The 230686-nt window shown below is 72.3% G+C and carries 201 protein-coding genes, 7 tRNA genes and 3 pseudogenes (2 of these 211 running past the window's edge); 103 read left to right on the top strand and 108 right to left on the bottom strand.

Going from position 1 to position 230686, the window contains the following annotated elements; translation table 11 throughout:
• Positions 1 to 258: the start of an alpha-ketoacid dehydrogenase subunit beta gene (locus tag IE182_RS04095; RefSeq protein WP_190108226.1), read on the bottom strand. Its footprint begins 723 nt before the window's first position; 258 of the gene's 981 nt are visible here — the first part of the coding sequence; the start codon lies at positions 256 to 258; the stop codon falls past the left edge of the window.
• A gap of 2 nt (positions 259 to 260) precedes the next feature.
• Entirely contained in the window at positions 261 to 1403 is a 1143-nt protein-coding gene (gene pdhA / locus IE182_RS04090) for a pyruvate dehydrogenase (acetyl-transferring) E1 component subunit alpha (protein WP_190108225.1), read from the bottom strand.
• Between the two features lie 361 nt (positions 1404 to 1764).
• Here pdhA (IE182_RS04090) and IE182_RS04085 point away from each other — a divergent pair, with 361 nt between their 5' ends.
• The 3 genes from IE182_RS04085 (at position 1765) to IE182_RS04075 (ending at position 4019) form a co-directional block, all read left to right on the top strand.
• Positions 1765 to 2424 carry a response regulator gene (locus tag IE182_RS04085; protein ID WP_308432057.1) on the top strand — a complete coding sequence of 220 codons (660 nt, stop codon included), beginning with the start codon at positions 1765 to 1767 and terminating at the stop codon, positions 2422 to 2424.
• 83 nt (positions 2425 to 2507) lie between these two features.
• Complete coding sequence (locus IE182_RS04080; protein WP_308432056.1) at positions 2508 to 2951, top strand: pyridoxamine 5'-phosphate oxidase family protein; 444 nt, start codon at positions 2508 to 2510, stop codon at positions 2949 to 2951.
• A gap of 15 nt (positions 2952 to 2966) precedes the next feature.
• Positions 2967 to 4019 carry a phosphotransferase gene (locus tag IE182_RS04075; RefSeq protein WP_190108223.1) on the top strand — a complete coding sequence of 351 codons (1053 nt, stop codon included), beginning with the start codon at positions 2967 to 2969 and terminating at the stop codon, positions 4017 to 4019.
• A 49-nt stretch (positions 4020 to 4068) separates the two neighbouring features.
• Here IE182_RS04075 and IE182_RS04070 read toward each other — a convergent pair whose 3' ends face one another.
• Positions 4069 to 5670, bottom strand: a complete 1602-nt coding sequence (locus IE182_RS04070; protein WP_190108222.1) for a protein kinase domain-containing protein — start codon at positions 5668 to 5670, stop codon at positions 4069 to 4071.
• Between the two features lie 319 nt (positions 5671 to 5989).
• Between IE182_RS04070 and IE182_RS04065 the strand changes: the two genes are divergently transcribed.
• Positions 5990 to 7672: a protein kinase domain-containing protein gene (locus IE182_RS04065; RefSeq protein ID WP_190108221.1), complete on the top strand. Its 1683-nt coding sequence runs from the start codon at positions 5990 to 5992 to the stop codon at positions 7670 to 7672.
• Positions 7673 to 7858: 186 nt separating this feature from the next.
• Here IE182_RS04065 and IE182_RS04060 read toward each other — a convergent pair whose 3' ends face one another.
• The 9 genes from IE182_RS04060 to pdhA (IE182_RS04020) form a co-directional block, all read right to left on the bottom strand.
• On the bottom strand, positions 7859 to 8419 hold the full coding sequence (locus tag IE182_RS04060; protein WP_190108220.1) for a bacterial proteasome activator family protein: 561 nt from the start codon (positions 8417 to 8419) through the stop codon (positions 7859 to 7861).
• A gap of 150 nt (positions 8420 to 8569) precedes the next feature.
• Positions 8570 to 9076 (bottom strand): hypothetical protein, encoded by a 507-nt coding sequence (locus tag IE182_RS04055; protein WP_190108219.1) that lies wholly within the window; start codon positions 9074 to 9076, stop codon positions 8570 to 8572.
• A gap of 121 nt (positions 9077 to 9197) precedes the next feature.
• On the bottom strand, positions 9198 to 10175 hold the full coding sequence (locus IE182_RS04050) for an NAD(P)H-quinone oxidoreductase (RefSeq protein WP_190108218.1): 978 nt from the start codon (positions 10173 to 10175) through the stop codon (positions 9198 to 9200).
• A 95-nt stretch (positions 10176 to 10270) separates the two neighbouring features.
• Complete coding sequence (locus IE182_RS04045) at positions 10271 to 11344, bottom strand: potassium channel family protein (RefSeq protein WP_190108217.1); 1074 nt, start codon at positions 11342 to 11344, stop codon at positions 10271 to 10273.
• Positions 11341 to 12444, bottom strand: a complete 1104-nt coding sequence (locus IE182_RS32895) for a molybdopterin molybdotransferase MoeA (RefSeq protein WP_444544987.1) — start codon at positions 12442 to 12444, stop codon at positions 11341 to 11343. Before IE182_RS32895 ends, IE182_RS04045 begins: the two co-directional genes overlap by 4 nt.
• Positions 12445 to 13688: 1244 nt before the next feature.
• Positions 13689 to 14585: an NTP transferase domain-containing protein gene (locus IE182_RS04035; protein WP_190108215.1), complete on the bottom strand. Its 897-nt coding sequence runs from the start codon at positions 14583 to 14585 to the stop codon at positions 13689 to 13691.
• A gap of 55 nt (positions 14586 to 14640) precedes the next feature.
• The gene (locus IE182_RS04030; protein WP_190108214.1) at positions 14641 to 16083 is read right to left on the bottom strand and encodes a dihydrolipoamide acetyltransferase family protein; all 1443 of its coding nucleotides are present in this window, start codon (positions 16081 to 16083) and stop codon (positions 14641 to 14643) included.
• Positions 16083 to 17141 carry an alpha-ketoacid dehydrogenase subunit beta gene (locus IE182_RS04025; RefSeq protein WP_190108213.1) on the bottom strand — a complete coding sequence of 353 codons (1059 nt, stop codon included), beginning with the start codon at positions 17139 to 17141 and terminating at the stop codon, positions 16083 to 16085. Before IE182_RS04025 ends, IE182_RS04030 begins: the two co-directional genes overlap by 1 nt.
• The gene (pdhA, locus tag IE182_RS04020; protein WP_190108212.1) at positions 17138 to 18307 is read right to left on the bottom strand and encodes a pyruvate dehydrogenase (acetyl-transferring) E1 component subunit alpha; all 1170 of its coding nucleotides are present in this window, start codon (positions 18305 to 18307) and stop codon (positions 17138 to 17140) included. Before pdhA (IE182_RS04020) ends, IE182_RS04025 begins: the two co-directional genes overlap by 4 nt.
• Before the next feature lie 170 nt (positions 18308 to 18477).
• On the opposite strand from pdhA (IE182_RS04020), the gene IE182_RS04015 reads away from it, so the two are divergent.
• A complete protein-coding gene (locus IE182_RS04015; protein ID WP_190108211.1) occupies positions 18478 to 18984 on the top strand; it encodes an Lrp/AsnC family transcriptional regulator in 507 nt (168 codons plus the stop codon).
• On the opposite strand, the gene IE182_RS04010 is transcribed toward IE182_RS04015, so the two are convergent.
• Both IE182_RS04010 and IE182_RS04005 read right to left on the bottom strand, forming a co-directional pair.
• Positions 18981 to 19604: a TetR/AcrR family transcriptional regulator gene (locus tag IE182_RS04010; protein WP_190108210.1), complete on the bottom strand. Its 624-nt coding sequence runs from the start codon at positions 19602 to 19604 to the stop codon at positions 18981 to 18983. The genes IE182_RS04015 and IE182_RS04010 overlap by 4 nt on opposite strands.
• Positions 19605 to 19606: 2 nt before the next feature.
• Complete coding sequence (locus tag IE182_RS04005; protein ID WP_190108209.1) at positions 19607 to 21130, bottom strand: 3-hydroxyacyl-CoA dehydrogenase; 1524 nt, start codon at positions 21128 to 21130, stop codon at positions 19607 to 19609.
• A gap of 192 nt (positions 21131 to 21322) precedes the next feature.
• Here IE182_RS04005 and paaN point away from each other — a divergent pair, with 192 nt between their 5' ends.
• Positions 21323 to 23029, top strand: a complete 1707-nt coding sequence (gene paaN, locus IE182_RS04000; protein WP_190108208.1) for a phenylacetic acid degradation protein PaaN — start codon at positions 21323 to 21325, stop codon at positions 23027 to 23029.
• A gap of 8 nt (positions 23030 to 23037) precedes the next feature.
• Here paaN and IE182_RS03995 read toward each other — a convergent pair whose 3' ends face one another.
• The 3 genes from IE182_RS03995 to IE182_RS03985 are packed head-to-tail and all read right to left on the bottom strand — an operon-like array spanning position 23038 to position 25718.
• Positions 23038 to 23799 carry a TrmH family RNA methyltransferase gene (locus tag IE182_RS03995; protein WP_190108207.1) on the bottom strand — a complete coding sequence of 254 codons (762 nt, stop codon included), beginning with the start codon at positions 23797 to 23799 and terminating at the stop codon, positions 23038 to 23040.
• A 9-nt stretch (positions 23800 to 23808) separates the two neighbouring features.
• Entirely contained in the window at positions 23809 to 25035 is a 1227-nt protein-coding gene (locus tag IE182_RS03990) for an HTTM domain-containing protein (protein ID WP_229844552.1), read from the bottom strand.
• A complete protein-coding gene (locus IE182_RS03985; protein WP_229844551.1) occupies positions 25032 to 25718 on the bottom strand; it encodes a DUF5819 family protein in 687 nt (228 codons plus the stop codon). The genes IE182_RS03990 and IE182_RS03985 overlap by 4 nt, the downstream gene beginning before the upstream one ends.
• A 206-nt stretch (positions 25719 to 25924) precedes the next feature.
• Here IE182_RS03985 and paaA point away from each other — a divergent pair, with 206 nt between their 5' ends.
• The 6 genes from paaA (at position 25925) to IE182_RS03955 (ending at position 30711) form a co-directional block, all read left to right on the top strand.
• The gene (gene paaA, locus IE182_RS03980) at positions 25925 to 26875 is read left to right on the top strand and encodes a 1,2-phenylacetyl-CoA epoxidase subunit PaaA (protein WP_190108206.1); all 951 of its coding nucleotides are present in this window, start codon (positions 25925 to 25927) and stop codon (positions 26873 to 26875) included.
• On the top strand, positions 26872 to 27159 hold the full coding sequence (paaB, locus tag IE182_RS03975) for a 1,2-phenylacetyl-CoA epoxidase subunit PaaB (RefSeq protein ID WP_190108205.1): 288 nt from the start codon (positions 26872 to 26874) through the stop codon (positions 27157 to 27159). The genes paaA and paaB overlap by 4 nt, the downstream gene beginning before the upstream one ends.
• Positions 27156 to 27893, top strand: coding sequence for a 1,2-phenylacetyl-CoA epoxidase subunit PaaC (gene paaC, locus IE182_RS03970; RefSeq protein WP_190108204.1), 738 nt, complete (start codon positions 27156 to 27158; stop codon positions 27891 to 27893). Before paaB ends, paaC begins: the two co-directional genes overlap by 4 nt.
• A complete protein-coding gene (paaD, locus tag IE182_RS03965) occupies positions 27887 to 28384 on the top strand; it encodes a 1,2-phenylacetyl-CoA epoxidase subunit PaaD (protein ID WP_190108203.1) in 498 nt (165 codons plus the stop codon). The genes paaC and paaD overlap by 7 nt, the downstream gene beginning before the upstream one ends.
• Complete coding sequence (locus IE182_RS03960) at positions 28385 to 29470, top strand: 2Fe-2S iron-sulfur cluster-binding protein (protein ID WP_190108202.1); 1086 nt, start codon at positions 28385 to 28387, stop codon at positions 29468 to 29470.
• 101 nt (positions 29471 to 29571) lie between these two features.
• Positions 29572 to 30711, top strand: coding sequence for an acyl-CoA dehydrogenase family protein (locus tag IE182_RS03955; RefSeq protein WP_190108201.1), 1140 nt, complete (start codon positions 29572 to 29574; stop codon positions 30709 to 30711).
• Between the two features lie 8 nt (positions 30712 to 30719).
• Here IE182_RS03955 and IE182_RS03950 read toward each other — a convergent pair whose 3' ends face one another.
• From IE182_RS03950 to IE182_RS03935, 4 genes are all read right to left on the bottom strand, one after another.
• Positions 30720 to 31067 (bottom strand): rhodanese-like domain-containing protein, encoded by a 348-nt coding sequence (locus IE182_RS03950; protein ID WP_190108200.1) that lies wholly within the window; start codon positions 31065 to 31067, stop codon positions 30720 to 30722.
• A 10-nt stretch (positions 31068 to 31077) separates the two neighbouring features.
• The gene (locus IE182_RS03945; RefSeq protein WP_229844550.1) at positions 31078 to 31887 is read right to left on the bottom strand and encodes a J domain-containing protein; all 810 of its coding nucleotides are present in this window, start codon (positions 31885 to 31887) and stop codon (positions 31078 to 31080) included.
• Between the two features lie 140 nt (positions 31888 to 32027).
• The gene (locus IE182_RS03940; protein ID WP_190108199.1) at positions 32028 to 33425 is read right to left on the bottom strand and encodes a DUF2252 domain-containing protein; all 1398 of its coding nucleotides are present in this window, start codon (positions 33423 to 33425) and stop codon (positions 32028 to 32030) included.
• 221 nt (positions 33426 to 33646) lie between these two features.
• A tRNA-Leu gene (locus IE182_RS03935) sits at positions 33647 to 33733 on the bottom strand.
• Positions 33734 to 34074: 341 nt separating this feature from the next.
• Between IE182_RS03935 and IE182_RS03930 the strand changes: the two genes are divergently transcribed.
• The 6 genes from IE182_RS03930 (at position 34075) to pknB (ending at position 42131) form a co-directional block, all read left to right on the top strand.
• Entirely contained in the window at positions 34075 to 34914 is an 840-nt protein-coding gene (locus IE182_RS03930; RefSeq protein WP_190108198.1) for an FHA domain-containing protein, read from the top strand.
• A 10-nt stretch (positions 34915 to 34924) separates the two neighbouring features.
• A complete protein-coding gene (locus IE182_RS03925; RefSeq protein WP_190108197.1) occupies positions 34925 to 35458 on the top strand; it encodes an FHA domain-containing protein FhaB/FipA in 534 nt (177 codons plus the stop codon).
• 75 nt (positions 35459 to 35533) lie between these two features.
• Positions 35534 to 37054 carry a PP2C family protein-serine/threonine phosphatase gene (locus IE182_RS03920; RefSeq protein WP_190108196.1) on the top strand — a complete coding sequence of 507 codons (1521 nt, stop codon included), beginning with the start codon at positions 35534 to 35536 and terminating at the stop codon, positions 37052 to 37054.
• A 40-nt stretch (positions 37055 to 37094) separates the two neighbouring features.
• Entirely contained in the window at positions 37095 to 38492 is a 1398-nt protein-coding gene (locus IE182_RS03915) for an FtsW/RodA/SpoVE family cell cycle protein (protein WP_190108376.1), read from the top strand.
• Complete coding sequence (locus IE182_RS03910) at positions 38489 to 39940, top strand: peptidoglycan D,D-transpeptidase FtsI family protein (RefSeq protein WP_190108195.1); 1452 nt, start codon at positions 38489 to 38491, stop codon at positions 39938 to 39940. The genes IE182_RS03915 and IE182_RS03910 overlap by 4 nt, the downstream gene beginning before the upstream one ends.
• A gap of 163 nt (positions 39941 to 40103) precedes the next feature.
• Positions 40104 to 42131 carry a Stk1 family PASTA domain-containing Ser/Thr kinase gene (gene pknB / locus IE182_RS03905; RefSeq protein ID WP_190108194.1) on the top strand — a complete coding sequence of 676 codons (2028 nt, stop codon included), beginning with the start codon at positions 40104 to 40106 and terminating at the stop codon, positions 42129 to 42131.
• Between the two features lie 76 nt (positions 42132 to 42207).
• On the opposite strand, the gene IE182_RS03900 is transcribed toward pknB, so the two are convergent.
• The 6 genes from IE182_RS03900 to IE182_RS03875 form a co-directional block, all read right to left on the bottom strand.
• Positions 42208 to 42900: a class E sortase gene (locus tag IE182_RS03900; protein WP_229844549.1), complete on the bottom strand. Its 693-nt coding sequence runs from the start codon at positions 42898 to 42900 to the stop codon at positions 42208 to 42210.
• A 56-nt stretch (positions 42901 to 42956) separates the two neighbouring features.
• Complete coding sequence (locus tag IE182_RS03895) at positions 42957 to 43901, bottom strand: class E sortase (RefSeq protein WP_444544986.1); 945 nt, start codon at positions 43899 to 43901, stop codon at positions 42957 to 42959.
• The gene (locus IE182_RS03890) at positions 43898 to 44536 is read right to left on the bottom strand and encodes an aminodeoxychorismate/anthranilate synthase component II (RefSeq protein ID WP_190108192.1); all 639 of its coding nucleotides are present in this window, start codon (positions 44534 to 44536) and stop codon (positions 43898 to 43900) included. The genes IE182_RS03895 and IE182_RS03890 overlap by 4 nt, the downstream gene beginning before the upstream one ends.
• Before the next feature lie 4 nt (positions 44537 to 44540).
• Positions 44541 to 44735, bottom strand: a complete 195-nt coding sequence (locus IE182_RS03885) for a hypothetical protein (protein WP_190108191.1) — start codon at positions 44733 to 44735, stop codon at positions 44541 to 44543.
• A 90-nt stretch (positions 44736 to 44825) separates the two neighbouring features.
• Positions 44826 to 45665, bottom strand: coding sequence for a class E sortase (locus tag IE182_RS03880; protein WP_190108190.1), 840 nt, complete (start codon positions 45663 to 45665; stop codon positions 44826 to 44828).
• A 21-nt stretch (positions 45666 to 45686) separates the two neighbouring features.
• A complete protein-coding gene (locus IE182_RS03875; protein WP_190108189.1) occupies positions 45687 to 46448 on the bottom strand; it encodes a DUF881 domain-containing protein in 762 nt (253 codons plus the stop codon).
• Between the two features lie 143 nt (positions 46449 to 46591).
• Between IE182_RS03875 and crgA the strand changes: the two genes are divergently transcribed.
• Complete coding sequence (gene crgA, locus IE182_RS03870; protein ID WP_190108188.1) at positions 46592 to 46846, top strand: cell division protein CrgA; 255 nt, start codon at positions 46592 to 46594, stop codon at positions 46844 to 46846.
• A gap of 356 nt (positions 46847 to 47202) precedes the next feature.
• Here crgA and IE182_RS03865 read toward each other — a convergent pair whose 3' ends face one another.
• Positions 47203 to 48063 (bottom strand): rhomboid family intramembrane serine protease, encoded by an 861-nt coding sequence (locus IE182_RS03865; protein ID WP_190108187.1) that lies wholly within the window; start codon positions 48061 to 48063, stop codon positions 47203 to 47205.
• 106 nt (positions 48064 to 48169) lie between these two features.
• Complete coding sequence (locus IE182_RS03860; protein WP_190108186.1) at positions 48170 to 48697, bottom strand: peptidylprolyl isomerase; 528 nt, start codon at positions 48695 to 48697, stop codon at positions 48170 to 48172.
• A 225-nt stretch (positions 48698 to 48922) separates the two neighbouring features.
• On the opposite strand from IE182_RS03860, the gene IE182_RS03855 reads away from it, so the two are divergent.
• Entirely contained in the window at positions 48923 to 49570 is a 648-nt protein-coding gene (locus IE182_RS03855; RefSeq protein WP_190108185.1) for a DUF5324 family protein, read from the top strand.
• A 289-nt stretch (positions 49571 to 49859) separates the two neighbouring features.
• On the opposite strand, the gene IE182_RS03850 is transcribed toward IE182_RS03855, so the two are convergent.
• Positions 49860 to 50015 carry a gallidermin family lantibiotic gene (locus IE182_RS03850; protein WP_190108184.1) on the bottom strand — a complete coding sequence of 52 codons (156 nt, stop codon included), beginning with the start codon at positions 50013 to 50015 and terminating at the stop codon, positions 49860 to 49862.
• Between the two features lie 361 nt (positions 50016 to 50376).
• Here IE182_RS03850 and IE182_RS03845 point away from each other — a divergent pair, with 361 nt between their 5' ends.
• The 11 genes from IE182_RS03845 (at position 50377) to IE182_RS03795 (ending at position 62266) form a co-directional block, all read left to right on the top strand.
• On the top strand, positions 50377 to 51042 hold the full coding sequence (locus IE182_RS03845) for a hypothetical protein (protein WP_190108183.1): 666 nt from the start codon (positions 50377 to 50379) through the stop codon (positions 51040 to 51042).
• Positions 51042 to 52037, top strand: coding sequence for an LLM class flavin-dependent oxidoreductase (locus IE182_RS03840; RefSeq protein WP_190108182.1), 996 nt, complete (start codon positions 51042 to 51044; stop codon positions 52035 to 52037). Before IE182_RS03845 ends, IE182_RS03840 begins: the two co-directional genes overlap by 1 nt.
• A gap of 10 nt (positions 52038 to 52047) precedes the next feature.
• Entirely contained in the window at positions 52048 to 55155 is a 3108-nt protein-coding gene (locus tag IE182_RS03835; protein ID WP_190108181.1) for a lantibiotic dehydratase, read from the top strand.
• Complete coding sequence (locus IE182_RS03830) at positions 55148 to 56488, top strand: lanthionine synthetase C family protein (protein ID WP_190108180.1); 1341 nt, start codon at positions 55148 to 55150, stop codon at positions 56486 to 56488. The genes IE182_RS03835 and IE182_RS03830 overlap by 8 nt, the downstream gene beginning before the upstream one ends.
• Positions 56482 to 57213: a heme ABC exporter ATP-binding protein CcmA gene (ccmA, locus tag IE182_RS03825; protein ID WP_190108179.1), complete on the top strand. Its 732-nt coding sequence runs from the start codon at positions 56482 to 56484 to the stop codon at positions 57211 to 57213. Before IE182_RS03830 ends, ccmA begins: the two co-directional genes overlap by 7 nt.
• Entirely contained in the window at positions 57210 to 58022 is an 813-nt protein-coding gene (locus tag IE182_RS03820; RefSeq protein ID WP_190108178.1) for an ABC transporter permease, read from the top strand. Before ccmA ends, IE182_RS03820 begins: the two co-directional genes overlap by 4 nt.
• Positions 58023 to 58061: 39 nt before the next feature.
• Positions 58062 to 58511 (top strand): BlaI/MecI/CopY family transcriptional regulator, encoded by a 450-nt coding sequence (locus IE182_RS03815; protein ID WP_190108177.1) that lies wholly within the window; start codon positions 58062 to 58064, stop codon positions 58509 to 58511.
• A 2-nt stretch (positions 58512 to 58513) separates the two neighbouring features.
• Complete coding sequence (locus tag IE182_RS03810; RefSeq protein ID WP_190108176.1) at positions 58514 to 59443, top strand: M48 family metalloprotease; 930 nt, start codon at positions 58514 to 58516, stop codon at positions 59441 to 59443.
• 143 nt (positions 59444 to 59586) lie between these two features.
• The gene (locus IE182_RS03805) at positions 59587 to 60339 is read left to right on the top strand and encodes an ATP-binding cassette domain-containing protein (protein WP_229844548.1); all 753 of its coding nucleotides are present in this window, start codon (positions 59587 to 59589) and stop codon (positions 60337 to 60339) included.
• Positions 60336 to 61844 carry an ABC-2 family transporter permease gene (locus tag IE182_RS03800; protein WP_190108175.1) on the top strand — a complete coding sequence of 503 codons (1509 nt, stop codon included), beginning with the start codon at positions 60336 to 60338 and terminating at the stop codon, positions 61842 to 61844. The genes IE182_RS03805 and IE182_RS03800 overlap by 4 nt, the downstream gene beginning before the upstream one ends.
• Complete coding sequence (locus tag IE182_RS03795; protein ID WP_190108174.1) at positions 61841 to 62266, top strand: hypothetical protein; 426 nt, start codon at positions 61841 to 61843, stop codon at positions 62264 to 62266. Before IE182_RS03800 ends, IE182_RS03795 begins: the two co-directional genes overlap by 4 nt.
• Positions 62267 to 62373: 107 nt before the next feature.
• Here the strand turns inward: IE182_RS03795 and IE182_RS03790 are convergent.
• Positions 62374 to 62446, bottom strand: a tRNA-Ala gene (locus IE182_RS03790).
• A 118-nt stretch (positions 62447 to 62564) separates the two neighbouring features.
• Here IE182_RS03790 and IE182_RS03785 point away from each other — a divergent pair.
• Positions 62565 to 63110, top strand: coding sequence for a helix-turn-helix domain-containing protein (locus IE182_RS03785; RefSeq protein WP_190108173.1), 546 nt, complete (start codon positions 62565 to 62567; stop codon positions 63108 to 63110).
• Positions 63111 to 63161: 51 nt separating this feature from the next.
• Positions 63162 to 64355 carry a serine/threonine-protein kinase gene (locus IE182_RS03780; RefSeq protein ID WP_190108172.1) on the top strand — a complete coding sequence of 398 codons (1194 nt, stop codon included), beginning with the start codon at positions 63162 to 63164 and terminating at the stop codon, positions 64353 to 64355.
• Positions 64356 to 64459: 104 nt separating this feature from the next.
• On the opposite strand, the gene IE182_RS03775 is transcribed toward IE182_RS03780, so the two are convergent.
• The 11 genes and pseudogenes from IE182_RS03775 to IE182_RS32915 form a co-directional block, all read right to left on the bottom strand.
• Positions 64460 to 64594, bottom strand: coding sequence for a DLW-39 family protein (locus IE182_RS03775; RefSeq protein ID WP_003958712.1), 135 nt, complete (start codon positions 64592 to 64594; stop codon positions 64460 to 64462).
• A gap of 172 nt (positions 64595 to 64766) precedes the next feature.
• Positions 64767 to 64840, bottom strand: a tRNA-Ile gene (locus IE182_RS03770).
• Positions 64841 to 64912: 72 nt separating this feature from the next.
• Positions 64913 to 65716, bottom strand: coding sequence for a DUF3566 domain-containing protein (locus IE182_RS03765; RefSeq protein ID WP_229844547.1), 804 nt, complete (start codon positions 65714 to 65716; stop codon positions 64913 to 64915).
• A gap of 168 nt (positions 65717 to 65884) precedes the next feature.
• A complete protein-coding gene (gene gyrA / locus IE182_RS03760) occupies positions 65885 to 68515 on the bottom strand; it encodes a DNA gyrase subunit A (protein ID WP_190108171.1) in 2631 nt (876 codons plus the stop codon).
• Positions 68516 to 68566: 51 nt separating this feature from the next.
• Positions 68567 to 70612: a DNA topoisomerase (ATP-hydrolyzing) subunit B gene (gene gyrB, locus IE182_RS03755; RefSeq protein WP_190108170.1), complete on the bottom strand. Its 2046-nt coding sequence runs from the start codon at positions 70610 to 70612 to the stop codon at positions 68567 to 68569.
• A 353-nt stretch (positions 70613 to 70965) separates the two neighbouring features.
• Positions 70966 to 71517 (bottom strand): DciA family protein, encoded by a 552-nt coding sequence (locus IE182_RS03750; protein ID WP_190108169.1) that lies wholly within the window; start codon positions 71515 to 71517, stop codon positions 70966 to 70968.
• Positions 71514 to 72638: a DNA replication/repair protein RecF gene (gene recF / locus IE182_RS03745; RefSeq protein ID WP_190108168.1), complete on the bottom strand. Its 1125-nt coding sequence runs from the start codon at positions 72636 to 72638 to the stop codon at positions 71514 to 71516. The genes IE182_RS03750 and recF overlap by 4 nt, the downstream gene beginning before the upstream one ends.
• A 32-nt stretch (positions 72639 to 72670) precedes the next feature.
• Complete coding sequence (gene gnd, locus IE182_RS03740; RefSeq protein WP_190108167.1) at positions 72671 to 73549, bottom strand: phosphogluconate dehydrogenase (NAD(+)-dependent, decarboxylating); 879 nt, start codon at positions 73547 to 73549, stop codon at positions 72671 to 72673.
• Between the two features lie 145 nt (positions 73550 to 73694).
• Positions 73695 to 74825 carry a DNA polymerase III subunit beta gene (gene dnaN, locus IE182_RS03735; protein WP_190108166.1) on the bottom strand — a complete coding sequence of 377 codons (1131 nt, stop codon included), beginning with the start codon at positions 74823 to 74825 and terminating at the stop codon, positions 73695 to 73697.
• Positions 74826 to 75858: 1033 nt separating this feature from the next.
• Positions 75859 to 77025 carry a chromosomal replication initiator protein DnaA gene (dnaA, locus tag IE182_RS32920; RefSeq protein WP_506417118.1) on the bottom strand — a complete coding sequence of 389 codons (1167 nt, stop codon included), beginning with the start codon at positions 77023 to 77025 and terminating at the stop codon, positions 75859 to 75861.
• A gap of 101 nt (positions 77026 to 77126) precedes the next feature.
• A pseudogene (locus IE182_RS32915) lies at positions 77127 to 77706 on the bottom strand (chromosomal replication initiator protein DnaA); the annotation flags it as partial.
• Between the two features lie 425 nt (positions 77707 to 78131).
• Here IE182_RS32915 and rpmH point away from each other — a divergent pair.
• From rpmH to IE182_RS03685, 9 genes are all read left to right on the top strand, one after another.
• Positions 78132 to 78269: a 50S ribosomal protein L34 gene (rpmH, locus tag IE182_RS03725; RefSeq protein WP_003949374.1), complete on the top strand. Its 138-nt coding sequence runs from the start codon at positions 78132 to 78134 to the stop codon at positions 78267 to 78269.
• Positions 78270 to 78293: 24 nt separating this feature from the next.
• Positions 78294 to 78722: a ribonuclease P protein component gene (gene rnpA / locus IE182_RS03720; RefSeq protein ID WP_190108164.1), complete on the top strand. Its 429-nt coding sequence runs from the start codon at positions 78294 to 78296 to the stop codon at positions 78720 to 78722.
• Positions 78719 to 79036, top strand: a complete 318-nt coding sequence (gene yidD / locus IE182_RS03715) for a membrane protein insertion efficiency factor YidD (protein WP_190108163.1) — start codon at positions 78719 to 78721, stop codon at positions 79034 to 79036. The genes rnpA and yidD overlap by 4 nt, the downstream gene beginning before the upstream one ends.
• Positions 79037 to 79039: 3 nt before the next feature.
• A complete protein-coding gene (gene yidC, locus IE182_RS03710; protein ID WP_190108162.1) occupies positions 79040 to 80149 on the top strand; it encodes a membrane protein insertase YidC in 1110 nt (369 codons plus the stop codon).
• Positions 80149 to 80676: a Jag family protein gene (locus IE182_RS03705; RefSeq protein ID WP_190108161.1), complete on the top strand. Its 528-nt coding sequence runs from the start codon at positions 80149 to 80151 to the stop codon at positions 80674 to 80676. Before yidC ends, IE182_RS03705 begins: the two co-directional genes overlap by 1 nt.
• Positions 80677 to 80812: 136 nt before the next feature.
• Positions 80813 to 81529, top strand: a complete 717-nt coding sequence (gene rsmG / locus IE182_RS03700) for a 16S rRNA (guanine(527)-N(7))-methyltransferase RsmG (RefSeq protein WP_190108160.1) — start codon at positions 80813 to 80815, stop codon at positions 81527 to 81529.
• A 248-nt stretch (positions 81530 to 81777) separates the two neighbouring features.
• The gene (locus tag IE182_RS03695) at positions 81778 to 82830 is read left to right on the top strand and encodes a ParA family protein (RefSeq protein WP_190108159.1); all 1053 of its coding nucleotides are present in this window, start codon (positions 81778 to 81780) and stop codon (positions 82828 to 82830) included.
• On the top strand, positions 82827 to 83975 hold the full coding sequence (locus IE182_RS03690; RefSeq protein ID WP_190108158.1) for a ParB/RepB/Spo0J family partition protein: 1149 nt from the start codon (positions 82827 to 82829) through the stop codon (positions 83973 to 83975). The genes IE182_RS03695 and IE182_RS03690 overlap by 4 nt, the downstream gene beginning before the upstream one ends.
• 307 nt (positions 83976 to 84282) lie before the next feature.
• A complete protein-coding gene (locus IE182_RS03685; protein ID WP_190108157.1) occupies positions 84283 to 84900 on the top strand; it encodes a GNAT family N-acetyltransferase in 618 nt (205 codons plus the stop codon).
• An 82-nt stretch (positions 84901 to 84982) separates the two neighbouring features.
• On the opposite strand, the gene trxA is transcribed toward IE182_RS03685, so the two are convergent.
• From trxA to IE182_RS03650, 7 genes are all read right to left on the bottom strand, one after another.
• A complete protein-coding gene (gene trxA, locus IE182_RS03680; RefSeq protein ID WP_190108156.1) occupies positions 84983 to 85312 on the bottom strand; it encodes a thioredoxin in 330 nt (109 codons plus the stop codon).
• 44 nt (positions 85313 to 85356) lie between these two features.
• Entirely contained in the window at positions 85357 to 86325 is a 969-nt protein-coding gene (trxB, locus tag IE182_RS03675; RefSeq protein ID WP_190108155.1) for a thioredoxin-disulfide reductase, read from the bottom strand.
• Between the two features lie 117 nt (positions 86326 to 86442).
• Entirely contained in the window at positions 86443 to 87393 is a 951-nt protein-coding gene (locus IE182_RS03670) for a zf-HC2 domain-containing protein (RefSeq protein WP_190108154.1), read from the bottom strand.
• Positions 87390 to 88079 carry an RNA polymerase sigma factor SigM gene (sigM, locus tag IE182_RS03665; protein WP_190108153.1) on the bottom strand — a complete coding sequence of 230 codons (690 nt, stop codon included), beginning with the start codon at positions 88077 to 88079 and terminating at the stop codon, positions 87390 to 87392. Before sigM ends, IE182_RS03670 begins: the two co-directional genes overlap by 4 nt.
• Before the next feature lie 34 nt (positions 88080 to 88113).
• Positions 88114 to 89796, bottom strand: coding sequence for a protein kinase family protein (locus tag IE182_RS03660; RefSeq protein ID WP_190108152.1), 1683 nt, complete (start codon positions 89794 to 89796; stop codon positions 88114 to 88116).
• A 109-nt stretch (positions 89797 to 89905) separates the two neighbouring features.
• Complete coding sequence (murJ, locus tag IE182_RS03655; protein WP_190108151.1) at positions 89906 to 92203, bottom strand: murein biosynthesis integral membrane protein MurJ; 2298 nt, start codon at positions 92201 to 92203, stop codon at positions 89906 to 89908.
• 45 nt (positions 92204 to 92248) lie between these two features.
• On the bottom strand, positions 92249 to 94582 hold the full coding sequence (locus tag IE182_RS03650; RefSeq protein WP_190108150.1) for a DUF6049 family protein: 2334 nt from the start codon (positions 94580 to 94582) through the stop codon (positions 92249 to 92251).
• A 209-nt stretch (positions 94583 to 94791) separates the two neighbouring features.
• Between IE182_RS03650 and IE182_RS03645 the strand changes: the two genes are divergently transcribed.
• On the top strand, positions 94792 to 96252 hold the full coding sequence (locus IE182_RS03645; protein WP_190108149.1) for a CCA tRNA nucleotidyltransferase: 1461 nt from the start codon (positions 94792 to 94794) through the stop codon (positions 96250 to 96252).
• 106 nt (positions 96253 to 96358) lie between these two features.
• Here IE182_RS03645 and IE182_RS03640 read toward each other — a convergent pair whose 3' ends face one another.
• From IE182_RS03640 to IE182_RS03625, 4 genes are all read right to left on the bottom strand, one after another.
• The gene (locus IE182_RS03640) at positions 96359 to 96883 is read right to left on the bottom strand and encodes an LppU/SCO3897 family protein (protein WP_190108148.1); all 525 of its coding nucleotides are present in this window, start codon (positions 96881 to 96883) and stop codon (positions 96359 to 96361) included.
• 110 nt (positions 96884 to 96993) lie between these two features.
• Positions 96994 to 98262 carry an MFS transporter gene (locus IE182_RS03635; RefSeq protein WP_190108147.1) on the bottom strand — a complete coding sequence of 423 codons (1269 nt, stop codon included), beginning with the start codon at positions 98260 to 98262 and terminating at the stop codon, positions 96994 to 96996.
• 96 nt (positions 98263 to 98358) lie between these two features.
• On the bottom strand, positions 98359 to 99441 hold the full coding sequence (locus IE182_RS03630) for an inositol-3-phosphate synthase (protein WP_190108146.1): 1083 nt from the start codon (positions 99439 to 99441) through the stop codon (positions 98359 to 98361).
• A gap of 49 nt (positions 99442 to 99490) precedes the next feature.
• Positions 99491 to 100078: a PadR family transcriptional regulator gene (locus IE182_RS03625; RefSeq protein WP_190108145.1), complete on the bottom strand. Its 588-nt coding sequence runs from the start codon at positions 100076 to 100078 to the stop codon at positions 99491 to 99493.
• 417 nt (positions 100079 to 100495) lie between these two features.
• Here IE182_RS03625 and IE182_RS03620 point away from each other — a divergent pair, with 417 nt between their 5' ends.
• Together IE182_RS03620 and IE182_RS03615 are read left to right on the top strand one after the other, a co-directional pair.
• A complete protein-coding gene (locus IE182_RS03620) occupies positions 100496 to 103126 on the top strand; it encodes a transglycosylase domain-containing protein (protein WP_190108144.1) in 2631 nt (876 codons plus the stop codon).
• Between the two features lie 130 nt (positions 103127 to 103256).
• Positions 103257 to 104753, top strand: coding sequence for a glycosyltransferase family 87 protein (locus tag IE182_RS03615; protein ID WP_190108143.1), 1497 nt, complete (start codon positions 103257 to 103259; stop codon positions 104751 to 104753).
• Between the two features lie 43 nt (positions 104754 to 104796).
• Here IE182_RS03615 and IE182_RS03610 read toward each other — a convergent pair whose 3' ends face one another.
• From IE182_RS03610 to IE182_RS03600, 3 genes are all read right to left on the bottom strand, one after another.
• Positions 104797 to 105828 carry an alanine racemase gene (locus IE182_RS03610; protein WP_190108142.1) on the bottom strand — a complete coding sequence of 344 codons (1032 nt, stop codon included), beginning with the start codon at positions 105826 to 105828 and terminating at the stop codon, positions 104797 to 104799.
• 81 nt (positions 105829 to 105909) lie between these two features.
• Positions 105910 to 107028, bottom strand: coding sequence for a lipid II:glycine glycyltransferase FemX (locus IE182_RS03605; protein ID WP_190108141.1), 1119 nt, complete (start codon positions 107026 to 107028; stop codon positions 105910 to 105912).
• Between the two features lie 101 nt (positions 107029 to 107129).
• Positions 107130 to 107447: a hypothetical protein gene (locus tag IE182_RS03600; protein ID WP_190108140.1), complete on the bottom strand. Its 318-nt coding sequence runs from the start codon at positions 107445 to 107447 to the stop codon at positions 107130 to 107132.
• Positions 107448 to 107720: 273 nt separating this feature from the next.
• On the opposite strand from IE182_RS03600, the gene rpsF reads away from it, so the two are divergent.
• The 4 genes from rpsF (at position 107721) to rplI (ending at position 109454) form a co-directional block, all read left to right on the top strand.
• A complete protein-coding gene (gene rpsF / locus IE182_RS03595) occupies positions 107721 to 108011 on the top strand; it encodes a 30S ribosomal protein S6 (protein WP_006604399.1) in 291 nt (96 codons plus the stop codon).
• A gap of 81 nt (positions 108012 to 108092) precedes the next feature.
• Complete coding sequence (locus IE182_RS03590; RefSeq protein ID WP_190108139.1) at positions 108093 to 108677, top strand: single-stranded DNA-binding protein; 585 nt, start codon at positions 108093 to 108095, stop codon at positions 108675 to 108677.
• A gap of 75 nt (positions 108678 to 108752) precedes the next feature.
• Positions 108753 to 108989 carry a 30S ribosomal protein S18 gene (gene rpsR / locus IE182_RS03585; protein ID WP_004950692.1) on the top strand — a complete coding sequence of 79 codons (237 nt, stop codon included), beginning with the start codon at positions 108753 to 108755 and terminating at the stop codon, positions 108987 to 108989.
• Positions 108990 to 109007: 18 nt separating this feature from the next.
• Complete coding sequence (gene rplI, locus IE182_RS03580; protein ID WP_190108138.1) at positions 109008 to 109454, top strand: 50S ribosomal protein L9; 447 nt, start codon at positions 109008 to 109010, stop codon at positions 109452 to 109454.
• A 77-nt stretch (positions 109455 to 109531) separates the two neighbouring features.
• Here the strand turns inward: rplI and IE182_RS03575 are convergent, their stop codons facing one another.
• Positions 109532 to 110872: an MATE family efflux transporter gene (locus IE182_RS03575; protein ID WP_190108137.1), complete on the bottom strand. Its 1341-nt coding sequence runs from the start codon at positions 110870 to 110872 to the stop codon at positions 109532 to 109534.
• A gap of 495 nt (positions 110873 to 111367) precedes the next feature.
• Between IE182_RS03575 and dnaB the strand changes: the two genes are divergently transcribed.
• The gene (gene dnaB, locus IE182_RS03570; protein ID WP_190108136.1) at positions 111368 to 112846 is read left to right on the top strand and encodes a replicative DNA helicase; all 1479 of its coding nucleotides are present in this window, start codon (positions 111368 to 111370) and stop codon (positions 112844 to 112846) included.
• Positions 112847 to 112879: 33 nt separating this feature from the next.
• Here dnaB and IE182_RS03565 read toward each other — a convergent pair whose 3' ends face one another.
• Positions 112880 to 113992: an FAD-dependent oxidoreductase gene (locus IE182_RS03565; protein ID WP_190108135.1), complete on the bottom strand. Its 1113-nt coding sequence runs from the start codon at positions 113990 to 113992 to the stop codon at positions 112880 to 112882.
• Positions 113993 to 114063: 71 nt separating this feature from the next.
• On the opposite strand from IE182_RS03565, the gene IE182_RS03560 reads away from it, so the two are divergent.
• Positions 114064 to 114744: a TetR/AcrR family transcriptional regulator gene (locus IE182_RS03560; RefSeq protein ID WP_190108134.1), complete on the top strand. Its 681-nt coding sequence runs from the start codon at positions 114064 to 114066 to the stop codon at positions 114742 to 114744.
• Between the two features lie 36 nt (positions 114745 to 114780).
• Here IE182_RS03560 and IE182_RS03555 read toward each other — a convergent pair whose 3' ends face one another.
• Positions 114781 to 115383, bottom strand: coding sequence for a cysteine hydrolase family protein (locus IE182_RS03555; protein WP_190108133.1), 603 nt, complete (start codon positions 115381 to 115383; stop codon positions 114781 to 114783).
• Positions 115384 to 115505: 122 nt separating this feature from the next.
• Between IE182_RS03555 and IE182_RS03550 the strand changes: the two genes are divergently transcribed.
• The 3 genes from IE182_RS03550 to IE182_RS03540 all read left to right on the top strand — a co-directional run bounded on the left by IE182_RS03550 (position 115506) and on the right by IE182_RS03540 (position 119097).
• Positions 115506 to 116909: a serine hydrolase domain-containing protein gene (locus IE182_RS03550; protein WP_190108132.1), complete on the top strand. Its 1404-nt coding sequence runs from the start codon at positions 115506 to 115508 to the stop codon at positions 116907 to 116909.
• Positions 116910 to 117002: 93 nt separating this feature from the next.
• A complete protein-coding gene (locus IE182_RS03545) occupies positions 117003 to 118130 on the top strand; it encodes a pyridoxal-phosphate-dependent aminotransferase family protein (RefSeq protein ID WP_190108131.1) in 1128 nt (375 codons plus the stop codon).
• Positions 118131 to 118317: 187 nt separating this feature from the next.
• The gene (locus IE182_RS03540) at positions 118318 to 119097 is read left to right on the top strand and encodes a TetR/AcrR family transcriptional regulator (protein WP_190108130.1); all 780 of its coding nucleotides are present in this window, start codon (positions 118318 to 118320) and stop codon (positions 119095 to 119097) included.
• A 55-nt stretch (positions 119098 to 119152) separates the two neighbouring features.
• Here IE182_RS03540 and IE182_RS03535 read toward each other — a convergent pair whose 3' ends face one another.
• Positions 119153 to 119614, bottom strand: a complete 462-nt coding sequence (locus IE182_RS03535; RefSeq protein WP_190108129.1) for a MarR family winged helix-turn-helix transcriptional regulator — start codon at positions 119612 to 119614, stop codon at positions 119153 to 119155.
• 195 nt (positions 119615 to 119809) lie between these two features.
• Between IE182_RS03535 and IE182_RS03530 the strand changes: the two genes are divergently transcribed.
• From IE182_RS03530 to IE182_RS03510, 5 genes are all read left to right on the top strand, one after another.
• Positions 119810 to 121030 carry an MFS transporter gene (locus tag IE182_RS03530; protein ID WP_190108128.1) on the top strand — a complete coding sequence of 407 codons (1221 nt, stop codon included), beginning with the start codon at positions 119810 to 119812 and terminating at the stop codon, positions 121028 to 121030.
• A gap of 96 nt (positions 121031 to 121126) precedes the next feature.
• On the top strand, positions 121127 to 121555 hold the full coding sequence (locus tag IE182_RS03525; protein WP_190108127.1) for a GlcG/HbpS family heme-binding protein: 429 nt from the start codon (positions 121127 to 121129) through the stop codon (positions 121553 to 121555).
• Positions 121556 to 121613: 58 nt separating this feature from the next.
• Entirely contained in the window at positions 121614 to 122246 is a 633-nt protein-coding gene (locus IE182_RS03520; RefSeq protein ID WP_190108126.1) for an HAD family hydrolase, read from the top strand.
• A 111-nt stretch (positions 122247 to 122357) separates the two neighbouring features.
• On the top strand, positions 122358 to 123815 hold the full coding sequence (locus tag IE182_RS03515) for a globin domain-containing protein (protein ID WP_190108125.1): 1458 nt from the start codon (positions 122358 to 122360) through the stop codon (positions 123813 to 123815).
• A gap of 30 nt (positions 123816 to 123845) precedes the next feature.
• Complete coding sequence (locus IE182_RS03510) at positions 123846 to 124580, top strand: pyridoxamine 5'-phosphate oxidase family protein (RefSeq protein WP_190108124.1); 735 nt, start codon at positions 123846 to 123848, stop codon at positions 124578 to 124580.
• Between the two features lie 53 nt (positions 124581 to 124633).
• On the opposite strand, the gene IE182_RS03505 is transcribed toward IE182_RS03510, so the two are convergent.
• From IE182_RS03505 to IE182_RS03495, 3 genes are all read right to left on the bottom strand, one after another.
• Positions 124634 to 125131: an NUDIX hydrolase gene (locus IE182_RS03505; RefSeq protein ID WP_190108123.1), complete on the bottom strand. Its 498-nt coding sequence runs from the start codon at positions 125129 to 125131 to the stop codon at positions 124634 to 124636.
• Positions 125132 to 125172: 41 nt separating this feature from the next.
• Positions 125173 to 126069, bottom strand: coding sequence for a LysR family transcriptional regulator (locus tag IE182_RS03500; protein ID WP_190108122.1), 897 nt, complete (start codon positions 126067 to 126069; stop codon positions 125173 to 125175).
• 204 nt (positions 126070 to 126273) lie between these two features.
• Entirely contained in the window at positions 126274 to 126660 is a 387-nt protein-coding gene (locus IE182_RS03495) for a phage holin family protein (protein WP_190108121.1), read from the bottom strand.
• A gap of 80 nt (positions 126661 to 126740) precedes the next feature.
• Here IE182_RS03495 and IE182_RS03490 point away from each other — a divergent pair, with 80 nt between their 5' ends.
• From IE182_RS03490 to IE182_RS03480, 3 genes are all read left to right on the top strand, one after another.
• Complete coding sequence (locus tag IE182_RS03490) at positions 126741 to 127058, top strand: cupin domain-containing protein (RefSeq protein ID WP_190108120.1); 318 nt, start codon at positions 126741 to 126743, stop codon at positions 127056 to 127058.
• A gap of 216 nt (positions 127059 to 127274) precedes the next feature.
• Positions 127275 to 127493 (top strand): DUF5326 family protein, encoded by a 219-nt coding sequence (locus tag IE182_RS03485; protein WP_190108119.1) that lies wholly within the window; start codon positions 127275 to 127277, stop codon positions 127491 to 127493.
• A 442-nt stretch (positions 127494 to 127935) separates the two neighbouring features.
• Entirely contained in the window at positions 127936 to 128382 is a 447-nt protein-coding gene (locus IE182_RS03480) for an SsgA family sporulation/cell division regulator (RefSeq protein WP_071966095.1), read from the top strand.
• 498 nt (positions 128383 to 128880) lie between these two features.
• On the opposite strand, the gene IE182_RS03475 is transcribed toward IE182_RS03480, so the two are convergent.
• Positions 128881 to 130227 carry a YibE/F family protein gene (locus IE182_RS03475; RefSeq protein WP_190108118.1) on the bottom strand — a complete coding sequence of 449 codons (1347 nt, stop codon included), beginning with the start codon at positions 130225 to 130227 and terminating at the stop codon, positions 128881 to 128883.
• A 193-nt stretch (positions 130228 to 130420) separates the two neighbouring features.
• Here IE182_RS03475 and thiC point away from each other — a divergent pair, with 193 nt between their 5' ends.
• Complete coding sequence (gene thiC, locus IE182_RS03470) at positions 130421 to 132190, top strand: phosphomethylpyrimidine synthase ThiC (protein ID WP_190108117.1); 1770 nt, start codon at positions 130421 to 130423, stop codon at positions 132188 to 132190.
• Between the two features lie 66 nt (positions 132191 to 132256).
• Here thiC and IE182_RS03465 read toward each other — a convergent pair whose 3' ends face one another.
• The 3 genes from IE182_RS03465 to IE182_RS03455 form a co-directional block, all read right to left on the bottom strand.
• Positions 132257 to 133156: a hypothetical protein gene (locus IE182_RS03465; RefSeq protein ID WP_190108116.1), complete on the bottom strand. Its 900-nt coding sequence runs from the start codon at positions 133154 to 133156 to the stop codon at positions 132257 to 132259.
• A 181-nt stretch (positions 133157 to 133337) separates the two neighbouring features.
• Complete coding sequence (locus tag IE182_RS03460) at positions 133338 to 134450, bottom strand: metallophosphoesterase family protein (RefSeq protein WP_190108115.1); 1113 nt, start codon at positions 134448 to 134450, stop codon at positions 133338 to 133340.
• Positions 134451 to 134796: 346 nt separating this feature from the next.
• Positions 134797 to 135909 (bottom strand): LacI family DNA-binding transcriptional regulator, encoded by a 1113-nt coding sequence (locus IE182_RS03455; protein ID WP_190108114.1) that lies wholly within the window; start codon positions 135907 to 135909, stop codon positions 134797 to 134799.
• Between the two features lie 334 nt (positions 135910 to 136243).
• On the opposite strand from IE182_RS03455, the gene hisC reads away from it, so the two are divergent.
• The 6 genes from hisC to IE182_RS03425 all read left to right on the top strand — a co-directional run bounded on the left by hisC (position 136244) and on the right by IE182_RS03425 (position 147050).
• On the top strand, positions 136244 to 137320 hold the full coding sequence (gene hisC / locus IE182_RS03450) for a histidinol-phosphate transaminase (protein ID WP_190108113.1): 1077 nt from the start codon (positions 136244 to 136246) through the stop codon (positions 137318 to 137320).
• A gap of 267 nt (positions 137321 to 137587) precedes the next feature.
• Positions 137588 to 139171 (top strand): cytochrome ubiquinol oxidase subunit I, encoded by a 1584-nt coding sequence (locus IE182_RS03445; protein WP_190108112.1) that lies wholly within the window; start codon positions 137588 to 137590, stop codon positions 139169 to 139171.
• 25 nt (positions 139172 to 139196) lie between these two features.
• On the top strand, positions 139197 to 140198 hold the full coding sequence (gene cydB, locus IE182_RS03440; RefSeq protein WP_190108111.1) for a cytochrome d ubiquinol oxidase subunit II: 1002 nt from the start codon (positions 139197 to 139199) through the stop codon (positions 140196 to 140198).
• 12 nt (positions 140199 to 140210) lie between these two features.
• Positions 140211 to 143969, top strand: a complete 3759-nt coding sequence (cydD, locus tag IE182_RS03435) for a thiol reductant ABC exporter subunit CydD (protein ID WP_190108110.1) — start codon at positions 140211 to 140213, stop codon at positions 143967 to 143969.
• Positions 143970 to 143979: 10 nt separating this feature from the next.
• On the top strand, positions 143980 to 145644 hold the full coding sequence (locus IE182_RS03430; RefSeq protein WP_190108109.1) for a sensor histidine kinase: 1665 nt from the start codon (positions 143980 to 143982) through the stop codon (positions 145642 to 145644).
• Positions 145645 to 145907: 263 nt separating this feature from the next.
• On the top strand, positions 145908 to 147050 hold the full coding sequence (locus IE182_RS03425) for a M23 family metallopeptidase (protein WP_190108108.1): 1143 nt from the start codon (positions 145908 to 145910) through the stop codon (positions 147048 to 147050).
• A 161-nt stretch (positions 147051 to 147211) separates the two neighbouring features.
• Here IE182_RS03425 and IE182_RS03420 read toward each other — a convergent pair whose 3' ends face one another.
• Positions 147212 to 148075 (bottom strand): Cof-type HAD-IIB family hydrolase, encoded by an 864-nt coding sequence (locus IE182_RS03420; protein ID WP_190108107.1) that lies wholly within the window; start codon positions 148073 to 148075, stop codon positions 147212 to 147214.
• Positions 148076 to 148173: 98 nt separating this feature from the next.
• On the opposite strand from IE182_RS03420, the gene IE182_RS03415 reads away from it, so the two are divergent.
• A complete protein-coding gene (locus IE182_RS03415; protein ID WP_190108106.1) occupies positions 148174 to 149073 on the top strand; it encodes an LLM class flavin-dependent oxidoreductase in 900 nt (299 codons plus the stop codon).
• Between the two features lie 1309 nt (positions 149074 to 150382).
• Here the strand turns inward: IE182_RS03415 and IE182_RS03405 are convergent.
• The 4 genes and pseudogenes from IE182_RS03405 to IE182_RS03390 form a co-directional block, all read right to left on the bottom strand.
• Positions 150383 to 151144, bottom strand: a pseudogene (locus IE182_RS03405) (MerR family transcriptional regulator); the annotation flags it as partial.
• A 115-nt stretch (positions 151145 to 151259) separates the two neighbouring features.
• On the bottom strand, positions 151260 to 152168 hold the full coding sequence (locus tag IE182_RS03400) for a metal-dependent hydrolase (protein WP_190108105.1): 909 nt from the start codon (positions 152166 to 152168) through the stop codon (positions 151260 to 151262).
• Positions 152169 to 152194: 26 nt separating this feature from the next.
• A complete protein-coding gene (locus IE182_RS03395) occupies positions 152195 to 153982 on the bottom strand; it encodes an SDR family oxidoreductase (RefSeq protein ID WP_190108104.1) in 1788 nt (595 codons plus the stop codon).
• Entirely contained in the window at positions 153979 to 154818 is an 840-nt protein-coding gene (locus IE182_RS03390; protein WP_190108103.1) for a M24 family metallopeptidase, read from the bottom strand. The genes IE182_RS03395 and IE182_RS03390 overlap by 4 nt, the downstream gene beginning before the upstream one ends.
• A gap of 268 nt (positions 154819 to 155086) precedes the next feature.
• Here IE182_RS03390 and IE182_RS03385 point away from each other — a divergent pair, with 268 nt between their 5' ends.
• The 4 genes from IE182_RS03385 to IE182_RS03370 are packed head-to-tail and all read left to right on the top strand — an operon-like array spanning position 155087 to position 158802.
• Positions 155087 to 156193 carry an ABC transporter ATP-binding protein gene (locus IE182_RS03385; RefSeq protein WP_229844545.1) on the top strand — a complete coding sequence of 369 codons (1107 nt, stop codon included), beginning with the start codon at positions 155087 to 155089 and terminating at the stop codon, positions 156191 to 156193.
• Entirely contained in the window at positions 156183 to 157103 is a 921-nt protein-coding gene (locus IE182_RS03380) for an ABC transporter permease (RefSeq protein ID WP_190108102.1), read from the top strand. Before IE182_RS03385 ends, IE182_RS03380 begins: the two co-directional genes overlap by 11 nt.
• Positions 157104 to 157152: 49 nt before the next feature.
• The gene (locus tag IE182_RS03375; protein WP_190108101.1) at positions 157153 to 158064 is read left to right on the top strand and encodes an ABC transporter ATP-binding protein; all 912 of its coding nucleotides are present in this window, start codon (positions 157153 to 157155) and stop codon (positions 158062 to 158064) included.
• Positions 158065 to 158082: 18 nt separating this feature from the next.
• Entirely contained in the window at positions 158083 to 158802 is a 720-nt protein-coding gene (locus IE182_RS03370) for an ABC transporter permease (RefSeq protein ID WP_190108100.1), read from the top strand.
• Between the two features lie 21 nt (positions 158803 to 158823).
• Here IE182_RS03370 and IE182_RS03365 read toward each other — a convergent pair whose 3' ends face one another.
• From IE182_RS03365 to IE182_RS03355, 3 genes are all read right to left on the bottom strand, one after another.
• The gene (locus IE182_RS03365) at positions 158824 to 159759 is read right to left on the bottom strand and encodes an aminoglycoside phosphotransferase family protein (RefSeq protein WP_190108099.1); all 936 of its coding nucleotides are present in this window, start codon (positions 159757 to 159759) and stop codon (positions 158824 to 158826) included.
• Positions 159760 to 159824: 65 nt separating this feature from the next.
• On the bottom strand, positions 159825 to 161147 hold the full coding sequence (locus tag IE182_RS03360) for a CynX/NimT family MFS transporter (protein WP_190108098.1): 1323 nt from the start codon (positions 161145 to 161147) through the stop codon (positions 159825 to 159827).
• A gap of 57 nt (positions 161148 to 161204) precedes the next feature.
• A complete protein-coding gene (locus IE182_RS03355) occupies positions 161205 to 161915 on the bottom strand; it encodes a FadR/GntR family transcriptional regulator (RefSeq protein ID WP_190108097.1) in 711 nt (236 codons plus the stop codon).
• A gap of 117 nt (positions 161916 to 162032) precedes the next feature.
• On the opposite strand from IE182_RS03355, the gene IE182_RS03350 reads away from it, so the two are divergent.
• Complete coding sequence (locus IE182_RS03350; RefSeq protein ID WP_229844544.1) at positions 162033 to 162761, top strand: rhomboid-like protein; 729 nt, start codon at positions 162033 to 162035, stop codon at positions 162759 to 162761.
• On the opposite strand, the gene IE182_RS03345 is transcribed toward IE182_RS03350, so the two are convergent.
• From IE182_RS03345 to IE182_RS03305, 9 genes are all read right to left on the bottom strand, one after another.
• Complete coding sequence (locus IE182_RS03345; RefSeq protein WP_190108096.1) at positions 162700 to 163539, bottom strand: HAD family hydrolase; 840 nt, start codon at positions 163537 to 163539, stop codon at positions 162700 to 162702. The two genes, IE182_RS03350 and IE182_RS03345, sit on opposite strands and share 62 nt — an antisense overlap.
• Positions 163536 to 164813, bottom strand: a complete 1278-nt coding sequence (serS, locus tag IE182_RS03340; RefSeq protein WP_190108095.1) for a serine--tRNA ligase — start codon at positions 164811 to 164813, stop codon at positions 163536 to 163538. Before serS ends, IE182_RS03345 begins: the two co-directional genes overlap by 4 nt.
• A 562-nt stretch (positions 164814 to 165375) precedes the next feature.
• Positions 165376 to 166323: a prephenate dehydratase gene (gene pheA, locus IE182_RS03335; protein WP_190108094.1), complete on the bottom strand. Its 948-nt coding sequence runs from the start codon at positions 166321 to 166323 to the stop codon at positions 165376 to 165378.
• A gap of 120 nt (positions 166324 to 166443) precedes the next feature.
• Entirely contained in the window at positions 166444 to 167745 is a 1302-nt protein-coding gene (gene efeB / locus IE182_RS03330) for an iron uptake transporter deferrochelatase/peroxidase subunit (protein WP_190108093.1), read from the bottom strand.
• The gene (locus IE182_RS03325; RefSeq protein ID WP_190108092.1) at positions 167745 to 169685 is read right to left on the bottom strand and encodes a copper resistance CopC/CopD family protein; all 1941 of its coding nucleotides are present in this window, start codon (positions 169683 to 169685) and stop codon (positions 167745 to 167747) included. Before IE182_RS03325 ends, efeB begins: the two co-directional genes overlap by 1 nt.
• A gap of 20 nt (positions 169686 to 169705) precedes the next feature.
• Positions 169706 to 170197 (bottom strand): copper chaperone PCu(A)C, encoded by a 492-nt coding sequence (locus IE182_RS03320; protein ID WP_229844543.1) that lies wholly within the window; start codon positions 170195 to 170197, stop codon positions 169706 to 169708.
• Positions 170197 to 170850 carry an SCO family protein gene (locus tag IE182_RS03315; protein ID WP_190108091.1) on the bottom strand — a complete coding sequence of 218 codons (654 nt, stop codon included), beginning with the start codon at positions 170848 to 170850 and terminating at the stop codon, positions 170197 to 170199. The genes IE182_RS03320 and IE182_RS03315 overlap by 1 nt, the downstream gene beginning before the upstream one ends.
• Before the next feature lie 100 nt (positions 170851 to 170950).
• Positions 170951 to 171709: a YcnI family copper-binding membrane protein gene (locus IE182_RS03310; RefSeq protein WP_190108090.1), complete on the bottom strand. Its 759-nt coding sequence runs from the start codon at positions 171707 to 171709 to the stop codon at positions 170951 to 170953.
• A gap of 106 nt (positions 171710 to 171815) precedes the next feature.
• On the bottom strand, positions 171816 to 172619 hold the full coding sequence (locus IE182_RS03305; protein WP_190108089.1) for a hypothetical protein: 804 nt from the start codon (positions 172617 to 172619) through the stop codon (positions 171816 to 171818).
• Between the two features lie 215 nt (positions 172620 to 172834).
• Between IE182_RS03305 and IE182_RS03300 the strand changes: the two genes are divergently transcribed.
• On the top strand, positions 172835 to 173317 hold the full coding sequence (locus tag IE182_RS03300; RefSeq protein ID WP_190108088.1) for an ATP-binding protein: 483 nt from the start codon (positions 172835 to 172837) through the stop codon (positions 173315 to 173317).
• 42 nt (positions 173318 to 173359) lie between these two features.
• Here the strand turns inward: IE182_RS03300 and IE182_RS03295 are convergent, their stop codons facing one another.
• The 3 genes from IE182_RS03295 to IE182_RS03285 all read right to left on the bottom strand — a co-directional run bounded on the left by IE182_RS03295 (position 173360) and on the right by IE182_RS03285 (position 176897).
• Positions 173360 to 173611: an SCO4226 family nickel-binding protein gene (locus IE182_RS03295; protein WP_190108087.1), complete on the bottom strand. Its 252-nt coding sequence runs from the start codon at positions 173609 to 173611 to the stop codon at positions 173360 to 173362.
• 166 nt (positions 173612 to 173777) lie between these two features.
• Positions 173778 to 175235, bottom strand: coding sequence for an aminopeptidase P family protein (locus IE182_RS03290; protein ID WP_373303496.1), 1458 nt, complete (start codon positions 175233 to 175235; stop codon positions 173778 to 173780).
• A gap of 165 nt (positions 175236 to 175400) precedes the next feature.
• Positions 175401 to 176897, bottom strand: coding sequence for a PP2C family protein-serine/threonine phosphatase (locus IE182_RS03285; RefSeq protein ID WP_190108085.1), 1497 nt, complete (start codon positions 176895 to 176897; stop codon positions 175401 to 175403).
• A gap of 814 nt (positions 176898 to 177711) precedes the next feature.
• Between IE182_RS03285 and IE182_RS03280 the strand changes: the two genes are divergently transcribed.
• Both IE182_RS03280 and IE182_RS03275 read left to right on the top strand, forming a co-directional pair.
• Entirely contained in the window at positions 177712 to 178452 is a 741-nt protein-coding gene (locus IE182_RS03280; RefSeq protein WP_190108084.1) for a bifunctional DNA primase/polymerase, read from the top strand.
• A 358-nt stretch (positions 178453 to 178810) separates the two neighbouring features.
• Positions 178811 to 179488 carry a hypothetical protein gene (locus tag IE182_RS03275; RefSeq protein ID WP_229844542.1) on the top strand — a complete coding sequence of 226 codons (678 nt, stop codon included), beginning with the start codon at positions 178811 to 178813 and terminating at the stop codon, positions 179486 to 179488.
• 515 nt (positions 179489 to 180003) lie between these two features.
• On the opposite strand, the gene IE182_RS03270 is transcribed toward IE182_RS03275, so the two are convergent.
• The 3 genes from IE182_RS03270 to IE182_RS03260 all read right to left on the bottom strand — a co-directional run bounded on the left by IE182_RS03270 (position 180004) and on the right by IE182_RS03260 (position 183115).
• Positions 180004 to 180972, bottom strand: a complete 969-nt coding sequence (locus IE182_RS03270) for a DUF5926 family protein (RefSeq protein ID WP_190108083.1) — start codon at positions 180970 to 180972, stop codon at positions 180004 to 180006.
• A 539-nt stretch (positions 180973 to 181511) separates the two neighbouring features.
• Positions 181512 to 182027 carry an ATP-binding protein gene (locus IE182_RS03265; RefSeq protein ID WP_229844541.1) on the bottom strand — a complete coding sequence of 172 codons (516 nt, stop codon included), beginning with the start codon at positions 182025 to 182027 and terminating at the stop codon, positions 181512 to 181514.
• A 140-nt stretch (positions 182028 to 182167) separates the two neighbouring features.
• Entirely contained in the window at positions 182168 to 183115 is a 948-nt protein-coding gene (locus IE182_RS03260; protein ID WP_190108082.1) for a glycerophosphodiester phosphodiesterase, read from the bottom strand.
• Positions 183116 to 183457: 342 nt separating this feature from the next.
• On the opposite strand from IE182_RS03260, the gene IE182_RS03255 reads away from it, so the two are divergent.
• From IE182_RS03255 to IE182_RS03235, 5 genes are all read left to right on the top strand, one after another.
• The gene (locus IE182_RS03255; protein WP_373303499.1) at positions 183458 to 185086 is read left to right on the top strand and encodes a S1C family serine protease; all 1629 of its coding nucleotides are present in this window, start codon (positions 183458 to 183460) and stop codon (positions 185084 to 185086) included.
• Between the two features lie 55 nt (positions 185087 to 185141).
• A tRNA-Ser gene (locus IE182_RS03250) sits at positions 185142 to 185228 on the top strand.
• 189 nt (positions 185229 to 185417) lie between these two features.
• Positions 185418 to 186329, top strand: a complete 912-nt coding sequence (locus IE182_RS32395) for a CAP domain-containing protein (protein WP_190108080.1) — start codon at positions 185418 to 185420, stop codon at positions 186327 to 186329.
• A 114-nt stretch (positions 186330 to 186443) separates the two neighbouring features.
• Positions 186444 to 187568, top strand: a complete 1125-nt coding sequence (locus IE182_RS03240; RefSeq protein ID WP_190108079.1) for an ALF repeat-containing protein — start codon at positions 186444 to 186446, stop codon at positions 187566 to 187568.
• 820 nt (positions 187569 to 188388) lie between these two features.
• Positions 188389 to 189486 (top strand): alpha/beta hydrolase, encoded by a 1098-nt coding sequence (locus IE182_RS03235; RefSeq protein ID WP_190108369.1) that lies wholly within the window; start codon positions 188389 to 188391, stop codon positions 189484 to 189486.
• Between the two features lie 103 nt (positions 189487 to 189589).
• On the opposite strand, the gene IE182_RS03230 is transcribed toward IE182_RS03235, so the two are convergent.
• From IE182_RS03230 to IE182_RS03215, 4 genes are all read right to left on the bottom strand, one after another.
• Entirely contained in the window at positions 189590 to 189865 is a 276-nt protein-coding gene (locus IE182_RS03230; protein ID WP_190108078.1) for a hypothetical protein, read from the bottom strand.
• On the bottom strand, positions 189862 to 190569 hold the full coding sequence (locus IE182_RS03225) for an HNH endonuclease family protein (RefSeq protein ID WP_373303498.1): 708 nt from the start codon (positions 190567 to 190569) through the stop codon (positions 189862 to 189864). Before IE182_RS03225 ends, IE182_RS03230 begins: the two co-directional genes overlap by 4 nt.
• A 107-nt stretch (positions 190570 to 190676) precedes the next feature.
• Entirely contained in the window at positions 190677 to 191636 is a 960-nt protein-coding gene (locus tag IE182_RS03220) for an SGNH/GDSL hydrolase family protein (protein ID WP_190108077.1), read from the bottom strand.
• Between the two features lie 415 nt (positions 191637 to 192051).
• Positions 192052 to 192711 carry a GGDEF domain-containing protein gene (locus IE182_RS03215; RefSeq protein WP_190108076.1) on the bottom strand — a complete coding sequence of 220 codons (660 nt, stop codon included), beginning with the start codon at positions 192709 to 192711 and terminating at the stop codon, positions 192052 to 192054.
• Positions 192712 to 193222: 511 nt separating this feature from the next.
• On the opposite strand from IE182_RS03215, the gene IE182_RS03210 reads away from it, so the two are divergent.
• The 6 genes and pseudogenes from IE182_RS03210 (at position 193223) to IE182_RS03190 (ending at position 198146) form a co-directional block, all read left to right on the top strand.
• A complete protein-coding gene (locus IE182_RS03210; protein ID WP_190108075.1) occupies positions 193223 to 193534 on the top strand; it encodes a hypothetical protein in 312 nt (103 codons plus the stop codon).
• Positions 193535 to 193882: 348 nt separating this feature from the next.
• Positions 193883 to 194797 (top strand): annotated as a pseudogene (locus IE182_RS31785) (bifunctional MaoC family dehydratase N-terminal/OB-fold nucleic acid binding domain-containing protein); the annotation flags it as partial.
• Positions 194798 to 194809: 12 nt separating this feature from the next.
• Positions 194810 to 195379 carry a MaoC family dehydratase gene (locus IE182_RS31780; protein ID WP_229844566.1) on the top strand — a complete coding sequence of 190 codons (570 nt, stop codon included), beginning with the start codon at positions 194810 to 194812 and terminating at the stop codon, positions 195377 to 195379.
• On the top strand, positions 195376 to 196542 hold the full coding sequence (locus IE182_RS03200; protein ID WP_190108074.1) for a lipid-transfer protein: 1167 nt from the start codon (positions 195376 to 195378) through the stop codon (positions 196540 to 196542). Before IE182_RS31780 ends, IE182_RS03200 begins: the two co-directional genes overlap by 4 nt.
• A gap of 54 nt (positions 196543 to 196596) precedes the next feature.
• Positions 196597 to 197421, top strand: coding sequence for a DUF1906 domain-containing protein (locus tag IE182_RS03195; protein ID WP_190108073.1), 825 nt, complete (start codon positions 196597 to 196599; stop codon positions 197419 to 197421).
• A 182-nt stretch (positions 197422 to 197603) separates the two neighbouring features.
• Complete coding sequence (locus IE182_RS03190; RefSeq protein WP_190108072.1) at positions 197604 to 198146, top strand: SigE family RNA polymerase sigma factor; 543 nt, start codon at positions 197604 to 197606, stop codon at positions 198144 to 198146.
• 35 nt (positions 198147 to 198181) lie between these two features.
• Here the strand turns inward: IE182_RS03190 and IE182_RS03185 are convergent, their stop codons facing one another.
• A complete protein-coding gene (locus IE182_RS03185; RefSeq protein WP_190108071.1) occupies positions 198182 to 199834 on the bottom strand; it encodes a long-chain fatty acid--CoA ligase in 1653 nt (550 codons plus the stop codon).
• A gap of 283 nt (positions 199835 to 200117) precedes the next feature.
• Here IE182_RS03185 and IE182_RS03180 point away from each other — a divergent pair, with 283 nt between their 5' ends.
• Positions 200118 to 201953 (top strand): asparagine synthase-related protein, encoded by a 1836-nt coding sequence (locus IE182_RS03180; protein ID WP_190108070.1) that lies wholly within the window; start codon positions 200118 to 200120, stop codon positions 201951 to 201953.
• Positions 201954 to 202034: 81 nt separating this feature from the next.
• A complete protein-coding gene (locus IE182_RS03175; protein WP_190108069.1) occupies positions 202035 to 202766 on the top strand; it encodes an SDR family oxidoreductase in 732 nt (243 codons plus the stop codon).
• 67 nt (positions 202767 to 202833) lie between these two features.
• Here the strand turns inward: IE182_RS03175 and IE182_RS03170 are convergent, their stop codons facing one another.
• Both IE182_RS03170 and IE182_RS03165 read right to left on the bottom strand, forming a co-directional pair.
• Complete coding sequence (locus IE182_RS03170; RefSeq protein ID WP_190108366.1) at positions 202834 to 203289, bottom strand: carboxymuconolactone decarboxylase family protein; 456 nt, start codon at positions 203287 to 203289, stop codon at positions 202834 to 202836.
• A 192-nt stretch (positions 203290 to 203481) separates the two neighbouring features.
• Positions 203482 to 204753, bottom strand: coding sequence for an MFS transporter (locus tag IE182_RS03165; protein WP_190108068.1), 1272 nt, complete (start codon positions 204751 to 204753; stop codon positions 203482 to 203484).
• Between the two features lie 99 nt (positions 204754 to 204852).
• On the opposite strand from IE182_RS03165, the gene IE182_RS03160 reads away from it, so the two are divergent.
• Positions 204853 to 205440, top strand: coding sequence for a TetR/AcrR family transcriptional regulator (locus tag IE182_RS03160; RefSeq protein ID WP_190108067.1), 588 nt, complete (start codon positions 204853 to 204855; stop codon positions 205438 to 205440).
• 97 nt (positions 205441 to 205537) lie between these two features.
• On the opposite strand, the gene IE182_RS03155 is transcribed toward IE182_RS03160, so the two are convergent.
• Both IE182_RS03155 and IE182_RS03150 read right to left on the bottom strand, forming a co-directional pair.
• Positions 205538 to 210037 (bottom strand): PAS domain-containing protein, encoded by a 4500-nt coding sequence (locus tag IE182_RS03155; protein WP_190108066.1) that lies wholly within the window; start codon positions 210035 to 210037, stop codon positions 205538 to 205540.
• Positions 210038 to 210250: 213 nt separating this feature from the next.
• Positions 210251 to 210727: an SSI family serine proteinase inhibitor gene (locus tag IE182_RS03150; protein WP_190108065.1), complete on the bottom strand. Its 477-nt coding sequence runs from the start codon at positions 210725 to 210727 to the stop codon at positions 210251 to 210253.
• Positions 210728 to 210948: 221 nt separating this feature from the next.
• Between IE182_RS03150 and IE182_RS03145 the strand changes: the two genes are divergently transcribed.
• From IE182_RS03145 to IE182_RS03110, 9 genes are all read left to right on the top strand, one after another.
• Positions 210949 to 211039 (top strand) — tRNA-Ser (locus IE182_RS03145).
• A gap of 216 nt (positions 211040 to 211255) precedes the next feature.
• A tRNA-Arg gene (locus tag IE182_RS03140) sits at positions 211256 to 211328 on the top strand.
• A gap of 45 nt (positions 211329 to 211373) precedes the next feature.
• Positions 211374 to 211447, top strand: a tRNA-Met gene (locus tag IE182_RS03135).
• A 182-nt stretch (positions 211448 to 211629) separates the two neighbouring features.
• Positions 211630 to 212400, top strand: a complete 771-nt coding sequence (locus IE182_RS31775; RefSeq protein WP_229844538.1) for a response regulator transcription factor — start codon at positions 211630 to 211632, stop codon at positions 212398 to 212400.
• Positions 212397 to 213875, top strand: coding sequence for a sensor histidine kinase (locus IE182_RS03130; RefSeq protein ID WP_229844537.1), 1479 nt, complete (start codon positions 212397 to 212399; stop codon positions 213873 to 213875). The genes IE182_RS31775 and IE182_RS03130 overlap by 4 nt, the downstream gene beginning before the upstream one ends.
• Before the next feature lie 97 nt (positions 213876 to 213972).
• Entirely contained in the window at positions 213973 to 215229 is a 1257-nt protein-coding gene (locus tag IE182_RS03125) for a bifunctional glycosyltransferase family 2/GtrA family protein (RefSeq protein ID WP_190108064.1), read from the top strand.
• On the top strand, positions 215226 to 217211 hold the full coding sequence (locus tag IE182_RS03120; protein ID WP_229844536.1) for an ArnT family glycosyltransferase: 1986 nt from the start codon (positions 215226 to 215228) through the stop codon (positions 217209 to 217211). Before IE182_RS03125 ends, IE182_RS03120 begins: the two co-directional genes overlap by 4 nt.
• A 73-nt stretch (positions 217212 to 217284) precedes the next feature.
• Entirely contained in the window at positions 217285 to 218796 is a 1512-nt protein-coding gene (locus tag IE182_RS03115; protein WP_190108062.1) for an MFS transporter, read from the top strand.
• Between the two features lie 136 nt (positions 218797 to 218932).
• Positions 218933 to 219694 carry a TetR/AcrR family transcriptional regulator gene (locus IE182_RS03110; protein ID WP_190108061.1) on the top strand — a complete coding sequence of 254 codons (762 nt, stop codon included), beginning with the start codon at positions 218933 to 218935 and terminating at the stop codon, positions 219692 to 219694.
• 197 nt (positions 219695 to 219891) lie between these two features.
• Here IE182_RS03110 and IE182_RS03105 read toward each other — a convergent pair whose 3' ends face one another.
• Positions 219892 to 221460: an MDR family MFS transporter gene (locus IE182_RS03105; RefSeq protein ID WP_506417117.1), complete on the bottom strand. Its 1569-nt coding sequence runs from the start codon at positions 221458 to 221460 to the stop codon at positions 219892 to 219894.
• Between the two features lie 91 nt (positions 221461 to 221551).
• A complete protein-coding gene (locus IE182_RS03100) occupies positions 221552 to 222061 on the bottom strand; it encodes a MarR family winged helix-turn-helix transcriptional regulator (protein WP_190108059.1) in 510 nt (169 codons plus the stop codon).
• Between the two features lie 181 nt (positions 222062 to 222242).
• Here IE182_RS03100 and IE182_RS03095 point away from each other — a divergent pair, with 181 nt between their 5' ends.
• Positions 222243 to 222467 (top strand): hypothetical protein, encoded by a 225-nt coding sequence (locus IE182_RS03095; RefSeq protein WP_190108058.1) that lies wholly within the window; start codon positions 222243 to 222245, stop codon positions 222465 to 222467.
• Position 222468: 1 nt separating this feature from the next.
• On the opposite strand, the gene IE182_RS03090 is transcribed toward IE182_RS03095, so the two are convergent.
• The 5 genes from IE182_RS03090 to IE182_RS03070 all read right to left on the bottom strand — a co-directional run bounded on the left by IE182_RS03090 (position 222469) and on the right by IE182_RS03070 (position 226077).
• Positions 222469 to 223272: a hypothetical protein gene (locus IE182_RS03090; protein ID WP_190108057.1), complete on the bottom strand. Its 804-nt coding sequence runs from the start codon at positions 223270 to 223272 to the stop codon at positions 222469 to 222471.
• Positions 223273 to 223422: 150 nt separating this feature from the next.
• A complete protein-coding gene (locus IE182_RS03085; protein WP_071964858.1) occupies positions 223423 to 224256 on the bottom strand; it encodes an RNA polymerase sigma factor SigF in 834 nt (277 codons plus the stop codon).
• Positions 224257 to 224458: 202 nt separating this feature from the next.
• Positions 224459 to 225265, bottom strand: coding sequence for an RNA polymerase sigma factor SigF (locus IE182_RS03080; protein ID WP_229844565.1), 807 nt, complete (start codon positions 225263 to 225265; stop codon positions 224459 to 224461).
• Between the two features lie 298 nt (positions 225266 to 225563).
• Positions 225564 to 225857 carry a Dabb family protein gene (locus tag IE182_RS03075; protein ID WP_190108056.1) on the bottom strand — a complete coding sequence of 98 codons (294 nt, stop codon included), beginning with the start codon at positions 225855 to 225857 and terminating at the stop codon, positions 225564 to 225566.
• A 55-nt stretch (positions 225858 to 225912) separates the two neighbouring features.
• Entirely contained in the window at positions 225913 to 226077 is a 165-nt protein-coding gene (locus IE182_RS03070; RefSeq protein ID WP_190108055.1) for a hypothetical protein, read from the bottom strand.
• A 533-nt stretch (positions 226078 to 226610) separates the two neighbouring features.
• Between IE182_RS03070 and IE182_RS03065 the strand changes: the two genes are divergently transcribed.
• The gene (locus IE182_RS03065) at positions 226611 to 226985 is read left to right on the top strand and encodes an STAS domain-containing protein (RefSeq protein ID WP_190108054.1); all 375 of its coding nucleotides are present in this window, start codon (positions 226611 to 226613) and stop codon (positions 226983 to 226985) included.
• 82 nt (positions 226986 to 227067) lie between these two features.
• Here the strand turns inward: IE182_RS03065 and IE182_RS03060 are convergent, their stop codons facing one another.
• Both IE182_RS03060 and IE182_RS03055 read right to left on the bottom strand, forming a co-directional pair.
• Positions 227068 to 230025 (bottom strand): AfsR/SARP family transcriptional regulator, encoded by a 2958-nt coding sequence (locus IE182_RS03060; RefSeq protein WP_190108053.1) that lies wholly within the window; start codon positions 230023 to 230025, stop codon positions 227068 to 227070.
• A gap of 104 nt (positions 230026 to 230129) precedes the next feature.
• Positions 230130 to 230686, bottom strand: partial view of a cysteine desulfurase gene (locus tag IE182_RS03055; RefSeq protein ID WP_190108052.1) — the 3' portion only. It continues 751 nt past the right edge of the window; only the last 557 of its 1308 coding nucleotides appear in the window; its start codon lies off the right edge, out of view; its stop codon occupies positions 230130 to 230132.

Below are 230686 nucleotides of genomic sequence, written 5' to 3'. Positions count from 1 at the left end.
GTCGAACTGGATCTCCACCACCGGGCGGTAGCCGCGCAGGGCCATGCCGATGGCGGTGCCGACGATGCCGGACTCGGCCAGCGGGGTGTCGATGACCCGCTCTTCGCCGAAGTCCTTCTGCAGCCCGTCGGTGACGCGGAAGACGCCGCCGAGCTTGCCGACGTCCTCGCCCATGACGAGGACCTTGGGGTCGGTCTCCAGGGCGGTGCGCAGGGAGGCGTTGATCGCCTTGGCGATCGTGAGCTTCTGGGTGCTCATGGTCAGTTGGTCTCCTCTGCGAACGAAGCCTGGTACGCGACGAACTGCGCGCGCTCCTCGTCGACGAGCGCGTGCCCGTCGGCGTAGGTGTGCTCGAACATCGCCATGTCCTCGGGGTCGGGCATGGTGCGCACGGTGTCCCGTACCCGCTTGGCGAGCGCGTCGCTCTCCGTCTCCAGCGCGGCGAAGAACGCCTCGTCGGCCAGGCCCTGCTTCTCCAGGTGGGCGCGCAGGCGCAGGATCGGGTCCTTCGCCTCCCACAGCTCGCGCTCCTCGTCGAGGCGGTAGCGCGTGGGGTCGTCCGAGGTGGTGTGGGCGCCCATGCGGTAGGTGAACGCCTCGATGAGCATCGGGCCCTCGCCGGTGCGGGCGCGGTCCAGCGCGGCCTTGGTCACGGCGAGGACGGCCAGCACGTCGTTGCCGTCCACCCGGACGCCGGGGAAGCCGTAGCCCTGGGCGCGCTGGTAGAGCGGAACGCGGGTCTGCCGCTCGGTGGGCTCGGAGATCGCCCACTGGTTGTTCTGGCAGAAGAAGACGACCGGTGCGTTGTACACGGCCGCGAAGGTGAACGCCTCGGCCACGTCGCCCTGGCTGGAGGCGCCGTCGCCGAAGTAGGCGATGACGGCCGAGTCGGCGCCGTCCTTGGCGACGCCCATGGCGTAGCCGGTGGCGTGCAGCGCCTGCGAGCCGATGACGATCGTGTACAGGTGGAAGTTGTTCTCGTTGGGGTCCCAGCCGCCGTGGTTCACGCCGCGGAACATGCCCAGCAGGTTCGTGGGGTCGACCCCGCGGCACCAGGCCACGCCGTGCTCGCGGTAGGTCGGGAACACGTAGTCGTCGTCGCGGGTCGCGCGGCCGGAGCCGATCTGGGCGGCCTCCTGACCGAGCAGCGAGGCCCACAGGCCCAGCTCGCCCTGCCGCTGCAGGGTCGTCGCCTCGCCGTCGAAGCGGCGGGTCAGCACCATGTCCCGGTACAGGCCGCGCAGTTCCTCGGGCGACAGGTCGATGGAGTAGTCGGGGTGCTCGACCCGCTCGCCTTCCGGCGTCAGCAGCTGTACGAGTTCGGGCTCACCGGCCGCCTTCTTGGCGCCGGCCCGCTTGCTGCTGCGTCGCGGCTTGCGCGCGGCAGTGCTGTCCACGGTCACGTGTGCTCCTCCGTCTGTCCGGCCCCCGGGGTCGCCGGTGGCCAGAGGGGGTCCCTCCGCCGTGGGGCGGAGAGAGGCTCGCCCGATCCCCGACGGCACACGGGGTGGGTGTGCCGAGGCCGGAACCGGGCGTGACAGGTGCCCCGGCGAATGGCCTGCAATATGCACGTTACCCAGTGGGCGGCATTCCTGCGAAACCCCACCTGACCTGCGACTTTGCTTGGATTTCCAAGTAAATCGAGAAAGGCGGGCCAATGCGGAGTGCCAATCCACAGGTCAGCGCCTTGCAGACCGCCGGAACGGGGGCACGTTATCCCGGAGGACAAGGGCGGGGGAAGACTTCATGTGTGAGACTGGCAGCGTGCGCGAACAACGAAAAATCACGGTATTTCTGCTTGACGACCATGAAGTCGTACGTCGCGGCGTCCACGAGATGCTCTCCGTCGAGGAGGACATCGAGGTGGTCGGCGAGGCCGGCACCGCCGCGGACGCACTCGTGCGCATTCCCGCCACCCGGCCCGACGTCGCCGTACTGGACGTACGCCTTCCGGATGGCAGCGGAGTCGAAGTATGCCGTGAGATCCGTTCGCAGGACGAAAACATCAAATGCCTGATGCTGACCTCCTACGCCGACGACGAAGCCCTCTTCGACGCCATCATGGCGGGCGCCGCGGGCTATGTCCTCAAGGCCATTCGCGGCAATGAGCTGCTCTCGGCCGTCCGCGACGTGGCCGCCGGGAAATCCCTGCTGGACCCCGTGGCGACCGCCCGCGTCCTGGCGAGACTGCGCGACGGCAAGACCACCGGCGGCGACGACCGGCTCGCCTCCCTCACCGACCAGGAGCGCCGCATCCTGGACCTCATCGGCGAGGGCCTGACCAATCGCGCCATCGGCGAGCGGCTGCACCTGGCCGAGAAGACCATCAAGAATTACGTCTCCAGCCTGCTGTCCAAGCTGGGCATGGAGCGCCGCTCCCAGGCCGCCGCGTACGTCGCCCGGCTGCAGGCCGAGAAGCGCTGAGCGGCCGGAGGGGGACTTACGTCCCCCGCACCCGGGCCGGGCGCCCCTACGGGGCCCGCGGGACGGCAGTGCACAGTGTTCCCATGACCACCGTGTCCCATGACGAATTCCGCGCGCTCGAACTGCTCGGCGGCACCCCTTACGGCAGGATCTCCGTCAGCATGCGCGCCCTGCCGTTCGTCACCGTGGCGCGGCACGTCGTCGTCGAGGGCCCGCCCCCGCGCGTCCTGCTGCGGCTGCACGGCGGCTTCGGCTATGCCCAGGCGTGCGACGGCAGCGTGGTGGCCTACGGCGCCGACAATCTGGCCGAGCGGCGCGACGGCGAGGAATCCGTCTGGACCGTGCAATTCGTGGGTCAGGCACGCCTTTTCCGGCCCGGCCCGGACGAACTCGAACGCTTCGGGCGCCCACCGCACTCCGCCGACGACGCCCCTTTCATTCCCGAATACCTGTGCATAGAACCCCAGTTCATCACCCTGCACCGCCTTGAGGGCGTACCCGCGCGACGAGCCGCACACTCTGCGTGAATTAACATTTGGGGCGTGCCGCGCTCACTTGTCACCGATGCCCCCGTCGACACCGGACCGGACTTCGGCACCCTGTGCACACTCCTCGGCCGCTACGACGACGCCGGTGAACCCGTGGCCTGCGCCACCCTGACCGAGGGGCTCCTCAACCGCGGCTACCGCCTCTCCACCACCCGCGGCCGCTTCTTCCTCAAGCACCACCTGGACGGCGACCGGGACGCCATCGCCCGCCAGCACGACGTCACCCGCCGCCTGGGCGCCATGGGCCTGCCCGTCGCCCCGCCCGTCCCCACGGCCGACGGCGCCACCGTGACCGTCCTCGGCGGCCGCTGCTACGCCCTCCACCCCTGGATCGAGGGCCGCCACCGCGACGGCGGCGAGCTCACGGAGGCCCAGTCCCGCCGCCTCGGCGCACTCCTCGGCCACGTGCACACGTGCCTGGAAGAGGTCATGGAGGAGCCCGGAGGGGCCGCTGCGGGCCCGTCGGGCGCCTCGGACACCGCCGCCCGCCCGGAGGAGACCTTCACCCTCATCGAGGAGCTCCTGGCCCTCGTCAGGGACCGCCCCCGCGACACCTTCGACGAGCTGGCCGAGCACCGCCTCGTGGAACGGCGCGCCCTGCTGGAGCGGCACGCCCACCGCCGCCCGCCCGCCGCGGCCACCCCCGCCCGCGGCTGGGTGCACGGCGACTTCCACCCGCTCAACCTGCTCTACCGGGGCGGCGAGCCCGCCGCGATCGTCGACTGGGACCGGCTCGGGGTCCAGCCGCGGGCGGAGGAGGCCGTACGGGCCGCGGTGATCTTCTTCCTGAAGCCGGACGGCACGCTGGACCTGGCGAAGATACGGCCGTACTCCCGCGCCTACCGCCGCGCGACCGGCGCCGACGCGGCCGAGCTGGCCGCGGCCGTGCACCGGGTGTGGTGGGAGCGGCTCAACGACTTCTGGATGCTGCGCTGGCGCTACCAGCTCGGCGACCACCGCGCCGACCCGGGCTTCCCCGCGTCGGCGGCGCTGGCCGTGTGGTGGACGCGCGCGTACGAGTCCGTGCGCGCCGCCTTCACGGACTGAGCGCGCCCGGAAGGACCGGACGCGCTCAGGTGGTGCGGGCGGGCGGGCCTCAGCCCGCGGTGCCCATGCTGGTGTTGCCACCGGCGTTGGCGCCGGGGCTGGCCGGGCCGCCCGTGGGGTTCTTCGGGTCGTCCGTGACCGGGGTGGTCGGCTGGTTCGACGGCTTCGTCGGAGGCGTCGCCTCGCCCGTCGGGCCCGTGCTCGGGCCCTTGGACGGGCGGCTGTTCCAGTCGCCGGACGGCTCGTGGGACCGCTCCGGCGTGGTCCAGCCGTCGTCCTCGTTGCCCGTGTTGCCCGTGCTGCCCGTGCCGCCGGTGGGGCCGGTGTGCTTCGGCGGGTTCTTGCTCGCGTTGGGGCTGGGCGCCTTGGGGCTGGACGACTGCTTGTCGGTCGTCTTGTGGTCGTTGACCTTGCCCGCGTCCTGCTGCTTGATCATGAACGCGATGCCCGCCACGACCGCGACCACCGCGAGCGCGGCGATCAGCCACAGCTTGCTCTTGCCGCCGCCGCCCGGGCCGCGGCCGCCGTTGTAGCCGTCGAAGCCGCCGTCGTCGCCGCCCCGGCGGGGCAGGATCGGCTGCTGCGAGGTGGAGCCGTGCTGCGGGTGCTGCATGGCCGTGGTGGCGCCCATGCCGCCGCCCATGCCCATGCCGCCCAGGACCTGGGTGGAGGCGGTGGCGTGCTCGATCGGGCCGGTGTTCCACACGCCCGTGTGGCTGCCGGCGTCGTGCAGCATCTGCAGCGCGTACTGGACCAGCCCGCGCATCTCCTCGGCGCTCTGGAACCGGTCGTCCGGGTCCTTGGCGAGGGAACGCATGACGAGCCCGTCCAGCTCCGGCGGCACCGTCTCCAGCACCTGGGAGGGCGCCACGGGGGTGTCCTGGACGTGCTGGTAGACCACCGACAGCGGGGTCTCGCCGGTGAACGGCGGACGCAGCGCGAGCAGTTCGTACAGCAGGCAGCCGGTCGCGTAGAGGTCCGAACGGGCGTCGACGGTCTTGCCGAGCGCCTGCTCCGGGGAGAGGTACTGCGGCGTGCCCATGACCATGCCGGTCTGGGTCATGGTGGACGCCGCGCCGTGCAGGGCACGGGCGATGCCGAAGTCCATGACCTTGACCGCGCCCGTGTTGGTGATGATCACGTTGGCGGGCTTGATGTCGCGGTGCACGATGCCGTGCTGGTGGCTGTAGGCCAGCGCCTCCAGCACGCCCGAGACGATGATCAGCGCCTGCTCCGGCGGCGGGGCGTCGGCATTGAGCAGCAGGTCGCGGATGGTGCGGCCTTCGACCAGCTCCATGACGATGTACGGCACGACGTTGCGGCCGACGGTGTCCTCGCCGGAGTCGTAGACGGCGACGACGGCGTGGTGGTTCAGGCCGGCGACCGACTGTGCCTCGCGGGTGAAGCGGGCCTTGGAGACCGGGTCCTCGGCGAGGTCGGCGCGCAGCAGCTTGACCGCGACCGTCCGGCCGAGCCGTACGTCCTCGGCGGCGAAGACCTCGGCCATGCCGCCGCGGCCCAGGCGGTGGGTCAGGCGGTAGCGGCCGTCGCCGACCAGTCCGCCGTTACCCCACATTTCAGGCACATCGGGCATACCGCCCCCGTTGGCGTCAGGGTCGGACGGACCCTGGGCGCTCTGCGTCTGTGCCATCAGTCCTCGCCGTCGTGTGTGGTCCGCTCCGCTTCGCTTTCGCGTGAGAAGCGAAGCGCGGGAAAACGGTCTTCCGCTAGGGCACGCTACAGGCTTTGCACCGTGCGCCGGTCCGGGATGGACCGGCTATCAAACCCGTACCGGTACGAGCAAGGCAAATCCCGTGACACCTTGTCGCGCATCCGGTCACGGAACGGGCACGCGGCTTGACGTGCCCGTTGCCTGGGGCAGACTTGGCCGGGATACGTCGAAGAACAGCCGGATCGGGCCTGTGGCCGGGTCGATACGCCAGGCAGTGCGCCGAGGGGGAAGTAACACCATGAGCCAGGACGGCGCGCAGGGCCGCTACGCGGGACGAGCTGTGGGCGGCGGCCGCTACCAGCTGCGCGACCTGCTCGGCGAGGGCGGCATGGCCTCCGTGCACCTGGCCTACGACTCGGTGCTGGACCGGCACGTCGCCATCAAGACCCTGCACACCGAGCTCGGCCGTGAGGCGTCCTTCCGCGAGCGCTTCCGCCGCGAGGCCCAGTCGGTGGCCAAGCTCACGCACACCAACATCGTCTCGGTGTTCGACACGGGCGAGGACGACCTCGACGGATCGACGATGCCGTACATCGTCATGGAGTACGTCGAGGGCCAGCCGCTGCGCTCCGTGCTCGACGCGGACGTCGCCCAGTACGGCGCGATGCCCGCCGACAAGGCGCTCAAGATCACAGCCGATGTCCTGGCGGCGCTCGAGGTCAGCCACGAGATGGGCCTGGTCCACCGCGACATCAAGCCCGGCAACGTGATGATGACCAAGCGCAACGTGGTCAAGGTCATGGACTTCGGCATCGCCCGCGCCATGCAGTCCGGCGTGACGTCGATGACGCAGACCGGCATGGTCGTCGGCACCCCGCAGTACCTCTCGCCCGAGCAGGCCCTGGGCCGCGGCGTCGACGCCCGCTCCGACCTGTACTCGGTCGGCATCATGCTCTTCGAGCTGCTGACCGGCCGGCTGCCCTTCGACGCGGACTCGCCGCTGGCCATCGCCTACGCGCACGTCCAGGAGGAGCCGGTCGCGCCCTCCACGATCAACCGGTCCATCCCGCCGGCCGTCGACGCGCTGGTCGCCCGCGCGCTGAAGAAGAACCCGAACGAGCGCTTCCCGAGCGCCGAGGCCATGCGCGACGAGTGCGCCCGGGTGGCCGGCACGGCCCAGGCCGCGCCCTCGCCGATCATCATCGCGGGCGGTCCGCCGGCGCGCAGCGGCGCGGGCGTCGGCTCGGCCGTCTTCCCGCCCGTGGACAGCCAGGCCCCCGCCCCGGGCCCGCAGAGCGTCCAGACGCCGTACCAGAACCCCTACGGCGGCGGCTACGCCCAGACGCCGCCCCCCGGCCCGCAGGGCTACCAGACGCCTCCTCCGGCCTACCAGACCGGCCCGGGCGCCGGCGGCGCCCCGACGGCGCCGTACGCGGCCGCCTCGGGTCCCGTGGGCGGCTCCGGCGGGTCCGGCGGCTCCGGCGGCGGCAAGGGCAACCGGTCGGTGGTCATCGGCTCGGGCGTCGTCGCGGTGCTCGCGGTCATCGGCGTGGTCGCCGCCATCGCGCTCAACGGCAAGGGGTCGAAGGACGAGGGCGGCGGCGACAAGCCCTCCGCCTCGGCCTCGGTGGCCCCGGGCGGCGGCGGCAGCGTCACCGCGGGCGGCACCGGCGGCGGCACGCAGGCGAAGGTCAAGGAAGGCGACAAGTCCAAGACCGTCGACCGCGAGAAGTGCACCAAGGCGTACGACAACTACCGCGACAAGACGAAGAAGAGCGCGCCGGACTTCAAGTACATCTACCTCGACTCGGTGAAGGAGTGCCTGCAGGCCGCGGGCTGGAAGTACCGGGTCGACGTGGTGAACGAGAACACGTGGGGCAAGGGCACCGTGATGACCCAGTCGCCCGAGGTGGGCGACGCGTTCGACCCGAAGAACGGCGAGTTCGTGCTGACGGTGTCGACGGGCCAGTCGGCCTCGTAGGACACGCGCACCCCGTAGAGCGAGCAGAAGGGCCGGTGGTCGTGAGCGACCACCGGCCCTTCGTGCAGCTTTCTTTGCAGCTCTGCTCGCAGCTCTGCTCGTAGCTCTTCTTACAGCTCTTCCCGCAGCTCTACTCGTAGCTCTTCTTACAGCTCTTCCCGCAGCTCTTCCCGCAGCTCTTCCCGGCTACAGGTACGGGCCCGAGCGCGCGCCGCCGTGCTGCTGGCCCTCGTGCTCGTCGTCGGAGAGCACACCGGCCGGCAGGGCGCGGCGCATCTGCTCCAACTGGGCGCGGGCGGCCATCTGCTGGGCGAACAGCGCGGTCTGGATGCCGTGGAAGAGTCCTTCGAGCCATCCGACCAACTGGGCCTGTGCGATGCGCAGTTCGGCCTCGGTGGGGATCGTCTCGTCGGTGAAGGGCAGCGACAGCCGCTCCAGCTCCTCCACCAGCTCGGGCGCCAGACCGTCCTCCAGCTCCCTGACGGAGCTGTGGTGGATCTCCTTGAGCCGGACGCGGCTCGCCTCGTCCAGAGGCGCGGCGCGCACTTCCTCCAGCAGCTGCTTGATCATGCTGCCGATGCGCATGACCTTGGCGGGCTGTTCCACCATCTCCGTCACCGGGACCTCGCGCGACTCGTCGTCGCCCTCCCCGCCGCCGGGGCTGGCGCTGCCGAGAGCCATGCCGTCCGGCCCTACGACCAGGACGTGCGGGCTCTCCTGCGACCGTTCATTCCTCGGCATATCCATGCCGCCATTCTCTCGCACAGGTGATTTCCCCCTGGTGATGCCCCCGTACACGTCTGATCCACCACAGGGGCGCGCAGGGGCGCACATATTTTCGGGGCGTACGCCGGTAGAGGGGGGCGTGACGGCGGGCGGGCGCCCCCGTTCGTCCGCCTAGCGGCGGCGCAGGCGCAGTGCGAGGAAGCCGAGCCCCAGGCCCGTCAGGGCCATCCCGGTGCCCAGCGGGAGCACCCGTATCACCCGGTCGGCCGGGTCCGCCCGGTGCGCGGGGTCCCGGACGGGCTCACGGGCGCGTTCACGGGCGGGCTGGCGGGCGGGCGCCGCTCCGCCGGGCGGGCGCGGGGCCGGCGAGACCGAGGGTGCGCGCGGGGCGGCCGGTCGTGGCGGCAGGCCGGCGTCCTCCCGGTCGGAGCGGGTCTCGTCGTCGCTCTCCCGGCCGGGGTGTCTGCGCCCTTCCCCCGCGACCGTCCCGGCCAGCCGGCCGGCGCCGGGGGTGGGCGGCGCGGAGGGGAAGACCGTGGTGGAGGTCGTGGCCGTCACGGGCACCGAGGGCGGTGCGGACGTGGGCTCCGGTTCCCCGGCCCACGCCGGCCACGCGGATATCAGCGCTGCCGAGACCGCCAGGCCGAACACGGCCGCGGTCCGCGATCCACCGCCCATGGCGCCACCCTCCGCACGAGGCGCCCCCCTACGGACACCTCCACCCTCACACGCCCCGTGCCGGGGGGCGCGCTGGGCGGCGGATTCGGGTGACGCCGCGCTACGGGCGCCGTGCCTGCGGTCAGTTGGTGAGCAGCACCTTGCCGACGTGCGTGCTGTCCTCGACGACCCGGTGCGCGGTGGCCGCCTCCTCCATCGACAGGGTGCGGTCGACGACCGCCCGTACGCGCCCGCCCGCGATGAGCGGCCAGACGTGCTCGCGCACCGCCGCCACGATGGCGGCCTTCTCGGCCAGCGGCCGGCCGCGCAGCGAGGTCGCCGTCACGGCGGCCCGCTTGGCGAGCAGCTTGCCGAGGTCGAGTTCGCCCTTGCGGCCGCCCTGGAGGCCGATGACGGCCAGCCGGCCGTTGACGGCGAGGGCGTCGATGTTCCGCTGCAAGTACTGGGCGCCGATGATGTCGAGGATGACGTCCGCGCCGACGCCGCCCGTCACCTTGTGCAGCTCTTCGACGAAGTCCTGCTCGCGGTAGTCGATGAGGATGTCCGCGCCCAGCTCCCGGCAGCGCTCCAGCTTCTGCGCACCGCCCGCCGTGACGGCGACGCGCGCGCCGACGGCCTTGGCGAGCTGCACGGCCATGGTGCCGATGCCGCTGCCGCCGCCGTGCACCAGGAACGTCTCGCCGGGCCGCAGGTGGGCCACCATGAACACGTTCGACCAGACCGTGGCGGTCACCTCGGGCAGGGCCGCGGCCTCGACGAGGTCCACGCCGTCGGGAACGGGCAGCAACTGCCCCGCCGGCACGCAGACTTTCTCCGCGTAGCCGCCGCCCGCCAGCAGTGCGCACACCTCGTCGCCGACGGCCCATCCGCTCACTCCGGGGCCGAGCTCCACGACGCGGCCGGAGACCTCCAGGCCGGGGTACGGGGAGGCGCCGGGCGGCGGGTCGTAGAAGCCCTGCCGCTGCAGGAGGTCGGCACGGTTGACGCCGGCCGCCACGACCTCGACCAGGACCTCGCCCTCGCCCGGCGCGGGGTCGGGAACCTCGGCCCAGACCAGTGCCTCGGGTCCGCCGGGTACGGGAATGGTGATCGCATGCATGGACGCGAGGCTACTTCGCGGGGGCCGCCGCCGCAGCCCTTGACGGGGGCGCCCTTGCACGGCGGCGGGTTTCCGCCGGGGCCCCGCGCCCGTGCCTACCCCTCGGCGGGCGGGCGGGCCCGCACGATCGTGATCAGGCGGTCGGTGGCCTTGAGGGGGCTCGCCTCGGGGTCGTCGTAGCCGAGCAGGCGGTGCCCGCGCAGGACGGAGACGACGAGGTCGTCGGTGTCCCGCACGCCGCGCCCCACCTCGGCCTTGACCACGGGCCGTTCGACGATGTCGAGGCCGCTGCCCTGCTGGATGAGGTCCTCCATGACCGTGCCGGCGCTGGGACTGAGCACGGACAGGCCCAGCAGCCGGCCGGCCGCGCTGGCGCTCGTGATGACCGCGTCGGCGCCGGACTGCCGCAGCAGCGGGGCGTTCTCCTCCTCCCGCACGGCCGCCACGATCTTCGCGGTGCGGTTGAGCTGACGGGCGGTGAGGGTGACGAGCACGGCGGTGTCGTCGCGCTGCGTGGCCACGATGATCTGACGGGCCTTCTGGACCTCGGCCCGCGTCAGGACGTCGCTGCGGGTCGCGTCGCCGATGACGCCCGCGTAGCCGTGTGCCGTGGCCGATTCGACGACCTTGGGGTTGGGGTCGACGACGATGATCCGCTGCTTCTCGCGCACCGTGCCGCCGGCCGCCGCGCAGAGGGTCTGCACGGCCGACCGGCCCTTGGTGCCGAAGCCGACGACGACGGTGTGATCGCGCAAGGCGGACCTCCAGCGGGTCAGCCGCCACTGCTCGCGGGTGCGCTCGGTGAGGACCTCAAGCGTGGTGCCGACCAGAATGATCAGGAAGAGGACACGGAGAGGCGTCACCAGCAGGATGTTCGACAGCCGGGCGCTGTCGCTGTGCGGGACGATGTCGCCGTATCCGGTGGTGGACAGGGTGACGGTGGAGTAGTAGACGGCGTCGAGGAAGTCCACGCTGCCGTCGGCGTTGTCGTGGTAGCCGCCGCGGTCGGCGTAGACGATGAACACCGTGGCGACCATGACCAGCAGCGCCATCAGCAGGCGCCGGCCGACCTGCCGTATCGGGGCCACGGTGTAGCGGGGCAGCAGGACCCGGAAGTCGGGCTCGTGCTGGCCGTCGCGGGCCGCGGCGTCGTGGCTGGGGAGGATCACCGGGCGCCTCCCGCAAGGCCGGTCTGCCAGGGGCCCGTCTGCCAGGGCAGGCCGAGGAGCTCGGCCCGGCCGCCGTGGTCCACACCACCGGGCGGGACGACGGCCAGCGCGTCGGCGCTCGCGATGCCGCGCAGCATGGCGGGGCCGTGGAAGCGCAGCGGCCGGACCCGGCCGCCGCCCTCGTAGGCCACCGGCACCAGGCGGGTGTCGGTGGCGTGCCCGGGGGCGGCCTCGGTGAGCCGGGCGCCCCACCGCTCGGCGGCCGGGCGGCCGGAGAGGGTCCGCAGCAGCGGCTCGGCGAGGGTCAGCAGGCCGGCGACGGCGGCGAGCGGATTGCCGGGCAGGCCGACCAGGTACCGTCCCGGCGCGAGGCGGGCGAGCAGCATCGGGTGGCCGGGGCGGACGGCGACGCCGTCTACCAGCAGCTCGGCACCGAGGCCGTGCAGCGTGGGGTGGACGTGGTCGACCGGGCCGCCGGCCGTGCCGCCCGTGGTGAGGACGACGTCGGCGTCCGACGCCTCCAGCGCGGCCCGCAGCGCGGCGGCGTCGTCCCCCAGCCGCCGGACGCCCACGGGCTCGGCGCCGAGGGCCTGCAGCCAGGGCCCGAGCAGGGGACCGAGCGCGTCCCGGATGCGGCCGTCGTGCGGCAGCCCCTCGCGGAGGAGTTCGTCGCCGAGGACGAGCACCTCGACGCGCGGGCGGGGGACGACGCGCAGCCGGTCGTACCCCGCGGCGGAGACGAGGCCGAGCACGGCGGGCGTGACGAGGGTGCCGGCGGGCAGCAACTCGTCGCCGCGCCGGCACTCCTGTCCACGCGGCCGGATGTCCTGGCCCTGCGTGAGGTGCCGGCTGGCGTACAGCTCGCCCTGCGGGCGGACGGTGCCGTGCTCACTGCGCAGCACGGCGGTCGCGCCGGGCGGTACGCGCGCGCCGGTGGCGATGCGGACGGCTTCGCCGTCGCGGAGCGGCAGGACGTCGGGGCACCCGGCGAGGATGCCGGCGTGCTCCTCCCCGTGCGGCAACCGCCAGGGCCCGGGCCCGGCGACGGCCCACCCGTCCATGGCGGAGGTGTCGAACGCCGGCAGATCGGTGAGCGCCACCACCACACCCGCCAACGCCTGCCCCAACGCCTCGGCGACCCCGCAGTGCGCAGCAACAAGCCGCTCCCCGACCTCCCCGGCCAGAGCCCGCGCAACGGGCCAGGAGACGGCAGGGGAACGGTGCTCTCCCCCGCCGGCCCGCTGCGCGTGGGGGGTGGGGGCGGGGGCCTTGTGATGGGCAGAGGGCTGCTGCGGGCGGCTGCGGGCCGGGTCCGGTGTGTCGGCGGAACCGGTGGAACCGGGGGAACCGGCAGAGGCACTGGGACGGTGGGGACGGGACGGGGAGCCGGCCGCACCGGACCCAGCAGCGACGCCGGGCCCGGGATCACCGGCCGCAGAACCGGGGCAGCCGCCGGACGCACCGGCAGAGGCACTCGGGCCGTGGGGGCGAGACGGGGAGGACCCAGCACCGACGCCGAGCCCAGGGTCACCCGCTGCCGAACCGGGGCAGCCGGGCACACCAGCAGAGGCACTCGGGCCGTGGGCGCGGGACGGGGAGCCGAACGCACCGGCAGAGGCTCCGGGCTCGCGGTCGCCGGATGCGGAACCTGCCGCGGCAGCACCGGCGAGGACACCCCGGTCGTACGCGCCGGAAGCGGGAGCCGGAGGCTGGGGCATACCCGCAGAGGCGTCCGGCTTGTGGGCGCCGGACGCGGAAGTCGAAGGCGGGAGCGCACCGGCCGTGGCTCGCCCGCGGGCGCGGCGCGGTGTGGGCCGGGAGAGCGTGGCAGGCTCCGGCAGCTGGAGCGTCCCCTGCCCAAGGGACGTCTCAGGAGGCTCCGCCGAATCGGCGCAGGCACACGGCCGTGCGGCGGCCGCCACCGCCGCCCCGTCGCCGCACCCGGCACCGGGGAGCTCGTCCCACCCGCCCCTCGGGGTCCGGGGCGAAGCCCCGGTTTCGGGAAGGGGCGGGGTGGGGGAATCCTCCCCACCCCCACGCATCGTGTCGAAGAACCGCACCCCCGCAAACGGCACGTCCAGCTCCTCCTCCCGCACCGCCCGCGAGCCCTCACCCCCCGCCGCGCCGGCGAACGGATCCGACGCAAAGTCGAACGAGAAACCGTCACGCGGCGCCCGCGCCTCCCGCACGCCCCGCGCATCACGCGCAGACGGCCCGGACGACGCAGACGGCCCGGACGACGCAGACGGCGCAGACGGCGCAGACGACGCAGACCCCGAATCGGCCAGCAACGCCAACGCCTCATCCGTCGCCCGCTCCAGCGCCGCGTCGTTCTCGCGCTCACTCATGACGACTCGTCAGCCCCAGACGCAGGCGCAGCCCCAGACGCAGGCCCGGCCGCCGCAGCGTCCGTCTCCTCCGCCCACCGCGCGGCCAGCGCACCGGCCCGGCGGGCCGCCTCGGCCACGGCCTCCGGGCCGCCGCCGCGCTGGGCGGCCGCGTACCCGACGAGGAAGGTCGTCAGGGGCGCGGCAGGGCGCGCCACACCGTGCGCGGCATCGCGCGCGAGGTCGAGAAGGCCGGCCCTGTCGACATCCAGTTCGATGCCGAGCTCGGCCTTGACCGCGGAGATCCATTCATCGAGCACGCTCCCATCGTCCCTGATGCGCGCACGGGCCGTGCCGATGTCCTCCCAGGTGTCGCAGTCGAAGGCGGCGGTGAGGTGGTGGAGGCGGGCGAGCTCCAGCTCGTTCGTGAGCAGCCGCAGCGGCAGTCCGTTCAGCGTGCCGTGCTCGGCGACGAGCAGCCCCAGCTCGCGCCGCAACGGCTCCGCCCCGTACACCGCGACCAGCGGCTGCTCCCGCCCCCCGGCATCGGTGAGCACAGCCCCCTCGCCGCCCGTCACGCCGATGGCCTCCAGCAGCGCCCCGACGGCCTCCGCCTCCAGGAACGGCAGATCGGCGGAGAGCACGAGCACCCGCTCGGCCCCGACGTGTCGCAACCCGGCGGCCAGCCCGGCCAGCGGCCCGCCTCCCGGCGGCTCCTCCCGGGTCCAGGTCACCGGCCGGACCGTGGGGCGGCGCGGCCCCACGACGACCGTCCTGCCGGCACCGGCGCAGGCGCTCAGCACCCGGTCCAGCAGGGGCCGCCCGCCGACCCGCACCGCGGGCTTGTCGGCCCCGCCCAGTCGCCGGGCGGCACCCCCGGCCAGCACTACCGCGTCGTAATCCGTATCCGTCACGCGTCGAGTATGGCGAGCCCCCGGCAGAGGCGAGGGCCCGGCCGGGCGGGCCCCCTCAGACCGTCCGCAGCAGCACCGCCGGCTGCTCGACGCAGTCGGCCACGTACCGCAGGAAGCCGCCCGCGACCCCGCCGTCGCACACCCGGTGGTCGAAGGTGAAGGACAGCTGCACCACCTGCCGCACCGCCAACTCTCCTTGGTGCACCCACGGCTTCGGTGCTATTCGGCCGACGCCGAGCATCGCCGCCTCGGGGTGGTTGATGATCGGCGTGGAGCCGTCGACGCCGAACACCCCGTAGTTGTTGAGGGTGAAGGTGCCGCCGGTCAGCTCGGCCGGGCTGAGCTTGCCGGCCCGTGCGGCCTCGGTGAGCCGGGCCATCTCCACCGACAGCTCGACGGCGTTGCGTGCGTTCGCGTCGCGCACGACGGGAACGACCAGGCCGCGATCGGTCTGGGCCGCGAAGCCCAGGTGGACGTCGGGCAGCGTGACGATCTCGCGGGCCTCGGTGTCCACCGTGGCGTTGAGCTCGGGGTACTTCGCGAGCGCCGCCGTGCAGATGCGCGCCAGCAGCGCCAGCAGGGAGACCTTGGCCCCGCCGGAGACGTTCATGGCGCGGCGGGCGGCCATCAGCTCCGTGGCGTCCGCGTCCACCCAGCACGTCGCGTCCGGGATCTCCCGGCGGCTGCGGCTGAGCTTGTCGGCCACCACCCCGCGCACCCCGCGCAGTGGTACGCGCAGACCGTCGGCGGTCTGCCGGCCGGCTGCCACACGGCGGCCGGGACGGCCCGCCTCGGCCCGGTGCCCGGGCCGCGCCGTCCGGGCGGTCGCCCCGGCCCCCGCTGCGGAAACCGCCTGTCCCGCAGGCGACGTCCGCTCCGCAGCCACGGACACCGCCGCCGCCCCGGACACCGCTCCCGCCGCGTGCACCTCGTGCGCCGCCGCTTCGACGTCCGCGCGCGTGATCAGCCCCTCCGGGCCGCTGCCGCGCACCCGGGACAGATCCACGCCGCGTTCCCGTGCGAGGCGCCGTACGAGCGGGGAGATCACCGCCAGGGACGTGGCCGCGGGCACCCGCTCTGCGGAGCGCACGGCCTCGCGGGCCTGCGGCCGGACCCGGCGGCGCCGGGCCGCCGGCGCCTGCGTGCCGTAGCCGACGAGCACGTTGCCCGATCCCTCGTCCCCACCGCCGGACGCGGAACCGGAAGCCGTCGCGACGGGCTCCGGCGCGTCGGGATCCGGCACCGCGGCCGGCTCCCCCACCGCCACCGTCAGCAGCGGGGCGCCGACGGGCAGCTCCGTCCCCTCCTCGCCGAAGCGGGCGGTCACCACGCCCCCGTAGGGGCAGGGGACCTCCACCATGGCCTTCGCCGTCTCGACCTCGACCACCGGCTGGTCGACGGCGACGACGTCGCCGACGTTCACCATCCAGCGGACCACCTGCGCCTCCGTGAGTCCTTCACCGAGGTCGGGCAGCGTGAACTCGCGCACCACCGCCATCAGAGCGCACCACTCTCGTATGCGTTGCCGTCGCCTTCAGAGGTCCATTCCGCTTCCCACTGCAGCCGCGCCACCGCGTCCAGGACCCGGTCCACCCCCGGCAGGTGGTGCTTTTCCAGCATCGGCGGCGGGTAGGGGATGTCGAAGCCCGCCACCCGCAGGACCGGGGCCTCCAGGTGGTGGAAGCAGCGCTCGGTGACGCGGGCCGCGATCTCTCCGCCCGGGCCGCCGAAGCCCGTCGACTCGTGCACCACCACGGCCCGGCCGGTCCGGCGCACGGACGCGCAGACGGTCTCCTCGTCGAAGGGCACCAGCGACCGGAGGTCGACGACCTCCAGGTCCCAGCCCTCCGCCGTGGCCGCCTCGGCCGCCTCCATGCACACGGGCACGGAGGGCCCGTAGGTGATGAGCGTCGCGGACGTGCCCGGCCGGCGCACGACCGCCCGGCCGATGCCCGGCACCTGCTCCGGCCGCTCGGCGTCCCAGTCGGCCTTCGACCAGTACAGCCGCTTGGGCTCCAGGAAGATCACCGGGTCGTCGGAGGCGATCGCGGCGCGCAGCAGGCCGTAGGCGTCGGCGACGGTCGCCGGGGCGACGACGTGGAGCCCCGGCGTGGCCAGGTAGTACGCCTCGGAGGAGTCGCTGTGGTGCTCCACGCCGCCGATGCCGCCGCCGTAGGGCACGCGGACGGTGATGGGCATGGGCATCGCACCGCGGGTGCGGTTGCGCATGCGGGCGACGTGGCTGATGAGCTGCTCGAAGGCGGGATAGGCGAAGGCGTCGAACTGCATCTCCACCACGGGCCGCAGCCCGTACATGGCCATGCCCACGGCCGTCCCGAGGATGCCCGCCTCGGCCAGGGGCGTGTCCGTGCAGCGGTCCTCGCCGAACTCCTTGGCCAGTCCGTCGGTCACCCGGAAGACGCCGCCCAGGGTGCCGACGTCCTCGCCGAGGACGTGCACGGCCGGGTCGTCGGCCATGGCGTCGCGCAACGCCCGGACCAGCGCCTGCGCCATGGTGGCGGGCTTGCGGCCGGTCTCGACGGGCGCGGTGGTCATCGCTGCGTTCCTTCCTGGGGGCCGCCCTCCAGGGGGCGCGGGAGCTCCCCCGCAGCAGTCAGCTCAGCACGCAATTGTGCTGCCTGCTCGCGCAGTTGGGCAGTCTGTTCGGCGTAAACATGTGTGAACAGTTCCATCGGGTCGAGCGCGGGGTCCTGGTTCATTCGCTCGCGCAGATCGGCGGCCATCCGCTCGGCGGCGTCCCGTTCGGCCTGTATCGCGGCATCGTCCAGCAGCTTGCGACGCGTGAGCTCCCGCTCCAGCAGGGCGATCGGGTCGTGCGCCCGCCAGGTCTCGACCTCGGCGTCGCTGCGGTAGCGGGTGGCGTCGTCGGCGTTGGTGTGGGCGTCGATGCGGTAGGTGACGGCCTCGACCAGCGTGGGTCCGCCGCCGGCCCGGGCGCGGTGCACGGCCTCGGAGAGGACCTCGTGCACGGCGGCCGCGTCGTTGCCGTCGACGAGCCGGCCGGGCATGCCGTAACCGACGGCCTTGTGGGCGAGCGAGGGCGCGGCGGTCTGCTTGGCGAGCGGTACGGAGATGGCGAAGCCGTTGTTCTGGACGAAGAAGACGACCGGTGCCCGCCAGACGGCGGCGAAGTTCAGGGCCTCGTGGAAGTCGCCCTCGCTGGTGCCGCCGTCGCCGACCATGGCGAGCGCGACGACGTCGTCGCCCTTGAGCCGGGCCGCGTGGGCGAGCCCCACGGCGTGCGGGAGCTGGGTGGCCAGCGGGGTGCACAGCGGGGCGACGCGGTGCTCGTGGGGGTCGTAGCCGGTGTGCCAGTCACCGCGCAGCAGGGTCAGTGCCTGCACGGGGTCCAGGCCGCGCACGACGGCCGCGAGGGTGTCGCGGTAGCTGGGGAAGAGCCAGTCCCGCTCCTCCAGCGCCAGCGCGGCGGCGACCTCGCACGCCTCCTGCCCGGTGGAGGAGGGGTAGACGGCCAGCCGGCCCTGGCGGGTCAGTGCCGTGGCCTGGGTGTTGTACCGGCGGCCGCGCACGAGCTGCCCGTACAGCCTCCGCAGGAGGGCCGGATCGAGCCGCTTCGCGGCGGGGGTGCCCAGCAGGCGGTACGGCTCCGCGTCGGGCAGCAGCGGGGCGGGGTCGGTACGGGGTTGCCAGGCCGGGGGCGGGATGGGCCGGTACGACCCGGGCTGCTCCAGAACCGTCATGACGAGCACCTCCTCTTGGGACGAGCTTGACCGGAAAGCGTCCTGCGCTCTCCCTACCGATTGTTCGGTCGTCGGCACTTTTTGGCTACAGGCGGCCCGAGCCTGTGGACAAACGGTTCTCCACAACTTGAGATATGAACAGGACGTCCATGAAGGGGAGGCATGGCGGGATGCCGGACGAACAGATGGCCACATCGGGCGGCAGACCGGCTGCCCGCCCACTGGACGACATCGACCGCTCGATCCTGCGGATGCTCCAGAGCGACGGACGCGCCTCGATACGCTCGGTGGCCGAGCGTGTGCACGTCTCGCGCGCCAACGCCTACGCCCGGATCAACCGGCTCATCGACGACGGCGTGATCAAGGGCTTCGGTGCCCGCATCGATCAGGAACGGGCCGGGCACGGCGCGTCCGCCTACATCACGATGAAGATCGTCCAGAACTCCTGGCGCACGGTCCGCGAGGAGCTCCGCGGGCTGCCCGGGGTGGCCCACATCGCCCTGGTCAGCGGGGATTTCGACGTCCTGATGCTCGTCCACACCAAGGACAACCGAGCCCTGCGCGAGCTCGTCCTCACCCGCATCCAGGCCATCGAAGAGGTGCTGAGCACCCGCACGCTGCTGGTCTTCGAGGAGACGGACCTCAAGGAGGACCGCCCCCTCGACGAAGGCCGCTAGCCGGGAAGCCGGCGGCCGGGAGGCCGCTGGCTGTAGGTGCGCAGGCCGGCGAAGGCGGTGTGGACGACGGCGTCGGCCACCTCGGCGCTGGTGGCGGCACCACCGCGCTCCGGCCGGTACCACTCCACGATGGAATTGATCATTCCGAAGAGCAGCCGGGTCGCCAGCCGGATGTCCACGTCCTCCCGGAGGTCACCCTCGCAGGCGGCCTCCTTCAGCAGCTCGGCGACCTGGTGGTCGAACTCGCGGCGCCGCTCCATCGCCCAGCGCTCGGTGTCCGTGTTGCCCCGCACCCGCAGCAGCAGCGTCACGTAGGGCAGCTCGGCCATCAGCACCTCGACCGTGCGCCGGGTGACGTATTCGAGCCGGTCGATCGCGGGCCCGCCGGTGGCGCCCGGCTCCCCGAGCACGGCGAAGAGCCCGTCCAGCGCGCGGCTTATCGCGAGCCGGAGCAGCTCCTCCTTGCCCTTGACGTGGTGGTAGATCGAGGACTTGGAGATGCCGGCCGCCTTGGAGAGGTGCTCCATGGAGGTGCCGTCGTAGCCCCGCTCGTTGAACACCTTGACGGCGACCGCGAGCAGCGATTCGGGCGTGTAGGTGTCGCGCTTGGCCATGGTCATGATTACAGCAGGCTCTCCTTGACGGCCGCACGGCGGCGGAGGGGCTGGCAGGCGGCGTAGCGGCCGCCCGGGTACTCGTGGTCCATGTTCCGCAGGAACTGGTCGAGCCAGTCGGTGTCCAGCTCGCGGGCCCACTCCAGGGGGCCGCGGGGGTAGTTCACGCCTGCGCGCATGGCGGTGTCGATGTCCTCGCGGCTCGCCACGCCCCGGCCCGCGGCGTCCTCGGCGAAGTCCACGAGCAGGGCGACCGTCCGGGCGACGATCATGCCGGGGGCGTCCCCGATGACGCTGACCTTCTTGCCGAGGGCCTGGAACAGGCCGATGGCCGCCTCGACGTCCTCCCGGGGCGCGGTCGCCGAGGGGGCGAGGGCGATGCGGGTGCAGGTGCGGTAGTCCAGGGCCAGGTCGAAGTCGATGCGCGGCCCCAGGTAGGCGGCGTTGGTGGGCCCCTGGCCGTCGGCCAGGGCCAGCCGGGTGCCGCCCGGCAGGACGAGGCAGCCGTCGAAGACGTCCTCGCCGCCCTCCCGGGTGACCTTGATGCCCGCTTCCTCGATCATCCGCGGCAGGACGGCGGCGGGCCCGGACAGCCGCAGGCTGTGCCCGATCGCCCCGGGCGCCCGGCAGGGCCCGGCCGTGTGCGGCTCGGGGCGCTCGGCGCCCTCGCCGTGGTCGTACCAGCCGCGGCCCGTCTTGCGGCCGAGCAGCCCGGCCTCCACGAGCCGCTGCTGGGCGAGCGACGGCGTGAACTTCGGGGCGTGGAAGAACGCCTCGTACACCGAACGGGTGACGGCGTTGTTCACGTCCTGGCCGATGAGGTCGGTGAGCTCGAACGGTCCCATCGCGAAGCCGCCGCTCTCCCGCAGCACGGCGTCGATGGTGGCGGGGTCGGCGACCTGCTCCTCGTGGAGCCGGAACGCCTCGGCGTAGAAGGGCCGGGCGATCCGGTTGACGAGGAAGCCCGGGGTGTCGGCGCAGCTCACGGGCGTCTTGCCCCAGGCGGTCACGGTGGCGCGGGCCCGCTCGGCGGCCGCCTGGTCCGTGGCGTGGCCGCGGACGACCTCCACGAGCGGCAGCAGGGGGGCGGGGTTGAAGAAGTGCAGGCCGACGAAGCGCTCGGGCCGGCGGAGGGCGCCCGCGACGGCGGTCACGGACAGCGAGGAGGTGTTGGTGGCCAGCAGGCAGTCGTCGGGGACGACCGATTCCAGCTCACCGAACAGCTTCTGCTTGGCGTCGAGTTGTTCGAGAATCGCCTCGATGACGAGCGCGGAGTCGGCGAGTTCGGTCAGCTGTGCGGCAGGGCGCAGGCGGGCGAGTGCCGCGTCCCGGTCGGCCGCGTCGAGCCTGCCCTTGTCCACGAGCCGGCCGAGGCGGCCGGCGAGGGCCCGGGCCGCCTCCGCCGCCCGGCCGGGGGCGGCGTCGTACAGCCGCACGGGGTGCCCCGCGGCCAGGGCGACCTGGGCGATTCCCTGTCCCATGGTGCCCGTGCCGACGACGGCGACGGTGCGGGACGGGTCGATTGGGGTCATGTCTGTGATCCTCCCCGATGAGTTGTCCACAGCTTTGCCGGGCCCCCTTGTCCCGACCGATCGTTCGGTTACTGTATCCATCGGGGATGTTCCCGTCCCCCGAACGCAGTCGCCCGATCCTGTCGCCCCCAGTCGCCCCCAGTCGCCCCAGTCGCACTGTCAGAGCCCCGCTCGACGAGGAGTTGGTCAGACGTGACCGCCGGACTCACCACCGCCCAGTTGATCGAGAAGCACCTGCCCACGCTCGACCAGGCCCTGGACGCCATCCGTTCACGCGCCTACTGGTCGCCGTACCCCGAGCACCCCAAGGCATACGGCGCCGACGGCCAGGGCGTGCCCGGCAGCCTGGACGCCGCCGAGGGACAGGCCGCCTTCGACGCGCTGCGCGGCCGGCGCTTCGAGCTGGACCAGCCGGGCACCGACGGCTGGTCGGCCACCGAGTCCTCGCCCTACGGCCTGGAGCTCGGCGTGGAGTATCCGCACGCCGACATCGATGTCCTGCTGCCGGCCCTGCGCGCGGCCGTGCCCGCGTGGCGCGAGGCCGGGCCGAAGGCACGGGCCGCGGTCTGTCTGGAGATCCTCGCGCGCATCAACGCCCGTACGCACGAGATCGCCCACACGGTCATGCACACCAGCGGCCAGGCGTTCATGATGGCGTTCCAGGCCGGCGGGCCGCACGCCCAGGACCGCGGCCTGGAGGCCGTGGCCTACGCCTACGCCGCCCAGGCGGCCGTGCCCGGCTCCGCGCAGTGGTCCAAGCCGCAGGGCAAGCGCGACCCCCTGGAGCTGAAGAAGGAGTTCACCGCCGTACCGCGCGGCGTCTCACTGCTCATCGGCTGCAACACCTTCCCCACGTGGAACGGCTACCCGGGCCTGTTCGCCTCGCTCGCCACGGGCAACGCCGTGCTGGTCAAGCCGCACCCGCGCGCGGTGCTGCCGCTCGCGCTGAGCGTGCGCATCGCCCGCGAGGTACTGGCCGAGGCCGGCTTCTCCCCCGACCTCGTCGCCCTGGCCGCCGAGCGCGACGGCGAGGGCATCGCCAAGGCCCTGGCGGTGCGCCCGGAGATCCGCATCATCGACTACACCGGCTCCACCGCCTTCGGCGACTGGCTGGAGACGAACGCCCGCCAGGCCCAGGTCTTCACGGAGAAGGCCGGCGTCAACACGGTCGTCGTCGACTCGACCGACGACTACAAGGGCATGCTCTCCAACCTGGCCTTCTCCCTGTCCCTGTACAGCGGCCAGATGTGCACCACCCCGCAGAACCTGCTGGTCCCGCGCGAGGGCATCGGCACCGACGCCGGGCACAAGTCGTACGACGAGGTCGTCGCCGACCTGGCCACCGCCGTGGAGAAGCTGCTGGGCGACGACGCCCGGGCCAACGCCCTGCTCGGCGCCATCGTCAACGACCAGGTCGGCGCCCGCATCGACGCCGCCGCCCAGCTGGGCGAGGTGGCCCTCGCCTCCCGGTCCGTGGCGAACCCCGACTTCCCCGGTGCCACGGTCCGCACGCCCGTGATCGTCAAGCTCGACGGCGCCAAGCCGGACGCCGAAGCGGCCTACTTCTCGGAGTGCTTCGGCCCGGTGGCCTTCGCGGTGGCCGTCGACTCCGCCGCCGACGCCGTGGAGCTGCTGCGCCGCACGGTCCGGGAGAAGGGGGCGATGACGGTCGGCGCGTACACCACGTCGCCGGACGTCGAGCGGCTGATCGAGGAGGCGTGCCTGGAGGAGTGCGCCCAGCTCTCCCTCAACCTGACGGGCGGCGTGTACGTCAACCAGACGGCCGCGTTCTCCGACTTCCACGGCACGGGCGGCAACCCCGCCGCCAATGCGGCGCTGTGCGACGGGGCGTTCGTCGCGAGCCGGTTCCGCACGGTCGAGGTGCGCCGCCCTGCCTGACACCGTCGTCAGGCGGGTGCCGGCCCGCCCCAGTGGAAGAGCGTCATGGCGACGCTGGTGGCGAGGTTGTAGCTGGACACCTGGGGCCGCATGGGCAGGGCGACCAGCCGGGTCGCCCTCGCCCGCAGCTCCGGCGAGATGCCGTGCCGCTCGGAGCCGAAGGCGATCAGCGCGTCGTCGGGTACGGCCAGGGACCTGATGTCCTCCCCCTCCGGGTCCAGGACGTACAGCGGGCCGGGCGGCAGCTCCTCCAGGGGCAGCCGCTCGACGGCCGTGGCGTAGTGGAGCCCGGCTCCGGACCGCACGGCATTGGGGTGCCACGGATCGAGGTCGCCGGTGGTGACCACGCCCGTGGCACCGAAGCCGGCGGCGAGGCGGATCACGGCGCCGACGTTGCCGAGGTTGCGGGGGTTGTCCAGGACGACCACGGGCGACGTGCGGGGCAGCTGCGCCATGGCGTCGAGGTTGGCCTGCCGGTCGCGGCGGGCGGCGAGCGCGGCCACGCCGGTGGGGTGGACCCTGGGCACGAGCTCGCGCAGCGCCTGCGCGGGCACCTCCACCAGCAGCTCGCGCAGCACGTCCGTCAGGTCGTCCGCCAGCTCCGCCGCCAGCGCCAGCGCGGCCGCCTTGTCGCTGGTGACGGCCGGCCCGACGCGCGCCCCGAAGCGCAGGGCGTGCTTGAGTGCGTGAAAGCCGTCGAGCAGCACGGCGTCGGGTGCCGCGGCACCCCATGCGCGCAGCACGGCGGCGCCGGCATCGTCCTGGGTCATTGCCCCAGCCTACGGTCCCTGTTCCCGCACCAGGCCGGGCTGCCCGGCACCGGCGGACCGGGGGGCGGGGAGGAGCTTTGGCCCGGAGCCGGAGAAGGAGCGGGTCCGGGGCAGGGCCCGTGCGACGAACGCCCCCAGCCGCTGCAGGAAGGAGGTCGGCAGGAATATGGCGTCGGCCACGACCATCGCCAGCGAGAAGAACGGCAGGCCCATCAGGACGGCGATCCCCACGTGCTCGACCATCATCACCACCAGCAGCACGTTCTTCGCCCGCCGGTTCATCAGCGTGAACGGGAACGCGACCTGCGCCGCCACCGTCCCGTAGCTGAGCAGCATCACGACCGTCCCGCTCACCGCCAGGGCGTGCGACAGACCGGGCCAGGGCGAGAAGTAGTCGATGTGCAGGGGGTAGTAGAGCGCGGTGCCGTCCTGCCAGCGCGAGCCCTGGATCTTGTACCAGCCGGCCGTCGCATAGATCAGGCAGACCTCCACCATGATCACCAGGAGGGCGGCGTTGTGCGCGAGATGGCCCAGCACGTTCAGCACCGCACGGGGCTCGCCCGGGGCGTAGCGCCCCGCCGCCCACCACAGTCCGTGGACGAGCCACAGCCCCCACAGGGCAGCGGCCCAGCCCAGGCCAGGCAGCGGTCCGTGGTTCGTCCACGCCATCCCGGCGACGCCCAGCCCCTGCGTGACGGCGAGCGCGAGCCCGCACACCGTCCACAGCGCGATGCCGGGCACGTCCACCGGGCCGCGGCCGTCCCCGTCCCGGCGCGCGGCGCGCCGCGCGTCCAGGGACCAGACCTGCCCGCAGCGGGTGAGCACGGTGTAGAGCGCCATCAGGTGGATGACGTTGTCACCGCCGTCCCCGATGAAGACGCTGCGGTTCTGCAGCGACAGCACGCCGAGCATGGAGAGCACGGACATGGTCCTGGTGCGCCACCCGAGCATCAGGAGGGCGCTGGAGACCATGGCCAGCACGTAGACGGCCTCGAACCACACCGGACTGTCGGACCACATCAGCGGCGTGAAGGCGTGGTTGTCGCCGGTCAGCTGCTCGGCCATCCCCCAGCTCCAGGGGGCGTCGGGTCCGTAGAGCTCGCGGCGGTGGGGCCACTCGCGCAGCAGGTAGCAGAGCCAGACGAAGGAGAGGCCGATGCGGATGACGGCCGTCTGGTAGGGGCCCAGGGAGGAGCCGGTGACGCGGGTGAGCCCGCGCGTGAGCGAGGCCGTCATCGGGTCGTCACCTCGGCGCGGTCGGCGGTGGTGACGGGCCACCAGTCCAGCATGCGGTAGACCGGCTTGGTGTCCACCTTCTCGTCGCTCCACGGCGGAGGGGCGATGGCCGTGGTCATCGAGCGCACCTGTATCCGGTCGACCGGGCGGCCGTTCTGCGCGGCACCCAGCCGGGAGAAGACCAGGCGGCGCACGTACTGCTCGGAGAGGCGGCCGCGCAGGCCGGCGGGCTGCTCACGGGCGTCGTGCGTGCTGGTGTAGAAGTCCCAGGCGCGGCGGAGTTCGTTCTGCTGCGTGTGGCTGGGGAAGGGGTTGTGGAGTATGCCGGCGCCGTCCCGGGCCGACAGGTCCGTCCAGGGGGTGACGCTCGTCCGGCCGTCGGCGCCGCGCAGTTCGGCGCGGGCCTGGACGGCGACGTTCTGCTGGAGGGGGTTGGGGGCGAAGAACTTCCAGTTCTGTTCGAACTCCGGGTAGACGTAGTCGTCGATCGCCGCCGCGTGCTGCTTGCTGACGGTGTTCGACGGTGCGACGTGCAGGAACACCATCGCCAGATGGATCGCGGCGGCCAGTCCCACCAACGCCACGCCGCCCGCGACGACGATGCGGGACGGCACGGACAGGCCCTCCAGCCCGGCGTCCTGCCCGGCGTCGCCGCCGGCGTGTTCGCGCCCGTCCCTCTCCATGACCCGCCCCGTTCCGCGTCCTGCTCCGATGTGCCGTGCAGCGCCGGGTGGGCCCGGCGTGCACCCGAACGGTACCGACGACGCCTCACGAGGCACAGCGGCCCGGGGTTATCCACAGGCTTGACAGTGCCTGGGCCTCGATCCACCATTGAACCGAACGATCGGTCGGTAGGGAGCATCCGCAGAAGCGAGCGAGGGGGCACGGCATGACGACGACTGCGCCGGAGGCTGGGCGGCTGGAGGCGGTGTTCGATGCCGCCGTGGCCGCCGACGAGCGCATCGAGCCGCGCGACTGGATGCCTGACGCCTACCGCGCCACACTGGTCCGGCAGATCGCCCAGCACGCCCACTCCGAGATCATCGGCATGCAGCCCGAGGCCAACTGGATCACCCGGGCGCCGTCCCTGCGGCGCAAGGCGATCCTGATGGCCAAGGTGCAGGACGAGGCGGGCCACGGCCTGTACCTCTACAGCGCCGCGGAGACCCTCGGCACCAGCCGCGACGAGCTCCTCGACAAGCTGCACGCGGGCCGCCAGCGGTACTCCTCGATCTTCAACTACCCCACCCTCACCTGGGCGGACGTCGGCGCGATCGGCTGGCTCGTGGACGGCGCGGCCATCACCAACCAGGTCCCGCTGTGCCGCTGCTCCTACGGCCCCTACGCCCGCGCCATGATCCGCATCTGCAAGGAGGAGTCCTTCCACCAGCGCCAGGGCTACGAGCTCCTGCTGGCCCTGAGCCGGGGCACCGAGGCCCAGCACGCGATGGCCCAGGACGCGGTGGACCGCTGGTGGTGGCCGTCGCTGATGATGTTCGGCCCGCCGGACGACGAATCCTCGCACTCCGCCCAGTCCATGGCCTGGAAGATCAAGCGCCACTCCAACGACGAGCTGCGCCAGCGCTTCGTCGACATCTGCGTCCCCCAGGCCGCATCCCTCGGCCTGACGCTCCCCGACCCCGACCTGCGGTGGAACGAGGAGCGCGGCCACCACGACTTCGGCCCCATCGACTGGGACGAGTTCCACGAAGTGCTCCGGGGCAACGGCCCCTGCAACGACCAGCGGATCAGCCGGCGCCGCCAGGCGCACGAGGAAGGCGCCTGGGTGCGCGAGGCAGCCGCCGCATACGCGGCCAAGCACGGGGAGGCGAAGGCATGACCAGCACGGAATGGCCGCTGTGGGAGGTGTTCGTGCGCAGCAGGCGAGGGCTGTCCCACACCCACGCCGGCAGCCTCCACGCCCCGGACGCGGAGATGGCCCTGCGCAACGCACGCGACCTCTACACCCGGCGCTCCGAGGGCGTCTCGATCTGGGTGGTGCCCTCCACGGCCGTCACCGCCTCCTCGCCCGACGAGAAGGACCCCTTCTTCGAGCCCGCCGCCGACAAGCCCTACCGCCACCCGACCTTCTACGACATCCCGGAGGGGGTGCGGCACCTGTGAGCCCCGCCCGTGCGACCCCCGCACCACTCGGCACGGCAGCCGCGCTGGCGCTGGGCGACGACGCCCTGGTGCTCTCCCACCGGCTGGGGGAGTGGGCCGGGAACGCCCCCGTGCTGGAGGAGGACGTCGCCCTCGCCAACATGGCCCTCGACCTGCTCGGCCAGGCCCGCACCCTGCTCTCCCTCGTCGGCGACGAGGACGAGCTCGCCTACCTCCGGGAAGAGAGGGCCTTCCGCAACGTCCAGCTCGTCGAGCAGCCCAACGGCGACTTCGCCCACACCATCGCCCGCCAGCTGTACTTCTCCGTCTACCAGCAGCTGCTGTACGGACAGCTGGCCGCCGAGGACGGGCCGCTGGCGCCGCTGGCGGCGAAGGCCGTCAAGGAAGTCGCCTACCACCGCGACCACGCGGAGCACTGGACGCTGCGCCTCGGTGACGGCACCGCCGAGAGCCACGAGCGCATGCAGCGCGCCCTGGACGCCCTGTGGCGGTACACAGGCGAGCTCTTCGAGCCGGTGGACGGGCTGCCCGTCGACTGGACGGCACTGCACGACGGCTGGCTCACCGCAGTGACCGGCGTCGTCGAGCAGGCCACACTGACCCTGCCCGGGGGCCCGCAGAGCGGCGCCTGGACGGCGGGCGCCGGCCGACAGGGCATCCACACCGAGCCGTTCGGCCGGATGCTCGCGGAAATGCAGCATCTGCACCGCAGCCACCCGGGGGCGTCATGGTGAGCGCACCCACCCCCCTGGAGGAGGAGCTCCGCGCACTGGCCGGAGCCGTCCCCGACCCCGAGCTGCCGGTACTGACCCTGGCCGAGCTGGGCGTGCTGCGCGCCCTGCACGTCACCGGCGCCGGCCGGGTGGAGGTGGAGCTCACCCCCACGTACACCGGCTGCCCGGCCATCGAGACGATGTCGTCCGACGTCGAGCGGGTGCTGCGCGAGCGCGGCATGCCCGAGGTCGAGGTGCGCACGGTCCTCGCCCCCGCCTGGTCCACGGACGACATCACCGCCGAAGGGCGGCGCAAGCTGGCGGAGTTCGGGATAGCGCCGCCGCGCCCCACGGGTCCCGCGGGCCCGGTGGCGGTCGGCCTGGGCATCCGCTGCCCCCACTGCGGATCCACCGAGACCACGCTGCTGAGCCGCTTCTCGTCCACCGCCTGCAAGGCCCTGCGCCGCTGCGAGGCATGCCGCGAACCGTTCGACCACTTCAAGGAGCTGTAGATGGCAGCGGCCCGCCATGGTGCCTTCCACCAGCTGCGCGTGACGGCCGTCGAGCCGCTCACCGACGACTCGGTCGCCGTCACCCTGGCCGTGCCCCCGGAGCTGCGCGAGAGCTTCCGCCACGCGCCCGGCCAGCACCTCGCCCTGCGCCGGACCGTCGACGGCGCCGAGATACGCCGTACGTACTCCCTCTGCGGCCAGGCGCCGGGCCCGGACGGCCCGCGGACGCTGCGGGTGGCGGTGCGGCAGGTGGACGGCGGCGCGTTCTCCACCTACGCCCTCAAGGAGCTGGTCGCGGGGGACACCGTGGAGGTGATGGCCCCGGCCGGACGGTTCGTGCTGGAGCCCCGCCCCGGGCACTTCGCCGCCGTCGTCGGCGGCAGCGGCATCACACCCGTCCTGTCCATCGTCTCGACCCTGCTGGCGCGCGAGCCCGCTGCCCGGTTCTGCCTCATACGCAGCGACCGCACCACCGCGTCGACGATGTTCTTGGACGAGGTCGCCGAGCTCAAGGACCGCTACCCCGACCGGCTCCAGCTCGTCCAGACCCTCTCCCGCGAGGAGCAGCAGGCCGGGCCGGCCTCCGGGCGGCTGGACGAGGAGCGGCTGACGCGGCTGCTGCCCGCGCTGCTGCAGGTGGAATCGGTCGACGGCTGGTTCCTCTGCGGGCCCTACGGGCTGGTGCAGGGGGCGGAGCGGGCGCTGCGCGGCCTCGGGGTCCCCCGGGACCGGATCCACCAGGAGCTCTTCCACGTGGAGGAGGAGCCGCCGGGGGAGCAGGCCACCACCGCCGGGCCCCCGGCACCCGCGCACAGCACGGTGACCGCACAGCTGGACGGGCGCGGCGGCAGCTGGCCGGTGCGGGAAGGGGAGACGCTGCTGGAGACGGTGCTGCGCAACCGCGCCGACGCGCCCTACGCCTGCAAGGGCGGGGTGTGCGGGACGTGCCGGGCCTACCTGGTCTCGGGCGAGGTACGGATGGACCGCAACTTCGCGCTGGAGCAGGAGGAGCTGGACGCCGGGTACGTACTGGCCTGCCAGTCGCACCCGGTCACGGAGAAGGTGGAGCTGGACTTCGACCGCTGAGGTTCCCCCTTGCGGCCCACTGCCCTATCTTGACGGACCGTCAGAAAAAGACGGATGCCGGCTGCTGAAGGGCTGGGCTGTCGAAGGGCTGGAGGACGGCAGTGGACTTCACCTTCACCGAGGAACAGCAGGCCGTGGCCGAGGCGGCCGCCGCCGTGCTCACCGGGGTCGCCCCCGACGGCGTGCCCAGCCCGGCCCTGGTGCCGGGCGCGGTCGCCGAGGACATCGACCGCGCGCTGTGGCGGCGGCTGGCCGACGCCGACCTGCTGAGCCTGCCCGTCCCCACCGAGCAGGGCGGGGCGGGGCTCGGGCCGATCGCCCTGTGCCTGCTGCTGCGCGAGGCCGGGCAGGTCCTGGCCCGGGTGCCCCTGCTGGAGACGGGCGCGGCCGCCCTGACCCTGCGCACGTACGGCGGCCGGGCCCAGGGAAAGCTCCAGCGGCTGCTGCCGGCGATCGGGCGCGGCGAGCTCGTCGTGACCGTGGCCGCCAGCGGCCGCACCGGTCACGACGCGGCCGAACGGGCCGTCTCCGCCCGTCCGGAGCGCGATCACTGGGTGCTCGACGGCGTGCAGACGGCCGTGCCCTGGGCCCGGAGCGCCGACCGCGTCCTGCTGCCCGCCCGCACTGCCGCGGGCCGCACCGTGCTCGTCCTGCTCGCCCCCGGCCGGCCCGGCGTCGTCCTCGCCGACCAGGTCTCCACCAACGGCGAGCCCTACGCGGAGCTGAGCCTGGACTCCGTGCGCGTCGACCGCGCCGACGTCATCACCGCGGACGGCGCCTGGCCGTGGCTGCGCTCCCTGCTGATCTGCGGCACGTGCGCCCTCGCGCTCGGCGTGGGTCTCGCCGCGGCCCGGATGACCGGCGCGTACACGAGCACACGGGAGCAGTTCGGCTTCCCCCTCGCCACGTTCCAGGCGGTCGCCGTCCAGGCAGCCGACCGCTACATCGACCTCCAGGCGATGGAGGCCACGCTCTGGCAGGCCGCCTGGCGCATCGAGTCGGGCGCGGACGGGCCGCTGCCGGCCGCCGCGGACCTCGCCGTCGCCAAGATCTGGGCCGCCGAGGGAGTGCGCCGCGTCGTCCAGACCGCACAACACCTGCACGGCGGCTTCGGCGCGGATACCGAGTACGCCCTGCACCGCTACCACGCCTGGGCCAAGCAGCTGGAGCTCTCCCTGGGCCCGGCCGCCGCCCACGAGGAGGCCCTGGGCGACCTGCTGGCCGCCCATCCCCTCGCCTGAGACGAGCGTCAGATCACCGCGCCGGGGGCACCGTCCGCGCCCACGACCGGGCGGCCCGATGCCTCCCAGAGCTGCATGCCGCCGTCGACGTTCACCGCGTCCAGGCCCTGCTGCACCAGGTATGCGGTGACCTGCGCCGAACGGCCGCCGGAGCGGCAGATGACGTTGATCCGGCCGCCCTCGGGAGCCTTCACCATCAGATCGCCGAAGCGCCCCATGAAGTCGCTCATCGGGATGTGCAGCGCGCCCTCGGCGTGCCCTGCCTGCCACTCGTCGTCCTCGCGGACGTCCAGCAGGAAATCATCGGACGAGAGGGCGTCGACACCGACCGTGGGCACACCGGAACCAAAATGCATGCCTCCGACGCTACCCGACCAGCGACGCCAGATGAGCCTCCCGCTCGGCGATCTGCCCCAGCAGCCCGTCGGCGATCTCCGCCAGCAGCCCGTCCGGGTCCTCCGGCGCCATCTTGATCATCGCGCCGATCGCGGACGCCTCCAGCTCGGCGGCCACCGCCGCGAGCATGTCCTTCCGCTCGGCCAGCCACTCCAGCCGCTCGTACAGCTCCTCGCCGCGGCTCGCCCGGCGCTGGGCGGGCAGCGGTCCCGCCGCCCACTCCTCGGCCAGCTGCCCCAGCAGCGCCTCGTCGCCGTCGGCGTACGCGGCGTTCACGCGCACGATGAAGGTCTCGCGCCGCTGCCGGTCCGCCTCGTCCGCCGCGAGGTCGGGGTGCGCCTTGCGCACCAGCTCGCGGTAGGCGCGCCGGGCCTCGTCGCTGGGCCGCACCCGCTTCGGCGGCCGCACCGGCCGCTCGGTGAGCATCGCCGTCGCCTCGGGGGAGAGCCCCTCGCTGTCCATCCAGCCGCCGAACAGCTCCTCCACCTGGGGCATCGGCTGCACCAGCGAACGCGCCTCGCGCGCCCGCCGCAGGTCCTCGGCGTCCCCGGAGCGGGCCGCGACCGTCTCCGCGATCAGCGCGTCCAGCTCGTCGAGGCGGGCGTACATGGGCCCCAGCCGCTGGTGGTGCAGCCGGGAGAAGTTCTCGACCTCCACCCGGAAGGTCTCCACCGCGATCTCGAACTCGATCAGCGCCTGTTCCGCTGCCCGCACCGCCTGCGCGAGCCGCTCGGCGGCGGCGTCCTCGGCCCGGCTCTCTTCGGCTTCCGGATTCGTCACCCGCCCAGGGTACGAGGTGGCCGCCGGCCCCCGACGCCGGTTCCTCCCGCGCCCCGGACCGCCCGCGCACCCCCGGCCCCCTCGAAGCCCCCGTCCGGACGCCCCCGGGCGCGCCCGTCCCCGGCACGCCTGCCCCCGTCCTACACGCCCGTCTCCGCCGCCAGCCGCCCGCTCCGCACCGCGGCGAGGAGCTCGGCGTGGTCCGCCTCCGTGCGGTCGGCGTAGGCCACCGCGAAGGCCGCGACGGCCTCGTCCAGCTCCTCGCCCTTGCCGCAGTAGCCGGCTATCAGCAGCGGATCGGCGCTGTGCGCGTGCGCCCGCGCCAGCAGCGCGCCCGTCATCCGCCCGTAGTCGTCGAGCTCGTCGGGGGCCAGCGCCGCCGGGTCCACGCTGCCCTTGCGGTTGCGGAACTGCCGCACCTGGTACGGCCGGCCCTCGACCGTCGTCCAGCCCAGCAGCACGTCGCTGACGACCTGCATCGACTTCTGTCCGAGCACCACGCGCCGCCCCTCGTGCCCGGGCGCCGGTGCGGCGAAGCCCGCCTTCTCGGCGTACGGCAGCAGCACGGAGGGCCGCGCCTCCTTCACCTGCAGCACCAGCGCCTCGCCCCGGTGGTCGAGCAGCAGCACCACGTACGAGCGCAGGCCGACGCTGCCCGTGCCCACCACGCGGAACGCCACGTCCTGTATCGCGTACCGGGCCAGCAGCGGCCGCAGCTCCTCCGGGAGCGTGGCCAGGTACGCGCCCAGCGCCGCGGCCACGGCCGCCGCCTCCCGCTCCGGCAGCCGGCGCAGCACCGGGGGCGCGTCCACGAACTGCCGGCCGCCCGTGCCGTCCTTCTCGGTCGCCCGGGCCGCGAAGCGCGCGCTGGTGTTCCGCCGGGCCTTCTCCCCGACCCGCTCCAGCGTGCCCACCAGTTGGTGGGCGTCCGCGTGCGAGACGAGCTCCTCGTCGGCGATGGCGTTCCAGGCCGTCGTCACGGGCATGCGGGCCAGCAGTCGCATCGTGTGGCGGTAGGCGCCCACCGCGTCCCGCGCCGCCGCCCGGCAGACGAGCTCGTCCGCCCCCGCCTCCCGGCCGGCCAGCACCAGCGAGGCGGCCAGCCGCTTGACGTCCCACTCCCACGGCCCGTGCAGGGTCTCGTCGAAGTCGTTCAGATCGATGATGAGTTCGCCGCGGGCGTCGCCGTACAGCCCGAAATTGGCGGCGTGGGCGTCCCCGCACAGCTGGGCGCCGACGCCGGTGACGGGCGAGTCGGCCAGGTCGTACCCCATCAGCCCGGCCGAGCCGCGCAGGAAGGCGAAGGGGGAGGCGGCCATGCGGCCCACCCGGATCGGCGTCAGCTCCGGCAGCCGGCCGGCGTTCGCCGACTCGACGGACTCCACGGCGCCGGGCCGCCCGGCGCCGGGCTTCCAGTCGGCGTGCGCGGACCGGGGCACCGCCTCGCGCAGCGCCTTCCCGGCCGCCTTGCCGGGCCGGCGGGCCTCCCCCGGCCCCAGCGGCCGGGCGAATCCGGGTACGTACGGCAGTCGCGGCATGACAGCGCCCCTCCCCTTTTCCCGGATCCCGGTTTCCCGGTTCTTCCGGTTCTTCCGGCCTCTGCGACCCGCGGGCGTCAACTGCCCACGACGGTACCGCCCGGCCGTCGGGTGGGAAGGGGCGTACGGAAGACGTACCGGCGTGCGGAGGTGCGGGGGTGCGTCATCTCACAGTGCAGGGGAAAAACAAAGCTCCCCAGGTCCGAGGACCTGGGGAGCGATGGTGCGCGAGGGGGGAGTTGAACCCCCACGCCCTTTCGGGCACTGGAACCTGAATCCAGCGCGTCTGCCTATTCCGCCACCCGCGCATGGGTGTGTCTTCTGCTTTCGGACCGTTCCCCCGGCTTTTCCGCCCGGTTCTTGTCCGTCCGCCTTCCGACATGCAGAACATTAGCACGCTCTGGAGGGCGCCTTCACACTCATGGCCCCCGGCCCGTCCTCCGGGGGGCCGCGGGGAGGGCTCCGGTTGCGGGACACTGGCCTCAGGCCGCCTCTACGATCCCCCGTAGGCGACCGCGCGAAGGCGACACTCGTCACTCCTGGCGCCGAAGGGGAACCAGCTGTTTTCCCGACGCGTGGATACGATCAGTAAGCAGTATCAGGAACGACACTGAGCATCAGAGACGTCACTGAGGGAAGGAGGTGCCCCGTGGGAGTACTGAAGCGCTTCGAGCAGCGTCTCGAAGGTCTCGTGAACGGCACCTTCGCCAAGGTGTTCAAGTCCGAGGTGCAGCCGGTCGAGATCGCGGGCGCACTCCAGCGGGAGTGCGACAACAACGCGACCATCTGGAACCGCGACCGCACCGTCGTCCCGAACGACTTCGTCGTCGAGCTCAGCGCGCCGGACTTCGAGCGCCTGAGCCCGTACTCCGGCCAGCTCGGCGACGAGTTGTCCGGCATGGTCCGCGACTACGCCAAGCAGCAGCGGTACACCTTCATGGGGACCATCAAGGTCCACCTGGAGAAGGCCGACGACCTCGACACCGGTCTGTACCGGGTGCGCAGCCGCACCCTCGCCTCCAGCGAGTCGCAGGACCAGCACGGCCGGCCGGCGGCCGGACCGCGCACTTCGAGCGGCGCCCCGACCAGCGGAGCCGGCTACCCGCCGCAACCCGCGGGCGCGCCGCCCATGCCCAGCACGCCGCCGCCCGGCGCCCGTCCGCAGCCGCGCGCCGGCGGCCCGGGTCCCGGCGCCGTGCCGGGGGCACAGACGCGCCGCTGGATCGAGATCAACGGCACCCGTCACCAGATCTCGCGGCCCACCCTGGTGCTGGGCCGCAGCACGGAAGCGGACGTACGCATCGACGACCCCGGCGTCTCGCGCCGGCACTGTGAAATCCGGGTCGGCACCCCCGCGACGATCCAGGACCTGGGGTCGACGAACGGCATCGTGGTGGACGGACAGCACACCACGCGCGCTACGCTCCGCGACGGCTCACGCATCGTCGTGGGCAGCACCACCATCGTTTATCGGCAAGCCGAAGGGTGAAGCGGGGGCAATGTCAGAGCTGACCCTCACGGTCATGCGGTTGGGTTTCCTCGCCGTACTGTGGCTGTTCGTCATCGTGGCCGTACAGGTCATTCGCAGCGATCTCTTCGGCACCCGCGTGACGCAGCGCGGCTCCCGCCGCGGGGCCGCCGCTGCCGGGCAGGCACAGCGCGCGCAGCAGCAGACCGCGCCGCCGCAGCAGCGCCAGCAGCAGCCCGGCGGCCGCCGGGCCGACCGCGGCCGACGCGGCGCACCCACCAAGCTGGTGGTCTCGGAGGGCACCCTCACCGGCACCACCGTGGCCCTGCAGGGCCAGACCATCTCCCTCGGCCGCGCCCACGACTCGACGATCGTGCTGGACGACGACTACGCCTCCAGCAGGCATGCCAGGATCTACCCCGACCGCGACGGCCAGTGGATCGTCGAGGACCTCGGGTCGACCAACGGCACCTATCTCGACCGGACCCGGCTGACCACTCCGACCCCGATCCCGCTCGGCGCGCCGATCCGCATCGGCAAGACCGTCATCGAGCTGCGGAAGTAGTAGGACCATGACGACCGGAGGGTGGGCAGCGTGGCTGGGAAGGGGCTGTACCCGGAGCCGACGGGCGAGGTGCGCATGAGTCTGTCTCTGCGCTTCGCCGCCGGATCGCACAAGGGCATGATCCGGGAGGGCAACGAGGACTCCGGTTACGCCGGCCCCCGGCTGCTCGCCATCGCCGACGGTATGGGCGGCCAGGCCGCGGGCGAGGTCGCCTCCTCCGAGGTGATCTCCACTCTCGTCACGCTCGACGACGACGTCCCGGGCTCGGACATCCTCACCTCGCTCGGCACCGCCGTGCAGCGCGCCAACGAGCAGCTGCGCGTCATGGTCGAGGAGGACCCGCAGCTGGAGGGCATGGGCACCACCCTCACCGCCCTGCTGTGGACCGGCCAGCGCCTGGGCCTGGTGCACGTCGGCGACTCGCGCGCGTACCTGCTGCGCGACGGCGTCCTCACCCAGATCACGCAGGACCACACCTGGGTGCAGCGCCTGGTCGACGAGGGGCGCATCACCGAGGAGGAGGCCACCACCCACCCGCAGCGCTCCCTGCTGATGCGCGCGCTGGGCAGCGGCGACCACGTGGAGCCGGACCTCTCCATCCGCGAGGTGCGGGCCGGTGACCGCTACCTGATCTGCTCCGACGGACTCTCCGGCGTCGTCAGCCACCAGACGATGGAGGAGACGCTCGCCAGCTACCAGGGCCCGCACGAGACGATCCAGGAGCTCATCCAGCTCGCTCTGCGCGGCGGCGGACCCGACAACATCACCTGCATCGTCGCCGACGTCCTCGACGTCGACGGCAACGACACCCTGGCCGGCCAGCTCAACGACACGCCCGTGATCGTCGGCGCGGTGGCCGAGAACCAGATGCAGCTCGGCGACAACGGCGCCATGCAGACGCCGGCCGGCCGTGCCGCCGAGCACGCCCGCGCCAACCGGCCCGTGCCGCCGCAGGACGGCCCGCACGGCGCCTTCGGTCCGCCGGGCAGCGGCGACCCGGCCACGGGCGCGTCGGAGGGTTTCGGTCCGTTCACGGACGAGGACTTCGTCAAGCCGCAGCGCAAGGGCAAGTGGCTCAAGCGATCGCTGATCATCGCCCTGGCACTCGGCGTCATCGGAGGCGGCCTGTACGGCGGCTACCAGTGGACACAGACGCAGTACTACGTGGGCACCAAGGACAACGACCACGTGGCCGTCTACCAGGGCATCAACCAGGACCTGGCATGGGTGAGCCTGAGCAGGCTCTACCAGGACCACCCCGAGATCGAACTCAAGTACCTGCCGTTCGACCAGCGCGGCCGCGTCGTGGACACGATCGCGGTCGGCAGTCGCGACCAGGCCCTGCAGAAGGCCAAGGAACTGGGCACGCTCGCCGGCGCCTGCAAGAAGGCGGACGAGCGGCGCAAGGCCGAACAGCAGCAGCGCGAGAGCGAGAAGCAGAACGCGGACCGGACCGGCGGCGCGACCAAGGACCCCGCGAAGGACGCGGCCGACGCCCGCAGCCGCGCCCAGGCCACGCCGACCCCGTCCCCCGGCCCCACCCTCACCGAGGAAGAGCAGAAGTTGGTCCCGCAGTGCAGCAGCGCTCAGCAGTGAAGCCGTAAGGGGCCATCACGCCATGTCAGCGATTTCACCCATGCCGAACACCACCAACACCACGACGATCAGTACCGCGGGGGCGCCGAGCCGGCGCAACACCGAGCTCGCGCTGCTGGCCTTCGCCGTGCTCATCCCCTGCTTCGCGTACGCCAACGTGGGTCTCGCCATGGACGGCGAGATGCCCTCCGGGCTGCTCGGCTACGGCGTCGGCCTCGGCCTGATGGCGGGCGTCGGGCACCTGGTGGTGCGGAAGTTCGCCAAGTACGCCGATCCCCTGCTGCTGCCGCTGGCCACGCTCCTCAACGGCATCGGCCTGGTCATCATCTGGCGGCTCGACCAGTCGCCGCGGCTGCAGGCCCGCAAGTTCTTCACGGCCAGCGCCACCAACCAGCTGATGTTCTCGGCGCTGGGCATCGCGCTGTTCGTGGCCGTGCTGATCGTGCTGAAGGACCACCGCATCCTCCAGCGCTACACCTACATCTCCATGGTGGCCGCGCTGATCCTGCTGGTCGCACCGATGTTCTTCCCCGCGAAGTTCGGTGCGCGCATCTGGATCACCATCCCGGGCCTCGGCTCGATCCAGCCCGGTGAGTTCGCCAAGATCGTCCTGTCGATCTTCTTCGCCGGCTATCTGATGGTGAAGCGCGACGCACTGGCCCTGGCCAGCCGCCGCTTCATGGGCCTGTACCTGCCGCGCGGCCGTGACCTCGGCCCGATCCTGGCGGTCTGGGCGTTCTCCATCCTGATCCTGGTCTTCGAGACCGACCTCGGTACGTCGCTGCTGTTCTTCGGCATGTTCGTCGTGATGCTCTACGTGGCGACCGAGCGCACCAGCTGGATCGTCTTCGGTCTGCTGATGTCCGCCGTCGGCGCGGTCGCGGTGTCGACCTTCGAGCACCACGTCCAGCAGCGTGTCGACGCCTGGCTGCACCCCTTCGACGCGTTCAAGGACGGCAGCTCCGACCAGATCGCCCAGGCCCTGATGGCCTTCGGCTCCGGCGGCGTCTTCGGCACGGGCTGGGGGCAGGGCCACTCGGACCTGATCGGCTTCGCGGCCAACTCCGACTTCATCCTGGCCACGGTCGGCGAGGAGCTGGGCCTGGCCGGCGTCATGGCCATACTGCTCGTCTACGGCCTGATCGTGGAGCGGGGCGTCCGTACGGCACTGGCCGCCCGGGACCCCTTCGGCAAGCTGCTCGCGACCGGTCTGTCCGGCGCCTTCGCGATCCAGGTCTTCGTGGTCGCCGGCGGTGTCATGGGCCTCATCCCGCTGACGGGTATGACCATGCCGTTCATGGCTCAGGGTGGTTCCTCCGTCATCGCCAACTGGGCGCTCATCGCCGTTCTGATCAAGATCAGCGACACCGCGCGGCGTCCCGCCCCGGCCCCCGCCCCGTCCCCCGACGCCGAGATGACCCAGGTGGTCCGTCCGTGAACAAGCCCGTGCGCCGGATCGCCATCTTCTGCGGTCTCCTCATCCTCGCCCTGATGGTCCGGGACAACTGGATCCAGTTCGTCCAGGCCGACGAACTCAAGGCCAACAAGCACAACCGCCGGGTGACGATCGCCCGCTACAGCCAGCCGCGCGGCAACATCATCGTCGACGGCCAGGCCATCACCGGCTCCCAGGAGACCGGCGGCATCGACTTCAAGTTCAAGCGCACCTACAAGAACGGCGAGATGTGGGCCCCGGTCACGGGTTACAGCTCGCAGGTGTTCGACGCGAACCAGATCGAGAAGCTGGAGGACAAGGTCCTCACCGGCGACGACGACCGGCTGTTCTTCAACCGCACGGTCGACATGATCACCGGCAAGGGCAAGAAGGGCGGTGACGTGATCACCACCCTCAACGCCAAGGCCCAGGAGGCCGCCTTCAAGGGCCTCGGCAAGTCGAAGGGCGCCGTCGCCGCCATCGACCCGCGCACCGGCAAGATCCTCGCCCTGGCCTCCACGCCCTCGTACGACCCCTCGACGATCGCCGGGGCCCAGGACGACAAGGCGTGGAAGGAGCTGCAGGCCGACAAGAACCAGCCCATGCTCAACCGGGCCCTGAAGCAGACCTACCCGCCGGGCTCGACCTTCAAGGTCGTCACGGCCGCCGCGGCGCTGGAGAACGGCCTGTACAAGGACGTCGACGCCAAGACGGACTCGCCGCTGCCGTGGATCCTGCCGGACACCCGGGTGGAGCTGCAGAACGAGGGCAACATCCCCTGCAAGGACGCCTCGCTGCGGGTCGCCCTCCAGTGGTCCTGCAACACCGTCTTCGGCAAGGTCAGCGCCGACCTCGGCAACAAGAAGATGATCGACCAGGCGAACAAGTTCGGCTTCAACAAGCCGGTCGACACGCCCGTGCGCGCCGTGCCCAGCGTCTTCCCCAAGGACAACCGCCCGCAGAACGCCATGGCCGGCATCGGCCAGGCGTCCAACCGCGTGACCCCGCTGCAGATGGCCATGGTCGCCGCCGCGGTCGCCAACAACGGCAAGCTCATGGAGCCGTACATGGTCGACAAGCTGCGCGCGCCCAACCTGAACGTCATCGAGCACCACACGCCCAAGGAGATGGGCCAGCCGGTCTCCGCCGAGAACGCGCGGAAGCTGCAGAGCATCATGGAGACCGTGGTCGAGAAGGGCACGGGAACCGCGGCCCAGATCGACAACGTCAAGGTCGGTGGCAAGACCGGTACCGCGCAGCACGGTGTCGACAACAGCGGCAACCCGTACGCGTGGTTCATCTCCTACGCCAAGACCGGCAACGGCTCGCCCGTCGCCGTCGCGGTCGTCATCGAGAGCTCGGAGACGATCCGCGACGACATCGCCGGTGGCAAGCTCGCCGCGCCCGTCGCGAAGAGCGTGATGCAGGCGGTGCTCAGCACGGAGAAGTGATCCGGCTCACCCGTAGCAGCCGAACGCCGATTCCATCGGTACCGGTCGTGTATCGGGTGGCCGTCACGCCCGGAACGGGCACGGTGTGCCGGGTACGGTATGCCGGACAGCACACCGTCGGACGTATCGAAGGTGCGGTCAGGGAAACGGAAGGGCTGGAGCTATGGAAGAGCCGCGTCGCCTCGGCGGCCGGTACGAGCTGGGCTCGGTGCTCGGCCGCGGTGGCATGGCCGAGGTCTACCTCGGTCACGACACCCGGCTCGGCCGCACCGTCGCCGTGAAGACGCTGCGGGTGGACCTCGCCCGCGACCCGTCCTTCCAGGCCCGGTTCCGTCGTGAGGCCCAGTCGGCCGCCTCGCTCAACCACCCGTCGATCGTCGCCGTGTACGACACCGGCGAGGACTACGTCGACGGGGTCTCGATCCCGTACATCGTCATGGAGTACGTCGACGGGTCGACCCTGCGCGAGCTGCTGCACTCCGGCCGCAAGCTGCTGCCCGAGCGGTCGCTGGAGATGACCATCGGCGTCCTGCAGGCGCTGGAGTACTCCCACCGGGCCGGCATCGTCCACCGCGACATCAAGCCCGCCAACGTCATGCTGACCCGCACCGGCCAGGTCAAGGTCATGGACTTCGGCATCGCCCGGGCGATGGGCGACTCCGGCATGACGATGACGCAGACCGCGGCCGTCATCGGCACCGCCCAGTACCTCTCCCCCGAGCAGGCCAAGGGCGAGCAGGTCGACGCGCGTTCCGACCTGTACTCCACCGGCTGCCTGCTCTACGAGCTGCTGACGGTCCGTCCGCCGTTCGTGGGCGACTCGCCGGTGGCCGTGGCGTACCAGCACGTGCGGGAGGAGCCGAACCCGCCGAGCATCCACGACCCCGAGATCACGCCGGAGATGGACGCCATCGTCCTCAAGGCGCTGACCAAGGACCCGGACTACCGCTACCAGTCGGCCGACGAGATGCGCGCCGACATCGAGGCGGCCCTGGAGGGCCAGCCCGTCGCCGCCACCGCGTCCATGGGCGTGGTGGGTTACGGCACCGAGGACCAGCCCACCACCATGCTGCGGCAGCACGACCACGCCCCGGCCGGCCAGACGTCGATGATGCCGCCCGTCGCCGACGGCGGCGGGTACGGCGGCTACAACGACGGCACCGGCGGCGGGCACCGTGGCGGGGGCGGCAAGAAGAGCAACCTCTCCACCATCCTGCTCGTGGTCGCGGGCGTCCTCGTGCTCGTCGGCGCGATCTTCATCGGCAAGTCGCTGTTCGGCAGCGGCGGGAACAACTCCCAGGTGACGGTGCCGCCGCTGACCGGTCAGACGGTGGCGGAGGCCCAGCGGGCCGGGGAGAACGGCGGCTTCAAGGTCGTCGAGGGCGACAAGAAGTTCTGCGACCAGCCCAAGGACAAGATCTGCGACCAGGACCCCAAGGCCGGGTCCAAGGTGGAGCGCGACAGCCAGGTCAAGGTCGTCGTCTCCAAGGGCGCGGAGAAGGTCCTGGTGCCGGACGTGCTCGGTGCCTCCTTCGACGAGGCGAAGTCGACGCTCGAAAGCAAGGGTTTCGTCGTCAAGCAGGCGCAGAAGGAGTCCGAGCGGACCGCGGGCACCGTCCTCGGCCAGGACCCCAAGGGCGGGGAGAAGGCCGAGAAGGGCACGGAGGTCACCCTCACCATCGCCTCCGCGGCCGCGACCAAGACGGTCCCGTCCGTCGTCGGCCAGCCCTTCGACGCCGCCAAGAAGCAGCTGACCGACAACGGCTTCCAGGTCGCCAAGGAGGAAGAGGACTCCGCCGACAAGCCGGCCGGCACGGTCGTGCGCCAGAGCCCCGACGGCAACACCTCCGCGCGCCAGGGCTCGACGGTGACCCTCTTCGTCTCCAAGGGCGCGGGCCAGAAGGTGCCCGTGCCCAACGTGGTCACCCAGAAGCTCAAGGACGCCAAGAACGGCCTGGCGGCCGCCGGCCTGAAGGTCGGCACCATCGCCGGCCCGCAGGACGACAACGCCGTCGTGCTCGTCACCGACCCGGTCGCCGGCACCCAGGTGCCCAAGGACACCCCCGTCAACCTCACCACCGTGGCCCAGGGCCCCGGCGGTCAGACCGCGGGCCAGACCGGCGGCCAGACGGGCGGCAACCAGGACATCGGCGGTCTCTTCGGCGGTCTGCCGGGCGGCCGGCGGTCCTGACCGCCCCGTGAACGACGCGAAGAAGCCCCGGCACCCTTGACGGTGCCGGGGCTTCTTGCCGTCCGCGTACGGGCCGCTAGCGCAGCTCCGTGGGCGGGGTGCGCTTGGCGTCGACCTTTTCGGTGCGGGTCAGTTCGGCCCAGACGATGTAGCGGTAGTCGGAGGTGTAGACCGGCGTGCAGGTCGTCAGGGTGAGGAAGCGGCCCGGCACGGTCTTGCCGGACTCCTTGGGGACGGAGTCGAGCACATCGACGTTGTAGCGCGAGGTCTGCTTCAGGTCGGCGTAGACCTTGTAGACGTACCAGACGTCGCGCGTCTCGAAGACGACCGCGTCGCCCTTCCTGACCTTGTCGATGTTGTGGAACTTCGCGCCGTGCCCGTCGCGGTGCGCGGCCAGCGTGAAGTTGCCCTGCTTGTCCCAGGGCATGCCGGCCTTCACCGGCTCGCGGTAGAAGCCGGCGACGCCCTCGTTGAGGACCTTGCTGCCCGTGCCGGCCTTGACCAGCACCTCGCCGTTCTTCATGGCCGGGACGTGCAGGAAGCCGATGCCGTCCTTGGTGTCGAGCGCGCCCGGGCCCGACGGGGACTTCGCCCAGGTCTCGCGGACCTGGTTGCCCTGGCGCTCCGCCTCGCGGTCGGCGAGGACGTTCGTCCACCACAGGGAGTAGACGACGAAGAGGGCCATGATCACGCCTGCGGTGATCAGTAGCTCGCCGATGACGCTGACGGTGGCGGCGATGCGGCCCCGCACGCGGTCAGTCCGTGCCACAGACGTTCGTACCCCGATTCGATGTTCGCGCAGTCTCGCGTGCACGTGCGCGTGTCTCAGTTGACGAGCGCGTCCGGCTTGCCCTTGCTCCGGGGCCGCTCGTCGACCATCTTGCCCCACACGATCATGCGGTAGGTACTGGTGAACTCGGGAGTACAGGTGGTCAGGGTGATGTAGCGGCCCGGCGCCCTGAAGCCCGATCCGGGGGGCACGGGCTGGATGACCCGGATGTTCGCCGGAGACGTCTGGTCCAGGCGGCTGGTCATCTCGTACGTGTAGAAGGCGTCCTTCGTCTCCACGACGATCTTGTCGCCGGGCTGCAGCCGGTTGACGTAACGGAACGGCTCCCCGTGCGTGTTGCGGTGGCCGGCCAGCGCGAAGTTGCCCTGCTTGTCCCAGGGCATCGCGGTCTTCAGCGCGCCGGCCCCGTCGCCCTCGTAATGCCCGACCATGCCGCGGTCGAGGACCTTGTGCTTGTTGACGCCCTGGGCGATGGGGGCCTTCACGTCCAGCGAGGGGATGTAGAGGATGGCGAAGCCCTGACCGGGCGAGAACGCCCCCGCGGAGCGGTCGGGGCCGTCGCCCTTCTCCCAGCTGTTCTGCAGGCTGTCGGCCGCCCCGCCGGCCTGCCGCTGGGCGATGACGTTCGTCCACCACAGCTGGTAGGCGACGAACAGCAGCATGACGACGCCGAGGGTGATGAACAGCTCGCCGACGAGCCGGCTCGCGACGACTCCCACGCTGTCCCGGCGGGCGCGCGCGGCGCGCTGTGCGGCACGGCGGCGCTCGGCGCGCCCTCCGGATGCGGCGGAGGCGGACCGCCCCGCGGCCCTGCGCCGCTCGGCCCGGCCGCCGGTGACCAGTGGCGGCGCGGGCTCGACCCGGCGCAGGGAGATCGTCGGGTCGTCCTCCGGCGGCAGCGGCTGCGAGACGGATCCCGTGCCGTACGACGTCGGCTTCGGAACGAGCAGGGGATCCTGCTCGGGCCGGAGTGCGGTCACGCCCCTGCCTTGCCCACCACCGGGGCGAGCCCGGCCGATCGTTCCACCGCCCCCGTGTCACCGCAGGCGACGAGCCAGTTGGCGAGCATCCGGTGACCCCACTCGGTCAGCACCGACTCCGGGTGGAACTGCACGCCCTCGACGGGCAGGTCGCGGTGGCGCAGGCCCATCGCGATGCCGTTGTCGGTCCAGGCGGTGATCTCCAGCTCGTCCGGCCAGCTCGACCGCTCCACGGCCAGCGAGTGGTAGCGGGTGGCGGTGAAGGGCGAGGGGAGGCCGTTGAAGACGCCTTTGCCCTCGTGGGTGACGGGCGAGGTCTTGCCGTGCAGCAGCTCGGGCGCCCGGTCGACGACCCCGCCGTAGGCGACGGCCATCGACTGCATGCCGAGGCACACGCCGAAGACGGGGACGCCGGTGTCGGCGCAGTGCCGGACCATGTCGATGCAGACACCGGCCTGTTCGGGTGCTCCGGGTCCCGGGGACAGCAGGACGCCGTCGAAGCCGTCCTGGGCGTGGCCGGGCTCGACCTCGTCGTTGCGGCGCACTTCGCACTCCGCGCCGAGCTGGTAGAGGTACTGAACGAGGTTGAAGACGAAGCTGTCGTAGTTGTCCACCACGAGGATGCGCGCGCTCACCGCGTTACCGCCATTCCGTCATTGCGCTGCCCGCCGGCAGGCCGTTGTCGACCGTCACGTCATTGAACGGCAACAGCGGTTCCGCCCAGGGGAAGACGTACTGGAAGAGGGCGTAGACGATCGCCAGCGCGAGCAGCAACGAGATCAGAGCCCTCACCCATGCGTTGCCCGGCAGATGACGCCAGATCCAGCCGTACATGCTGTCCCCCCTTGCCGATGACGTGGTCGGTGGACCGTATTGATGGTCGATTGCAGCACCAGACTAAAGGGCGGTGCCCCGCGGCGGGGCTCAGCCGGACAACGCGCCGGGCCGGCCCTGTGCGGCGGGCCGGGTGGCGTCGAGGTGGGCCCAGACGATCAGCCGGTGGCTGTGGCCCCACTCCGGATCACAGGTCGTCAGCGTCAGGTAGCGGCCGGGCTCCCGGTAGCCGGACCGGGCGGGCACCGGGTCGAGGACGGCGGTGTCGTCGGGCAGCGTCCGGTACGGGTGGGTGTCGACGCGGTAGGTGAACCAGGTGGTGCCGTCCGTCAGCACCACCGCGTCGCCGGGGCGCAGGGCGGGCAGGTCCTTGAACGGGTCACCGTGGGTGCGGCGGTGGCCGGCGACGGCGAAGTTGCCCCTCTCGCCGAGGCCGGCGGTGCGCTCGTAGTGGCCGAGGCCCCTCTTCAGCACGTCGGTGCCGGTGCCCTGGAGGACGGGCTTGGCCCAGCCGGTGCCGAAGCGCGGGACGTACATGACGGCGAAGGAGGCGCCGGGGCGGTGGGCCGTGCGCGGCGCGGGCGGGGGCGCTTCGCCGGCCGCGGCGGGTGGCGGCGCGTCCTGGTCGCGGGCCTCGGAGCGGGCCCGGTCACCGCCCTGTGCCCGGTCGCCGCCCTGTGCGCGGTCCCCGCCGGGGCTGCCGGGGCCGGCCGGCGGTGAGGCCGGCGGCGGGGCGGGCTCCCCGGCGGCGGGGACGGGCGCCACGGGCCCTGAGGCCCAGCGGTCCTGCAGGCGGCCGATCTCCTCGCGCATGGCGTCGTCGGCGCGGACGCCGGTCCAGTAGAGGACGTACACCACGAAGAGGACGATGAGTGTGCCGATGGTGAGGCACAGTTCGCTGAGCGTGCGGACGACCCGTCGTAACCCCACCGGCCGACCCCTTCCCGGGTGTTATCCCATGGGCTTGGCGTAGTGGAGATCCACTGTGCCCGAGTAGCCGGGAAGTGTCACCGCGTCGTGCTGGTCGACTTTCCAGCCGAGCCCGTAGGCGTTCACGTACTGCAGGTAGTTCTGGATCGCGGGGGAGGAGTCGAGCGACTTGCGGAGCGTGCTGCGGTCGCCGACGGCGGTGACCTTGTAGGGCGGGGAGTAGACGCGGCCCTGCAGGATGAGGGTGTTGCCGACGCAGCGGACCGCGCTGGTGGAGATCAGCCGCTGGTCCATCACCTGGATGCCCTTCGCGCCGCCCTTCCACAGGGCGTTGACGACGGCCTGGAGGTCCTGCTGATGGATGACCAGGTCGTTGGGCTGGGGCTGGGGGACGCCGGGGATCCTGGCGGTGGCGTTGGGCGGCGCGTCGGTGAGGGTGACGGTCAGGCCCTGGCCGGTGGTCTTGCGGGTGCCCGCCGCGTCCTCCAGTGCGGTGAGCTTCCGGTCCTGCGCCGTGTCGCCGCTGTCGCGCCGGGCGAGGGCGTCGACTTGGGCGCGGGCGGCCGCGGCGCTGTCCTCCAGGGCGCCGTTCTTGCGGCTGCGTTCCTGGATGAGGTCGGACAGGCGCAGCATGGAGTCGTCGGTGCGGATGTTGGTGCCCTGGGCGGTGTTGAAGCTCATCCAGAAGATGAGACCGGCGAGGGCGAAGACCCCGCCCGTCAGCAGCCGTACCGGACGGAACCGCCGGACGGGCCCGCTGGTGGAGTCCGCAGAATTGCTCAACGTACCCTTATCCTCTCCGACGCCGCGGAAGCACTACGCTAACGGACGCCCGGGGGAAGGAAGCGCTCCCGGCACTCCCGCCCCGGCGGACCAGCCTTGTACCCCAGCGCGGTCACGCAGCGCATCGACAGGAGAGTTACCTCGTGCCGAAGTCACGGATCCGCAAGAAGGACGACTTCACGCCGCCGCCGGCGAAGCAGCAGAACATCAAGCTGACGACCGGTCGCCGTTGGGTGGCGCCGTTGATGCTGGCGATGTTCCTGATCGGGCTGGCCTGGATCGTCGTCTTCTACGTGACGAGCGGCGACATGCCGGTGGAGTCCCTGAAGAACTGGAACATCGTGGTCGGCTTCGGCTTCATCGCGGCCGGGTTCGTCGTCTCGACCCAGTGGAAGTAACCCTTTCCGAGGGCCGGGGGACGGTTCTGCCCTGAACCTTCCTTCGAGTTATCCACACCCTCGTCCACAGTGGGGGAAAACTCAGAAGATCTGTGGATAACTTCCCTGGCATTGACGCCGGTGTGACTGATCGCAAGCGCTTCGTATCGATGGTCACACCGGCGCCGCCCAGCGAAAACGCAGCTCAGACGGGCCACGGACACGCCGAACGCCTGTTCCTGCACAGCGTGCACAAGATCCTGCACGTGTTGTGGACAACCTGTGCGTCCACCGGTGTGGGTGACGCACCACGGGACACTCCCGGATGCCTCCCGGACGCGCCCGGGACGCGCCTCAGCCGACGCCCGGGACGCGCCTCAGCCGAGCTGGAGCGTCCGGATCCCCACCACCGCAATGATCACCACAAGCGCCGCCAGGCAGGTGAGGCGCTGCACCAGCGCACGCCGGTCGCGGGGGGCGTGCACCATCCCGTACGCCACCGCCGTCCCCACCACGAGGCCGCCGACGTGGGCCTCCCAGGAGATGTTGCTCCAGGTGAAGGTGAAGATCAGGTTGAGCACGAGCAGCGCGATGACCGGGCGCATGTCGTAGTTCAGCCGGCGCATCAGCACCGCCGTGGCACCCAGCAGGCCGAAGATCGCGCCGGAGGCGCCGAGCGAGGGCTGGTTGGGCGGGGCGAGGAGGTAGGTCAGGGCGCTGCCGCCGAGCCCGGACAGCAGGTAGAGGGTCAGGTAGCGGGCGCGGCCCAGCGCCGCCTCCAGCGGCGGGCCCAGGAACCACAGCGAGACCATGTTGAAGGCGATGTGCATGGCCTGCTGGTGCAGGAAGACCGCCGTCAGCAGGCGGTACCACTGCCCCGCGGCGACGCCCTCCGAGGGGCCGTACTCCGACAGGGACGCGCGCCCGAAGAGCTCCAGCGCGTTCAGCAGGCCGGTGTCCGTGGCCATCACCGCAATCCACACGGCGACGTTGATCCCCAGCAGCACCTTGGTGACCAGCCGCGGGTCGTCCGTGTGGGTGGCGCCCGCGATCGTGCGCGGCGCGCCCGCCCGCGGGGCGTGGCCCGTACCGGACGTGCTGGTCACGCACTCCGGGCACTGGAAGCCGACCGAGGCGCTGACCATGCACTCGGGGCAGATCGGGCGTTCGCAGCGGGTGCAGCGAACGCCGGTCTCCCGGTCCGGGTGCCGGTAGCAGCAGACAGCCTGATCGTTCATGCTCTCCCCTTGCCCCTGAGACGGTGGCCGGTGTGCGCCCTGTACGCACCACCGCCCCGCCCGTCATACGGACGGGCGGGGCGCCAGGTTCCCGTGGGACCGTGTGTCAGCGGGTCTCGACGACGACCGACTCGATGACGACGTCCGTGACCGGGCGGTCGGTGCGCGGGTTGGTGTCGGTCGTGGCGATGGCGTCGACGACCGCCTGGCCGTCCTTGCTCGCGACCTCGCCGAAGATGGTGTGCTTGCCGGTCAGCCACGCGGTGGGGGACACGGTGATGAAGAACTGCGAGCCGTTGGTGCCCGGGCCGGCGTTGGCCATGGCGAGCAGGTAGGGCTTGGTGAAGGCGAGGTCCGGGTGGAACTCGTCGGCGAACTTGTAGCCGGGACCGCCGGTGCCGTTGCCCAGGGGGTCACCGCCCTGGATCATGAACCCCTCGATGACGCGGTGGAAGACCGTGCCGTCGTACAGCTTGTCCGTCGTCTTCTGGCCGGTCTCGGGGTTCACCCACTCGCGCTCGCCCTTGGCGAGCTCCACGAAGTTCTTGACCGTCTTGGGCGCGTGGTCCGGCAGCAGCCGGATCTCGATGTCGCCGCGGTTGGTCTTCAGGGTGGCGTAGAGCTGCTCAGCCACGATCTACCTTCCATAGTGTTCGCTGACGGCTACCGATCCTCGCACGACGGGTTCACGGCGAGTGCCACCAAAGCCCCGCGCGCGGCGGCGAACCGTGGCATTGTCGACCGAAGCTCCCCTTTGACCCGGATGCCCGCTCGCACATGCCGGACCGGCCACGGGCAGGCATGATTTTCCACTGGGTGGAAAGGCGACAAACCATACGCCACCGAGGAGGAGGTTCTCGTGACCCGCAAGGACAGCGTGCGCGCAGCGACCAGCACCGCCAAGGACAGCGTGCGCCACGCCGCGGAAGTGGTGGCGCCCTACGCCGGCACGGCCAAGGACGCGGCCGTGCACTACGCGCACGAGGCTCGGTGCCGGCTCGCGCCCAAGGTGGCCGTGGCCGCGCACCAGGCCCGTTCGCAGTACGACGCACATCTGCAGCCCCGTCTTGAGCATGCGCGCGATGCCCTGCCCCCGAAGGTCGACCAGGCCGCCGCGCGGGCCCGGGCGGTCGCCGAGCCGGTGCGGGACGAGGCGCTCTCCCGGGGCACGGCCACGCTCGCGGCGTTGCGCGGCCAGGTGACGGCCGAGGACGTCCAGAAGATCACGCGCCGCCGTGGCCGCCGCTGCCGCAGCGGTCGTGCGGTCAAGCGGCTGCTGGTGCTGGGCGTGGTCGTCGGTGGCGCGATCGCCGTGTGGAAGTGGTGGGACAAGCAGGCCAACCCCGACTGGCTCGTCGAGCCGCCGGAGGCCACCGAGCCCGCCGACCGCTCCACGCTGAGCTCCGTCGACGGCAGCGGAGACGCCTCCGGGCTCGACCCGGAAGTCCAGGCGAAGCAGGACCGGGCCGATTCCGAATCCTACGAAGAGGGCGACGACCGGCCCTGACCACAGCCGGTCCGCACGGCGATACGACCCGTACACACAAAACCCCTCCGGCCCGAGGCAGATCGGGCCGGAGGGGTTTTTGCATGGGAGAGGTCGGGGGTCCCTCGCCCACGGCAAGGAGCGAACGTCGAATTTCAGCCCGGCCGGACGTGGCCGATAAACGTCAGGGGCAGAGAGCGCATGTTGACGTTTTCATGACAGGAATATGAGGAGACCTTAACGGCGCCGGGCGCTCCTGTATCCACAGAAGCGCCCGGGGACGGTCTCGCTCACCGAAAGCGGACTGTACTTACTTGCTGACGTGGCAGCCCTGGGTGCAGACGCTGGTGGTGCAGCCGGCAGCGGTGACGCAGCCCGGGGTGCACAGCGAGACGCTCGTGATGAAGGGCGTCGCCTGCGGGGCGTCGTCGGCGAGGACCTTGGCGTCGAGGTCGAAGTCAGACATGTTTTCCACCTTTCGAGATGTACCCGTACCGGGTCGGTGCGACCGGCTGACCCGTTCGCTGAGACACACCTTGGCAGCGGAAATTCACACCCCGATCACACGGATCTCACAAAGAATCAGCCACATGACAGCCACGCGATCGGCGCCCGATTCGCGAAGAAGGATGTCATTTACATTCACTTGCCGATTTGCACCGTGATGTCACTTATGAAATAGGCAGTTGACCTGTGAAGGCAACGCGAATAGCGTGCAACGGCCATGTAAACCATCCCCCCTTCGACAGCCGGTCGGCCCTTACCGCAGCCGACCTTTCGGGGATGTTTACACTGATCGCAACGGGGTAGGGGGAAGAATGCCCAAAATGGCATTGGCCAGCCAACCAGTCGGCGACATCAAAAGAGATTTCACCCCACAGGCATTACCGCACTTCGACTTCGGTGCGGAGTTAACGGTAGATATACCGGCTGGAATAAATATCAGTGTGCTGGGCCGCTACGAGGTGGCCGGCAGGCCCGTCACCAGCAGCAAGACGATGGAGTTCATCACGGCCCTGGCCGCGGCCGGCGGGTCGATGAGCCGCGACGGACTGCACCATCGCATCTACGAACGGGACGTCTCCGCCTCGACGTTGCCCACCCTGGCGTACCGGGCCCGCAGGCTGGGGATCGACGTGCGGTACGAGCCGCTCGGACGCCGGTACGTCCTGGGCAAGCCCGTCACCGTCGACGCGCTGAAGGTGCTCGGCCTGCTGAAGGCCGGCCGGCCGACCGACGCGCTCGTCCTCTACCACGGCCCCTGTCTGCCGGAATGCGACAGCCCGTTCGCCCTCTCCCTGCGCCAGACGCTGGAGGACCAGCTGGTCCGGGCCGTCCTGGATTCCGGCGACCAGGAACTGGTCAAGGCGGCGAGCCGGATGATCGACCACTGGGAGCTGGCGGAACCGACCGCGGCCGGCGACGACCCGTTCTCCGCGGTGCTCTCCGATTCCTATCTGCGCAGCATGGGGATGTCCTCGGGAGGACGGTGATGAAGCTGTCACTTCTCATACCGACGGTCCCCGCCACGCCGGACCAGGCCGTGCCGTTCGCCCGCCAGGTGGCCCAGAGCTCGCAGCTCACCCGCCTCTGGCAGGGCCAGAGTTACGGGCTGGAGCCCGCCGCCACCTTCGCCTATCTGGCCGGCGCCGGCCATCCCGTCCCGGCCGGGACCTGCGTCCTGGTCACGCCCCTGCGGCACCCCGCCCAGGCCGCGCTGGAAGCGCGCACCGTGGCGGCGGTCACCGGAGCGCCGGCCGTCATCGGCTACGGGCCGGGCAGCCGGGCCGTTCAGGCGGCCAGACTCGGCGCCGCGTACGACAAACCCGTCGACGCCTGCCGGGAGTTCCTGCGCGCCACCCGGAGCTGCCTGGCCCAGCCGTGGGATCCCCGGGCCGGAAACGGTGCTCCCGGCGCCGGCCCGCGGTATGTCCACGCGGGCGAGGCCCTGCCTCCGGTGCCGCACCCGCGCGTCCACCTCGCCCTGGGCGTCCTGCGGCCCAGGATGGCCCGGGCGGCGGGCGAGGTCGCCGATGCCGCCATCACCTGGCTGGCACCGGCCGACTACGTGCGGCGGTCCGTGGTGCCGGAGGTGGCCCGGGGCGCGCAGGCGGCGGGGCGGCCCCGCCCGCCCGTGATCGCGGCGGTCCCCGTGGCGGTGGCGCGGCGGGGACGCAGCCCCGTCGACCTGGCCCACCTCTCCTCGGGCGGGCACCTCGCCCTGCCGCACTACGCCGACATGCTGGCGCGCGCCGGCGTCGACGTACCGGCGGGCGATCCCGCCTCCGCCGCACGGGCGTTGGTCGCCGGCGGCGGGTTCCTCTACGGCAGCGCGCCGGACATCGCCGCCGGCCTGGCCGCCTACGCGGCGGCGGGCGTGGACGAGGTGATCCTCAACCTGACCGGCGTGCACTCCTGGTACGGCACGGACGAAACGTTGCTGGACCTCAACGACATTCTGGCCGCCACGGCTTCAGCGCATGGGTGACACGGATTCAATGACACGTTCTGACTACCGGATCGCGGACCGCGTCGTGGTCCGCTCCCCCCTCCGCTCCACCGCCTCCTACCCCGACCGTCCCGCCTCCCACAGCCCGCTCGACGGCATCCGGACCCTCTGGGCGGACGCCGTCTTCCGGGAATCCGTCCGCGTGGCCAGCTCCGTGCTGGCCGACCAGGTGGACGCCCTGCTGTCCGCCGCGGACGGGCCTGGCCACCGCGAGCACGGCACCGGCAAGGAGGGGGACAAGAAGACCCGCTCCCTCCACCGGGCGCTGCTCAAATACGCCATTCGCATCACCACCCGCACCACCCCCTTCGGTGTCTTCGGCGGGAGCGCGCTCGTCGGTCTCGGTGACGAACCGCTCGTCCTGGGCCGTCCCGAGGAGCACCGCAAGCACGCCCGGGTCGGGTTCACCTATCTGAAGCAGCTCACCGACGACGCCGTCGCCGCCCTCGGCGACCGGATGCGGGTGGTGGCCAACCCGACGGCCTACCCGGCCGGGGACCGGATCGCGGTCATGGTCAACCCCCGGGCGGCGGACGGAAAGGTCAACGAGGCGTCCAGCGTCCGGTACACGCCCCCGGTGCGGCACGTCCTGGGCCTGGCCCGCGAACCCGTCCCGCTCGCCGCGCTGCACCGAAGCCTCGGCGAGGCGTTCCCGGACGCCGGCGCCGAGGTGCTCGTCCGCTTCGTCGACGAGCTCGTGGGACACGGGATCCTGATCGGCGAGCTGACGCCCTCGGCGTTCGACACCGACCCGACGGCCCGCTGGACCCGTGCGGTCCTCGACGCCGGCGGCCCCCTGACGCAGCGGCTGCAAACGGCGCAGGACGCCGTCGCCGCCTACCGCGCCACCCGCGTCGGCCAGGGGATCGACGAGCTGAACACCGCGTACGCCGCGCTGCGCACCGACGCCAACGCCGCACAGGAGCAGCTGCAGGTCGACCTGTCCCTGGCGATGTCCGGGCAGGTGTCCGCCGATGTGGCGCGCAAGGCCGGGGCGGCGGTGGACGCGATGCTGCGCATGGCGCTCCTGCCGGCCGACTTCCCGGAGCTCCAGCGCCACACCGAGCGGTTCGCCGACACGTTCGGCCGCTCCCTCGTCCCGCTGCACCGCATGTTCGACCCGGTACGGGGCATCGGCGCCCCCGCCGGATACCCGTCCTCCCGGCACCGGCCGCGGGACGGGGCCGCCGACACCCGGGAGTCGTTCCGGGCCGGCCGCCGGCTGCGGGCCGCCCTGATCGACCGGGCCCGGCGCACCGGCCGGAACACCGTGTCGATCACCGCGGACGACCTCGCCGCCTTCCCGTCCGCCGACGGGACGCCGCCGACGAGCTACGACGTCTTCTTCCACCTCGACCAGGGGGACGACGACGAGGTCCGGATCACGCTGTCCCCGATCGGGGTGGCGATCCCGGCGGGCAAGGCCAGCGGCAGGTTCGCCTACGGCGACCCGGCCATCGAGGCGCACGTCCGGGACATGACCCGGGCCGAGATCGCGGCCCGGCCCGGCGCCATCCTGTGCGAGCTGGACTACATCAGCAACCGGTCGCGCGTGAACAACGTGGTCGTCGCGCCCAGCGTGTACGACTACCGGCTGAAGGTGACGACCGGAGCGTTCGAGGACGACGCGTCCGGCCCGGTGGACATCGCGTTCGCCGACCTGCTGGTCGGCGCCGACAACGGCCGGTTCCACCTGGTCCACGCGCCCACCGGCCGGCCGGTCGCGATCCGCACGGCGAACCTCGTCAACCCGGAGATCGCCACCGACGTCATCCGCTTCCTCCAGGAACTCGCCCTGGACGGCACCGTCCGGCCCGCCTGGACCTGGGGCGAGATGGAGCCGCTGGCGGACTTCCTGCCCGGAGTGGAGTACGGCGGGGTGACGCTGTCGCTGCCGATGTGGCGCATCCCGCCGCTCTCCGGCACCCCCGCCGAGCAGGACGGCCAACTGCTGCGCTGGGCCGAGGACGCACGGCTGCCGGAGTACGTCTACGTCGGCACGCTGGACAACCGGCTCCTGCTGCACCTGTCCGACCGCGTCCACCGCGACCTGCTGCGCCGTGAGGTCGCGGACGGGGCGGACTGCGTCACGCAGGCCCCGGCGCCCCACCGGATGGGTGTCGTCCGCGACGCCGAGGGCCGCCGGTACGCGAGCGAGGCGGTGTTCTCGGCCGTCGCACGCCGCCCGGCGGTCGTCCCGCTGCCGCCGCCCGCACCGCACTTCGACACCACGGCCGACGGCGTGCGCACCCTGCCGCCGGGCACCGAGTGGTGGTACCTGCGCGTGTACGGGGAGCGGGAGAAACAGCACGAGGTCCTGGCGCGACTGGCCGCGGCCTGCGCGGAGTTCCCGGACCAGTGGTTCTACATCCGCTACGCGGACCCGGACGACCAGCTGCGCATCCGGGTGCGCGCCGGGACGGTGCCCTTCGACCGGGTGCGCGAGGTGATCGGCGCGTGCGTGCGGGACGGGCTGGCCGACCGCTACGTGGTCGACACCTACGTCCGGGAGCTGGAGCGGTACGGCGGGGCCGACGCCATGCCGGTCGCCGAGCGGATCTTCTGCACCGAGTCCCGCCTCCTCGCGGCCGCCCCGCAACTGTGCCTGGCGCCCGAGGCCATGCGGGCGGCGTACCGGCTGGACGGCGAGGAGACGCTGGACGGCACGCTGGGCCGCATCCTGCGGGACGCCGCTCACCTGATGGGCCACTACGTCGCGGCCCTGGAGCTCACCGACGAGGAGACCTGCGACCTGCTGGAGGTCATCGCGAACGGATACCGTTCCGAGTTCTCCTCGGCCAGCCCCGCGCTCCGCAAGGCGGTCCGCCCGCTGGTGCGGCAGCAGCCCTCGGACGCGGCGCTGGCCGCCGGTCCGCTCCTGCACGACCTGCTGCTGCCCGACGCCCGGGCCCTGACCCGGATGTTCGCCAAGGACGGCAGGCCGTGGCAGCTGCGCGCCATGACCCTGCAGAGCCTCCTGCACATGTTCGCCAACCGGATGGGCCTTCCCCGGCACCGCGAATACCAGGCGCTGTTCCTCCTCAGCGTCATCAAACGATCCCAGGCCCACAGGGAAGGACGGTCCGCTCGTGACTGACGAGACCAAGGTGACCCCGGCGCCGATCAGTGAGCAGGCCAGGAAAGAAGCGGTGAACACCGGCTGGGAGATCCTGCACCGGATCCGGGACTACGCCGGCGACGTGACCGGCCTGCGGGTGCCCGACCCCTTCACGGCGGAGCCGGTCGCGGCGTGGCATCCGCTGAGCACCGATCCGGGCGACCTGGGCATGGCCCTGGTGTACTCGGCCGCCGACGAGCTGCGCCCCGACGACGGCTGGGACCGGCTGGCGTTCGAGCACGCCAAGCGTCTGATCGAGCACTACACCCACGCGGTGGACCTCGGCATCGGGCTGTTCGGCGGGACGGCGTCCGTCGCGTACGCGCTGCGCGCCCTCTCCCGCGGCGGGGAACGCTACCGGCGTGCGCTGCACGACGTGGAAGCCACCCTGATCACCCGCGTCGAGCACAAGCTGGCCGAGCTGCCCCCGTCCGGAGGGCTGTCCAGCGACAGCTACGACGTGATCTCCGGCCTCGCCGGTGCCGCGATGTACCTGCTCGCCTCGGGTGACGCCGACGAGCGGCGGCGGGACGCGGCCGACCGCGTCGTCGAGCAGTTCTGCCGCCTGGCCACGGTGCCCCCGCCGCACGGCCTGTGGACACCCGCCGGGAAGATCACCGAGATCGAGCGGAACAAGTCGCCGCACCTGCACGACGGTTACCTCAACCTGGGATACGCCCACGGCGTCTCCGGCGTCGTCTCCCTGCTGGGCACGGCGGCGGCCCACGGCGCGGCCTCGCCGCGGGTGGCCGACGCGGTGCACGCCCTGGGCGAGCTGATCACGAACTGCCTGGTGGAGACCGATTACGGGCTCGACCTGCCCTACTTCAAGCTGCCCCCGGACCGGCAGTGGGAACAGCAGGGGCTGGCGCGGTCCGCGTGGTGCTACGGGAACCTGGGGGCGGCGGCCGCGCTGGCCAACTGCGCGAGCGTGGACCCGCGCTTCCTCGACACCGCGATCGAGCTCCTGCGATCCGTCGGGCGACGGCCGGTCGCCCTGCGGCACATCGACAACCCGTCCCTGTGCCACGGCGTCGCCGGGCAGATCACCGTCGAACGGCACGTCGCCGCAGTGGCCGCCGCGCACGGACGGCAGTGGGCCGGACCCGCCCGGGACACGCTCGAACACCTGCTGGCCATGGCCGATCCCGACGCGGCGTTCGGGCTGCGGAACGACAACGTGCCGGGGGCCCGGACGGACTCGCCGGGCTTCCTGACCGGCTCGGGGGGTGCCGCCGTCGCCCTCGTCTCCCTGGAGCGCGACCGGCTCACCCAGGCGGAGTACATGCTGTGCGGAGGTGTCGCATGTTGACCGTGGACAACGTGTCGATGTCCTACCGCAAGGCCACCACTGCGGTGTTCAGCGAGGTCGGCTTCACCGTCCCGGCCGGCCACCTCGTGCCGGTGCTGGGGTCGAACGGCGCCGGGAAGACGACGCTGCTGAAGATCCTCTGCGGCCTGATCACGCCCACCACGGGCTCGGTGACCATCGCGGACTGCGACATGGTGCGCCGCCCGGCTGCCGCACGCGCCCACGTCGGCGTCTCCCTGTATCCGGAGCGCAGCTTCTACTTCCGGCTGACCTGCGTGCAGAACCTGCGGTACTACGCCTCGCTGCGCAACCTCTTCGGGGCCCGGGCCAAGCAGGAGATCGCCGCTCTGCTCGACCAGGTGGGGCTCGCGGACTTCGCCGACACCCAGTTCATGCGGCTGTCGCTGGGGCAGCGCAAACGCCTCGGGCTGGCCCGTGCGTTGCTGGGACGTCCGTCCCTGCTGCTGCTCGACGAGCCGACGGCGAACCTGGACACCGAGAACGTCGCCCGGTTCCACGAGCTCATCGCCGCGCACGCGCGCGAGGGCGGCTCGGTGCTGTTCTCCACCCACAACGAGGGCGATCTGGAGAAGGCCACCGCCTGGTTCCTGCAGCTCAAGGGCGGGCGCGTGCTGCCGGTGCCCTCACCCGCCGTGCCCGGCCCCGCCGCGGGCGATCCGGTGCCCGCCCCCGCCGAGCGGGCCACCCTTCAGGAGGCGCAGTGACCGTCGTCCGGCAGTTCGGTGTCCACGTCCTGCAGATCTACTGGGAGCGGCGCTCCTACAGGACCGCCATCGCCCTGGGCACCATCACGTCCCTGATCTCGCTGGTGCAGTTCCTCCTGATGGGCAAGTTCCTGGAGGACGGCAACACCTTCGCCGGCATCCAGGGGTACGGCGGCAACATCATCAGCTTCCTGATGTCGGGGTCGGTGTTCACCGGGTTCGTCGCCGTGAGCCTGGGGGCGTTCAGCAACCACCTCCAGGTCGAGCAGCGGACGGGCACCCTGGAGTCCGCCGTGGTGATGCCGGTCCCGCTGACCCGGGTCATGCTGTACTCCGGTGTCGTGGGGCTGATCGGCACCACGTTCGGCTCCGTGGTCATGTTCGGCGTGTTCGGAGCGATCTTCGACATCCCGATCTCGGTGAACCTGCTCGCGACCCTGGCCGTGCTGGCGCTCCTCGTCGTCACGCTGGGCAGCTTCGGGCTGGCCGGCTGCGGCGTCCTGCTCATCACCAAGCGCGGCGATCCGGTCCGTTGGGGCATCACCACCCTGACGACCCTGCTGTCCGGCGTGATGTACCCGGTCTCGATCCTCCCCGGCTGGCTGCAGTCCGTCGCCCGTGCGCTGCCCACCACGCAGGCGCTGGACGGGATCCGCAAATCGCTCCTGGTCGACGCCGACTTGGGGCAGGTGGCGCCGTCGCTGCTCCACATGGCGATCTGGACGGCGGTGATGCTGCCCATCGGCATCATCACGTTCTCCACCGGCATGTCCCGTGCCCGGCAAGCCGGTTCGCTCGGCGAATACTGATCCGATCTACGTCTGGAACGAACTGCTATGCTGCGTAGCATGTCATCGTGGCGAGGTACTCGACGCCGGGGCCTGGCAGCCCACTTCGGGCCGCTGGAGCTGGCGATCCTGGATGTCATGTGGTCGCGCGGCGAGTTGGACGTGACCGCCTGCGTCCGGCACCTCGACGGTGGCCAGGCGTACACCACCGTCAAGACGGTGATGGAGCGCCTGGTGGTCAAGGGCCTGCTGGCCCGGCGCAAGGAAGGCCGCCAGTACGTCTATTGGCCGCAGCAGACCCGGCGCGAGGTCGAGCAGAGCGTGGCCGCCGAGCAGGTCCGCCAGGTGGTGGACGGCTTCGGCGACCTCGCGGTGGCGAACTTCGTCCAGACGGTGAGCGGCGATGCCGACCGGCTCGCACAGGTGCGTGCGCTGCTGGCCGGCATCGCCGACCCGCCCGGCGGGAAGGGCGCGGAGGCAGCGGACGGGACGCCGGGGGTCACCACGTGAGCATGAGCTGGCTGGGCTACCCCCAGGTGATGCTCGCGTGGTGGTGCCCGCTGGTCGCCGTGGGCACCTGGCACCTGCTGAGCCGGGTGTCGGCGCGGTTACCGGCCCGCGAGCGGTTCGTGCTCGCGGTGGCCCTCGCCGTCACCCCCCTGCTGGCCATGGCCGTCCCCTACCTCCCGCACAGCCCGCTGCGCGACGCCCTGCCGTGGCGTGCGCCGATGGCGTGGGGCATCAGCAACGGCATCACGGACGTCGACGGCCGGCACGTGCTGTCGGCCATCGCGGCCCAGCTGATGCTCGCGGCCTCGGCCGTCCCCCTGGCCTCCATGGCCGTCTCGTTCGTCGCCGGAGCGATCCAGGTGGCGCGCACCGGGCGCACCGTCTCGCTCCTGGCCCCCCAGCAGTGCGGCGACATCTGGATCGTCCACGGCGAGGGGCAGGCGAGCCAGAGCCTGGCGAGCACGGTCGGCCTGGTGCGGCCCCGCATCATCCTGAGCTCGGGGGTGGCCGCGTCCCCCGAGGCGTCGGCGATCATCGAGCACGAGCGCGCCCATGCACAGGCCCGCCACCCCCTGTGGATCTTCCTCGCCACCTGCGCCCTGCGCTCGTGGTGGTGGATCCCCGGGCGCAGGGCGGTGCTCGCCGAGGTGCGGCTCACCGCCGAACTCTGGGCCGACCAGAGCGCCCGCGAGGCCGACGGCGCGGCCGCGGTGGCCAAGGCGCTGTGCGCGCAGATCGAGGCGAAGGCCCAGCCGGCCCGCCACGACGTCGTGACCCCCGGAGCCGGCACCGGCTTCCTCGACCCCGGCATCGAACTCACCCACCGGGCAAGAGCCCTGGCCGCCCCGCCCCGGGTGATGCCGGCCTGGCAGGCGTGGTCGGTCCGGGCCGCGACGGCAGCGGTCGTCGGCGTCCTGGCCGTCCTGCTCTGACACGCGCCCCGACGGCGCCCCGACGTCACGCACCGACCCACAGCCCCAACACGCAGGCCCGACACGCAGCAAAAGCATCACCCCGTGTGCGGCGGGCATCCGCACACCCACAAGTGCTACGACGTGTAGCAGAAAGGAGAGCCATGTACGCGGCGCCCCATCCGGAGATGCCCGGCGGCACCCCCGTGATCGAGACCCGGGGCCTGTCCAAGGCGTTCCGGCACTCGACCGCGGTCGACTCCGTCGACCTCACCGTCCGACCGGGCAGGATCTACGGCCTGCTGGGCCCCAACGGCGCGGGCAAGTCCACGACGTTGAAGATGATCCTCGGCCTGTTACCGCCCACCGCGGGAGAGGTGCGGCTGTTCGGCCGGCCGTGGAGCCGGCCGGACCTGTCCCGCATCGGGGCGAGCATCAACGGACCGAGCTTCTACGGTCACCTGTCCGCCCGGCAGAACCTCGTCGTCCACACCCACCTGCTCGGCCTGCCGGAGGCCGAGGCCGACCGGGCGCTGGCCGCGGTCGAGCTGGACCCCTCGGACCGGAAGAAGGCCAAGAGCTTCTCCACCGGCATGAAGGGCCGCCTGGCCCTGGCCATCGCCATGCTGGGCAGCCCGGACATCCTCATCCTCGACGAGCCGCAGAACGGTCTCGACCCGGAGGGCATCGCCGCCCTGCGCACCATGCTGCGCCGCTTCACCGACACCGGACGCACCATCGTGCTCTCCAGCCACCTCCTGGGCGAGGTGGCCTCCGTCGCCGACGACATCGGTCTGATCGCGGCCGGGCGCCTGCGCTACCAGGGCCGCCTCGCCGACCTCGCACCGGACGGAGACCTGGAGCGCGCCTACTTCACGCTGACCGGCGCCGCCCAGGGAGCCGGGGTGATGTCGTGACCACCGCCCTCCCCGCGGCGCCCGTCCCGGGGCTGTCCGCCACCCTGCGGGCCGAGTTCGCCACCTGGCGGCGCAGCGCCGTGACGTACCTGCCCCTGGGCGGTCTGGCCTTCGGCCTCGTCAACACCGCGATGTTCCTCTCCACCGGGCCGGGCAAGGACTGGAAGGACGTCCTCGGCTACCAGAACCTGTGGGCGATGTTCGTCGGCCCGATGCTCACCGCGCTGCTGGTGGCCACGGCCACCCGCATCGACGACACCGCCCGCGGCGGCGCCACCTGGTACCGGCCGGTGCGCCCGCCCTACCGGCACCTGAGCCGGTTCACCGTGCTGGCCCTGCGGTCGCTGCTGCTCAACCTGCTGGGCGCCGGCACCCCGCTGCTGATCCTCGGCCTCATGAACGGCGCCCAGCGGGTCCCCGTGGACCGCGCCGCCGAGGCCGTCCTGGTCCCCTGGGCAGCGCAGCTCGGCATGCTGGCGCTGCTCCTGTGGCTGGCGCGGCAGACGCCCTGGGCCGTCGTGCTCGGCGCCGGGTTCGTCTGGACGCTGCTGGGCGTGGTGAACGCCGAGTCCGCGTCCTGGACCGTCCTGCCGTTCACCTGGCTGGACCGGGGGGCGCTGCCGGTGATCGGCACGCACGCCAACGGCGTCGCCCTGGAGGCCCACTCCGCGCTCGCCGGTGCCTCGCCGTGGCCGCCCACCCTCCTGGGCGCGCTGCTGGCGGTGCCGTTCCTTCTGCTGCCCCGCCTGCACCTGCCCGCCGCCCGGGCCGCCCGGCAGCGGACGGCGCCGCAGCAGGCCGCCCCCGGTGCCGCCACGGCCGCGGGCCCGGCCCCGGCGACCGCCGCGCACGCCCGGCCGGGCCGCCCCCGCGTGCTGGCCGCGGTCGCGGGCACGCTGCGCGGCACCTCTCTGACCTGGCTGTGCCCGGCCGCGGTCGCCCTGATCGCGCTGTGGCTGTCCTGGCACGACCCGGACACCAGCATCCAGCTGTTCACCCTGCTGGTCCTGCCCATCGGCACCCTGGTCCTGGCCCTCGTGGCCTGGGGCGCCGCCGGCCAGGGCTGGCGTGCGGTCGCCTCCCGCACCACCGGTGCCGCCCGGCCGGCGCTGGCGCTCACCGGCGTCACGACGGGCATCGCCGCCCTGATGTCGGTGGTCATCGCCCTCGTCTACCTGGCGTCGGGCATTCCGGCCGGTCACGCCTGGCCCCTCGCGCTCACCGGCGCGGTCGTCGGGGCCATGCTCACCTCGTTCACCCTCTGGCTGAGCATCCGCACCAGCCAGTCGGTCGCGGTGGTCGTCGGGATCATCGGCATCCTCTTCGGCGTGCTCGTCGGCGGCACCGGCCTGCAGCAGACGCTCTGGCCGCTGATCCCCTACTCCTGGGCCAACTACCTCGACCTGCACCGCATGGCACTGACGCTCCCCGTCGGCGTCGCCGCCACGGCCCTGTTCACCTTCGGCATCACTCACGCGGCACGAAAGGCAGCGGAGAACTCATGACCCTTGCCACCCGCACGCCCCGGGCCCGCGCGCTGACCACCGCGGTCGCCGGGCTGACCCTGACCCTGCTCGTGACGGGCTGCTCCCAGGAGCGGGACGCCGTCCTGAAGTGGCCGGACGCGACGAGCAATCCCCAGCCGGTGACCGCCGAGCAGTTCGGCGCCGCCTGGCCGCTCAAGCCCGACAAGGGACAGGTGTCCTGCAACACGACCCCCTACAGCGGCTTCGCCATCACCTTCACCGCGCCCGACGGCAAGGTCTACGCCCTCAACAACGTCGCCCACGACGAGAAGGGCTACCCCAGCGCCGACACCATCAAGGGCTCCTCGGGGAAGATGTGGCGGCTGCGGACGTTCGGGATGCAGGTCTGCAGCGTCGACCGCGCCAAGCACATGCAGTCCTCGCCCTCCCCCACCCCCTGACCACCGGTCGCCTCCCGTGACGGGCCGCACGCACACGGTGACCGGACCCGGCATGCAAAAGACCCCCTCCATCCTGTATTTCCGCAGGTCGGAGGGGGTTTTCCTTGTGGAGCCTAGGGGAGTCGAACCCCTGACATCTGCCATGCAAAGACAGCGCTCTACCAACTGAGCTAAGGCCCCGTCGGGCACCAGGGTACCCGGTGCCGGGGGTGTTTCCCGACCGGGTATCGCCGGGACCTGCCACTCTCCGTAGGATGCACCGCAAGATTCGCTGCAGCGAAGCGAAGGGGAGAGCTAGATGGACGCAGCACAGCAGGAAGCCACGGCCCGCGCACGAGAGCTGCAGAGGAGCTGGTACGGGGAGCCGTTGGGGGCGCTCTTCCGCCGCCTCATCGACGATCTCGGCCTCAACCAGGCCCGGCTCGCCTCCGTCCTCGGCCTCTCGGCCCCCATGCTCTCGCAGCTGATGAGCGGTCAGCGGGCGAAGATCGGCAACCCCGCGGTGGTGCAGCGGGTGCAGGCACTGCAGGAGCTCTCCAGTCAGGTCGCCGACGGCAGCGTGAGCGCCGCCGAGGCCGCCGAACGCATGGAGGAGGTCAAGAAGAGCTCGGGCGGCTCGGTCCTCAACTCCACGCAGACCACGGCCAGCAGCGGGGCCCCGACCGTGCGCCGCGTGGTCCGCGAGATCCAGTCGCTGCTGCGGTCGGTCGCGGGCGCCGGGGACATCATCGACGCCGCCGGGACACTCGCTCCCAGCCATCCCGAACTGGCCGAGTTCCTCCGGGTGTACGGCGCCGGTCGGACCGCCGAGGCGGTCGCGCACTACGAGGCGCACCAGAGCTGACCGTGCCGGGGTGGGGCCGGTGCCGACGGGGGCGGGGGCGACGCGCGCGACATGGGTGAGGTCTTCGCGGGGCGGTACGAGCTGGTGGACCCGATCGGGCGGGGCGGCGCGGGAGCCGTCTGGCGCGCCTGGGACCAGCGCCGGCGGCGCTACGTGGCGGCGAAGGTGCTGCAGCAGAGCGACGCCCACACGCTGCTGAGGTTCGTCCGCGAGCAGGCGCTGCGCATCGACCATCCCCATGTGCTGGCGCCGATGAGCTGGGCGGCGGACGACGACAAGGTGCTGTTCACCATGGAGATGGTGGGCGGCGGATCACTCGCCCATCTCATCGGTGACTACGGGCCGTTGCCGCCGCATTTCGTGTGCGTCCTGCTGGATCAACTGCTCTCCGGTCTCGCGGCGGTGCACGCGGAAGGCGTGGTGCACCGGGACATCAAACCGGCCAACCTGCTTTTGGAGGCGACCGGTACGGGCCGGCCGCATTTACGCCTCTCCGATTTCGGGATCGCCATGCGCAAGGGCGAGCCACGGCTGACGGACACCAACTTCGTTATGGGCACGCCCGGTTACTTCGCGCCCGAGCAATTGTCGGGCGAAGAGCCCGACTTCCCCGCGGACCTCTTCGCCGTCGGCCTGGTGGCGCTGTACCTGCTCACGGGACGGAAACCCGACGCGGAGGCGCTCGTGGAGCGGTTCCGGGAGCAGGGCGTGCCGCCCGCGCCGGTGGAGGTGCCCGAGCCCCTGTGGGAGGTGGTCGCGAGCCTGCTGCACCCGGACCCTTACACCCGCTTCCGTACGGCCACGGGGGCCCGGAAGGCCCTGGCCGCGGCCGTGGAGCTGCTGGACGACGAGCCGGCCGACCAGGAGCCGATCGAGGTCTTCGACCAGCTGGGGCCGCTTCCCCCGGGCTTCGGCCCGGACGGGCCCGAGCCTGCGCCGCGGCCGCGCCCGCAGGCGCCGCCACAGCCGGCGCCGCGCCGGGCGCCGGGCGGGCCGTCGGCGGCCGGGGCCGCCCCCCTCGCGCCGCCCCGGCCGAACTATCCGCCCACGCGGCCCTACACGCCCCCTGAGCCCTTCCCGCAGCCCTTCCCGCAGCCGGCGCCGCCCCCGCCCGGCCGACGGCCCGTCACCGGCCCTGCCGGGGCCCGCGGACGCGCCGGGCCGCCCGCCACGGTGGTGGTGCCGGTGCTGATCCTCGCGATGCTGCTGCTGACCCTCGGTGTGTGGGCGCTCACCCTGGGCTGAACTTCACGTTCGCAATCATTCTATTTGCGATTGCAAGCAAATGGAGAAGGTCCCGACCGCCGTGGCGGTCGGGACCTTCTCCCAGCTCTTATTACGGGCTCGACTCACACACCCGAACCTGCGGGCACGGAGTCGGTCGCCTCCGTCCACAGGTCCTGCTCGGCGCGATCCGCCTGGATCTGCCGGTACACGAGGAGCCCGCCGATGGCGGCCAGTGCGACCAGGAGCAGCTTCTTCACCGCGCGACCTCGTCTTTCCTTGACGTAAGGGGACCTCAGGGGGCCGATGATACACACCGGCCGATACCGATCGGTGACCTGCGTCCGTCTCCCCGGCCGGCCCGCGCCGGGCCCCGAACTCCCAAAAGCGATCGGCCCGGACGGAGAATTCCGTCCGGGCCGATCGTGCGAGTGGGGCTAACAGGACTTGAACCTGTGGCCTCTTCCTTATCAGGGAAGCGCTCTAACCGTCTGAGCTATAGCCCCTCGCGACACCGAAAGATTAGCGCACTTGGGGCCCAGTCCCAAAATCGTCCGGGCCCCGTGCCGGATCGGGCGCTATTCGTCCTCGGCGAGCGTCAGCTCGACACCGCCCACGAAGCCTGCGGCGAGGTTGTAGACGAAGGCTCCCAGCGTCGCCAGAGCCGTGGCCAGCACCACGTCGATCACCGCGATGACCGAGGTGAAGAGCAGGACGTGCGGCAGCGACAGGAACGACTCCAGGTCGAAGCCGCCGCCGCTCTCACCGGAGGCCGTGGTGGCGTCGCTGATGGTGCCGCCGACCGCGGAGAAGACGCCCATGGCGTCCATGACCCCCCACAGCACCGCGGCGGCCACGATCGTGCACACGCCCAGCGCCACCGAGAGCAGGAAGCTGACCTTCATCACCGACCACGGGTCGGCCCTGGCCACACGCAGCCTCGCCTTGCGCGCACGCGGCGCCGTACGGGCCGCGGGGGACGCCGCGCGGGCCGGGTCCTCCCCGGCGGGCCGCGCGGCCGTCCTGGCGGCCTTGCCGCCCTTGGGCTCCGCGGCCCCCTCGGCGGCCTGGGCCGCCTTGAGGACCTTGGCGTCCTTGGCGGCTTCGTTCTTGGCGGCCTGGACGGCCTTGGCAGCCTTCTCGGCCTTCTCGGCCTTGACGTCCTTGGCCGCCCCGGCGGCCTTGCCGCCGTTCAGGCCCTTGGCGTCCTTGGCGTCCTTGCCGTCCTCGGCGCCGCCTGCGGCACCGTCGGCGGATTCCGGCGCGGACGCCTTCCCGGTACCGGAAGCGGAACCGGAAGCAGCATCAGATGCGGAACGCTGGGCCGGAGGCTCGTACGCCTTCGGCGGGTGGTACGGCTGCGGTTCTCGGGTCTCCGTCATGGTCCTCCCCCTGCCTGCGGGCCCGGCACCCTCGGTCCCGGAGCCCGCGCCGTCCGCGTCGCCGGAGGCCGGGCCACGGGCCCCCGCCTTCTCTGATGCGGGCCTGGCGGAACCTCTCCGCCCGGCGCCCGCACCGCCGGTGGCGGTGCCCGTGGCTCGACTCACGACTTACTCCTCGGTGTCCTCGGCCGTGGGCTCCGCACCCCCGACCACCTCGGACCCGTCGCCCTCGGCTGCGTCGCCCAACTCCTCGACACCCTCAGCCTCGCGACCGGCCTCGGCGTTCCGGGCGATGCCCACGACGGCATCGCGCTTGCCCAGGTTGATCAGTTGGACGCCCATGGTGTCACGGCCCGTCTCCCTGACTTCGTTGACCCGGGTACGGATCACGCCGCCGCTCAGCGTGATGGCGAGGATCTCGTCCGTCTCCTCGACCACCAGGGCGCCGACGAGCGATCCACGGTCCTCCACGATCTTGGCGGCCTTGATGCCGAGGCCACCTCGACCCTGGACGCGGTACTCGTCGACGTTCGACCGCTTCGCGTAGCCACCGTCGGTGGCGGTGAAGACGAACGTACCGGGACGGACCACATTCATCGAGAGGAGCTCGTCACCCTCACGGAAGCTCATGCCCTTGACACCGGACGTCGCCCGGCCCATGGGACGCAGCGCCTCGTCGGTCGCGGTGAAGCGGATCGACTGGGCCTTCTTGCTGATGAGCAGCAGGTCGTCCGCGGCGGAGACCAGCTCCGCGCCGATCAGCTCGTCCTCGACGCCGCCGTCGGTCTCCCGCAGGTTGATGGCGATGACGCCGCCGGAGCGCGGGGAGTCGTAGTCCTTGAGCGGGGTCTTCTTCACCAGGCCCGACTTCGTGGCGAGCACCAGGTAGGGCGCCGCCTCGTAGTCGCGGACGGCGAGGATCTGGGCGATCTTCTCGTCCGGCTGGAAGGCCAGCAGGTTGGCCACGTGCTGACCGCGCGCGTCCCGGCCGGCGTCCGGCAGCTCGTACGCCTTGGCCCGGTAGACCCGGCCCTTGTTGGTGAAGAACAGCAGCCAGTGGTGCGTGGTGGAGACGAAGAAGTGGTCGACGATGTCGTCCTGCTTCAGCTTCGTGCCCCGCACGCCCTTGCCGCCGCGCTTCTGCGAGCGGTAGTCCTCGGTCTTGGTGCGCTTGACGTAGCCACCGTTGGTGATGGTGACGACGATGTCCTCCTCGGCGATGAGGTCCTCGATGGACATGTCACCGTCGAAGGGGATCAGCTGGGAGCGCCGGTCGTCGCCGAACTTGTCGACGATCGCCGCGAGCTCCTCGCTGATGATCATGCGCTGCCGCTCGGGCGAGGCGAGGATGGCGTTGTACTCGTTGATCTTCGCCTGGAGCTCGTCGTGCTCGGCGGTGATCTTCTGGTGCTCCAGGGCCGCCAGGCGGCGGAGCTGCATCTCCAGGATCGCGTTGGCCTGGATCTCGTCGATCTGCAGCAGGCCCATCAGGCCCTCGCGGGCGACGTCGACGGTGTCGCTGCGCCGGATCAGCGCGATGACCTCGTCGATGGCGTTGAGCGCCTTGAGCAGACCGCGCAGGATGTGGGCGCGCTCCTCGGCCTTGCGCAGCCGGAAGCGGGTGCGCCGGACGATGACCTCTACCTGGTGGGTGACCCAGTTGCGGATGAAGGCGTCCAGCGACAGGGTGCGCGGCACGCCGTCCACCAGCGCCAGCATGTTGGCGCCGAAGTTCGTCTGCAGGTCGGTGTGCTTGTAGAGGTTGTTGAGGACGACCTTGGCGACCGCGTCCCGCTTGAGGACGATCACCAGGCGCTGGCCCGTGCGCGAGGAGGTCTCGTCACGGACGTCGGCGATGCCGCCGATCTTGCCGTCCTTGACCAGGTCGGCGATCTTCTGGGCGAGGTTGTCCGGGTTGACCTGGTAGGGCAGCTCGGTGACCACCAGGCACTGGCGGTTCTGGATCTCCTCGACCTCGACCACGGCACGCATGGTGATCGAGCCGCGGCCGGTGCGGTACGCCTCCTCGATGCCCTTGCGGCCCACCACGAGGGCGCCGGTCGGGAAGTCGGGACCCTTGATGCGCTCCATGAGCGCTTCGAGGAGCTCCTCGGCCGTCGCCTCCGGGTTGGCCAGGTACCACTGGGCACCCTCGGCCACCTCGCGCAGGTTGTGCGGGGGGATGTTGGTGGCCATGCCGACCGCGATGCCCGCCGAACCGTTGATCAGCAGGTTCGGGAAGCGGGCCGGCAGGACCGTCGGCTCCTGGTTGCGGCCGTCGTAGTTGTCCTGGAAGTCGACGGTCTCCTCGTCGATGTCCCGGAGCATCTCCATGGACAGCGGCATCATCTTGCACTCGGTGTACCGCATGGCGGCGGCCGGGTCGTTGCCCGGAGAACCGAAGTTGCCGTTGGAGTCCACCAGCGGCATGCGCATCGACCAGGACTGGGCCAGGCGCACCAGCGCGTCGTAGATCGAGGCGTCACCGTGCGGGTGGTACGTACCCATGACGTCGCCGACGACGCGGGCGCACTTGTAGAAGCCCTTCTCGGGGCGGTAGCCGCCGTCGTACATCGCGTAGAGCACGCGGCGGTGCACCGGCTTGAGGCCGTCCCGCACGTCGGGCAGCGCACGCGAGACGATGACGCTCATCGCGTAGTCGAGGTACGAGCGCTGCATCTCCGTTTCGAGCCCGACGGGCTCGACGCGCATGCCGACGCCCTCCAGGGGCGCGGGCGCACCCTCGGGCGTCACTTCGGGCACGGGAGCAGTGGGAGTCTCAGGAGTCTCGTCGGCCATTGCTGTTCAAAGTCCTTTCGCGCTGCGGCTGTTTCTCGTGGGCCGACAGGCTCAGATGTCGAGGAAGCGGACGTCCTTGGCGTTGCGCTGGATGAAGGAGCGCCGTGCCTCGACGTCCTCACCCATGAGCACCGAGAACAGGTCGTCCGCCTGCGCGGCGTCGTCCAGGGTGACCTGGCCGAGCACGCGGTGGTCGACGTCCATCGTGGTGACGCGCAGCTCCTCGGCGTTCATCTCGCCGAGACCCTTGAAGCGCTGGACCGAGTCGTCCTTGATCCGCTTGCCGTTCTCCCGGCCGAGCTGGATCAGGGCGTCGCGCTCGCGGTCGGAGTAGGCGTACTCGATCTCGTCGCGGCCCCACTTGATCTTGTACAGCGGGGGACGGGAGAGGTAGACGTGCCCGGCCTCGACCAGCGGCCGCATGAAGCGGAAGAGGAAGGTGAGCAGCAGGGTGTTGATGTGCTGACCGTCGACGTCGGCGTCCGCCATCAGGATGATCTTGTGATAGCGGAGCTTCGCGATGTCGAAGTCCTCGTGCACACCGGTGCCGAAGGCGGAGATCAGCGCCTGGACCTCGGTGTTCTGCAGGATCTTGTCGACGCGCGCCTTCTCGACGTTGAGGATCTTGCCTCGGATCGGGAGGATCGCCTGGTACTGCGGGTTCCGGCCGGACTTGGCCGAGCCGCCGGCGGAGTCACCCTCGACGATGAAGATCTCGCACTTGGTCGGGTCGTTCGACTGGCAGTCGCTGAGCTTGCCCGGCAGCGACGCCGTCTCCAGCAGGCCCTTGCGGCGGGTCAGGTCGCGCGCCTTGCGGGCGGCCACGCGGGCGGTCGCCGCCTGGATGCCCTTGCGGATGATGTCCGCGGCCTCGTTGGGGTTGCGGTCCAGCCAGTCCGTGAGGTGCTCGTGGACGACCTTCTGCACGAAGGTCTTGGCCTCGGTGTTGCCCAGCTTGGTCTTCGTCTGGCCCTCGAACTGCGGCTCGCCGAGCTTGACGGAGATGATCGCCGTCAGACCCTCGCGGATGTCCTCACCCGTGAGGTTGTCGTCCTTCTCGCGGAGCAGCTTCTTGTCGCGGGCGTAACGATTGATCAGACCCGTCAGCGCGGCGCGGAAGCCCTCCTCGTGGGTACCGCCCTCGTGCGTGTGGATCGTGTTGGCGAAGCTGTAGACGCCCTCGCTGTACTGGCTGTTCCACTGCATCGCGACCTCGACCGAGAGCAGGCGCTCCTTGTCCTCGGCCTCGATGTCGATCACGGTGGGGTGGATCAGCTCGCCCTTGCGCGAGTTGAGGTACGTCACGAAGTCGACGATGCCGCCCTCGTAGTGGTAACCCACCGACAGCGGCTTGCCCTCCTCGTCGACGTGGTCGGCGCGGAGGTCCGTCAGCGAGATGCGCAGGCCCTTGTTGAGGAAGGCCATCTCCTGGAAGCGCCGCGAGAGCGTCTCGAAGGAGTACTCGGTGGTCTCGAAGATGTCGCCGTCGGCCCAGAAGGTGACCGAGGTGCCCGTCTCGTCGGTGGCCTCGTTCTTCTGCAGGGGGGCCGTGGGGACGCCGAGCTTGTAGTCCTGCGTCCAGCGGTAGCCGTCGGTCTTGACCTCGACCGCGACGCGCGTCGACAGGGCGTTGACGACCGAGACGCCGACGCCGTGCAGACCACCGGAGACGGCGTAGCCGCCGCCGCCGAACTTGCCGCCCGCGTGCAGGACGGTCAGCACGACCTCGACGGCGGGCTTGCCCTCGGAGGGGACGATGCCGACCGGGATGCCTCGGCCGTTGTCCACGACGCGCACGCCGCCGTCGGGCAGGATCGTCACATCGATGGTGTCGGCGTGGCCGGCCATGGCCTCGTCGACGGAGTTGTCCACGACCTCTTGGACGAGGTGGTGGAGGCCGCGCTCGCCGGTGGAGCCGATGTACATGCCGGGCCGCTTGCGGACCGCGTCCAGGCCCTCCAGAACGGTGATCGCACTGGCGTCGTACGACGTCTCACCCGCAGGGGCGCCGGCTGCGGCGTCCACTGCCTCGGAGGGGTTGGTGTTCTCGTTGGGGTTGCCGGAATCGGCCACGAAGCGCCCTTTCTGGCACAGCACAGACCTTCCCTGCTGCGGCGGGGGTTTCCGGGGCAGGCAGGAGGCTGCGTCGTTCAGCGGTTGTCCACGAGTCCCGCGATCCGGCGGGATTACTACCAGTGTACCGGTGGCGCTGACATGAATGGGGGTTTGGCGGTGCCTGAGTCCTCACGTGCCGCCCTGAACCGGCATCAGCCGACTCCCTATATGCGGCCCGGGGCTCCAAGAGGCTCACAGCGGCACTCAGCGCTTCGAGCTGTCAACCGCCCGCAACCGTGAGGGCAGTCTCAGCTGTCGGCAGGCGTCACTGGGGTCACCGGCCGCCGTACGGCGGGCGGTAGCCGCTCCGGCCGGAGGCGTTCACCGCCGCCGGATCACCCGTAGGTGTCGCCCGGTCCCCGGCTGCCGGGCGCCCGCAGGTGCCCGTAGCGGCGCCCGGGGCCGCCGGGGCCCAGCACCTTGATCGTCTTGACGGTGCCCTGGCCGAGGTCGTCGTTCAGCCGGGCCACCAGCGTGGGCGCCAGCAGGCGCAGCTGCGTCGCCCAGGCCGTCGAGTCGCACTGCACGGTGAGCACCCGGGCGTCCTCGTCGTACGACTGCGGCTCGCAGTGCAGCGCCACCTCCGGGCCCACCATCTGCGGCCAGCGGCCCATCACCCCGCCCACCGCCGCGGGCTTCTCCCAGCCGCGCTCGGTGATCAGCCGGTTGATCGCGGCACCCAGCGGCAACGGGTCGCGCCCGTCGGCGCGCGCGCCGGAGCGCAGGCTGCCGCCGCGGCGCACCTGCTTCTTCTGCTGGGCGGCGGCGCCCCGCGCGCGGGCCTGCTCCTTGGCCGCCCGCAGCGCCACCCGCGCCAGGTCCACGCCGGAGGGCTCGGGGGTCTTCGCCGGCTGCCGGCCCTGTTCCGCTCCGGAGTGCTCGTTCATACGCGTTCGACCCTGCCGTTCGCGACGGCGTACCGGGCGCCCGTCAGCACGCCGGGCACGTCGTCGTCCACCGCTGCCGTCACCAGCACCTGCTCGCCCGGCGCGACGAGCTCCGCCAGCCGCTCCCGGCGGCGGGCGTCCAGCTCCGCGAACACGTCGTCCAGCACGAGCACCGGCTCGTTGCCCTCCGAGCGCAGCAGCTCGTACGAGGCCAGCCGCAGCGCCAAGGCGTACGACCAGGACTCGCCGTGGCTGGCGTACCCCTTGGCGGGGAGCCGGCCGAGGTTCAGCAGCAGCTCGTCGCGGTGCGGGCCGACCAGCGTCACCCCGCGCTCGATCTCCTGCTTGCGGGCCTCGCCGAGCGCCGCGAGCAGCGCTTCGTACAGCTCCTGGCGGGTGTGGGCGTCCTCGATGCCGGCGGGACCGCGGTAGTCGAAGGAGACCGGGCCGCCGCCGGGGGCCAGCTGTTCGTACGCCTTGTCGGCCAGCGGGCGCAGGGTGGCTATCAGGTCCAGTCGGCGGGCGAGCAGCTCGGCGCCCGCCTGGGCCAGGTGCTGGTCCCAGATGTCGAGCGTGGACAGGTCCATGCCCCGACCGCCGTGGCGCCGGGCCATTGCGGCGGACTTCAGGAGCGTGTTGCGCTGCTTGAGGACGCGGTCGTAGTCGGAGCGCACCCCCGCCATGCGCGGGGCGCGGGCGGTGATCAGCTCGTCCAGGAAGCGGCGGCGCTCGCCCGGGTCGCCCTTGACCAGCGCCAGGTCCTCGGGGGCGAACAGCACCGTGCGGACGATGCCCAGCACGTCGCGCGGCCGGACCTGGGAGGAACGATTGATCCGGGCCCGGTTGGCACGGCCGGGGTTGAGCTCCAGCTCGATCAGCTGCTGCCGCTCGCCCTGGACGACCGCGGCCCGGACGACGGCCCGGTCGGCGCCCATGCGGACCAGCGGCGCGTCCGAGGAGACCCGGTGGCTGCCGAGGGTCGCCAGGTAGCCGACCGCCTCGACGAGGTTGGTCTTGCCCTGGCCGTTGGGGCCCACGAAAGCGGTGACGCCCGGGTCGAGGGAGACCTCGGCCCGGGCGTACGAGCGGAAGTCGGCCAGCGACAGATGCGAAACGTGCATGGTGCGCCGACCTCCCCCGGCTGCTGCGGGTGTTACTTCTTGCTCTCGACCGCGTGGCCACCGAACTGGTTGCGCAGCGCGGCGATCATCTTCATCTGCGGCGAGTCCTCCTGACGGGAGGAGAAACGGGCGAACAGGGACGCCGTGATCGCGGGCAGCGGCACGGCGTTGTCGATGGCGGCCTCGACCGTCCAGCGGCCCTCGCCGGAGTCGGCCGCGAAGCCGCGCAGCTTGTCGAGGTGCTCGTCCTCGTCGAGGGCGTTGACGGCGAGGTCCAGCAGCCAGGAACGGATGACCGTGCCCTCCTGCCAGGAGCGGAAGATCTCGCGGACGTCGGTGACGGAGTCGACCTTCTCCAGGAGCTCCCAGCCCTCGGCGAAGGCCTGCATCATCGCGTACTCGATGCCGTTGTGGACCATCTTGGCGAAGTGGCCCGCGCCGACCTTGCCGGCGTGGACGGCGCCGAACTCGCCCTCGGGCTTGAGCGCGTCGAAGATCGGCTGGACCTTCGCGACGTTCTCGGCGTCGCCGCCGTACATCAGCGCGTAGCCGTTCTCCAGGCCCCAGACGCCGCCGGAGACGCCGCAGTCGACGAAGCCGATGCCCTTGGCGGCGAGCTCCTCGGCGTGCTTCTCGTCGTCCGTCCAGCGGGAGTTCCCGCCGTCGACGACGACGTCGCCCGGGGAGAGCAGCTCGGCGAGCTCGTCGATGGTGGACTGGGTCGCGTCGCCTGCCGGGACCATGACCCACACCACGCGCGGACCCTTCAGGGAATCCACAAGCTCCTGCAGGCTGTGGACATCCGCGAGGTCGCGGTTGCGGTCGTATCCGATGACGGTGTGGCCTGCGCGGCGGATGCGCTCGCGCATGTTGCCGCCCATCTTGCCGAGGCCGACGAGACCGAGCTCCATCAGTGATCCTTTATGCCGTAGTCGTGCGGGGGCGTACCGGAGGTACCTGCTCCGAGCCTACGCCCGGGGGTCCGTGCACACCTGTGGACAGGGGGCGCTCATCGGGTGAGCGCCCCTGCGGCCTCCCGGAGGCGGCCGTCCGGCCTCAGCCGGACAGGCGCACCGGCATGATCAGGTACTTGTAGGCGTCGTCCGCCTCGGCGTCCAGCGCGGGCTTGCCGCTCAGCAGCGCGGGCTTGGTGGACGTGGTGAAGGACAGCTGCGCGACCGGGGAGTCGATCGCCGAGAGGCCCTCCAGCAGGAAGCCGGGGTTGAAGGCGATCGAGATGTCGTCGCCGTCCAGCTGGGCGTCGACCCTTTCCACAGCCTGTGCGTCGTCGCTGGAGCCGGCCTCCAGGATGAGGACGCCCTGCTCGAAGCTGAGCCGGACCGGGGTGTTGCGCTCGGCGACCAGCGCCACGCGCTTGACGGCCTCGACGAACGGGGCGGTCTCGATCACGGCGACGGAGTTGAACTCGGTCGGGAAGAGCGTGCGGTACTTGGGCAGGTCGCCTTCGAGCAGGCGGGTGGTCGTACGGCGCCCGGCACCCTCGAAGCCGATCAGGCCCTCGCCCGCGCCGGAGCCCGACAGCGCCAGCGAGACGGTGTCGCCGCCGCTGAGGGACTTGGCGGTGTCCAGCAGCGTCTTGGCGGGGACCAGGGCGACGGCGGAGATGTCCGGCGTCTCGGGCTTCCACATGAACTCGCGGACCGCGAAGCGGTAGCGGTCGGTGGAGGCCAGGGTGACGGTGTCGCCCTCGATCTCGATCCGCACGCCGGTGAGGACCGGCAGGGTGTCGTCACGGCCGGCGGCGATGGCGACCTGGGCGGCGGCCGCGGCGAAGACCTCGCCGGGCACGGTGCCGGTGGCGGTCGGCATCTGCGGCAGCGCCGGGTATTCCTCCACAGGCAGGGTGTGGAGTGTGAATCGCGAGGAGCCGCAGACGACGGTGACGCGCACGCCGTCGGTGGAGATCTCCACAGGCCGGTTGGGAAGTGCGCGGCAGATGTCGGCGAGCAGGCGGCCGGAGACGAGAACGGTGCCGTCCTCCTCCACATCCGCCTCGACCGAGACGCGGGCGGAGACCTCGTAGTCGAAGCCGGAGAGGCTCAGGGAGCCGTCCTCCGCCTTCAGCAGCAGGCCCGCGAGGACCGGTACCGGCGGACGGGCCGGGAGGCTGCGGGCCGCCCAGGCCACTGCCTCCGCGAGTACATCGCGCTCCACCCGGATCTTCACCGGAACCGCCTCCTGCTTGTTGCTGGCTCGCCCTGCTGGCTTCTTCGTCGGCTTCAGTCGCCGGAGACCAGTCTGACGCACGCCGCTGACAGTCGGTGCGGCTGGCGGTCAAGTCGAGGTCCGGGGCGTGGCGCGGCCCGCGGCCGAGTTGTGCACAGGACCCACTTCGAAACGAGTTCCCCGCTAGATCTCTGTGGTCGTAGTAGTAGGGCCTGTGGAAACCGTGGAAAACCTTCTTTGCCCAGGTCAGGCCGGATTTTTTGTCCACTGCCCCTGTGGGTGGGCACGGTGGATAACCGGGGTGTTCTGTGGACCGCGAAAAGTTCTGCACACCCGGTGCACAGGCAGGGGGCACTTCTCCCCAGGGCTGTCCCCAGTTTTACCCACGTTGCCCACAGCCCAACCCGGCAGCTTGGTGTGACGCCTTTCACTCGGTGCGGTGACCACCGGCGTTTCGTTGCCGAACAGTGGACAGGGATGTGGAAAGGCTGTGTATAACACCGGTCCACCTGTGGGTGGCCGGTGGACAACCTCGGGGGCGGTGGTGGACGCCCTGGCCGTCCACAGGCTGTGGAACCCCGTTTGCCACAAATCCACACCCGGCTGACCTCGCCTGATGGCATATCAACAGCCTGGACTGTGGACAGGTTCTGGATAACTTTGCGGTCCCCAGGGTGTGGATCGTGGACAGAGCCCGAATCTGTGGAGAACCGGCAGGTCAGAGCCCATATTCGAACAGACTGGGGGGTGCGGTGGACGGCCCGGGGGCCCGCCGGAGCCCCCGCGGGCCGCCCCGGACTCTTCCGAGGCGGCTCCTGGAGCCCTCTCCGGCCGCATCCGGGCCCTGCTACGGCCGCTCCGGCGCATCGGTCGGGCGGCCGCTCCGGCTGTCCCCGGGAATGCAGAAGGGCGCTCCGGGAAACGTCCCGAAGCGCCCTCATGAGTCCTCACAGGGCCTCGTAGAGACCCCGACGGCAGTCCGTCAGCAGCAGTCCGACGGCGGTCCGACGGCAGTCCGTCAGCCGGCCGTCCGTCAGCCGTTCTTGATGCGGTTGGTCAGCTCGGTCACCTGGTTGTAGATGGACCGCCGCTCGGCCATCAGCGCGCGGATCTTGCGGTCCGCGTGCATCACGGTCGTGTGGTCGCGGCCGCCGAACTGTGCGCCGATCTTCGGCAGCGACAGGTCCGTGAGCTCGCGGCACAGGTACATCGCGATCTGCCGCGCCGTCACCAGCACCCGGCTGCGCGAGGCTCCGCACAGATCCTCGACGGTGTGGCCGAAGTAGTCGGCGGTCGCCGCCATGATGGCCGGGGCCGTGATCTCCGGCGAGGCGTCCTCGCCGCCCGGGATCAGGTCCTTCAGGACGATCTCGGTCAGCCCCAGGTCCACCGGCTGCCGGTTCAGGCTCGCGAAGGCCGTCACCCGGATGAGGGCGCCCTCCAGCTCACGGATGTTGCGCGAGATGCGCGAGGCGATGAACTCCAGGACCTCCGGCGGAGCGTTGAGCTGCTCCTGGACCGCCTTCTTCCGCAGGATCGCGATCCGCGTCTCCAGCTCCGGCGGCTGCACGTCGGTGATCAGGCCCCACTCGAAGCGGTTGCGCAGCCGGTCCTCCAGGGTCACCAGCTGCTTGGGCGGCCGGTCCGAGGACAGCACGATCTGCTTGTTCGCGTTGTGCAGGGTGTTGAAGGTGTGGAAGAACTCCTCCTGCGTCGACTCCTTGCTCGCGAGGAACTGGATGTCGTCGACCAGCAGGATGTCCATGTCGCGGTAGCGCTTGCGGAACGCGTCCGCCTTGCCGTCGCGGATGGAGTTGATGAACTCGTTGGTGAACTCCTCGGAGCTCACGTAGCGCACTCGCGTGCCCGGGTAGAGGCTGCGCGCGTAGTGCCCGATGGCATGCAGCAGGTGCGTCTTGCCCAGGCCCGACTCCCCGTAGATGAACAGGGGGTTGTACGCCTTGGCCGGCGCCTCGGCCACCGCCACCGCCGCGGCGTGCGCGAAGCGGTTGGAGGCGCCGATGACGAAGGTGTCGAACAAGTACTTGGGGTTCAGCCGTGCCGTCGGCTCGGCCGCCCCCGTGGAGGACGACCCCCCCGAGGACGACGAGGACCCCCCGGCCGGAGCCTGGGGCCGCTCGGAGCGCGGACCGCCGGGGGCGCCGCCGGCCGCGGGGCCCCGGGAGGGACCGTCCGGCAGCTCGCGGCGCTGCTCGTAGGACGGGCGCTCGGGCTGTGCGGGGGAGCGGTAGTCCTGCTGCTGCTCGTACTGCGTCGCGTAGGGGTCGCGCTCGCTCTCGGCGAAGCTGCCGAGGCGCGGCTGCTGCCAGCCGTAGTCGCCCCGGTCGGACGCGGCCGGGCCGCCGGGAGCCGCGTGGCGCGGCCAGGCGCCGGGCTCGCTGCGGGGCTGCTGGTAGTCCGGGTAGGCGGGACGCACGGACGGCAGGTCGTCGGCGCCGGGGCGGGTGCCGTAGGTCTCACGGCCGTCGTAGCCGCCGTGGCCCTCGTAGCCCTCGTAGGCGTCGCGGCCGCCCTGTCCCGGGGCCTGGTGCCGGCCGGGGTGCTGCTGGGGGCGCTCGGGGGCCTGGGGCGCCGGGGGCTCGCCGGCGGAGTCGTCGACGGTGATCGCGATCCGGATCGGGCGGCCGCACTCACGGCTGAGGGTCTCGCTGACGATGGGGGCGAGCCGGCCCTCCAGGACGCCCTTGGCGAATTCGTTCGGGACGGCCAGCAGGGCGGTGTCGGCCACCAGGGCGAGGGGCTGGCATCGCTTGATCCAGTGCTCGTCCTTGGTCTCCACGCCCTGGCCGCGCCCCTCGCCGAGGAGCTGTTCGAGCACGCGCGGCCACACTGCGGCAAGATCGGCGGGCAGGTCAGCCACAGGGCACGCTCTCTCAGTCACGGGTCAGGGGGTCCCCCGGAGTCCCACGAATGTGTGGTTCTCGGGACGGGCGGGAAGGATTCGGAGTTCAGCCACGGTAGTCAGGCCGAGGTGCACGGTTCAAGTCGTTGTCCACAGGGTGTGTACAAATGTGCCATGCCGTGGAGCCTCGTGTCGGCCCGGGCCCCGGGGAAGCTACGGTGTATCCCTGGTGCACTGCCGGTTTGACCGGATGGCGTAACCACGCGTACCGTGACCAGGTCGAGTTGTCGATGGCTGCTGCCGCCTGCCTCCGATGGGCAAAGATCACGACCCTCTCAGGGTCGGGATTATGAAGCGGTGCACTCGGGCGTTGCGAGCTACTCGTGGGCGCACGGTGACAGCCAGGCGATGTCCCGCCATCAATTCATTTCTGGAGTCCCCGAGTGAGCAAGCGCACCTTCCAGCCGAACAACCGCCGCCGCGCGAAGACCCACGGCTTCCGCCTGCGCATGCGCACCCGTGCCGGCCGCGCGATCCTCGCGTCCCGCCGTGGCAAGGGTCGCGCCCGCCTGTCGGCCTGATCAGTCTGACGTCAAGGTCCTGACGTGCTGCCTTCCGAGTCTCGGCTGAGGCGGCGCGAGGACTTCGCGACCGCGGTTCGCCGAGGACGCAGGGCCGGTCGCCCGCTCCTCGTCGTCCACCTACGTAGCGGTAACACGGACCCGCACACACCTGGGGGAATCGCCCCTCCGGTGCGTGCGGGTTTCGTCGTGAGCAAGGCCGTCGGCGGTGCCGTCGTCCGCAATCGCGTCAAGCGGCGACTGCGCCACCTCATGCGTGACCGGCTGGATCAGCTGCCCGCCGGTAGCCTGGTGGTGGTGCGGGCCCTGCCGGGCGCGGGCGAGGCGGACCACGAGCAGGTGGCCCGCGATCTCGACACCGCGCTGCAGCGGCTGCTGGGAGGGGCGCCGCGAAGCAATCCCCCGGGGGGTGACCCCCGGAGCCCCGGTCACCCGGGAGGGAGCGCACAGTGAAGTACCCGCTGCTGTGGTTGATCAAGCTCTACCAGTGGACCATCAGCCCGCTGCTGGGGCCGGTCTGCAAGTACTACCCGTCGTGCTCGCACTACGGGTACACGGCCATTGATGTGCACGGCGCGGTCAAAGGATCGGTGCTGACGGCCTGGCGCATCCTGCGCTGCAACCCGTGGTCGCTCGGTGGCGTCGACCACGTCCCTCCCCGGAAGCGTCCGGTCTGGCACCAGCGGCTGAGGAGCCGCATGGGCGGAAACCCCACCGCGGGGACCGCCGCGCAGCCCGAGACTCAGCCCAACGCCCAAGGAGCCTGATTCGTGGACACGATCCTGAATCCTCTCTACTACGCCGTTTCCTGGATCATCGTCCAGTTCCACTCGTTCTTCAGCCTGATCTTCAACAAGGACAGTGGCGCGGCGTGGGGTCTGTCCATCGTCTCGCTGGTGGTGCTGATCCGTATCTGCCTGATCCCGCTCTTCGTGAAGCAGATCAAGGCCACGCGGAACATGCAGGCGCTCCAGCCGAAGATGAAGGCGATCCAGGAGCGCTACAAGAGCGACAAGCAGCGCCAGTCCGAAGAGATGATGAAGCTCTACAAGGAGTCGGGCACCAACCCGCTCTCGAGCTGCCTCCCGATTCTGGCCCAGTCGCCGTTCTTCATCTCGCTGTACCAGGTGCTGAACAAGATCGCCGGCGGCCACGAGGTCGGCGTGCTGGACCAGTCCCTGGTCGACAGCGCCCGTAAGGCGCACATCTTCGGCGCTCCGATCGCGTCCAAGTTCATGGACAGCGCGAGCAAGGTCGAATCGCTCGGCGCCACGCTGACCGACGTGCGCGTCGTCACGGTCATCATGATCGTCCTGATGTCGCTGTCGCAGTTCTACACGCAGCGCCAGCTGATGACGAAGAACGTCGACCTCACGGTGAAGACGCCGTTCATGCAGCAGCAGAAGATGCTGATGTACGTCTTCCCGATCATGTTCGCTGTCTTCGGTATCAACTTCCCGGTCGGTGTCCTCGTCTACTGGCTGACCACCAACGTGTGGACCCTGGGCCAGCAGATGTTCGTCATCCGCCGTAACCCCACCCCCGGCAGCCTCGCCTTCCAGCAGCGCCAGGAGCGCCTGCGGGCCAAGGGCAAGCTGAAGGAGGACCCGGCGGAGGTCGAGGCCCGGCAGGCCGCCGAGGCCGCCCGTGCGGCCCGCCAGCAGCCGAAGCGCCAGCCGAAGGCCAAGCGCCAGCTCGCGGGCACGGGCCAGGCCCAGCCCCAGGCCGGCACGGGCACGGCGAAGAAGACCACGCTGGAGAAGCAGCAGGACGAGCAGACCGGTGCCGCCAAGGGCAAGCAGGCCGGCTCCTCCCGCAGCGCCAAGTCCGGACAGCGCAAGGGCGGCCCGCAGCGGCCCAAGCACCCATCGAAGAAGTAATGAAGGAGTCCACCGTGACGGACACGCAGCCCCAGACCGCCGCCGAGGGCACCGACACGCTGTCCCGCCTGGAGCAGGAGGGCGAGATCGCGGCCGACTACCTTGAGGGGCTGCTGGACATCGCCGACCTCGACGGCGACATCGACATGGACGTCGAGGCCGACCGCGCCTCGGTGTCGATCATCAGCGACTCCACCAGCCGCGACCTGCAGAAGCTGGTGGGCCGCGACGGTGAGGTGCTGGAGGCTCTCCAGGAGCTGACCCGCCTCGCGGTGAACCGGGAGACCGGCGACCGCAGCCGTCTGATGCTCGACATCGCGGGCTTCCGGGCCCGTAAGCGCGAGGAGCTCGCGGGCCTGGGCGCCGAGGCCGCCCAGGAGGCCAAGAGCACCGGCCAGCCCGTCAAGCTCGACCCGATGACCCCCTTCGAGCGCAAGGTCGTCCACGACGCGGTGGCCGCCGCCGGCCTGCGCAGCGAGTCGGAGGGCGAGGAGCCGCAGCGCCGCGTGGTCGTTCTTCCCGCCTGACCTGTCCCACGTCCAGGTGTGTACGGCCCCGTCTGCTCGCAGGCGGGGCCGATCCTTGTCAGCCTGATATTCAGACTCCGGTACCGAGAGAGGGCGCCGGAGATCCACACAACGTTGTACGGAAGGACGGTTCCCCGTGGAAGAGGCAGCGGAGCTCCCCCCGGCGCCCGCGGCGGCGCGGGCGGTATTCGGTGACCGCTTTCCGGAGGCCGTCCGTTACGCGGAACTGCTCGCCGATGCGGGTGTGAAGCGCGGTCTGATCGGCCCCCGTGAGGTTCCCCGGCTGTGGGAGCGGCACCTGCTGAACTGCGCGGTGCTCTCCGAGGCCGTGCCCGATGGCGTCTCGGTGTGCGATGTGGGCTCGGGCGCCGGGCTGCCCGGCATCCCGCTGGCGCTCGTCCGCCCCGACCTGCAGATCACCCTGCTGGAGCCGCTGCTGCGCCGCACGACCTTCCTGCAGGAGGTCGTGGAGCTGCTCGGCCTGGACCACGTCACCGTGGTGCGGGGCCGCGCCGAGGAGATGCTCGGCAAGGTCGACCCGGTGCACGTGGTCACCGCCCGGGCCGTGGCGCCGCTGGACCGGCTCGCAGGCTGGGGTGTGCCGCTGCTGCGCCCCTACGGCGAGATGCTGGCCCTGAAGGGCGACACGGCGGAGGAGGAGCTCAACAGCGCCCGCGCCGCCCTGAGCAAGCTGGGGGTCGTACGGACCTCCGTGCTGCAGGTCGGTGAGGGCGTGGTCGATCCGCTGTCCACCGTGGTCCGCGTCGAGGTCGGGGAGAGCCCCGGTGGCGTGCGGTTCGCGGCCAAGCGGGCGAAGGCCGCCAGGGCCGGACGCTCGCGCCGCCGGCGCTGACGCCGGAGCGAATGCTCCATACAAGCTGGCAAAACTACCCATAGCGGAGTGTCGCGGCTCGGTAGCGCGGCGTGCCATGCATCGTGTTTCACGTGAAACATCGCTCCCTGCTGCATGGAATCATCGGCCGCAGCCGTGCGGCCGCCGCGCCGCGCGACCGCCGACCGGTCGAGGAAGTGGGTTCATCCACAGGCCCACGGGATTCATCCACAGGAGAACGGGCCTCGCTGGTTCACGACCCCGAAAGCATGGCAGGCTCTGTGCATTGCGAGCCTGATGTCGAGGAGAGTGAATCCTTGCGGTCCGACGCCAATATCGCGGGGCCGATGACCGACCCGGTCCCCGGCCCCCGCCCCGCTGACTCCGAACCAGTGGCCGTCCCCGCCCCCGTCCCCGCGGGTCTTCCCGTTTCACGTGGAACGGTGGCGCCCCCGATGCCCCGGCCGGAGCAGACCCGGGTCATGGTGGTCGCCAACCAGAAGGGCGGGGTCGGCAAGACCACGACCACGGTGAACCTGGCGGCCTCTCTGGCGCTCCACGGCAACCGGGTCCTGGTCATCGACCTCGACCCCCAGGGCAACGCCTCGACGGCGCTGGGCATCGACCACCACGCCGACGTGCCGTCCATCTACGACGTCCTCGTCGACAACAAACAGCTCTCGGACGTGGTCCAGCCGGTGACGGAGGTGGAGGGCCTCTTCTGCGCCCCTGCCACGATCGACCTGGCCGGCGCCGAGATCGAGCTGGTCTCGCTCGTGGCCCGGGAGAGCCGACTGGACCGGGCGATCAAGGCGTACCAGCAACCGCTGGACTACATCCTCATCGACTGCCCGCCCTCGCTCGGCCTCCTGACGGTCAACGCCCTGGTCGCCGGCGCAGAGGTGCTGATCCCGATCCAGTGCGAGTACTACGCGCTGGAGGGCCTGGGCCAGCTGCTGCGCAATGTCGAGCTGGTGCGCGGGCACCTCAACCCCAAGCTCCATGTGTCGACGATCCTGCTGACCATGTACGACGGCCGGACACGGCTCGCTTCCCAGGTGGCCGACGAGGTGCGCACCCACTTCGGCCAGGAGGTGCTGCGGACCAGCATCCCGCGGTCGGTCCGTATCTCCGAGGCGCCGAGCTACGGTCAGACGGTTCTCACCTATGACCCGGGTTCCAGCGGTGCGCTGTCCTATCTGGAGGCGGCCCGGGAGATCGCGCTGCGGGGGATCGGTGTCCACTACGACGGCACCAGGGCCCACACGGTGGGCCGCCAGCAACAGCAAGACCAGCACAGTATGTCGGAGGGGCTTCAGTGAGTGAGCGACGTAGAGGACTGGGCCGAGGGCTCGGTGCGCTGATCCCGCCGGCGCCGAAGGCGGCGGAAAAGAGCGGACCGGCGGTCGGGCCCGGTGCGACGTCCCCCACCACGGTGCCGGTGCTGACGGCCGACCGGGGGTCGGCTGTCGGAACGGTGACCACGCTGCCGGCGGATGAGGTCACTCTTCCTCGCACCACGCGGGTGAGTGAGGCCGAGACCCCCGCTTCCGTTTCACGTGAAACGGAAGCAGCCGTGGGGGCGGCCCGCGACGCGGCCATGCAGGAGGTGGCAGGGGCGCACTTCGCCGAGCTGCCGCTGGACTCCATTACGCCCAACCCGCGGCAGCCGCGGAAGGTGTTCGACGGTGACGCACTTGCCGAGCTGGTCGCTTCCATCCGCGAGGTGGGCCTGCTGCAGCCCGTCGTGGTGCGTCGCCTGGCGTCGGACCGCTACGAGCTCATCATGGGCGAGCGGCGCTGGCGGGCCTGCCGGGAGGCCGGGCTGGAGCGGATCCCCGCGATCATCCGGGCGACCGACGACGAGAAGCTTCTGCTGGACGCGCTGCTGGAGAACCTGCACCGGGCCCAGCTGAATCCTCTGGAAGAGGCGGCCGCCTACGATCAGCTGCTCAAGGACTTCAACTGCACCCATGACCAGCTGGCGGACCGCATCGGGCGCTCGCGTCCGCAGGTCTCCAACACGCTGCGGCTGCTGAAGCTGTCGCCGACCGTCCAGAAGCGGGTGGCTGCCGGGGTGCTCTCGGCCGGTCATGCCCGGGCCCTGCTCTCCGTGGACGATGCCGAGGAGCAGGAGCGGCTCGCCAAGCGGATCGTGGCCGAGGGGCTCTCGGTCCGGTCGGTGGAGGAGATCGTGACCCTCATGGGGTCGCGGACCAAGAGCTCCGGGAAGACCAAGGGCCCCCGGGCGGGCGCCCGTGTCTCCCCCGCGCTGACGGATCTGGCCTCGCGGCTGTCGGACCGCTTCGAGACCAGGGTGAAGGTGGACCTGGGGCAGAAGAAGGGAAAGATCGTCGTTGAGTTCGCCTCGATGGACGATCTGGAGCGGATCCTGAGCACACTGGCTCCCGGTGAGGGGCGTGTGCTGGAGCAGAAGCCCGGCAGCGGCGAGGGCGCCGCACAGTAGCGCTGACGGCACCGCCCAGGGCGGGTTGTGTTTCACGTGGAACCTTGCGTGGACACAACCCGCCCTTTGCCTTGTCGCGCTATCCGCCTGATCCACCGGCCGATACGATGCGTGAGGTATGGCACATCCACGTTGGACACAGTTCACGGAGGGGCGGGGCCATGCGAACGGTGAGCCGGACCGGACTGGTGGCCGCGGGCCTGAGCCTGGGAGCTGTCGGCGGATTCGTCGGTAGTTTCCTCAAGGAGTTCGGCGCGCTGAACGCCGCCCGGAGCGTGGCACGCGACGGAAGTGAGGAACTGGCTGCATGGGGCGTCGGCTCGTACCGCTCACGCTGGACAACCTCCCGGACCTTCCCAAGCGCTGCCGCTCCTGCGTCTTCTGGGAGTTGGACCCCGTCAGCGGCGAAGCCGCGCTGAGAGCGGGCCGTCCGGAGCTGGAGAAGGAAGCCTGGCTCTCCGCCGTGCTCCTGGAGTGGGGATCCTGCGGCCGGGTGGTCTACATCGACGAGGCACCGGTCGGCTTCGTGCTCTACGCGCCTCCCGCCTATGTGCCCCGGTCCACCGCGTTTCCCACCAGCCCGGTCGCTGCGGACGCCGTGCAGCTGATGACCGCCTGGCTGATGCCCGCCTATCAGGGGCAGGGGCTGGGCCGGGTGATGGTGCAGACCGTGGCCAAGGACGTGCTGCGTCGAGGGTTCAAGGCGATCGAAGCGTTCGGGGACGCCCGCTGGAAGGAGCCCGCGTGCGTACTGCCGGCCGACCATCTCCTGGCCGTCGGCTTCAAGACCGTACGGCCGCACCCGCGCTATCCACGGATGCGGCTGGAGCTGCGTACGGCGCTCTCCTGGAAGGAGGACGTCGAGCTGGCTCTCGACCGGCTGCTGGGGGCGGTGCAGAAGGAGCCCGCGCTCCGGCCGTTGTAGAACATGAACGGGCCCGCCCTGGGAGAGGGCGGGCCCGTTTCACGTGAAACAGCGCCTGCTGCGGCAGAAGGCTGCGTCGCGCCTACTTGGTGTGGATGATGTCGGCCAGCTCGCGCTCCAGGGCGGCCTTGGGCTTGGCGCCGACGATGGTCTGGATGACCTCGCCACCCTTGTAGACGTTGAGCGTCGGGATCGACATGACGCCGTACTTGGCAGCAGTGGTCGGGTTCTGGTCGATGTTCAGCTTGACGATCTCGATCTTGTCGCCGTACTCGGCGGCAATCGCCTCAAGGGAGGGAGCGATCTGGCGGCACGGACCGCACCACTCGGCCCAGAAGTCCACCAGGACGGGCTTGTCGCTCTTGATGACGTCCTCGTCGAAGGATGCGTCGGTCACGGTCTTGAGAGCCACTGAGGTCTCCTTGAATCTGCTCTGCGTGGGGAGGGGTGGGTGGGTCAGGGGGTCAGCTCGGGCTCCCGGACGCTCTCGCCGTCGGAGAGCGCGGCCAGGTAGCGCTCGGCATCGAGGGCGGCGGAGCAACCCGTGCCGGCAGCGGTGATCGCCTGGCGGTAGGTGTGGTCCACGACGTCACCGGCGGCGAACACACCGGTGAGGTTGGTGCGGGTCGAGGGGGCGTCGACCTTCAGGTAGCCCTCGTCGTCGAGCTCCAGCTGGCCCTTGAACAGCTCGGTGCGCGGGTCGTGGCCGATGGCGATGAACAGACCGGTCACCGGAAGCTCGGAGGACTCGCCGGTCTTCAGGTTGCGCAGGGTCAGGCCGGAGAGCTTGTTCTCGCCGTGGATCTCGGCGACCTCGCTGTCCCAGATGAAGGAGATCTTCGGGTCGGCGAAGGCACGCTCCTGCATCGCCTTGCTGGCGCGCAGGGTGTCGCGGCGGTGGACCACGGTGACGGACTTGGCGAAGCGCGAGAGGAAGGTGGCCTCCTCCATCGCGGTGTCGCCACCACCGATGACGGCGATGTCCTGGTCCTTGAAGAAGAACCCGTCACAGGTGGCGCACCAGGACACACCGCGGCCGGACAGCTCGTCCTCGCGGGGCAGGCCCAGCTTGCGGTGCTGCGAGCCGGTGGTGACGATCACGGCCTTGGCGCGGTGGACGGTGCCGGCGGAGTCCGTGACGGTCTTGATCTCGTCGCTCAGGTCGACGGCGATGACGTCGTCAGGGATCAGCTCGGCGCCGAAGCGCTCGGCCTGGGCCCGCATGTTGTCCATCAGGTCCGGGCCCATGATGCCCTCACGGAACCCGGGGAAGTTCTCCACGTCGGTGGTGTTCATCAGCGCACCACCGGCGGTGACGGCGCCCTCGAAAACCAGCGGCTTCAGGGAGGCACGGGCGGTGTAGAGCGCGGCCGTGTAGCCCGCGGGCCCGGAGCCGATGATGATCACGTTGCGGACGTCGCTCACGGGTGTCTTCCTTGTCTCTGCCGACAGCTGTTTGGTCCTTGCTGGGTCTCACCCCACCCAACGGATCCTACGGGGCGAGCATTCCCGGCCGGGACGACAGCACGTACGGGGCAAGGATCAGTCGCGCGGGAAACTCTTGTTCATCAGCACCTTCCCCGGCGCCGAAGGCGAAGTGGTGTCGCACGCGGCCGCGACCATATAGGCGTCAACGAGTGAGGCGTCGGTGGGGTGCGGAAGGACCACGAGGTAGGCGTCCTCACCCTGGTACTTCTCCTGGCGGGTGGCCAGGGCCTGCTCCGTCCGTCCGATGCCCTCCAGGACGCAGCCCGGGGCGATCACGCCGGAGCCCCGCAGCGTCGTCTCCGGCGAGCTCTGGGCACTCATCCCGCGGGATTCGGCCCCCTTGGAGGAGTGCAGGAGATCCCGCACATGGGCTCCGAGGTCGCCGACGGCCAGCGCGGACGGTGTCGACTGGCTGCTGCCCGGTGCGGGTGAGCCGACGCTGGGATCGTCGTCTCCGCCCTGCTGCAGGAAGAAGCTGCCCACGCCGATGACGGCGGCCGCACAGGCGGTGCCGAGCAGCGCCTGGGGCCAGCGGCGTGTGCGACGGGTCCTGGGCCGCGGGCCGGAAGACATGGGCGTCTGCTTGCCCGGACCGGTGGCGGCACGGGGATGCCCCGCGGGGCGACCAGGGGACGTGCGAGGTGTGGTTTCACGTGAAACAGCGGCGTGGGCGGGCGCTGCCGTCACCTGTGCGGCGGATTCGTCCGGCGCCGTTTCACGTGAAACAACGGCGGTGGTCTCCGGCGCGGTCGCGTCGAGCAGCGCCTCTGCCGCCAGGGCGGCGTCGATGCGGCCCGCGACATCGGCCGGCATGCGTACGGGCCCGGGCAGTGTGCCCAGCATTCCGCGGATCTCGTCCAGCGAGCTCCGCACGTCCTCGCACAGCTCGCAGTCCGCGAGGTGCTCACGGACGTCCACGGTCCGCGCAGGGGAGAGGACACCTTCGGTCAGTGCGGAGATCTCCGCGACCTCCGGGTGTCCATCCGTGCCGGTCCTCGAAGTCACGCTCGCCCACCTCCGCCCTTCACTGGATCTGCATCGCTCTGTCCTGCCGGTGGTGGGACGGACGTCCCCTGCGACCGGTTCCTTTCCCTGTCAAGAGGGGGGCTACCCCTGCCATCCGGGCGCAGATGGGTGAGCATCGGCAACAGCCGCGCCCGCCCCCGGGCGCATCTGCTCTTCACGGTGCCGGTCGGTACGTCCAGCACGGCGGCTGCCTCGGCGACCGGATAGCCCTGCATGTCGACGAGGACCAGGGCGGCCCGCTGGTCCGGCGGCAGCTTCGCCAGCGCCCGGATCAGCTCCCGGTGGAGATCACCGCGCTCGGCGGGGGCGTCGGCGGCTTCGTGGGGTTCGAGGAGCTGCTCAAGCCGCTCGGTCTCGGCGAGCGGCGCCGTACGACGGGAGGCGGCCTTGCGGGCCCGGTCCAGACAGGCATTGACCGTGATCCGGTGCAGCCAGGTGGTGACGGCGGACTGACCGCGGAAGGTGTGGGCGGCCCGGTAGGCGGAGACCAGCGCGTCCTGCACCGCGTCCGCGGCCTCTTCCCGGTCCCCGAGGGTGCGCAGCGCCACCGCCCACAGCCGGTCGCGGTGGCGCCGCACTATCTCGCCGAAGGCATCGGGGTCGCCCTTGACGTGCAGGGCGAGGAGCTCGGCATCGCCAGTGCCGGCGTGCGTGACGTCGTCCAACGTCGAGCCCTCCCCCTGAGCGCCGCGCCCTCGGTCAGCCGATGATCTTCACTTCGTTGATGGCCTGCTTGTACCCGTCCCCGCTGTACGTTTCGCCGTCACGCGGTGAGTAGGGCATCGCAGTGATCCACAGAAGGACATACCGCACCTCCGTCGGCTTGGCGACGGAGAGCTTCAGCGTTTTGTTGGACGTCGTGCCTTCTGCCAGCTTCGGCAGGGCCGACGGCGGCCCCTTGGGCTTGAGGGAGTCGACAGCGTAGAGCGCGGCGCTGGTGTGGTTGCCACCGTACCGAAGGTTCAGCGTGGCAGCACTGACCTTCTGCTTCGACCCCAGGTCATAGACGATCCCGATGCCGCCCTTGTAATCGGTGATGCTGGGACCTTCAGTGAAGGAGTTCGTTCGCCAGTAGGTCTTGAGGTTGCCGTCGTAGGTCGACTTGACCGGGTCCTTGCCCTGGGGCTCTCCGTCCAGCGAGTGCTCGGCCCCGCCGATGATCTGAATCGGCTTGTTCGTGGGCCTCAGCGCATTGTCGTCCCCGGTGGACTGGGACCGAGGGTTGTCCTTCTCGCCGTCCTTGAGAAGCGTGTCCGCGAGCTGCCAGCTGCCCAGACCAAGGGCGGCGATGAGCAGGGCCGAGACGCTCCACTTCAGGGCCCGGCCGGTGCGGCTCTGCAGTGGGGGCGGCGGCACCACGGGCGGGGCCACCGGGCCGCCGTTGCGGATGCCCGGGGGGCGCGGATAGGGCGGCGGGGTCGTGAAGTCCGGCTCCGGCGGCCTGATGCGCGGCATCGCGGCCACGGCCTTCGCCAGCTCCTCCGGCGTGGCGCAGGGCTTCTCCTGCCGCGAGGCGGTGGCCCCGTCGTTGACGAGGGCGCGCATGGCGAGCTCGGAAAGGCCCCGGTGCACTCCGGCGCGGACCTGGTCGGGAGCGATGAGCCCCACGCCCTTGGGCAGGCCGGAGAGACCGTGGGCGTTGCTGTCGTACGGCCAGCGCTGGGTGAGGGCGGCGTACAGGAGCGCACCGATGGCCTCGGTGTCGGTCCGCTGGGGGTGCTCGGAGGTGATGCCGCGGAGCGCGGCCATCACGGCGAGACCGCGGATGCGGTACTGACCGGTCCCGGTGCGCAGGACGGAGCCGGGGTTGAGGCGCAGGTGCGCCAGGCCCTCCCGGTGGGCGGCGGCCATGGCCTGGGAGACCTGGCTGACGAGTTGGTACGCCTCGTGGGGCTCCAGCGGGCCGGAGGCCAGGACCGGCGTCAGCTCGGTGGCGTCGGGCAGCCACTCGTGGACGACGTAGACGAGCTCGTTCTCCTCGACGGCGTCGAGGACCTGGACGAAGCGCGGGTCGCCCAGGAGGGCGGCGGAGCGGGCGGCGGCGAGGACCTGACGGGCCCGGGGGTGGTCGGCAGGGAGCAGGTGGACGCCGACCGCGCGCCGCAGTTTCTCGTCGACGGCGCGCCAGCTGCTGAATCCCTCCAGACGGGTGACGCACTCCTCCAGGCGGTACCTTCTGGCGAGCTTGTGGCCGCTGTGCAACTCGGGCGGGTGTACGTCGCGCGCGGTGCTTTCGCTCTCCGCGCGCTCGGTGTTCTTGTGCGTGCCGGCCTTCTTACCGGCCGCCGCCCCGTCGGTCGTGGCCTTGTCCGCCGCGGCGGTCAGTGGCTGCTCGCCGCTGTTGTCGGCCACGTCGACGGCAGCCGTGCTCCGTTCCGCCACCGTCGTCCCTGCCTCCCCATCCGTTGCGCACTGTCCACAGCCAAGACAATTGTGCCCACAGTCCGGCGCTATGCACGACACGCGGCAGCGGGCGAAGGTTGTGCTCCGGTCAGCGACCGAGCCGGCCGCGAACCATACCGACCATGGCGGTCAGCTCCTCGATCCGCATCCGCTTCGCCGCGATGTAGAAGACAGCGATCAGGACCAGTCCGCCACCGACCAGCGCAGCGAGCGATCCGAGGATGTCGCTGCCCAGAACCTGACCGATTCCGTACGCGACGGCTCCGGCGGCGAGGGCGGCGGGGATGCACGCACCGGTGAGACGGGTGTAGGTGCGGACGACGCGCGAGCCGTCCAGGTCACCGCCCAGCCGGTCCTTCAGACGGCGCCAGGCGACGCCCACACCGACCGCGTAGCCCAGTCCGTACGCAGCCGCCATGCCGGCCACGGCCCAGCGGGAGGGCAGGACGAAGAAGCTCAGGGCCGAGACGCCGGCGTTGACGGCAGCGACGATCACCGTGTTGTAGAAGGGGGTGCGGGTGTCCTCATAGGCGTAGAAGCCGCGGAGGATGACGTACTGCGCGGAGTACGGAATCAGGCCGAGGCCGAAGGCCATGAGGGTGAAGCCGATGTTGGTGGCGCCGGCGGTCCCGGAGCCCTTGGCGAACATCAGGGTGGCCATCGGGACGCCGAGCGCGAGGAACGCGAAGGCGCAGGGGACGATCGCGACGGCGGAGGTGCGCAGCCCGTGCGAGAGGTCGTCGCGCACGGCCGAGACGTCGCCGTCGTGGGCGGCGCGGGAGATCCGCGGGAGCACCGCCGTCATGACGGACACGGTGATGATGGCCTGCGGCATCTGCCACAGCTGCAGCGCGTAGTTGTAGGCGGTGATACCGGTGCCGTCATGGCCCGCCTTGGAGGCCAGGCTGCCCGCGCGCGTGGCGAGCTGGGTGACGACGACCAGGCCGAGCTGGTTGGCGAGGACGAAGAAGAACGTCCACTTGGCCAGACCCGCCGCCTTGCCGAGGCCCTGTCCGCGCCAGTCGAAGCGCGGGCGGATGCGGAAACCGGCCTCGCGCAGGTACGGCAGCATCGCCAGGGCCTGGACGACCAGGCCCAGCAGCGTGCCGACACCGAGCAGCCGCACGCCCTCGGGCGTGATGTTGGCGGAGTCCACACCGCTCTGGGTGAACGGACCGAACGCCCAGATGAAGGCGCCGAACGTGGTGATGATGATGATGTTGTTCAGGACCGGGGTCCACATCATCGCGCCGAACTTGCCGCGGGCGTTGAGGATCTGGCCCAGGACGACGTGCACGCCCATGAAGAACATGGTGGGCATGCAGTACCGCGCGAAGGTGACCGCGACGTCCATCCTGGCCGGGTCGGACGCGATGTCCGGCGACATCATCTGGATGAAGAGCGGAGCGCCCAGCACACAGACCGTGGTGACGCCGGCCAGCAGCACGACGACCAGGGTCAGCAGTCGGTTGGCGTAAGCCTCGCCGCCGTCGTCGTCGTTCTTCATCGCGCGCACCAGCTGCGGGATGAAGACCGCGTTCAGCGCACCGCCACCGACCAGGATGTAGATCATCGTCGGCAGGGTGTTGGCGACCTGGTAGCCGTCGCTCAGCGTGCTGACGCCGATCGCGGCCGCCATGACCAGGTTGCGCCCGAAGCCCAGGATGCGGGAGACCATCGTGCCCGCGGCCATGAGCGCGCTGGACTTCAGCAGGCTCGCCGCCTTGCCGCCCTTCGCCGGTGCCGCCGGCGCTGCCGGCGGCACCGGCGGTTCCTGCTCCGGAACGGGCTCGGCCGCCGGAGGCTGGGCCGGCGGGGGCACGAACTGGCCCGGCGCCGGGGCCGGCGGCGGGAACTGCCGCCCTGACGGGCGCTGGGGCTCGTACGGCTGCTGCTGGTCGCGGAACAGGTGCGCGAAGGCGTCCCGCTGGGGCTGCTCGCCCGGTGCGGGGACCGTCGGGCCGCCCATGACGTCGTTGACGCCCATCAGCTGCGTGGCGTCGTTGTCGCCGTACGGGCGCTGGTGGGCCTGGTGCTGCGGTGCCTGCGGCTGCTGCGGCGGGTAGGGCTGCTGGCCCGGCGCCTGCGGCGCCTGGGGGTGCGCCCACATCCGCGGGTCGGAGGCGACCGGGGGCGCGGGCGGCTGCTGGTAGGCGCCGGGCGGCGGCGGAGGTGTGGCCCGGTCGTACAGCGCGTCGGTCACCGGATTCTGCGCGGACGGGTCGTGCGCGGCGTAGGGATCGGACGCGTAGGCATCACGGAGGTAGGGGTCCCGGGGGTACGGGCCCTGGTGCGCCGGGTCGGGCACGGGCGGGTTCGCCGGGTACTGACCCCGCTGTTCACCGCCCGCGCCCTGACCGCGGTCACCGTCGTACGGCGCGCTCATCGCTACCCCACCTCATCGTCCGCGGCCTGCCGGCCCCACAACACGTCAACGTTCCACTTTCTCACCTGAGCCGGACGGGTCACCGTTCCGCGCTCCGGTTTCCGCGGCCGGATCACCCGGCTGCTCCGGTCGGCCGTCGTCCGGCCCACCGTCGTCGCCCGAGTCTCCCCCGTCTTCGTCGTCAGGTCCGCCACCTGCGGCTTTACGGGCTGCTGCCCGCTTCCGCTGGATGTAGATGCGCAGACCTGCGAGGACGAGGAGGAGGACACCACCGGCGATGACCAGGAGCACCATAGGGGTGATGGACGTGACATGCACAGTGAAGGTCATCGGCTCGCCGTAGGGCTGGCCGTCGTCCGCATAGAGCCGGGCCGTCACCTGCACCGGACCGTTGGCGTTGGCGCGGGTCTCGAACTTCACGGACTGCTGTCGGCCGCCCGCCACCTCGACCGGCTGCGAGGCATCGATCTTCAGACGGTTCGGCTGGCTGGAGGTGAGCACGAGCCGCAGGCCCTGCACTCCCTGGAGCAGGCCGTTCTGCACGGTCACCGGGATCGTCGCGCTGCGGCCGGAGAGCGTCGCGTCGGACTTCTTGATCAGGTGCACCTGGTGGGTCAGCTGGTCCAGGTAGGACTGCACGGCATCCCGGAAGTCCGCGGCCCCCTTGGGGTTGCCGCGCCACGAGGTCGACATCTCCCGCATGATCGCGCTGCCGAACGGCGTCACGACCCGGTCCTGCGCGGTCAGGATGACCTTGAAGCTGTCCAGGGTGCTCTGGGTCCGCTGGATGGCCTCGAACGCCTCGGTGGTCAGCTCCTGCGAGCGCAGGGAGTCCGGGTAGGCGCCGGGGCCGGGCACCTGCTGGTTGGCGGCCGGGTCGGGCTGGGCCTTGGCCGCGTCGCCGAGGTCGAGGGGCTGGGTCCAGCGGCCGTCCGACAGCGCCCGCAGAGCCGTCGCCATGGCCTGGGCCTGGCTCGACGTGGGCATGCGCTGGGGGGCGACCACGATGCTGCGCTCGTTCTCGGGAGCCTGCTTGGTCACCATGAGGCTCTGGGCGAGGAACCGCTGCACGGCGAGCGAGGAGTCGTCGCCCCGGACCGTCTCGCCCTGGAAGGCGGTCGACAGCCGGGCGTCCGCCACGACGGCCGTGTTGCCGCCGCCGATCTGCCGGGCCGCGGTCGGGGCGTAGGGGGAGCCTCCGGGCTCGCGGAGGCTGTCGCTGCGGGCGATGACGTTGTGGGCACCGGCCGACGTGGCCACGTCCACGATCGAGGTGTCGACGGCACCGTCCACCGGCCAGGCGAAGTCCGTGCGCGGCTTCACACCGAGGATCGTGTCCACGGTGGTCGCGGCGAGCTCGGTGGCGGACTGAAGGTGGCTGAGGGCCCCTGAGACGTCCTTGCCCCGGTGGGCCAGCGAGGCGAGGTCGGGGTCACCGAAGGGCAGCGCCACCACCTGGCGGCCCGTGACGGCCTCCTGGAGCTGGTTGAGCCACTGTTTGGCGACCGCCTGCCCCTTGCCGGGGGTGGTCTGCCCGTTCGGCCCGGCGATGCTGTAGCTCTTCGTCATCGCCTCGACCGTGGCCAGCAGGTCCGGGTCGATCACCCACGTGACCGGCAGCCCCTTGCCCAGCGTCACCAGCTGCTGCAGCCGGCCGCCCGGGGCCAGCTCCGCCGCCAGGTCGTCGTTGGGGAAGATCGGCGTCTGCTGCTGGTTCGACTCGGTGCGGGCGGTGAGGTGCGTGGCGGAGATCAGCGGCCACAGGAACGTCAGCTGCGTCTTCTTGCCCTCGACCGCGGACGGCTGCCAGGGCAGCAGCGTCCGCCGGATGCCCAGCACCTGCTCGTACGACTGGCCGCCGGTCTGGCCGGAGAGCGTGACGCCGAGCTGGTAGACGCCGTCCTTGCCCAGGGAGAGGTCCTTGACCGGGACCGTCAGCGTGAAGTCGCGACGGACGCCGGGGGCCATCGGGTCGAGCTTCTGCGCGTGATTGCCGCCCACCTCGGAGCCGTCCGTGCCCGGGGAGAAGGACGTCCGGTCGCCGAGGTCGTCGATGTCACTGCGCGTGTTGATCTGCGGACCCACCCGCAGGCCCACATGGGCGCCGGTGATCGTCGACTTCCCGTTGTTGGTGACCGTGCCCGAGACGGTCAGGGTGTCGTCCTGCTTGGGCGCGACGGGCGCCAGCGTGTCGATGGACACCTCGGCCGTGCGGGAGCCGGCCGAGTCGGCGTGGGCGGCGGGAGCCGTCGGCAGCTGGACCAGCCCCATGAACACCAGCACTCCGGCGAGGAGCACTGCGACGTGCCGGGACCACCGGCAGGCAGGAGCGGGCACTGTCCCCTCGAAGGCCCCCTGGACCTCTGCCGCCTCGGCCACGCGCTCGCCCGTCCCTCGTCGTCGTCAGTGGTCGTCGGATGGTGCGTCCACGAATGGTAACGAGGCCCGCTGTGACGAAGTGCTGCGGACCGCACTACAAGATCGCCGCCGGCTCCGTTGTCCGGGCTGCGCCTGCTTTGCGAGAGCTGTCGTGAAGCGCCCGATAACGAGGAGGCCCGGGCGCGCGCGGACACGTACCCTCTTCTGTTGTGCCGAACGCCAACAATGACAGCCACACCCCGCCGTCGACGAACGAGCTCACCCAGGTGCAGCGCCGTGCCGTGAGCGAGCTCCTGCGGGTGTCCCCCGTAGCCGACGATCTCGCGCGCCGGTTCAAGGACGCAGGCTTCACGCTTGCGCTGGTCGGCGGGTCGGTGCGGGACGCGCTGCTCGGCCGGCTCGGCAACGACCTGGACTTCACCACGGACGCCCGTCCGGAGGACGTGCTGAAGATCGTGCGCCCGTGGGCGGACGCCGTCTGGGAGGTCGGCATCGCCTTCGGGACCGTGGGGTGCCGCAAATCCGACTTCGACATTGAGGTCACCACGTACCGGTCGGAAGCGTACGACCGGACCTCCCGCAAGCCGGAGGTCTCCTACGGCGACTCCATCGAGGAAGACCTGGTCCGCCGCGACTTCACCGTCAACGCCATGGCCGTCCTGCTGCCGGAGAAGGAGTTCGTCGACCCGCACAACGGCCTGGAGGACCTCGCCGCCCGCGTCCTGCGCACCCCGGGCACTCCCGAGGAGTCCTTCTCCGACGATCCGCTGCGCATGATGCGAGCCGCACGCTTCGCCGCGCAGCTGGACTTCGAGGTGGCGCCCGAGGTGGTCACCGCCATGACCGGGATGGCCGATCGCCTGGAGATCGTCTCGGCCGAGCGGGTCCGCGACGAGCTGAACAAGCTGGTCCTCTCCGACCACCCCCGTGAGGGGCTCAAGCTCCTGGTCGACACCGGGCTCGCCAAGCTGGTCCTCCCGGAGCTGCCGGCGCTGCGCCTGGAGCGTGACGAGCACCACCGCCACAAGGACGTGTACGAGCACACGCTGATCGTCCTTGAGCAGGCCATCGACCTGGAGGAGAAGGGCCCCGACCTCGTGCTGCGGCTGGCCGCCCTCCTGCACGACATCGGCAAGCCGAAGACGCGCCGCTTCGAGAAGGACGGCCGGGTCTCCTTCCACCACCACGAGGTGGTGGGCGCAAAGATGACCAAGGCCCGGATGACCAAGCTCAAGTACTCGAACGACCTGATCAAGGACGTCTCGAAGCTGGTCGAGCTGCATCTGCGCTTCCACGGCTACGGCACCGGCGAGTGGACCGACTCGGCCGTGCGCCGCTACGTGCGCGACGCCGGCCCGCTGCTGGACCGGCTGCACAAGCTCACGCGCTCCGACTGCACCACCCGCAACAAGCGCAAGGCCAATGCGCTCTCCCGGGCCTATGACGGGCTTGAGGAGCGCATCGCCCGGCTGCAGGAGCAGGAGGAGCTCGACTCCATCCGGCCCGACCTGGACGGCAACGAGATCATGGAGATCCTGGGTCTCCGTCCCGGCCCGCAGATCGGCAAGGCGTACAAGCACATGCTGGAGATGCGGCTGGAGCACGGTCCGATGGAGCGGGACGCTGCCGTCGCCACGCTCAAGGAATGGTGGGCCCAGCAGCAGGGCTGAGGGACCCCGGTGATGTTTCACGTGAAACATCACCGCAGGGTGGATGTGGCGAAGGGCGGTGTTTCACGTGAAACACCGCCCTCGGCACGTCCGGTTGTCGCGCTCGCTACTTCTTGCTGCTGCCCAGGCAGAGCGTGAAGCTGTCCGAGCGCTCCTTCCACGTGAGCGCCGCAATGGTGCCGTCGACGTTGGTGCATGCCAGCTGCGCGAGGGTCGAGCCGTCCACCTTCTTCAGCACCTTGTGCGTGGCCTTGGCGTCGGTGCAGTCCAGCTTCTCGATCGCCGGCTTGCTGGAGGTGCCGGTGTTCTGCAGGCAGTCGCCCACCGCCAGCTTGGTGGTGTCGTCACCCTTGCCGAACAGCCAGGCTGCGCCGGCGACTATGAGTCCCACGACTGCCAGCACGACGCGGAGGATCTTCTTGGCGGAGCGACGCGGGGCGGGCGGCGGCACGGGCGCACCCTGCCAACCGCCGGGCTGGCCGTACGGCGCGGCGGGCTGCTGGCCGTAGGGGGCCGCCGGCGGCTGCTGGCCGTAGGGGCCGGGCTGCTGGCCGGGCGCGGGCGGCTGCTGGCCCCACGGGTTGCCGCCCTGGGGGGCGTACGGGTTCTGGTTGGGCGGCGGAGTGGTCACGGGAAACCCTTCGGACTGAGCGAGATCCGGTCGTGAATGCAGCCCGTAACGTATCCGGTGTCCATGACATTTCTGCAGCTCATGGCAGCCCTGTGGCCTTGATGTAACACTTATCGACGGCGAAAACAGGCCATAGCGACAGTAATTGCTGTGTAGATAACGGCCACCGTTACCACCAGCCCCACCGACCGGCCGTCCGGCGGAAGCATCAGTGCGGACACCGCCGCGGCACTCACGAAGGCGACGTTGAACAGCACGTCGTACAGCGAGAAGACCCTCCCCCGGAAGGCGTCGTCCACCGACGCCTGCATCACGGTGTCCGTGGCGATCTTGGCGCCCTGGGTCGTCACCCCCAGGACGAACGCGCCGGCCAGCATGGGCGCGGGCTCGAAGGGCAGCCCTAGGGCGGGTTCGAGTACCGCCGCGCTCCCCGCGCAGACCGCCATCCAGCCCAGCCGCCCCCACCGCTCGACCGCCCAGGGGGTGACCAGGGCCGCCGCGAAGAACCCCGCCCCCGATGCGGCCACGGCGTAGCCCAGCAGCCTCAGGCCGTCCGCGTCGTCGTCGGCCCAGGCGTACCGGCAGAGCGTCAGCAGAGTGACCGTCAGCGCGCCGTAGCAGAAGCGCATCAGCGTCATCGTGGCCAGCGCCCGGGCGGCGGTGCGGCGCTCCGCCAGATGGTGCAGCCCCTCGACCAGGCCCCGCGTCGTGACCGCCAGTGCCGTGCGCACCCGGGTGGGGGGTACCGAGACGTCAGGGCCCAGCAGTCCGACGGGAATGCGCAGGGAGACGAGGCCGGCGCACAGGTAGAGCACCGCGCCCAGGAGGACGACCCAGGCGTCGGCCCCGGGACCCCGGAGAGAGGCCAGGCGCACGGCGAAGGCGAGGCCGCCGCCTGCCGTCGCCGCGAGGGTGCCGGCGGTCGGGGAGAGGGAGTTGGCCATGACCAGGCGGTCGGGGGAGTCGACGACGCGTGGCAGGGCCGCCGAGAGCCCGGCGAGCACGAAGCGGTTCACGGCGGTGACCGAGAGGGCGGATGCGTAGAAGAGCCAGGCGGGCACCCGGGTGACGATGAGCAGCGCCGTGCCCGTGGCCAGCGCGGCCCGCAGCACATTGCCGTAGAGCAGCACCTGTCGGCGGCGCCAGTGGTCCAGCAGGACGCCGGCGAAGGGGCCGAGCAGCGAGTAGGGCAGGAGGAGCACCGCCATGGCGGAGGCGATGGCCGCGGGTGACGTCTGTTTCTCGGGGGAGAAGACGACGTACGCGGCGAGCGCGACCTGATAGACGCCGTCGGCTGCCTGGGAGAGGAGCCTGACGGTGAGCAGACGGCGGAAAGCGCGCAGTGCCAGCAGAACGCGAAGATCACGCACAACAGGCATGCTCCACAGCCTCACACAACACACTGGTCCCCGGGTGGATTACCCGGGGACCAGTGGTGAGGCGCAGGGGGCTTCTTCAGCCCCGAGCGAGCGTGATCAGCGCTCGACCTCGCCCTTGATGAACTTCTCGACGTTCTCGCGGGCCTCGTCGTCGAAGTACTGCACCGGCGGCGACTTCATGAAGTACGAGGAAGCGGAGAGGATCGGGCCACCGATGCCGCGGTCCTTGGCGATCTTCGCGGCGCGGACGGCGTCGATGATGACACCGGCGGAGTTCGGGGAGTCCCAGACCTCCAGCTTGTACTCCAGGTTCAGCGGGACGTCGCCGAACGCGCGGCCCTCAAGGCGCACGTAGGCCCACTTGCGGTCGTCCAGCCAGGCCACGTAGTCGGACGGGCCGATGTGGACGTTCTTCTCGCCCAGCTCGCGGTCGGGGATCTGGGAGGTGACGGCCTGCGTCTTGGAGATCTTCTTGGACTCCAGGCGGTCGCGCTCCAGCATGTTCTTGAAGTCCATGTTGCCGCCGACGTTCAGCTGCATCGTGCGGTCCAGGATGACGCCCCGGTCCTCGAACAGCTTGGCCATCACGCGGTGCGTGATGGTGGCGCCGACCTGCGACTTGATGTCGTCACCGACGATCGGGACGCCGGCCTCGGTGAACTTGTCCGCCCACTCCTTGGTGCCCGCGATGAAGACCGGGAGGGCGTTGACGAAGCCGACCTTGGCGTCGATGGCGCACTGCGCGTAGAACTTCGCAGCGTCCTCGGAACCCACCGGGAGGTAGCAGACCAGGACGTCGACCTGCTTGTCCTTGAGGACCTGGACGATGTCGACGGGGGCCTCGGCGGACTCCTCGATGGTCTGGCGGTAGTACTTGCCGAGGCCGTCGAGGGTGTGGCCGCGCTGGACGGTGACACCGGTCTGCGGCACGTCGCAGATCTTGATGGTGTTGTTCTCGCTGGCACCGATGGCGTCCGCGAGGTCGAGGCCGACCTTCTTCGCGTCGACGTCGAAGGCAGCGACGAACTCGACGTCACGCACGTGGTAGTCGCCGAACTGCACGTGCATCAGACCCGGCACGCGGCCGTTCGGGTCGGCGTCCTTGTAGTACTCGACGCCCTGCACCAGCGAGGCGGCGCAGTTGCCCACACCGACGATCGCTACGCGAACCGAACCCATTCCGGTTGCTCCCTGTTTGTACTCGACGAAGCTCTGCGGAGTGCAGAGCTCACTGGTCCGGACCGTTGCGCTTGTCACGCCCGGCCCGCTCGCTCTCGATCAGCTCGTTCAACCAGCGGACCTCGCGCTCCACGGATTCCATGCCGTGGCGCTGAAGTTCGAGGGTGTAGTCGTCCAGCCGCTCCCGGGTGCGGGCCAGGGAGGCGCGCATCTTCTCCAGACGCTCCTCCAGACGGCTGCGGCGGCCTTCCAGCACCCGCATCCGCACGTCCCGCGAGGTCTGTCCGAAGAACGCGAAGCGGGCGGCGAAGTGCTCGTCCTCCCACGCGTCCGGACCCGTGTGGGCGAGCAGCTCCTCGAAGTGCTCCTTGCCCTCTGCCGTCAGGCGGTAGACGATCTTCGCCCGCCGTCCGGCCAAGGACGCCGCCAAGGCGTCCTCCGGAGCGTTCCCGGGCTCCTCGACCAGCCAGCCGTTCGCCACGAGGGACTTCAGGCAGGGGTAGAGGGTGCCGTAGCTGAACGCACGGAACACCCCGAGTGAGGTGTTCAAGCGCTTGCGCAGCTCGTAGCCGTGCATCGGGGACTCTCGGAGCAGGCCGAGGACGGCGAATTCGAGGATGCCGGAGCGTCTGCTCATTTTTCGCCTCCTTGTCCCCCACAGCCTAGTCCTTGTGATCCCTAATCCTTATTGGTCCCTTATGCCGACTTGATGTGTCGGGCTGATGTGCTGAGCTGATGTATCGACTCGATACATCCAGACGATAGAACGGGCGTCCCGCCGCGACAAGAGGGGGCACGGTGAACGAGGTCACATCACCGATTCGTGGGACACAAGCGGCCTGATTTGGAGTGAACATCCGCAGTGGGCGTGATTTGGCCGTGCGTAGTCTGTGCGCCATGCAAATCACTGGGAACCGGGTGACGTCCTGGGGCGTCCTCGTCCCGTATGCAGTGCGGTCCGTCGCTCGGGGGGACAGCCGGATCGCACATCGGGGGGACCGCAAGCCACCTGCCGCTGTCAGGCGATAGCGCCTGCCCGAGGAGTAGTCGTTCGATGAGCGAGCACCGCCGCAAGCCGCCGCCGCCTCAGGGCGGCGGACGTTCCGCGGCCCGTCGTGCCGGCCAGCAGCCCATGTCCGGCCGCCGCGCCGCACCATCAAGCAACCCGGCGGCCGCGCCGGGACAGGGCCGGGGCGAGGAATCCCGGCAAGGAAACCGGACCGACGCCCGCCGCGTGTCCCAGCGCAGCACGGGTGCCGGCGGCCGCAGACGATCGCCGGACTCCGGTCCCGGGGGGCCGGGCCGGGGCCGCAGGGACAGCGGACGCCCGGTGACGAAGCGGTTCATCGACTACCCGCGCGCGGGCAAGTCCGGGGCGTGGCGCTGGATGCCTTCCTGGAAGCTCGTCACGGGCCTGGTCGTCTCGCTCGTCGGGCTGGTCCTGGGCATCGTGGGCGTGGCGCTCGCGGTGGTCCAGGTCCCGAGCGCGCAGAAGGCATCGGTCGTCCAGAAGAACGTTTATTACTGGGCCGACGGCAAACAGATGGTCGTCGCCGGTGGCGGCAGCCTCAACCGGCAGATCGTGCAGATCTCCCAGATCCCCAAGTCCATGCAGAACGCGGTGATCTCAGCGGAGAACGCCAGCTTCGAGAAGGACTGGGGCGTCGACCCGATGGGCATCGCCCGGGCCGTCGTGAAGATGGCGCAGGGCGGCGAGACGCAGAGCGGTTCGACCATCACCCAGCAGTTCGTGAAGAACACGTACCTGAGCCAGGAGCAGACGCTCAAGCGCAAGGCCACCGAGCTGCTGATCTCCGTGAAGGTGGGCGCCACCAAGGACAAGGACTTCATCCTTGCCGGCTACCTCAACACCGCCTACTACGGGCGCGGCGCCTACGGCATCCAGGCGGCGGCGCGGGCGTACTTCGACAAGGACTGCGAGGACCTGACGCCGAGCGAGAGCGCCTTCCTGTCGGCCACGCTGAACGGTCCGAATCTCTACGACCCGTTCGGCGGCCAGGGTCCCGCGGCGACCCCGGAGAAGAACACCAAGCGGGCCACCGAACGCTGGAAGTGGACGCTGGACCGCGAGGTGCAGGTGGGCCGCATGGGCGCCGCCGAGCGCGACAAGTGGGTCCAGGAGGGCTTCCCGAAGGTCCAGAAGCCCAAGCCGGCGACCAACCGGGCCGGGCAGATCGGCTACCTCACCGACCTTGCCGACAACTACATCGTCGCCCACTCCAAGATCAGCAAGGCCGAGCTGGACAAGGGCGGCTACCAGATCCACACCACGTTCGACCGCGACAAGGTGAACACGCTGGCGAAGTCGGTCGAGGAGGTGCGCAAGGCCAACATCAAGCCGCAGGTCCGTGACGTCGACCAGTTCGTCCAGTTCGGCGGCGCCTCGGTGGAGCCCAAGACCGGCAAGATCGTCGCCATCTACGGCGGTGAGAACGCGCTGGAGCACTTCACCAACAACTCCGACTACACCGGTGTGCAGGTCGGCTCGACGTTCAAGCCGTTCGTCCTGGCGGCCGCGATGACGAACGGGAAGCGCAACCCGCGGCTCGGGCCGCAGCAGAGCCTCAGCCAGCGCACGATCGTGTCGCCGGAGAGCATCTACAACGGCAACAACAAGCTGACGCTGAGGGACTACAGCGGCAAGGTCTGGCACGACCAGAACGGCCAGGAGTGGCACCAGCCGAACGACGGCGACGAGGACAAGGGCCTCATCACCCTCCGGACGGCCATGCAGTACTCGACGAACACCCCCTTCATCCAGCTCGGCATGGACGTCGGAACGGACCTGGTCCGGGAGGCCGCGCTGAAGGCGGGCCTGGACAAGGACCAGCTGGCCTCCATCACCCCCACCTTCTCGCTCGGCACATCGGCGCCCAGCGCGATCCGGCTGGCGGGTGCGTACGGGACGTTCGCGGCGAGCGGCAAGCAGGTCGACCCCTACTCGGTCGAGAAGGTGGAGAAGGACGGCCGGACCGCCTTCCAGCACGAGGAGAAGAGCGCCCAGGCGTTCGACGCGAACGTCGCGAACAACGTGACGGACGTGCTGAAGACCGTCGTGGAGTCGGGCACCGGTACCGCCGCGAAGCTCGGCGACCGCCCGGCGGCGGGCAAGACGGGTACGACCGACGGCAACCGCTCGGCCTGGTTCGCGGGCTACACCCCGCAGCTGTCGACGGCGGTCGGTATGTACCGCGTCGACCCCAACGCCAAGAAGCAGGAGTTCCTGTCGATGCGCGGTGTGGGTGGCAAGGCCACCATCCACGGCGCGTCCTTCCCGGCGGAGATCTGGGCCGACTACATGGGCAAGGCGCTCAAGGGCCAGCCCGTGCTGCAGTTCGACGCGCCGCAGCCGATCGGTGAGAAGGTCTTCGGTGACGGGGCGAGCCCCGCGCCGAGCGCCACACCGTCGGCCTCGACCTCTCCGTCGCCGTCGGCCTCGACCTCGCCCTCCCCGTCGAAGTCCCCCTCGGGCACCCCGTCCCCGAGCGCGACCTGCGGCTTCTTCGACCGCAAGTGCAAGCCCGGCGGCAACAGCGGCGGCAACGGGGGCAAGCCCGGCGGTGCGGGCAGCAACGGCGGTACGGGTGGTGATCCCGGTGAGTCGCCGACGCCCGGGCCGAGCCGGCAGGCGGGTGGCGGATTGTTCGGCGGCCCCGGCGGCTGATCATCGTATGAATCCGGTGCAGACCGGTTGAGCAGGGCCTTCCGAGGGCCGCTCCGCATCCGTGCGGGGCGGCCCTCGGGGTTTTCCACAGGCTCCGACGGGTCCTTGGCGGGTACGGCAGGATGTGGGCATGAGGAGCGTGCGGGACGACCAGCTTGTACGGCCCACCCTGGAGGACGAGGTGGCCGCTGCCGGCAGCGAGCTCATCGGCGGGCCGGCAGGGCGACGTGCGCTGCTCGGGGCGAGCTGGTGGACGCCGGTGCGGGTGATCGCGCTCGTGGCGATCGGCATGTTCGCGCTCGGGATGGTGCAGAAGCTGCCGTGCTACGACCACGGCTGGTTCTTCGGCGCCACCACGCAGTACACCCATGCCTGCTACTCCGACATCCCGCACCTCTACAGCGGCCGTGGTTTCGACCAGGGCCTCCTCCCGTACTTCGACCGCATCCCGCAGTCCCTCTCCGGAGGCATGGACTACCTGGAGTACCCGGTCCTGACAGGGCTGTTCATGGAGATCGCGGCCCTGTTCACGCCGGGCGGCGGGACCCTCCAGCACCGCGAGCAGCTGTACTGGCTCATCAACGCCGGCATGCTGCTGGCCTGCACGGCCGTCATCGCCGTGTGCGTGGCCCGCACCCACCGCCGCCGGCCGTGGGACGCACTGCTGGTCGCCCTCGCGCCGGCTTTCGCCCTCACGGCCACCATCAACTGGGACCTGTTCGCGGTGGCCCTCACGGCCGCGGCGATGCTGATGTGGGCTCGTGGGCGCACGCTGTGGGCGGGAGCGCTGATCGGCCTGGCAGCGGCCGCGAAGCTGTATCCGGCGCTGCTGCTGGGGCCGCTGCTCATCCTGTGTCTGCGGGCCGGGCGCCTGCGGGCGTTCGTCACCACCGCCGCTGCCGCGGCCGGCGCCTGGCTCGTGGTCAACGGGCCGGTCATGTTCACCCATGACGCCGGCGGGTTCCACATCCGGCCCGGATGGGCGAAGTTCTACACCTTCAGCCAGGACCGGCCCGTCGACTTCGGCTCGGTCTGGCTCTTCATCTCACAGCGCACGGGCGACCCGCTGGACGACGCCAACAGCTACGCGACGTTGCTGATGATCCTGGGGTGCCTGGCCATAGCGGTCCTCGGCCTGCGGGCCCCCCGCCGTCCGCGCTTCGCGCAGCTGGCCTTCCTCGTCGTGGCGCTGTTCATCCTGGTCAACAAGGTCTACTCGCCGCAGTACGTGCTGTGGCTGGTCCCGCTCGCGGCGCTCGCCCGCCCCAAGTGGCGCGACTTCCTGATCTGGCAGGGCTGCGAGGTCCTGTACTTCCTGGGCATCTGGTTCTACCTGGCGTACACGGGAAGCGGCGACAAGCACCAGGGGCTGCCGCCGGAGGGCTACCAGCTGGCGATCGTGCTGCACCTGCTGGGCACGTTGTACCTGTGCGGGCTCGTCGTGCGGGACATCCTGCTGCCCGAGCGGGACGTCGTCCGCCGTGACGGCTCGGACGACCCCTCGGGCGGCGTTCTCGACGGGGCGCCGGACATATGGGTGCTGGGCCCCGCGGGCCGCCCTGAGCGGCCCGCGGAGGTCAGCGACGTCGCACGCGTCCAATGGGGCATCGGGAGCCGTACGCCCTAGTCACGGCTCCCCGCCCCGCACCACGGGGGTGGGATCAGTGGAATCAGTGGTCGAGAAGACGGTCGAACTGCGTGGTGGTGTGCCGCAGGTGCGCCACCAGCTCGTCGCCGACCTGCGGTGCCGGGGCGTCGCCCGGCACGAAGAGGATGGAGACCTGCATGTGCGGGGGCTCCGCGAACCAGCGCTGCTTGCCCGCCCAGACGAAGGGCGAGAGGTTGCGGTTCATGGTCGCGAGGCCCGCACGGGCCACGCCCTTGGCGCGCGGCATCATGCCGTGCAGCGCCTTCGGCGCCTCCAGGCCGACGCCGTGCGAGGTGCCGCCGGCCACCACGACCAGGTAGCCGTCGCCGGCGGCCTTCTGCTGCCGGTAGCCGAAGCGGTCGCCCTTGGCGACGGGCGTGACGTCCAGCACGGCGCCCCGGTAGTGGGTGGCGTCGTGGTCGCCGAGCCACAGCCGGGTGCCGATGCGGGCGCGGAAGCGGGTCTGCGGGAAGCGCTGCTGCAGCTGGGCGAGCTCGTCGGACTTCAGGTGGCTCACGAGCATCGTGTGCAGCGGCAGGTGGGCGTTGCGCAGCCGCTCCATCCAGGCGGACACCTCGTCGACCCCGTTGGTGCCGTCGGCGCGGTCCAGCGGCAGGTGTATCGCGAAGCCCTCCAGGCGCACGTCCTCGATGGCGGCGTGCAGCTTGGGCAGGTCTTCCTCGCTGATGCCGTGCCGCTTCATGGTGCTCATGACCTCGATGACGACGCGCGCGCCGACCAGGCCGCGCACGCCCTCGACCGAGGAGACGGACCGGATGGCCCGGTCCGGCAGCGGCACGGGCTCCTCGCCCAGCCGGAAGGGGGTCAGCACCAGCAGGTCACCGCTGAAGAAGTCCTTGATGCGGGCCGCTTCGTAGGTGGTGCCGACGGCGAGGATGTCCGCGCCCATGCGCGTCGCCTCGTCGGCGAGCCGCTCGTGGCCGAAGCCGTAGCCGTTGCCCTTGCAGACCGGGATGATGCCCGGGAACTGCTGGATGACGGACTGCTGGTGTGCCCGCCAGCGCGCGGTGTCGACGTACAGCGTGAGCGCCATGGCCGGTCCCGGATCCTTTCCCTGTTCCTGCTGAGTGAGGTGGTGTGCCTTCCGGCACTGCTTCGTGGACGTCCGGCAGGATCAGCGGCGCGACATGTACATGTCGAGAGCCTTGTGCAGCAGCTTGTTGAGCGGGAAGTCCCACTCGCCGAGGTACTCCGCCGCCTGGCCGCCGGTGCCCACCTTGAACTGGATGAGGCCGAAGAGGTGGTCGTTCTCGTCCAGCGAGTCGCCGATGCCGCGGAGGTCGTAGACGCTGGCGCCCAGCGCGTAGGCGTCGCGCAGCATCCGCCACTGCATGGCGTTCGACGGCCGGACCTCGCGCTTGTGGTTGGCGGAGGCTCCGTAGGAGTACCAGACGTGTCCACCGACGATCAGCATCGTCGCGGCCGCCACGGCCTCGCCCTCGTGCACGGCGAAGTACAGCCGCATGCGGTTGGGGTCCTCGGAGTTGAGGGCCGTCCACATGCGCTGGAAGTAGCTCAGCGGGCGCGGACGGAACTTGTCGCGCTCGGCGGTGATCTCGTACAGGTGCTGCCAGGTGGCCAGGTCCTCGTAGCCGCCCTGGACGACCTCGACGCCGGCCTTCTCGGCCTTCTTGATGTTGCGGCGCCACAGCTGGTTGAAGCCCTTGTGGACGTCCTCCAGGGAACGGTTCTCCAGCGGCACCTGGAAGACGTAGCGCGGCTGGACGTCGCCGAAGCCGGCGCCCTCCTCCTCGCCCTGCTGCCAGCCCATCCGGCGCAGCTGGTCGGCGACCTCGAAGGCGCGCGGCTCGATGAAGGTGGCCTCGACGTCGCGCAGACGCTTGGCGTCGGGGTCGGCGATGCCCTTCTTGATCGCGTCGGCGTCCCAGCGGCGGATCACCACCGGCGGGCCCATCTTCACGGAGAAGGCGCCCTGCTGCTTGAGGTGGGCCAGCATGGGCTCCAGCCAGTCGCGCAGGTTCGGGGAGTACCAGTTGATGACCGGGCCTTCGGGCAGGTAGGCCAGGTAACGCTTGATCTTGGGAAGCTGGCGGTAGAGGACGAGACCCGCGCCGACCATCTGACCGGTCTTGTCGAACCAGCCCAGGCTCTCGGAGCGCCACTCGCTCTTCACATCGGCCCACCCCGGCACCTGCATGTGACTGGCCGCGGGCAGGCTCTGGATGTACGCCAGATGCTGCTCTCGGCTAATTGTCCTCAGGGTCAGGCTCATGCGGGGCGCTCCTCGGCAGGTGTGTCCCCATGGTCGGGGCTCCGGCTCACGCGCCGAAGCCTACTGCGACCTGGGAGCGCCCCGATTGGGCGTACGGCCCGCTATCCGATCACACCCCCGAAAAGCCCCCCGTGCGCCATGCCCAGGAAGAAGCCGAAAGCGGACGCTCCGAGCCCGATGATCAGCAGGAATCGTTCGCCGGTGGTGGCGGAGATGAACTGGCCCCAGGCCCCCGTGAGGATGCCGAGCAGCCCGCTCCACGAGGTGAGGAGATGCAGGCCGGTCCATAGTGAGGAAACGGCCGCGAGTACACCCAGCACCACTGTCGCCGCGGTAAAGGTGTTCTCGACGGGATGGGGCTTCCCGTCGCTGTTGATCAGCGCACGGAGTCCACGGGGCTGCCGAACCGCCTGTGTCATGGGGCCACCTCCTGAAGGCAGGTGCAATGTAACGCCGGTCACATCCGGTGGGTCCAGATTGAGGGGCCGGGCGGTCGGATTTCAACCGGACGCCGGAGTGCAGGTACTCTGTACGGTCTGCACCGGTGTCTGCCCGGACCCAGCTTCGGTCCCAGGGGCAACCCAGGGACTTTCCGCTGATTGTCAGTGTCCGCCGATACCGTTGTTCACGCATCACGACCCTCCTGCCACGGATCGACCGTGGCCGCTGAGTCCAAAGGAGGTGGGTTCCACATGCGTCACTACGAGGTGATGGTCATCCTCGACCCCGATCTGGAGGAGCGCGCTGTCTCCCCCCTGATCGAGAACTTCCTCTCCGTCGTCCGTGAGGGCAACGGAAAGGTCGAGAAGGTCGACACCTGGGGCCGTCGTCGTCTGTCGTACGAGATCAAGAAGAAGCCCGAGGGCATCTACTCGGTCATCGACCTGCAGGCCGAGCCTGCGGTCGTCAAGGAGCTCGACCGCCAGATGAACCTGAACGAGTCGGTCCTCCGGACCAAGGTCCTCCGTCCCGAGACCCACTGAACCCCAGCGGTTCAGAGGTAATCGGGCTGCATCGCAACGAGTAGCAAGCAGCCAGCAGCACACCCGCCGAGAGGTTCATCCATGGCAGGCGAGACCGTCATCACGGTCGTCGGCAATCTCGTCGACGACCCCGAGCTGCGCTTCACCCCCTCCGGTGCGGCGGTCGCGAAGTTCCGAGTCGCGTCCACTCCCCGCACCTTCGACCGCCAGACCAACGAGTGGAAGGACGGCGAGAGCCTCTTCCTCACGTGCTCGGTGTGGCGTCAGGCGGCGGAGAACGTCGCCGAGTCGCTCCAGCGAGGCATGCGCGTCATCGTGCAGGGCCGGCTGAAGCAGCGGTCCTACGAGGACCGTGAGGGTGTCAAGCGCACGGTCTACGAGCTCGACGTCGAAGAGGTCGGCGCCAGCCTGAAGAACGCCACGGCGAAGGTCACCAAGACCGCGGGTCGCGGTGGCCAGGGTGGCTATGGCGGCGGCAGTGGTGGTGGCCAGGGTGGCGGCTGGGGCTCCGGTCCCGGCGGCCAGCAGGGCGGCGGCGGGGCTCCCGCCGACGACCCCTGGGCCACCGGCGCTCCGTCCGGCGGCCAGCAGGGCGGCGGCGGAGGCGGCTGGGGCGGCGGCTCCGGCAACTCCGGCGGCGGCTACTCGGACGAGCCGCCCTTCTAGGTCCGGCGACGGGCCCGGGCCGCGAGGCCCGAAGGGCGACAGCACAAAAACTTCTTGATTCACAGGAGAGAGACAATGGCGAAGCCGCCCCCGCGCAAGCCCAAGAAGAAGGTCTGCGCTTTCTGCAAGGACAAGACCGCTTACGTGGACTACAAGGACACGAACATGCTGCGGAAGTTCATTTCCGACCGCGGCAAGATCCGTGCCCGCCGCGTGACCGGCAACTGCACCCAGCACCAGCGTGACGTCGCCACGGCCGTGAAGAACAGCCGTGAGATGGCGCTGCTGCCCTACACCTCGTCCGCGCGATAAGGGAAGGGTGACCAACTAATGAAGATCATCCTCACCCACGAGGTCTCCGGCCTCGGCATTGCCGGTGACGTCGTCGACGTCAAGGACGGCTACGCCCGTAACTACCTGGTCCCGCGCGGTTTCGCGATCCGCTGGACCAAGGGTGGCGAGAAGGACGTCGCGCAGATCCGTCGCGCGCGCAAGATCCGCGAGATCGCCACGATCGAGCAGGCCAACGAGGTCAAGGGCCAGCTTGAGGCCGTCAAGGTCCGCCTTGGCGTCCGCGCCGGCGAGGCCGGCCGCCTGTTCGGCTCCGTGACCCAGGCCGACGTCGCGTCCGCGATCAAGTCGTCCGGTGGTCCCGAGGTCGACAAGCGCCGCGTCGAGCTGGGCTCGCCCATCAAGACCCTGGGCGCCCACCAGGTGTCCGTGCGTCTGCACGCCGACGTCGTTGCCAAGCTCGGCATCGAGGTCGTCGCCGCCTGACGGCTGCGACAGGCATAGCCTGACGGAAGGGCCGCACCCCGCACGGGGTGCGGCCCTTCCGCCGTACCGGGCGCCGGTCAGGCCCGTACCGCCCCCGTGACGAGCCAGCGGCCGGACCGGGCGCGTATCCACAGGGTCACCAGGCGGACGGTCATCATCAGCGTCATCGCCCACCACAGGGCCATGAGACCGCCGCCCAGCCCGGGGATCAGGAGGGCGACGGGCGCGAAGACGGCCAGGACCACCAGCATCGCCCAGGCGAGGTACGTCCCGTCCCCGGCACCCATCAGCACTCCGTCCAGGATGAAGACGACCCCCGCGACCGGCTGTCCCAGGGCGACCACCAGCAGCACCGGCATCAGCGTGTCCCGCACGGCCGGGTCGCCGGTGAACAGCGGGATGAACAGGGGCCGCGTCGCGACCAGCAGCGCCCCTAGAACCACGCCCGAGACGACGCCCCACTGCACCATGCGGCGGCACACCGCCCGCGCCCCGTCGGCGTCCCCGGCGCCCAGGTAGCGGCCGATGATCGCCTGCCCGGCGATGGCGATGGCGTCGAGGGCGAAGGCCAGCAGGCTCCACAGGCTCAGCACGATCTGGTGGGCGGCGATGTCGGTGTCGCCCAGCCGTGCCGCGACCGCCGTGGCGATCATGAGGACGGCCCGCAGCGAGAGGGTACGGATCAGCAGCGGCGCCCCGGCCTGGGCGCAGGCCCGGATGCCGGCGAGGTCGGGCCGCAGCGAGGCCCCGTGCCGCCGGGCCCCGCGGACGACGACGGCCAGATAGACGGCGGCCATGGCCCACTGGGCCAGCACCGTTCCCCAGGCGGAGCCGGCGATGCCCAGGCCGGCGCCGTAGACGAGCACGACGTTGAGCCCGGCGTTGGCGGCGAAGCCGCCGACGGCGACGTACAGCGGGGTCCGGGTGTCCTGCAGCCCGCGCAGCACGCCGGTGGCGGCGAGCACGATGAGCATCGCGGGGATGCCCAGGGCGCTGATCCGGAGATAGGTGGCGCCCGAGGGGGCGGCGGTCGGCGAGGCGCCGCAGAGCTCGACGAGGATGCGGGCCGTGGGCAGGACGCCCGCGGCGACCACCGTGCCGAGCACGACCGCGAGCCAGATGCCGTCCATGCCCTGCCGGATGGCGGCCTGGCGGTCTCCCGCGCCGACCCGGCGGGCGACGGCCGCGGTGGTGGCGTAGGCGAGGAAGACGAAGACGCTGACGGCCGTGGTGAGCAGGGCGGCGGCCACGCCGAGACCTGCCAGCTGACGGGTGCCGAGGTGGCCGACGATGGCGCTGTCGGCCATCACGAACAACGGCTCCGCCACGAGTGCTCCGAAGGCGGGCACGGCCAGGGCGAGGATCTCTCGGTCGTGCCGGCGGGCACCGGGCGGCACGTGTGCGCGGGCCTGGGTCACGGGGGCCTCTTCCAATCTTCCACAGGTAATCTGTGCACCTAGCTTACGACCCTTACTTCACCGGGTTGTGTGTGATCTTCTCTGCGCCGTTTGTCGCGATCGCGGGCCGCGTGGGAAAGTTTTTCTCCTCAACAGCCGGTGGATGGCAAAACTGCAGGTCAGAAGCGTGCGGCGCAGGTGACTGTGTGTTTGTCCACAGTGCTTTCCCCCGGCCCGTGCACAGGTTGAGGGCGGTTCTCCACAGGCTGGGGCCGCTCATCCACATGCCCTGTGGATAACCAGATTGGCTGACGGTGCCCGGCGCCCTACCGTGGAGCGGCGCCTGCCGTCTGTTTCCCGCCCGTCCGGGCACCCGCGGACCTTACGAGATCGACACGAACTCGCCGCGAACTCGACGCGTCATAACCGGAGTCGGGCGTCCTATTTGTCAGAGCCGTGCCGTAAGAAAGAGTGGCACGGCGAGGTCCGCGTCGCGGACGGGAGGAGGTGGCCCGGGTGAGCGTTCCCGAGCCCATGGACGACCCCTGGGGCGACAGCCCCAGCGACCGGCTCCCCTTCCCCCGTTCGCGCCGCGGTGACGGCAAGGGCCGCGGCGAGCAGCACGATCGCGGCGGCGAGGAGGGCGGCTCCTGGGACCGGGGCGGCAGCGGCTTCGAGCGCGTACCGCCGCAGGACCTGGACGCCGAGCAGTCCGTCCTCGGCGGCATGCTGCTGTCCAAGGACGCCATCGCCGACGTCGTCGAGGTCCTCAAGGGCCACGACTTCTACCGTCCGGCGCACGAGACGATCTACCAGGCCATCCTCGACCTCTACGCCAAGGGCGAGCCGGCCGACCCGATCACCATCGCCGCCGAGCTCACCAAGCGCGGCGAGATCACCCGCGTCGGCGGTGCCGCGTACCTCCACACGCTGGTCCAGTCCGTCCCGACCGCGGCCAACGCCGAGTACTACGCCGAGATCGTCCACGAGCGCGCGGTGCTGCGCCGCCTGGTCGAGGCCGGCACGCGCATCACGCAGATGGGATACGCGGCCGACGGCGACGTCGACGACATCGTCAACAAGGCCCAGGCCGAGGTCTACGCGGTCACCGAGCAGCGCACCAGCGAGGACTACCTCCCGCTCGGCGACATCATGGAGGGCGCGCTCGACGAGATCGAGGCCATCGGCTCGCGCAGCGGCCAGATGTCCGGCGTGCCCACCGGCTTCACCGACCTGGACGCCCTGACCAACGGCCTGCACCCCGGCCAGATGATCGTCATCGCGGCCCGTCCCGCCATGGGTAAGTCCACCCTCGCGCTGGACTTCGCCCGCGCCTGTTCCATCAAGAACAACCTGCCGAGCGTGATCTTCTCGCTCGAAATGGGCCGCAACGAGATCGCGATGCGTCTGCTGTCCGCCGAGGCGCGCGTCGCCCTGCACCACATGCGCTCCGGTTCCATGACCGACGACGACTGGACCCGGCTGGCCCGCCGCATGCCGGACGTCTCGGCCGCCCCGCTGTTCATCGACGACTCGCCCAACCTGTCGATGATGGAGATCCGGGCCAAGTGCCGCCGCCTCAAGCAGCGCGCCGACCTCAAGCTCGTGATCATCGACTACCTGCAGCTGATGCAGGCCGGCGGCAACAAGCGTGCCGAGAGCCGCCAGCAGGAGGTCTCGGACATGTCCCGAAACCTCAAGCTGCTGGCCAAGGAGCTGGAGCTCCCGGTCATCGCGCTCTCCCAGCTGAACCGTGGTCCCGAGCAGCGCACGGACAAGAAGCCGATGGTCTCCGACCTCCGTGAGTCCGGCTCCATCGAGCAGGACGCGGACATGGTCATCCTGCTGCACCGTGAGGACGCCTACGAGAAGGAGTCGCCCCGCGCGGGCGAGGCGGACATCATCGTCGGCAAGCACCGTAACGGCCCCACGGCCACCATCACGGTCGCCTTCCAGGGCCACTACTCACGCTTCGTGGACATGGCCCAGACCTGATCCGCTGTGCGGGGTCTCGGTCCTCATTTCCCTTCAGCCCGGTTGGAAGAAGGCGAGCATCCTCTGGGCGGCGTCCGGCGACATCAGGATTTCCTGAACGTGCGCGGACTGCCGGCCGGCGGCGCTGGTGCGTTCGAACATCTCGCGTTCGTATTCCTTGACGGCGGCGGGAAAGTCGTCCGGGTGCGCGGCCAGCGCGAGGCCGAGCAGGGCGCCGTCGAGCAGCGCCATGTTGGCGCCCTGCCCCACCGGCGGCATCAGGTGCGCGGCATCGCCGAGCAGGGTGACGTCTGGTGTCGACGGCCAGGTCAGGCCGACCGGGAGGGTGGTGATCGACCGCGGCAGGATCGTGTCGTCGCAGGCGGCGATCAGCGCGGTGAACCGTGAGTCCCAGCCGGTGAACAGGTCGATCAGCCGCGCCCGGGCGGCGGCCGGGTCGTCGAACGGGATGCCGCTGGTGGCGAACCAGTCCTCGGCGGTGTGGAAGCCGAGGTAGATGCGTACGCGGCCGTCGCCGTTGCGCTGCGCCGCCAGGGATTGTCCGTTGCCGAGCACCCAGTAATTGCCTCGTCCGACCATCGTCGCGAGGTCGGGGTGGGTGCGGTCGACGTCGGGGATGCCGAGCTCGACGACGTTCTGGCCGGTGTGCGCCGGGCGAGCCTCGGTGAGAAGCGTGCGGACCTGGGAGTTCGCGCCGTCGGCGCCGACCAGCAGGTCATACGGCGCGCTGCCGCCGTCGGTGAAGTGCAGCAGGCCGTGGTCGGCGTATGCGAACGCGTGCCCCCAGCGCACCGCGTCTTCCGGGAGAGAGTCCAGCAGCAGGTTGCGCAGGTCGGCACGGTCGACCTCGGGGCGCTCCAGTGGGGCGTCGTCGGGCGTGTCCTCCTGGAGCAGCAGGGTGCCGTCCGGGGTGAGAAGTCGCAGGTCCTGGCCTTCGCGACGGGCGATCGCGTGGAACTGGTCGATCAGGCCGGCCTCGCGCAGCGCCCGCTGCCCGGTCCCGGAGTGCAGGTCGAGCATGCCGCCCTGACCGCGCGTGCCGCGTGACGGTTCGCGTTCGTACACGACGGCGTCGATGCCGTTCACGTGCAGCACACGGGCGAGAGCCAGGCCGCCGAGGCCGGCTCCGACGATGGCGATGGTCATGGTTGCCTCCCCTTCGATACGCCGTACTGATCGATACACTGTATCGGCCGATGCGGTGTATTGTGAGCGGCATGTTGGTGTGGGAGAGGCCGGAGCCGCCGAATCGACCCGTGCCGGCCCCGCTGAACCGCGAGCGGATCGTGCGAGCGGCGATCCGGCTGGCCGACGCGGACGGCCTGGAGGCGGTGTCGCTCCGCAAGGTCGCCGCCGTGCTGGGCGTCGGACCGATGCGGCTGTACAGCTACATCGCCAGCAAGGAGGAGTTGCTCGACCTGATGGTCGACGCGGTCCACGCCGAGATCCAGCCGGTCGGAGACGGCTGGCGGGAGGTGCTGCGGTCTCTTGCCGAAACCACCCGGCAGGCCGCTCACGAGCACGAATGGCTCGCCGATCTGCTCGGTGGGCGACCGCAGCTCGGGCCGCACGCGCTGGCCAAGGGGGAGATCGTGGTGGCCGCGCTGGACGGCGTCGATGTGGACGCCGTCATGCCGGTGGTCATCGCGGTCGACGCGTACGTGATCGGCGCGGTGCGCCGGGAGATCGCCGAGCGACGTGCCGAGCGGGCCACCGGGATGGACGAGAAGCGTTGGCAGGCCACACTCGGGCCCTATCTGGAGCGGACCTTCGCCACCGGCCGATTCCCCGCGCTCGCCACAGTGGTGCGCGATGCCGCCCACCTGGACGCCGACCACACCTTCCGGATCGGCCTCGACTTCCTGCTCGACGGCATCGAAGCCCGCATCTCAAGGTGAGGCGCGGCCCAGGGGCCGGCCCGGTACCAAGCCGCACTACATCCCGTGAGCGGGCCGGGCGCGACGCGGCGTCGGCGCGGTGAAGCGGACGTCCGCGGCGCCGGCGACGATCTGGACGCCGTCGCCGAGGGCCCATTCGGCCGTCCGCGAGACCATCGCGGCCGGGACGGCGCCGCTGATGCCGGCGGCCGGCGGGATGTCGTAGGTGGCGTGGGCGTCGTGCGGCATGACGACCCGGTAGCCCAGCTCCATGGCCGTACGCGCCGTCGCGCTGACGCACATCTCGGACATCACCCCGCAGACGGCGAGCGACCGCACCCCTGAGCGGGTGAGCAGGGCGTTGAGGGGGGTCTCGTAGAAGCCGTCGTCCTCCGTCTTGCCGAGCACGACCTCGGCCGGGCCCTCCTCGACAGGCAGGTGGAGCCGCCAGCCGGGCGTGCCCGGCTCGTCGGTCGCGCCCGGCGGCCCGTCGTTGCGGAGGTGGACGACGAAGGCGCCGCTCGCGCGGGCGGCGGATATCAGGTGTCCGACGCGGTCCAGGAGCCGGGCCGCGTCGGGCACCGCCTCCGCCCCGTGGACGAAGGCGGACTGGACGTCGACGACGAGCAGGGCGTGAACGGGTGGCACGGCAGGGGTCATGAGGGCATCGTGCCCGACGGCGCACGGGACGCACAGGGCCTGCGGGATGCGTAGGGCGCGCGGGGCTCAGGGGGTATGCGGGGCGTACGGGGTCTGACGGCCCCTCTGGTTAGGGTGCGGGCATGACTGCCTCGTACGACGCCGGAATTGCCGCGGATGCCGCGGAGTTCGCCGAACTGCTGCCCGCCACCCGCCGTGCCCTCCTGCACCGCGTCGCCACCGGACAGGCGGAGGGCCGCACGCCCTCCCTCGTGGGGGCGGTGATGCGGGACGGACGGATGGTGTGGTCCGCGGGGCGCGGCAGCGTCGGCGGGGAGGCACCGGGGGCGGACACCCAGTACCGGATCGGCTCGATCACCAAGACCTTCGTCGCCGTTCTGGTCCTGCGGCTGCGCGACGAGGGCCTGCTCGACCTGGACGATCCGCTCGCCAAGCACCTCGACACCCCCGAGGGCGGCGCCGCGACCATCGCCCAGCTCCTCGCCCACACCTCCGGGCTGGCGGCGGAGTCGCGCGGCCCGTGGTGGGAGCGCACGGACGGCGCCCTGCGCCCCGAGCTCGCCGATATCTTCGGCGAGCGCCCCCAGCGCCATGCCGCGGGGCGCCTGCACCACTACTCCAACCCCGGTTACGCGCTCCTGGGCGCGCTCGTCGCGCAGCTCCGCGGGGAGAACTGGTACGACGTGCTGCGCCGGGAGGTGCTGGAGCCGCTCGGGATGCACCGCACGACGCTCCACCCCGAGGCCCCGCACGCCGAGGGTCACGCCGTGCACCCCTGGGCGGACGTCCTGCTGCCCGAACCGGCGGTGGACACCGGTGTGATGGCCCCGGCCGGACAGCTGTGGTCCACGGCGGCCGACCTCTGCCGCTTCGCCGCCTTCCTGCTGAACGGCGACGACCGCGTGCTCGGTGCGGAGTCGGTGGCCGCGATGCGGGTCCCGGAGACCGAGCCGCAGGCCCCGGACCGGACGGGCGCCTACGGCCTGGGCCTGCAGGTGGCCTGGCGCGACGGCCGGTTCCTCTGCGGCCACGGCGGTTCGATGCCGGGGTTCGTGGCCACGCTCTGGGCGTGCCCCGAGGAGGGCACCGCGGCCGTCGTCCTGGCCAACGTCACCTCCCTCTTCGGCATCGGCGCCATAGCGACCGACATGGTGCGCACGCTCGCCGAGCAGGAGCCGCGGATCCCCCAGCCGTGGCGTCCGCTCGACGCCGCGGATCCGGAACTGCTGGAGCTGACCGGCCCCTGGTACTGGGGGGCCGCGCCGTTCGCGGTGCATCTGCGCGCCGGCCGGTCCCTGGACCTGAAGCCGCTCGGGGCCGGGGGCCGCGGCGCGGCCTTCCGCGCGGAGGAGGACGGCACCTGGACCGGCCTCGACGGCTACTACGCGGGCGAGACGCTGACGGCCGTGCGCGGAGCGGACGGGACCGTGAGCCACCTGGACATCGGCACGTTCGTCTTCACCCGCGAGCCGTACGGGCCCGGGGACGTGGTGCCCGGCGGCGTCGACACGGGCGGCTGGCAATAGTCCTATGGTCCGCATGGGCCGGAAGGCGGACGTAGAGTCGACGGGAGACTGGCGGGCGCCGCAAGCGCGGCGCGATACCACCCGGAAGGCACCGTGACCGCGAACACCGCACCGGCCCTGCTCGACCTCGCGCCCCTCGGCGCCGGTCACTTCGCCCGCATCGAGGACAAGGTCGCGGCGCTGATGCGCACCCGCGAGACGGTCGTCGCGATGCAGGGCGAGGCGCTGCTGCCACTGGAGGCGTGCATCCGCTCGGCCGTACGGCCCGGCAGCACCGCCCTCAACATCATCACCGGTCCGTACGGCGAGACGTTCGGCGGCTGGCTGCGCTCCTGCGGCGCCGAGGTGATCGACCTGGCGGCGCCCTTCAGCGGCGCCGTCACCGCCGCGCAGGTCGCCGACGCCCTGCGGGCGCACCCGGCCATCGACTTCGTCAGCCTCGTCCACGCCGAGGCGGCCACCGGCAACACCAACCCCGTGGCCGAGATCGGCGCGGTCGTCCGTGAGCACGGCGCGCTGCTGATGCTGGACGCGGTCGCCTCGGTGGCCGCGGAGCCGCTGCTCACCGACGAGTGGGGCGTCGACCTGTGCGTCATCGGCGGTCAGAAGGCCATGGCGGGCCCGGCGGGCGTGTCGGCCGTGTCCGTCAGCGCCCGGGCGTGGGAGCGGATCGCGGCCAACGAGCAGGCGCCCCGCCGTTCGTACCTCTCCCTGCTCGACTGGAAGGAGCGCTGGATCGACGGCGGCCGCACCGCGCTGCCGCACGCTCCGGCGCAGCTGGAGATGCTCGCCCTGGAGCAGGCCGTGGACCGCATCGAGGAGGACGGCCTGGACGGCGTCATCGCCCGCCACCGCGCCGCCTCCGCCGCCACGCGGGCGGGCGTACGGGTGCTGGGAGCCGTGGCTCCCTATGTCGTACGGGACGAGGACGCCGCCCCCGTCGCCACCACTCTGCGCGCTCCCGGCGGCACGGACGCCCGTGACGTCGTGGCGGCGGCCCTGGCGGCGGACGCATCGATTCCGGTTCAGGCGGCCGGCGGAGCGCTCGCCAAGGAGATGATCCGCGTCAACCACTACGGACTCGATGCGGACCGCGAGACGGTTCTGGGCGCGCTCTCGGCTCTCGCCGAGGGGCTGCAGGCGCTGGGTGTGTCGGCCGGGGACCGGGACGAGGCCCTGGCGGCGGCGGGCAAGGCATGGGACGCGGTGATCGCCGGCTGACCCTCCGGGACGGCTTTCCCCCAGGCCGCCGTCGGCGCTTTCGGGCGCCGACGGCGGCCTTTTTGTGCGTACTTTCTGGAATAAGTCATTTATCCCGGTATGGCCGGGCCGGGTCCTCGCTCATCCGCCCGGATAGAATCGGAACCCTCAGCCCGTTTCGCTTCCGAGTCCTTGGAGACCGTCGCTCATGGCACGGCGCAGGAAGACGTCGCCGCTGCCGGCGGCCTCCGCACAGCAGCGGGCCGACGCCCGGCGCAACCGCGTCCTCGTCCTGCAGGCGGCCCGATCCGCCTTCGAGGAAAGGGGGTTGGCCGTACCGCTGGGCGAGATCGCGCGCCGCGCCGGGGTCGGGACCGGTACCGTCTATCGCCATTTCCCCACCAAAGAAGCGCTGTTCAGAGCCACCGTGGTAGACCGGGTACGGCTTTTCACCGACACGGCACGGGAGTTGGCCCACGCGGACGACCCCGGTCCGGTGTTCTTCCGCTACCTGGCGGCGGTGGTGCGCCTGTCGGCGCGCAACAAGGGGCTGTGCGACGCACTGGAGGGCAGTTTCGAGCCCTCTCCCGGCGTCGAGAGGGACTTTCGCGCGACGCTGTCCGTCCTGCTCGAACGGGCCCAACAGGCGGACGCTGTACGGAAGGACGTGGCGATCGACGATGTGATGGCCCTGCTCGTGGGGTGTCTGTCGATGGAGCAGCGGCGGGGCCCGGACGTGGCGCCCGGCCGGCTGACGGCCCTGGTGTGCGACAGCCTCCGTCCGGGGCGGCGCGTGACGAAACTCCCCCCGAATCCGGTCGCCGGGCGTAACGAAACGTTGTGCGCCGTGTGTGGGGGACCGGTGGCGTCCGCCCGTACGGGCCGGCCCGCGCGGTACTGCGGTGCGGCGTGCCGGCAGAAGGCGCACCGGGAGCGGGTCCGGGCCCGCGAGGGCTCATCGGAGGTGCTGGGGGAAGCCGGGGTGTGAGCCCTCGGGGCTCAGCTGCCCGTAGGAGCGAGGGGCCTGCGCGGTCCGGCGACGCTCACGACGTCGGGGCGAGGGACTCCACGGCGGCGACGAGGGGGGCCAGCTCGGAGCGGTGCGACGCCTCGTGCAGCGCTTCGCGCAGGGCGGTGTCGTTGGTGGGCCGGGCGTTCTCCAGGAGCGCGCGGCCCGCGTCGGTGACGTCGGTGTAGATGCCCCGGCGGTCGGTGAGGCAGAGGTGGCGGGTCAGCAGACCACGGTCCTCCAGGCGGTTGACCAGGCGGGTCGTCGCGCTCTGGCTGAGGACGACGGCGTCGGCGACCTCGTTCATCCGCAGGTGGCCGCCCTCGCCGTCGTGCTGGCGGTTGAGGACGTCGAGCACGGAGAACTCGCGCACGCTCAGCTCGTGGTGGGCCTGCAGTGCACGCTCTATGTGCGCCTCGATCCGGCTGTGCAGGGCGGACAGGGCGCACCAGCCCTGCGCCAGGCCGACCAGTGCGGGGTCCGGGGTGCGGGACATGGGTCGAGCCCTCCTTCGGAGTCGTACGCGTGCGCCGTTCGGTGCCGTACGGACAGGATATCTCTCCTTCGCAATAGCCCGCGCTTGCAAGTAGATGCGCCTGCAATTATTGTGGAGGCCGGTAAAAGTCTGCCGCAAGGAAGTGGCGGTGGGCTGTGCCGAGGCCGTCTTCCCCTGTCTGAAGGACCCTCCGTCATGCCTCTCGCCCTGCTGGCGCTCGCCATCGGCGCCTTCGGTATCGGCACCACCGAGTTCGTCACCTCGGGCCTGCTCCCCGAGGTGGCGGACGAATTCGGCGTCTCGATCCCCACTGCCGGCTACCTGACCACCGGATACGCCCTCGGCGTCGTCGTCGGGGCCCCGATCCTCGCCATCCTGGGCAGCCGCGTGCCGCGCAAGCGGATGCTGATGTCCCTGATGGGCCTGTTCGTCGCGGGCAACGCCCTCTCGGCGGCCGCCCCGGTCTTCGCCCTGATGCTCGCCGGGCGCATCGTCGCCTCGCTCGCGCACGGCGCGTTCTTCGGCATCGGCGCGATCGTCGCCGCCGGGCTCGTGGCGCCGCAGAAGAAGGCCGGGGCGATAGCCATGATGTTCACCGGTCTGACGGTCGCCAACGTCGTCGGCGTGCCCGCGGGCACCCTCATCGGCCAGAGCGCGGGCTGGCGGATCACGTTCTTCCTCATCGCCGGCCTCGGTGTGCTCGCCGTGCTCGGCATCGCCGCGCTCGTCCCGGAGCAGCCGCGTCCCGAGCGGAGCCGGGTCTCCGGCGAGCTGGCCGCCTTCCGCAACCCCCAGGTGCTGCTCGCCATGGCGATGACGGTCCTCGGCTTCGGCGGCGTCTTCACCATGAGCACCTACATCACGCCGATGATGACCGACGTCGCCGGCTACGCCCCCTCCTCCGTCACCTGGCTGCTCGTCCTCTTCGGCCTCGGCCTGGTCGGCGGCAACCTCATCGGCGGCAAGTACGCCGACCGTGCGCTGATGCCCATGCTCTTCACCGCCCTCGGCGGACTGGCGATCATGCTCGCCCTGCTGCCGTTCACCGCGCACAACAAGCTCGCGGCCGCGATCACCATCCCGCTCATCGGCGCCTTCGGCTTCGCGACCGTCCCGCCGCTGCAGAAGCGGGTCCTGGACCAGACCGCCGACGCCCCCACCCTCGCCTCCGCCGTCAACATCGGCGCCTTCAACCTGGGCAACGCCATGGCCGCGTGGCTCGGCGGCCTCGTGATATCGGCCGGATTCGACTACACCGCGCCCAACTGGGTCGGCGCCCTGATGGCCGCCTCGGCGCTGCTCCTCGCCCTCCTCTCCGCCCGGCTGGAGCGGCGCACGGACCGGGGCGGGCGGGTCGTGGCGGCAGGGCCGTCACCCGTGGCCGCCGAGCCCGAAGCCGTGCCGGCCGGCCACTGACGCCACCGTCACAGCCACCCGCCACCACAGCCACGCGCGCCACGACAGCCTCCACGCATCACCGCTGAACGCACCACCAAGCAAGGAGTCACCCCCATGACCGCCAACACCCCGGTCCTCCCGCTCACCGCCGCAGAGGCGGACGCCCTCGTCGCCTCCGTCCGGCGCGCCTCCGAGGAGCAGGGCATACGGACGGCCGTCACCGTCCTCGACGCCGGTGGCCACCTGCTGGCCTTCCGGCGCGACGACCGGGCCCTGCTGATCGCAGGGGAGACCAGCACGCGCAAGGCGTTCACCGCGCTGCAGCTGGACGCGCCCACCGCCGACCTCGTGGACGCCGTCCAGCCGGGCGGGATGCTGCACACCCTGCCGACGGCGCTGGACCGACCGCTGCTCTTCATCGCCGGTGGCCTCCCGATCCACCGCGACGGCCGGGTCATCGGCGCCGTCGGCGTCGGCGGCGCGGCCCCCGAGCAGGACCACCGCGTCGCGGCGGCGGCCATCGAGGAGGTGATCGGCGGCTGAAGCCGCCCGGGGGAGGGGCCCGCCGGGCCCCTCCGGCAGGCCGCCTAGGCTCACCGTCATGAGCAGACTGCACTTGTTCGACCTCGACGGCACGCTGATCCACGGCTCGGCGGCCGCGGTCGAGATATCCCGGCAGCTGGGCCTGGAGACGGAGATCGGCGAGCTGGAGAAGGCGTTCGCGGCCGGGGAGCTCACCCCGCCGCGCTTCGCCGAGCTGGCGGTCGAGCTCTGGGCGGAGCTCACCGAGACCGAGGTCGCGGCGGCCTTCGAGGGAGCCCCCTGGCTGGCGGGCATCCGCGACGTCTGGGCGGACATCCGGGCGCGGGGCGAGAAGTGCGCCGTGATCTCGCTGTCGCCCGGGTTCTTCGTGGAGCGCCTGCTGGAGTGGGGCGCCGACGCGGCCCACGGTTCCCGCTGGCCGTCGGTCCCCTTCCGGGACCCGGTGGATCCGGCGGGCATCCTCGACGGGGCGGCGAAGGTGCGGGTCGCGGACGAGCTCTGCGCCCGGTTCGGACTGAGCCGCACCGACTGCGTGGCGTACGGGGATTCGATGTCGGACGTGCAGCTGTTCGCCGCCGTGCCCGTGTCCGTGGCGATCAACGCGGACCACCATGTGCGCCACCTCGCCTCGCACGCGTATACGGGGCTCGATCTCCGCGGGGCCTACGAACGCGTCAGCGGGGCAGGGTAGCCCCAACTGACCGCCGCGCGCCCCCACTTCCGGCGAAGCCGTCGATACGGGGTATGCGGGTGGCATGCTGCGCCTACTGGAACAGCGAGTCATGTTCGAGGCGAGGCGACGATGAACGCTCCGACCACCCCATCGGCCGACGGCAGCACGTCAGGCGGGGGCATCGGGCACCCCGCCACCCGTCCCGAGGTCCCCCCGGAACGTCCGGCGCCGCCCGCCGCCTCCCGGCCCGCCGAGGCGAGCACGCTCCCGGGATCGCGCTGGCAGCCCCTCGCCCACCGGGTGAGGGAGCGCGTACGGGAACGGGAGCACGAGCACCCCGCCGACGACCCGCCCGGCCGGAGCGCCCGGCACCGCCGCCCCCACGAGGCCCACACCCAGGCGCCCGCGCCCGCCGACGGCCCGTTACCCCCCTCCGCCCCCGGCCCCCACCCCGGCCCCTCCCCCGACGCCGTACAGATCCGCCGCACCATGGCCGAGATCGAGCCGATCGCCGACAAGGTCGTCTCGTACTTCTACGCGCTGCTGTTCGTCCGCAACCCCGATCTGCGTGCCCTCTTCCCCGCCGCCATGGACACCCAGCGCGACCGGCTCTTCAAGGCACTGCTCACCGCGGCGGAGCACGCGGACGACACCGCCACGCTCACCGCGTACCTCTCCCAACTGGGCCGTGGTCACCGCAAGTACGGCACGCTGCCCACCCACTACCCGGCCGTCGGCGAGTGCCTGATCGGCGCGCTGTCCCGCCACGCCCCGCAGACCTGGAGCGATGCGGCCGAGGCCGCGTGGGTGCGGGTGTACACCACCGTCTCCCAGATCATGATCGATGCTGCCGCCGAGGACGAACGGACGTCCCCCGCCTGGTGGCAGGCGGAGATCGTGAGTCATGAGGCCCGCACGCCGGACATCGCCGTGCTGACCCTCCGGCCCGACCAGCCCTACCCCTTCCTCGCCGGCCAGTACACGAGCGTGGAGACGCCCTGGTGGCCGCGCACCTGGCGGAACTACTCCTTCTCCTGCGCCCCGCGCGCGGACGGCCTGCTCTCCTTCCACGTCAAGGCCGTTCCGGCCGGCTGGGTCTCGGGCGCGCTGGTCCATCGCGCCCGCCCCGGCGACGTCATCCGGCTCGGTCCCCCGACCGGTTCGATGACCGTCGACCACAGCACCGACGACGGGATGCTGTGCCTGGGCGGCGGCACCGGCATCGCCCCCATCAAGGCGCTGGTCGAGGACGTCGCCCGGCACGGCCGCAGCCGTCCCGTCGAGGTCTTCTACGGCGCCCGCCACCACGACGACCTGTACGACATCGACACCATGCTGCGGCTGCAGAAGACCCACCCCTGGCTGTCGGTCCGCCCCGTCGTCTCCGACGGTCCGACCCTCGGGCTGAGCGGCCAACTCCCCCAGGTGGTCAGGAAGTACGGGCCGTGGAACGCCTACGATGCCTTTCTCTCCGGGCCCCCGGGAATGGTGCGCAGCGGTGTGGACACCCTGGTCGGTATCGGCATACCGTCCCACCGCATACGACACGACTCGATCGACGAACTGATGGCCTCGGCGACGGGCTGAGGCGGCTGGCGGATGCGGACGGGTGGTCTGATGACGACGGCGAACCGAAGCGGCCCGGCGGTGGAGCACCTGCCGGCGACTGCTCTTCTTGGTCTTCCCGGTGTTCCGGCTCTTCCCGGTGTTCCGACTCCTCCCGGTGTTCCGGCTCCTCCCGTTTCCCCCGGCACCGAGGGCGAGCACCGGCTGCAGCAGCGGCTCGGCACGTCGGGCCGCGCGGCCCGCTTCTACGGGGAGCAGGTGCTCTCGCACGTCAATGCGCGCATGCGGGAGTTCGTGGCGCGGCAGGAGATGTTCTTCCTGGCCACGGCCGACGGGCGCGGGGGGTGCGACAACACCTTCCGGGCCGGCCCGCCCGGCTTCCTGCAGGTCCTCGACGACCGCACCCTGGCCTACCCCGAATACCGGGGCAACGGCGTCCTCGCCAGCCTGGGCAACATCGAGGAGAACCCGCACGTCGGCATCCTGATGATCGATTTCTTCCGGGACCGCATCGGCCTGCACGTCAACGGCCGCGCCCGGGTGGTGGACGACGCCGACCTGCGCGCCGTCCACCCCGGGCTGCCCGTGGACGGTCTGCCCGGCCGCCGGCCCGTGGTGTGGGTGGAGATCGCGGTCGAGGAGGCGTACATCCACTGCGCCAAGCACATCCCGCACCTGCGGAAGGTGTCCCGCGAGCCCGGCCGGGACGACGGGCGGGCCTGGGGGACGGACGACACCCGGCGCAAGGGCGGCGACTTCTTCGGCGCCGCCGCCGGCACCCCGTAGCAGCGCCGCGGCAGGCGTCGCACCGTCGGCGCACCCGCACCCGCCGGCCGGGCTCAGCCGAGGTCGTGCGCGAGCAGCGCCCGTACCCCCTCGACGTTCGCGCGCAGGTACGCCCGCAGGGACGGCGGCACCACCTCGACCGAGTCGATGCCCGCCCGGGTGAAGGGGATGCGGACGACCTCGTAGGTGCCGACCGGCTCGTCCACCTCGGGGCCGTGGCGGCGGGAGAGGTCCATGGACGCCAGTCGGCAGACGAAGAAGTGCTGCACCTTCACGCCGTGCGCGGCGTGGTGCAGGGAGTGGGAGACGGTGTCGACGAAGGCGGGGACCACGTCGACGACCTTCGCCCCGAGCTCCTCGTCGACCTCGCGGTGGAGAGCCGCGACGACGGTGGTGTCCTGCGGCTCGACGCCGCCCCCGGGAGTGATCCAGTACGGGTCCTCGCCGGGCTTGGTGCGCTTGATCAGGATCATGTCGGGCGTGCCGGAGCCGGGCTCGCCGTCGAGCAGGATGGCGCGGGCGGTGCGTTTGACCACGGGCCGTTCGGTCATAGGGGACATCTGCCGCGTCAGTACCCCGGCGAAACTCTTTCTCACCAGGAAACGGCAGCGCGCAACAGCCACTCGTGCGCCCGCGCCAGATGCGGATGCGCGAGCGTACCGGCGCGGACGACGAGGAAATAGGTGCGCAGCGGCGGTACCGGCGGGTCCAGCAGGGCGACGATCTCGCCGCTGTCCAGGGCATCGCTGCACAGGTAGCGCGGCAAAACGCCGATGCCCGCGCCCGCTGCGACGCAGGCCAGCACGGCCCGCAGGTCGGGGACGACGACGGCCCCGGCGGCCAGCGGCTTGGTGTCGAAGACGGCCGACCAGTAGCGCGAGACGAAGGGCAGGCTCTCGTGCACCTCGACCACGGGCAGGTGCTCCAGGGCCTGGACGCCCGTCTCGCGCACGACGGCCGCGCCGCCGAGCCGCGCCGCCCAGCGGGGGGCGGCGACCAGGACGTGTTCCTCGTCGCAGAGGGGGGTGGCGGTCAGCAGCCTGCCGCGCGGGCGGACGGTGGCGATGGCGAGGTCGTGGTGGCCGGCGGCCAGGCCCTCGAAGAGTTCCTCGGCCAGGCCGTGGGCCGCGCGGACGGTCAGGCCCTGGGTGATCAGGGGGGTGAGGGCGGGGAGTGCGCGCAGGGCGGTGAACTCGGGGGGTCCGGCCAGGTGCAGGGTGCGGTTGGCCCACTGTTCGTCGAGATCGGCCTCGGCGATCTCCAGCAGGGCGTCGACGTGCGGGGCGATCTTGTGGGCGAGCTCGTCGCCGATGGTGGTGGGGCGCACCCCGCGCGCCAGCCGGAGGAAGAGGGGGCGGCCCAGCTGTCGTTCGAGGGCCCGGATCTGGCTGGTGACCGCCGGCTGGGACAGGCCGAGCAGGGCGGCGGCCCGCGTGAAGGAACCGGCCCGGTGCACCGTGACGAATGTGCGTAAAAGGGCCAGATCCATGTCATCTCCCCTGTTCGCCGCCATCCATCGTAGGGGGAACTATAAATAAGTCGATAGGGCTGTGCCGTCGGCGTGATTGGACACTGACGCAGAGTCAACTAGCCTGGTTCGCGCGGTTCTTCACCCGCGTTCTGCGCGCGTGGAGCCGTGGCGGCTCAAGCCAAGAGGGGGGAGGCTTGAGCCGTCTTTCATGACGTGGCCCGGTCAGGACTCGTCGTTCTCGTCCGGCAGGATCACGTGCATCGCCCAGGCCACGACCGAGACGATCAGGCCGCCCACGAGCGCGGACCAGAAGCCGTCGACATGGAAGGCCAGCTCCAGCCTGCCCGCCAGCCAGGACGTCAGCAGCAGCATCAGCGCGTTGATCACCAATGTGATCAGGCCGAGCGTGAGAATGAAGAGCGGGAAGGACAGCAGCTTCACGACCGGCTTGACGATGAAGTTCACCGCGCCGAAGACGAGCGCGACGAGGAAAAGCGTGACCACCTTGCGGGCGGTGTTCTCGCCGGACAGTGTGATGCCCTTGAGCAGCCAGATGGCGACCGCCAGGGCCGCCGCATTGGCGATCGTCTTGACTACGAAATTCTTCATGGTGAGATCGTTGCAGACGCGCGCCGCCGATGAAGATCGGTGCGAGGTGCGTGACCGGCACAGTGAGGGGTGACCGACGCATGAAGGCGTTCCGGCTGGATGAGCTGGAAGCGGAACGGGCCGCGAACGACGGCGCCTATCTGCAGTTCCTGCGGGAGCGGAACATGTCCGTCGGCCTCTACGCGCTCGACGCCGGAGCGAGCGACCCTCAGGGCCCGCATGCCCAGGACGAGGTGTACCTGGTGGTGAGCGGCCGGGCGTCGATCACGGTCGGCATGGAGACCACGCAGGTCGGACGGGGTTCCGTGGTGTACGTACCGGCGGGGGAGACGCACCGCTTCCACCACATCAGCGAGGATCTCCGGGTCCTGGTCGTCTTCTCTCCGCCCGAGAGCTGAGGTCCTTCCCCGGCATCCCGTAGGGGGACGCTCAGGGGCGGACGGGGGCTGCGGGGTCCCCGCCGGCCCACCCCGCCGCCCTAGCATCGAGAGCAGGCCGGGGCATTCCGCTCCGGGCAGCCGGTCACTCACGGCGCAGCATTCCGGTGCCGCGCCACGGCTGTGACGAGACAAGGGCGCGTGAAAGCACGCGCGAAGCGGAGAGCAGGGGTCGAGATGGCTGAGAAGGGGATATTCGCAGGACTGCCGTGGTGGGTGAAGTGGATCGCCGTGCCGGTTCTCGTGCTCGTGGTCTTCGGCAGCCTGATCATGAGTGTGCTCGGCTTCGTCATCAGCCTGCTCTTCAAGGCGCTGCTGCTGGTGGCGCTCGTCGGTGGCCTGGTCTTCGTCGTCAAGAAGTTCACGTCGTCCTCGTCGTCGAGGGGCGACTGGTAGGAACCGGCCGACCCGGGCGAATGGGGGGACGCCCGGGAACGTCCCACCGGCAGGCGGCGTCGCCCACGCCACCGTCAGGTGTCCGCTCGGTCAACTCAACGAAGCGGAAGGCCGGGAGTTATCTCTCCCGTCAACATCTCTCCACCATCTCGCCGTCAACGTTGAACGCGAGGACCGTTGCCCAAACGGTAATCCGTGTGCACTGGGGCCAGTTTGGCCAGTTCTCGGCTGTTCCGTGCCAGCAAATCCCCCGTTACGACTCCATGCAGTAGTCGAGTCGCTACGCTCCAGAGTCGGAGAGCTCGTATGCTCACCCTCGGTCTCCATGAGTAACTGGAAAATCACTCCTTGTGATCCACTGGGCGTTCTTGTCAGACTATGGCGTCATTGGGGCCATCAGGCTCCAATCCCTGCCAAACCGACGAAGACGGGGCATTGGGCGATGCGCGACACAGTTCAGGCAGAAGTGGTCATGACCTTCCTCGTCTCCGAGGAGCTGTCCTTCCGGATCCCGGTGGAGCTGGGCTACGACAGCAGCGATCCCTACGCCGTGAAGTTCACTTTCCACCTCCCCGGCGATGCCCCGGTCACCTGGGCCTTCGCACGGGAGTTGCTGCTCGACGGGCTGAGCCAGCCCTCCGGCGAGGGGGATGTGCACATCGCCCCCGCCTCGGCCCAGCACCTGTCGGATGTCTTCATCCGGCTGCAAGTGGGGGGCGAAGGCGCCCTGTTCCGGGCGGGTGCGGCGCCGCTGGTGGCCTTCCTCGACCGGACCGACCGCGTTGCCCCGCTCGGCGAGGAGCACTCGGTCGCCGACTTCGACTACGACCTCGCGGCGGCGCTCGACAGCATCCTCGCCGGCAACCCCGAGGGTCAGAACGCCGGTTAGCGGGCCGCCGGACCCGCTGCCGCGCCCGCCCCCTCGGCCGGCGCACCCCGCGGCGCGGACGCCGAAGGCGTCACCGCCGGACCGACGTCGCCCTCCTCGTGGGTGGCTTTGTCGACACTGTCACCCTTTGTACCCATGTTCGCGCCTCCTCGGCGCTCGTGCCCGTGGCGGCTGCCGGCTCACCGGCCGTGCTCGTGCGGCCCGTGCCCGTGGCCGTGCCCGTGGCCACAGCAGTTGCCGCGCACACCCCGGACCTCCCCCCTCGACCGTGCCACCACGAAGGGGCCGGACACGTCGTCCGTCCCGTTCCACCCCGTCCTGCGGCCCCGTTCCCGAACGCCTGAGCACCGGCCCGCCCGCCCGATCTCGGTCCCCCTCCCGGTGAGTTGCCGGGCGACGACCGCATCCGCACACGCGCTCCGTGGTGGCCGCCGACCCGGCGGCCACCTTCACGGGCGTACCCCGGTTCCCCGGGTCCGGCCGGCTTCCCCTGCCCCGCTACTTCGCGCGGCGGCGCCTGCCGCCCCGGCCCCTCGCCCGTCCCGTGCCCGCCCGTCCGGCGCCGGCGGGCTGCCGGTCGGCGCTGACAACGAGCGCCGCCAGCAACGTCGTCACCGGCACCGAGGCCACCAGCCCGATGCTGCCCACCAGCGTCCGGACGATCTCCTCCGCGACGATCTCGCTCGTCGCCACCGTCCCCACCCCGCTGTCCGCGATGGAGAACAACAGCAGCAGGGGCAGGGACGCGCCCGCGTACGCCAGGACCAGCGTGTTCACCACCGACGCGATGTGATCGCGCCCGATGCGCATGGCCGAGCCGTACAGTTTGCGCCAATTGGCCGTGGGATCCGCCTCCTTCAGCTCCCACACCGCCGAGGTCTGGGTGACGGTCACGTCGTCCAGCACGCCGAGAGAGCCGATGATGATCCCGGCCAGCAGCAGGCCGCGGATCTCGATCTGCGGATACAGCCCGTGCACCAGGCCGGTCTGGTCGTCCGTGTTGCCCGTCAGGTGCGCCCACTCGATGAACAGCGACCCGAGCAGGCCGATGACCAGCAGGGAGAGCAGGGTGCCGAGCACCGCCACGGAGGTCCGCGCGGTGAGGCCGTGGCACATGTACAGCGCGATCAGCATGATCGCGCTGCCACCGATCACGGCGACCAGCAGGGGATTCGAGCCCTGCAATATCGCCGGCAGGATGAACAGCGTCAGCACCCCGAAGCTGATGACCAGCGCCACCAGCGCGAAGATCCCGCGCAGTCGCCCCACCAGCACGACCGCGGCCGCGAAGATGCAGGCGAGCAGGGCGACCGGGAGCTTGCGGTCCACGTCCGTGACCGAGTAGCGCAGGTTCTCCGGGGCCTTCGGGGCGTACGCCAGGACCACCTTCTGCCCGACGTCGTAGCGGCGCGAGGCGCTCGGCTGCACGATCTCCGTGAACGTCTTGCCCTTGTCCTTCCCGGAGGCCACCTCGATCGTGGCCTTCTGGCACGGACCCTGGTCCGCGGGCGGGGCCCCGGGCGGCGCCTGCTGTTGCTGCGGCGGCTGGCCTCCCGACCTGGGGCAGGTGAACTCCTCCAGCTTCACCACCCTCCCCGCCTCGGTCTGCTGGTCGAGGCCGATACCGGTGTGCTGATGCGGCGGTGCTCCGCCCGGCCAGAGCACTATCAGGCCGGTCACGACCGCGGCCGCGAAGGGGATGAGAACGGCCGCGATCACCTTGCGGAGATGCGCGGAGACGGGCGTCGCGGGGCCGTGGCCGTGTCCATGGCTGTGGCCGTGACTGTGCCCGTGGGAGGGGGTGGGGCCGTGGGGGGCGTGGGCGGTCTGTTCGGTGGGGGTCACGCCCCGATCATCGCAAGCCCCCCTGGCAGCTCCGCAGCCGAAGGCGCTAGCGTGGTGTCACCTTTGCAATCGCGGGAGCTCGGAGCACCGGGCTGAGAGGGCGCTGACCTCCGTACGGGAAGCACGTACGGAAGCCGCTGCGTCGACCGCCGAACCTGTTACCGGGTAATGCCGGCGTAGGGAGACTGGTCTGATGACCTCGCAGGATGCACGCACGTCCGAAACCGGCCGGGAGATCGGCTGGCACAAGGACTACGTGACCGGCTCGCGGCCGGACCTCAGGGTTCCGGTGCGGCGGGTCCACCTGACCAACGGGCAGGACGTACAGCTGTACGACACCTCCGGCCCGTACACCGATCCGGCCGTCGAGACGGACGTCCGACGCGGCCTCCACCCGCTGCGGGAGAACTGGATCATCGCTCGCGGCGACACCGAGGAGTACGCCGGGCGCCCCATGCGCCCGGAGGACGACGGCATCAAGCACACCTCGCCCCGCGGCGGGCTGAAGAACCTCGACGCCGTCTTCCCCGGCCGCCCGCGCCAGCCGCGCAGGGGCCGTGGCGGCGCCGCGGTGACCCAGCTCGCGTACGCCCGCCGCGGGGAGGTCACGGCGGAGATGGAGTACGTGGCCCTCCGCGAGAACGTCTCTCCGGAGACCGTCCGGGAGGAGATCGCGGCCGGCCGCGCCGTGCTCCCGGCCAACGTGAACCACCCGGAGATCGAGCCGATGATCATCGGCAAGAAGTTCCTGGTCAAGGTCAACGCCAACATCGGCAACTCCGCCGTCACCTCCTCCATCGAGGAGGAGGTGGAGAAGATGACCTGGGCGACGCGCTGGGGCGCCGACACGGTCATGGACCTCTCCACCGGCCGCAACATCCACACCACCCGCGAGTGGGTGCTGCGCAACTCCCCCGTCCCCATCGGCACCGTCCCGCTGTACCAGGCGCTGGAGAAGGTCGACGGCAAGGCCGAGGAGCTGACCTGGGAGATCTACAAGGACACGGTCATCGAACAGGCCGAGCAGGGCGTGGACTACATGACCGTCCACGCGGGCGTGCTGCTGCGCTACGTCCCGCTGACCGCCCGCCGGAAGACCGGCATCGTCTCCCGCGGCGGCTCGATCATGGCCGCGTGGTGCCTGGCGCACCACAAAGAGTCGTTCCTCTACGAGAACTTCGAGGAGCTCTGCGAGATCCTCGCGGCGTACGACGTCACGTACTCCCTCGGCGACGGGCTGCGCCCCGGTTCGATCGCGGATGCGAACGACGAGGCCCAGTTCGCCGAGCTGAAGACCCTCGGCGAGCTGAACCGGATCGCCAAGCGGCACAACGTGCAGACCATGATCGAGGGCCCGGGCCACGTCCCGATGCACAAGATCAAGGAGAACATCGACCTCCAGCAGGAGATCTGCGACGAGGCGCCGTTCTACACGCTCGGCCCCCTCACCACGGACGTCGCGCCGGCGTACGACCACATCACGTCGGGGATCGGCGCCGCGATGATCGCCTGGTGGGGCACCGCGATGCTCTGCTACGTCACGCCGAAGGAGCACCTGGGCCTGCCGGACCGCGACGACGTGAAGACCGGCGTCATCACGTACAAGATCGCCGCGCATGCGGCGGATCTGGCCAAGGGGCACCCGGGCGCCCAGGAGTGGGACGACGCCCTCTCGGACGCGCGTTTCGAATTCCGTTGGGAGGACCAGTTCAATCTGGCGCTCGACCCGGAGACGGCCCGTGCCTTCCACGACGAGACGCTTCCGGCCGAGCCGGCGAAGACGGCGCACTTCTGCTCGATGTGCGGTCCCAAGTTCTGTTCGATGAAGATCTCTCAGGACATTCGCCGGGAGCACGGCGGCGATCTTTCGGTGGAAGCCGTCGATCCGGCCGCCGGAATGGCGCAGAAGTCCAAGGAGTTCGCTGCGGCGGGCAATCGCGTATATCTGCCGATCGCGGACTGAGCGTCCGGGCACCGGAGAACGACGCCCGCGGAACGCGACCGCGGGCGGCGGTCCGGATCACCGGCCCTATTCGGGCCGGTGATCCGGGCCGCCGAAGTCCGGACTGCTGAAATCCGGGCTGGTGAAGCCCGTGCGCGAGGACGACGACGGGCCGTCGTCGGGGCTGGAGAAGCCAGGGCGCGAATAGCCGAGGTGGGGCGTGCGGCCGGAGCCGGGCGCCTGCCGGCGCACGGATGACGGACGGCCCCCGGCCGGTGCGTTGGCCAGAGCCTCACGGAGGAACGGCATGATGCCGCGGTCCATCAGGGCCTGCCGCCACGCCTCCCGGGCCTGCTCGGCCTCCTTGGTGAGCCGGTCGGCCGGCAGGCCGTCCTCCGGCCGCCGGCCGTTGCGCAGGGCGGTGCGCAGCATGCCGGACATGGCGATCAGCACGCCGGCGACGGTGAAGCCGCCGAACCACCAGCCCACCTTGATCATTTGGTCCGCCACGGCCTCGTTGGTCCCGACCGTCCGCATGACGTAGCCGATGAGGAGGAACAGGAACGCGGCGATCCCCGCCAGTACGGGGGCGAGGACGACGAGGACGGCTCCGGCGCCCGCACCCGGGTCCCCGTCGCCGGGCGGGACGACGGGGTCCGCGCCTGCGTCCGGGTGCTCGTCGCCGGGCGGGGCGGCGTGCGTGACGGCGCGGCCGACCGGCTGGGGCCGGGCGGCGGCCGAGCGGGCGCGCAGCTCCTCGCGCGCGCTGACGAAGTCCTGGTATTCCGGCGCCGCGCACGCGGAGATGGCGGCGGTGGCGCTGAGGGCCATCGTGCGCAGTTGTTCGGTATTGAGCCGCTGTCCTATCGCGGCGGCCAGTGCGCTGATCTCCGGGTCCCGGTCCGCTGAACGCAACGCCCGGTCGAGTACCCGCTCGAATTCCGGGCGGTCCTCGGCCAGCAGGTGCGGAGCGCTGTTCATGTGCATCCCCCGATGCTCCGTAGGGCCCTTGTTGCCGGCTTGTCCCGGCAGTGGGCGGAAACGGAGGAGAGCCTGCTACGGATAAGCCGATGGTAGAGCCGCACCGGCGCGGGGTGACAGTGTGTTTCCCGAATTACCCCGCGGCGGTGGAACTCCTCATCTGCCCGTGGACCGTACCGCTGAACCCTCAGCCGGCCAGCGGAAGTTGTACGACCAGCAGCTTTCCGGCCATGGTGACGCCGCCGTCCATGGCCAGCGCCAGCCCGTCGGCGTACAGATGCGGACCGTCCACCACCGGCGCGCCGCCGTCCTCGTCGTCGGGGTCCTCGGTACCGACCTCGCCCAGGAGGTAGGGGATGGGGCTGTGCCCGTGGACGATGCGGCTGCCGCCGTAGGTCTGCAGCAGCTCCCGCACGGCCATGGGGCCCGCTTCCTCGTCGCGGAAGGCGAAGCGCTTGGTGAACTTGCGGAAGAGGTCCCAGCACTCGTCGGGGTCGTTGCGCTGCAGCGCCTCGGTGACGGCGTCGTTCACGGCCGCGATGGAGTCGCCGTACTCCAGGTAGGCGGTCGTGTCGGAGTGCACGAGCAGGTGCCCGTCCTCGTGGGCGATCGCGTCGAGGCGCGACATCCACTGCAGGTGGTGGTCCTCCAGGCGCTCCATGTCGGTGCGCTGGCCGCCGTTGAGCAGCCACGCGGCCTGGAAGGAGGCGGTGCCGGCGCCGGAGTTGACCGGCGTGTCGGCGAACCGCTTGGCGCCGATCAGCAGCAGCTCGTGGTTGCCCATGAGCGCCTTGCAGTAGCCGCCGGCGGCGGCGGCCTCGGCGGACAGCCGCATGACGAGGTCGATCACGCCGACGCCGTCCGGGCCGCGGTCGGTGAAGTCGCCGAGGAACCACAGCCGGGCGTTGCCCGCGGCCCAGTGGCCCTGCGCGTCGATGAGGCCCTGGGCGGCGAGCGCCTCGTACAGCTCGTCCAGGTAGCCGTGGACGTCGCCCACGACGTACAGCGGGCCGGGGCCGGTGGGCAGCGGCTCGTGCTGGGGCGCGGCGAGGGGGGTCAGCTCGACGGTGGGCACGTCCTGCGGCGGGGCGCTGCGGGCGATCACCGGCAGGTCCCGGGCGGTGGGCGTGTAGCCCTCGGGGTACTCCTGGTACTCCGGGGCGGCCGGCGGGAGCGGGGCGGTCTGGGCGTAGCCGGGCATGGGCGGGGGCGCGGCGTATCCGGGGAAGGGCGGCATCGCCGCCGCGGTCCGTGCCGCAGGTCCCTGACCGGCCCCCTGAGTCATCGACCCCTCCACCATCGCGCCGCCGTGCACCTTGTGGACCTTGCCTGGTCGACGGCGGTCCGTGGTGTCGTGCGCCCATCATAGGAATGACCGTCGCAGGTTGTGACGCACCAGGGGCTGTGAATCGATGCGGGAGACCGGGATCGCCGGTCATTTCTCCCCAAATGAGCCGTTACGTGAGCCGTTCGCGCCGGTCAGGCGGGCTCCGGGCGGCTCCGTGTGGTCGGGGCCCCGCTTCCTCGTGCGCCGGACGCGGGTCCACTCCGGGTTGACGCGGGTCGGCGTGCGGGCCGGATGCGGACGGGGTGGGGGGGTGCCGGTCGTGCCCCCCTCGGACCGGGCCGGGCCGGTCGCAGACGGTTCAGTCCGGGGCGGGTCCGCGCGGGGGACTGACGGTGGTGCGCGGGGGGCGTCGTTCGGAGGAGGTCCGGACGATCAGTTCGGTGGGTATGACCTGTTCCACCGGGCGGCCGCTGTCCAGTCCCTCGATGGCGTCGATGAGGAGCTGCACGACCGCGGTGCCGATGCGCCGCGGCTTGAGCGACAGCGTGGTGATGGGCGGCTCGGTCGTGGCGTAGACCGTGGACTCGCTGCAGCACACCAGCAGCAGGTCGTCCGGTACGCGCAGGCCGTAGCGGCGGGCCGCGGCGAGCAGGTCGGTGCCGTTGGGGTCGAACAGTCCGTACACCGCGTCCGGCCGGTCCGGGCGGGCGAGCAGCCGGTCGGCCGCGACGGCGCCGGCGCAGGGGTCGTGGGCGGGGTACGCCTCGTAGACCGGGTCCTGGCCGACGCGCTCGCACCACTGCAGGTAGGCGGTGGTGGACAGCCGGGTGTAGGTGTCGGTGGTGGTGCCGGTGAGCAGGCCGATCCGGCGGGCGCCGGCGGCGGCGAGGTGGTCGAGGATGCCCAGCACCGCGGCCTCGTGGTCGTTGTCGACCCAGGCGGTCACCGGGAGCGAGCCCGCGGGGCGGCCGTCGGAGACCACGGGGATGCCCTGCCGGACCAGGTCGGAGACGACGGGGTCGTGGTCGGAGGGGTCCACGACGACCGTGCCGTCGAGGGCGACGTTGGACCACACGTCGTGCCGGGAGGTCGCCGGAAGGATGACGAGGGCGTAGCCGCGGGCGAGCGCGGCGGAGGTGGCGGCCCTGGCCATCTCGGCGAAGTAGGCGAACTCGGTGAAGGTGAAAGGTTCATCCCCGTAGGTGGTCACGGTCAGGCCGATGAGGCCGGACTTTCCCGTACGGAGGGTGCGGGCCGCGGCGGACGGGCGGTAGCCCAGTCTGTCGGCGACCTCGCGGACATGGCGGCGGGTCGCGTCCGGTAGCCGGCCCTTGCCGTTGAGCGCGTCGGAGACGGTGGTGATCGAAACTCCGGCGGCGGCGGCCACGTCCCGGATGCCCGCCCGCCCCTGCCGGCTGCCCCTGCGGGACGGTTCCGCCCGGCTCACGTGATGCTTCCCTGCTGCTGTCATGGCGAGCCGATAGTAGGGCTCGGGTGGTCCTTTGGCAGGGCGACCTATTTGACTGTTGACAGACACGTTTCTGCGGTGCTGGAGCCTGCCAATGACCTTGGAAATGAAGGATGTTGAGCGGTTCTGTGCCGGACGGTCGGGTCGTGGCATATCCACGCCGGAGGAATGGTCCAGGTCTCGAAGAGGTCTCAACTCACCTTCACGAGGGACGCGCGCCACGGCGCTCGCCACGGCGCGCAGCAGCACGGGGAGCGCTCCGAAAGTCCTGGACGCCGCCCGGGGGCCTGCTCATAAGGTGTGCGGTATTCATGTCAGTGGTGGAGGAGGACCCGCGGTGACCGAAAAGAACCCCAAGCTGCGCGCGGCGCTGGACGCCGTGCCGACCTACAAGCCGGGGAAGCCGGCGGCCGCCGGCGGGCCCGTCGCCTTCAAGCTGTCCTCCAACGAGAACCCCTACCCGCCGCTGCCCGGGGTCCTGGAGAGCGCCCTCGGTGCGGCGTCCTCGCTCAACCGCTACCCCGACATGGCCTGCACCGGCCTGATGGCGGAGCTGGCCGAGCGCTTCGACGTGCCGCTGTCTCACCTGGCGACCGGCACCGGCTCGGTCGGTGTCGCGCAGCAGCTGGTCCAGGCGACGGCCGGCCCGGGCGACGAGGTCATCTTCGCCTGGCGCTCCTTCGAGGCGTACCCGATCATCACCCAGGTGGCGGGTGCCACCCCGGTGCAGGTGCCGCTGACCGAGGGCGCGGTGCACGACCTGGAGGCGATGCTCGCCGCGATCACCGACCGGACCCGGCTGATCTTCGTCTGCAACCCCAACAACCCCACCGGTACGGTCGTGCGCCGTGCCGAGCTGGAGTCCTTCCTGGACCGGGTGCCCTCCGACATCCTCGTGGTGCTCGACGAGGCGTACATCGAGTTCGTCCGTGACCCCGAGTTCCCGGACGGCCTCGACCTCTACCGCAACCGGCCGAACGTCTGCGTGCTGCGCACCTTCTCCAAGGCGTACGGGCTCGCCGGGCTCCGGGTGGGCTTCGCGGTCGCGCACGAGCCGGTCGCGGCGGCGCTGCGCAAGACGGCCGTGCCCTTCGGCGTGAGCCAGGTGGCCCAGGACGCGGCGGTGGTCTCGCTGCGCAGCGAGACGGCGCTGCGCGAGCGGGTGGACGCGCTGGTGGCGGAGCGGACCCGGGTGGCCGGCGCGCTGGCCGCGCAGGGCTGGACGCTCCCGGAGTCGCAGGCCAACTTCGTCTGGCTGCCGCTGGGGGAGCGCTCGGTGGAGTTCGCGGCCCTGTGCGAGCAGGCGGGCGTGGTCGTACGGCCGTTCCCGGAGGGCGTGCGGGTGACGATCGGGGAGACCGAGGCGAACGACCTCTTCCTGCGGGCGGCGGAGGAGTTCCGCGCGAAGCTGTAGCCGTGGCGGCGTACCGCCGCCCTGTGTGATGCCTGGACGCCGTGTTCCCCGGAGGGGGGCGCGGCGTTCGTCATGTCCGGCCGGGCCGTCCGGCCCGGGCCGAAGGGGTACCCCCCTCGATTGTCCGAAAAGAGGGTGCGTCATAATTGCTTGTGAATGTGAACGCGTTCACAAGCCCGCCTTTATGTCCCTCTTTATCTGGGTCATACAAGGGCAAAAGCACCGACGTGCTGCGTCGGTGGTCGCAAGAGGCAAGGGAGGGACCGAGTGAATCTGGCTTTGGCTCCGGAGACACTGGCGCGCTGGCAGTTCGGGATCACGACCGTCTACCACTTTCTCTTCGTCCCACTGACGATCAGCCTCGCCGCGATCACGGCCGGCCTGCAGACGGCCTGGGTCCGCACGGACAAGGAGAAGTACTTCCACGCCACGAAGTTCTGGGGAAAGCTCTTCCTCATCAACATCGCGATGGGCGTGGTCACCGGCCTCGTGCAGGAGTTCCAGTTCGGCATGAACTGGTCGGACTACTCGCGCTTCGTCGGTGATGTGTTCGGGGCACCGCTCGCGATGGAGGCGCTGCTGGCCTTCTTCTTCGAGTCCACCTTCATCGGCCTGTGGATCTTCGGCTGGGACAAGCTGCCCAAGAAGATCCACTGTGCCTGCATCTGGATCGTGGCCGTCGGCACCGTCCTGTCGTCGTACTTCATCCTGGCCGCGAACTCCTGGATGCAGCACCCGGTCGGCTACACGGTCGACAAGGCGACCGGCAAGGCGCAGCTCACCGACATCTGGGCCGTGCTGACGCAGAACACCACCATGGTCGTCGTCCTCCACACCCTGACCGCGGCGTTCCTCACCGGCGGCGCCTTCGTCGTGGGCATCGCCTCCTTCCACCTGTGGCGCGCCAAGCGCAAGCAGCTCAAGGGCGAGGAGCCCGGCGAGAAGCAGCGCAAGCAGATACCGGCGATGCTGACCTCGCTGCGGGTAGGCCTGGTCGTCGCGGTGATCGCCGGCCTCGGCACGGCGGTCAGCGGTGACGAGCTCGGCAAGGTGATGTTCGAGCAGCAGCCGATGAAGATGGCCGCCGCCGAGGCGCTGTGGGAGACCCAGTCGCCGGCGCCGTTCTCGGTCTTCGCGGTCGGCGACGTCGGCAAGGGCCACAACAGCGTCGAGATCGAGATACCCGGCCTGCTCTCCTTCCTCGCCCACAACAACTTCTCCGACGCCGTCCCCGGCATCAACGACATCGCCGCCCGCGAGGCGGCGGCCTACGGCGGCGAGCCGGAGGACTACATCCCCAGCATCTTCATGACCTTCTGGGGCTTCCGCCTCATGATCGGCTTCGGGATGACGTCCTTCGTGGCCGCACTGATCGGGCTGTGGACCACGCGCCGGAAGCTCTGGCTGGCCCCCGAGTACCGGGCCGCCGAGGGCGAGATCCCCCGGCTCATGCTGACCCGGACCCGCGAGATGGGCCCGTTCCTCACCATGTGGTCCTGGCGCATCGGCATCCTCACCATGGGCTTCCCGCTGATCGCCAACTCCTTCGGCTGGATCTTCACCGAGATGGGCCGTCAGCCCTGGGCCGTCTACGGGCTGATGAAGACCGGCGACGCGGTCTCGCCGGGCGTGAGCCAGGGCGAGGTCCTCACCTCCATGGCCGTCTTCACCGCGCTGTACGCGGTGCTGGCCGTCGTCGAGGTCAAGCTGCTGGTGAAGTACGCCAAGGCCGGCCCGGACACCGACGAGAAGCCCCCGGCGAAGGACCCCCGGCTGCGGTTCCCGTCCGGCGGGGCCGGCGCGGGCGGCGCCGCCGAGGACGCCGACAAGCCGATGACGTTCGCGTACTGACCGGGCGGGGAACGGAGAACCGACCATGCACCTCCACGACTTCTGGTTCCTGCTGATCGCCGTCCTGTGGACGGGCTACTTCTTCCTCGAAGGGTTCGACTTCGGCATCGGCGTCCTCACCAGGACGCTGGCCCGGGACCGCACCGAACGGCGGGTACTGATCAACACCATCGGCCCCGTGTGGGACGGCAACGAGGTCTGGCTGATCACCGCCGCCGGAGCGACCTTCGCCGCCTTCCCCGACTGGTACGCCACGCTCTTCAGCGGCTTCTACCTGCCGCTGCTGGCCGTGCTCGTCTGCCTCATCGTCCGCGGCGTCGCCTTCGAGTACCGCCACAAGCGCCCCGAGGAGCGCTGGCAGCGCAACTGGGAGAACGCCATCTTCTGGTGCTCGCTGCTGCCCGCCTTCCTGTGGGGAGCCGTGTTCGCCAACGTCCTGCGCGGGGTGCCGGTCGGGCCGGACAAGAACTACACCGGTGACGTGCTCGACCTGATGAGCCCCTACGCCCTGCTGGGCGGCCTCTTCACGCTCGTCCTCTTCACCTTCCACGGCGCCGTCTTCGCCGCGCTGAAGACCACCGGCGACATCCGCCACCGGGCCCGCGCCCACGCCGCCCGCCACGGCCTGGCCGCCGCCGTGCTCGCCGTGGCCTTCCTGGCCTGGACGCAGGCCGCGTACGGCAACGGGCGCAGCCTGCCCGCCACGGTCGTGGCCGTCCTCGCCCTGCTCGCCGCCCTGGCCCTGAACCGGTCGGGCCGGGAAGGCTGGGCGTTCGCCCTCTCCGGCGTGACCGTCGCCGCCGCGTTCGCCACCGTCTTCCTCGCGCTCTTCCCCGACGTGCTGCCCTCCTCGTCCGACCCGGCGTGGAGCCTGACGGTGACCAATGCCGCCTCCAGCCCGTACACGCTGGGCATCATGACGTGGGTCGCCGGCTTCGCGACCCCGCTGATCATCGGCTACCAGGCGTGGACCTACTGGGTGTTCCGCAAGCGGATCGGCACCCAGCACATCCCGGCCGCCCACTGAGGTGGCGCCGCGATGAAGCCCGTCGACCCCCGCCTGCTGAGGTACGCCTCCGCGACCCGTCTCTTCCTCGTCGCCTCCGTCGCGCTCGGGCTGGCGGGGGCCGGCCTGGTCATCGTGCAGGCGATGCTGATCGCCGACGTCGTCACCGGGGCCTTCCGGGACGGGCGCACGGCCGGCGACCTGACCGCACCGCTCGCGCTGCTGGCCGCCGTCGCCCTGGGCCGGGCGGCGGTGTCCTGGCTCACCGAGCTGGCCGCCCACCGCGCGAGCGCGGCGGTCAAGTCGACCTTGCGGACCCGGCTGCTGGAGCGGGCCGCCCGGCTCGATCCGGCCGGGCGGAACAGCGGTGAGCTGACCACCCTCGCCACCCGCGGCATCGACGCCCTGGACGACTACTTCGCCCGCTACCTCCCCCAGCTGGGTCTCGCGGTCGTGGTGCCCGTGGCCGTCCTGGCCCGCATCGTCACCGCCGACTGGCTGTCGGCGCTCGTCATCGTCCTCACGCTGCCCCTCATCCCCCTCTTCATGGCCCTCATCGGCTGGGCCACCCAGTCCCGGATGGACCGGCAGTGGCGGCTGCTGTCCCGCCTCTCCGGGCACTTCCTCGACGTCGTCACCGGGCTGCCCACGCTCAAGGTCTTCGGCCGCGCCAAGGCGCAGGCCGAGTCGATCCGTGTCATCACCGCCGACTACCGGAGGGCCACGCTGCGGACGCTGCGGCTGGCCTTCCTCTCCTCCTTCGCGCTGGAGCTGCTGTCCACGCTGTCGGTGGCGCTGGTCGCCGTCGGCGTCGGCATGCGGCTCGTGCACGGCGAACTCGACCTGCACACCGGCCTGATGGTGCTCGTGTTGGCCCCCGAGGCGTACCTTCCGCTGCGCCAGGTGGGCGCGCAGTACCACGCGGCGGCAGAGGGCCTGGCGGCGGCGGACCAGGTCTTCGCCGTGCTGGAGAGCGAGCCCGCCCCGTCCGGCACCGTCCCGGCCCCGGACGCCCGGACCGCGGCACTGACGGTCGAACGGCTCGTGGTCCGGCACCCGGGCCGGCCGGAACCCTCCCTGGCCGAGACCTCGTTCGAGGTGCGGCCCGGGGAGACGGTCGCGGTGACCGGCGCCAGCGGAGCCGGCAAGTCGACCCTGCTGCGGGCCCTTCTGGGCCTCGAACAGCCCAGCGGCGGGCGGGTGCTGGTGGGCGGTGCGGAACTCTCATCGCTCTCCCCCGAAAGCTGGCGGAGCCAGGTGGCCTGGCTTCCGCAACGGCCCCATCTCTTCGCCGGGACGGTCGCCGAGAACGTGCGACTGGCCCGGCCCGACGCCTCGGACGCACAGGTGCGGGACGCACTGCTGGCGGCCGGAGCGCTCGGCTTCGTCTCCATGCTGCCGCAGGGCACTGACACCCGCCTCGGGGAGGACGGAGCGGGGCTGTCCGCCGGGCAGCGTCAACGGATCGCGCTGGCACGGGCGTTCCTCGCCGACCGGCCGGTCCTGCTGCTCGACGAGCCGACGGCCGCGCTCGACGGCGCGACCGAGGCCGCCGTGGTGGCGGCCGTACGACGGCTGGCCGTGGGCCGCACCGTGGTGCTGGTCGTGCACCGGCCCGCGCTGCTCGCCGTCGCCGGCCGCACGGTGCACCTCGGTGGCCCCGGCCCCGTCCGGCCGCCGGCTCCGCCCGCCCTGCCGGCCACGGGGAGCGAACCGGCAGAGGCAGCGGAAGAGGCGCGAGCGGGAGCAGAGGCCGCCGGGGACGACCGGCGGGCCGACGCCCGGGCCCTGGCCCGGGACGGGGCGGCGGTGGGCCCCGGCGACGAACAGGCCGGCGGGGGCGGCCATGCGCCGCAGCCGGCGGGCCCCGGCCCTGCGCGGGCCGGTGACGGCGCACCCGCGGCGGCCGCACGGCGGCCCGCCGGGAACGGGCGGGCGGCGGCCCGTCGCGTCCTGGCGCGGGTGCGGGGGGCCGGGCGGCCCCTGTGGGGGAGGTTCGCGCTGGCCCTGCTGCTGGGTTCCCTCGCCCTCGGGAGCGCCGTCGGCCTGATGGCGGTCTCCGGGTGGCTGATCTCGCGCGCCTCCCAACAGCCGCCCGTGCTCTACCTGATGGTGGCCGTCACCGCCACCCGCGCCTTCGGCATCGGCCGTTCCGTCTTCCGCTACGCCGAACGCCTCGTCTCGCACGACGCCGTCCTGCGGGTGCTGGCGGGCCTGCGGGTCTCGGTCTACCGGCGCCTGGAGCGCCTCGCCCCCGCGGGCCTGCGCCACACCCGGCGGGGCGACCTGCTCACCCGTCTGGTCGCGGACGTCGACGCGCTGCAGGACTACTTCCTGCGCTGGCTGCTGCCGGTCGGTTCGGCAGTGACGGTCGGCACCGCCTCCGTGGCGTTCACCGCATGGCTGCTGCCGGAGGCGGGCGCGGTGCTCGCCGCCGGGCTGCTGGTCGCGGGCGTGGCCGTGCCCGCGCTGTCGGGTGCGGTCGCCCGGCGTGCGGAACGGCAGCTGGCGCCCGCCCGCGGGGAGTTGTCCACTCACGTGGTCGAGCTCCTGGCGGGCACGGCCGAGCTGACCGTGGCGGGAGCCCTGCCGGCCAGGATGGCCCGGTTGCGTCGCGCGGACGCCGCCCTGGCCCGCATCGCCCGCCGTGCCGGCGCCGCCGCCGCGCTCGGCGCCGGCCTGTCGGCCCTGGCCTGCGGCCTGACGGTGACCGGCGCGGCCTGGGCGGGCGTACGGGCCGTGCACGACGGCCGCCTCGGCGGCGTCTGGCTGGCCGTGGTCGTCCTCGTCCCGCTGGCGGCGTTCGAGGCCGTCATGGGCCTGCCGCTCGCGGTGCAGTACCGCCAGCGCGTGCGGCGCTCCGCGGAACGGGTGCACGAGGTGCTGGACGCCCCCCTGCCCGTGCGCGACGGGACGGAACCGGCCCCGCCGTCTCCGTTCCCGCTGCGCCTGGCCGGGCTCACGGCACGGCACCCGGGGCAGGACGTGCCCGCCCTGGCGGACCTCGCGCTGGAGCTGACGGCGGGGCGGCGGATCGCCGTGGTCGGCCCGTCCGGGTCGGGCAAGACCACCCTGGCGCAGGTCCTGCTGCGCTTCCTGGACGCGGAGGCGGGCGCGTACACGCTGGGCGGCCGGGACGCCGCCGCGATGGACGGGGACGCGGTGCGGCGGCTGGTGGGGCTGTGCGCGCAGGACGCGCACGTCTTCGACAGCTCGTTGCGCGAGAACCTGCGCCTCGCCCGCCCGGAGGCGAGCGACGAGGAGCTGCGCGCCGCGCTGGCGGCCGCCCGGCTGCTGGAGTGGGTGGAGGACCTGCCGCAGGGCCTGGACACGCTGGTCGGCGAGCACGGGGCGCGCATGTCGGGCGGTCAGCGGCAGCGGCTGGCGCTGGCGCGGGCGCTGCTCGCGGACTTCCCCGTCCTGGTGCTGGACGAGCCCGCCGAGCACCTCGACCTGGCCACCGCCGACGCCCTGACCGCGGACCTGCTGACGGCGACCCAGGGCCGTACGACCGTACTGATCACGCACCGGCTGGCGGGGCTGGCCGCGGTGGACGAGGTCGTGGTGCTGGAGCGGGGGCGCATGGTGCAGCGCGGGGCGTACGAGGAGCTGGCGGGCGCCGAGGGTCCGTTCCGGCGGATGCTGGAGCGCGAGGCCGGCGAACCCGGGCAGGGAGAGGCCACCGGGCCGGGGCAGGGAGAGGCCGGCGGACCCGGGCAGGGCGCCGCGGTCGTGGAAGACAGCACGGACACCGGCCGTAAGACGCTTTCCCTGGCAAATGGTACTTATTAGGCTGCCTGGCATGGCGTCGACCGCAGCATCCTCCGACCCCCGGGACGACGTCCCGCGGGACAGCACCGGCACGGGCGGCAGCGGGGCCCTTCCGGACTCGCTGGACGTCGCCACGGAGGCCACCCGCAGCCTCCAGGGCCTGTCCACCGAGCTGACCGGACGGGTGCCGCAGCTGCTGGAGGCCATGCGCTCGGTCGGCACCGGCCGCCTGGACCTCCACACCACCCTCGACCGGATCGCCCGCACCGCCGCCGAACTCGCCGACGCCCGGTACGCCGCCATCGGCGTCATCGACGCCGGGGGCGAGGGGCTGTCGGACTTCGTCACGTACGGAGTCACCCAGGACCAGTACGAGCACATCGCCGCCTTCCCCGACGGCCAGCACGCCCTCGGCGTCCCCATCCGCGTCGGGGGCGAGGTCTTCGGCAACCTCTACCTGACCGAGAAGCGCAGCGGCGGTGCGTTCGACATCGCGGACCTGCACATGGTGAAGATCCTCGCCACGGAGGCCGGCATCGCGATCGGCAACGCGCGCGTGCACGACGAGCGCCGTCAGCGCATGCGCTGGATCGACGGTTCGGTGGCCGTCACGACGGCCCTGCTGTCGGGCAGTGACGCCGAGGACGCCCTGTCCGTCGTCGCCGAACAGGCGCGCAGACTGGCCGATTCGGCCGCCGGGATCGTGTTGCTGCCCGACGGCGAGGGCGGGCTGGAGATGGTGGCCGTCTCCGCCGAGGACCCCACCGGGCTGCTCGGGACAGTGATACCGCCGCACAGCCCCGTCGTCTCGCAGCTGCTGGCGGGGGAGCCCGTCTTCATCGACGACTCGGCCACCGACCCCCGCATGATCACCGAGGTGGCGCCCCGCTTCGGCCCGAGCATGCTGCTGCCGCTCAAGAGCGGCGACCGCGTGCTGGGCACCCTCGCGACCCCGCGAGGCCGCGGCGCACGCAAGTACACCGCCACCGAGCGCACGCTGGCGGCGCAGTTCGCCGCGCAGGCGGCCCTCGCGCTCGTCCTGGCCGAGGCGCAGCGCGACCGGGAACGGCTCGCCGTCTTCGAGGACCGCGACCGGATCGCCCGCGATCTGCACGACCTGGTCATCCAGCGGCTGTTCGCCACCGGACTGCTGCTGGAGAGCGCGCAGCGGCTGGCCGTCGTGCCCGAGGTCTCCACGAAGGTCGGCCAGGCGGTCGACGAGCTGGACGTGACCATCCAGGAGATCCGCACCGCCATCTTCGCCCTGCAGCAGGAGCCCACGGAGGCGCCGGCCGGGCTGCGGACGCGCGTGCTGCGGGAGCTGGGCACGGCGGCCGTGCCGCTCGGGTTCCAGCCCTCCGCGACGTTCCTCGGACCGGTCGACGCGAAGGTCGGCGAGCTCACCGGCAAGAACCTCATCGCCGCCCTGCGGGAGGCGCTCTCCAACGCCTTCCGGCACGCACGGGCGTCCCGGATCGAGGTCCTGGTCGACGCCACCGCCACCCTGCCGGACGGCCGGGAGGCGGTGCGCCTGACGGTCGCCGACGACGGCGTGGGCATCCCGGAGGGCGGTCGGCGCAGCGGACTGCGCAACCTCGCCAAGCGCGCCGAGTCGCTGGGCGGCTCCAGCTCGTACGGACCGGGGCTGGGCGACGACGGGGGCGGCACGAAGGTGATCTGGGAAGCGCCCCTGTAAGCGCGCACCAGCAGGGCGCGTCGCACGCGATGCTGACGGTACGTCCGTGCGAAGCGAGGGTGCGGTCGTGAACGGTTCGTCCGTGCGGTCGCAGTGGATCGGGTGGTGACGGTTCGTCCGTACGCGTATCCGTGCGCGTTGGTGACGGTGCGTCCGTGCGGGTGCGTCCTTGTAGAGGTACGTGTCGCCCTATAGATGCGCGCATTCCTCCGAACGGTCTTCTGTGGGGGCGCCCGGCATGCGCTCACGCCAAGATCGCCACCATGCGATGGTCGTATCGTTCGTACCGCCGGACCCACCGGAGTCTGCGGAGCCTGCGGACCCGCCCCGTGCACCGGCACGGCGGCGCGCTGCTCTGCGCCCTGTGCGTGGCGGTGGCGCCGCTGCCGTCCGCCGCGCCCCCCGCCGGGCACGCCCCGGAGCGGCTGGCCCGCCTCAGCTCCGAGGTGCTCCGGCTGGCGTGGCAGACGGGATGGGTCCGCCACCGCTACGAGCGCGGGGTGCGCGTGGCGAAGGACCAGAGGAAGCGGGCCGACCAGCTGGCGCGGCAACTGCACGGAGAGCGGATCCTGGCGGCCGTCCTGCACGAGGACGCCGGAACCGTCGCCCGGGCGCAGTACCGCACCGGCGGCTTCACCGCCCCGGGCAGCCTCGCGGCCGCCGCCGAGCCGCTGGACATGCTGGAGCTGCAGTCCAACGACTCCGACCGGCGGGAGCGTCTGGCCCGCATGGTGATCGAGGCCGACAGCAGGAGCCGGACCCTGGCGGCGGACCAGATGTCGACCTCCGCCTCCTGGCAGGCCCTCGACGCCGATGTCACCCAGCTGCGTACGGAGAAGAAGGCGCTGGAGGAGCGGCTGGGCCGGGCTCGCGGCGAGCTGAACAGCCTGGCGGCTGCGGCCGTCCGCAACGGTCGTTGCACCCCCGTCGACCTCGACGGCCTGCAGGCCGAGCTCCAGGACAACCAGAGCGGCACGGACCGGGCGGCTGCGATCTCCCCGAGCGGCTTCACCCGCCCCCTGCTCACGTACGAGCTGACCGCGCGCTTCGGGGGCACCGGGGTGCACTGGGCGGGCGGGCACTCCGGGCAGGACTTCGCCGTTCCCACCGGGACGCCCGTGCGGTCGGTGGGGAGCGGGACGATCGTCTCCATCGGCTGCGGCGGCCCGTTCGGCATCAGTGTGGTGGTGCGGCACGAGGGCGGCTGGTTCTCGCAGTACGCCCATCTGGCGGCGCCGCTGCTCGGGTCGGGCCGGCAGGTGCGCGCGGGCGAGTGGATCGGGCTGTCCGGGACCACCGGGAACTCCACCGGGCCGCACCTGCACTTCGAGATCCGCAGGTCCGCGGAGTTCGGGTCGGCCGTCGAGCCGGTGGCGTGGCTGCGGGCGCGCGGCGTCCTGCTGTAGGCGGCGTGGGCCTGCGGGGTGCGGCCTGCGGGGTGCCGGGTGCCGGGTGGTCGGGTGTCGGCCGCCGCTGTGCCGGGGCGCCGGCTCGACGGCCGTCGGGGCGCTGGGGGCGCCGGCTTGATGGCCGCCGGGGCGCGGCGTGGCCCGCGCCCGCGCCCGGCCTAGGGCAGGCCGTGCAGGAGCTGCTCGATGACCGCCGCCACACCGTCCTCGGTGTTCGCGGCCGTGCGGTGGGTGGTGGCCGCCAGCACCTCGGGATGGGCGTTGGCCATGGCGTACGAGGTGCCCGCCCAGCTGAGCATCTCCAGGTCGTTGGGCATGTCCCCGAACGCCACGACCTCCTCGGGCGCGATGCCGCGCTCGGCGCAGCAGCGTGCCAGGGTGCTGGCCTTGCTGACGCCCGGCCCGCTGATCTCCAGCAGGGCGGTCGGGCTGGAACGGGTGAACGAGCCGTGCTCGCCGCCCGCCATGCGGGCCAGGTCCAGGAACTCGTCCGGGGCCAGCTCCGGGTGGAAGGCGAGCAGCTTGATGATCGGATCGCCTTGGCCGTCCCCGGCCTCCAGGAGCTCCTCGGCGGGGGCTATCCGGGCGTCCGGGTCCAGCTGGAAGGGCGGATAGTGCGGCTCGTAGTCGAAGCGCGAGGTGCGTTCGATGGCGAAGGAGGCACCGGGGGCCGCGGCGCGCACGGCGTGGACGATGGCGAGGGCGGCGGTGGGCTCCAGCGGGCGGACCTCGACGCAGCGGCCGCCGTCGTGCAGGTCGACGACGACGGCGCCGTTGGCGCAGATCGCCAGGCCGTGCCCCTGCACGTGGTCGCGGACGACGTCCATCCAGCGGACCGGGCGGCCGGTGACGAAGAAGACCTCGATGCCCGCCGCCTCCGCCGCGGCCAGTGCGGCGACGGTGCGGTCGGAGACCGTCTTGTCGTCGTGCAGCAGGGTGCCGTCGAGGTCGGTGGCGATCAGCCGGGGAACAGCTGCGGTCCGGCCTGCGGCCGGAGTGTCGGGCTCGGTAGCTGAAGTCACGGCCCCATTCTCGTCCACGCCCCCGGGGAGGCGTACAAACGTGCGGCCGGAAAGCCCCGTGCGCCCGCCCGCCGGGCCCAGCGCCTAGGCTCGGTGGCATGCGACTGAGCACCGTGATCCTTCCCGACCGCCGCTGGTCCGAGGGCGGCCGTGACTCCTGGCAGCGCGCCGAGGAGCTGGGCTTCGACACCGCTTACACCTACGACCACCTGTCCTGGCGCACCTTCCGGGACGGTCCGTGGTTCGGCGCGATACCGACCCTGACGGCGGCGGCCGGCGTGACGTCCCGCATGCGGCTCGGCACGCTGGTCACCTCCCCGAACTTCCGCCATCCGGTGACGCTCGCCAAGGAGCTCATCTCCCTCGACGACATCTCCGGCGGGCGGATCACGCTCGGCATCGGTGCCGGCGGCTCCGGCTTCGACGCGACCGCGCTGCGGGCGAGCGGCGAGGAGGCGTGGACGCCGCGCGAGCGCGCCGACCGCTTCGCCGAGTTCGTGCCCCTGCTGGACCGGCTGCTCACCGAGGACGTGGTCTCCCACGACGGTGAGCACTACTCGGCGACCGAGGTGCGCAACATTCCCGGCTGCGTGCAGCGCCCCCGGCTGCCCTTCGCGGTGGCTGCGACGGGTCCGCGCGGCATGCGGCTCGCCGCCCGCCACGGGCAGGCGTGGGTGACCACCGGCGACCCGAAGCTGTACGAGACGGGCACGCCGGAGCAGTCCCTGGCGGCCGTCGCCGGACAGATCGAACGCCTCGGGGAGGTGTGCGCCAAGGCCGGCCGGGACGTGGCGGAGCTGCGCAAGGTGATGCTGACGGGCTTCACGCCGGACCGGCCGCTGGAGTCCTTCGACGCCTTCGTCGACTTCGCCGGCGCGCACGCCGAGGTGGGCATCGACGAGATCGTCGTGCACTGGCCGATCGCCGGCTCGATGTTCGAGGCCGACGTCGCCGTCTTCGAGAAGATCGCCACGGAGGGGCTCGCCCAGCTCGCCTAAGCGGTTGCCGCGGTGTGCCGTGCGTTGCCTGCGGTCTGCCGCAGGCCGCTTGCGGCGGCCGCAGCGGCGACCGGGCGACCGGGCAGCGGCTGGTTGGCCCCGGCGGCCTGCCGACTGGTGCCGGTCGCTGTTGGACACCGCGTCGGCCGTGCGGAGGTGCGGCGGCTGTAGGGCGGCGGTGGCCTGCGGCGTCCTGCCGGTCGTTGCTGGACGCGGCGTCGGTCGGGCGGCTGCACGCCGGCCGGGAGGCCTGCTGCGGCCTGCCGGCTGCTGCAGGGCCGCTGCGGCGGACGTGCGGGCGTGCGGCGGCCGGGAGGGCTCCGATGGCCCGCCGGCTGCTGCCGGTCGATGCCGGTCGCTGCGTCGGCCGTGCGGAGGTGCGGCGGTCGTAGGGCGGCGGTGGCCTGCGGCGTCCTGCCGGTCGTTGCTGGACGCGGCGTCGGTCGGGCGGCCGCACGCCGGTCGGGAGGCTCGCTGCGGCCTGCCGGCTGCTGCAGGGCCGCTGCGGCGGACGTGCGGGTGTGCGGCGGCCGGGAGGGCTCCGATGGCCTGCTGGCTGCTGCCCGGTCGATGCCGGTCGATGCCGGTCGCTGCGCCGGCCGGAGGCCCCGGCGGCCTACGGCTCACCGGGCGGGAGGAGGCCGTCCATCACGCGGGCGCGGACCTCGCGCTCGGCGGCGGCCGCGATGAACGCCGCCACGTTCTCCGGGCCGACCAGCTCCCGGACGGCCCGGACGGCCGCTGCGGGCAGGCGCACCTCCTCGGCGGCGGCCGCAGACGGGCCCGTGGCGGCGCCCGGCCCGGTACCGGGGAAGCCGCCGGGGGCAGCGAAGGGACCCGCGATGGCGTCTGCGTCGGGGGCGTCGGTAGAGCCCAGGACGGGGCCGCCGCCGGGACCCTCGTGGGGCCGGTCGTCGGTGCCGCCGGTGGCAGGACTCTCGCCCGGGCAGTCGTCAGGGCCGGCGTCGGGTTCCGCGTCAGGGCCGTCAGCAGGGACCATGCTGGGTTCCGCGCCGGGGCCGTCGGCGGGGCCCATGCTGGGTTCCGCGTCGGGGCCGTCAAAAAGGCCCACGTCGGGTTCCCGGTCAGGGCCGTCATCAGGGCCCGCGCCGGGGTCCGCATTGGTACCGCCACCGGTGCAGTCGTCGCAGCCGGCGGCAGGGCCTTCGCCGGGGCCGTCGCCGGGATGGGCGTCGGGACTGCCGCTGGGGCCGTCGCCGGGGCCGCCGCCGGGACGTGCGTCGGGACCGCCGCTGGGGCCCACGCCAAGACCGCCGCTGCCGCCCACCCCAGGGCCTCCGGCCGCAGCGGCCGGTAGTGGCTGGGTGAGGTGGTCGCGCAGGTGGCGTGTGGCCAGGGTGTGCATGGCGCGGGCGAGTTCGGCGTCGACGGTCTGCTGGGCGAGCGGCCGTAGTCGCCGCACCAGGGCGGCGGCCTGTGCTGCCTCCTCGTCGGTGGGGGGATGGCCGAGGTACGGATGGAAGACGTGCTCGGCGGTGAAGTCGAGGAAGCGGCCGGCGATGTGCTCGACCTGGGTGCGCAGCTCGCGCAGGTGTCCGGAGATGGCGGTCAGGGGGACCCCGGCGGCGTGGAGCTCGGCGGCTACGGCCAGCTCCTGCGGGCTGGGCACCAGGAACGCGTCGGGCGAGGACGGCAGCCGCACCAGGACGCCCAGCTCCACCGCCTCCTCCACGGCCCGGTCGTTCCGCTCGCCGCCGAAGCGCGCGTCCAGCTCGGCGCGAGTGATCCGGCCGGGCTCCTCGTCCGTCCACGGCCCGTCCACCTCGACCGCCAGCCCCAGCACCCCGCCGAGCCCGCGGCCGGTGTCCCAGGCGTCCAGCAACTCCTTGATGCTGGCCAGGGTGTAGCCCCGGTCGAGGAGGCCGGAGACCTGGCGGAGGCGGGCCAGATGGGCGTCCCCGTAGACGTTGGCGCGGCCGCGCCGCTCGGGCCGGGGCAGCAGCCCGCGGTCCTGGTAGGCGCGGATCGTGCGGACCGTGGCACCGCTGCGGTGAGCCAGGTCCTCGATGCGGTACTCGGCCGGCGGCAGACGGCCGGCGGCCGGGGCCAGGTCGGCTTCCGACGGGCGGCCGGCTTCGGGCGGATCGGCGTTGGATGGGCGGCCGGCTTCGGGCGGGCCGGATTCGGCCCGGTCGGCTTCGGACAAGGCGGTGCTCCTCACCGGCTCAGGAGGCGGCCGCGCGGCCGATCGCGCCCGCCGCGGCCCGGGCCGCCGGCGAGCTCGCCAGATACGCGACGGCCTTGCGCAGCGAACCCTCCTGGGAGGGATGGTAGGACCGCCGCAGGTAGCGCGGAACGGCCGAGCCCAGCTGCCCCCAGGTCGGCAACAACCCCTTCGCCACCGCGCGGTTGTGCTCCCGCAGGGAGTAGCGCGAGCGGCCCGCCGGCTGCGGGTCGTGCCGCAACAGGTAGGCGCTGCCCCAGGACCACAGGTACAGCAGCACCGGAGCGGTGATCGCCATGCCCAGCAGGCGGCGGGCGTAGCGCGCGGGGTCCTCGCCGCCGCAGTGCTCGTACATGTCGAAGGCCACCGAGCGGTGCTCGACCTCCTCGGCACCGTGCCAGCGCAGCAGGTCGAGCATCACCGGGTCGGAGCCGGCGCGGTCGAGGGCCTCGGCGTGCAGCACCCAGTCGCCCAGCACGGCCGTGAACTGCTCGACCGCGGCGATCACCGAGAGGCGGAAGCGGAGCCACTCCCGCTCCGGGACGGGCAGGCCGAACGGGGGCTTCTCGCCCAGCAGGACGTCGAAGAGGAAGTCCACCTGCCGGGTGTACGGGCCGGTGTCCAGGCCCTGCCCGGCGAGGTGGTCCAGGACGTGGGCGTGCTGCACGCTGTGGGTGGCCTCCTGGCCCATGAAGCCCTTGACGTCCTTGAGCAGCGCTTCGTCGTGCACCAGCGGCAGGGCCTCCTTGAAGACCTTGACGAACCACCGCTCGCCGGCCGGGAGCAGCAGGTGCAGCACGTTGATGACGTGGGTGGCGGTGGGCTCGTCGGGGATCCAGTGCATCGGGGTGCCGCGCCAGTCGAACGACACCCGTCGCGGGGCTATGCGGTAGGGGTGGCCGTCTCTCATCGTGGGTCTCCCATCGTGGGTCTCCTCTACAGCGGGGGGTCGATCCGCGCGATGGCGCGCCCGAGCCGGGGCGCGAAGCGGGAGACGAAGCGCAGGACGTGCGCCTCGGGGGCCACCGGCAGGACGGCCCGGTCGTGGATCACGGCGCGCAGGACGGACTCGGCGACCTTCTCCGGTGGGTAGTTGCGCCTCGCGTACGCCCGGCCCACCTTCTCCCGGTGGCGGCGCTGTTCCTCCTCGGACAGGCCCGCGAAGCGGGTGGCGGCGACGATGCCGGTGTTGACGATGCCCGGGCAGATCGCGCTGACTCCGATGCCCTTGCCCGCCAGCTCGGCGCGCAGGCACTCGGTCAGCATCAGCACCGCCGCCTTGGACGTGCTGTAGGCGGTCAGCGACTTCGACGGCTGGAAGGCGGCCGCCGACGCGGTGTTGACGATGTGGCCGCCCTGACCGCGCTCCGCCATCTGCCGGCCGAAGGCCCGGCAGCCGTGGATGACGCCCCACAGGTTGACGTCGAGAACGGCGCGCCACTCCTCGGCCGTGGTGTCCATGAACGTGCCGCCCAGACCGATGCCGGCGTTGTTGACCAGCACGTCCACCACGCCGTACTCGGCGGCGACCTTGGCGGCCAGCTTCTCCATCGCCTGCTCGTCCGAGACGTCGCAGCACTCGGCCCAGGCTTCCTGCGCCCCGGTCAGCCGGGCCAGCTCCGCCGTACGGGCCGCGCCCGCGGCGTCCCGGTCGACGGCGACGACCCGGGCCCCGGCCTCGGCGAAGGCGAACGCGGTGGCCCGCCCGATGCCGCTCGCCGCGCCCGTCACCAGCACCAGCCGGCCGCCGAAGTGCCGGGCGTACGGGCCCGTGCCCGCCGGCGGCCGGGCGGGGGCACCGGACTGCCGGGCCGTCTCCTGGGCGGTGACGAACTCGGCGATCCAGGAGGCCATCTGGTCGGGGCGGGTGCGCGGCACCCAGTGCTTGGCGGCCAGCGTGCGGCGCACCAGCCGCGGCGCCCACCGCCCGAGGTCGTCGTAGAGCCGCTCGGAGAGGAACGCGTCCCCGGTCGGGGTCACCAGCTGGACGGGCACATGGGCGTAGGCGTCGGTGCGCGGGTGGCGCAGCCGCGCCCGCACGTTGTCGCGGTACAGCCAGGCGCCGTGCGCGGCGTCGTCCGCCAGGGAGCCGGCCGGGTGGCCGCCGGACGGCAGCCGCTCCGCGCGCTCCAGCATCCGCGGCCACCGCTTGCCCAACGGCCCGCGCCACGCCGCCTCGGGCAGCGCGGGCACGTGCAGGGCACCCACGTACCAGGACCGGGCCCCCTGCCCGAGGAGCTGGGCCACCCGGCGCGGGGTGGGCCGGGCCATGCGGTCCTTGATCCAGTGCCCGAAGTGGTCCAGGGAGGGGCCGGACACCGAGGTGAAGGAGGCCACCCGGCCCTCGGTGCGGGGCACGGTGACGAACTCCCAGCCCTGCACCGAGCCCCAGTCGTGACCGACCAGGTGCACCGGGGCGTCGGGGCTCACCGCGTCGGCGACCGCCAGGAAGTCGTCCGTGAGCTTCTCCAGCGTGAACCCGCCGCGCAGCGGCACGGGAGCCGTGGATCCGCCGTGGCCGCGCACGTCGTACAGCACCACGTGGAAGCGGTCGCGCAGCCGCCGGGCGACGTCGTACCAGACCTCCTTGCTGTCCGGATAGCCGTGCACCAGCACCACCGTGGGGTCCGCGGCGTCGCCGAGCTCGACGACGCACAGCTCGATCCCGTCCGACCGCACCCGGCGCTCGCGCGCGCCGTCGATCCCCCTGCCCTGCCCGCTCATGCGACCGCCCTCTCTTCCTGTCGGCGCCGCACGTGCGGCAGGTCGTCGTCCAGCCAGAACGCGCTCTCCTGCGGGTCCCGTGAGTCGGTGACCACCAGGAGCTCCTCGAACTTCACGCCCGTGCCGCGGAAGCCCAGGTGCGGCTCGACCGCCCACAGCCCGGGCCGGGGCGGATGGTCGGAGAAGCGGTACGGGCTCCACAGCGGCGACCAGCCCTCGCGGTGGCCGTGCAGGGCGTCCGCCGCCAGCCCCTTCAGGGACTGCACCCCGAACCCGAACAGGCGGGGGGCCCAGGGGCGCTCACGGACCCGGCCCACCTTGTGCGCTATCACTCCGAAGGGATAGGCGCGGTGCCGGTTGGCGTAGCCCTGGCGGACCATGAGCCGGTCCACGTCCTCGTAGATCTCCCGCAGCGGCCGGCGCTCGCGCACCTCGCGCAGCACCAGGTCGCGGTGGGCGCCCAGGTCGGCGACCATCCGCTCGTGCAGCGGGCTGGGGCCCAGGCAGCCGGCGTAGCCGACGTCGGCGGTGAAGCCGCGGTGCACCGGCGCCAGGTCCAGGATGAACGGCATCCCCGGCTCCAGCCGGCGCCCGGTGGGGAAGAACTGCAGCGGCACCCGGAACCCCGCGAAGGCCGTGCGGTCGCCGAACCACGCGAACGGCAGGTGGAACCAGTCCTGCACCCCGCGCTCGCGCAGCCACTCCCGCTGCATGCGGGCCGCCGCCCGCTCGGTCACCCCCGGCCGGAGCTGCGCGGCCACCGCCTCCGTGCACGCGTACGCCAGGCGCTGCACCTCCCGGAAACCGCGCAGCTCCTCGTCGAACCGCCCCGCCATGCCGCCCTCCGACCCGTCCGAAGCCGCACCCGCACCCGCACCCGCACCCGCACCCGCACCCGCACCCGCCGACGCACGCCAAACCGGCCGTGACGCCCGTAAGTTGACACCAACGAATGTGACAATGACCGCAGGCTGCGTCAAGGGTCCCGGCACGCCTGTGGAAAACCTCCGGCGCCCCCGCCCCCACCCGTCGCAGGGGTCGGCCCTTACGGGCGCATCAGACCCGAGGACTACGCACAAACCGGCATCTGGTCTGACGACTGCTGTGGCCCACGCCACTACCGTCGACTACGTGACTGTGATCGCCACCGAAAGCCTCAGCAAGCGGTTCCCCCGGGTGACCGCCCTCGACCGGCTCTCCGTCGACATCACTCCGGGAGTGACCGGGCTGGTGGGGGCGAACGGAGCCGGCAAGTCGACGCTGATCAAAATCCTGCTCGGGCTCTCCCCGGCCACCGAGGGCCGCGCCGAGGTCCTCGGCCTCGACGTGGCCACCCGGGGCGCCGAGATCCGCGAGCGGGTCGGGTACATGCCGGAGCACGACTGCCTGCCACCCGACGTGTCGGCGACGGAGTTCGTCGTCCACATGGCGCGGATGTCCGGCCTGCCGCCCACGGCCGCCCGCGAGCGGACCGCCGACACGCTGCGGCACGTGGGCCTGTACGAGGAGCGGTACCGTCCCATGGGCGGCTACTCCACGGGCATGAAGCAGCGGGTCAAGCTGGCGCAGGCCCTCGTCCACGACCCCCAGCTGGTGCTGCTGGACGAGCCGACCAACGGCCTCGACCCGGTCGGCCGGGACGAGATGCTGGGCCTGATCCGGCGCGTGCACACCGACTTCGGCATCTCGGTGCTGGTCACCTCGCACCTGCTCGGCGAGCTGGAACGCACCTGCGACCACGTCGTCGTCATCGACGGCGGCAAGCTGCTGCGTTCCTCCTCCACCGACGAGTTCACCCAGGTCACGGGCTCCCTCGCGGTGGAGGTCACCGACTCCGACTCCCACCCGGACGGCACGGCGGCCCTGCTGGCCGCCCTCACCGGCGCGGGCCTGGTGAGCCGGCCCGCGGGCCGGGCGGCCGACGGCTCGCCCGCCTCCGGCCACGTGCTCCTGGTCGACCTGGTCGACGAGGGGACGTACGACGTCGTCCGCGACGCCGTCGCCGACCTCGGCCTCGGCCTGGTCCGCATGGAGCAGCGCCGGCACCGCATCGCCGAGGTCTTCCGCGACGACGACGGGCGCGGTGACGGGCACGACGCCGACGGGCGCGGCGGCGAGCCCGCCCCCCAGACCGCCTGGGGCGCCGGATGGAGCAAGACGCCCGGCCCCCGCCACGAGCAGCAGAACGGAGGCACGTCCGATGCCGCCTGAGACCAGGACCCCGGCGGCGCCCGGCCGGCCGCAGCCCGCCCAGGACGTCATCCACAACATCGGCTACCGCACGTACGACGGCCCCCGCCTGGGCCGTGCCTACGCCCGCCGCTCGCTGTACTCCCAGAGCCTGCGCGGCGCCTACGGCCTGGGCCGGTCGGCGAAGTCCAAGGTGCTGCCGATGATCCTCTTCGGCGTGATGTGCCTGCCGGCCGCGATCGTCGTGGCGGTCGCCGTCAGCACGAAGCTCAACAAGCTGCCCGTGGACTACACCCGCTACGCCCTCTGGCTGCAGCTGGTCATCGGCCTCTACGTCGCCGCCCAGGCGCCGCAGTCGGTCTCCCGCGACCTGCGGTTCAAGACCGTGCCGCTGTACTTCTCCCGCCCGATCGAGCGGGTCGACTACGTGGTGGCCAAGTTCGCGGCCATGGCCTCGGCCCTGTTCGTCCTCACCGCCACGCCGCTGCTGATCCTCTACGTCGGCGCGCTGCTCGCCAAGATGGACTTCTCCGAGCAGACCGAGGGCTTCGCCCAGGGGCTGGTCTCGGTGACCCTGCTCTCCCTCCTCTTCGCCGGCATCGGCCTGGTCGTCGCCGCGCTCACCCCGCGCCGCGGCTTCGGCGTCGCCGCCGTCATCGCCGTGCTGACGATCCCCTACGGCGCGGTCAGCACCATCCAGAACATCGCGCTCCACAGCGACAACACCACGGCCATCGAGTGGCTGGGCCTCTTCTCGCCGATCACCTTGATCGACGGCGTGCAGACGGCGTTCCTGTCGGCCACCACCTCCTTCCCCGGCGGCCACGGCCCCGGTGCCGCCACCGGCGCGGTCTACCTCCTCGTCGCCCTCGCCCTGATCGCCGGCTCCTACGGGCTGCTGATGCGCCGCTACCGAAAGGCCGGGCTGTGACCGCCCTCCCGTCACCCGACCACCACCCCTCAAGGAATGGGCTGCGCCGATGAGCACTATTTGCATCGACAACGTCTCCCGCTGGTTCGGCAACGTGGTCGCCGTCAACGACGTCTCCATGACGGTGGGGCCCGGCGTCACCGGCCTGCTCGGCCCCAACGGCGCCGGCAAGTCCACGCTCATCAACATGATGGGCGGCTTCCTCGCCCCCTCCGCCGGCACGGTGACCCTCGACGGCCAGACCATCTGGCGCAACGAGCAGATCTACCGCCACATCGGCATCGTCCCCGAGCGCGAGGCGATGTACGACTTCCTCACCGGCCGGGAGTTCGTCCGGGCCAACGCCGAGCTGCACGGCCTCGGCGACCGCGAGGCCCAACGGGCGCTCGCCACGGTGGAGATGGAGTACGCGCAGGACCGCCGGATCGACACGTACAGCAAGGGCATGCGGCAGCGCGTGAAGATGGCGTCCGCCCTCGTCCACGAGCCGTCCGTGCTCCTGCTGGACGAGCCGTTCAACGGCATGGACCCGCGCCAGCGCATGCAGCTGATGGACCTGCTGCGGGCCATGGGCGCCGACGGCCGCACCGTGCTCTTCTCCTCCCACATCCTGGAGGAGGTCGAGCAACTGGCCGCCCACATCGAGGTCGTCGTCGCCGGACGGCACGCCGCCTCCGGCGACTTCCGCAAGATCCGCCGCCTGATGACGGACCGCCCGCACCGCTACGCCGTACGGTCCAGCGACGACCGCGCGCTCGCCGCCGCGCTGATCTCCGACCCCTCGACCTCCGGCATCGAAGTGGACGTCCAGGAAGGCGTCCTGCGCATCCAGGCCGTCGACTTCGGCCGCTTCACCGAACTCCTGCCGCGCGTCGCCCGCGCGCACGGCATCCGGCTCCTGACGGTCTCGCCCTCGGACGAGTCCCTGGAATCGGTCTTCTCCTACCTCGTCGCGGCCTGAAGGGAGCGGTAACAGCCCATGTACAACCCCACTGTCGCCCGGCTGACCTACCGGGGCCTCCTCGGCCGCCGCCGGGCCCTCATCCTCTTCGTGCTGCCGGCCCTGCTGCTCGTGCTCTCGGCCGCCGTCCGCATGCTGACCGGAGCCGACGACAACACGGCCACGAGCGTCCTCGGGGGCTTCGCCCTCGCCACGATGGTGCCGCTGATCGGCGTCATCGCCGGTACGGGCGCGATCGGCCCGGAGATCGACGACGGCTCGGTGGTCTATCTCCTGGCCAAGCCCGTCAAGCGCCCCACGATCATCCTCACCAAGCTCGTCGTCGCCATCGGCGTCACCGTCGCCTTCTCGGCGGTGCCCACCCTCATCGCGGGCTTCCTGCTCAACGGCAACAGCCAGCAGATCGCCGTGGCCTACGCCCTGGCCGCCACGGTGGCCTCGGTCGCCTACAGCGCGATCTTCCTGCTGCTGGGCACGGTCACGCGCCACGCGGTCGTCGCCGGGCTCGTCTACGCCCTGGTGTGGGAGTCGCTGTTCGGCAGCCTCATCCCCGGCGCGCGGACGCTGAGCGTGCAGCAGTGGTCCCTGGCCCTGGCCGAGAAGACCGCCGGGGCGGGGGCGGTCACGGCGGACGTGAGCCTGCCGCTGGGGCTCACGCTCCTGACCGCCGCCACCGTGGCCGCCACCTGGTTCGCGGCCCGCAGGCTCCGCGCGCTGACGCTCGCCGGCGAGGAGTAGCACCCACCCGTCGCACACCGCTTAGGAGAGGAGGGCCCGCGCGATCGCCGTCTGTTCCGGCTGCAGCGCGGGCTTTCCGTCCGCGATGTCCCACAGGCAGTTCTGCAGGACCCGGCCCAGCGTCCAGCACACCGCCCGCGGCCGGTCCAGGCCGAGGACCTCGGTCATCAGGTCGAACCGGCGCCGCACCGCCCGCGCCACGTCGCCCGTCGCCACGACGTCGTCCCAGCGGTCGCCGACCGCCGGCAGCAGGTCGAACGCGGGGTCGCCGACCAGCGGTTTGGGGTCGATCGCCAGCCACGGCTCACGGCCGGCAGCCGGCAGCGGCGCCAGCACGTTCTCGTAGTGCAGGTCCCAGTGCAGCAGCCGGTCGCCGGCCTCGCCCACGACGTCCTCCACGGCCGCCGCGCACGAGGCCAGCAGCCGGCGCTCCCCGGGATCGCCCAGCCGCGGCAGCGCGTCCGGCACCTCGGCGAGCATCGCCGACGCCACGTCCGCCAGCCGGCGCATCCCGGCCGGCGGCGGGGCCTGCTGCAGACGTCCCAGCAGCTCGCTGAGGGCCAGCAGCGCCGCCTCGGCGTCCGGGACGCCCGCCAGCGAGCGGCCGGCGTCCAGCCGCTCCAGCAGCATCGTGCCGGTCTCCGCGTCCTCGTCGAGGAGACCGACCGCCCCCGCGCCGCCCCACACGCGCAGCGCGTGCGGCTCGCCCGTGCTCTCGTCGGTGACCGGCTGCAGCTTCAGCGCGGCCGGCGAGGAGTCCTCGCGCAGCACGGGCAGGACGAGCGCCACCGCGCCGTGCGCGCCGGGCCCGTCGACCCGCAGTCCCCACCGGTCGAGGAAGTGAGCGGCCAGCTCCGGCAGACCGGCGATCCACTCCGGGCCGCCCTCGCCCTCCGGCATGGTGGCGTGGTTGTCGACGAGACCGGCCGGGATCGTGATCCGGGATGTGCTCTGCATGGGGCGGGCTCCTCCTGCGGCACGGGGTGTACCGGCCTCACCCCTTCCAAACCCCTTCCAACGCGTCAGATCTTGCGATTGCGCCCGGCGCCCAGCCCCAGGAAGAGCAGCGCCGTGCAGGCGACCAGCAGCAGGGCGATGGGCAACGTCCAGTCGCCGGTCGCCTGGTGCACCGCACCGATCGCGAACGGGCCGACGGAGGCGAGGAGATACCCCCAGGTCTGTGCCATGCCCGACAGCCGGGCCGCCGTGTGGGCGTCGCGGGTGCGCAGCACCATCAGCGTCAGCGCGAGGCCGAGCAGGCCGCCCTGGGCCACGCCCATGAGCGTCGCCCAGACCCAGGCGCCCGCCACGGGTGCGACCAGCAGACCCGTGACGCCGGCCGCCATGAGGGCGACCACGGCGACGGCCAGCGGCCGTTGGTCGCTCATGCGCCCGGCGAGCATCGGCACGACGAACGAACCGGCCATCTGCACCAGCGTGTAGAACGCGTAGACCATGCCGGCCTGGCTCTTGCTCATGCCGTGGTCGGTGAAGACCGTCGGCATCCAGGCGATGCACACGTAGGCGATGAGCGACTGGGTGCCCATCAGCAACGTGACCTGCCAGGCCAGCGGGGACCGCGTGAGGGACGTGCCCGCCTCGGCGGACCGGTGCGGCGTCGCGGCCGCCGTCCCGTGCCCGGTGCCGCGCCGCGCGAGGGCGGCCTGCGGGAGCCACACGAGCGCCGCCACGGCCGCCAGCAGCGCCCAGGAGGCCAGGGAGCCCTGCCAGCCGCCGAGGGCGTTCTCCAGCGGGACGGACGTGGCCGCCGCGCCCGTGGCGCCGAGGATCAAGGTGGTGGAGTACAGCGCCGTCATGCTCGCGGCACGGTCCGGGAAGTCCCGCTTCACCAGGCCGGGCATCAGGACGTTGAGCAGGGCGATCGCGGTCCCGACGAGCGCGCAGCCGACGAAGAGGGCCACGACCGGGGGAGCGACGCGCAGCAGGATGCCGGCGGCCAGCAGGACGAGCGCGCCGCACAGCACGGCCTCCGTCCCCCAGCGCCGGGCGAGCCGGGGCGCGACGATCGAGCCGAGACCCATGAAGACCAGCGGAATGGTCGTCACCAGGCTGCTCGCGGCGGCCGCCAGGTGGAAGTGGTCGCCGATCTCGCCCATGAGGGGCGAGACGCCGGCGAGCGCGGCCCGCATGTTGAGCGAGGCGAGGACGATGCCGAGCATCACCAGGGCGGGGTGCGCGCGCGGCGCGCGGCGCCCGGCGGCGCCCGCGGGGGCGGACGCCGGGCTCTCCCCGGCGTCCACGAGCGGCTCGGCGTGCACGAGCGGCCCGGCGCCCCCGAGGGGCTCGGCGGCTATGAGGGGTGTGTCCGGCCTCGTTTCCGGCATGGGGTGCTCTCCAAAGGGGGTGCGGTGAGGTGGTCGCTCCGGTGTGGCCCGGGTCGGTCAGCGCTCGGCGAGCAGCGACTCGACGGCCTGCTTGGGGCGCTCCAGCAGCACCCGGGCGGCCCGGCCGGCCGCCTCCGGGTCACCGGAGGCGATCGCGTCCATGAGCGCGTGGTGGTCGCCGTGGATGATGCGGGGCATGTCGCGGTCGCCGAGCGCAGTGACCAGCGCCTCGCGGACGGAGCTGGAGAACCAGGCGTAGGTGGCCGTCAGCGCGGTGTTGTGCGCGGCCTCCACGACGGCCCGGTGGAACTCGACGTCGTGATCGGCGTACAGCTCCAGGTTCCCGGAGTCCGGCTGGCCCTCGGCGTCCTCGAACGCCCTCTGCGCGTCCAGCGCGGCCCGCATCCGCTCCAGGTCGGCGGGCTCGTGCCGGAGCGCCGCCAGCCGGGCGGCCTCCGCCTCCAGCGCGATGCGCAGCTCCAGGACATCGCGCACTCCGGCGCGCTGCAGACCGCGCATGATCTCGCCGGGGTCGGCCGTGGAGACCACGAAGGTGCCCTCGCCCTGCCGGGAACGCAGCATCCCGGCGTGCACGAGCACGCGGACGGCCTCGCGGACGGTGTTGCGTCCCACCTGCAGCTGCTCGGCGAGCGCGTGCTCGGTCGGGATGCGCTCGCCGACGCCCCACTCGCCCGCGGCGACCTGGGTGCGCAGCTGTTCCACGACGGTGTCCACGAGGGACTGGCGTCCCGCAGCTCGCAGTGCCATGCGTCCTCCGACGATACTGATTCAACCGGTTGCCCAGTCATCCTACAACTGGTTGTCCTACAACTGGGCTCCGCCGTTCCCCGGGCTGCCGTCCCGGCCCCGGGCTACCGTCGAAGGGTGACAGTCGACGCGATACGTCTGCGGACCCGCTCCTGGGTCCGTTCCTCGCCCGGCACTCACATCTGGCTGCTGATCATCGGGATCACCAGCCTCGTCATCGCCTCCGCCAGCGAGGGCCTGGAGAGCTTCCTGCTGCACCGCACCAGCAGCAACATCCACGAGCTCAACAAGCACCCGATGCAGTCACTGCTCATCAGCGGCTTCTGGATCGCGGACCCGTCCTCGTTCCTGCTCTACGCCGTGCTCTTCGAGCTCTTCCACGCCAACGTGGAGCGCTGGATCGGCACGCTGCGCTGGCTGGCCACGGTGGCGGCCGCGCACATCGCGGCGACGCTGATCAGCCAGGAGGTGCTGCTGCTGGCCATCCAGAGCCACTCGGCGCCGCGCTCGATGAAGCACGTGGTCGACATAGGGGTCTCGTACGGGCTCGCCGGCTCCGCCGGCGTCCTCACCTACCGCGTGCCGCGGCCCTGGCGCTGGTGCTACCTGGCGGGGACGGTGCTGTTCTTCGCCGTGCCGCTGCTGACCGGCGGCACGTACACCGACGTCGGGCACGCGATCGCGCTGGCCCTGGGCCTGGCGTGCCGGCCGCTGACGCGCGGCCGGCCGGAGTGGGACGGCCGGCGGGCCCGGCGCGCGGTGCCCGCGGCCGTGCCCGAGGCCGTCAGACGGCGGCTGGGCGGAAGAGACGCTCCAGGACGACCGCGATGCCGTCCTCGTCGTTAGAGGCCGTCACCTCGTCCGCCACGGCCTTCAGCTCCGCGTGCGCGTTGGCCATCGCGACGCCGTGCCCGGCCCAGCCGAACATGGGAACGTCGTTGGGCATGTCGCCGAAGGCGATCGTCCCGGCCGCCCTGACGCCCAGCCGACGCGCCGCGAGCGACAGACCGGTGGCCTTGCTCAGGCCCAGCGGCAGCAGCTCGACTATGCCCGGGCCCGCCATCGTGACGCCCACCAGGCCGCCCGCGACCGCGCGCGCGACCTCGGCCAGGGCGTCGTCGTCGAGCGACGGGTGCTGGATGTAGAGCTTGTTCAGGGGGGCCGACCAGATCTCTTCCGCGTCCGTGATCGGGACGGCGGGCAGCGGTCCCTCCTGGACGTGGTAGCCCGGGCCGACCAGGACGTCGCCGTCCATGCCGTCCCGGCTGGCGGCCAGGTACAGCGGGCCGGTCTCGGCCTCGATCTTGGCGAGCGCCAGTCCGGCCAGCTGCCGGTCCAGCGTCACCGACGTCAGCAGCCGGTGCTCGCCCGCGTGGTAGACCTGCGCGCCCTGACCGCAGACGGCGAGGCCGCGGTAGTCCAGGGCGTCCAGGATGTGCCGGGTCCAGGCGACGGTCCGGCCGGTGACGACGATGTGCGCCGCCCCCGCCGCCGTGGCCAGCTGCAGGGCGGCGCGGGTGCGCTCCGAGACGGTGTCGTCGGAGCGCAGCAGCGTGCCGTCGAGATCGGTCGCGATCAGCCGGTACGGCAGCGGAGCGGATCCGTCTGCGGCGTCGTCACTCACTTGGCGAGGGGCTCCAGCAGCTCGCGGCCGCCCAGGTACGGGCGGAGCGCCTCGGGCACGCGCACGGAGCCGTCGGCCTGCTGGTGGTTCTCCAGCAGTGCCACGATCGTGCGGGGCACGGCGCACAGCGTGCCGTTGAGCGTCGCCAGCGGCTTGACGTTCTTGCCGTCGCGCATGCGGACGGACAGGCGGCGGGCCTGGAACTCGTTGCAGTTGGACGTGGAGGTCAGCTCGCGGTACTTGCCCTGGGTGGGGATCCACGCCTCGCAGTCGAACTTGCGCGAGGCCGAGGCGCCCAGGTCGCCGGTGGCCGTGTCGATGACCTGGAAGGGCAGCTCAAGGCTGGTCAGCCACTGCTTCTCCCACTCCAGCAGGCGCGCGTGCTCGGCGTCGGCCTCCTCCGGCGCGACGTACGAGAACATCTCGACCTTGTCGAACTGGTGGACGCGGAAGATGCCGCGGGTGTCCTTGCCGTACGTACCGGCCTCGCGGCGGAAGCACGGGGAGAAGCCGGCGTAGCGCAGCGGCAGCTGGTCCGCCTCGATGATCTCGTCCATGTGGTACGCGGCGAGGGGGACCTCGGACGTGCCGACGAGGTAGAGGTCGTCGTTGTCGAGGTGGTAGACGTCCTGCGCGGCCTGGCCGAGGAAGCCGGTGCCCTCCATGGCGCGCGGCTTGACCAGCGCGGGGGTGAGCATCGGCGTGAAGCCGGCGGCGGTGGCCTGGGCGATGGCGGCGTTGACGAGGGCGAGCTCCAGCAGCGCGCCGATGCCCGTCAGGTAGTAGAAGCGCGAGCCGGAGACCTTGGCGCCGCGCTCGACGTCGATGGCGCCGAGCGCCTGGCCGAGCTCCAGGTGGTCCTTGGGCTCGAAGCCCTCGGCGGCGAAGTCGCGGCGGGTGCCGACGGTCTCCAGGACGACGAAGTCGTCCTCGCCGCCGCGCGGCACGTCCGGGTGGACGAGGTTGCCGATCTGCAGCAGCAGGCGCTGGGCCTCCTCGGCGGCCTCGTCCTGCTCGGCGTCGGCGGCCTTGACGGCGGCGGAGAGCTCGCCGGCCTTCTTCAGCAGCGCGGCCTTCTCGTCGCCGGCGGCCTTGGGGATGAGCTTGCCGAGCGCCTTCTGCTCGGAGCGGAGTTCGTCGAAGCGGACGCTGGACGACCTGCGCCGCTCGTCGGCGGAGAGCAGTGCGTCGACGACGTCGACGTCCTCTCCACGGGCGCGCTGGGAGGCGCGCACACGGTCGGGGTCCTCACGGAGCAGGCGAAGGTCAATCACCCCTCCAGGCTACCGTCGTGCACTGCGATCGCTCGACGCGATATTCCTTTTCCTTCCGGTTTGCCCCACTCTGGGGTGAAGGGAAAAGCCCGTGATCCCTCCCTGCGGGCGCCCGCAGGGATTTCTGGAAAACCGGAAAAGGAGGGGCACAGGGGGCGCAAAGGGGCCGTGTCGAACGGCGAGCGGCCTTGTGGAGGACGGGAGTTGAGGATGCCCGTTGTCCACAGGAAGTGATCCCTCCGGTTCTTTGTCCACAGGGTGTGCGCGAAAACTGTGGATGCCGGAATCTCGCCTTCCGCCTCTTCTGTCATTCGTCAGAGTTTCTCCGGCCAAACATCGTCCGGACACTCTTTGGGGTGGGTTTCTCTCCCCCTAAGGGGTTGTTCGAGGCTTTTCGGTAGACGCAAGGGTGGGTGCCCGCCGCAGCGGGGCTGTGGATGGCCGGAGCGACCGACTGCAGCGATTTGTCGACCTTGACCGTTTCGCCGCGCTTCTCGGTACCTCGCCGTGTCGACTTATCCCCAGCTTCGGGGGTGCCTGTGGATAACTCTGTGGGAAAAGCTCAGGTCCGGCCGTCCTGGCAGCGCGCCAGCCACTCCGCGGCCGCCACGAAATCACCGTCCGAGGTCCCCGGCTGCACCACGGAGGCATTCGTTCGGATGTCCGGGGCAACACCCGCACGCGGATACGACCCCAGGAACCGCACTTCCGCGCACGTCCGCTTCAGCCCCATCAGCGCTTCGGCCACCCGGCGGTCGCTGATGTGCCCCTCGCAGTCGACCGAGAAGCAGTAGCGGCCCATTCCCTGACCCGTCGGCCGCGATTCGATCCGCATGAGGTTCACGCCCCGCACGGCGAACTCCTGCAGGTACCCCAGCAGCGCGCCCGGGTGGTCGTCCCGCTGCCACATCACCAGGGACGTGCGGTCCGCGCCCGTCCGCGCCGCCGGCCGCGCCGGACGGCCGACCAGGACGAAGCGGGTCTCCGCGTTCTCCGCGTCGTGGATCTCGGTGACCAGCGGCTGCAGCCCGTACGTGGCCGCCGCGAACTCGCCCGCGAACGCGGCGTCGTAGCGGCCCTCGCGCACCAGTCGCGCCCCGTCCGCGTTCGACGCCGACGACTCCCACACCGCGTCCGGCAGGTGGGCCGCCAGCCAGTTGCGCACCTGCGGCTGGGCGACCGGGTGCCCGGTGACCGTCTTGACGTCCTCCAGCCGCGTGCCGGGCCGCACGAGCAGCGCGAACGCGATCGGAAGCAGCACCTCGCGGTAGATCATCAACGGCTCGCCCGTGGCCAGCTCGTCGAGCGTCGCGGTGACGCCGCCCTCGACGGAGTTCTCGATCGGCACGAGCGCGGCCGCGGCCTCGCCGCCCCGCACCGCGTCGAGCGCGGCGGGCACGGAGACCATGGGGACGAGCTCGCGGGTGGCCGCCTCCGGGAGGGTGCGAAGGGCGGCCTCGGTGAACGTGCCCTCCGGGCCGAGGTAGGTGTAGCGCGTTGCCGACCTCACGCGATGTCCCTCCGAGCGATCATCTGGTGGAGCTGCCACCCTACCGATGCCCGTGCGGGGCCGTTCGCGGATGCCCGGTGACGCCCGCGCGGGGACGGCCGCCCCGGCGTGGGCCCCGGATCACCCCTCCAGCAGCCGCTGCCCCACGTACTCCCCCGGAGCGCATCCGCCCGGGACCGCGAACACCCCGCTCGCCTCGTGCTTCAGGAAGCGCGAGAGCCCGTCGCCGCGGTCCAGCTTCCGCTGCACCGGGGTGAAGCCCTTGCGCGGGTCCGCCTGCCACGCGATGAACAGCAGGCCCGCGTCCGGAGCGCCGTCGTCCCGGAAGCCGTCGTGGTACGAGAACGCCCGGCGCAGCATCGCCGCACCGCGGTTGGTCCCCGGCGAGGCCACCCGGATGTGCGCGTCGCCCGGGATCGCCAGCACCCCGTCGGGACCCATCTTGTTGAAGTCCGCGCGGGTGGTCTCGGTGCCTCCCGACAGCGGGGAGCCGTCCGACTTCCGGCGGCCGATGATCTTCTCCTGGCGCTCCAGCGACAGGTTGTCCCAGCTGTCGAGCAGCATTCGGATGCGCCGGACGACGACGTACGAGCCGCCCGCCATCCACGCGTCGGCGCCGGTGCGGTTGTCCGGCACGAAGATCCGTTCGCCGAAGTTCGCGTCGGTCTCCTTCGGGTTGTTCGTGCCGTCCATCTGGCCCATCAGGTTGCGGCCGGTCATCGGCTGCTCGGTGGCGCCCGGCGCACGGTTGAAGCCGTTCATCTGCCAGCGCAGCCTGGCGGTGCCCGCCGCCAGCCGCTGCAGCAGCCGCAGCGCGTGGAAGGCGACCAGCCCGTCGTCGGCGCCGATCTGCACCCACAGGTCGCCCTCGCTGCGCTTGGGGTCGAGGGCGTCGGCGGTGAAGGCGGGCAGCGGCTCCAGCGCCTCGGGGCGCTTGGCCGTGAGACCGGTCCGGTCGAAGAAGGTGCGGCCGAAGCCGATGGTGACGGTCAGGGACGACGGTCCGGCGTCGAGGGCGGTGCCCAGCTCGTCACCCTGGGGCGTGCGCCCCTCCATCATGTCCGCGGCCGCGGCCGACCAGCGGCGCAGCAGCGCCGCGGCGGCCTTGGCGTCGGCCTTGGGCGCGAGGTCGAAGGCGGCCAGGTGTCCGTGCGCCTGCGAGGGCTGCAGGATGCCCGCCTGATGGGTGCCGTGGAAGGCCACGTTCGCCGAACCGACGGAGGAGAGGGGGTCGGGCTTGCCGCGCACCACCGACGCGCCGGTGGCACCGGCGGCGCCGCCCGCGACGAGCGCGACGGCGCCGGCGGCACCGGCGGTGCCGAGCAGCCGTCTGCGGGAGACGCCGCCGGTGCCGTTGTCGGAGATCTTCTGCGCGTCCTCGGAGGACGCGTCGCCGGAAAGGGTGTCAGTCCTGTCAGCCATCAGTTGATCTTCACGCTCTCGATCTCGGTGACCTGGTCGATGTCCGAGGTCCGTACGGTCAGGGACAGCTGCCAGTCGCCCGCCATGGGCAGCCGGAAGCCGGTGGCCTGCCAGCGTCCGACGGACTGACGCACGAGGGCGGCCCGGAGTGGACCGATGCGCTGCGTCGTCTCGGTCATGGCCAGTGTGAGCTCAGGGACGTCCACGGGGCGTCCGGAGGGATCCGTCAGAGTGACGGAGACGGTGGTGGCGCCGGAGCGCGCCGGGTCGACGGTGACGCGGGCGGTGCCGCGGCCGTTCGTACCGCCCGTGTCGTAGGCGAGGCGCACCTCGGCGGGGCCCGCGGCGGACGGGGCCGCGCCGGCCGCGCCCGCCGCCCGCTTCTGCCCGGCCTCGGCGCGGCCGGGCTGGGTGCCGGTGAGCAGGGTCGTGACGACCAGCAGGGCGACGGCGACGGCCGTCTCGGCGAGGACCGAGCGCCGCAGCCCGCTGCGGTCCGCGTCGGCGTCGCGCTCCCGCAGTCCGGTCGCCTTCTCGACCGCGGCCCGCTGCCGGGCGAGCTGGGCGGCCCGGACGGGATCGGCCGTGGCGGTCCTGGCCGCGGCGGGTACGCCCACCGGGCCCCTGGTCCGGCGCGCGGCGGTGCCCGCCGCGCCGGAAGCCTGCCCGCCGGTCCCGCCGTCGGCGAGCCGGCCCGTCCACCGCCGCGAGAAGAAGGCGACGGCCAGCATGACGGCGACCAGCGCCACCTTCAGCAGCAGCCAGCGCCCGTACTCCGTGCCCGTCAGCGTGCTCCACGAGAAGCCGACCTGTCGCCAGGACTGGTAGAGGCCGGTCGCCACCAGGACGCACACCGAGGCGAACGCCAGGCGCGAGAAACGCTCCACCGCCGGGCGCCGGATCGCCTCACCGGACCGCAGCACGGCCAGCAGCCCGGCCAGGCCGCCCAGCCAGACCGCCGCGGCCAGCAGGTGCGCCACGTCGACGGGCATGGCCAGCCACGGCTGGATGCCCGCCGAGGCGTGCTCGGCCATCGCCCACGTCGCCGCCAGGCCGGCCGCGACGACGAAGCCGCCGATGCCCAGCCCGTAGGCGACGTTCCGGCGCGCGGCGTCCGCGTCCTCGCGGGAACGGCCCTCGCCGGGACGGTCGTCGCCCTCCCGCGCGTACGAACCGAACAGCACCGCCAGGAAGACGGCCGCCGCGCTCAGCAGCAGCAGCCGCGACAGCAGCGCCGCGCCCGGCTTGGTGGCCAGCACGTCGCCGAGCAGCGACAGGTCGGGCACCGAGCCCAGCCCCTTGCCGCTCGTGTACGCGCCGCGCAGCAGCAACAGCGCGGTCGTGGAGACGAACAGCGTGACCCAGCCGGCCACCGCGATCCGTTGCACCGGCCGCGAGGAGCGGCACACGCCCGCGAAGACGCAGCCGCCGACGAGCAGGACGAAGCCCGCGTACGCCGCGAGGCGCCCGGCGCCGTAGAAGGTGTCGACGGCCGGGTCGATCGTCGTGGCCGCCGACCGCACGGTCACCACCGTCTTCGACGGGGCGCCGACGGAGAAGGTGAAGGCCCCGGCCACCGGGTGGCTGTCCGCCGAGACGGCCTGCCACGCCACCGTGTAGGTGCCGTCGCCGATCCCGCCGCGCAGCGTGACGGCCGCCGACTCGGACCTGCCGTCCACGTGCTGCGGCCGGCCCTCGTCGACCCGCTCGCCGCGCGGGTCCAGGACCCGCACCGAATCGGCGCTGAGCAGCACGCCCTCGGAGAAGGTGAGCTCCACCCGCTGCGGGGCGCTCGGCACGACCGACCCGTCGGCGGGGTCGGTGGAGGTCAGTGCCGCATGGGCCGACGCCGTGCCGGCGCCGAGCGTCAGCGTGCACAGCAGCGCGGCGAGCACGGCGGCGAGCAGTGACGGCACCCGCCCGGTGATCGGGGTCTTCATCGCACGTCAGTCCTCGGTTCTCAGTCCTGGGGACGGAAGGTCGTGCTCTCGACCGGCACCTTGATCTTGATGGGCGCCGACGTGGCGAAGTGCAGCGTGAACTCGATCTTCTCGCCGGTCTTCGGCTTGTGACTGAGCTTGCCGAGCATCAGGTGCGTGCCGCCGCGCGCGAGCGACAGCTTGCCCTTGGCCGGCACCTCCAGCTCCGCCGCGTGCTTCATCTGCGAGCCCTCGGTGGTGTGGAGGGTCGCGTCCGCGGAGAGCGGCGTGGTGACCTTGGTGAGCCGGTCGGCCTCGCCGCCGTTGTTGGTGACGGTGAAGTAGGCCGCGGCCATGTCGGCCATCGCCGGCTGCGGCAGGTAGGCGCCGCTGACCGACAGATCGGGCTTGCCGGGGGAGAGGGCGTTCTTCTCCGACTGGCACCCGGTCACCAGGAGCAGGCCCCCGGCGACGACGAGCGGCAGGACGGCGGCGGTGGCGGTGGTGACCTTGTTCATCTTCTTGGCGCGCATCACGGGTTCTCCCCCTTGATGATCTTCGGGAGATCCTTGGTGTACTGCTCGGACGTGGTGGACGAGGTGTAGATCCAGTGGCCGCCGTCGTCCTTCGGCGAGAAGCCGACGACCTCGGCGCCGTGGCTGACGGTGACGGAGCCGTCCTTCTCCTTCTTGGCCGGCTCGACGAGGATGCCCAGCGGCTTGGCCGCGGCCTGGATGGTGGCGAAGTCACCGGTGAGGCCGACTATGTCCTGGCCGCCCTGCGCGTCCAGCCACTCGCGCATCCGCTTGGGGGTGTCGCGCTCGGGGTCGGTGGTGACGAAGACGACCTGGAGCTTGTCCTGGTCGTCCTTGGACAGCTTCTTCTCGGCGGCGGCGATGTCGGCGACGACCGTCGAGCAGACGTCGGGGCAGTAGGTGTAGCCGAAGTAGAGCAGGACCGGGCGGCCCTTGGTCTCCTTGACCAGCTCGTACTTCTTCTCCGAGGTGTCCGTCAGGACCAGGTCGGGCTTGGCCTTGGGCGAGTCCAGGACGATCGCCCCGGTCTTGGCGGGCTCGGCGGAGACGTCGGCCACGGGCTTGTCGCCGGAGTCGCCCGAGCCGCCGCAGGCGGTCAGGGTGAGCGCGGCGGCCGCGGCCAGGGCCGCGCCCACGAACTTGGTGCGCATGGAGTGCTTCTCTCCAGGGAATCGGTCGGTGCTGCCGGCCCGGCGGGCGCGCGGACGCGCCGCCGGACCGGCCTTACGGGCCTGGGGGAGCCGGAGGGGCTCAGGCGGCGGAGCGGCGGCGTCCGGCGACGACGCCGAAGACCGCGCCGGCCACGCCGACGACGATGCCGACGACGCCCAGGACGCGGGCGGTGGTGTCGGAGCCCGAGGACTTCTCCGCGGCGGTCGTCGCGGCCGCGGAGCCCTTGTCGGCCTTGTCGCCCGCGGCCTTGTCGTTCTTGTCGTCGTGGTGGCCGTCCGCGCCGGCGGTGGAGCCCTTGGCGACGAGCTTCAGGACCGGGGCGGGGTGCTCGGCCTCGTGGCCGCCCGGGGTCGAGGCGTCGATCCAGCGCACGACGTCGTCGTCGGAGTAGGTCTGCAGGGCCTTGAAGACGAGCTCGTCGGCGTCGGTCGGCAGCTGGCCGACGGACAGCGGGAACTGCTGGAACTGACCCGGCTCGATCTTGCCGCCGGTCCAGGTGACCTTGGAGACGGCCTCCTCGATCGTCTTGCCGTGCATCTGCAGCGGCTTGTCGAGCTTGGTCTTCTCGACCTTCACCTCCCAGCCCGGCACGGCCTGCGGCATCACGGAGGCCAGCGGGTGCTTGGGGTCGAGGCTCAGCTCCAGCTTCACCGTCGAGGCGTTGTCCTTCTCGTTGGGCACCTTGACGGAGATGGTGCTGTAGCCGCCCTTCTCGGCGGTGCCGGGCTGCACGCTCACGTGCGCGGAGGCGGGGCCGGCGAGCAGCAGCAGGCTGCCGGCGGCGACGCCGCCGACGAGGGCGGTACGGGCGGCACGGAGACGACGGGACGAAGTCATGGGGAAACACTCCACGGGGCAGGAGACAGAAGGGGGATGGCGCGCGTGCGGCGACAGCGCGAACACCCCCTGCCGCTCCTTTTCCGGGCAGTGGTGCGTCGCGTCGTCAGGCCGCGAGGGCGTAGCGCGGCGGGCCCCGCCTGATCACCAGATGGCGCAGCTCCGGCTCCCGGGCCGGACGTTCGTCTTCGGCGTCCGCCGGCCGGCCGGTCACGACGAGCGGCGGTGCCGCCGGCACGCGGACGAGCAGCAGCAGCGACCGCAGCGCGCGGACGAGCGTCGCCTCCGCGAGGCCGCGCGCCGACTGCGCCGACAGCCGCACCGCTCGCCACAGCGCGGCCTCACCGCGTCGCAGCACCCAGCCCAGGGCCAGTGCGGCGAGGAGGTGGCCGAGCGTCATCGCCGGTGAGGGCAGCAGCGCGTGCCACAGGGACGCCGGGGCGCCCTGGCCGGCTCCCGCCTGGTGGACGGCGGGGTGGACGGCCGGGTCGAGGCCGGCGTCGGTGATCACCTGGCGGGCCTCGGCGGCGGACAACGGGCGCTGGTTGCAGGTGAGCTGCGTGGCGAAGTGGATCAACCCGCCCTCGGCACCGGCCCGTCGGCCGTCCGCCGTGCCGGACATGGCGGACGCCGAGGACGCGGCGTGCTGCCCGAGGCCGAAGAGCGTGTGCAGCGCGAGCTGTCCGACGGCCAGGAAGGCCGCGATCCCCGGCAGCGAGCGCTCGCGCCCGGCCAGCGGCGCGGCCACGGCGAAGACGGCCAGGAAGGCGGCGCCCAGCGTCCACGGCGGAACGCTCGCGCAGGAGGCCAGCACGTGCCCGCCCGCGGACAGCAGAACACAGACCGCGGTGAACACCGCGGCCCGGATCAGTCGCAGATCGGCGCCGGCGCGCGCGACGGGGTGAGGCATGGCTGCGCCATCATCCCACCGGCCTTGCCGATTCCCTACGGCAGGGGTGGAAAGGAAGGACCCACCGGAAGCACTGCTTCCGGTCGCACCCCATACACGCCTTCCCCCACATGGCGCGTCGGCCGAATGAGCGGTCTCACACGGCCGGCAGGCTTACACCCCGCCTTGCGCGGCTATACGTATCGGTATGTCGAGCCGCAGCCAGGAGGCTGAGCATGAGCATTTGGTGGTCACTCCACTTGCGGCGCGAGGCCGCGAGCGTTCCGCTCGCCCGTCGGCTTCTGATCGGTGCCATGGAGACGGCCGGGGTCGATCCCGAGACCTCCTACGACCTCGCGGTCGCGCTCAGCGAGGCATGTGCCAACGCGGTCGAGCACGGTGGTGACGCGTCCCCCGGCTATCGCGTGACCGCCCTGATCGACGGCGACACCTGCCGCATCGAGGTCACGGATTCCGGGCCGGGCTTCACCGACCGGCCCGGGAGGGCCGGACGGCAGCCGGCCCGCCCGCTGCAGCCCAGGACCCCGGCCTCCGTCCACGACGAACACGGCCGGGGTCTCTTCTTGATCGCTTCACTCACCGATCACGTCCGCGTCCGCAACCGCCCGGGCCGACCGGGCGCCGTGGTCAGCTTCGACAAGATCCTCAAGTGGAGAGAGGGAGCCCCGCCGGCGGGGGCCCTGCTGAGGGCCTCGTGAGCAGGCGCGGCCCCGTTCGGCCGGGAGACCGGGAACGGCCGGTCAGGAGACCGAGAACGGCAGCGGGTGGACCTCGCTGACCGGATGGCCGGCCCGCTCGTGGACGCGCTTGACCGCATCCGCGGAGGGTGCCTCGGAGAGGCAGTAGACGGTGCCCGACTTCGGGTCCGCCCACGCCCGCTCGAAGTGCACGCCCTCCTCGCGCTCGATCGCCTGGTCGGCGCGGTGCGCGGTCGCGAGCTGGTCCTTGGTGATGCCCTGCATGCCGTGATGGACGTCCATGAACTTCGTCATGGCCGGCACCTCCCTCGTGCGGAAGCCTCTCCAGCCATGATGCGCCCGCCGCCGCCCGGCCGCCCCCGGGACGCGGACGACCCCGCGGCCGCCGTGCGGGGGCCGCGGGGTCGTCGTCCGGGCGGGCCGGGCGGCCCGGCCCGGTGCGGGAGGGCCGCGGCGGCCGTCAGCCCTTCAGGCCCGCCATCCACGCCTCGACGTCCGCGGAGGTGCGCGGCAGGCCGGCGGAGAGGTTCCGGTTGCCGTCCTCGGTGACGAGGATGTCGTCCTCGATCCGGACGCCGATGCCCCGGTACTCCTCCGGCACGGTCGTGTCGTCGGCCTGGAAGTACAGACCGGGCTCGACGGTCAGCACCATGCCGGGCTCCAGGACGCCGTCCACGTAGGTCTCCGTGCGGGCGACCGCGCAGTCGTGGACGTCCAGGCCGAGCATGTGACCGGTGCCGTGCAGGGTCCAGCGGCGCTGCAGGCCCAGCTCCAGGACGCGCTCGACGGGGCCCTCCACCAGGCCCCACTCGACCAGCTTCTCGGCCAGGACCCGCTGGGCGGCGTCGTGGAAGTCGCGGTACTTGGCCCCCGGCTTCACGGCCGCGATGCCGGCCTCCTGGGCCTCGTACACCGCGTCGTAGATCTTGCGCTGCAGCTCGGTGTACGTGCCGTTGACCGGCAGCGTGCGGGTGACGTCGGCGGTGTAGAGCGTGTGGGTCTCCACGCCGGCGTCGAGCAGCAGCAGGTCGCCGGAGCGCACGGGGCCGTCGTTGCGCACCCAGTGCAGGGTGGTGGCGTGCGGGCCGGCGGCGCAGATGGAGCCGTAGCCTATGTCGTTGCCCTCGACGCGGGCGCGCAGGAAGAACGTTCCTTCGATGTACCGCTCGCTGGTCGCCTCGGCCTTGTCGAGGACCTTCACGACGTCCTCGAAGCCGCGGACGGTGGAGTCGACGGCCTTCTGCAGCTCGTCGATCTCGAACGCGTCCTTGACCAGGCGCTGTTCGCTGATGAAGACGCGCAGCTGCTCGTCGCGCTCGGCGGTGACCTTGTCGGTCAGGGCCGCCTCGATGCCGGCGTCGTGGCCGCGGACGTTACGGACGGGGCCGGTGGCCTCGCGCAGGGCGTCGGCGAGCTCGCGGACGTCCTTGGCGGGCAGGCCCAGCAGCTGCTCGGCCTCGCCCAGGCTGTGCCGGCGGCCGACCCACAGCTCGCCCTGGCCGTCGAGCCAGAACTCGCCGTTCTCGCGGTCGGAGCGCGGCAGGAGGTAGATCGTCGCCTCGTGGCCGTCGGCGGTGGGCTCCAGGACGAGCACGCCGTCCTGGGTCTGGTCGCCGGTGAGGTACACGTACTCGGTCGAGGCGCGGAAGCTGTACTCGGTGTCGTTCGAGCGGGTCTTCAGGTTGCCCGCCGGGATCACCAGGCGCTCGCCGGGGAAGCGGGCGGACAGCTCGGCACGGCGGCGCGCGGTCTCGCCGGCCTGGGCTATGGGGCGCAGGTCGTGCAGCTCGGTGTCGGCCCAGCCGGACTTCATGTTCTCGGCGAGCTCGTCGGACACGGCCGGGTAGAGGCCGTTCTTCCGCTGCTTGATCGGCTCGTCGCCTTCGGGGTTCTCGGGCGCGGGCTGGTGCTCGGTCACTGCGTTTCCTCCTCGAACGGGGCCGCTTTCCATCGTATGTGTGGGGGAAAGTGCCCGAGAAGGCTGTGACCGAACAGTCAGCGAAGGCCGGACATATGTTCAGACCGGTGATTCACCCGTCTGCCCGGGTGAGCGCGGGTCCCCCGCGCCTCCCACCCGCGGATCTCAGGTGAAGTGGGCCACGAGGAGGATGACGTCCTCGCCGTCCGCCGGGGAGGTGTCCTTCGGCAGCACCGTCCGCAGCACGTGGTCGGCGATGGCGTCGGGGTCGTTCCGCGCGGCGCGGGGCACGCTCGCCGCGGCCGAGTGCAGCCGGGTGAAGGCGCGGTCCATCGTGTCGCCGGTGCGGTGCAGCAGGCCGTCGCTGTAGAAGAGGAGCGTTTCTCCGGGTTCGGGTTCGATTTCGACGCTGGGCGCCTCCCAGCACGCCAGCATGCCCAGGGGCGCCGAGAGCGAGGTCTCCACGTACTCGGCCCGTCCGGGTCCGATGATCAGTGGTGAGCAGTGCCCGGCCCCGGCGACGACCACCTTCCGCTCGGCGGGTTCGCAGTAGGCGAAGAGGGCGGTCGCGGAGCGGGTCGGCTCGGTCACCCGCAGCAGCAGCTCCAGGTCGGAGAGGACGGCGACCGGATCCTCGCCCTCCATGACGGCGTACGCGCGCAGGGAGGCCCGCAGCCGTCCCACGGCGGCGACCGCCTCCGGACCGGATCCAGTGATTCCGCCGATGGCGAGGCCCAGCGCGCCCTCGGGCAGCGGCAGCGCGTCGTACCAGTCGCCGCCGCCCCGCGGTCCCGGGCGGTGGCGGACGGCGAGGCGGACGCCGGGCACCCGGGGCAGCCGGGTGGGCAGCAGCTCCTCGTACAGCGCGGCCACCGTCTCGCGGGCGTGCGTCAGCTCCAGCAGCCGGGCCAGGTGCTCGGTCGCGTAGCCGCAGTAGAGGCCGGCCAGGTGACGCTGGCGCCGGGTGGGCTCGGCGGGCTCGTCGTACAGCCAGACGGCCGCGCCGATGCGCCCGGCAGCAGGCGGAAGGCTTGATTCCGAATTCGGGGAGGAGGCCGGCGACTCCAGCGGGACGGCGTAGCTGGCGGCGTAGCCCAGACGGGCCGCGACCTCGCGGTGGCGGGGGTCGAGGCCGTCCTCGCCGGGAATGTCGGGGTGGGCGGTGCCGGACCGGTCGCCCACGGGCGGCAGGTCGTCCAGGAGGCGCCCGTACGGGCCGGGTGCGGCGGAGCCGGGGTCGTGGTCCCGGCCGTGCGGGATCGTCTCGATGTGGCCGAGGTCGGCGCGGCCGAGGCCCAGGGCCACCGTGACGGGGTGCCCGGCGTCGCCGTCGCCGTGGAGCGTGACGAGGCCGCGGCCGGCGCCGACGAGCGAGGCGCCGGCGCGCAGGACCTCGCGCAGGGCGGCGTCGAGGTCCGCGGTCCTGGCCAGCCGTTCGGTCAGTTCGTGGAGGGTGGTGAGGTCGGAGACCCAGCCCGCGAGGCGGTCCTGGACCAGCGTGCACGGTGCGGGAGGCGCGGGGGGGACGGCGGACGCGGACGGAGCGGCGGGGGCGGTCTCGGGCGCGGTGGCGGGGGTGGGGACTGCAGGGGCGGAAGTGTGCGCGGGCGCGAGGGCCGGTGGGCTGATTCCGGCCACTTTCGGCAGGTGGGGAGTGGTCATGGCCGGCTGTTCCGGCCGGACCGGGCGGCGGGGCGCTCCGGGCGCGTCGGGGAGCCGGCCCGCGGCGCTTCGCCGAGACCGCTCGACCAGCTGGTTGGCCAGGGCTTTCTACGCAATAGCATCGCAAACCCCCTGTCGTGTTGCGTGCTATCAGTGCTCCACATGTACACGCCCGGGCAAGGGAATGTCCAGCATTGGACCAGTGGGATTGGTGGTGTCTGATGAGGTTCCGTCCCCCGCTGAAGTTTGGCCGGAAAAAAGTGCTGTGGCCCGCGATTTGCGGTCGACTGGCGTCGCTCCAACAACGCGTCACATCCACCACGGTGGGTACGTACTCGGAGAAGGGCAGCGGCAGTTGGGGCCGTCCCGCAACCCGGCGGCGGACCCGAGCGTCTTATCGGTCGACGGCCACGCCCATCCCCGAGCGGCGTGGGGCAACCCATGCCGCAGGCGAGGGGCGCACCGGCTCAGCACGAAGCGCCATCCGCGCGCCACCCCCCGCCAGGTTTCACGCTCGGCCCGTGGCGTGATGCGCTGCGTTGTAGGCGCAGCGACGCGTGATCCACCTGGTGTGCCGGTCACAGGGGCAGCGGCGCGTTGAGTACCGCGCCGAGCAGTGCCCGTAGTGCCATGTAGTCCCCGAGGTTCCAGGGGCTACGCGTAGTCCGTGCGATCCATGCAGTCCCGCGGTTCCTGCAGTCCTTGCAGTTCCTGCAGCGCCTGCAGTGCCTGTCTCAGTGCCATGTACGTGCAAGACGGTCCCCGTCGAAGGCGGGGACCCCCCTTCGGCGTTCACGGAAAGGAACGAGCGCTCATGCGCGAGATCCTCGGAAGGCGACGCAAGCTCTCCCTCCGGCGGGCCGGCCGGTCCGCGGTGCTCACCGCGGCCCTGACCTACGCCACGGAGTGGCAGTGGCCCGTGCTCCCCGGTGTGGGGCTACGGCCCGGCATCGGCCGCGTACGCGAATGCGGCTGCCCCGATCCCGACTGCGTGGTCCCCGGTGCCCACCCGTTCGATCCCGGGCTGCTCGCGGCGACCACGGACGCCCGCATGGTCCGCTGGTGGTGGACCAACCGGCCCGAAGCGCCCGTCGTGCTCGCCACGGGCGGCCGGGCGCCGTGCGCCGTGAGCCTGCCGGCGGTGGCCGGGGCCCGTGCGCTGGCCGCCTTCGACCGCGCCGGCGTCCGGCTCGGCCCGGTGGTCGCCACCCCGACCCGCTGGTCCCTGCTGGTGGCGCCCTACTCGCTGGAGGTCCTCGGCGAGCTGCTCAACAACCAGGACTGGGTGCCCGGCTCGCTGCGCTTCCACGGGGAGGGCGGCTACGCGGTGCTGCCGCCGTCCCCCACGGGCGCCGGACGGGTCCGCTGGGAGCGCGCCCCGCGCCCGGCGGGCGCCGCGGCCGGCCGCGGCGGACGGTCCGGTGCCGGCCGCCGGGTGGACGGCCTGGCGCGCCCCTGGCTGCCGGACGTCGCCTCGGTGGTCGACGTCCTGGTCGAGCAGAGCGTGCGCAGCACGGGCACGCCCGGTGGCGGTAGCAGCAGGCTGGCGTACTGACCGCGCCCGGTGCGCGGGGCCGGTGGCGGGTGCTTCCCGGGTGTCCCGGGCCCTGCCGGTGACAGCGGCTTCGAGGACGGCTTTCCGATGGGGGCCGGGAGCGCGTACGGACGGGAGACGCACGCGCTCTCACTCGTAAGGGTGTAAGCCGCCGAAAGAACCGCAGGAAACGGCCGTGCATGGCATCGGGGGGCGGGTCCGGGGCCCTACTGTTCGGGAACAGGGCTTGCGACGGGCGCCGGGACATCGAGGCGCCGCCGGCCCGGCGGGCGTGCGTCCGAATCCGCCCCCGCGATCAATTCCGGTCCGTCCCCGCGATCGAGCCAGCGCGCTTCCGCGGCGAATTGCAGGTGGTCCCATGGTGCGTGCGCCCAGTGTGTCCGGCGCGTCCTCGCGGCGCGCGGCGAATTTCCGGATGATCGTGCTGGCCGGCGCCGTGACGCTCGCCGTGGCGCTGCCGCTGGCGGTGGCCTCGGCGGGTCCCGCGGGACCGGGGATGCGCGAAAAGAGCCGGTCGAAGGCGGGCTCGGACAAGATCCGCGGCGGGGGCGGATATCTGCCCCGGCCGGCCGGATTCTCCGGCCCGGGGGCCGCCGGCGCCCCGCTCGGCCCGGACGGCGACCAGTCCGGTGCGCCGGGCCTCCTCGGCTTCGACACCGCGGACGACGGGGCCGCCGGGCCGGACGGGGCGGCCCGTGGCGTCGCGCGGTGCGGGCCCGAACTGGCCTCCCCCGAGGGCGTGGAGGCCCAGACGTGCGTCATGGAACAGGGCCGGGACACCTGGGCGCGCACGTACTACCGCAACGTCGGCGGCATCCCGCTGGCCGGCGTGCTGACCCTCATGGCCCCCGGCGGCCGGACCGTTCAGGTGCCCTGCCCCATGGCCGCAACCGATGATCCGGACATGTGCGAGACCCCGCACGAGGCGACCCTGCGGGGACATGGCTCGTATACGGCGGTCGCGGAGATCGCCTCGGCAGAGGGGAAGCTGCTGCTCCGCTCCGGGAGCAACTCGCCGGAGGCCGAGGAGGGTTAGCCGGCGGGCGAGGAGGGCGGGCCGGGGGCGGGCGGTGCGCCCGCTCGGGAGCCCCCTGAGGAGGCGCTGAGGGCGCCTCTGGCGCCGTGCGGGTGCGTGGTGAGCCGGGGATCCCTGCAGGGCTTCTGCCGGCCCGCACCGGCTGTACCGGCCCGTATCGCGTCCGGGCGGCTTGCCGGCGATCTCCCGGCGGCCTTCCGGCGGGCGGTGGCCGCCGCCGCGACCGCGCGGGCGGCCCGTCTCGCGTCCGGGCATGGAAACGCCCGGTCGCTGGCGACGGGGGATGCACCAGCGACCGGGCTCCTAGAACGGTAACAAGAGATCCGCGGTTCGCAAATTCGATCGTGGATTTCCGGACGCGGATTTCCGGCCCGACAGCGGGAGTTGTGACAGGAGTCACGTAGTTTGACCCGCCATTTACCCGCATTCACCGGCCTCGGTCACCGGAATCAATCATTCCGTCGGGGTGCGGCGGCGCGGCTGATTCCTGATGGTCGTCCGAATGAATATCCGGTTCAGTTCAGGGTGACCTGACGGCTCGTGAGACCGCCGCGGGCGCGGCGCTCCTCCGCCGTCAGCGGGGTGTCGTCGGACAGGGCGGTGGCGAGCCGCTCGGCGAAGGCGGCGGCCGGCTTCTCCACGTCCTCGGCGCCGACGTCGCCCGGCAGGTCCCACACCGGAACGATCAGTCCGTGGGCGCGGAACGAGCCCACCAGGCGGGTGCCCTCGCCGAGCGAGGTGCCGCCCGCGACGTGCAGTCGGGCGAGCGCGTCCAGCAGCTGCTCCTCCGGGTGCGTCATGACCCAGCGCAGGTGGTTCTTCTGCGGGGTGCGGCACCAGTACGCGGCGTCGACGCCCGACAGCCGGACGGTCGGGATCGCCGCGGCGTTCGCCCGCTCCAGGGAGGCGGCCACCTCGCCGGTGGCGTTCTCGGCGTTCTCGACCCAGAACTCGAAGCCCGTGTGCACGACCGGCTCGAACGGAGCGGCCGGGTCCAGCAGGTCCTGCAGGCGCGGGCCCTCGGCGCCGGTGCGCTCCGCGGTGACGGGGGTGCCCGGCTCGGCGGCCAGGGCGCGCTGGAGGGTGACGGCGAGGTCGCGGCTGAGGTCGCCGGTCGGGGTGTCGTTCTGCAGGCCCAGCAGCACGGCACCGCTGTCGCGGCGCAGGGCGGGCCAGGCCATCGGCAGGACGGTCGCCAGCGTCACGGAGGGAACGCCCTCGGGCAGCCCGTCCTTGAGCTTCAGCTCGACGGTCGCGGCGGGCACCAGCTCGCGCAGGGCGACCCAGTCGGCCTCGCCGGGCAGGCCCTCGAAGGGGCGCCGCACGAGCTCGGCCGGCGCGTGCGAGGCGGTGCGGCCGTGGCATGCCTTGTAGCGCCGGCCCGAGCCGCAGGGGCAGGGCTCGCGGGCGCCGACGACAGGGATCGGCGCGTCGCCGGCCTGCGGCGTGGCGGCCTTGGTCTGGGGGCGGCGCTTCTTGGCCATGGTGTGCGTGTCTCCCGATCGTTGCGTCCGGCCCGCGCGTTCACGCCGGTCGCCGACGGCGTCGACGTGTGGCGCCCGGGTGCCGGACGGCATTACTGCGTTGACGGCGCGAGCCTAGCGCCCGGGGTACCGGGCGGTCCGGGCACGCGCGGCCGGGGCGCGCGGAGACGTTCGTACACCTGGGTGGTGGAGGGGGCGGAGCCGGCGGCGATGTCGGCGGCAACGGCAAACGGCAACGGCATCGGCCGCGGGCGCGGGCCGGGCCGCGCCGGGGCGTTCGTACGTCGGCAGGGCGGTGCACCCGCACGGCGGTGCCGGCGGGGTGCGACGGAGGGGACACGGGCGTCAGGACTTTGCGGACACGGCCACGGCCGAGGGGGGTGAACGTCGGCTACGGGCGCGGCGGGGCGCCGGGAACGGACGTCGGCTGTGGCTGCGGCTACGGCTACGGGCGCGGCTGCGGGCGCGGCGGTGGGCCGGGCGTGTGGCCGCACCGGGGGTCCGGTGCTTATCCGCGCATCGTCACGTCGCGCGCGACATCACATCAGCCCGTCGAGATCGGAGAAGGACAGGAGGGGGTCGGGATCGACGCGCGTAGCGAAACCGGCGCGCGCGGACAGCGCTGCCCATACGGTCACCTCGCCGGCGGAGTCCCGTACGCCCCAGTCCTGCGAGAGTGCGCTGATGATGTTCAGGCCCCGGCCGCCGCGCGCGGTGACCGAAGGGGTGGCCGGAAAGGGCCGGGTGGGGCCGCCGCCGTCGGTGACCTCGACGGTGAGCCTGCCGCGCTCGTCGACCCGCCAGGCGGCGATGATGCCGCCGTTGCCTTCCCGCTCTCTCGTGCCGTTCTCCCGGCTCAGCGGGCGACCGTGGCGGTACGCGTTGCTGAGCAGCTCCGAAAGGATCAGTACCGCGTCGTCGATGACCGAATCCGGTACCCCACTGGCGCGCAAGTCCTTGCGCATCCGGTGTCTCGCTTCGCCCACACCGGCAGGACCATGGGGTACGGCCATGATCGACGACGTGGGCACCTCCTGTGCCACCACCAACGCCACCCCCGAGACCTCCTTTGCCCCACGTCAGGGGATGGATGCCCCAATGGACTGGACCGGAAACCGGCCAACCTCGACGCGGTGGGGCACTCACGCCGCTCGGCTGCGCAGCGAACGCGCCGGTGCACTCCATGTAATGGCCGCTACCCGCGCCCCAGCTGGGTAAGCACCGCCTTGGGGCGGTTCGTGATGATCGCGTCGACGCCGAGGCGGGCGCACAGCTCGACGTCCTCGGGCTCGTTCACCGTCCACACGTGCACCTGGTTGCCGGCGCGGTGCAGGCGGGCCACGTAGTCGGGGTTGCTCCGCACGATCCGGATGCTCGGCCCGGCGATGCCCACCCCGACCGGCAGCCGCCCGTCGCGGTAGCGGGGGGAGACGAACTGCATCAGGTAGACGGTCGGCAGGGCGGGTGCCGCCGCCTGCACCCGGTGCAGGGAACGGGCGGAGAAGCTCATCACCCGTACGGGCGAGGGCTCGCCGGGCGGCGGGTCGGCGAGGCCGAAGCGGCCGAGGAGGGCCAGCAGCCTCTCCTCCACCTGGCCGGCCCAGCGGGTGGGGTGTTTGGTCTCGATGGCCAGCTCGACGCGGCGGCCGGAGTCGGCGACGAGTTCGAGGAGGCGCTCAAGGGTGAGCACGGACGTGCGCTCGGGGTCGCCGGGGACGGTGCCGTTGCCGTCGTGCCGGCCGTTGCGCCAGGTCTGGCCGGCGTCGGGGGCGACGTTCAGGCCGGAGTCCGGGGCGGAGTCCGGGGGGAAGGCCCGGTCCAGCGCCCGGTCGGGGGCCTCCGCGTCGGCGGCCTGCCCCTTCCAGGAGCCGAAGTCGAGGGCCGCGAGGTCGGCCAGTTCGAGGGTGGAGACGGCGCCCCGGCCGTTGGAGGTGCGGTTGACCCGGCGGTCGTGCACGCAGACGAGGTGCCCGTCGGCGGTCAGCCGCACGTCGCACTCCAGCGCGTCCGCGCCGTCCTCGATCGCCTTGCGGTACGCGGCCAGGGTGTGTTCCGGAGCGTCCTCGGAGGCTCCGCGGTGGGCGACGACGTCGAGGGAACGGCGCTCGGGACGCTGGTTCCCGGCCGGGTGCGCGTAGGTCACCGCGTTATGGTGCCACCGGCCGGCGTGATCGCGCAGGGGGCCTGTTTTGTCCTGTAGTAAGGGCTGACGGCCGAGGTCACAGGCTCCGCTTACGGTGGTCTGACGCGCCATGGGAAAAGCTGGTGCAGGACCATGCGAGCGTGGCCGGAAGTCGCGACAACTGACGTGTACCTGATTGAGGAGACAACTGTGAGCACCGAGAACGAGGGCGCCGCCGTTCCGTCCGCGGCATCGCCGCGCACGGGGTCTCCGGCATCGACGGCACCGACGGATTCCGCGCCCGCGCCCGGCCCCGCGCCGGCGGTCGAGCTGACGAAGACGGAGGCGCCGGCGGAGGAGCGGATGGCGCAGATGCCGCCGGTGCCGCCCGTGCCGCCGGCTCAGCCGGCGCCGGCGCCCGCCGATGCGGCCGAGCAGCAGACCACTCAGCAGGCGCCGGCCGTCACCGACCTGGGCGGCCAGGCGACGGAGCAGCCGACCCGGCAGGCGCCGGCCGTCACCGACGCGGCGGGCCAGGCAGGCCACGCGGACCAGGCGGGCCAGCCGGACCAGGCAGGCCACGCGGACCAGGCGGGCCAGCCGGACCAGGCAGGCCAGGCGGGCCAGCCGTACGGGACCGGCCAGCTTCCGCCCGCCCAGGCTCCCGCTCCGCACCCCGGCGATGCCGCTGCCCAGCAGCAGGGCGCGTTCGCCGCGGCCGGCGCTCCGGCCGTGGCCCCGGGCGGCTGGTACGGCGGCGCGGACGCACCCCCGCCGTACGGCGGCGTGGGCCCGGCCGGCTCGGCGGGCGGGCCCGGTGCCCCGGTCGCGATGTGGGGTGCCCCCACCCCGCCGCCGCGGCGCAGGCGTGGGGGCGGTCTGGTGGCGGCGGTGCTCGCGGCGGCGCTCGTCGCGGGCGGCGTCGGCGGCAGCATCGGCTTCTGGGTGGCCGATAGAAACGGAAGCGACAATTCCACGACGGTCTCGTCGTCCGGCGACCCGAAGACGGAGAGCCGTTCGCCGGGCTCGGTCGCGGACATCGCGAGCAAGGCGCTGCCGAGCGTCGTGACGATCGAGGCCCAGAGCGGCAGCGGCGAGGGCGGCACCGGCACCGGCTTCGTCTACGACACCCAGGGCCACATCCTCACCAACAACCACGTCGTCGCGTCGGCCGCCGACAGCGGCAAGCTGTCGGTGACGTTCTCCGACGGCAAGCAGTACGACGCCGAGGTGGTCGGCCGCGCCCAGGGCTACGACGTCGCGGTCATCAAGCTGAAGAACCCTTCCGGCGCGAAGCTCAGCCCGCTTCCGCTCGGCAACTCGGACAAGACGGCGGTCGGCGACGCGACGATCGCGATCGGCGCGCCCTTCGGCCTGTCCGGCACGGTCACGACCGGCATCGTGAGCGCCAAGAAGCGCCCGGTGGCGTCCAGCGACGGCGGCGGCAGCGGCCAGTCCTCGTACATGAGCGCCCTCCAGACGGACGCCTCGATCAACCCGGGCAACTCCGGCGGCCCGCTGCTCAACGCCCAGGGCGCGGTCATCGGCGTCAACTCCGCCATCCAGTCCGCGGGCAACGGCGGCGGACTCGGCGGCGGCCAGGGTCAGTCCGGCAGCATCGGCCTGGGCTTCGCGATCCCCATCAACCAGGCGAAGAACGTCGCCGAGCAGCTGATCAAGAACCGCACGCCGATCTACCCCGTCATCTCGGCCACGGTGAACATGAAGGACTCCGGCGGCGGCGCCAAGATCGCCCCCAGCGGCGCCAACGGCACCCCGGCCGTCACCCCCGGCGGCCCGGCCGACAAGGCCGGCCTCAAGCCGGGCGACGTCATCACCAAGCTGGGCGACACCCAGATCGACAGCGGCCCCACCCTGATCAGCGAGATCTGGACCCACAAGCCCGGCGACAAGGTGAGCATCACCTACACCCGCGACGGCAAGCAGAACACGGTCGACATCGTCCTGGGCGAGCGCAAGGGCGACAACTGACGTCCACAGCGACCCGGTAGGCTGTTCCCGCGCCGCACCACGAGCTGCGACGCGGGGAGGCTTGCCCGAGCGGCCTAAGGGAACGGTCTTGAAAACCGTCGTGGCAGCGATGTCACCGAGGGTTCAAATCCCTCAGCCTCCGCCGATACCAGCGTGACCGCTGGTCAGAAGGGGTGCCCCTGTCGGGGGCGCCCCTTTTTGCGTGGGCAGGCCGTCCCGCCGCGCCTGACGGGTTGTTCGGCAGCGACCACTTTTTTGTTATCCGCTTCCGTCCCTGGCGTCTCCTGAGTGTTGGAGCCGTACTCAGCAGACAGAACCGGAAGTGATCCGCGTGAACCGTGAGTCCGAGACCTCGACGTTCGACCTGGCCCCCGACGGGGGTCGTCGTTCCCGGCGGCGCCGTGGCAGGCGTCCGCGCCGGGCGGTCGTGTTGTCGGGTGCGGTCGCTGTGATGGCCGTCGTGGGCGGCGGCTACGGCGTGGCCCAGTCGATGGGGGGTGGCGGGGGCGACACCGGCGCGGCTGCCGAGGTGTCCTCCGCGCGGGCGGTGGACCGCGCGCCGGGGCTGCCCGGGGTGCCGCCGTCCGAGGGGGCGGCCGCTCCCTCCGCCGCCGCGTCCGCGGCGCCGAGCGCCTCGCCGCGCAGTGCGTCGCCGACGGCGAGTGCGACCGCGAACGAGGCCGGTAAGGGCGCCGGTGCGCACGGGGCCGCAGGTGCCGGGAGCGGTGCCGGGAGCGAATCCGGGAAGGACTCCGGAACCAAGGCCGGTGGCAAGGCCGGAAACGAGTCCAAGTCCGCCCCGGACACCGCCACGAACCGTCAGGCCCCCGCCGCCGGCGCCCCCGCCGACGGGAAGAACCGCTCGCACGTCCAGCAGGTCGTCGACATGGTCAACGCCGAGCGCGCACGGGCCGGCTGCTCGCCCGTCACCGTCAACGCCAAGCTGCAGGCCGCGGCCCAGGGCCACTCCGACGACATGGCCGCCCGCGACTACTACGCCCACACCAGCCCCGAGGGCAAGAGCCCCGGCGACCGCATGACCGCGGCCGGCTACCGCTGGAGCACGTACGGCGAGAACATCTTCAAGAGCCCCAAGGACGCCCGTACGGCGATGGACGGCTGGATGAAGAGCTCCGGCCACCGCGCCAACATCCTGAACTGCTCCTTCAAGGAGATAGGCGTGGGCATCAACTTCAGCGCGAACGGCCCCTGGTGGACGCAGAACTTCGGCGCTTCTTCCTGACGTTGTGCGATGCCACCCCCTGCGGAACGCAGGGGGTGGCTCACTCTCTGTCACTGCGTGGCCCTAGCATGGGTGGGAGTTTCTGGTTTTCCTAGGAAAAGTTGGTCTTCCGCCATGAAGTTGACCCGGGTTCCGGCCATCGTCGCGGCTGCTGCGCTCGCGCCGGCCGTTCTGTTCTCCTCGCCGGCGTTCGCCGCCGACAGTGCGTCCGTGGCCGGTATGTCCGTTCCGGACAAGGCGGGTGACGGTGCGTCCGGCTCGGCCCCGGCGCCGGTGTCCGTCCCGGTGCCGGCGAAGAAGGCGGACGCTCCCGTGACCGCGCCGGTCGTGCCGGTCGTGCCGGTCGTGCCGGTCGTGCCGAAGGCGCCGACCCCGGAGGTCCTGGCCGGAGGCCACGCAGGTCCGGCGGGCACCGCTTCCGGGAAGCGGGCGGAGACCCCGGCCGGGAAGCCGGTCACGCCCCAGGAGCTTGAGGACGACCGCGTCGCCGCCCTCAAGCTCCTGGCCGACAAGAAGTCCGGCCCGGGCGTTCGGGAGGCCGCGGACAAGGCGCTGCGGGGGACCCCCGAGGACCTGCGCCGGTTCCTGGAGGTCGGCCAGTACGAGGAGCGCCGGGACGATGACGAGGTGCGGGTCGCCCGGATCATCAACTTCGGCAGCCCCGCCGTGCGGGCAGCCGGCATCAAGGCGCTGCGGAGCGGCAATTACGAGGACGTTCAGCGCTTCCTGGAGACGGGGCACTTCGAGGCCCTGGTGGAGGACCGGATCCGTGCCAGCCGGATGTTCGAAGGGGCCGGGCCCGCTCTGAAGGCCGCCTTGCGCAAGGCGCTGAGGGACGGGGACGAGGCGCTCGCGTACTTCTTCAGCACCGGCGAGCAGGAGGCCCGCGCCAAGGACAAGGCCGACGCGGAGGTCGCCGCGGCCAAGGCGGCCGAGAAGAAGTCCGGTGAGGAAGCTGCCGAGCAGAAGTCCGGGGCGGGCAAGGCGGCCCGGAGCGGCGACGGGCAGTCCGCCGGCGGCCGGGCGAAGGCCGCCGTCGCCGGGCGGGGCGGCGTGGTGACCGCGTCCGCGGCGTCCCCTGCCGCCGCCCAGGCCGCTGCCGCCGTGGGCGGCACGCAGCTCGCCGCCACCGGCGCCGGTTCCGGCACGACGTGGGCCGCCGCCGGCACCGTTGCCGCCCTGAGCGCGGGCGCGGGCATGGTCCTCGTGTCCCGCCGCCGCACCTCCGCCGAGCGCTGACCCGGATGGCGCCCCGGCCCCGCCAGGGCGGGGCGCCCTCGGCGGGGGCGGGACGGACGGTGCCGGGGGTTCGTCGTACGGGGCCTGTCGTACGTGCCGTCGTGCAGGCCGGTCGGCGGGATCCGTCGTACGGGCCGGTCGGCTGGGCCCGTCTCGCGGCCACCGGCGGCCGCTCTAGGTCTGCCTCGTGTCCGGGCCTGTCCCGGGGTCTGCGCGGGGCCGGTCGGCTGGGCCCGTCTCGCGGCCACCGGCGGCCGCTCCAGGTCTGCCTCGTGTCCGGGCCTGAACCGAGGCCCGTGCCGGGGCAGGGCCCGCGCCCGTACCCGGGCCTGCGCCGCGCCCGCCCGCCCCGCCCGGGTCCCGCGGCCGCGCCGGGCCGTGCCGGGGCCGCGCTCGCCGCCGTCCAGGCCCGCGCCCGCGCCCGTCGCCCGTACCCGCCGTCCTTACCCGCCCCGCACTGCGCACGCCCCGCCCGGGTCCCGCGCCGCGCCGACGTCACATCCGCCGTCCCGGCCCGCGCCCCTACCCGCCCCGGGGCGTGCGCCGCGCACGCCCCGCCCAGATACGCGCCGCGCCGAGCCGCGCCGGGGCCGCCCCTGCCGCCCGCACCCGTACCCGCCCCGGTGCCGTGCCCGCCGCCCGTACTGTCCCGCCCCCCCCGTGAGGCCCCGCCCGCCCCGTTGGCTCCCTCCCACCCGTGTGGGGTTTTTCACCGTTGCGCCGGGAACGCCCGCCCGTGCGCTTGGCATCCACCAGGGCACAGCCACCCCTCATGTGCCCCTCGGGGGCAGCGGACCCTTGTGGAGCGACGACGATGACGATGACGTACTCACCATCCGGTACCCAGCCGCCCACGGGGCGGCGTCCGCGGTCGCGCGGTAAGCGGTGGGCCGTCGTCGTGGCGTGCCTCGCCGTGCTCGGGGTGATCGCCTGGCAGGTGATGAGCTACTTCGAGATACCCCCCTTCACCGACAAGGGGGACCCCGTCAGCTACGGCAAGGTCGACAAGGGGAAGGGCGGCGGCACCGCGCAGCCCGCGGACTCCAAGGTGCTGATGCCGACCGGGCCGGACGCGCCGTTCAAGAACGCGCGGACGCTGGCGGACGGCAGCCATGTCAGCGTCGTCACCCTCGACGGCAAGAAGTCCGGCTTCAAGGGCAAGGTGTGGGTCTGGGCGCCCAAGGAGTACACCGACGACCCGAAATACAAGAACAGCGGCTTCCCCGTCATGATCGCCCTGCCGGGCGGTCCCGGCTACGGCACCAACTACTGGTGGGCCGGCTTCAACTTCGAAGAGAACATGGCCAAGTGGTACAAGGAGGGCCGGAGCAAGCCGTTCCTGCTGGCCATGCCCGTGCTGAACCCCGGCCCGGACGACAAGGGCATCTACTGGGACGGCAGTGACATCCCGGGCCAGCCCAAGATGGGCACGTGGCTGACGGAGGACGTCCCCGACCTGATGCGGGCCAACTTCCGCACGCTGAAGTCGCGTGACGGCTGGGCGTTCATGGGCTCCTCCACCGGTGGGTTCGCGGGCCTCAAGGCCGTGCTGAAGCACCCGGACAAGTTCAAGGCCGTCATCGCCAACGGGCCGGACGTCATCCCCGACTCCCCGCTGTGGAAGGGGCATGAGAAGGAGAAGGCGGAGAACAACCCCGAGGTGCTGGCCAAGCAGCTGATCGCCGCCAAGGGGCCGGACGTCTACCTCGCCTTCCAGGTCGGCACCCGGGAGAGCAACAAGCACACGCTGCCCGACGTCCAGAAGTTCATCGCCACCTACGGCAAGGGGCCGGTCCACACCAACCTCAAGGTGATCGAGGGCGGCCGGCACGACGGTGCCACGTACGCCCCGAACCTCGGTGAGGGCCCCCTCCAGTGGATCAGCGAGCACATCGAGGGGCCGACGCCCTCCTCCTGAGGTACCTGAGGCGCCTGAGGGCCCCGAGGCGCCTGATGGCCCCGAGGTACCTGAGGGCCCCGAGGGCGGCCTTGCGCCGTTTCGGGGCCCTGGTCCGGGCCGGTCAGTCGTGGGGCGCCTCGGCCGCGCCCCCGCCGCGCACGCGCTCCAGAACGGCGTCGTGGAGCGCCCCCAGGCCCCCGGCCGGGATCCCGACCGGGCTCCCGGTCAGGACGTACCACTCCTCCGCCCCGGTGTACTGGACGTGGATGCGGGCCCGGCTGTTGCCGGGCAGGGCGATGGTGGCGACGGTGAGGTCGCCGGTGATGACGCCGACGTCGTCGGTCATCACCCCGCCCGGGCCCGCCGTGACCTGGGCGACGAGGCGTTCGCTGCTCATTGGTCGCACGTGTTCAGCATGGTGTTGAGCATGTCCTGTTCGGGCTGGGTGACGCTCAGCCTGTAGAGGTGCTTCACGTGCGTCCAGGCACGGGAGTAGGTGCACCAGTACGAGCTGAGCGGCGGCCGCCACTGGTCGGGGCTCTGGTCGCCCTTGCTGCGGTTGGAAGCGGCCGAGACGGCGATCAGCTGGGAGTGGCCCAGGTCGTTGGCGAACGCCTTGCGCTTGTCCGTGTCCCACGTGTCGGCGCCGGAGCGCCAGGCGTTGGCGAGGGGGACCATGTGGTCGATGTCCAGCTGCCCCGCCGCGTTCAGCAGCTTGCCGTCGTAGGCGCTCGTCCAGTGGCCGGAGACGGCACGGCACTCGCTGTCGGTGTGCACGTCCCTGCCGTCGCGGGCCAGGACGACCTCGCGGGTGTCGCACGTGCCCATCTGCTTGATCCAGTGCGGGAACTTCGCGCGGCTGTAGCCGTTCATCGAGTGCGCCGCCTCGACGGTGAGGCCGGCCAGCTCCTCCCGTGCGACGTCCGAAGGCGGCGGCTCCGGCATGTCCCGCCGGAGCGGATGCACTCCGGCGGGGACTGCGGAGCCGGTGGAGACGGCGGAGACGGCGGGGACGGCGGGCACGGCCGTCGTCGTGGTGACGGCGGACAGGCACAGGGCGGTGGCTGCAGTGGCGGCGAGACGCCACCGGTTACGTCTGATCACAGGGCAACGGATACCGGGTGCCGGTCCGTCCTCCCCGGAGCGTCACCCGGATCACGGCGCGCCGCAAATGCCCTGATTGACCTTTCTGCGGCGGTGCGGGCCGGTCAGCGGGCGGGGCCGAACACCAGCGCGTCGGCCACCGCCTTCGCCATCGCCCGCTCGCCGGCGGCGTTGGGGTGCAGCGGTGCGGCCGGGCGGGTGCGCGGCCGGGTGGTGAGGCCCTCGACGTAGCGGTCCGCGAACGGGCGGCAGGCGTCGTGCCCGGCGGTCGTCGCGTGCGTGTTGACGTAGAGGTGGCCCTGCGCCGTCGCCTCGCGGCGCAGCATGGCGTTGAGGCGGCGCAGGGTGCCGCGCACGTAGGGGATGTCGCCGTCGGCGATGCGGAGCGAGGCGCGGCACCCCTCGACGTCGTCCCCGATCAGCGCCGGATAGCCGACGACCGCCACGCGGGCGCGGGGAGCCCGCTCGTGGACGGCCTTGAGGACCGCGGCGACCTGGGGGGCGGCGGCCTCGATGCGCCGGTCGAGTTCGTCGGTGCCGTTGCGGTGGTAGGAGCGCTGGCAGGGGTTGTCCCGGGGGACCTCGCCGCCGGCCGGGCGGAAGCAGCGTGCGAAGACCTCGCCCAGGCCGATGTCGTTGCCGCCGATGCCGAGGGTGACCAGGCGGGTGTTCCGGTGGAGCGCGTCCAGCTGCGGCGCCTTGCCGGTCTCCCGCTGCCGCTGCTCCATGTGGACGGTCGACGCGCCGTCGCAACTGGCGTCCGTGAAGCTGGTGATGCCCAGGTCGGCGCGGACGAGGGACGGGTAGTTGGCGCTGGAACGGCCGCACCGTGCGTCGGTCTGGCGGGGGATGCCGGGGCCGGCGGTGAACGAGTCGCCGAGGGCGACGTAGTGGCCGGCGCGCGGGGCGGCCTCCGCCGCAGTGGCGCTCGTGGTGATGCCCGCGGTGGTGCTCGCGGTGGCGCTCGCGGGAGTGGCGACGGTGGTCGCCAGCGCGGCCATGGCGCCCAGTGCGGAGACGGCGGAGACGGCCCATCGGGTGGTGGTCCGGCTGGTGCGGGGCATGGGGTTCCCTCCTTGCGTCGGTGGTGCCGGGTGCCGGTGGGGGCGTCGGTCGCGGGAACAGGCTTTTGCGCCGCAGGAGGGCCCGTCAATCGACTGTCCGCTATGCGCCTTACATGTGACCGGATACCGGACTTCCGCGTCCGGTGGGCCGGGCTTGACGAAGAAACGTTCCGCTTGTGTCACGGACTTCACCGGGCCGACCCGGTCCGGCATCAGGGGCGTCTTGGGGCCCTCCGGGCACTTCCGGCACGGGCAAGCCGCTCGTTAGCCTCCATTTCAAGATCAACAGAAGCCGGCGCGCACCTCGACCGAGGTGTCCGTCGGCGGGGCCGCTTCCGGCCCCGGGGCGTCGTACGCCGGGCGGTGGCCAGCCGCCCGGCACGCCGCGGCTGTTTGGGGACAGCCGGGGCATCCACTACGACGCCTTCCGCCACACCGGCGTGAGCAGGGTCAGATGCTGGCCCGGCCGCCCGGGGCGGCGGACGCGAGCGGTGCGGTGGGCATCGGCGGCTCCGGCGGGGCGCCAGTGGTCGCCGCACCGCTTCGCCGCGTACATGGCCTCGTCCGCACCACGCAGCAGGTCCGAGATGCCGGCGCCCGGGCGGTGGCCGGTGTGGCACAGGCCGATCGAGGCGCGCGGCGCCAGGGTCACGCGGCCGGTGTCGAGGGGCGCCGACAGCCGGGCCGACAGGTACGTCATCTCGGCGTCCGCGTCGGCCTCCGGGGCGAGCCGGACCAGGGCGGTGAACTCGTCGCCGCCCAGTCGCGCGGCGAAGCCGCCGCGTTCCCGGCACCACTGCGCGAGCCGCCGGCCCACGGCCGCGATGACCTGGTCGCCCACGTCGTGGCCGTGCGTGTCGTTGATCTGCTTGAAGCCGTTGAGGTCCAGCAGCAGGACCGCGGCGTGCGGGTGGCGCAGGGCGCGCGGCGCCCGGGCGGTGAACTCCTCGCGCCGCATCAGCCCCGTGAGGCGGTCGGTGCGGGCGCTGCGCAGGCGTCGGCCCAGGAGGCAGGCGTGGACGGCCCAGCCGGCGGTCGGGGCGGCGATGGGCAGGGCCTGGAGTATGAGGTTCATCGAGCACCTTCCTGTGATTCCGGGCAACTGCTGTTGCTCATGGAGGAAATGGGCCGCATGAGCAACCGGAGCTCCGCGACCCGGCCGAGCAGCGGCCCGGTCGCGCCGTCGTGACCCCCGGCGGAGCCGGGTGGGTCCGGGCGGTGGACCGGGCCGTCATGCAGGACGTCCCCGTTTCCGGTGGGCGGGAGCGCGGGTGACGGCCCGGAAGTCGCGAAGTCCACGGATGACCGGCTGGGCGGGCAACGTGGACCGGGTTTCTGCTGAAACGGTTCGTCGCCTGGTGCGCAGGGGGCGTGAGGGTGTCGAGTGGGCCCCGATACGCCTCTTTTGGGAGGGGCAGGGGTTTAAGGGCGAGGTGTCATGCTTGCGAGGGAATGAGGACAGACGGGGGGTTCGGTGGAGATTCGGTGGGCAAATCTGGAGGCGCGACGTCGAAACGAAGCGCCAAGGCGGTCGGCCAACCCCCTGGCAACGTCCGGTAGTTCGTAGTTCCAGTGGAGGAATCGACATGGCAAGCACCCGCACCGCAGCCCGCCTCTTCGCCGCCCTCGCGGCGCTCCCGATGGTCGCCCTGCTCTTCGCCGGCGCGGCCCAGGCCGACGACGGCGGTCAGCTCGCCAACCGGGGGTCGAACGCGGCCGCCGCCGGGATCGTGGGGAGCGGCGTCGGGGGGAAGAATTACGGCAACAGCACCACCACGCTGCAGCAGGCCACCGGCTCCGGAGCGACGAACCAGGCGAATACCGCGAGCGTCATCGGCCACGGGCATACGGCGATCCGCCAGGACAACGTCCGCATCACCTTCACCAACCTGTGGTGACCGGCGGCTGACGCCGGGGAGCCCCCGGCGATTCCCGGCGAGTGCCCCCGCCCCCCGGGGCGCCGCCGGGAGATGTGGTGAGAGTGGACTGGGTCGTACGAACCGCGCGGCGGCACTCCGGTGCCGCCGCGCGGCTTTTTGTGCCCCGGGCGCGGGGCGCCGGTGTCGGCCCCGCGCCGAGTGCGGGTCTTGACTCACCCATGGAGCTGACGGACAGTCAGATATGTATCTGCCGTGCCGTGTTCCGCCGTCCCGTGCCGCCCGCATGCCCGTCCGTGCGCACGCCTGCATGCCCGGCTGCATGCCCGTCCGCGCGCACGCCCCGTACGAGGAGTCCCGGTGAGCGACCTGTACGAGCGGCTCAAGGCGTACGAAGGCCGGCCCGCCTTCTCCGGGCGCGGCCGCGACCCCGTCAACGCCCCCATGATCCGGCACTGGTGCGAGGCCATGGGCGACACCGGCCCCGCCTACGCGGGGGCCGCCCCCGTCGCCCCGCCCACCATGCTGCAGGCGTGGACGCTGGGCGGCCTCGGCGGCGGTGCGGCCGGGCGGACGGACGCGTACGGCGCACTGTTCGCGCTGCTCGACGAGGCCGGCTGCACGGCCGTCGTCGCCACCGACTGCGAGCAGGAGTACGTACGGCCGCTGCGGCCCGGCGATGTGATCACCTTCGACGGCGTGATCGAATCCGTGACGCCGCGCAAGGAGACCCGGCTCGGCGCCGGCCACTTCGTCACCACCCGCACCGAGATACGGGCCGGCGGCGAGCTCGCCGGCATCCATCGCTTCCGGATCCTGAAATACGCCCCGCACCCCAAGCCCGCCGGTGCCCCTGCGTCCCCTGCGTCCCCTGCGCCTCCCGCGCCCTCTGCTGCCGCCGCGCGTCCTCGCCCCGTCGTCAACCGCGACAACGCCGGCTTCTGGGAGGGCGTCGCCGAGCACAGGTTGCTGATCCAGCGGTGCGACGCCTGCGGGCGGCTGCGTTTCCCCTGGCTGCCGGGGTGCGGGGCGTGCGGCAGCCCGCGGTGGACGGCCGTCCCGGCGAGCGGGGCCGGCACCGTCCACTCGTACGTCGTCATGCACCACCCGCTCGCGCCGGGCTTCGACGGCCCCTACGCGGTCGGGCTGATCGAACTCGCCGAAGGCGTACGGATGATCAGCAACGTCACCGGCGTACCGCCGGACCGGGTGCGCATCGGGATGCCGGTCTCCCTGGACTTCGTCCGCGCGGACGGCCAGGACCTGCCCGTCTTCCGGGCAGCCGGCCCGGCGGAAGTGACCCCCCGCGCGAGCCGGCCCCCCAGCGGGGGAGGCTCCCGCACGAGCCCGTCCCCCGGCAGCCCGTCCCCCGGCAGCCGGCCCTCCGACAGCCGGCCTTCGGGCAGCCGGCCCTCCGACAGCCCGCCCCCCGACAGCCGGCCCTCCGACACCCCGCCCCCCGACACCCCGCCCCCCAACACCGAGCTGCCCCCGCTCACCGTCCCCGTCACCCGCACCCTCATCGTCGCCGGTGCCCTCGTCTCGCGTGACTACCAGGACGTGCACCACGACCCGGAGGCCGCACGCGCCAAGGGTGCCCCGGACATCTTCATGAACATCCTCACCACCAACGGTCTCGTCGGCCGCTACCTCACTGATCACTTCGGACCGGAGGCCGTCCTGCGCAAGGTCGCCATCCGTCTCGGCGTGCCCAACTACCCCGGCGACACCCTCGTCATGACCGGAACTATTAACTCCGTATGTGCGGACGAACGCATCGCCGAGGTCGGCATCACCGGCACCAACAGCCTCGGCCGTCACGTCACGGGCACCGTCACGCTGTCCCTCCCCGGGGAGCGGGCGTGAGCGCCCGGCGCTCAGGGGCCCTCGGCGGCCGGGCCGCCGTCGTCGGGATCGGCGCCACCGACTTCGGCAAGGACTCCGGCCGCAGCGAACTGGCCCTGGCCGCCGAGGCCGTACGGGCCGCCCTGGCCGACGCCGGCCTCGGGCCCGGGGACGTCGACGGCATGGTCACGTTCACCATGGACACCAGCCCCGAGATCACCGTCGCGCAGGCGGCCGGCATCGGGGAGCTGTCCTTCTTCTCCCGCGTCCACTACGGCGGCGGCGCCGCCTGCGCGACCGTCCTGCAGGCCGCCCTCGCCGTCGCCTCCGGGCTCGCGGAGGTCGTCGTCTGCTACCGCGCCTTCAACGAGCGCTCCGGCCGCCGCTTCGGCGCCGGGGTGGCGCGCCGCGAGCCCTCCGCGGAAGGCGTGGCGCTCGGCTGGGCGCTGCCCTTCGGCCTGCTCACCCCGGCCTCCTGGGTGGCGATGGCGGCCCGCCGCTACCTCCACGTCCACGGCCTGACGCCCGAGGTGTTCGGCCACGTCGCCGTCACCGCTCGCCGCCACGCGGCGCGCAACCCGGCCGCGTACTTCCACGGCAGGCCCATCACCCTCGCCGACCACGCCGCCTCCCGCCCGATCGCCGAACCGCTGCGGCTCCTCGACTGCTGCCAGGAGACCGACGGCGGGCAGGCGCTCGTCGTCACCTCCCTCGACCGCGCCCGTGCGCTCCCGCACCCGCCCGCCGTGGTCGTCGCCGCCGCGCAGGGCGCGGGCCGCGGCCAGGAGCAGATGACCGGTTTCTACCGCGGCGAGGTGGCCCGCCTGCCCGAGGCGGGCGTGGTCGCCCGGCAGTTGTGGGGGAGCAGCGGCCTGCGCCCGGCGGACATCGACGCGGCGATCCTCTACGACCACTTCACGCCGTACGTGCTGATGCAGTTGGAGGAGTTCGGCTTCTGCGCCCCGGGCGGGGCGGGCGCGTTCGTCGCCGCCGGCGCACTGCCGCTGAACACCCACGGCGGTCAGCTGGGCGAGGCGTACCTGCACGGGATGAACGGCGTCGCGGAGGCGGTGCGGCTGCTGCGCGGCAGTTCGTCGAACCAGGTGGCGGGCGTCCGGCACGTGCTCGTCACCGCAGGGACGGGTGTTCCCACCTCGGGGCTGATTCTCGGCGCAGACGGATGAAACCAGGGCGTGTCACCGCATAGCGCCGGTCTTCCGGCCCCTTGACTCGGCCGTATGCACCGACGGAGAAAGATCATCGGATATCTCGTCGCCCTGATGGCGGCGCTGGCCCAGGTGGTCACCCAGCCCGTGCCCGTCACGGCTGCACCGGTCGCGGGGCCCCTCGTCTACCGCGGCCGCGGCTTCGACACCTGCCAGGCCCCGCCGCTGACCACGCTCAGCGCGTGGGGGTCCGCCTCCGGCTACGGGGCCGTCGGCGTCTACTACGGCGGGCGGGCGCGGGCCTGCCCGCACCAGAAGTACCTCAGCAAGCGGTGGCTGACCGGCGCCCGCGACCTGGGCTGGCGCATCCTGCCGGTCTTCGTCGGCTCCCAGTCGCCCTGCGTCCGTGCCGCCTCCAAGGACGGCTTCCCCATCGGTGACGACCCCTACGGGCAGGGCAGCGACGAGGGCCGTGACGCCGCGCACAGCGCCGGGACCCTCGGCATCGCGGCCGGCAGCCCGCTCTACCTCGACATGGAGGCGTACGACTACTCCGACTACGACTGCGCCGACACCACCCTCACGTTCATCCAGGCGTGGAGCCGCACCGTCACCCGCTACGGCTACCTGCCCGGCTTCTACAGCAGCGCCGCGTCGGGCGTGCGGCACATGGAGCTCTCCCGCAGGGCGGGCGTGCCCCACCTGCCGGAGATCCTGTGGTTCGCCCGCTGGCGGGTGCCCGCCTCCACCGAGAAGGAGCAGGTGCTCTCCTCGGAGGCGTGGACGCCGCACCGCCGCATCCACCAGTACGCGGGGAACGTGAGCGAGACCCACGGCGGCCGGAAGCTGACCATCGACCGCAACCTCGTCGACGCCCCGGTGGCGGTCATTCCGTGACGGCCTGCGGTCCGTAGCCGGCGGCGCGGCCGGTTCCGCCCGTTCCGTCCGTTCCCGCCCGGTCGACGAGGGTCTCCCCCTATAGGAGGTGGGGCGGTCCCCCGGGGTACGACCTGAGGCGGACGGTGCTTCGGCACCTGCGGCCGATCCGCCGGGAGGGCGTCCGCTCCTAGCGTTGAGGCATGACAGCTCTTACGACGCCTGTGTGCACCAGCGCATCCACCGCCGCCGTGTACCCGTCGTTCTCTTCGTACGTACGGGCCCGGGGCACGGCTCTGCAGCGCACCGCCCGCTCGCTGACCTCGAACCCGTGCGATGCCGAGGATCTGCTGCAGACGGCGCTCACCAAGACGTACCTGGCCTGGGACCGCATCGAGGACCACCGGGCCCTCGACGGTTACGTGCGCCGGGCGCTGGTCAACACCCGCACCTCGCAGTGGCGCAAGCGCAAGGTCGACGAGTTCCCCTGCGAGGAGCTCCCCGAGCGCGAGGAGACCCCGGCGGGGGACCCGGCCGAGCAGCAGGCGCTGCGCGACGCGATGTGGCGCGCGGTGCACCGGCTGCCCGCCCGGCAGCGGGCGATGGTCGTCCTCAGGTATTACGAGGACATGACCGAGGTCCAGACCGCCGAGCTGCTCGGGGTGTCCGTCGGCACGGTCAAGAGCGCGGTCTCCCGCGCGCTGGGCAAGCTCCGGGAGGACCCGGAGCTCGCCGCGGCGGCCTGAGGCGGGCACTGCGGCGGCCGCCCCGGCCGGCCGGTTCAGCCCAGCGTCGTGACGACGAGCTCGCCGTCCGCGTAACTCCGGCGCAGCGCCTTCTTGTCGAACTTGCCCACCGACGTCTTCGGCACCGTCGCCACCAGCGACCAGCGCTCGGGCAGCTGCCAGCGGGCGACGCGCTCGCCGAGGAAGGCCCGCAGGCCCTCGTAGCCGACGGCCGAGTCGTCCTTGAGCACCACCACGGCCAGCGGCCGCTCGCCCCACTTCTCGTCCGGAACGGCCACCACCGCGGCCTCGGCGACCTCCGGGTGGGCCATGAGGTGGTTCTCCAGCTCCACCGAGGAGATCCACTCGCCGCCCGACTTGATGACGTCCTTCGCCCGGTCGGTCAGGGTCAGGAAGCCCTCCGGGCAGATCGTCCCGACGTCGCCCGTGCGCAGCCAGCCGTCCCCGCTGAACTTGTCCTCCGGGCGGTGCGGCTCGCCGTCCGCGCCGCCGTGGTAGGCGGCCGCGATCCAGGGCCCGCGCACCTCCAGCTCACCGGCCGACCGGCCGTCCCACGGCAGGACGTCCCCGCCCGGGCCCACCAGCCGGGCCTCCACCGACGCCGGCATCCGGCCCTGGGTGATGCGGTACGGCCACGCCTCCTCGCCACTCAGCCCGGCCGGCGGGAAGGCGACCGAGCCCAGCGGTGAGGTCTCGGTCATGCCCCACGCCTGGACGAGCGTCAGCCCGTGCCGCTCCTCGAACGCCTTCATCAGCGACGGCGGGCAGGCGGAACCGCCGCTGATCACGGTGCGCAGCGAGGTCATGTCGCGCGGGCGCGCGTCGAGTTCGGCGAGCAGCCCCTGCCAGATCGTCGGCACGCCGGCGGACACGGTCGGGCGCTCGGACTCGATCATGTCGGCGAGCGGGGCGGGCTGCAGGAAGCGGTCCGGCATGAGCAGCGACGTGCCGGCCATGAACGCGGCGTGCGGCAGGCCCCAGGCGTTGACGTGGAACATCGGCACGACGGGCAGGCAGACCTCGGCGGGCGTCAGCCCGAAGGAGGCGGCGGCGTTGACCTCCATCGCGTGGAGGTAGATCGAACGGTGGCTGTAGACCACGCCCTTGGGGTCGCCGGTCGTCCCCGAGGTGTAGCAGAGCGCGGCCGCCTGGCGCTCGTCCAGCTCCGGCCAGGGGTAGTGGTCGGCGGGGTGGCCCGCGACGAGGTCCTCGTACTCGTGCACCTGCGGGCGCACGCCGGCCAGCGCGGAGCGGTCCCCGGGGCCGGAGACGACGACGTGCTCGACGCAGTCCAGGTGCGGCAGCAGCGGGGCGAGCAGCGGCAGCAGCGAGCCGTTGACGAGGACGACGCGGTCGGCGGCGTGCCGGACGATCCAGACGAGCTGCTCGGGAGGGAGGCGGAGGTTGAGGGTGTGCAGGACGGCGCCCATGGAGGGGACCGCGAGGTAAGCCTCCACGTGCTCGGCGTTGTTCCACATGAGCGTGGCGACGGGCTCGCCCTCGGCCACTCCGAGGGTGCGGAGCGCGTGCGCGAGCTGCGTGGCCCGCCCGCCGACCTCGGCGAAGCTGCGCCGCTGCGGCGCGCCGTCGCCTGTCCAGGTCGTGACCTGGGCACTGCCGTGGATCCGCGCCCCGTGGGCCAGTATCCGTGCGACGGTCAGCGGTACGTCCTGCATCGTGCTCTGCACCGGGGGCCTCCCCATTCTGCGCGTCGTGACGCGAGGGTAGTTCCCGGTGATTCTGCTTGCGTATCCGGCGGTAAGTCACTACCCGGAGGAAATGAGTCCGCCACATTCCGGAACGGTGGGGAATGTTGGCGCAACGCGTGCGCCGGGGGCGCGCGTGAGTGAACGTGGTGCACGACGAGACTCGGGGCGCCGCCCGCGGGCGTTGTACCGCATTCACGTGACTACTTACCGTTAACACCGTGTGGCGTCCCCGTGGCGCCGACAGGAACGGGAGGAACGCCGCATGGAGTTGCGCACCGATACGGCCGGGGGGACGTCCGTCGGTGCGCCGCCCGCCGACGTCGCGTTCCTCGTCCTCCCGGACGGCGACGCGGGGCGCGCGGCGCTGGCCGCCCTGCGCGCCCCCGGGCCGCGGGTCATCGGCCACGCCTCCGGCCGCCCGTGGCTCGTGGGGCGGTGGCCCGACGGCGCGGTGGCGGTGGCCACGGCGGGACGCACCCGCATCGCGGTGATCGGGGACTGCCCCCTCGCCCGGGCCGAGCTGAAGGCCGCCGCCGGCAGACTGAGGGACGTGACGGGCCTCGACGAGCTCGCCCGCCGCCTGCCCGGCAGCGCCCACCTCCTCGCGTCCGCGGGCGGCCGGGTGCGCATCCAGGGCGGCGTCGCCGGGGTGCGGTCGGTGTACCGCGCCCGGGTGGCCGGGGTGACGGTCGCTGCCGACCGCCCCGACGCGCTGGCCCGTACGACGACCGCGCACATCGACGAACGGCTGCTGGCCCTGCGCCTGATGAGACCCGGCGTCCCGCACCCGCTGCGGGAGAGGACCCTGTGGCGCGGCGTGGACGCCGTCGCCCCCGGCAGCTGTCTGATCGTCGACCCCGACGGCACGGCGCGCACCGCCCGCTGGTGGGAGCCTCCCGAACCGCTGCTGTCCCTCGACCAGGGCGCGCCGCTGCTGCGCGAGGCCCTGGCCGCGGCGGTGCGGGCCCGGGGCCGCGTCGCCGGCGGCGTGGTCAGCGCCGACGACTCGGGCGGGATGGACTCCGCGGCGGTGGCCCACCTGGCGGCCGCCCCCGACCGCCGCCTGATCACCGTACGGATGCAGCGGCGCGGCGCCGACGACGAGGCGGCCGGGCAGCCGCCCGGGGCGGGCGACGAGCACGTGCTGCTGCGCCACGACCGCTCCCCGGCGCTGTACGCGGGCCTCGACCGGGGGACGGGCGTCCTGCCCGCCGAGCCCGCCCACTGGGTCCGGGCGGCCGCCCGCTTCGAGGAGGCCGCCCGCCAGATGGCGGCCAGGGGATCACGGCTGCACTTCGGCGGCCACGGCGGCGACGAGCTGTTCACCCCGCCCGCGGCCCATCTCCACACCCTCGCCCGTACACACCCCCGCATCGCCGTCCGGCACCTCAGGGAGCGCCGTGCCGAGGCACGCTGGCCGCTGATCGCGACGTGGCGGGCCGTCGCCGACTCCAAGGACTTCCCGGCCTGGCTCACCCACGGCGCCGACCGCCTCACCTCCGCGCCGCCCCGTCCCGACCGGCCCCAGCTGGGCTGGACCGCCGAGCTCCGCATGCCCGGCTGGGTCACCGCCGACGCGGTGTACACCTCGCGGGAGGTCCTCATCGACGCCTCGTACGAACCCCTGGCACCGGACCGCGGCACCCACCGCACCCTGGAGCGCATCCGCCGGGCCGGAGCCGCCGTCGGCTACGCGACGCGCCTGGCGGCCGCCCACGGCATCCGGCTCGCCGCGCCCTGCCTCGACGACCGGGTGATCGAAGCCGCCCTCGCCGTCCCCGCCCACGAGCGCGCCGCGCCGCACCGCCGCAAACCCCTGCTGGCCGAGGCCGTGCGCGACCTGCTCCCGGACGGGCCCGGCGCCCGCCCCGCGCGGCGGGGCCCGGACGACGAGGACGCCCTGTACGGATTCCGCCGGCACCGCCGCGCCCTGCTCGCCCTCTTCGACGGCTCCGAGCTCGCCCGCCTCGGCCTCGTCGACGACACCGCGGTCCGCGCGGCCCTGCGCGCCCCGCACCCCACCGTCGAGTCCCTGCTCACCCTCGAACCCACCCTGGCCTGCGAGGCGTGGCTGCGCACGCTGCTCCCCGCGCCGTGACGCCAGGTCCGATTCCCGCCAGCACCGCTCCACCCCTCCCGATTTCATTGAATGCGTAACCAGTTCAGGGAGGGCAGCATCATGAACGGCAAGACGGCTCTGGTGACCGGTGGCAGCCGCGGCATGGGCGCGGCGGTGGCACTGCGGCTGGCCGCGGCGGGCGCGGACGTGGCGATCACCTATGTGGCCGACGAGGAGGCGGCAGCGGCGGTGGTCCGCGGGATCGAGGCCCGGGGCCGGCGCGCCCTGGCGATACGGGCCGACGCGGGCGACGCCGTGGCCCCCGCCGAGGCGGTGCGGCGGACGGCGGAGACCTTCGGCCGGCTGGACGTGCTGGTCAACAACGCCGGGGTCGGTGTGCTCGGCCCCATCGACCAGCTCGTACCGGCCGACGTCGACCGGGTGCTGGCCGTCAACGTGCGCGGCGGCTTCCTGGCCGCGCAGGCCGCCGCCGGGCTGATGCCGCGGGGCGGGCGGATCATCACCATCGGCAGCTGCATGACGCAGCGGGTCCCCGGTCCGGGCGGCACCCTCTACGCGATGAGCAAGGCGGCGCTGACGGGGCTGACGAAGGCGCTGGCGCGGGAGCTGGGCGGCCGCGGCATCACCGCGAACATCGTCCACCCGGGCCCGGTCGACACCGACATGAACCCGGCGGACGGCCCGTACGCCGAGGGCCAGAGCGCGATGACCGCCCTCGGCCGGTTCGGCACGCCCGACGAGGTGGCGTCGATGGTCACCTACCTCGCGAGCGACGAGGCGCGCTACGTCACCGGCGCCGAGTTCGCCGTGGACGGCGGCCACGCGGCCTGAGCCCTTCTTCCGGCACCTCGTCCGGGGGCGCCGGTGCGGCCGGCCGGTGCCCCCCGGTGGGGGTCCGTCAGCTCCAGGTCTGGCCCGCGGGCGCCTGGACGGTGACGTTGAGGCGGTTGAAGAAGTTCGTCAGGGCGACCATCAGGATGATGGCGGAGAGCTGCTGCTCGTCGAAGTGGTCGGCGGCCTCGTCCCAGACGTCGTCGGGCACCCCGGACCGGTCGGCGAGCCGCGTGGCGGCCTCGGCCAGCGCGAGCGCGGCGCGCTCGGCGTCGGTGAAGAAGGGCGCCTCGCGCCAGGCCGCGACGGCGTGCAGCCGCTCGTCGGTCTCCCCGGCCTTCTTGGCACTGGCCACGCCCCCGTACACGCACGCGCTGCAGCCGTTGATCTGGCTGGCGCGCAGGTGGACCAGTTCCAGGACCGCCTGCGGCACGCCGCCCTGGTGCACGGCCTTGAAGATGTTCTGCACGCCCTTCATCGCGTCGGGCAGGACCTCGGTGGGGTTCTTCATCCGGGCGTTCACGGTCATGTCCTCCTGGTGGCCGGGCCGCGCTCGTCGCGCCACCCTCTTTCGTGTCCGTCACTCACCTGACGGATCGCGACACGAGGATGTGACGCGGACGCGGAAAAATATTTTTCCCGCGTCCGCGGTGCCGGGCCCGGATGCCCGGCACCGGTCGGCGTGTCCGGTCCCCGGCCGCGCACGGCGCGTTGCTCACGCCTGCCGGGTGCGGGAGGCCAGGGCGCTGCCCACCCAGCCCAGGGCCACCGAGGCCGCCGCGATGCCGCAGACGCCGCTCCAGCCCCAGTGGCTGAAGGCCGGGCCGGCCAGCGCGGAGGCGGAGGCACCGCCGATGAAGGCGGACACGACGTAGGCGGTGTTGGCCGCGGCGGGCTTCGCGGTGGCGGCCAGGGCTCGTGTCTGGTTGGCGACCTGACCGGCCATCAGGCCCGCGTGGATGAGGACGGCGCCGGCGCACAGCGCCCACAGGGCGTGGCCGCCCAGCCAGAACAGCGGCAGGGACAGCGCCGTCAGGGCGTAGGCGGTGGTGATCACGCGGTGGGGGCCGAAGCGGTCGATGAGGGTGCCGGAGACCGGGGCGACCGCGGTGGAGACGAGGCCGAAGAGACCGAAGAGACCCGCCGTGCCGGGCGAGAGGTGGTACGGGCCGGACGTCGTCAGGAGCAGGGTGAGGGTCGTCCACAGGGAGCTCCAGGCGCCGAACAGGCCGCCCTGGCGCAGGCAGGCGGCCCGCAGGTCGGCCGAGGCGGCCAGGAGGCCCGGCATCCCGGCTATCGCCTTGAGGGGACGGGCGGCCGCGCGCGGGCGGGTCTCCGCGGGCAGGAGGGCCGCGGTCAGCAGGCCGACGGCGACCGTCAGCGCCGCCGCGCCGAGGAAGACGGCGCGCCAGCCGAACGCCTGACCCGCGAGCCCGCCCAGCACCCGGGCCGCGACGATGCCGGTGAACAGCCCGGCCACCACCGCCGCCACGTGCCGTCCGCGCCGGTCGGCCGGGGCGCGTTCGGCGACGAGCGGTACGAGCAGCTGCGGTACGACCGTCGCGGCGCAGGCCACCAGCACGGCCGCGGCCAGGGCGGGCAGGCCGGGGGCGAACGCGGCGGCGACCAGGGCCGCACCGGCCACGGTGGAGAGGACGCCCACGACCCGGCGGCGGTCGGCGGTGTCCCCGAGCGGTGCGAAGAACAGCAGGCCGACGGCGTAGCCGAGCTGGGCGATGGAGGCGATCCAGCCGGCGGACGAGGGGGAGGCCCCGAAGTCACGGGCGATCAGGCCGAGGAGCGGGGCGGCGAGGTAGATGTTGGCGGCGGTGACCGCCGTGCACAGGGCGATGACGGCGAGCAACGGGCCGCTGCGGCGTTCGGCGCGGGCCGGCCGGCCCGAGGAGGGGCCGGTGGGCAGGCCGGCGGAGGGGTCGGCGGACGTGCCGGCGGGCGCGACGGACTGTTCCTGACGGGTGGCGGTCATCGGTGCGGGTGCTCCCCCTGAGTTGCAACCAACTGGTTGGTTAAAAGTGGCAGTGCGTGGCGGGGGATGTCAACCAAATAGTTGGTTACTCTGTTCCGCATGGCAGGAGTCAGGGATCCCGAGGCCACCAAGGCCCGCATCTTCGAGGCGGCCACCGCCGAGTTCGCCGCTCACGGCATCGCCGGCGCCCGCATCGACCGCATCGCCCGCGAGGCCAGGGCGAACAAGCAGCTGATCTACGCCTACTTCGGCAACAAGGCCGAGCTCTTCTCCCAGGTCCTGGAGCGGCGCCTCATGGAGCTGGCCGCCGCCATCCCCGTCGACGCCGAGGATCCCGACGGGTGGATCGACCGCCTCATGGACTACCACGCCGCCCATCCCGAGCTGATCAGGCTGGTCTTCTGGGAGGGGCTGGAGTACGGCGCCGACGGCATCCCGCACGAGGAGGAGCGCAAGCGCCACTACGAGCGCAAGGTCGCCGTGTTCGCCGAGGCGCAGGCCGAGGGCGTCGTCGACGCCCGCATCCCGGCGCCCGACCTGCTCTTCATGATGATCGCCCTGGCGTCGTGGGCCACCGTGCAGCCGCAGATGCGGCGCATCCTCATCGGCGACACGGACGAGGACGCGGCCCGGCTGCGCGCGTCCGTCCGCGCGGCCGCACGCCGCCTGACCGGCCGCGAGGCGTAGGGCCGCCCCGGCGGCCGGCCTGCCGGGACAGTCCGACGGCCCGGCGTTCGGGCAGTCCGACGGCCCGGCGGCCGGGCGGTGCGCCCCCGCAAGGGCGTCAGTTCGTACCGATCTTCGCCAGCAGGTCCACGATGCGGCCCTGCACCTCGGCGCTCGTCGAGCGCTCCGCGAGGAAGAGGACCGTCTCGCCGGACGCCAGGCGCGGCAGCTGCGACGGGTCGATGTCGGCGGACGTGTAGACGACCAGCGGCGTGCGGTTCAGCGCGCCGTTCCCGCGCAGCCAGTCGACGATGCCGGCGCGACGGCGCCGCACCTGCATCAGGTCCATGACGACCAGGTTCGGGCGCGTCTGCGCGGCGAGCGTCACCGCCTCCGCGTCCGTCGCCCCGCACACCACGTGCATCCCGCGCCGCTCCAGCGTCGCGGTCAGCGCGTTCGCGATCGGCTCGTGCTCCTCGATCAGCAGCACCCGCGGCGGGTGCATCTCGCTGTCGCGCGGCGCGAGGGCCTTGAGCAGGACGGCCGGGTCGGCGCCGTAGGCGGCCTCCCGCGTCGCGTGCCCCAGGCCCGCCGTCACCAGCACCGGCACCTCGGCCGCGACCGCCGCCTCGCGCAGCGACTGCAGCGCGGTCCGGGTGATCGGGCCCGTCAGCGGGTCGACGAACAGCGCCGCCGGGTACGCGGCGATCTGCGCGTTCACCTCTTCGCGGGAGTGCACGATCACCGGGCGGTAGCCGCGCTCGGTCAGCGCCTTCTCGGTGGACTCGTCGGGGGCCGGCCACACGAGCAGCCGGCGCGGGTTGTCCAGTGGCTCCGGCGGCAACTCGTCGTCCATCGGCGGGCGGACGGCCTCCACGACCTCGACCGCGCCGTTCGGCCCGTCGAGCGGCTCCGGGCCCTCGGCGCCCTCGTCCGGTGCCCCTATGGCGAAGGCACGGCCTTCGGGGGCCCCGAGGGGGTGCGGGCGGGCGGTGCCGTTGCCGGGCGCGGCCGGGGCCGCGGGGGCCGGGGGAGCGGCGGGGGCGTCCGGGCGGGCCTGTGCCTGGGCCTGCACCTGTGCCTGCGCCTGGGCGGCTTGCGCCTCGCGCTCGCCCTCGGCCGGGTTCGCCAGTTTGCGGCGGCGGCCGGAGCCGGCGGAAGGGGTTCCGTGAGCCGGGGTCTCGCCCGTGCCGGGACCCTGCCCCAGCATCCGCACGCTGATGGGCCGCGCGGCCGGGGCCTCGGCACCGGCCTGCTTCGGCGCGGCCCCCGGCTCCTCCGCGAGCGCGCGCCGCGCACGGCGCCGGCCGGTCGGGACGGGGGCGGCGGCCTCGCCGCCCGCCGGCGGGACCTCGAAGCGGTATGCCTCGGCGGAACCGTCCTCGCCCTCGGGGCTCTGCGCACCCGCGGCGGGGCCGGCGTGGGGGGACGTCCCGCCGTTGCCGGGTACGGCCACGCCCTGCGGCTGCGGGCCGCCGTCGTTGTAGGCGTCGGAAACGTCCGGGCCCGGCCGGGCCGGGGCGGTCGCGCCGTTCGTACCGGCGCCACCGGCCGCGGGCACAGCGACGCCGCCGCCCGTAGGCCCACCGTCCTGCCCGGGCACCGGTACGCCTCCGGCGCCGGCGGCGGGCGCAGCGCCCTGCCCGGGCGCCGGTGCGCCATCGGCTACGGCCAGGGGCGCGCTGCCGCTGCCGGTCACCTGTGCCCGGCCCTGCACGGGCCCCGGCGCCCCGCTCCGGGCGGCGGCAGGCCCGCCGCCCGCACCGCTCACCGGCACACCACCGGCCACATGCGCACCGGCGGGACCGGTGCCGTGCGGGCCGTCCGGACCGTTCGTCGCCGTACCGCCCGGCCCCGGGACGGGCACCACACCGGCCGTAGGCGCACCGCCGGGACCGGCCGCACTGTTCGTCGTCGCGCCGCCCGGCCCCGGCGCAGGCGCACCACCGGGTCCGGCCACATGCGCACCGTGGGCACCGCTCATCGGCGCACCGCCGGGCCCCGGCACGGGCGCGCCACCGGCGCCGGGCACGGGTACGCCGCCGCCGTCAGCCATGTGCGCACCGCGGCCACCTGTCCCGTGCGCACCGCTCATCGGCGCACCGCCCGGCCCCGGAACGGGCGCGCCACCGGCGCCGGGCACGGGTACGCCGCCGCCGTCAGCGATGTGCGCACCGCGGCCACCTGCCCCGTGGGCACCGCTCATCGGCGCACCGCCCGGCCCTGGCACGGGCGCGCCACTACCGCCGGGCACCGGCACACCGCCGCCACCGGCCGTGGGGGCGCCGTCGGCGCGGGGCGTCGGCACGCTGCCCGCACCCTGCGGCCGTGCGTTCTCACCGGCCGGCACCGGCACCCCGTCCGGCCCGTACGCCACCGCCCCCGCACCCGGTGCCGTCGGCTCCACGGGGTCGGGGTTCGGGCGGGGACGGGTGGGGCGGGGGGAGCCCAGGAAGGCGTCCGTTCCACCGCGGGGGGTGTAGGCGGGCGGCTCGTCCGCGGGAGACACGGGGGAGACGGGGGACGCCGGGGATTCCGGCGTGCGGTCGGCGTCCGCCGGCGGCAGCGCGAACGCCGTGCGCGGAGCGGACGATTCGTCCGTCGCCTGGCTGGGGATCTGGGCCTCCGGTGCGGCCTCCGCCACGCCGCGGCGGGCCCGTCGGCCCGTCGGCGCCGTCGCCTCGGCGGCTTCGGCCGGGCGGTCCGCCTCGGCCGGCGGCAGCGCGAACGCGGAGCCCGCGGCCTCGCCCGCCGCCTCGCGGCGCGCCCGGCGCCCGGTCGGCGCGCCCGTGGCCTGCGGCGGTACGAGTCCCGCGCCGGGTCGCTCGCTCCCGCCCTCGCCGGAGTCCTCTTCCGGGCGGGCGGGGCCGCGCCGCCGTCCGGTCGGCTGCTGTGCGGCCGCGGGGCCCGCAGCCGTGCCGCCGGTGCCGGCGCCGTCGGCCTCGGCCGCCGGCGGCTCCGCGCGGCGCGCCCGCCGGCCACCGCCCTGCGCACCCTGTGCGCTCTGCGCGGCGTCCTGGCCGAGGCTGCCGCCCTGCGGCTCGGCGTCCGGGCTCATGCCCCGCGCGCGCTGCGTCGGCATCGGCATGACGGTCGTCAGGTTCTCGGTGTCCGGCCCCTGCGGCTGGGCGGACGCCGGGACCGGGCCCGCGTCGGCCGAGACCGGGACCTCCAGGACGTACGCCTTGCCGCCCGACGTGCCGGGCAGGTCGTGGGTCTGCAGCACGCCGCCGTGCCGGCGCACGATGCCGCGCACCAGCGGGCCGTGCACCGGGTCGCCGCCGGGGTACGGGCCGCGGACCTCGACACGCACGACGTCGCCGCGCTGCGCCGCCGCGACGACGATCGTCGAGTCGCCGGAGCCCGGACCGGAACCGGAAGCGGAGGTGGACGTCGAGCCCGTGGCGTCGACGCCGGCGACGTCCGCGATCAGGTGCGCGAGCGCCTGTGCGAACCGCCCGGCGTCCACCTCGGCCTCGATCGCCGGGGCGTGGACGGCGAACTGCGCCCGCCCGGGGCCGATCAGCTCGACCGCGCCGTCGACGCCGGCCGCGACGACCTCGTCGAGCTTGACCTTCTTCCGGTCGAGCTTGTCCTGCCCGGCGTCCAGCCGCTGGTAGGCGAGGACGTTGTCGACGAGCGTCGTCATCCGCGCGTAGCCGGCGGCCAGGTGGTGCAGGATCTGGTTGGCCTCGGGCCAGAGCTGGCCGGCCGGGTCGTCGGCCAAGGTGCCCAGTTCGGCGCGGAGTTGGTCGAGGGGACCGCGCAGGGAGCTGTCCAGCGTGGCCAGCAGCTGGGCGTGGCGCGCGGCCAGGGCGTCGTACGGACGCCGGTCGGTGAAGGTCATCACGGCGCCGACGAGCTGGTCGCCGTCGCGCACGGGCGCGGTCGTCAGGTCGACCGGCACCGCGCGGCCGTCCTTGGCCCACAGCACCTGCCCGCGCACCCGGTGCTTGCGGCCGGAGCGCAGGGTGTCGGCGATGGGCGACTCCTCGTACGGGAACGGCGTGCCGTCCGTGCGGGAGTGGTGGATGAGGGGGTGCAGCTCGCGCCCGCCGAGGTCGCTCGCGCGGTAGCCGAGGATCTGCGCCGCCGAGGGGTTGACGAGGACGACCTTGCCGGCGGTGTCCACGCCGACGACGCCCTCCGCCGCCGCGCGCAGGATCATCTCGGTCTGCCGCTGCGAGCGGGCGAGCTCGGCCTCGGTGTCGACGGTGCCGGTCAGGTCGCGGACGACGAGCATGAGCAGCTCGTCGTCGTAGGAGGCGTGCGGCTCCGCGTACGGGGTGCGGCCGTCGAGGTTGGCGCTGGTCACCTCGACGGGGAACTGGGTGCCGTCCGTGCGCCGGGCGATCATCCGGGTGGGCTTGGTGCGCCCGCCGTCGGCGTCGTCGCGCGGCGGCCGCAGTCCGCCGGGGATGCGCCGCGAGTCGAAGTCGGGCAGCAGGTCGAGCAGCCCGCGTCCGACGAGACCGGTGCCGGGCACCTCGAACGTCTCCAGCGCGATGTGGTTGGCGTTGACGACCGTGCCGTTGCAGTTGACCAGCAACAGGGCATCGGGCAGGGCGTCGAGTATGGCTGCGAGGCGAGCAGCGCCTCGGGATGGCCTGCTGCTCACGACGACGCTTCCTCCCTGAATACCGCACCTTGCCGACCGCTCCGGGCGGGTTTGCGCCGCCTCGGGGCCTGTCATTGAGGGGAAGTCTACGGGCTGCCGTTACGGGCGCTACTGCGGATGACGGGTGTGCCTGAGGCCGTCACCGGGTGGCTGCCGGGCGTCTCGGGCAGGCCGGACATGCCCCTCGTGTCCGCCTTCGTGGTGACCTCGGCGTCACTCCCGACCGGTTTGCACGACCGATTTCTTCGGCGAGCCCTTCGACTCCCCGAACACGATGGAGAACTTGTTCCACCGCGCCGTCTCGCACCCGTCCTTCCTGTTGAAGTCGGCGTTCACCGGCCGGCCCGCCCAGGTGCCGCTCACGTGCGCCCGCTCCGGGCCGCCGTAGAGCATCGTGCACATCTGGCCCTTCGGCACGGGTGCGAAGAGGTCCCTGCCCCACTGCGTCTGCCCGTCGAGCTGCTCGCACGCCTCCTTGGCGCGCGGGTGGGTGCCGCCGGCCGGGTGGCAGTACAGCTCGAACGTGCCGTCGTGGGAGCCGGTGTCCCTGACGGTGATCGTGAGGTGGTCGCCGCCGCGGTCCGGCCCGTCGGCGCCGCCCAGCGGAAGCGGGGCGGCCGTGGCGACGGCCGTGGCGGCGAGGAGCGGGGCGGCCAGCGCGGCGGCGAGGGCGACGCGGCGGAGTGACATGCGGAGACTCCCGGGGGATGCGAGTGGGACGGGGACGGGCGGCCGGAATCCGGGCCGGACCCCTCGTGACGAACTAACGCGCCGGAGCGCCCCGCGTTGCGCGCCGGTAACGCCCTTTGCCCAGGGCAGCCGTCGCCCGGTACCGTAGGGTGCGATTGGTGGCGAGCCCCAGGGCTGTGTCATCATCTGCACGCGACACCCGCGCATGCGCGGATGTAGCTGGAGGCGTCGCCTAGTCCGGTCTATGGCGCCGCACTGCTAATGCGGTTTGGGTCTTAAAGCCCATCGAGGGTTCAAATCCCTCCGCCTCCGCAGTCGCCGGAAGCCCCGGTCGTCCTTGTGACGGCCGGGGCTTTTGCATGGGCGCGCCGTGGGCCGAGACCTTCCGCCACCGCCTCGCGCGATCTTGCGTATGGGCTGTTTTCGCAGGTCAGAAGGGGTGTCGGTAAGGGATTTCGTCTGGCGGCGAGGTTCATGTAATGTTGTCCACGCAACGCCGACCGGCAAGAAAGTCCGCCGGAAAGCCGAGCGCTCGTAGCTTAACGGATAGAGCACTTGACTACGGATCAAGAGGTTGCAGGTTCGAATCCTGCCGAGCGCACAGCCGGACAACCGGAGCCGATATCGGTCCCGGAAGTCCGACCGTCGCGGGGTGGAGCAGCTCGGTAGCTCGCTGGGCTCATAACCCAGAGGTCGCAGGTTCAAATCCTGTCCCCGCTACTAAGACCACAGGCCCGGTACCACTGGTACCGGGCCTGTGGCGTTCCCGGACCCGGATCCGGCCCGCGGGCATCCGGCCCGCGGGCGGCGCGGCCGGGGCCGAAATCACCGCCCCCGGATTCTCAGACGATTCACAGAGTGGGGAAAGACCCCTCTCACCCGCCGCTCCCACCATCGTCACCATGCCGACCACCGCCTCGCCCCAAGGGCGTACCCAGCTGCTGCACGATGACGGAAGCCCCGTACGCGTCCTGGTCGTCGACGACGAGGCGCCGCTCGCCGACCTGCTCTCCCTCGCCCTGCGCTACGAGGGCTGGCACGTGCGGTCGGCCGCCGACGGCACCGAAGCGGTCCGCTGCGCCCGGGAGTTCCGGCCGGACGCCGTCGTCCTCGACGTGATGCTCCCCGACATGGACGGCCTGGCCGTGCTGGGCCGGCTGCGGCACGACCGGCCCGACGTGCCGGTGCTCTTCCTGACCGCCAAGGACTCCGTCGAGGACCGCATCGCCGGGCTCACCGCCGGCGGCGACGACTACGTCACCAAGCCGTTCAGCCTGGAGGAGGTCGTCGCCCGGCTGCGCGGCCTGCTGCGCAGGTCGCGGGCGGTGGCGCCGCGCGGCGACTCCCTTCTGACCGTCGGCGACCTGGTCCTCGACGAGGACAGCCACGAGGTCACCCGGGGCGGTACCGGGATCCACCTGACCGCCACCGAGTTCGAGCTGCTGCGCTTCCTCATGCGCAATCCGCGCCGGGTGCTCAGCAAGCCGCAGATCCTCGACCGCGTCTGGTCGTACGACTTCGGCGGGCAGGCCAACGTCGTCGAGCTCTACATCTCCTACCTGCGCCGGAAGATCGACGCCGGGCGCGAGCCCATGATCCACACGCGGCGCGGGGCCGGCTACCTCATCAAGCCCGCGGCCGCCCCCGCCGCACCGCCCGCCGCGTCCGCGTGAGCAGGCGTCCCCGGCCCCTGCGCACCCGCCTGGTCCTGTCCACCGTCGCCCTGGTCGCCGTCGTCTGCGCGGTGATCGCGACCGTCACCACCATCGTGCTGCGCAGCTACCTCTACGGGCAGCTCGACACCCAGCTCGGCGAAGTGGCCCGGCGCGCCGCCGGGCACCGCGCCCCGGCGCCCCACGACGACACCGATCCGCTGCGCTTCCTCAAGGCGGGCGGCCAGCCCATCGGCACGGTCGGGGCGGTGACCGGCGACGGCGGCCGGGTGCTGCGGGCGGCCGTCAGCATCCAGCCGGACGGCGGCCGCCCCGCCTTCCCCGAACTGGAGCCGCTCACCGCGGCCCAGGGCGACGCCCTCGCCCGGTTGCCGCGCGACGGCGGGCCGCACGAGGTGGACCTGCCCGGCCGCGGCCGGTACCGGGTCACGTCCGTGACCGCCCCCGACGGCACGGCCTACCTCGTCGGCATCCCCACCGCCGCCGTGCAGGAGACCCTGAACACCCTCGTCCTGGTCGAGGTCTGCGTCACCGCGACCGGCCTGGTCGCGGCCGGGCTCGCGGCCGGCGCGATCGTACGCCTGGCCCTGCGGCCGCTGCGCCGCGTCGCCGCCACCGCCACGCGCGTCGCCGAACTGCCGCTGCACAGCGGCGAGGTGGCCCTGCACGAGCGCGTACCGGAAGCGGAAGCGGACCCCCGGACCGAGGCCGGGCAGGTCGGCGCGGCGCTCAACCGCATGCTCGGACACGTCGGTTCGGCCCTGGCGGCCCGGCAGGAGAGCGAGACGCGCGTACGGCAGTTCGTGGCCGACGCCGGGCACGAACTGCGCACCCCCCTGGCCTCCATCCGCGGTTACGCCGAACTCACCCGGCGCGGCCCCGAGCGGACCGGCCCGGCCACCCGGCACGCCCTCGGCCGCATCGAATCCGAGGCACAGCGGATGACCGGCCTGGTGGAGGACCTGCTGCTGCTCGCCCGCCTGGACACCGGGCGCCCGCTGGAGCGCGCGGACGTGGACCTCTCCCCGCTCGTCGTCGACGCCGTCAGCGACGCGCGCGCGGCGGGCCCCGGGCACGCGTGGCGCCTGGACCTGCCGGGCCCCGACGCGCCGGTGCGCGTGTGCGGGGACGCCGGGCGGCTGCACCAGGTGCTGGTGAACCTGCTGGCCAACGCGCGGACGCACACCCCGGCGGGGACGACCGTGACGGCGCGCGTGCGGCCGGGGAACGGCCGGTGCGCGGTGGTGGAGGTCGAGGACGACGGGCCGGGGATACCGGAAGCGGTCCTGCCGAGGGTCTTCGAGCGCTTCGCACGCGGCGATGCGTCCCGCGCCCGCACCGACGCCGGCGGCACGGGGCTCGGCCTGGCGATCGTACGGGCGGTCGTCACGGCGCACGGGGGCCGCGTCGCGGCGGCCAGTGCCGCCGGCCGGACCGTCTTCACGGTGGAGCTGCCGGTGCACGGCGGGGCCTGACCGCACCGCGCAGGGCGACCCCGGCCGGGCGTGATCCACAGCCCGCGCACAGGCGCTCCACACGGCCGGGACAGCGCCACGCGACAGGGTCGGGGCCATGACCCGGACGACACGGCAACCGCCACCCCTCCCGGCCCGTACGCCCCTCCCCCTCGACGGCATCGTCCTCGACGTCGTCGTGCCCGTTCACAACGAGGAGCGCGACCTCGAAGCGTGCGTGCGCCGGCTCCACGCACACCTGACGGCCACCCTGCCGTTCGCCTTCCGGATCACCATCGCCGACAACGCCAGCACCGACCGCACCCCGGACATCTCCGCCGCCCTCGACGACGCCGTCGCGGAGGTCACCGCCGTACGGCTGGAACGCAAGGGGCGCGGGAGGGCGTTGCGAACGGTGTGGTCGCTGTCGGAGGCGCCCGTGCTGGCCTACATGGACGTGGACCTGTCGACCGACCTCAACGCCCTCTTCCCGCTCGTCGCCCCGCTGATCTCCGGCCACTCCGACCTGGCCATAGGGTCCCGGCTGGCCGGTGGCTCGCGGGTGGTGCGCGGGCCGAAGCGGGAGTTCGTCTCGCGCGCGTACAACCTCATCCTGCGCACCGGCCTGGCCGCGCGCTTCTCCGACGCGCAGTGCGGGTTCAAGGCCGTGCGCAAGGACGTCGCCGACCGGCTGCTGCCGCTCGTCGAGGACACGGGCTGGTTCTTCGACACCGAACTGCTCGTGCTGGCCGAGCGCGCGGGGCTGCGCATCCACGAGGTGCCGGTCGACTGGGTCGACGACCCGCACAGCTCGGTGCACATCGTGCGCACCGCCGCCGAGGACCTGCGCGGCGTGTGGCGCGTCGGGCGGGCCCTGGCCACGGGACGGCTGCCGCTCGACCGGCTGGCCCGGCCCTTCGGCGACGACCCCCGCGACCGCACGGTGCCGGGCGTACCGCGCGGCCTGGCCCGGCAGGTGCTGGGCTTCTGTGCGGTCGGCGTGCTCTCGACGCTCGCCTACCTGGCGCTGTACTCGCTGCTGCGCACGGGCGCGGGTGCCGGCCCGCAGGTGGCCAACGCCGTCGCCCTGCTGCTGACCGCCCTCGGCAACACCGCCGCCAACCGGCGGTTCACCTTCGGGGTGCACGGCCGGGAGCGGGCCGTGCGCCACCAGGCCCAGGGGCTGGTCGTGTTCGGGATCGGACTGGCCCTGACGAGCGGCTCGCTGGCCGCCCTCGGCCTGGCCGCGGGCCGCGCCGCACACACCACCGAACTCTCCGTCCTCGTCGTCGCCAACCTGGCCGCGACCGCCCTGCGCTTCCTCCTGCTGCGCGCGTGGGTCTTCCCGCAGAACACCTCAGGGAGCACACGTTGACCCCCTTCCTCCGCCGCCGCCCGTCCGCCGGGCTGCTCGTCCTCCTGGCCGGCACCGCCGTCCTCTACCTCTGGGACCTCAGCGCCTCCGGCTACGCCAACCAGTTCTACTCGGCCGCCGCGCAGGCGGGCGGCCAGAGCTGGAAGGCCCTCTTCTTCGGTTCCTCCGACGCCGGCAACTCCATCACCGTCGACAAGCCGCCCGCCGCGCTGTGGCCGATGGGCCTGTCCATCCGTCTCTTCGGGCTCCACTCCTGGTCGGTCCTGGTGCCCGAGGCGCTGATGGGCGTCGCCGCGGTCGGGGTGCTCCACGGGACCGTGCGCCGTCATTTCGGGGAGGCGGCCGGCCTGCTGGCCGGCGGTGTGCTCGCGCTCACCCCCGTGGCCGCGCTGATGTTCCGCTTCAACAACCCCGACGCGCTGCTGTGCCTGCTCATGGTCTGCGCGGTGGCCTGTGTGCTGCGGGCGCTGGAGCAGGCGGCCACGCGCCCGCTGCTGCTGGCGGGCCTCTGCTTCGGGCTGGGCTTCCTGACGAAGACGCTGCAGGCGTGGCTGATCCTGCCGCCGCTGGCGCTGCTCTACGCGGTCTGCGCCCCCGCCGCGCCGTGGCGGCGCGTACGGCAACTCCTGGCGGCCGGGCTGGTGATGGTGGTGTCCGGCGGCTGGTGGGTGGCCGTCGTCGAGCTGTGGCCCGCCGCCTCGCGGCCGTACATCGGCGGCTCGCAGCACAACAGCTTCCTGGAGCTGACGTTCGGCTACAACGGGCTCGGCCGCATCAACGGCGACGAGACGGGCAGCGTCGGCGGCGGCCCGGGCGGCGGCGGTGGCCGCTGGGGCGAGACCGGCATCGGACGGCTCTTCGGCACGGACATGGGCGGGCAGATCGCCTGGCTGCTGCCGGCGGCGTTCGTCCTGCTGCTGGCCGGCCTGTGGATCACGCGGCGCGGTGCGCGCACCGACGTCCGGCGTGCGGCGTTCCTCGCCTGGGGCGGCGCGCTGCTGATGACGTTCGCCATCTTCAGCTTCATGTCCGGGATCTTCCACCAGTACTACAACGTGGCCCTCGCCCCGTACGTCGCCGCGCTGGTGGGCCAGGGTGCGGTGCTGCTGTGGGAGCGGCGGCGGGCGCCGGCGGTGCGGGCGGTCCTCGCGGTGGTGGTCACGGGCACGGCGGCCTGGGCGTACGTCCTGCTCGGCCGGACTCCTGCGTGGCTGCCGTGGCTGAAGTGGGCGGTCCTGGCGGGCGGCGTGGCCGTCGGCGCGCTGCTGCTCGTCGTCCGCCGCGGCTCGGGCGCGGGCGCGCGGGCGGTGGCCGGGTCGGCCGTGGCGGTCTGCCTCGCGGCTCCGGTGGCGTACACGCTCGACACGGTGGGCACGGCGCACGGCGGGTCGATCGTGACGGCCGGTCCGGCGGTGCGGGGGGAGCGGTTCGGGCGGGCCGGCGGGCCGCCCGGGGAGCGGCCGCCCGCCGGACGGGCGCCCCGGGGCGCGGGCGGCCCCGGCGGGGCGCGCCGGGGCGGCGGTGTCCCCCGGGGCATTCCGTCCACCGGGGGTCCTGCCAGGGGTGCCGGGGGTGCCGGTCAGGCGGACCGGGAGCGGTCCGGTGCGGCCGGGGGCATGGGCGGGTTGCTCGGCGGGCAGCGCGTGCCGGCCGCGGCGGCGGCCGCGCTGCGGCGGGACGCCGGCTCGTACACCTGGGCCGCCGCGACGGTCGGCTCGCAGAACGCGGCCGGTTACCAACTGGCGAGCGGGGAGCCGGTCATGCCGGTCGGCGGCTTCAACGGAAGCGATCCGTCCCCGACGCTGCAGCAGTTCCAGGCGTACGTCCGGGCCGGGCGCATCCACTACTTCATCGCCGCCGAGGGGGCACCGGGCGGGCGGGGCCGGGGCACGCAGGACGTCGCCTCCTGGGTGGCGGAGCACTTCACGGAGACCACCGTCGCGGGGGTGACGCTCTACGACCTGAGCGGCCCGCGGAAATAAATAACTTGTACGCCGTAGAAGAAGCCCTGTACGGTGTACAACACATTCGTTGTACACCGTACAGGGGGGAATCATGACGGCGACGACCGCCGACACATCGTCCGGGGCCGCGGCCGGGCAGCAGCCGCACCGGCTTCCCACGCGCTGGCTGGTCCTCGGCGTCATCTGCCTCGCCCAGCTCACCGTGCTGCTGGACAACACCGTGCTGACGGTCGCCATCCCCTCGCTCACCGAGGACCTGGGGGCCAGCACCGCCGACATCCAGTGGATGATCAACGCTTACTCGCTGGTCCAGGCCGGACTCCTGCTCACCGCCGGCAGCGCCGCCGACCGCTACGGGCGCAAGAAGCTCCTCGCCCTCGGCCTCGCCCTCTTCGGGCTCGGCTCCTTCGGCGCGGCGCTCTCCGAGACCACCGGGCAGCTGATCGCCGCCCGTGCGGGCATGGGCATCGGCGGCGCCCTGCTGATGACGACCACCCTGGCCGTCGTCGTGCAGGTCTTCGACGACGAGGAGCGTCCCAAGGCCATCGGCCTGTGGGGAGCGGTGAGCGCGCTCGGCTTCGCCGGCGGGCCGATCGTGGGCGGCGCCCTGCTCAACCACTTCTGGTGGGGCTCGATCTTCCTGATCAACCTGCCGGTCGCCGTGCTCGGCATGCTGGCCGTGCTCAAGTGGGTGCCCGAGTCCAAGAACCCCGCGGGCGACCGCCCCGACCTGCTCGGCGCGCTGCTGTCCACGATCGGCATGACGGGCGTCGTCTTCGCCATCATCTCCGGCCCCGCCCACGGCTGGACCTCCGCCCGGGTGCTCACCTCGGCCTTCGTCGGCCTGGTCACGCTGGCGTTCTTCGCGCTGTGGGAGGCCCGCTGCCCGTACCCGATGCTGGACATGCACTTCTTCCGCAACAGCCGTTTCGTGGGCGCCGTGTCGGGCGGCATCCTCGTCGCCTTCGGCATGGGCGGTTCGTTCTTCCTGCTCGGCCAGCACCTGCAGCTGGTGCTGCACTACGACCCGCTGGAGACCGGCCTGCGCATGACGCCGCTGGCCCTGGTCATCGTCGTCCTCAACTTCACCGGCGTCGGTGCCCGGCTGCTGCCGAAGATCGGCACCCCGGCCGCCATCGCGGGCGGCATGGGCCTGTTGGCCGCCGGTCTGGCCGCCATAGCCGTCCTCGGGGCGCACGGCTACGGCGGGATGCTGCTGGGCCTGGTCCTCATGGGCGTCGGCATCGCGATCAACATGCCGGCCATGGCGAACGCCATCATGTCGGCCATCCCGCCGGAGAAGGCCGGCGTGGGCGCCGGCGTCAACGGCACGCTGCAGGAGACCGGCAACGGCCTGGGCGTGGCGGTGCTGGGCGCGGTGCTCAACTCCCGCTTCTCGGCGCTGGTCCCCGCCGTCGCCGCGGGTGCCGGCTCCCTGCCCGAGGCGCTGGCGAAGGCCGGCACGGCGGACGAGCGCGAGGCGATCTCGGACGCCTTCGCCACCGGCGTTCAGACCAGCCAGCTGGTCGGCGCGTGCGCCGTACTGGCCGGAGGCGTGCTGGCGGCCGTCCTGCTGCGGCGGGCGGAACGCGCCGAGCGCTGACACCCCGGTGACGGGGTGACCCGGGCCGGGACCGGGCGGGAGGGCACGACGTGGCCCACCTGCCCCGTCCCGGCCCTTCTAGCATGCGGATACGTACACAGCCGGTGCGCACACAGCCGGTGGAAAGCGAGAAGTCATGGCAAGGAGCCCGCGGACCAGCGTGTGGCTGGCCGGTGAGGAAAAGGCGAAGGCGCCCCGGCGCAAGGCGGCGGAGCCCGGTGGCGAAGGGGCGCTGGACCGGGACCGCATCGTCGCCACCACGGTCCGGCTGCTCGACGCCGAGGGCCTCGCGAAGTTCTCGATGCGCCGCCTGGCGGCGGAGCTCGGCGTGACGGCCATGTCGGTCTACTGGTACGTCGACAACAAGGACGACCTGCTGGAGCTGGCGCTGGACCGGGCGGCCGGCGACATGCGGGCGCCCGACCTGAGCGACGAGGACGCCGACTGGCGCGATCAGGTGCGGGAGCTGGCGACGGAGTACCGCGCCATGCTCATCGCCCACCCCTGGGTGGCCCGGCTCGTGGGCCAGTACCTCAACATCGGCCCCCGCTCGATGGCGTTCGCCGACGTCGCGCTGCGGCTGGAGCGGCGCATCGGGGTCGCCAAGGACGGGGCGAACGCGGTCCTCGGCGTCATCTTCCAGTTCGTCTACGGGTTCGCCACGGTCGAGGCGCTCTCCAAGGAGCGCTACCAGGAGTCCGGGGTGACCGAGGACGAGTACTTCAGGGAGGTCAGGGACACGGTCGCGGACCGGCCGGAGTTCACGGACCTGTACAAGGAGGCCGCGGAGATGATGGACGCGCGCAGCGCGGACTCCGTCGCGGCGATGCGGGAGCGCGACTTCGCCTTCGCGCTCGACATGATGATCGCCGGCATCGAGGCCATGCGGAACCGCTGAACCGGCGGGAGGGGCCCGCCCCCTCCCGCCCCGGCCCCGCTCCACGGCAAAGGCCCCGGTGGGAGTGCGCCGGCCGTCCCCTGCCGTCGTGCGCACCCCACCGGGGCCATGGTCCGGAACCGTCCATGCCGTTCAGGTCCCGGGCCTCCGGCCGGGGAGCGCGGCTCCGCTCGTAGCGCGCTCCCGGCCGGGGTCTGTCAGCCGGCCTGCCGGGCCGGTTCCTCGTCCGCGGCCGCCGCGACGGCGGCCGGGGCCGGGCCGCTGCTCTTCAGCGCGACCTCCTTGATGAAGAGCGTCACGATGAAGGCGATCAGCGCACAGGGTGCCGCGTAGAGGAAGACGTCTCCGACGCCGTGCCCGTACGCGCTCTCCACGACCGTCCGGATCGGCGCCGGCATGGCGTCGAGGTCCGGGATGCCGCCCCCGCCCGTACCGCCGTGGCTCATGGCGGCCGCGGCCTTCGGGCCGAGGGCCGTGATGCCGTCCTTGACGTAGTCCGGCACCCGCGTGGCCAGCACCGCGCCGAGCGCGGAGACGCCGACCGCACCGCCGAGGGAGCGGAAGAAGGTCACGACGGAGCTGGCGGCGCCGAGGTCCTTCGGCTCGACCTGGTTCTGGGCGGCGAGCACGAGGTTCTGCATCATCATGCCGATGCCGAGGCCGGTGAGGGCCATGTAGATCGCCAGGTGCCAGTAGGGCGTGTCGTAGCGCATCGTGCCGAGCAGCCCCAGCCCCGCGGTGAGCAGCACGCCACCGCTGAGCAGCCACGCCTTCCAGCGCCCGGTCTTGGTGATGACCTGGCCGGACACGGTCGACGAGACGAACAGACCGCCGATCATCGGGATCGTCAGCACGCCGGACATCGTCGGCGACTCGTTGCGGGCGAGCTGGAAGTACTGCGAGAAGAAGACGGTGCCGGCGAACATGGCGACGCCGACGAAGAGGCTCGCGAGCGAGGACAGGGCGATGGTCTTGTTGCGGAACAGCCGCAGCGGAATGATCGGCTCGGTGGCCTTGGCCTCGGTGAGGACGAAGAGCGCGGCGAGCAGGATCGCACCGGGGACCATGACGCCGGACTGCCAGGAGATCCAGTCGTAGTCCTTGCCCTTGCCGGCCCGGGTGACCCAGATCAGCAGCAGGGTGACGGCGGCGGTGATGAAGAAGGCGCCCAGCCAGTCGACCTTGACCTTGCGCTTGGTGACGGGCAGCTTCAGCGTCTTCTGCAGGACGATCAGCGCGATGACGGCGAACGGGACGCCGACGTAGAAGCACCAGCGCCAGCCGAGCCAGTCCGTGTCGGTGATGACGCCGCCGAGCAGCGGGCCGCCGACGGTGGCGACGGCGAAGGTGGCGCCGAGGTAGCCGCTGTAACGGCCGCGCTCACGCGGGGAGATCATCGCGGCCATGATGATCTGGGCGAGGGCGGAGAGGCCGCCGACGCCGATGCCCTGCACCACGCGGCAGGCGATCAGCATGCCGGTGTTCTGGGAGAGACCGGCCACGACGGAGCCGGCCACGTAGACCACGAGGGCCAGCTGGACCAGCAGCTTCTTGCTGAAGAGGTCGGAGAGCTTGCCCCACAGGGGGGTGGACGCGGTCATCGCCAGGAGCGAGGCCGTGACGACCCAGGTGTAGGAGGACTGGCTGCCGTGCAGATCGTGGATGATCTCCGGCAGGGCGTTGGAGACGATCGTCGAGGAGAGGATCGCCACGAACATGCCGAGGAGCAGGCCCGAGAGGGCCTCCATTATCTGGCGGTGCGTCATGGGGGCGGCGGCGCCTGCGGCGTCCTCCGAGGCGTCCCGCACACCTGCCGGTGTGGACTGGGCCATGGACTTCCTTTTCTCGTTGCGGTTTTCAGGCGGGTGTACGGGTGGGGTGAGCGGTCGTGCTGCCGGTGGCGTGACCGGCGGGGTGGTACTGCGGTGCCAGCCGGGGCCGGCACTCGCCGAAGCTCTCGCGCAGCCGCGTCATCAGGCCGATGAGGTGGCCGACGTCGTCGTCGGACCAGTCGCGCAGGCAGGTGGCCAGCGCGTCGGTGTACCGCACGGACACCTCCTGCAGCAGTGCCTCTCCGCTGGGGGTGAGGCTCAGCTGCCGGGACCGCTTGTCGAGCGGGTCGGGCCGGCGGGTGATCCAGCCGCGGTCGGCGGCGTGGGCGACGTGCCGGCTGGTCACCGAGGCGTCGATGCCCAGGAGCTCGCCGAGCCGGCTCATCCGCATGTCGCCGTGCTGCTTGAGCAGGTTCAGGAGCATGGCGGTGGCGGGGGAGCAGTCCTGGGGCAGGGCCCGGCTCAGGCCGCGCTTGACGGTGCCGATGGCGCTGAGCTGCCGGGCCAGCTCCTCGTACTGCTCCTGTGCGGCCATGACACGGGCTCCTCGGCTCCGGAAGGTTAGGTTGCTTTGGGCAACCATAGAGAAGTTTGGTTGCTGAAGGCAAACGAAAACCCGGCAAACCGGGTAAAGGAAGGCTCAAGGCTTCTCCGGGCCGCCGTAAAGCAGCAGCCCTGTGCCCGCCCCGCGGGCCCGTTTCGCTAGGGTCCGGGGCATGGCCAACCCCCATCAGAGCCCCGAGGGTCCCTACGACCCCGCGGGCAGCACCCAGATGTTCCGTGCCTTCGTCGACGAGGGCGCAGCGCCCGCCCCGGGCGGCCGGCAGGCCGCCGCCGCTGCGCGGCGCAGCAGCGGGTCCGGCTCCCGGCCGGGCCTGGTCATCGGCGTGATCGTGGCGATCGCGGTGGTGGCGGGCGCGGTCTGGCTGGCGCTGGGCTGAGTCACTGTGCCGGCGGCCGGGCCGGGTCCACGGCGACGTCGCGCGTCTCGATGCGCATGCCGAGGGGTACGCGCCAGGCGTCGACGCACACCGTCCAGGTCCCGTCGGCCGATTGCCCCGGGGCGATCGGGGCCGGGAGCGGATGAGTGGACGTGACCGTCGCCCAGTCCGTGCCGAAGACGCCGATGATGTGCGTGCCGAGGCTGACGGTGCCGCCGGTGACGGGGGTGCCGCCGGTGTTGGTGAAGGTGAGGGCGACCTGCTCGCACCACCGGTCCGGACCGGATGCGCGGCGCGGCTCGCTCACGGTGAGCGCGGCGGGGGCCGGCGGGGCCGGTGCGGACGGCGAGGTCGGCGGAGCCGACGGTGCGGGGCCCGGGGTGCCCGGGCCGGCGGGTGCCGGTGCCGGTATCGCCGACGGTGCCGCAGGCGCGGGGCGGGGCGGGTGCGCACGGGTGTCGCCACCGCTGTCGCGGGTGCCGCTGCCGCCGTGCGAGGGCCCGGCGGCCGGATGCGGTGTGCCTGCCGGCGGTGACGGCAGGGCCCGCTGTGAGGGCCCGGCCGAACGCCCGCCCGGACGTCCGGGCGAGTCGGTCGATCGCGAAGGCCCTGCTGAGGAAGGCGCGTCCAGCGGTACGAGCTCCACTCCGCCCTTCGGCGGCACGAGGCCGCCCGCGGGCCGGGAGGCGCCGGGTCCGGCGGCCCCCGTGGCGACGTATCCGTCGCGGCCGCTGGTGCCGCATCCCGTGACGAGGGCGGTCAGGGCGGTCAGGCAGAGCGCAGAGACGAGCGTCTTCCGTCGCATCGCCCCAGTGTGTCTGACGGGCCGTCAGCTGTACACCGCCCGGGCCCACATGTCTCTGCCGCTGCCCGGGCGCCGTCCGCGGGGTGGCTCGCGGCCGGGTGCCGGCCGCCCGCCGTATCGTTTTGGCCGGCCCCGGCCGGGGCCGGGCGCTCAGTCCGCGATCAGGCCCTCGCGCAGCTGGGCCAGGGTCCGGGTCAGCAGGCGGGAGACGTGCATCTGCGAGATGCCGACTTCCTCGCCGATCTGGGACTGCGTCATGTTGGCGAAGAACCGCAGCATGATGATCTGTCGTTCGCGCGGCGGCAGCTTGGCCAGGAGCGGCTTGAGGGACTCGCGGTACTCGACGCCCTCCAACGCGGTGTCCTCGTAGCCGAGGCGGTCGGCCAGGGAGCCCTCGCCGCCGTCGTCCTCGGGGGAGGGGGAGTCCAGGGAGCTGGCGGTGTAGGCGTTGCCGACGGCGAGGCCGTCGACGACGTCCTCCTCGGAGACGCCGAGGCAGAGCGCCAACTCCGGGACCGTCGGGGAGCGGTCGAGCTTCTGTGCGAGCTCGTCGCTGGCCTTGGTCAGGGCCAGCCGCAGCTCCTGCAGGCGGCGCGGCACGCGGACGGACCAGCTGGTGTCGCGGAAGAAGCGTTTGATCTCACCGACGACGGTCGGCATCGCGAACGTCGGGAATTCGACCCCGCGTTCGCAGTCGAACCGGTCGATCGCCTTGATCAGCCCGATCGTGCCGACCTGGACGATGTCCTCCATCGGCTCGTTGCGGCTGCGGAAGCGGGCCGCGGCATAGCGCACCAGAGGGAGGTTGAGCTCGATGAGGGTGTCGCGGACGTACGTACGCTCGGCGCTGTCCCGTTCGAGCGTGGCGAGCCGCAGGAAGAGGGAGCGGGAGAGGGTGCGGGTGTCGATGGCTTCGCAGTCGTCGAGCACGGCGTGCGGTGCGTCGTTGGCGAGCACCTTCGCGCTGCCCAGGTCTACGGACATGCCACCCCCTTGAGGTCGCGGACGGGTCACAGCGGCCGCCCCGGCCGTGAGGACGGCCGGGGGTGTTCAGCCTCCACCTGAATACCGGAGGCTGCGCTGTGGCAAACGCAGTTCCTGCAGAATGTCACATGTCGGCAACACGCTGTAGCGTCAAGTCGACTTATCTTCCCCATGACATCGGGGCGGGGGTCGCCCGTGAGGGTTAGGCGTCGATTCGATTTGCGGAGCGCAGCCGGGCGAAGCTCCGTGAGAGTAGCCGGGACACATGCATCTGCGACACCCCCAGCTCCGCGCTGATCTGCGACTGCGTCAGATTGCTGTAGTAGCGCAGTAGGAGGATGCGCTGTTCGCGCTCCGGCAGCTGCACGAGCAGGTGGCGCACGAGATCGCGGTGCTCGACGCCGGCCAGCGCGGGGTCCTCGTAGCCGAGCCGGTCCAGCAGTCCGGGCAGGCCGTCGCCCTCCTGCGCGGCCTCCAGGGACGTGGCGTGGTACGAGCGGCCGGCCTCGATGCAGGCGAGCACCTCGTCCTCGGGGATCTTCAGCCGGTCGGCGATCTCGGCGGTGGTCGGGGACCGTCCGTGCAGCACGGTCAGGTCCTCCGTGGCGCCGTTGACCTGCACCCACAGCTCGTGGAGGCGGCGCGGGACGTGCACGGTGCGGACGTTGTCGCGGAAGTAGCGCTTGATCTCGCCGACGACGGTCGGCATGGCGAAGGTGGGGAACTGCACGCCGCGGTCGGGGTCGAAGCGGTCGATGGCGTTGATGAGTCCGATGGTGCCGACCTGGACGACGTCCTCCATCGGCTCGTTGCGACTGCGAAAGCGCGCTGCGGCGTACCGCACGAGGGGGAGGTTGGCTTCGATCAGGGCGGCGCGCACGCGGGCGTGCTCGGGCGTACCCGGCTCCAGGGAGGCGAACTCCTTGAAGAGCACCTGGGTCAGGGCCCGGGCGTCGGCCCCGCGGCTCTCGCGGCTCTCGCGGCCGCGCGGCCCCTGCAGGGTGCCCACCGCGTCGTGGTCGGCGGGGCCGGGCTCCGTGAGGTCGTCGGTCCGGTCCGGTTCGTCGGCGGGATTGTCGCGGCGGAGGGGGGCTTCGGGCGCTGTACGGGCCGGCACGGCCACCACCCCTTTGTGGTCATTTTCGATCAACTCATCCGGCAAAAGCGGTCATAGCATCACAAGACATGTCCGAGATGTGCAAGCACCGCATAGCGCCGTGTTGGCGACGAAAAACTCCCCCCACCGAGTCGGTGGAGGGAGGTGGAACGGGCCGCTGCGCGCGTGCGGACCGGCTGCCGCGGCGGGGTCAGAACGGGTAGTCGGCGATGACCCAGGTGGCGAATTCGCGCCACTGGCCGACGCCCGCCTGGTGGGCGGGGTGGTCCAGGTACCGCTGCAGCGCGTCGGTGTCGTCGACGGAGCAGTTGATGGCGTAGTCGTAGGCGATCGGACGGTCCGAGACGTTCCAGGCGCACTCCCAGGAGCGCAGCTCGGGGATGGCCTTCTCCAGCTCCTCGAACGCCCGCACACCGGCGACGACGCGGGGGTCGTCGCGCTCGACGCCCTCGTTGAGCTTGAACAGGACGAGGTGACGGATCACTGGCTGCCTTCTTCGCTCGTGGCTTCTTCCGTGCCCGGCGTGCCCACCGAGCCGGTCAGCTGATCAGCTGGGTCATGAACTCGCCGATGTTCTTGGCGGCGTCCGAGATCCCCTCGAACCCTATCTGGACGAGCTCGGCCGACCGGGCGGGGGAGTGGATGATCGTGTAGGCCACGAAGATGCCGAGTGCCCAGAGCACGACCTTCTTCGTCTGCACCATCGCGCACTCCCTCCCCTGCTGTCCCGTGTGCGGTCGCGAGAGTCTAACCGCGCATCCGTGCGAACGGACGGATGTGCGGCCCGGGGCGCGCGGACCGGGGGGTGTGGAGGTACTCACACCCTTCACGGCGTCTTTAAGGACTTAAGGCCCTGCAAGGCGGGCCCTTCGCCCGCCTTCCGCGGTCCCGGCGGGGCGGAGGATGGAGTCGTGCCCGCGGAATCTGGCAGGAATCCCGCGGGCCAGGGATACGGGCCTCACTGCGGGGTCCGGCCGTGAGCATCCCCCCCGACCGCGGCCGGACATTGAGCCGTGTCCTCGCCGGGGGAGGCGGCTTGTCCCCCCGACGCCGTTTCCCCCGCCCTGCACCTGCCGGAAGCCCCGGCTCCGGACCCGCGCACAGGTCCGGAGCCGGGGCTTTCGTGCTCGGTGCCGCCGGCCGCGGCCGCCGCCGCACATGGGTGGGCGTCCGAGGTGAAATCGGACCGTTGCCGGGGCACCAGAAAGGCACACGGTGTGCCCGATGTGGGAGGGCGGTGAGGTTCGCCATGGGCGTGCACGAGCTCGCCTTCACCATGCGGGAGCGTGTGGCGGGGGGAGCGGTCGTCGTGGAGCTCCTGGGGGAGCTCGACATCCTGGCCGAGCAGGTGCTGGGGCCGCGCCTGGAGGCGCTGGTGGGACGGTGCCGGGGCGATCTCGTCCTCGACCTGCGCGGCGTGACGTTCCTGGACGCCAGCGGCGTGCGGTTGTTGCTGCGGGCCCGTGGGCGGGCGGTGCGCTGCGGGGCGCGGCTGTCCGTCGTGCGGGGCGGGGCGATGGTCTCGAAGGTGATCCGGATCGCCGGTGTGGAGCCGGCGTTCGTCTGGCTGGAGGAGTTCCCGTCGGCGGCCCTGGGCAGCGTTCCGGCCTGACGCACGGTCGCTTTTGGTGCGGGTGCCGTTTTATGCGGTCGCTTCCGGGGCGGGGTGCCGTCCGCGCGGCGGTGACGGCTGCTCAGGCGTCCGGAAGCCGGTGGTGGGGGAACTCCTCGTCCAGCACCCGCTCCACCGCCGTCGCCTCCGCGGCACCGCGCCGCCTCAGCACCTCGTACGCCTCGCGCAAGGAGCCCAGCGCCAGCCGTGGTTCGCCGAGGGCCAGCTGGGCGCGGCCGCGCGCGGCCAGGGCGGCGCCGCGGCAGTACGCGTCCCCGAGCCCGGCCTCGATGGCCAGGGCGCGCTCGGCGGCCGTGACGGCCTCGCGGTGCTGCCGCCGTTCCAGCCGGCACTCGGCCAGGCGCGTCCAGAGCAGCGCCTCCCGGCGGGGCTCGTCCCCGACGCCGGCCAGGGCCTCCCGCAGCCGGTCGCCGGCGGCCGCCGACCGGTCGGCGCGCAGGAGGACGTGGCCGGCCTCGTACAGGACGAGGGTCAGGGTCGGGCCGTGGCCCAGTTGGCGGGCGCGGTCGATCGCTTCGTTGATGGCGGTCAGCGCCTCGTCCGTGCGGCGCACGGCGATGTACGCGCGGGCCGCGTGCGCCTGCGCTTCGAGCGCGCTGCTCGTCGCACCCTCGGAGCGGAAGTCCTCCTCGGCCCGTACGAGCAGGGGCAGGGCCTCGTCGGGCCGGCCCAGAGCCAGCAGGACGACGCCCAGGTCGTGGGAGGCCGCGGTGAGCGCGTAGGCGTCGTCGGCGGCCCCGGCGAGGCGCAGGGAGGCGCGCAGGTCGCGTTCGGCGCGCTCGTAGGTGTCGGGGCCGAAGCCGGGTGCGGCCAGCAGGCGCAGGATGCGGGCGGCACTTGCGTCGTCCGCGTGCTGCCGGGCCCGTTTGAGCGCCTCCCGGGCGGGTGCCCGGAGGTCCTGGCGGCGAGCGGTGCCGTGGGTGAGGCGGGACCAGACGGTCAGCAGGTCCACGGCGGGGACCAGGGACCCGGGGACGTCCAGGGCGAGCACCTGCCGGACGGTGTCGAGCAGGTGCTGATGGGCGTCCTGCAGCCAGGCGCGGGCGGCGGCCGTGCCGGCCAGGGGGAGGCCGGTGGTGGCGAGGCTGTGGCGCAGGTGGCGGGGGGCGAGGCCGTCGGGGCGGGTGCGGCGCAGGGCGGTGACGGCGGTGGCGAGGTGGTGGTCGAGCAGGCGCAGCAGGGCCGCGTCCCGGACGGGCGGGCTGTCGGTGCGTTCGCTCTGCTGCCGGGCGCACCGCTTCAGCAGGTCGTGGCAGCGGTACCGGCCGTGGCCGAGGGGCTGCAGCAGCCCGGCGGCGGCGAGTTCGGCGGTCAGGGCCCCGGCGGCGGCCTCGTCGGGGGCGTCGAGGACGGCGGCGGCCTCCAGGGCGTCGAGGCCGGTGGTGTCGGGCAGGGCCAGGAGGCGGACGGCACGGGCGGCGTCGGGTCCGAGGGCGTCGTAGGCGACGCGGAAGGCGGATTCGGCGGCCGTGGCGCCGGGGTCGCCGGGGTGGAGCGCGTCGAGGCGGTGCCGCTCGTCGTGGAGCCGGGCGGCGAGGTCGGCGGGCGTCCAGGAGGCGTCGTTCAGGCGGGCCCCGGCGATCCGCAGGGGGAGCGGCAGCCGCCCGCAGGAGGCCGCGACGTCGCGGGCCGACGTGGCGGCCGTCCCGGCCCCGGCCGGGCCTGCGGCCGCTGTCAGCATCGCGAGGGCCTCCTTCTCCTCCATCGCCTCCACGCGCACCTGCCGGGCGCCCGGCAGGTCGATCGTCTCCGGGCGGCCGGTGACGAGCACCGCGCTGCCGGGGGCGGTGGGCAGGAGCGGGAGCACCTGTCCGGCGTCCCGGGCGTCGTCGAGGAGCAGCAGCATGCGGCGGTCGGCGACCAGGGAGCGGTAGAGGGCGGCCCTCCGGTCCGTCCCGTCCGGCAGGGCGCCGTCGGCGACGCCGAGTTCGCCCAGCAGCCCGGCCAGGGCGGCGTCGCCCGTCAGGGGTGCGGGGCCGGAGCCGCGCAGGTCGAGGTGGAAGCGGCCGCCGGGGTAGGAGGCCCGCACGGCGCGGGCGACGTGGACGGCCAGCGTGCTCTTGCCGGCGCCGCCGGGACCGCTCAGCACGGCGACGGCCACGCCCCGCCCGCCGTCGGCGGTGAGGGCGGCGCGCACCTCGGCGGTGAGCGCCTCGCGCCCGGTGAAGCCGGGGACGTCCGGCGGCAGCCGGTCGGTCACCGCCGGGGCGGGGGCACTGACGGCGGGGGGCGTTTCGTGCGGGGGGCGCAGGGCGGCGTCACCGGCCAGGACCCGTTCGTGCATCCGGGTGAGCTCGGGGCCGGGCCCGCCGGCGAGCAGGCGCCGTGCGTCGGCGAACACCGCCAGCGCCTCGGCCTGCCGGCCGGCGCGGTGCAGGGCCAGCATGAGCAGGGCCCGGGACCGTTCGCGCAGCGGGTGTTCGGCGACCAGGGCCCGCAGGCCGGCCACCACGTCGGTGTCCCGGCCGAGCGCGAGCGCGCAGCCGAACAGCTCCTCGCGCGCGATGGAGCCCAGCTCGGTGAGGCGTTCGCGCTCGTGCTCGGCGCAGGGGCCGGGGAGGGTGGCCAGCGGGGTGCCGTCCCACAGGGCCAGGCCGGCGCTGAGCCGTTCGTGCGCGCCGGCGAGGTCACCGGCGTCCCGGGCGGCCAGACCGGCCGTCAGTTTCTCCTCGAACACCGCGGCGTCGAGGGCTGTGGCCGGCAGGCGGGAGGCGTGGCCGTCGTCGGTGGTGACCAGGAGCCGGGCGGGGTCGCCGGGCTGGTACCCGGGTTCGAGTTCGGCGCGCAGCCCGTCGAGGTACGTCTGCACGGTGTCCGCCGCGCTGCGCGGCGGGGCGTCGCCCCAGAGGCCGTCGACGAGTTCGGCCGTGGTGAGGGGCCGTCCGCCGCGCAGCAGCAGGATCGCCAGCGTCGCCCGTTGCTGTGGTGGGCCGAGCGCCAGCGGCTTGCCGCCCCGCTCGGCCCGCACGGGACCGAGCACATGGAAGCGAAGGAGCTCGTCGCCGTGCGTACTGTCCATGTCAGCCCATTCCGGTCATTTCAGAGCTGATATGAACAATACCGCCGCACGGTCGGACCGCACCGGGAACACGGCGGTGCGGCCCGGGTCCGGACGGCCGCGCGTCAGGACCGTTCCTGCAGGCGCAGCAGGGAGGCCACGAGCCGGTCCACCTCCTGCGCCGTGTTGTAGAGCGCGAGCGAGGCGCGTGCCGCGCTCTCCACGCCGTAGTGGCGCAGCGAGGGCTGGGCGCAGTGGTGCCCGGCGCGCACGGCGATGCCTTCCTGGTCGAGCCAGTGGGCGATCTCCGCCGGGTCGTGACCCGCCAGGGTGAAGGTGAGCACCGCGATCCGTTCGGGCGCCGAACCGAGGATGCGCAGCCCGGGGACCGCGGCCATGGCCTGTTCGGCGTAGGCCAGCAGCCCCTTCTCGTACGCGGCGACGGCCTCGCGGTCGAAGCCGGTGAGCCAGTCGATCGCGGCCAGCAGGCCGGCGACCCCGGAGATGTGCCCGGTGCCGGCCTCGAAGCGGTGCGGCACGGGCGCGTACGTACTGCCCGTGAAGTCCACCTGGTCGATCATGTTTCCGCCGCCCTGCCACGGCGGCATGCCGGCCAGCACCTCCGGCTTGCCGTAGAGCGCGCCGATGCCGGTGGGAGCGAACAGCTTGTGCCCGGAGAACA

The sequence above is a fragment of the Streptomyces cinnamoneus genome (genome assembly GCF_014650495.1).
Classification (GTDB): domain Bacteria; phylum Actinomycetota; class Actinomycetes; order Streptomycetales; family Streptomycetaceae; genus Streptomyces; species Streptomyces cinnamoneus.
Note: the sequence above shows the minus strand (reverse complement) of the source record. Positions and strands in the feature narration are given on the sequence as shown.

Coding starts and splice junctions, on each gene's coding strand:
- IE182_RS04030 (WP_190108214.1), bottom strand. CDS start 16,083: ATGGCGGTGGTGCGCGAGTTCACGCTGCCCGACCTCGGTGAAGGACTC.
- IE182_RS03485 (WP_190108119.1), top strand. CDS start 127,275: ATGGCTGAGAAGGGGATATTCGCAGGACTGCCGTGGTGGGTGAAGTGG.
- IE182_RS03525 (WP_190108127.1), top strand. CDS start 121,127: ATGACCGCCAACACCCCGGTCCTCCCGCTCACCGCCGCAGAGGCGGAC.
- IE182_RS03280 (WP_190108084.1), top strand. CDS start 177,712: ATGCGCGAGATCCTCGGAAGGCGACGCAAGCTCTCCCTCCGGCGGGCC.
- IE182_RS03540 (WP_190108130.1), top strand. CDS start 118,318: ATGGCACGGCGCAGGAAGACGTCGCCGCTGCCGGCGGCCTCCGCACAG.
- IE182_RS03795 (WP_190108174.1), top strand. CDS start 61,841: ATGACCCTTGCCACCCGCACGCCCCGGGCCCGCGCGCTGACCACCGCG.
- IE182_RS03325 (WP_190108092.1), bottom strand. CDS start 169,685: ATGAAGACCCCGATCACCGGGCGGGTGCCGTCACTGCTCGCCGCCGTG.
- IE182_RS03985 (WP_229844551.1), bottom strand. CDS start 25,718: ATGGAGAGGGACGGGCGCGAACACGCCGGCGGCGACGCCGGGCAGGAC.
- IE182_RS03560 (WP_190108134.1), top strand. CDS start 114,064: ATGTTGGTGTGGGAGAGGCCGGAGCCGCCGAATCGACCCGTGCCGGCC.
- IE182_RS03995 (WP_190108207.1), bottom strand. CDS start 23,799: ATGACCCAGGACGATGCCGGCGCCGCCGTGCTGCGCGCATGGGGTGCC.
- IE182_RS03615 (WP_190108143.1), top strand. CDS start 103,257: ATGAGGAGCGTGCGGGACGACCAGCTTGTACGGCCCACCCTGGAGGAC.
- IE182_RS03370 (WP_190108100.1), top strand. CDS start 158,083: ATGTACAACCCCACTGTCGCCCGGCTGACCTACCGGGGCCTCCTCGGC.
- IE182_RS03110 (WP_190108061.1), top strand. CDS start 218,933: ATGGCAAGGAGCCCGCGGACCAGCGTGTGGCTGGCCGGTGAGGAAAAG.
- IE182_RS03960 (WP_190108202.1), top strand. CDS start 28,385: ATGGCAGCGGCCCGCCATGGTGCCTTCCACCAGCTGCGCGTGACGGCC.
- IE182_RS03220 (WP_190108077.1), bottom strand. CDS start 191,636: ATGCCCCGCACCAGCCGGACCACCACCCGATGGGCCGTCTCCGCCGTC.
- IE182_RS03495 (WP_190108121.1), bottom strand. CDS start 126,660: ATGAAGAATTTCGTAGTCAAGACGATCGCCAATGCGGCGGCCCTGGCG.
- murJ (WP_190108151.1), bottom strand. CDS start 92,203: ATGAGCGCGCCGTACGACGGTGACCGCGGTCAGGGCGCGGGCGGTGAA.
- IE182_RS03390 (WP_190108103.1), bottom strand. CDS start 154,818: ATGGCGGGGCGGTTCGACGAGGAGCTGCGCGGTTTCCGGGAGGTGCAG.
- IE182_RS03180 (WP_190108070.1), top strand. CDS start 200,118: ATGGAGTTGCGCACCGATACGGCCGGGGGGACGTCCGTCGGTGCGCCG.
- IE182_RS03850 (WP_190108184.1), bottom strand. CDS start 50,015: ATGTCTGACTTCGACCTCGACGCCAAGGTCCTCGCCGACGACGCCCCG.
- IE182_RS03605 (WP_190108141.1), bottom strand. CDS start 107,028: ATGAGCCTGACCCTGAGGACAATTAGCCGAGAGCAGCATCTGGCGTAC.
- IE182_RS03240 (WP_190108079.1), top strand. CDS start 186,444: ATGAAGTTGACCCGGGTTCCGGCCATCGTCGCGGCTGCTGCGCTCGCG.
- IE182_RS03840 (WP_190108182.1), top strand. CDS start 51,042: ATGAAGCTGTCACTTCTCATACCGACGGTCCCCGCCACGCCGGACCAG.
- IE182_RS03455 (WP_190108114.1), bottom strand. CDS start 135,909: ATGACAGCAGCAGGGAAGCATCACGTGAGCCGGGCGGAACCGTCCCGC.
- IE182_RS03355 (WP_190108097.1), bottom strand. CDS start 161,915: ATGGCACTGCGAGCTGCGGGACGCCAGTCCCTCGTGGACACCGTCGTG.
- IE182_RS03285 (WP_190108085.1), bottom strand. CDS start 176,897: ATGACCACTCCCCACCTGCCGAAAGTGGCCGGAATCAGCCCACCGGCC.
- IE182_RS03400 (WP_190108105.1), bottom strand. CDS start 152,168: ATGAGAGACGGCCACCCCTACCGCATAGCCCCGCGACGGGTGTCGTTC.
- IE182_RS04065 (WP_190108221.1), top strand. CDS start 5,990: ATGAGCCAGGACGGCGCGCAGGGCCGCTACGCGGGACGAGCTGTGGGC.
- IE182_RS03785 (WP_190108173.1), top strand. CDS start 62,565: ATGGACGCAGCACAGCAGGAAGCCACGGCCCGCGCACGAGAGCTGCAG.
- IE182_RS04005 (WP_190108209.1), bottom strand. CDS start 21,130: ATGACCCCAATCGACCCGTCCCGCACCGTCGCCGTCGTCGGCACGGGC.
- IE182_RS03430 (WP_190108109.1), top strand. CDS start 143,980: ATGGCGTCGACCGCAGCATCCTCCGACCCCCGGGACGACGTCCCGCGG.
- IE182_RS03380 (WP_190108102.1), top strand. CDS start 156,183: ATGCCGCCTGAGACCAGGACCCCGGCGGCGCCCGGCCGGCCGCAGCCC.
- IE182_RS03920 (WP_190108196.1), top strand. CDS start 35,534: ATGAGTCTGTCTCTGCGCTTCGCCGCCGGATCGCACAAGGGCATGATC.
- IE182_RS03915 (WP_190108376.1), top strand. CDS start 37,095: ATGCCGAACACCACCAACACCACGACGATCAGTACCGCGGGGGCGCCG.
- IE182_RS03500 (WP_190108122.1), bottom strand. CDS start 126,069: ATGGATCTGGCCCTTTTACGCACATTCGTCACGGTGCACCGGGCCGGT.
- rplI (WP_190108138.1), top strand. CDS start 109,008: ATGAAGATCATCCTCACCCACGAGGTCTCCGGCCTCGGCATTGCCGGT.
- IE182_RS03620 (WP_190108144.1), top strand. CDS start 100,496: ATGAGCGAGCACCGCCGCAAGCCGCCGCCGCCTCAGGGCGGCGGACGT.
- IE182_RS03070 (WP_190108055.1), bottom strand. CDS start 226,077: ATGGTGCAGACGAAGAAGGTCGTGCTCTGGGCACTCGGCATCTTCGTG.
- cydD (WP_190108110.1), top strand. CDS start 140,211: ATGAAGCCCGTCGACCCCCGCCTGCTGAGGTACGCCTCCGCGACCCGT.
- IE182_RS03255 (WP_373303499.1), top strand. CDS start 183,458: ATGGCGCAGATGCCGCCGGTGCCGCCCGTGCCGCCGGCTCAGCCGGCG.
- IE182_RS03885 (WP_190108191.1), bottom strand. CDS start 44,735: ATGTACGGCTGGATCTGGCGTCATCTGCCGGGCAACGCATGGGTGAGG.
- IE182_RS03515 (WP_190108125.1), top strand. CDS start 122,358: ATGAACGCTCCGACCACCCCATCGGCCGACGGCAGCACGTCAGGCGGG.
- IE182_RS04010 (WP_190108210.1), bottom strand. CDS start 19,604: ATGACCATGGCCAAGCGCGACACCTACACGCCCGAATCGCTGCTCGCG.
- pknB (WP_190108194.1), top strand. CDS start 40,104: ATGGAAGAGCCGCGTCGCCTCGGCGGCCGGTACGAGCTGGGCTCGGTG.
- IE182_RS03600 (WP_190108140.1), bottom strand. CDS start 107,447: ATGACACAGGCGGTTCGGCAGCCCCGTGGACTCCGTGCGCTGATCAAC.
- IE182_RS03195 (WP_190108073.1), top strand. CDS start 196,597: ATGCACCGACGGAGAAAGATCATCGGATATCTCGTCGCCCTGATGGCG.
- IE182_RS03465 (WP_190108116.1), bottom strand. CDS start 133,156: ATGCACATGAACAGCGCTCCGCACCTGCTGGCCGAGGACCGCCCGGAA.
- rpsR (WP_004950692.1), top strand. CDS start 108,753: ATGGCGAAGCCGCCCCCGCGCAAGCCCAAGAAGAAGGTCTGCGCTTTC.
- IE182_RS03175 (WP_190108069.1), top strand. CDS start 202,035: ATGAACGGCAAGACGGCTCTGGTGACCGGTGGCAGCCGCGGCATGGGC.
- IE182_RS03270 (WP_190108083.1), bottom strand. CDS start 180,972: ATGGCCAAGAAGCGCCGCCCCCAGACCAAGGCCGCCACGCCGCAGGCC.
- IE182_RS03815 (WP_190108177.1), top strand. CDS start 58,062: ATGTCATCGTGGCGAGGTACTCGACGCCGGGGCCTGGCAGCCCACTTC.
- IE182_RS03215 (WP_190108076.1), bottom strand. CDS start 192,711: ATGAACCTCATACTCCAGGCCCTGCCCATCGCCGCCCCGACCGCCGGC.
- IE182_RS03480 (WP_071966095.1), top strand. CDS start 127,936: ATGCGCGACACAGTTCAGGCAGAAGTGGTCATGACCTTCCTCGTCTCC.
- paaB (WP_190108205.1), top strand. CDS start 26,872: ATGACCAGCACGGAATGGCCGCTGTGGGAGGTGTTCGTGCGCAGCAGG.
- IE182_RS04055 (WP_190108219.1), bottom strand. CDS start 9,076: ATGGGCGGTGGATCGCGGACCGCGGCCGTGTTCGGCCTGGCGGTCTCG.
- IE182_RS03165 (WP_190108068.1), bottom strand. CDS start 204,753: ATGACCGCCACCCGTCAGGAACAGTCCGTCGCGCCCGCCGGCACGTCC.
- IE182_RS03845 (WP_190108183.1), top strand. CDS start 50,377: ATGGCATTGGCCAGCCAACCAGTCGGCGACATCAAAAGAGATTTCACC.
- IE182_RS03940 (WP_190108199.1), bottom strand. CDS start 33,425: ATGCCGCGACTGCCGTACGTACCCGGATTCGCCCGGCCGCTGGGGCCG.
- IE182_RS03520 (WP_190108126.1), top strand. CDS start 121,614: ATGAGCAGACTGCACTTGTTCGACCTCGACGGCACGCTGATCCACGGC.
- IE182_RS03685 (WP_190108157.1), top strand. CDS start 84,283: ATGGGGCGTCGGCTCGTACCGCTCACGCTGGACAACCTCCCGGACCTT.
- IE182_RS03230 (WP_190108078.1), bottom strand. CDS start 189,865: ATGAGCAGCGAACGCCTCGTCGCCCAGGTCACGGCGGGCCCGGGCGGG.
- IE182_RS03105 (WP_506417117.1), bottom strand. CDS start 221,460: ATGACGCACCGCCAGATAATGGAGGCCCTCTCGGGCCTGCTCCTCGGC.
- cydB (WP_190108111.1), top strand. CDS start 139,197: ATGCACCTCCACGACTTCTGGTTCCTGCTGATCGCCGTCCTGTGGACG.
- IE182_RS03805 (WP_229844548.1), top strand. CDS start 59,587: ATGTACGCGGCGCCCCATCCGGAGATGCCCGGCGGCACCCCCGTGATC.
- IE182_RS03360 (WP_190108098.1), bottom strand. CDS start 161,147: ATGCCGGAAACGAGGCCGGACACACCCCTCATAGCCGCCGAGCCCCTC.
- IE182_RS03160 (WP_190108067.1), top strand. CDS start 204,853: ATGGCAGGAGTCAGGGATCCCGAGGCCACCAAGGCCCGCATCTTCGAG.
- IE182_RS03550 (WP_190108132.1), top strand. CDS start 115,506: ATGACTGCCTCGTACGACGCCGGAATTGCCGCGGATGCCGCGGAGTTC.
- paaD (WP_190108203.1), top strand. CDS start 27,887: ATGGTGAGCGCACCCACCCCCCTGGAGGAGGAGCTCCGCGCACTGGCC.
- IE182_RS03835 (WP_190108181.1), top strand. CDS start 52,048: ATGACACGTTCTGACTACCGGATCGCGGACCGCGTCGTGGTCCGCTCC.
- IE182_RS03925 (WP_190108197.1), top strand. CDS start 34,925: ATGTCAGAGCTGACCCTCACGGTCATGCGGTTGGGTTTCCTCGCCGTA.
- IE182_RS03320 (WP_229844543.1), bottom strand. CDS start 170,197: ATGCGCGCCAAGAAGATGAACAAGGTCACCACCGCCACCGCCGCCGTC.
- IE182_RS03950 (WP_190108200.1), bottom strand. CDS start 31,067: ATGCATTTTGGTTCCGGTGTGCCCACGGTCGGTGTCGACGCCCTCTCG.
- IE182_RS03780 (WP_190108172.1), top strand. CDS start 63,162: ATGGGTGAGGTCTTCGCGGGGCGGTACGAGCTGGTGGACCCGATCGGG.
- rpsF (WP_006604399.1), top strand. CDS start 107,721: ATGCGTCACTACGAGGTGATGGTCATCCTCGACCCCGATCTGGAGGAG.
- IE182_RS03530 (WP_190108128.1), top strand. CDS start 119,810: ATGCCTCTCGCCCTGCTGGCGCTCGCCATCGGCGCCTTCGGTATCGGC.
- IE182_RS03555 (WP_190108133.1), bottom strand. CDS start 115,383: ATGACCCCTGCCGTGCCACCCGTTCACGCCCTGCTCGTCGTCGACGTC.
- IE182_RS31775 (WP_229844538.1), top strand. CDS start 211,630: ATGCCGACCACCGCCTCGCCCCAAGGGCGTACCCAGCTGCTGCACGAT.
- pdhA (WP_190108212.1), bottom strand. CDS start 18,307: ATGACGGTTCTGGAGCAGCCCGGGTCGTACCGGCCCATCCCGCCCCCG.
- IE182_RS04015 (WP_190108211.1), top strand. CDS start 18,478: ATGCCGGACGAACAGATGGCCACATCGGGCGGCAGACCGGCTGCCCGC.
- gnd (WP_190108167.1), bottom strand. CDS start 73,549: ATGGAGCTCGGTCTCGTCGGCCTCGGCAAGATGGGCGGCAACATGCGC.
- IE182_RS03060 (WP_190108053.1), bottom strand. CDS start 230,025: ATGGACAGTACGCACGGCGACGAGCTCCTTCGCTTCCATGTGCTCGGT.
- thiC (WP_190108117.1), top strand. CDS start 130,421: ATGACCTCGCAGGATGCACGCACGTCCGAAACCGGCCGGGAGATCGGC.
- IE182_RS03565 (WP_190108135.1), bottom strand. CDS start 113,992: ATGACCATCGCCATCGTCGGAGCCGGCCTCGGCGGCCTGGCTCTCGCC.
- IE182_RS03125 (WP_190108064.1), top strand. CDS start 213,973: ATGACCCGGACGACACGGCAACCGCCACCCCTCCCGGCCCGTACGCCC.
- IE182_RS03310 (WP_190108090.1), bottom strand. CDS start 171,709: ATGACTTCGTCCCGTCGTCTCCGTGCCGCCCGTACCGCCCTCGTCGGC.
- IE182_RS03765 (WP_229844547.1), bottom strand. CDS start 65,716: ATGACGGAGACCCGAGAACCGCAGCCGTACCACCCGCCGAAGGCGTAC.
- IE182_RS03235 (WP_190108369.1), top strand. CDS start 188,389: ATGACGTACTCACCATCCGGTACCCAGCCGCCCACGGGGCGGCGTCCG.
- IE182_RS03150 (WP_190108065.1), bottom strand. CDS start 210,727: ATGTCACTCCGCCGCGTCGCCCTCGCCGCCGCGCTGGCCGCCCCGCTC.
- IE182_RS04050 (WP_190108218.1), bottom strand. CDS start 10,175: ATGCATGCGATCACCATTCCCGTACCCGGCGGACCCGAGGCACTGGTC.
- IE182_RS03190 (WP_190108072.1), top strand. CDS start 197,604: ATGACAGCTCTTACGACGCCTGTGTGCACCAGCGCATCCACCGCCGCC.
- IE182_RS03630 (WP_190108146.1), bottom strand. CDS start 99,441: ATGGGTTCGGTTCGCGTAGCGATCGTCGGTGTGGGCAACTGCGCCGCC.
- IE182_RS03460 (WP_190108115.1), bottom strand. CDS start 134,450: ATGGTGGAGGGGTCGATGACTCAGGGGGCCGGTCAGGGACCTGCGGCA.
- gyrA (WP_190108171.1), bottom strand. CDS start 68,515: ATGGCCGACGAGACTCCTGAGACTCCCACTGCTCCCGTGCCCGAAGTG.
- IE182_RS03095 (WP_190108058.1), top strand. CDS start 222,243: ATGGCCAACCCCCATCAGAGCCCCGAGGGTCCCTACGACCCCGCGGGC.
- IE182_RS03610 (WP_190108142.1), bottom strand. CDS start 105,828: ATGGCGCTCACGCTGTACGTCGACACCGCGCGCTGGCGGGCACACCAG.
- efeB (WP_190108093.1), bottom strand. CDS start 167,745: ATGGCTGACAGGACTGACACCCTTTCCGGCGACGCGTCCTCCGAGGAC.
- IE182_RS03535 (WP_190108129.1), bottom strand. CDS start 119,614: ATGTCCCGCACCCCGGACCCCGCACTGGTCGGCCTGGCGCAGGGCTGG.
- IE182_RS03395 (WP_190108104.1), bottom strand. CDS start 153,982: ATGAGCGGGCAGGGCAGGGGGATCGACGGCGCGCGCGAGCGCCGGGTG.
- IE182_RS03210 (WP_190108075.1), top strand. CDS start 193,223: ATGGCAAGCACCCGCACCGCAGCCCGCCTCTTCGCCGCCCTCGCGGCG.
- IE182_RS03300 (WP_190108088.1), top strand. CDS start 172,835: ATGAGCATTTGGTGGTCACTCCACTTGCGGCGCGAGGCCGCGAGCGTT.
- IE182_RS03490 (WP_190108120.1), top strand. CDS start 126,741: ATGAAGGCGTTCCGGCTGGATGAGCTGGAAGCGGAACGGGCCGCGAAC.
- IE182_RS03305 (WP_190108089.1), bottom strand. CDS start 172,619: ATGCCTCACCCCGTCGCGCGCGCCGGCGCCGATCTGCGACTGATCCGG.
- IE182_RS03375 (WP_190108101.1), top strand. CDS start 157,153: ATGAGCACTATTTGCATCGACAACGTCTCCCGCTGGTTCGGCAACGTG.
- IE182_RS03705 (WP_190108161.1), top strand. CDS start 80,149: ATGAAGGAGTCCACCGTGACGGACACGCAGCCCCAGACCGCCGCCGAG.
- IE182_RS03295 (WP_190108087.1), bottom strand. CDS start 173,611: ATGACGAAGTTCATGGACGTCCATCACGGCATGCAGGGCATCACCAAG.
- IE182_RS03810 (WP_190108176.1), top strand. CDS start 58,514: ATGAGCTGGCTGGGCTACCCCCAGGTGATGCTCGCGTGGTGGTGCCCG.
- IE182_RS03590 (WP_190108139.1), top strand. CDS start 108,093: ATGGCAGGCGAGACCGTCATCACGGTCGTCGGCAATCTCGTCGACGAC.
- IE182_RS03315 (WP_190108091.1), bottom strand. CDS start 170,850: ATGCGCACCAAGTTCGTGGGCGCGGCCCTGGCCGCGGCCGCCGCGCTC.
- ccmA (WP_190108179.1), top strand. CDS start 56,482: ATGTTGACCGTGGACAACGTGTCGATGTCCTACCGCAAGGCCACCACT.
- IE182_RS04060 (WP_190108220.1), bottom strand. CDS start 8,419: ATGGATATGCCGAGGAATGAACGGTCGCAGGAGAGCCCGCACGTCCTG.
- IE182_RS03115 (WP_190108062.1), top strand. CDS start 217,285: ATGACGGCGACGACCGCCGACACATCGTCCGGGGCCGCGGCCGGGCAG.
- recF (WP_190108168.1), bottom strand. CDS start 72,638: ATGCACGTTTCGCATCTGTCGCTGGCCGACTTCCGCTCGTACGCCCGG.
- paaA (WP_190108206.1), top strand. CDS start 25,925: ATGACGACGACTGCGCCGGAGGCTGGGCGGCTGGAGGCGGTGTTCGAT.
- IE182_RS04025 (WP_190108213.1), bottom strand. CDS start 17,141: ATGACCACCGCGCCCGTCGAGACCGGCCGCAAGCCCGCCACCATGGCG.
- IE182_RS03750 (WP_190108169.1), bottom strand. CDS start 71,517: ATGAACGAGCACTCCGGAGCGGAACAGGGCCGGCAGCCGGCGAAGACC.
- IE182_RS03415 (WP_190108106.1), top strand. CDS start 148,174: ATGCGACTGAGCACCGTGATCCTTCCCGACCGCCGCTGGTCCGAGGGC.
- IE182_RS03090 (WP_190108057.1), bottom strand. CDS start 223,272: ATGCGACGGAAGACGCTCGTCTCTGCGCTCTGCCTGACCGCCCTGACC.
- IE182_RS03990 (WP_229844552.1), bottom strand. CDS start 25,035: ATGACGGCCTCGCTCACGCGCGGGCTCACCCGCGTCACCGGCTCCTCC.
- IE182_RS03510 (WP_190108124.1), top strand. CDS start 123,846: ATGACGACGGCGAACCGAAGCGGCCCGGCGGTGGAGCACCTGCCGGCG.
- IE182_RS03100 (WP_190108059.1), bottom strand. CDS start 222,061: ATGGCCGCACAGGAGCAGTACGAGGAGCTGGCCCGGCAGCTCAGCGCC.
- IE182_RS03425 (WP_190108108.1), top strand. CDS start 145,908: ATGCGATGGTCGTATCGTTCGTACCGCCGGACCCACCGGAGTCTGCGG.
- IE182_RS03625 (WP_190108145.1), bottom strand. CDS start 100,078: ATGAGCAGACGCTCCGGCATCCTCGAATTCGCCGTCCTCGGCCTGCTC.
- IE182_RS03085 (WP_071964858.1), bottom strand. CDS start 224,256: ATGTCCGTAGACCTGGGCAGCGCGAAGGTGCTCGCCAACGACGCACCG.
- IE182_RS03635 (WP_190108147.1), bottom strand. CDS start 98,262: ATGCCTGTTGTGCGTGATCTTCGCGTTCTGCTGGCACTGCGCGCTTTC.
- IE182_RS03275 (WP_229844542.1), top strand. CDS start 178,811: ATGGTGCGTGCGCCCAGTGTGTCCGGCGCGTCCTCGCGGCGCGCGGCG.
- IE182_RS03865 (WP_190108187.1), bottom strand. CDS start 48,063: ATGAACGATCAGGCTGTCTGCTGCTACCGGCACCCGGACCGGGAGACC.
- IE182_RS03365 (WP_190108099.1), bottom strand. CDS start 159,759: ATGCAGAGCACATCCCGGATCACGATCCCGGCCGGTCTCGTCGACAAC.
- IE182_RS04080 (WP_308432056.1), top strand. CDS start 2,508: ATGACCACCGTGTCCCATGACGAATTCCGCGCGCTCGAACTGCTCGGC.
- IE182_RS04070 (WP_190108222.1), bottom strand. CDS start 5,670: ATGGCACAGACGCAGAGCGCCCAGGGTCCGTCCGACCCTGACGCCAAC.
- IE182_RS03505 (WP_190108123.1), bottom strand. CDS start 125,131: ATGACCGAACGGCCCGTGGTCAAACGCACCGCCCGCGCCATCCTGCTC.
- IE182_RS03695 (WP_190108159.1), top strand. CDS start 81,778: ATGGCAGGCTCTGTGCATTGCGAGCCTGATGTCGAGGAGAGTGAATCC.